General features: G+C 55.1%; 192 protein-coding genes, 2 tRNA genes and 1 pseudogene (2 of these 195 cut by a window edge). 91 read left to right on the top strand and 104 right to left on the bottom strand.

Annotated elements, in window-relative coordinates; translation table 11 throughout:
* From LAO76_01985 to LAO76_01940, 10 genes are all read left to right on the top strand, one after another.
* Positions 1-725: the 3' portion of an H-type lectin domain-containing protein gene (locus LAO76_01985; protein MBZ5489686.1), read on the top strand. It extends 19 nt beyond the left edge of the window; the window shows 725 of its 744 coding nt (coding positions 20-744); its start codon lies beyond the left edge, outside the window; it ends in the stop codon at positions 723-725.
* A gap of 227 nt (positions 726-952) precedes the next feature.
* Positions 953-1,837 carry an S-methyl-5'-thioadenosine phosphorylase gene (gene mtnP, locus LAO76_01980; GenBank protein MBZ5489685.1) on the top strand — a complete coding sequence of 295 codons (885 nt, stop codon included), beginning with the start codon at positions 953-955 and terminating at the stop codon, positions 1,835-1,837.
* Between the two features lie 11 nt (positions 1,838-1,848).
* Positions 1,849-3,411 (top strand): hypothetical protein, encoded by a 1,563-nt coding sequence (locus tag LAO76_01975; protein ID MBZ5489684.1) that lies wholly within the window; start codon positions 1,849-1,851, stop codon positions 3,409-3,411.
* A 28-nt stretch (positions 3,412-3,439) separates the two neighbouring features.
* Positions 3,440-4,147: an MgtC/SapB family protein gene (locus LAO76_01970; GenBank protein ID MBZ5489683.1), complete on the top strand. Its 708-nt coding sequence runs from the start codon at positions 3,440-3,442 to the stop codon at positions 4,145-4,147.
* 53 nt (positions 4,148-4,200) lie between these two features.
* Positions 4,201-4,932, top strand: coding sequence for a diaminopimelate epimerase (gene dapF / locus LAO76_01965; protein ID MBZ5489682.1), 732 nt, complete (start codon positions 4,201-4,203; stop codon positions 4,930-4,932).
* A complete protein-coding gene (locus LAO76_01960) occupies positions 4,925-5,887 on the top strand; it encodes an LD-carboxypeptidase (GenBank protein ID MBZ5489681.1) in 963 nt (320 codons plus the stop codon). The genes dapF and LAO76_01960 overlap by 8 nt, the downstream gene beginning before the upstream one ends.
* Before the next feature lie 43 nt (positions 5,888-5,930).
* A complete protein-coding gene (mpl, locus tag LAO76_01955; GenBank protein ID MBZ5489680.1) occupies positions 5,931-7,352 on the top strand; it encodes a UDP-N-acetylmuramate:L-alanyl-gamma-D-glutamyl-meso-diaminopimelate ligase in 1,422 nt (473 codons plus the stop codon).
* Complete coding sequence (locus LAO76_01950; GenBank protein MBZ5489679.1) at positions 7,349-8,074, top strand: 1-acyl-sn-glycerol-3-phosphate acyltransferase; 726 nt, start codon at positions 7,349-7,351, stop codon at positions 8,072-8,074. Before mpl ends, LAO76_01950 begins: the two co-directional genes overlap by 4 nt.
* A gap of 164 nt (positions 8,075-8,238) precedes the next feature.
* A complete protein-coding gene (locus LAO76_01945; protein MBZ5489678.1) occupies positions 8,239-8,862 on the top strand; it encodes a hypothetical protein in 624 nt (207 codons plus the stop codon).
* Positions 8,855-9,223 carry a transcriptional regulator gene (locus tag LAO76_01940; GenBank protein MBZ5489677.1) on the top strand — a complete coding sequence of 123 codons (369 nt, stop codon included), beginning with the start codon at positions 8,855-8,857 and terminating at the stop codon, positions 9,221-9,223. Before LAO76_01945 ends, LAO76_01940 begins: the two co-directional genes overlap by 8 nt.
* A 33-nt stretch (positions 9,224-9,256) precedes the next feature.
* Here LAO76_01940 and LAO76_01935 read toward each other — a convergent pair whose 3' ends face one another.
* The 4 genes from LAO76_01935 to LAO76_01920 all read right to left on the bottom strand — a co-directional run bounded on the left by LAO76_01935 (position 9,257) and on the right by LAO76_01920 (position 11,941).
* Positions 9,257-9,607, bottom strand: coding sequence for a hypothetical protein (locus LAO76_01935; GenBank protein MBZ5489676.1), 351 nt, complete (start codon positions 9,605-9,607; stop codon positions 9,257-9,259).
* Positions 9,604-10,368: a response regulator gene (locus LAO76_01930; protein ID MBZ5489675.1), complete on the bottom strand. Its 765-nt coding sequence runs from the start codon at positions 10,366-10,368 to the stop codon at positions 9,604-9,606. The genes LAO76_01935 and LAO76_01930 overlap by 4 nt, the downstream gene beginning before the upstream one ends.
* The gene (gene lpxD / locus LAO76_01925; GenBank protein ID MBZ5489674.1) at positions 10,368-11,372 is read right to left on the bottom strand and encodes a UDP-3-O-(3-hydroxymyristoyl)glucosamine N-acyltransferase; all 1,005 of its coding nucleotides are present in this window, start codon (positions 11,370-11,372) and stop codon (positions 10,368-10,370) included. Before lpxD ends, LAO76_01930 begins: the two co-directional genes overlap by 1 nt.
* An 89-nt stretch (positions 11,373-11,461) precedes the next feature.
* Complete coding sequence (locus LAO76_01920) at positions 11,462-11,941, bottom strand: hypothetical protein (GenBank protein MBZ5489673.1); 480 nt, start codon at positions 11,939-11,941, stop codon at positions 11,462-11,464.
* A 225-nt stretch (positions 11,942-12,166) separates the two neighbouring features.
* On the opposite strand from LAO76_01920, the gene LAO76_01915 reads away from it, so the two are divergent.
* The 6 genes from LAO76_01915 to LAO76_01890 all read left to right on the top strand — a co-directional run bounded on the left by LAO76_01915 (position 12,167) and on the right by LAO76_01890 (position 18,490).
* Positions 12,167-13,795 (top strand): CCA tRNA nucleotidyltransferase, encoded by a 1,629-nt coding sequence (locus tag LAO76_01915; GenBank protein ID MBZ5489672.1) that lies wholly within the window; start codon positions 12,167-12,169, stop codon positions 13,793-13,795.
* A gap of 221 nt (positions 13,796-14,016) precedes the next feature.
* Complete coding sequence (locus LAO76_01910) at positions 14,017-15,543, top strand: M20/M25/M40 family metallo-hydrolase (GenBank protein ID MBZ5489671.1); 1,527 nt, start codon at positions 14,017-14,019, stop codon at positions 15,541-15,543.
* A gap of 57 nt (positions 15,544-15,600) precedes the next feature.
* Entirely contained in the window at positions 15,601-15,972 is a 372-nt protein-coding gene (locus LAO76_01905; GenBank protein ID MBZ5489670.1) for a response regulator, read from the top strand.
* A gap of 104 nt (positions 15,973-16,076) precedes the next feature.
* Entirely contained in the window at positions 16,077-16,490 is a 414-nt protein-coding gene (locus tag LAO76_01900; GenBank protein MBZ5489669.1) for a hypothetical protein, read from the top strand.
* Positions 16,491-16,614: 124 nt separating this feature from the next.
* Entirely contained in the window at positions 16,615-17,592 is a 978-nt protein-coding gene (locus LAO76_01895) for a curli production assembly protein CsgG (protein ID MBZ5489668.1), read from the top strand.
* A 367-nt stretch (positions 17,593-17,959) separates the two neighbouring features.
* Positions 17,960-18,490, top strand: a complete 531-nt coding sequence (locus LAO76_01890; GenBank protein MBZ5489667.1) for an acyloxyacyl hydrolase — start codon at positions 17,960-17,962, stop codon at positions 18,488-18,490.
* A 91-nt stretch (positions 18,491-18,581) separates the two neighbouring features.
* Here the strand turns inward: LAO76_01890 and LAO76_01885 are convergent, their stop codons facing one another.
* On the bottom strand, positions 18,582-19,529 hold the full coding sequence (locus LAO76_01885) for a hypothetical protein (protein MBZ5489666.1): 948 nt from the start codon (positions 19,527-19,529) through the stop codon (positions 18,582-18,584).
* Between the two features lie 133 nt (positions 19,530-19,662).
* On the opposite strand from LAO76_01885, the gene LAO76_01880 reads away from it, so the two are divergent.
* On the top strand, positions 19,663-20,061 hold the full coding sequence (locus tag LAO76_01880) for a hypothetical protein (GenBank protein MBZ5489665.1): 399 nt from the start codon (positions 19,663-19,665) through the stop codon (positions 20,059-20,061).
* Positions 20,062-20,458: 397 nt separating this feature from the next.
* Here the strand turns inward: LAO76_01880 and LAO76_01875 are convergent, their stop codons facing one another.
* Both LAO76_01875 and aroE read right to left on the bottom strand, forming a co-directional pair.
* Positions 20,459-20,899, bottom strand: coding sequence for a DUF1801 domain-containing protein (locus LAO76_01875; protein MBZ5489664.1), 441 nt, complete (start codon positions 20,897-20,899; stop codon positions 20,459-20,461).
* 93 nt (positions 20,900-20,992) lie between these two features.
* Positions 20,993-22,576, bottom strand: coding sequence for a shikimate dehydrogenase (gene aroE, locus LAO76_01870; protein MBZ5489663.1), 1,584 nt, complete (start codon positions 22,574-22,576; stop codon positions 20,993-20,995).
* A gap of 215 nt (positions 22,577-22,791) precedes the next feature.
* Between aroE and LAO76_01865 the strand changes: the two genes are divergently transcribed.
* From LAO76_01865 to LAO76_01850, 4 genes are all read left to right on the top strand, one after another.
* Positions 22,792-24,621, top strand: coding sequence for a hypothetical protein (locus LAO76_01865; protein MBZ5489662.1), 1,830 nt, complete (start codon positions 22,792-22,794; stop codon positions 24,619-24,621).
* 257 nt (positions 24,622-24,878) lie between these two features.
* On the top strand, positions 24,879-25,112 hold the full coding sequence (locus LAO76_01860; protein MBZ5489661.1) for a hypothetical protein: 234 nt from the start codon (positions 24,879-24,881) through the stop codon (positions 25,110-25,112).
* An 8-nt stretch (positions 25,113-25,120) separates the two neighbouring features.
* Complete coding sequence (locus tag LAO76_01855; protein ID MBZ5489660.1) at positions 25,121-26,077, top strand: IS1595 family transposase; 957 nt, start codon at positions 25,121-25,123, stop codon at positions 26,075-26,077.
* A 214-nt stretch (positions 26,078-26,291) separates the two neighbouring features.
* Positions 26,292-26,501: a hypothetical protein gene (locus tag LAO76_01850; GenBank protein ID MBZ5489659.1), complete on the top strand. Its 210-nt coding sequence runs from the start codon at positions 26,292-26,294 to the stop codon at positions 26,499-26,501.
* Positions 26,502-26,696: 195 nt separating this feature from the next.
* On the opposite strand, the gene LAO76_01845 is transcribed toward LAO76_01850, so the two are convergent.
* Entirely contained in the window at positions 26,697-26,912 is a 216-nt protein-coding gene (locus LAO76_01845; GenBank protein MBZ5489658.1) for a helix-turn-helix domain-containing protein, read from the bottom strand.
* Positions 26,913-26,993: 81 nt separating this feature from the next.
* Here LAO76_01845 and LAO76_01840 point away from each other — a divergent pair, with 81 nt between their 5' ends.
* Positions 26,994-27,347: a hypothetical protein gene (locus LAO76_01840; protein MBZ5489657.1), complete on the top strand. Its 354-nt coding sequence runs from the start codon at positions 26,994-26,996 to the stop codon at positions 27,345-27,347.
* Positions 27,348-27,364: 17 nt separating this feature from the next.
* Here the strand turns inward: LAO76_01840 and LAO76_01835 are convergent, their stop codons facing one another.
* Positions 27,365-28,039 carry a hypothetical protein gene (locus tag LAO76_01835; protein MBZ5489656.1) on the bottom strand — a complete coding sequence of 225 codons (675 nt, stop codon included), beginning with the start codon at positions 28,037-28,039 and terminating at the stop codon, positions 27,365-27,367.
* A gap of 975 nt (positions 28,040-29,014) precedes the next feature.
* Positions 29,015-31,153: a hypothetical protein gene (locus LAO76_01830; GenBank protein ID MBZ5489655.1), complete on the bottom strand. Its 2,139-nt coding sequence runs from the start codon at positions 31,151-31,153 to the stop codon at positions 29,015-29,017.
* Positions 31,154-31,839: 686 nt separating this feature from the next.
* Here LAO76_01830 and LAO76_01825 point away from each other — a divergent pair.
* The 7 genes from LAO76_01825 (at position 31,840) to LAO76_01795 (ending at position 44,696) form a co-directional block, all read left to right on the top strand.
* Entirely contained in the window at positions 31,840-32,757 is a 918-nt protein-coding gene (locus LAO76_01825) for an alkaline phosphatase family protein (GenBank protein MBZ5489654.1), read from the top strand.
* A gap of 352 nt (positions 32,758-33,109) precedes the next feature.
* Positions 33,110-34,762 (top strand): D-aminoacylase, encoded by a 1,653-nt coding sequence (locus LAO76_01820; protein ID MBZ5489653.1) that lies wholly within the window; start codon positions 33,110-33,112, stop codon positions 34,760-34,762.
* 297 nt (positions 34,763-35,059) lie between these two features.
* Positions 35,060-36,277: an MdtA/MuxA family multidrug efflux RND transporter periplasmic adaptor subunit gene (locus LAO76_01815; protein MBZ5489652.1), complete on the top strand. Its 1,218-nt coding sequence runs from the start codon at positions 35,060-35,062 to the stop codon at positions 36,275-36,277.
* Between the two features lie 67 nt (positions 36,278-36,344).
* Entirely contained in the window at positions 36,345-39,497 is a 3,153-nt protein-coding gene (locus tag LAO76_01810) for a multidrug efflux RND transporter permease subunit (protein ID MBZ5489651.1), read from the top strand.
* Positions 39,498-39,673: 176 nt separating this feature from the next.
* A complete protein-coding gene (locus LAO76_01805) occupies positions 39,674-42,787 on the top strand; it encodes a multidrug efflux RND transporter permease subunit (protein ID MBZ5489650.1) in 3,114 nt (1,037 codons plus the stop codon).
* Positions 42,788-43,188: 401 nt separating this feature from the next.
* Positions 43,189-44,100 (top strand): hypothetical protein, encoded by a 912-nt coding sequence (locus LAO76_01800; protein MBZ5489649.1) that lies wholly within the window; start codon positions 43,189-43,191, stop codon positions 44,098-44,100.
* An 11-nt stretch (positions 44,101-44,111) separates the two neighbouring features.
* Positions 44,112-44,696 carry a LemA family protein gene (locus LAO76_01795; GenBank protein ID MBZ5489648.1) on the top strand — a complete coding sequence of 195 codons (585 nt, stop codon included), beginning with the start codon at positions 44,112-44,114 and terminating at the stop codon, positions 44,694-44,696.
* A gap of 171 nt (positions 44,697-44,867) precedes the next feature.
* Here the strand turns inward: LAO76_01795 and LAO76_01790 are convergent, their stop codons facing one another.
* Positions 44,868-46,022: an aminotransferase class I/II-fold pyridoxal phosphate-dependent enzyme gene (locus LAO76_01790; GenBank protein ID MBZ5489647.1), complete on the bottom strand. Its 1,155-nt coding sequence runs from the start codon at positions 46,020-46,022 to the stop codon at positions 44,868-44,870.
* A gap of 355 nt (positions 46,023-46,377) precedes the next feature.
* Here LAO76_01790 and LAO76_01785 point away from each other — a divergent pair, with 355 nt between their 5' ends.
* On the top strand, positions 46,378-47,907 hold the full coding sequence (locus LAO76_01785) for a M48 family metalloprotease (GenBank protein ID MBZ5489646.1): 1,530 nt from the start codon (positions 46,378-46,380) through the stop codon (positions 47,905-47,907).
* 171 nt (positions 47,908-48,078) lie between these two features.
* Here LAO76_01785 and LAO76_01780 read toward each other — a convergent pair whose 3' ends face one another.
* The 3 genes from LAO76_01780 to msrB form a co-directional block, all read right to left on the bottom strand.
* Positions 48,079-49,884 carry an ABC-F family ATP-binding cassette domain-containing protein gene (locus LAO76_01780; GenBank protein MBZ5489645.1) on the bottom strand — a complete coding sequence of 602 codons (1,806 nt, stop codon included), beginning with the start codon at positions 49,882-49,884 and terminating at the stop codon, positions 48,079-48,081.
* Positions 49,885-49,907: 23 nt separating this feature from the next.
* Positions 49,908-50,576, bottom strand: a complete 669-nt coding sequence (gene msrA, locus LAO76_01775; GenBank protein MBZ5489644.1) for a peptide-methionine (S)-S-oxide reductase MsrA — start codon at positions 50,574-50,576, stop codon at positions 49,908-49,910.
* Positions 50,577-50,663: 87 nt separating this feature from the next.
* A complete protein-coding gene (msrB, locus tag LAO76_01770) occupies positions 50,664-51,284 on the bottom strand; it encodes a peptide-methionine (R)-S-oxide reductase MsrB (GenBank protein ID MBZ5489643.1) in 621 nt (206 codons plus the stop codon).
* A gap of 254 nt (positions 51,285-51,538) precedes the next feature.
* Here msrB and LAO76_01765 point away from each other — a divergent pair, with 254 nt between their 5' ends.
* Together LAO76_01765 and LAO76_01760 are read left to right on the top strand one after the other, a co-directional pair.
* Positions 51,539-52,780 (top strand): Nramp family divalent metal transporter, encoded by a 1,242-nt coding sequence (locus LAO76_01765; GenBank protein ID MBZ5489642.1) that lies wholly within the window; start codon positions 51,539-51,541, stop codon positions 52,778-52,780.
* Between the two features lie 102 nt (positions 52,781-52,882).
* A complete protein-coding gene (locus LAO76_01760; protein MBZ5489641.1) occupies positions 52,883-54,142 on the top strand; it encodes an Nramp family divalent metal transporter in 1,260 nt (419 codons plus the stop codon).
* On the opposite strand, the gene LAO76_01755 is transcribed toward LAO76_01760, so the two are convergent.
* A complete protein-coding gene (locus tag LAO76_01755) occupies positions 54,139-54,531 on the bottom strand; it encodes a (deoxy)nucleoside triphosphate pyrophosphohydrolase (protein MBZ5489640.1) in 393 nt (130 codons plus the stop codon). The genes LAO76_01760 and LAO76_01755 overlap by 4 nt on opposite strands.
* Before the next feature lie 203 nt (positions 54,532-54,734).
* Between LAO76_01755 and LAO76_01750 the strand changes: the two genes are divergently transcribed.
* Positions 54,735-55,106, top strand: a complete 372-nt coding sequence (locus tag LAO76_01750) for an iron-sulfur cluster assembly scaffold protein (GenBank protein ID MBZ5489639.1) — start codon at positions 54,735-54,737, stop codon at positions 55,104-55,106.
* Positions 55,107-55,248: 142 nt separating this feature from the next.
* On the top strand, positions 55,249-56,121 hold the full coding sequence (locus LAO76_01745) for a hypothetical protein (protein ID MBZ5489638.1): 873 nt from the start codon (positions 55,249-55,251) through the stop codon (positions 56,119-56,121).
* Positions 56,122-56,199: 78 nt separating this feature from the next.
* On the opposite strand, the gene LAO76_01740 is transcribed toward LAO76_01745, so the two are convergent.
* The 9 genes from LAO76_01740 to LAO76_01700 form a co-directional block, all read right to left on the bottom strand.
* Positions 56,200-57,345: a cobalamin-independent methionine synthase II family protein gene (locus LAO76_01740; GenBank protein MBZ5489637.1), complete on the bottom strand. Its 1,146-nt coding sequence runs from the start codon at positions 57,343-57,345 to the stop codon at positions 56,200-56,202.
* Between the two features lie 269 nt (positions 57,346-57,614).
* Positions 57,615-57,689, bottom strand: a tRNA-Asn gene (locus LAO76_01735).
* 177 nt (positions 57,690-57,866) lie between these two features.
* Positions 57,867-59,009: a tRNA 2-thiouridine(34) synthase MnmA gene (gene mnmA, locus LAO76_01730; protein MBZ5489636.1), complete on the bottom strand. Its 1,143-nt coding sequence runs from the start codon at positions 59,007-59,009 to the stop codon at positions 57,867-57,869.
* Between the two features lie 48 nt (positions 59,010-59,057).
* Positions 59,058-60,818: an STAS domain-containing protein gene (locus LAO76_01725; protein ID MBZ5489635.1), complete on the bottom strand. Its 1,761-nt coding sequence runs from the start codon at positions 60,816-60,818 to the stop codon at positions 59,058-59,060.
* Between the two features lie 144 nt (positions 60,819-60,962).
* Positions 60,963-62,135: a cysteine desulfurase gene (locus LAO76_01720; protein ID MBZ5489634.1), complete on the bottom strand. Its 1,173-nt coding sequence runs from the start codon at positions 62,133-62,135 to the stop codon at positions 60,963-60,965.
* A 209-nt stretch (positions 62,136-62,344) separates the two neighbouring features.
* Complete coding sequence (locus LAO76_01715) at positions 62,345-63,475, bottom strand: citrate synthase (protein ID MBZ5489633.1); 1,131 nt, start codon at positions 63,473-63,475, stop codon at positions 62,345-62,347.
* A gap of 218 nt (positions 63,476-63,693) precedes the next feature.
* Positions 63,694-64,395 (bottom strand): DUF1287 domain-containing protein, encoded by a 702-nt coding sequence (locus tag LAO76_01710; protein ID MBZ5489632.1) that lies wholly within the window; start codon positions 64,393-64,395, stop codon positions 63,694-63,696.
* Positions 64,396-64,439: 44 nt separating this feature from the next.
* Positions 64,440-65,273 (bottom strand): ABC transporter permease, encoded by an 834-nt coding sequence (locus LAO76_01705; protein MBZ5489631.1) that lies wholly within the window; start codon positions 65,271-65,273, stop codon positions 64,440-64,442.
* A 73-nt stretch (positions 65,274-65,346) separates the two neighbouring features.
* The gene (locus LAO76_01700; GenBank protein MBZ5489630.1) at positions 65,347-66,276 is read right to left on the bottom strand and encodes an ABC transporter ATP-binding protein; all 930 of its coding nucleotides are present in this window, start codon (positions 66,274-66,276) and stop codon (positions 65,347-65,349) included.
* A gap of 280 nt (positions 66,277-66,556) precedes the next feature.
* On the opposite strand from LAO76_01700, the gene LAO76_01695 reads away from it, so the two are divergent.
* A complete protein-coding gene (locus LAO76_01695) occupies positions 66,557-67,891 on the top strand; it encodes an amidohydrolase (protein ID MBZ5489629.1) in 1,335 nt (444 codons plus the stop codon).
* A gap of 383 nt (positions 67,892-68,274) precedes the next feature.
* Positions 68,275-68,586, top strand: coding sequence for a zinc-ribbon domain containing protein (locus LAO76_01690; protein ID MBZ5489628.1), 312 nt, complete (start codon positions 68,275-68,277; stop codon positions 68,584-68,586).
* A gap of 92 nt (positions 68,587-68,678) precedes the next feature.
* Here the strand turns inward: LAO76_01690 and LAO76_01685 are convergent, their stop codons facing one another.
* Entirely contained in the window at positions 68,679-69,116 is a 438-nt protein-coding gene (locus LAO76_01685; GenBank protein MBZ5489627.1) for a response regulator, read from the bottom strand.
* Positions 69,117-69,237: 121 nt separating this feature from the next.
* On the opposite strand from LAO76_01685, the gene mtaB reads away from it, so the two are divergent.
* The 13 genes from mtaB (at position 69,238) to LAO76_01620 (ending at position 79,245) form a co-directional block, all read left to right on the top strand.
* Entirely contained in the window at positions 69,238-70,704 is a 1,467-nt protein-coding gene (gene mtaB / locus LAO76_01680; GenBank protein ID MBZ5489626.1) for a tRNA (N(6)-L-threonylcarbamoyladenosine(37)-C(2))-methylthiotransferase MtaB, read from the top strand.
* Positions 70,705-70,871: 167 nt separating this feature from the next.
* On the top strand, positions 70,872-71,039 hold the full coding sequence (locus LAO76_01675) for a hypothetical protein (GenBank protein MBZ5489625.1): 168 nt from the start codon (positions 70,872-70,874) through the stop codon (positions 71,037-71,039).
* Positions 71,040-71,084: 45 nt separating this feature from the next.
* Positions 71,085-72,233, top strand: coding sequence for a glutathionylspermidine synthase family protein (locus LAO76_01670; protein MBZ5489624.1), 1,149 nt, complete (start codon positions 71,085-71,087; stop codon positions 72,231-72,233).
* Between the two features lie 122 nt (positions 72,234-72,355).
* The gene (gene infC / locus LAO76_01665) at positions 72,356-72,919 is read left to right on the top strand and encodes a translation initiation factor IF-3 (protein MBZ5489623.1); all 564 of its coding nucleotides are present in this window, start codon (positions 72,356-72,358) and stop codon (positions 72,917-72,919) included.
* Positions 72,920-72,994: 75 nt separating this feature from the next.
* Entirely contained in the window at positions 72,995-73,189 is a 195-nt protein-coding gene (gene rpmI / locus LAO76_01660) for a 50S ribosomal protein L35 (GenBank protein ID MBZ5489622.1), read from the top strand.
* A 163-nt stretch (positions 73,190-73,352) separates the two neighbouring features.
* Positions 73,353-73,724: a 50S ribosomal protein L20 gene (rplT, locus tag LAO76_01655; GenBank protein ID MBZ5489621.1), complete on the top strand. Its 372-nt coding sequence runs from the start codon at positions 73,353-73,355 to the stop codon at positions 73,722-73,724.
* A 235-nt stretch (positions 73,725-73,959) separates the two neighbouring features.
* Positions 73,960-75,111 carry an aminotransferase class I/II-fold pyridoxal phosphate-dependent enzyme gene (locus LAO76_01650; protein MBZ5489620.1) on the top strand — a complete coding sequence of 384 codons (1,152 nt, stop codon included), beginning with the start codon at positions 73,960-73,962 and terminating at the stop codon, positions 75,109-75,111.
* Positions 75,112-75,357: 246 nt separating this feature from the next.
* Positions 75,358-75,774: an OsmC family protein gene (locus LAO76_01645; GenBank protein MBZ5489619.1), complete on the top strand. Its 417-nt coding sequence runs from the start codon at positions 75,358-75,360 to the stop codon at positions 75,772-75,774.
* Positions 75,775-75,867: 93 nt separating this feature from the next.
* On the top strand, positions 75,868-76,302 hold the full coding sequence (locus tag LAO76_01640; protein MBZ5489618.1) for a hypothetical protein: 435 nt from the start codon (positions 75,868-75,870) through the stop codon (positions 76,300-76,302).
* A 264-nt stretch (positions 76,303-76,566) separates the two neighbouring features.
* Positions 76,567-76,866: a hypothetical protein gene (locus LAO76_01635; GenBank protein ID MBZ5489617.1), complete on the top strand. Its 300-nt coding sequence runs from the start codon at positions 76,567-76,569 to the stop codon at positions 76,864-76,866.
* A 136-nt stretch (positions 76,867-77,002) separates the two neighbouring features.
* On the top strand, positions 77,003-77,326 hold the full coding sequence (locus tag LAO76_01630) for a YbjQ family protein (GenBank protein ID MBZ5489616.1): 324 nt from the start codon (positions 77,003-77,005) through the stop codon (positions 77,324-77,326).
* Between the two features lie 166 nt (positions 77,327-77,492).
* Positions 77,493-77,804: a cell division protein ZapA gene (locus LAO76_01625; GenBank protein ID MBZ5489615.1), complete on the top strand. Its 312-nt coding sequence runs from the start codon at positions 77,493-77,495 to the stop codon at positions 77,802-77,804.
* Positions 77,805-78,135: 331 nt separating this feature from the next.
* Complete coding sequence (locus LAO76_01620; protein MBZ5489614.1) at positions 78,136-79,245, top strand: VWA domain-containing protein; 1,110 nt, start codon at positions 78,136-78,138, stop codon at positions 79,243-79,245.
* 24 nt (positions 79,246-79,269) lie between these two features.
* Here LAO76_01620 and LAO76_01615 read toward each other — a convergent pair whose 3' ends face one another.
* A complete protein-coding gene (locus LAO76_01615) occupies positions 79,270-79,764 on the bottom strand; it encodes a hypothetical protein (protein ID MBZ5489613.1) in 495 nt (164 codons plus the stop codon).
* A gap of 83 nt (positions 79,765-79,847) precedes the next feature.
* Between LAO76_01615 and LAO76_01610 the strand changes: the two genes are divergently transcribed.
* The 9 genes from LAO76_01610 (at position 79,848) to LAO76_01570 (ending at position 91,738) form a co-directional block, all read left to right on the top strand.
* Entirely contained in the window at positions 79,848-81,221 is a 1,374-nt protein-coding gene (locus tag LAO76_01610; GenBank protein MBZ5489612.1) for a dipeptidase, read from the top strand.
* Positions 81,222-81,238: 17 nt separating this feature from the next.
* A complete protein-coding gene (locus LAO76_01605; GenBank protein ID MBZ5489611.1) occupies positions 81,239-81,955 on the top strand; it encodes a phytanoyl-CoA dioxygenase family protein in 717 nt (238 codons plus the stop codon).
* 494 nt (positions 81,956-82,449) lie between these two features.
* Positions 82,450-86,409, top strand: coding sequence for a chromosome segregation protein SMC (gene smc / locus LAO76_01600; protein ID MBZ5489610.1), 3,960 nt, complete (start codon positions 82,450-82,452; stop codon positions 86,407-86,409).
* Between the two features lie 128 nt (positions 86,410-86,537).
* Entirely contained in the window at positions 86,538-86,921 is a 384-nt protein-coding gene (locus LAO76_01595) for a L,D-transpeptidase family protein (protein MBZ5489609.1), read from the top strand.
* Between the two features lie 347 nt (positions 86,922-87,268).
* Entirely contained in the window at positions 87,269-88,183 is a 915-nt protein-coding gene (locus tag LAO76_01590; GenBank protein MBZ5489608.1) for a phosphoribosylaminoimidazolesuccinocarboxamide synthase, read from the top strand.
* 12 nt (positions 88,184-88,195) lie between these two features.
* On the top strand, positions 88,196-88,729 hold the full coding sequence (locus LAO76_01585; protein MBZ5489607.1) for a CvpA family protein: 534 nt from the start codon (positions 88,196-88,198) through the stop codon (positions 88,727-88,729).
* Between the two features lie 101 nt (positions 88,730-88,830).
* Complete coding sequence (locus tag LAO76_01580) at positions 88,831-89,112, top strand: histidine kinase (protein ID MBZ5489606.1); 282 nt, start codon at positions 88,831-88,833, stop codon at positions 89,110-89,112.
* Positions 89,113-89,189: 77 nt separating this feature from the next.
* Entirely contained in the window at positions 89,190-89,879 is a 690-nt protein-coding gene (locus LAO76_01575; protein ID MBZ5489605.1) for an HAD hydrolase-like protein, read from the top strand.
* 80 nt (positions 89,880-89,959) lie between these two features.
* On the top strand, positions 89,960-91,738 hold the full coding sequence (locus tag LAO76_01570) for a type II and III secretion system protein (GenBank protein MBZ5489604.1): 1,779 nt from the start codon (positions 89,960-89,962) through the stop codon (positions 91,736-91,738).
* 96 nt (positions 91,739-91,834) lie between these two features.
* Here LAO76_01570 and LAO76_01565 read toward each other — a convergent pair whose 3' ends face one another.
* The 5 genes from LAO76_01565 to LAO76_01545 all read right to left on the bottom strand — a co-directional run bounded on the left by LAO76_01565 (position 91,835) and on the right by LAO76_01545 (position 99,446).
* Entirely contained in the window at positions 91,835-92,782 is a 948-nt protein-coding gene (locus LAO76_01565; GenBank protein MBZ5489603.1) for a DsbA family protein, read from the bottom strand.
* An 18-nt stretch (positions 92,783-92,800) separates the two neighbouring features.
* Positions 92,801-94,441: an NAD+ synthase gene (locus tag LAO76_01560; protein ID MBZ5489602.1), complete on the bottom strand. Its 1,641-nt coding sequence runs from the start codon at positions 94,439-94,441 to the stop codon at positions 92,801-92,803.
* 40 nt (positions 94,442-94,481) lie between these two features.
* Positions 94,482-95,711, bottom strand: coding sequence for a hypothetical protein (locus LAO76_01555; protein ID MBZ5489601.1), 1,230 nt, complete (start codon positions 95,709-95,711; stop codon positions 94,482-94,484).
* Between the two features lie 295 nt (positions 95,712-96,006).
* The gene (locus tag LAO76_01550; protein ID MBZ5489600.1) at positions 96,007-98,256 is read right to left on the bottom strand and encodes a hypothetical protein; all 2,250 of its coding nucleotides are present in this window, start codon (positions 98,254-98,256) and stop codon (positions 96,007-96,009) included.
* Positions 98,257-98,258: 2 nt separating this feature from the next.
* Positions 98,259-99,446 (bottom strand): hypothetical protein, encoded by a 1,188-nt coding sequence (locus tag LAO76_01545; protein ID MBZ5489599.1) that lies wholly within the window; start codon positions 99,444-99,446, stop codon positions 98,259-98,261.
* A gap of 676 nt (positions 99,447-100,122) precedes the next feature.
* On the opposite strand from LAO76_01545, the gene LAO76_01540 reads away from it, so the two are divergent.
* The 3 genes from LAO76_01540 (at position 100,123) to LAO76_01530 (ending at position 101,479) form a co-directional block, all read left to right on the top strand.
* Positions 100,123-100,374: a hypothetical protein gene (locus tag LAO76_01540; GenBank protein MBZ5489598.1), complete on the top strand. Its 252-nt coding sequence runs from the start codon at positions 100,123-100,125 to the stop codon at positions 100,372-100,374.
* 99 nt (positions 100,375-100,473) lie between these two features.
* Positions 100,474-101,256 (top strand): hypothetical protein, encoded by a 783-nt coding sequence (locus LAO76_01535; GenBank protein MBZ5489597.1) that lies wholly within the window; start codon positions 100,474-100,476, stop codon positions 101,254-101,256.
* Positions 101,228-101,479, top strand: a complete 252-nt coding sequence (locus tag LAO76_01530; GenBank protein ID MBZ5489596.1) for a hypothetical protein — start codon at positions 101,228-101,230, stop codon at positions 101,477-101,479. The genes LAO76_01535 and LAO76_01530 overlap by 29 nt, the downstream gene beginning before the upstream one ends.
* A gap of 14 nt (positions 101,480-101,493) precedes the next feature.
* Here LAO76_01530 and LAO76_01525 read toward each other — a convergent pair whose 3' ends face one another.
* The 8 genes from LAO76_01525 to LAO76_01490 all read right to left on the bottom strand — a co-directional run bounded on the left by LAO76_01525 (position 101,494) and on the right by LAO76_01490 (position 115,021).
* Positions 101,494-102,486, bottom strand: a complete 993-nt coding sequence (locus LAO76_01525; protein MBZ5489595.1) for an IS1595 family transposase — start codon at positions 102,484-102,486, stop codon at positions 101,494-101,496.
* A gap of 293 nt (positions 102,487-102,779) precedes the next feature.
* On the bottom strand, positions 102,780-103,811 hold the full coding sequence (locus LAO76_01520; GenBank protein MBZ5489594.1) for a GHMP kinase: 1,032 nt from the start codon (positions 103,809-103,811) through the stop codon (positions 102,780-102,782).
* Between the two features lie 2 nt (positions 103,812-103,813).
* A complete protein-coding gene (locus tag LAO76_01515) occupies positions 103,814-104,767 on the bottom strand; it encodes an acetyl-CoA carboxylase carboxyltransferase subunit alpha (protein MBZ5489593.1) in 954 nt (317 codons plus the stop codon).
* A gap of 13 nt (positions 104,768-104,780) precedes the next feature.
* Complete coding sequence (dnaE, locus tag LAO76_01510) at positions 104,781-108,248, bottom strand: DNA polymerase III subunit alpha (protein MBZ5489592.1); 3,468 nt, start codon at positions 108,246-108,248, stop codon at positions 104,781-104,783.
* 390 nt (positions 108,249-108,638) lie between these two features.
* The gene (locus LAO76_01505; protein ID MBZ5489591.1) at positions 108,639-109,241 is read right to left on the bottom strand and encodes a hypothetical protein; all 603 of its coding nucleotides are present in this window, start codon (positions 109,239-109,241) and stop codon (positions 108,639-108,641) included.
* Between the two features lie 186 nt (positions 109,242-109,427).
* Complete coding sequence (locus LAO76_01500) at positions 109,428-110,492, bottom strand: hypothetical protein (protein ID MBZ5489590.1); 1,065 nt, start codon at positions 110,490-110,492, stop codon at positions 109,428-109,430.
* A 111-nt stretch (positions 110,493-110,603) separates the two neighbouring features.
* On the bottom strand, positions 110,604-114,122 hold the full coding sequence (locus LAO76_01495; protein MBZ5489589.1) for a CHAT domain-containing protein: 3,519 nt from the start codon (positions 114,120-114,122) through the stop codon (positions 110,604-110,606).
* Positions 114,123-114,358: 236 nt separating this feature from the next.
* The gene (locus LAO76_01490; protein ID MBZ5489588.1) at positions 114,359-115,021 is read right to left on the bottom strand and encodes a hypothetical protein; all 663 of its coding nucleotides are present in this window, start codon (positions 115,019-115,021) and stop codon (positions 114,359-114,361) included.
* 510 nt (positions 115,022-115,531) lie between these two features.
* On the opposite strand from LAO76_01490, the gene LAO76_01485 reads away from it, so the two are divergent.
* Genes LAO76_01485 through LAO76_01475 form a run of 3 tightly spaced genes read left to right on the top strand, consistent with a single transcriptional unit; the run spans position 115,532 to position 118,133 of the window.
* On the top strand, positions 115,532-117,541 hold the full coding sequence (locus tag LAO76_01485; GenBank protein ID MBZ5489587.1) for a hypothetical protein: 2,010 nt from the start codon (positions 115,532-115,534) through the stop codon (positions 117,539-117,541).
* A gap of 1 nt (position 117,542) precedes the next feature.
* A complete protein-coding gene (locus tag LAO76_01480) occupies positions 117,543-117,875 on the top strand; it encodes a hypothetical protein (GenBank protein ID MBZ5489586.1) in 333 nt (110 codons plus the stop codon).
* A 9-nt stretch (positions 117,876-117,884) separates the two neighbouring features.
* Positions 117,885-118,133 carry a hypothetical protein gene (locus LAO76_01475; protein ID MBZ5489585.1) on the top strand — a complete coding sequence of 83 codons (249 nt, stop codon included), beginning with the start codon at positions 117,885-117,887 and terminating at the stop codon, positions 118,131-118,133.
* Positions 118,134-118,529: 396 nt separating this feature from the next.
* Here LAO76_01475 and LAO76_01470 read toward each other — a convergent pair whose 3' ends face one another.
* The 22 genes from LAO76_01470 to LAO76_01365 form a co-directional block, all read right to left on the bottom strand.
* Complete coding sequence (locus tag LAO76_01470; protein MBZ5489584.1) at positions 118,530-120,467, bottom strand: RiPP maturation radical SAM C-methyltransferase; 1,938 nt, start codon at positions 120,465-120,467, stop codon at positions 118,530-118,532.
* 203 nt (positions 120,468-120,670) lie between these two features.
* Positions 120,671-123,082, bottom strand: a complete 2,412-nt coding sequence (locus tag LAO76_01465; GenBank protein ID MBZ5489583.1) for an ADOP family duplicated permease — start codon at positions 123,080-123,082, stop codon at positions 120,671-120,673.
* A gap of 112 nt (positions 123,083-123,194) precedes the next feature.
* Entirely contained in the window at positions 123,195-124,430 is a 1,236-nt protein-coding gene (locus LAO76_01460; GenBank protein ID MBZ5489582.1) for an insulinase family protein, read from the bottom strand.
* A 212-nt stretch (positions 124,431-124,642) separates the two neighbouring features.
* Positions 124,643-125,959, bottom strand: a complete 1,317-nt coding sequence (locus LAO76_01455; GenBank protein ID MBZ5489581.1) for an insulinase family protein — start codon at positions 125,957-125,959, stop codon at positions 124,643-124,645.
* The gene (locus tag LAO76_01450) at positions 125,956-126,684 is read right to left on the bottom strand and encodes an ABC transporter ATP-binding protein (protein ID MBZ5489580.1); all 729 of its coding nucleotides are present in this window, start codon (positions 126,682-126,684) and stop codon (positions 125,956-125,958) included. The genes LAO76_01455 and LAO76_01450 overlap by 4 nt, the downstream gene beginning before the upstream one ends.
* Positions 126,685-126,711: 27 nt before the next feature.
* Positions 126,712-128,190 carry an ABC transporter permease gene (locus tag LAO76_01445; protein ID MBZ5489579.1) on the bottom strand — a complete coding sequence of 493 codons (1,479 nt, stop codon included), beginning with the start codon at positions 128,188-128,190 and terminating at the stop codon, positions 126,712-126,714.
* A 13-nt stretch (positions 128,191-128,203) separates the two neighbouring features.
* Entirely contained in the window at positions 128,204-129,502 is a 1,299-nt protein-coding gene (locus LAO76_01440; GenBank protein MBZ5489578.1) for an ABC transporter permease, read from the bottom strand.
* A gap of 47 nt (positions 129,503-129,549) precedes the next feature.
* Complete coding sequence (locus LAO76_01435; protein ID MBZ5489577.1) at positions 129,550-130,515, bottom strand: thiopeptide-type bacteriocin biosynthesis protein; 966 nt, start codon at positions 130,513-130,515, stop codon at positions 129,550-129,552.
* Positions 130,516-130,525: 10 nt separating this feature from the next.
* Positions 130,526-131,815 carry a hypothetical protein gene (locus LAO76_01430; GenBank protein MBZ5489576.1) on the bottom strand — a complete coding sequence of 430 codons (1,290 nt, stop codon included), beginning with the start codon at positions 131,813-131,815 and terminating at the stop codon, positions 130,526-130,528.
* On the bottom strand, positions 131,812-132,765 hold the full coding sequence (locus LAO76_01425; GenBank protein MBZ5489575.1) for a hypothetical protein: 954 nt from the start codon (positions 132,763-132,765) through the stop codon (positions 131,812-131,814). The genes LAO76_01430 and LAO76_01425 overlap by 4 nt, the downstream gene beginning before the upstream one ends.
* A complete protein-coding gene (locus LAO76_01420) occupies positions 132,762-133,454 on the bottom strand; it encodes a hypothetical protein (GenBank protein ID MBZ5489574.1) in 693 nt (230 codons plus the stop codon). The genes LAO76_01425 and LAO76_01420 overlap by 4 nt, the downstream gene beginning before the upstream one ends.
* Positions 133,435-135,276, bottom strand: coding sequence for an ABC transporter ATP-binding protein/permease (locus LAO76_01415; GenBank protein ID MBZ5489573.1), 1,842 nt, complete (start codon positions 135,274-135,276; stop codon positions 133,435-133,437). Before LAO76_01415 ends, LAO76_01420 begins: the two co-directional genes overlap by 20 nt.
* A 117-nt stretch (positions 135,277-135,393) precedes the next feature.
* Positions 135,394-135,546, bottom strand: a complete 153-nt coding sequence (locus LAO76_01410) for a hypothetical protein (GenBank protein ID MBZ5489572.1) — start codon at positions 135,544-135,546, stop codon at positions 135,394-135,396.
* 22 nt (positions 135,547-135,568) lie between these two features.
* Positions 135,569-135,715: a hypothetical protein gene (locus tag LAO76_01405; GenBank protein MBZ5489571.1), complete on the bottom strand. Its 147-nt coding sequence runs from the start codon at positions 135,713-135,715 to the stop codon at positions 135,569-135,571.
* A gap of 35 nt (positions 135,716-135,750) precedes the next feature.
* Positions 135,751-135,900 carry a hypothetical protein gene (locus LAO76_01400; protein ID MBZ5489570.1) on the bottom strand — a complete coding sequence of 50 codons (150 nt, stop codon included), beginning with the start codon at positions 135,898-135,900 and terminating at the stop codon, positions 135,751-135,753.
* Positions 135,901-135,923: 23 nt separating this feature from the next.
* The gene (locus tag LAO76_01395) at positions 135,924-136,073 is read right to left on the bottom strand and encodes a hypothetical protein (GenBank protein MBZ5489569.1); all 150 of its coding nucleotides are present in this window, start codon (positions 136,071-136,073) and stop codon (positions 135,924-135,926) included.
* Between the two features lie 25 nt (positions 136,074-136,098).
* Positions 136,099-136,242 carry a hypothetical protein gene (locus LAO76_01390; protein MBZ5489568.1) on the bottom strand — a complete coding sequence of 48 codons (144 nt, stop codon included), beginning with the start codon at positions 136,240-136,242 and terminating at the stop codon, positions 136,099-136,101.
* A 63-nt stretch (positions 136,243-136,305) separates the two neighbouring features.
* Positions 136,306-139,020 (bottom strand): lantibiotic dehydratase family protein, encoded by a 2,715-nt coding sequence (locus LAO76_01385; GenBank protein MBZ5489567.1) that lies wholly within the window; start codon positions 139,018-139,020, stop codon positions 136,306-136,308.
* Positions 139,021-139,111: 91 nt separating this feature from the next.
* Positions 139,112-140,113: a hypothetical protein gene (locus tag LAO76_01380; GenBank protein MBZ5489566.1), complete on the bottom strand. Its 1,002-nt coding sequence runs from the start codon at positions 140,111-140,113 to the stop codon at positions 139,112-139,114.
* Positions 140,101-142,380, bottom strand: coding sequence for a hypothetical protein (locus LAO76_01375; GenBank protein ID MBZ5489565.1), 2,280 nt, complete (start codon positions 142,378-142,380; stop codon positions 140,101-140,103). Before LAO76_01375 ends, LAO76_01380 begins: the two co-directional genes overlap by 13 nt.
* Entirely contained in the window at positions 142,356-143,477 is a 1,122-nt protein-coding gene (locus LAO76_01370; GenBank protein MBZ5489564.1) for an alcohol dehydrogenase catalytic domain-containing protein, read from the bottom strand. Before LAO76_01370 ends, LAO76_01375 begins: the two co-directional genes overlap by 25 nt.
* Positions 143,478-143,698: 221 nt before the next feature.
* Entirely contained in the window at positions 143,699-144,208 is a 510-nt protein-coding gene (locus LAO76_01365) for a UpxY family transcription antiterminator (GenBank protein MBZ5489563.1), read from the bottom strand.
* A gap of 578 nt (positions 144,209-144,786) precedes the next feature.
* Between LAO76_01365 and LAO76_01360 the strand changes: the two genes are divergently transcribed.
* On the top strand, positions 144,787-145,608 hold the full coding sequence (locus tag LAO76_01360; GenBank protein ID MBZ5489562.1) for a hypothetical protein: 822 nt from the start codon (positions 144,787-144,789) through the stop codon (positions 145,606-145,608).
* Between the two features lie 159 nt (positions 145,609-145,767).
* Here LAO76_01360 and LAO76_01355 read toward each other — a convergent pair.
* Positions 145,768-145,844 (bottom strand) — tRNA-Asp (locus LAO76_01355).
* A gap of 291 nt (positions 145,845-146,135) precedes the next feature.
* Entirely contained in the window at positions 146,136-146,642 is a 507-nt protein-coding gene (locus LAO76_01350) for a hypothetical protein (protein ID MBZ5489561.1), read from the bottom strand.
* A gap of 176 nt (positions 146,643-146,818) precedes the next feature.
* Here LAO76_01350 and LAO76_01345 point away from each other — a divergent pair, with 176 nt between their 5' ends.
* On the top strand, positions 146,819-147,730 hold the full coding sequence (locus LAO76_01345) for a tetratricopeptide repeat protein (protein ID MBZ5489560.1): 912 nt from the start codon (positions 146,819-146,821) through the stop codon (positions 147,728-147,730).
* A gap of 9 nt (positions 147,731-147,739) precedes the next feature.
* Here LAO76_01345 and LAO76_01340 read toward each other — a convergent pair whose 3' ends face one another.
* The 7 genes from LAO76_01340 to bioB form a co-directional block, all read right to left on the bottom strand.
* Positions 147,740-150,085, bottom strand: a complete 2,346-nt coding sequence (locus LAO76_01340; protein ID MBZ5489559.1) for a S9 family peptidase — start codon at positions 150,083-150,085, stop codon at positions 147,740-147,742.
* Positions 150,086-150,196: 111 nt separating this feature from the next.
* On the bottom strand, positions 150,197-152,251 hold the full coding sequence (locus tag LAO76_01335) for a DUF4157 domain-containing protein (GenBank protein MBZ5489558.1): 2,055 nt from the start codon (positions 152,249-152,251) through the stop codon (positions 150,197-150,199).
* A 255-nt stretch (positions 152,252-152,506) separates the two neighbouring features.
* Positions 152,507-153,181: a hypothetical protein gene (locus tag LAO76_01330; protein MBZ5489557.1), complete on the bottom strand. Its 675-nt coding sequence runs from the start codon at positions 153,179-153,181 to the stop codon at positions 152,507-152,509.
* 45 nt (positions 153,182-153,226) lie between these two features.
* Entirely contained in the window at positions 153,227-153,721 is a 495-nt protein-coding gene (locus tag LAO76_01325; GenBank protein MBZ5489556.1) for a redoxin domain-containing protein, read from the bottom strand.
* Positions 153,722-153,763: 42 nt separating this feature from the next.
* Positions 153,764-154,105: a helix-turn-helix domain-containing protein gene (locus LAO76_01320; protein ID MBZ5489555.1), complete on the bottom strand. Its 342-nt coding sequence runs from the start codon at positions 154,103-154,105 to the stop codon at positions 153,764-153,766.
* A complete protein-coding gene (locus LAO76_01315) occupies positions 154,080-154,472 on the bottom strand; it encodes a type II toxin-antitoxin system RelE/ParE family toxin (GenBank protein MBZ5489554.1) in 393 nt (130 codons plus the stop codon). The genes LAO76_01320 and LAO76_01315 overlap by 26 nt, the downstream gene beginning before the upstream one ends.
* 98 nt (positions 154,473-154,570) lie before the next feature.
* On the bottom strand, positions 154,571-155,521 hold the full coding sequence (gene bioB, locus LAO76_01310; protein MBZ5489553.1) for a biotin synthase BioB: 951 nt from the start codon (positions 155,519-155,521) through the stop codon (positions 154,571-154,573).
* A 269-nt stretch (positions 155,522-155,790) separates the two neighbouring features.
* On the opposite strand from bioB, the gene LAO76_01305 reads away from it, so the two are divergent.
* Positions 155,791-156,600 carry a hypothetical protein gene (locus LAO76_01305; GenBank protein MBZ5489552.1) on the top strand — a complete coding sequence of 270 codons (810 nt, stop codon included), beginning with the start codon at positions 155,791-155,793 and terminating at the stop codon, positions 156,598-156,600.
* Between the two features lie 57 nt (positions 156,601-156,657).
* Here LAO76_01305 and LAO76_01300 read toward each other — a convergent pair whose 3' ends face one another.
* From LAO76_01300 to polX, 5 genes are all read right to left on the bottom strand, one after another.
* Positions 156,658-159,795 (bottom strand): TonB-dependent receptor, encoded by a 3,138-nt coding sequence (locus LAO76_01300; GenBank protein MBZ5489551.1) that lies wholly within the window; start codon positions 159,793-159,795, stop codon positions 156,658-156,660.
* A 276-nt stretch (positions 159,796-160,071) separates the two neighbouring features.
* Positions 160,072-161,931 (bottom strand): TIGR03435 family protein, encoded by a 1,860-nt coding sequence (locus LAO76_01295; protein MBZ5489550.1) that lies wholly within the window; start codon positions 161,929-161,931, stop codon positions 160,072-160,074.
* Positions 161,928-162,314, bottom strand: a complete 387-nt coding sequence (locus LAO76_01290; protein MBZ5489549.1) for a BlaI/MecI/CopY family transcriptional regulator — start codon at positions 162,312-162,314, stop codon at positions 161,928-161,930. The genes LAO76_01295 and LAO76_01290 overlap by 4 nt, the downstream gene beginning before the upstream one ends.
* 132 nt (positions 162,315-162,446) lie before the next feature.
* Complete coding sequence (locus LAO76_01285; GenBank protein ID MBZ5489548.1) at positions 162,447-163,079, bottom strand: hypothetical protein; 633 nt, start codon at positions 163,077-163,079, stop codon at positions 162,447-162,449.
* A gap of 75 nt (positions 163,080-163,154) precedes the next feature.
* Positions 163,155-164,912 (bottom strand): DNA polymerase/3'-5' exonuclease PolX, encoded by a 1,758-nt coding sequence (gene polX, locus LAO76_01280; protein MBZ5489547.1) that lies wholly within the window; start codon positions 164,910-164,912, stop codon positions 163,155-163,157.
* A 776-nt stretch (positions 164,913-165,688) separates the two neighbouring features.
* Here polX and LAO76_01275 point away from each other — a divergent pair.
* The gene (locus LAO76_01275; GenBank protein MBZ5489546.1) at positions 165,689-166,042 is read left to right on the top strand and encodes a hypothetical protein; all 354 of its coding nucleotides are present in this window, start codon (positions 165,689-165,691) and stop codon (positions 166,040-166,042) included.
* A 230-nt stretch (positions 166,043-166,272) separates the two neighbouring features.
* A complete protein-coding gene (locus LAO76_01270; GenBank protein ID MBZ5489545.1) occupies positions 166,273-168,387 on the top strand; it encodes a M13 family metallopeptidase in 2,115 nt (704 codons plus the stop codon).
* A gap of 149 nt (positions 168,388-168,536) precedes the next feature.
* Here the strand turns inward: LAO76_01270 and LAO76_01265 are convergent, their stop codons facing one another.
* The 4 genes from LAO76_01265 to LAO76_01250 form a co-directional block, all read right to left on the bottom strand.
* Positions 168,537-171,659, bottom strand: coding sequence for an efflux RND transporter permease subunit (locus tag LAO76_01265; GenBank protein MBZ5489544.1), 3,123 nt, complete (start codon positions 171,657-171,659; stop codon positions 168,537-168,539).
* A 1-nt stretch (position 171,660) separates the two neighbouring features.
* A complete protein-coding gene (locus LAO76_01260) occupies positions 171,661-172,776 on the bottom strand; it encodes an efflux RND transporter periplasmic adaptor subunit (protein MBZ5489543.1) in 1,116 nt (371 codons plus the stop codon).
* Positions 172,766-173,470 carry a TetR/AcrR family transcriptional regulator gene (locus LAO76_01255; GenBank protein MBZ5489542.1) on the bottom strand — a complete coding sequence of 235 codons (705 nt, stop codon included), beginning with the start codon at positions 173,468-173,470 and terminating at the stop codon, positions 172,766-172,768. The genes LAO76_01260 and LAO76_01255 overlap by 11 nt, the downstream gene beginning before the upstream one ends.
* Before the next feature lie 425 nt (positions 173,471-173,895).
* The gene (locus LAO76_01250; protein ID MBZ5489541.1) at positions 173,896-175,563 is read right to left on the bottom strand and encodes a molybdopterin-dependent oxidoreductase; all 1,668 of its coding nucleotides are present in this window, start codon (positions 175,561-175,563) and stop codon (positions 173,896-173,898) included.
* A 163-nt stretch (positions 175,564-175,726) separates the two neighbouring features.
* On the opposite strand from LAO76_01250, the gene LAO76_01245 reads away from it, so the two are divergent.
* The 5 genes from LAO76_01245 to LAO76_01225 all read left to right on the top strand — a co-directional run bounded on the left by LAO76_01245 (position 175,727) and on the right by LAO76_01225 (position 180,254).
* Positions 175,727-176,260: a redoxin domain-containing protein gene (locus tag LAO76_01245; GenBank protein ID MBZ5489540.1), complete on the top strand. Its 534-nt coding sequence runs from the start codon at positions 175,727-175,729 to the stop codon at positions 176,258-176,260.
* Between the two features lie 31 nt (positions 176,261-176,291).
* Complete coding sequence (locus LAO76_01240; GenBank protein ID MBZ5489539.1) at positions 176,292-176,657, top strand: DUF488 family protein; 366 nt, start codon at positions 176,292-176,294, stop codon at positions 176,655-176,657.
* Positions 176,658-176,708: 51 nt separating this feature from the next.
* Positions 176,709-177,458: a succinate dehydrogenase iron-sulfur subunit gene (gene sdhB / locus LAO76_01235; protein MBZ5489538.1), complete on the top strand. Its 750-nt coding sequence runs from the start codon at positions 176,709-176,711 to the stop codon at positions 177,456-177,458.
* A 151-nt stretch (positions 177,459-177,609) separates the two neighbouring features.
* Positions 177,610-177,912, top strand: coding sequence for a hypothetical protein (locus LAO76_01230; GenBank protein ID MBZ5489537.1), 303 nt, complete (start codon positions 177,610-177,612; stop codon positions 177,910-177,912).
* Between the two features lie 5 nt (positions 177,913-177,917).
* Positions 177,918-180,254 carry a molybdopterin-dependent oxidoreductase gene (locus tag LAO76_01225; GenBank protein MBZ5489536.1) on the top strand — a complete coding sequence of 779 codons (2,337 nt, stop codon included), beginning with the start codon at positions 177,918-177,920 and terminating at the stop codon, positions 180,252-180,254.
* A gap of 45 nt (positions 180,255-180,299) precedes the next feature.
* Here LAO76_01225 and LAO76_01220 read toward each other — a convergent pair whose 3' ends face one another.
* From LAO76_01220 to LAO76_01205, 4 genes are all read right to left on the bottom strand, one after another.
* Positions 180,300-180,812, bottom strand: a complete 513-nt coding sequence (locus tag LAO76_01220) for a hypothetical protein (protein MBZ5489535.1) — start codon at positions 180,810-180,812, stop codon at positions 180,300-180,302.
* A 47-nt stretch (positions 180,813-180,859) separates the two neighbouring features.
* The gene (locus LAO76_01215) at positions 180,860-181,153 is read right to left on the bottom strand and encodes a hypothetical protein (GenBank protein ID MBZ5489534.1); all 294 of its coding nucleotides are present in this window, start codon (positions 181,151-181,153) and stop codon (positions 180,860-180,862) included.
* 112 nt (positions 181,154-181,265) lie between these two features.
* Entirely contained in the window at positions 181,266-181,919 is a 654-nt protein-coding gene (locus tag LAO76_01210; protein MBZ5489533.1) for a LuxR C-terminal-related transcriptional regulator, read from the bottom strand.
* A 1,071-nt stretch (positions 181,920-182,990) separates the two neighbouring features.
* The gene (locus LAO76_01205) at positions 182,991-184,499 is read right to left on the bottom strand and encodes a multicopper oxidase domain-containing protein (GenBank protein ID MBZ5489532.1); all 1,509 of its coding nucleotides are present in this window, start codon (positions 184,497-184,499) and stop codon (positions 182,991-182,993) included.
* Positions 184,500-185,704: 1,205 nt separating this feature from the next.
* Between LAO76_01205 and LAO76_01200 the strand changes: the two genes are divergently transcribed.
* Positions 185,705-186,712, top strand: a complete 1,008-nt coding sequence (locus LAO76_01200) for a VWA domain-containing protein (protein MBZ5489531.1) — start codon at positions 185,705-185,707, stop codon at positions 186,710-186,712.
* Between the two features lie 60 nt (positions 186,713-186,772).
* Here LAO76_01200 and LAO76_01195 read toward each other — a convergent pair whose 3' ends face one another.
* The 6 genes from LAO76_01195 to LAO76_01170 all read right to left on the bottom strand — a co-directional run bounded on the left by LAO76_01195 (position 186,773) and on the right by LAO76_01170 (position 192,266).
* Positions 186,773-187,195 carry a hypothetical protein gene (locus LAO76_01195; GenBank protein MBZ5489530.1) on the bottom strand — a complete coding sequence of 141 codons (423 nt, stop codon included), beginning with the start codon at positions 187,193-187,195 and terminating at the stop codon, positions 186,773-186,775.
* Positions 187,196-187,310: 115 nt separating this feature from the next.
* Complete coding sequence (locus LAO76_01190) at positions 187,311-187,652, bottom strand: response regulator (GenBank protein ID MBZ5489529.1); 342 nt, start codon at positions 187,650-187,652, stop codon at positions 187,311-187,313.
* A 172-nt stretch (positions 187,653-187,824) separates the two neighbouring features.
* On the bottom strand, positions 187,825-189,303 hold the full coding sequence (locus tag LAO76_01185) for a trehalose-6-phosphate synthase (protein MBZ5489528.1): 1,479 nt from the start codon (positions 189,301-189,303) through the stop codon (positions 187,825-187,827).
* On the bottom strand, positions 189,300-190,094 hold the full coding sequence (gene otsB / locus LAO76_01180; protein ID MBZ5489527.1) for a trehalose-phosphatase: 795 nt from the start codon (positions 190,092-190,094) through the stop codon (positions 189,300-189,302). The genes LAO76_01185 and otsB overlap by 4 nt, the downstream gene beginning before the upstream one ends.
* A 169-nt stretch (positions 190,095-190,263) precedes the next feature.
* Positions 190,264-190,914, bottom strand: a complete 651-nt coding sequence (locus LAO76_01175; GenBank protein ID MBZ5489526.1) for a response regulator transcription factor — start codon at positions 190,912-190,914, stop codon at positions 190,264-190,266.
* Positions 190,911-192,266: an ATP-binding protein gene (locus LAO76_01170; protein MBZ5489525.1), complete on the bottom strand. Its 1,356-nt coding sequence runs from the start codon at positions 192,264-192,266 to the stop codon at positions 190,911-190,913. Before LAO76_01170 ends, LAO76_01175 begins: the two co-directional genes overlap by 4 nt.
* Before the next feature lie 896 nt (positions 192,267-193,162).
* On the opposite strand from LAO76_01170, the gene LAO76_01165 reads away from it, so the two are divergent.
* Together LAO76_01165 and LAO76_01160 are read left to right on the top strand one after the other, a co-directional pair.
* Positions 193,163-193,369, top strand: coding sequence for a hypothetical protein (locus tag LAO76_01165; protein ID MBZ5489524.1), 207 nt, complete (start codon positions 193,163-193,165; stop codon positions 193,367-193,369).
* Between the two features lie 149 nt (positions 193,370-193,518).
* Positions 193,519-194,043: a DUF6125 family protein gene (locus LAO76_01160; GenBank protein MBZ5489523.1), complete on the top strand. Its 525-nt coding sequence runs from the start codon at positions 193,519-193,521 to the stop codon at positions 194,041-194,043.
* Positions 194,044-194,069: 26 nt separating this feature from the next.
* Here the strand turns inward: LAO76_01160 and LAO76_01155 are convergent, their stop codons facing one another.
* Together LAO76_01155 and LAO76_01150 are read right to left on the bottom strand one after the other, a co-directional pair.
* The gene (locus LAO76_01155) at positions 194,070-196,517 is read right to left on the bottom strand and encodes a plasma-membrane proton-efflux P-type ATPase (GenBank protein MBZ5489522.1); all 2,448 of its coding nucleotides are present in this window, start codon (positions 196,515-196,517) and stop codon (positions 194,070-194,072) included.
* Positions 196,518-196,671: 154 nt separating this feature from the next.
* Positions 196,672-197,106 (bottom strand): universal stress protein, encoded by a 435-nt coding sequence (locus tag LAO76_01150; protein ID MBZ5489521.1) that lies wholly within the window; start codon positions 197,104-197,106, stop codon positions 196,672-196,674.
* A gap of 284 nt (positions 197,107-197,390) precedes the next feature.
* On the opposite strand from LAO76_01150, the gene LAO76_01145 reads away from it, so the two are divergent.
* Complete coding sequence (locus LAO76_01145; protein MBZ5489520.1) at positions 197,391-198,338, top strand: universal stress protein; 948 nt, start codon at positions 197,391-197,393, stop codon at positions 198,336-198,338.
* A 612-nt stretch (positions 198,339-198,950) separates the two neighbouring features.
* Here LAO76_01145 and LAO76_01140 read toward each other — a convergent pair.
* Complete coding sequence (locus LAO76_01140; GenBank protein ID MBZ5489519.1) at positions 198,951-200,528, bottom strand: multicopper oxidase family protein; 1,578 nt, start codon at positions 200,526-200,528, stop codon at positions 198,951-198,953.
* 508 nt (positions 200,529-201,036) lie between these two features.
* Between LAO76_01140 and LAO76_01135 the strand changes: the two genes are divergently transcribed.
* The 10 genes and pseudogenes from LAO76_01135 to dinB all read left to right on the top strand — a co-directional run bounded on the left by LAO76_01135 (position 201,037) and on the right by dinB (position 209,809).
* Positions 201,037-201,480, top strand: coding sequence for a DNA-binding protein (locus tag LAO76_01135; GenBank protein ID MBZ5489518.1), 444 nt, complete (start codon positions 201,037-201,039; stop codon positions 201,478-201,480).
* A gap of 93 nt (positions 201,481-201,573) precedes the next feature.
* The gene (locus tag LAO76_01130; protein MBZ5489517.1) at positions 201,574-201,978 is read left to right on the top strand and encodes a metalloregulator ArsR/SmtB family transcription factor; all 405 of its coding nucleotides are present in this window, start codon (positions 201,574-201,576) and stop codon (positions 201,976-201,978) included.
* A 1-nt stretch (position 201,979) separates the two neighbouring features.
* Positions 201,980-203,068 carry a permease gene (locus tag LAO76_01125; protein ID MBZ5489516.1) on the top strand — a complete coding sequence of 363 codons (1,089 nt, stop codon included), beginning with the start codon at positions 201,980-201,982 and terminating at the stop codon, positions 203,066-203,068.
* 11 nt (positions 203,069-203,079) lie between these two features.
* Positions 203,080-203,316, top strand: a complete 237-nt coding sequence (locus LAO76_01120; protein MBZ5489515.1) for a thioredoxin family protein — start codon at positions 203,080-203,082, stop codon at positions 203,314-203,316.
* A 44-nt stretch (positions 203,317-203,360) separates the two neighbouring features.
* Positions 203,361-204,686, top strand: coding sequence for an efflux RND transporter periplasmic adaptor subunit (locus LAO76_01115; protein MBZ5489514.1), 1,326 nt, complete (start codon positions 203,361-203,363; stop codon positions 204,684-204,686).
* Between the two features lie 3 nt (positions 204,687-204,689).
* On the top strand, positions 204,690-205,895 hold the full coding sequence (locus LAO76_01110; protein ID MBZ5489513.1) for an ABC transporter permease: 1,206 nt from the start codon (positions 204,690-204,692) through the stop codon (positions 205,893-205,895).
* Positions 205,896-205,900: 5 nt separating this feature from the next.
* A complete protein-coding gene (locus LAO76_01105; protein ID MBZ5489512.1) occupies positions 205,901-206,575 on the top strand; it encodes an ABC transporter ATP-binding protein in 675 nt (224 codons plus the stop codon).
* Positions 206,576-206,676: 101 nt separating this feature from the next.
* Positions 206,677-207,120 (top strand): OsmC family protein, encoded by a 444-nt coding sequence (locus LAO76_01100; protein ID MBZ5489511.1) that lies wholly within the window; start codon positions 206,677-206,679, stop codon positions 207,118-207,120.
* 99 nt (positions 207,121-207,219) lie between these two features.
* Positions 207,220-208,416 (top strand): cytochrome P450, encoded by a 1,197-nt coding sequence (locus tag LAO76_01095; GenBank protein MBZ5489510.1) that lies wholly within the window; start codon positions 207,220-207,222, stop codon positions 208,414-208,416.
* 296 nt (positions 208,417-208,712) lie between these two features.
* Positions 208,713-209,809 (top strand): annotated as a pseudogene (gene dinB / locus LAO76_01090) (DNA polymerase IV).
* A gap of 531 nt (positions 209,810-210,340) precedes the next feature.
* Here dinB and LAO76_01085 read toward each other — a convergent pair.
* Complete coding sequence (locus LAO76_01085) at positions 210,341-212,716, bottom strand: phosphatase PAP2 family protein (protein MBZ5489509.1); 2,376 nt, start codon at positions 212,714-212,716, stop codon at positions 210,341-210,343.
* A 693-nt stretch (positions 212,717-213,409) separates the two neighbouring features.
* Here LAO76_01085 and LAO76_01080 point away from each other — a divergent pair.
* Positions 213,410-214,648, top strand: a complete 1,239-nt coding sequence (locus tag LAO76_01080) for a chain length determinant family protein (GenBank protein ID MBZ5489508.1) — start codon at positions 213,410-213,412, stop codon at positions 214,646-214,648.
* 27 nt (positions 214,649-214,675) lie between these two features.
* Here LAO76_01080 and LAO76_01075 read toward each other — a convergent pair whose 3' ends face one another.
* From LAO76_01075 to LAO76_01030, 10 genes are all read right to left on the bottom strand, one after another.
* Positions 214,676-215,515, bottom strand: a complete 840-nt coding sequence (locus tag LAO76_01075; protein MBZ5489507.1) for a glycosyltransferase family 2 protein — start codon at positions 215,513-215,515, stop codon at positions 214,676-214,678.
* Positions 215,512-216,672, bottom strand: coding sequence for a glycosyltransferase (locus LAO76_01070; protein ID MBZ5489506.1), 1,161 nt, complete (start codon positions 216,670-216,672; stop codon positions 215,512-215,514). Before LAO76_01070 ends, LAO76_01075 begins: the two co-directional genes overlap by 4 nt.
* Positions 216,662-217,951: a hypothetical protein gene (locus LAO76_01065; GenBank protein ID MBZ5489505.1), complete on the bottom strand. Its 1,290-nt coding sequence runs from the start codon at positions 217,949-217,951 to the stop codon at positions 216,662-216,664. Before LAO76_01065 ends, LAO76_01070 begins: the two co-directional genes overlap by 11 nt.
* A gap of 48 nt (positions 217,952-217,999) precedes the next feature.
* Entirely contained in the window at positions 218,000-218,887 is an 888-nt protein-coding gene (locus LAO76_01060) for a glycosyltransferase family 2 protein (protein ID MBZ5489504.1), read from the bottom strand.
* Complete coding sequence (locus tag LAO76_01055) at positions 218,877-220,004, bottom strand: NAD-dependent epimerase/dehydratase family protein (GenBank protein ID MBZ5489503.1); 1,128 nt, start codon at positions 220,002-220,004, stop codon at positions 218,877-218,879. Before LAO76_01055 ends, LAO76_01060 begins: the two co-directional genes overlap by 11 nt.
* The gene (locus tag LAO76_01050) at positions 220,001-220,657 is read right to left on the bottom strand and encodes a class I SAM-dependent methyltransferase (protein MBZ5489502.1); all 657 of its coding nucleotides are present in this window, start codon (positions 220,655-220,657) and stop codon (positions 220,001-220,003) included. The genes LAO76_01055 and LAO76_01050 overlap by 4 nt, the downstream gene beginning before the upstream one ends.
* Positions 220,658-221,000: 343 nt before the next feature.
* Positions 221,001-221,528 carry an acyltransferase gene (locus tag LAO76_01045; protein ID MBZ5489501.1) on the bottom strand — a complete coding sequence of 176 codons (528 nt, stop codon included), beginning with the start codon at positions 221,526-221,528 and terminating at the stop codon, positions 221,001-221,003.
* 91 nt (positions 221,529-221,619) lie between these two features.
* Positions 221,620-223,143 carry an oligosaccharide flippase family protein gene (locus tag LAO76_01040; protein ID MBZ5489500.1) on the bottom strand — a complete coding sequence of 508 codons (1,524 nt, stop codon included), beginning with the start codon at positions 223,141-223,143 and terminating at the stop codon, positions 221,620-221,622.
* A gap of 82 nt (positions 223,144-223,225) precedes the next feature.
* Positions 223,226-223,789 carry a dTDP-4-dehydrorhamnose 3,5-epimerase gene (rfbC, locus tag LAO76_01035; GenBank protein ID MBZ5489499.1) on the bottom strand — a complete coding sequence of 188 codons (564 nt, stop codon included), beginning with the start codon at positions 223,787-223,789 and terminating at the stop codon, positions 223,226-223,228.
* A gap of 330 nt (positions 223,790-224,119) precedes the next feature.
* Positions 224,120-226,513, bottom strand: a complete 2,394-nt coding sequence (locus tag LAO76_01030; protein MBZ5489498.1) for an SLBB domain-containing protein — start codon at positions 226,511-226,513, stop codon at positions 224,120-224,122.
* Between the two features lie 745 nt (positions 226,514-227,258).
* On the opposite strand from LAO76_01030, the gene LAO76_01025 reads away from it, so the two are divergent.
* Together LAO76_01025 and LAO76_01020 are read left to right on the top strand one after the other, a co-directional pair.
* Positions 227,259-228,764: an undecaprenyl/decaprenyl-phosphate alpha-N-acetylglucosaminyl 1-phosphate transferase gene (locus LAO76_01025; GenBank protein ID MBZ5489497.1), complete on the top strand. Its 1,506-nt coding sequence runs from the start codon at positions 227,259-227,261 to the stop codon at positions 228,762-228,764.
* Positions 228,765-229,013: 249 nt separating this feature from the next.
* Complete coding sequence (locus LAO76_01020) at positions 229,014-229,271, top strand: hypothetical protein (GenBank protein MBZ5489496.1); 258 nt, start codon at positions 229,014-229,016, stop codon at positions 229,269-229,271.
* 275 nt (positions 229,272-229,546) lie between these two features.
* Here the strand turns inward: LAO76_01020 and LAO76_01015 are convergent, their stop codons facing one another.
* Positions 229,547-230,686, bottom strand: partial view of an NF038129 family PEP-CTERM protein gene (locus tag LAO76_01015; GenBank protein ID MBZ5489495.1) — the 3' portion only. It continues 327 nt past the right edge of the window; 1,140 of the gene's 1,467 nt are visible here — the last part of the coding sequence; the start codon falls outside the window, past its right edge — the gene reads right to left on this strand; it ends in the stop codon at positions 229,547-229,549.

Here is a 230,686-nt window from a genome sequence, read left to right as displayed (position 1 = left end):
AGCTTAAAAAAACCAGCAATGCGGACCCGCTGGAAGTAAAATTCACTTCGCCCACCAAATCCAATCCAGTCGTTCTTGTCACGCCGGTCTGGCTGCATCAGACGAGCCAGGTTAGATACATCGAAACGGTGGTTCAAGGAAGCATATCGAAGACGGGCTGTAAGGTTGTTTCAGACAATTTCGCACCGGAAAACTATTACGTCAACGTAGTCGCCATCGATTCCGATACCACCCAGTACGGCACGCTGGCTTTCACCGAAGGGGCCGTTGCCAAGACAAGCACTCAGGAAGACATCGATTTTTCAAACACGCTTTCCAGCCCGGATCCAGTAGCTATCCTTACTCCAACCTGGTCGGGATCGGTAGGGTACGTCGAAACGCAAATCTCGGCCGCGGCAAGCGAGATGAGCATCTCCAGCGCGAATATGGCGCCGAGCGGCTACTACGTGCAGTACGCCGCAGCGGACCGAGGGCGTGTCAGCGGAGCGAATGGCGTCCTGGAAACCGGATCGGTTAACAAGGGACAATACCAAGTGAGGATATATTTCAGTTCGCCCTTTAAAACCCCGCCTGTGGTGATCGTCTCACCATGGTGGGACAAACAACCGAATGGGGTCCGCTATATTGAAACTGTCGTGAAGGTAACGCGGAACTACTTCGAGATAGTTTCCGGCAATGCCGGCGAGAACTACTTCGTGAACTGGATGGCCCTTTCACCAGGCTAAAGTGCCGGAGTGAGCCGATAGTCCCTCAGCTGGCCGAAGGGGCACAGTTAAGGCGTGCCCTTTTAATCGCTTGCCGGCGGCAGTCTTCAATGCCCATCGCGCGGGGCTCTAGGACCCATTCTCTCCCTGAGGGGGCGTTTGCATTGGGGAAGACGCGCCTGATCTGCCGCATCCACCACACGCCTTTCGCTATAATCAACAATTACCCCAATCAAGGAGATTCTCTCTTGCAGCAAGCTGAAATCGGCATTATGGGCGGCAGCGGTTTGTATTCCATGCCAGGCCTCACAGACATCCGTGAAGTTACAGTGCAAACCCCGTTCGGCGAGCCGTCGGACGCTTACGTGCTCGGCACGCTGGAAGGGCGCAAGGTGGCATTTCTTGCGCGTCACGGCCGCGGACACCGCATCCTTCCTTCAGAAATCAACTTTCGCGCCAACATTTACGGCATGAAAGACCTGGGCGTGGAGCGCATCCTGTCGCTCTCAGCCGTTGGTTCGCTCAAGGAAGAGCACAAGCCCACCGACTTTGTGATCCCTGACCAGTTTATCGATCGCACCATCCATCGCATCTCCACGTTCTTTGGCCACGGCATTGTGGCGCACGTTGCGTTTGGCGATCCTATCTGCCCCGAGGCCGCCGAGGCATTCACCCAATCCTGCAAGGATATCGGCGTGGTCGGGAAAAAGGGCGGGACGTACATCTGCATGGAAGGCCCGCAATTTTCCACCCGCGCGGAATCGAATCTTTACCGCAGCTGGGGCGCGGACGTGATCGGGATGACCAACCTGCAGGAAGCCAAGCTGTGCCGCGAAGCGGAGATTTGTTACTCCACCTGCGCCATGGTCACCGACTACGACTGCTGGCGCGCCGGACATGAAGACGTGACCGTGGAACAGGTATTGAAAGTAGTGCATGCCAACGCGGAGAACGCGGCCAAGGTTGTGAAGCATGCGGTCGGGATCATGCCGAAGGAGCGCAAATGCGCCTGCGGCTCTGCGATGAAGTTTGCTATCCAGACTGACAAAGACAAAATTCCCGCGGCCACCCGCCAGAAGTTGGCGTTGCTGCTGGATAAATACCTGGGCAAGGGCCAGGAGGCAAAGGCGTAGTCGGCCTCCGCATGTCCGCCGCGGCGCGCCGTGACTATTTGCTGCTCACGGCAATTTCTGCCGCATTTTCTGTTGGCGCTCTGATTTTTTATTACCATCAGGGCGCCATCCTTCTTTATGGCGACGCCGTGGCGCACATCCACATTGCGCGCCGAGTCTTTGATTCGCGCACACCCGGGCTCTTTCAGCTTGGCACCGTCTGGCTGCCGCTGCCGCATCTGCTCGATATTCCTTTTATCGTGAACGACCGCATGTGGCAGACTGGTCTGGGCGCTTCGATTCCATCGATGATTGCCTACGTCGCTGGTACGCTGGGCGTGTTTCGGTTGATTCGATCATTAGCGTCGGGCGTTGCCGCATGGATTGCCGCCCTGATCTATGCGCTCAATCCCAATCTTCTATATATACAGTCCACGGCGATGGGAGAATCGCTGTATCTGGCTCTGTTCGTCTGGTCGGCGGTGTACTTTGCAGAGTTTGTGCGCCACGCATGCGACGACGCGGAGCAAGCAGGAAACTCGCTAAAGAAATGTGGCCTAATGGTTTCGGCGGCAATGCTGGTTCGTTACGATGGTTGGTTTCTTGCTGCTGTGATCGGCTCGTGCGCTGTAATTCTCCTGTGGCGAATGCGGCCGTATCTTCCGTCGGTACGGCGCGGGCTCCGCAATTTTCTTTTGTTCACCGGCTCTACCGCCGCGTTCTTTCTTCTTTACAACCAGATTGCCTTTGACAATGCGCTGGAGTTTGCCAACGGCCCATACTCTGCGCGCGCTATTCAGCAGCGCAGCAAGACCGCGACTATGCCCAGTTATCCGGGAGAAAATTCACCGCGCGACGCCACGCTGCAGTTCCTGAAAGTTTCCCGGTTCAATTTGGCGGAAGGCCGCACAGAGTTTCTGCTATTCAATAGCGCTTTCATCGCGCTGCTGGCATCGCTTTATTTTGCGCGCCGCTACCTAAGTTGGGCAGTCTTATGGACTCCACTTCCCTTTTATGTCCTCTGCATCGCCTGGGGCAGCGTGCCTGTCTATCATCCGGAATGGTGGCCATTCAGCTTTTACAACGTCCGTTATGGCCTGCAACTGCTGCCGGCCGTCGCGGTGTTCGCGGCGCTGGGATGTGAGTTTCTCACCAGGTTTTTTCGCCCCATATATGTTGTCGCCTTGGCAGCTTTGGTGGTCGCCGCAAGCTATTACTCCGTCTGGCAGACAACACCAATCTGCCTGCGGGAAGCGCAGGTAAATGGCAAGGACCGTATGGCTTTGGATCGCCAACTAGCGGAGACGCTCAAGACGTTTCCGCCTTCAGCAACTTTCATGATGAATTGCGGCGCGCATCCCGGAGCCACGCAGATGGCGGGGCTCCCGCTCCGCCGTGTGCTGTGTGAAAGCAGCAATCGTTTATGGAAGGCCGCTCTGAAGCAGCCCGCGCGCTCGGCGGACTACATCGTCGCATTCCCCGGCGACGAAGTGGCCAGCGCCGTGCATGATTTCCCCCAGGAACTTGAGACCATTGCTACAATTGGCAGTCCGTCACAGCCAAAAGCTTTGATCTATCGCTCAACGCGAAGATAATTGCCCTGGGATTGGGCACGGGTGGCAAATGAACATACTGGCTCTTGCTTTGCCGCACATAACGCTGGAAGACCTGCTGTCAAAAGCGATGGTCCGGCTCGTGCTGGCTGCTGTTCTTGGAGGAATAATCGGTCTGGAGCGTGAGTTCAAGCGCAAGCCGGCCGGGTTGCGCACCAATATGTTTATATGCTTCGGATCGGCCATGTTCACCATTCTCTCCACTGAACTGGCAAAGGAGTTCGGTATTGGCGATCACACGCGCATAGCCGCGCAAATCATTCCCGGCATCGGATTCATCGGCGCAGGTTCCATTCTGCATGATAAAGGCGGCGTAAGCGGAATCACGACGGCGGCGACGATCTTTGTGGTCGCGTCCATTGGCATGGCTGCGGGCGGGGGCCTCTACCTGGTAGCCATTTTTTCCACCATGCTCATTTATCTTGCGCTGCATCTGCTCGGGATACTGGAGCGCCAGTTGAACTTGAAGCCGCTGACAATGAATTACACGATTGTTTCCGACAAAACCGCAAACGACCTGGTTGCCGAGGTAAATTTGATTATGGAAGACCAGGGCAAGGAAATGCAGGCCATGCATCTTAGCCGTTCTGGAGAAAATGAAAAACTGGTGTTCCGCGTTGAGGGTACACGCCACGAACACAAACAACTGATGGACCGCTTGCGCCAGACATCCGACGTAAGTCATCTGGAAACTACTCCGGGGCCGGACAGAGACTAAGGATGAAGGTCCCTTTCACTAAAGCCTCCGCTTGCGGAAATGATTTTCTGATCATGGATGGCGCTGATGCTCCAGCCGATCTGCATGAATTCAGCAAACGCATTTGCGATCGCCACAACGGCGTAGGCGCTGACGGTGTGGAATGGCTCTTTCCCGCCGCAGACGCCGATATTCGCGCACGGCTGATCAATGCCGATGGCAGCGAGGCGGAAATCTCCGGCAACGGGACGCGGTGTGTCGCGGCCTACCTGGTGAGCCAGGGGCACTCCGGCAAGATCGCTATTAGCACCGGCGCCGGCGTGAAGCATTGCGATCTGGTATCGCGTGAGGAACATAGCTTTGAATTTGAAATGGAAATGGGCGAGCCTCAGGTGGGCAGCGAGTTTTCCATGACAGTAGGTTTTGCGCCGACGCATGGCACGCCGGTTTCCATGGGAAATCCGCATTACGTGGTATTTGTAAGCGAATTCTCTCCGGTATGGCAGAAAGAAGGCGCGGAGATTGGCCAGCACCCGGATTTTAAGCACGGCGTGAACGTGGAGTTTGTCCGCGTGAAAAGCGAGCATGAAATTGAAGTCCGGTTTTACGAGCGCGGCGTGGGCGAGACGCAGTCTTCGGGAACGGGGTCGTGCGCATCCGCCGTGGCCTCGATCGCCGCGGGCTATGTGAAATCGCCTGTGAAAGTGCACGCGGCGGGCGGCACGCAGGTTGTTCGTTGGACAGAGGGCAAAGTTTTTTTGCGTGGACCAGCGCAACTGATCTGCCAGGGAGAATTTCTTGGCTGACGCAAAGATCACCAGACCGGCAAAGACCATTAAGCCGGCCGCTTTGCGACGCGGCGATAAGGTCGCGCTGGTTGCGCCGGCCAGCAGCTTCAACGGTGAGGCCTTTCTGCTAGGTTGCGACCGGCTGCGCCAGATGGGATATGAGCCGGTCTACGCACAGGATATTTTTGCGCGCGATATTTATTTTGCGGGAAGCGTGGAGCGGCGCGTGCATGAGGTCCACGAGTTCTGGCGGCGTGATGACATTGCCGCGCTCATCTGCGTGCGTGGAGGCTATGGCAGCAATTATCTGCTGGAAAAACTGGATTACGGCATGATCGCCGAGCACCCGAAAATTCTGCTGGGATGCAGCGACATCACTTCTATGCTCACGGCGATCCATGACCGTACGGGATTGATAGGCTTTCATGGGCCTATGGTGGCCAAAGATATCGCCGACGGAACGTTCGATGGAGTGAGCTGGCAAAGCGCTTTTCAAGGCGCGCCTAACTGGACGGTTCCCACCAACGACGTCGAGGTCTTGCGCATTGGGAAGGCATCTGGACGTCTTTATGGCGGCTGCCTCTCTATGATGGTGGCGTCACTGGGAACACCCTATGAGATCCAGACAGAAGACTGCATCCTTTTTATAGAAGATATCGCCGAAAAGCCTTTTCGCATCGACCGCATGCTGGTGCAGTTGCGGCTGGCCGGCAAGCTGGAAAAGGCGCGCGGATTTATTTTCGGCGAGATGCTGGATTGCCTTCCCCCCAATGGCGAGACCTACATACTGCAGCAGGTAATTATGCGAGTGCTCGAGCCCTACAACGTACCGATCGTCTACGGTCTCAAGTCGGGGCATGTGACCAGCGGCAATATCACCCTGCCCATCGGCGTGCAAGCGGAACTGGAAGCGGAGGGCGCGAATGCGAGTCTTAAAATCCTTGAACCTTCCACAGTTGCTTCGCACACGTAATTTTCCCGCTCACGAAAGCGCACAAATCCGTTAATCTTGAAACGTGGAACAACAGCACGTACATATCATCGGCATATGCGGGACGGCCATGGCGTCGCTCGCGGGACTTCTTAAACAACGCGGGTTCAAGGTCACGGGATCAGACACGGCGGCGTATCCGCCCATGTCGGACTTTCTGGCATCCATCTCCATCCCTATTTTGCAGCCTTACTCTGAAGCCAACCTGAAGCCTCGGCCCGATCTGGTGATCGTCGGCAATGCCATCTCGCGCGGCAATCCCGAGCTGGAATATGTTCTGGATGAGCGGATACTTTTGCGATCCATGCCGGATATTCTCTTCGATCTTTTTCTGCGCACGCGGCAGCCAATTGTGATTGCCGGAACGCACGGTAAAACCACCACAACTTCCATGCTGGCATGGATTTTTCAGTCGGCAGGCAAAGATCCGTCATTTCTGGTCGGCGGGATCGCGGAAAACTTTGGCAGTAGCTTTGCCCTTCGCCAGGGTAAGCACTTCATTATTGAAGGCGACGAATACGACACCGCATTTTTCGATAAAGGCCCCAAGTTCCTGCACTACTTTCCGCAGTCCGTCATTCTTACGTCGGTCGAATTCGATCACGCTGATATTTATGCCGACCTGGACGCGGTTAAGCTGGCATTTAAGCGGCTGGTGAACCTCGTCCCGCGCAAAGGCAGGATCATTGCCTATGACGCGCACCAGAATGTGGATGAATGCATCGCCAAAGCGCTTTGTCCGATGGAAAGATATGGCATGAAGGAAGATTCGTTCTGGCGGATCACCAACCTTCAGTTCGAGCCGGAGCGAACCACATGGACCGTGCTGCGCGACGGGAAAGAGCCCGTAAACTTTGAATTTGCGCTGGCCGGTGAATACAACGTGCTCAATGCCACTGCGGCCGCAGCCATGGCGGCAAACCATGGAATTGACCCGCCGCAGATTGTTGAAGCGCTCAAGAGCTTCAAGAGTGTGAAGCGCCGGCTGGAGATCAAAGCTGAGATTGACGGCATCACCATCATCGACGATTTTGCCCACCATCCTACGGCCATCGCGGCCACGCTGGGCGCGTTGCGGGTACGCTATCCCGGTGCGCGGCTGTGGGCGATTTTTGAGCCGCGATCGAACACGCTGCGCCGCAAAGTCCTGCAAAAAGAACTGATCAGCAGCCTGGCTGTAGCGGATGAAATTGTGATCACGCCAATCTTCAAGCCAGAAGCCGTTCCGGAAGACGACCGCCTGACGACCGCCTCAGTGGTGAATGGCCTTAAGCGGGCAGGAAAGCCGGCGCGTGAGCTTGGCGACGCCGACGCGATCGTTGATGCCGTGGCGCCTGAACTGCGCAGCGGCGATGTGGTGGCCATCCTTTCCAACGGCGGTTTCGGCGGAATCTATGAGAAGCTGCCGCGCCGGCTGGAAGAACTGCGTGGCGTGTCTCGCGCATGATCAGCCGCGCCGTGGCATTTGCCCGAACACTGTTGGCGTTGATCTTCTGGATTATTTTTATTCCTCCTGCCGCGCTCATCGTTTTTCCCTGGACTCTGATCACCGGCAAGATAGAGCTCCTTTATTCAGTAGGTATGTGGCTGGCGTTCGCCGGTCCCAGAGTCGCCGGCGTAAAGGTGAAGCGGGTGGGCCTGGACAAGATCGATCCGGCGGGCACTTACATCTTTATGTCGAACCATGTTTCCAACCTTGATCCGCCAATCCTTGTGCCGGTAATTCCCGGGCGCACGTCTGTACTGGCAAAGAGAGAAATCTGGAAGATCCCAATCGTGAACAAGGCGCTGGACCTTGCGGAGATTGTGCCGGTGGAGCGCAGCAATCGCGACTCAGCCATCAACAGCATCCGCCGTGCGGGTGAGGTCATGAAGCACCACATCAATATGACCATCTTCCCGGAAGGCACGCGCTCACCCGACGGACGGCTGATGCCGTTCAAGAAAGGGCCGTTTCATCTGGCGGCGGAGACAGGATTTCCAATCGTGCCGATTACAATCCTTGGCACCTACGAGATGATGCCGAAAGGAACGTCACTGATAAAAGGCGGGACGGCAACGCTCGTCTTCCACCCGCCGGTTGATCCCAGGCAATTTGCTTCGCGGGAAGAATTGGTGGAAGCTGTGCGTGCGGCGATTAACAGCGCTTTGCCGCCAGAAAGACAATAACCCACTTTTCCAAGGCGAAGGGCAAAATCCTTTGCAGCACATTACGGACTTGTCCCGGCATTGTTTAGGCTGACGCCCGGATCAAAAGCCAACCTAAAGCCCTGAAAGGGGGCCGCTCAAGATTTTCCTTGACCCGCAGAGAGGTTTGCAGTACAAACTTGTCTATGGATGGAATTTCCATAAGCCGCGATCTGCGACGATTGCAATTTGCCGCCAGAAACTATACGAGGCTGCAAAAACTTCCCTGGGCCGTTGTGGGAGGAGTGATGGCGCTCGTGGGCTCCATGCAGTGGCTGAGCGGAGCTGCGGCGCGAAATCTTACCCTGCCGTGTTTTGTCTTCGCGTACTCATTGTTCTACGAAGTCGTGAGGAAGAGGACAAGCCGGTTTTATGCCGAGAGGTATGGGACTGTTTCGGCCGCGCCGGTGCAAATTTCAGAACTTGCCGGCTTGTTACGAACTATTGGCATCATAGCCATTGGAGTTCTGCAGGTTTTTATCATACCGGCCTACTTTCCTTCCCAGGTGGATACGCTTTGGCTTGTTGTGGGCGCCTGCTTGATTGGAGCTGAATTCCGCAGGGATTTCCTGGTGCACCGCATCGCCGCCGGCATGGTCCTGTTGGGATTAAGCATTGCGCCGGTGCTGCATTGGGCCAGCAGCGAGCAGCTCGCGCACGGCATGGAACTGATTGTAAGCGGTCTAGCGCTGGTGGTTATTGGATTGGGCGACCACTGGATGCTGGTGCACAGCCTGCCGCCCATTGAAGCGGGAGAGAGCCATGGCTAATCTGCCGCAGCAGATCAACGAACTGGACCGGCTGGTCCACGAGCCGGCGCGGCTGGCAATTTTGACCGTGCTTTCCTCCTGCCAGGAGGCGGACTTTGTGTTTTTGCAGCGCGCTACCGGACTTACCAATGGAAATCTGTCCGCGCACTTGAGCAAGCTGGAAGACGCAGGTTTGATCGAGATAACTAAAAGATTCCTGGACAAAAAACCGCAAACGCTCGTCTCGCTCACGGCGATTGGGCGGAGCCAGATTACGCTGCACTGGTACCGGTTGGAAGAGCTGCGCAACACAGCCGTGCAATCAAAGCCGGGGAAGAAAGCTCGCCTGAAACGTTTGGCTCTGAAAACGGCTGAACGATAGATTCTGCTTTCACCCTGCGCCTGCGCAGTTTCATCACTGACCGCCGGATTCTTTGGTAATTGCGGCGTTGTTCTGATCCAACATGATTTCGATCAATCCTTCCGCGTTCGGATGCAGGGTTAGTCCGGTATATCTGTGGATGACGCCCTTGGCATCCGTGAACTGCACCTTGAGCGGGCCACTGTCTGTGATCTTCACCGGGGAAGAAAAAGTTTCACCGGGGGCTAGCTTGTCTTTGCCAAACGTGGCACTGGGATAGTCCACAATGATAGTGGAAAGTGGAGCGGTGCTGGTGTTGACCAGCTTGATTTTCACCATATGGGCGCGGCATCCCGCGAGGAAAGCAAACAGCAACAGCGCGAAACAGACTCTCGCAGTCCTCATTTCTTTTCGATCACGCGCGCGGCCAGCACAGCGCCGTTGCGGTTGTCATGCAGTTTGAGCGGGAACACCAGGATGTTCCAGTTCCAGCGGCTTTTCTTCTTGGGCAGGTGAGGCAGACAGCGAAAGCTGCGGTCCACGTAGGTTTCACGCGTATCGGCCACGGTGCGAATAATTTCTTTCCACTCGGCGCTGAGTTCGGGAAATTCCTCAAAACGGTTCTTGCCGGAAAACCAGGTTCGCTTGCGCTCATAAAGCCGGGCGAAGAATTCATTTACATATTGCCAGACGCCGTCGCGATCAAGGATTTCCAGCACGATGTCATCGCCCATCGCCATGGCGATGCGGGAGTAGAAGAAGTCCCGCGCGTCCACCACCACCGGCTTGCCGCGGCGCTTGGCCTCAAAGGACCGCAACGCGCCCAGCAAGTCATCGACTGAGCTATAGCCTTTGAGCAGGTGCATATCTTCCACGCCGCCGAATTTTCTTTCGAGCGTGGCGGAAAGAATAATGATGGGGACTTCCGGACGCTTGTCGCGCAGAGACTGCGCTACTTCCGTGCCGAACTTGCCCGCGCCCAGGTGATAGTCGAGTACGGCGATGTCGATTTTATCCAGATGCGTCTCAGCTTCTTCAACCGAGGCCGAGCTGATGGCCTCATAGCCGTTGCTGCGCAAAATGGCGGAGCGCAGGATCAGGTTGTCATGCCTGTCATCCAGCAGGAGCACCTTGATCGGTTTTTTTTCTGGTCGGTCAGCCGTCATTATTCTTTCGTGCCTTTGCCGCGAATGGCCCGCGCCATTTCCGGCAGCTTCATAAATGCGGTTACGCTGCGCAGCCATTGCTTGTGATCAAACGCGGGCGTGCCGCTGACCATTGAGCCGGCTGGAATATCGCCGTGCGTGCCGCTCTGCGCAGTGACGATCACGCCATCGCCAATCTTACAATGCCCGGCCACACCAACCTGGCCGGCAAGGATCACGTTCTTGCCAATCTCCGTTGATCCGGCAAGCCCCACCTGAGCACACAGCATGGAATTTTCCGCAATGACGCAGTTATGCGCCACCTGAGAAAGATTATCGATCTTGGTGTTGCGGCCGATGCGCGTTTCGCCCAGGCTGGCGCGATCCACACATGAGTTCGCCTGAATCTCCACGTTGTCCTCAATTATCACGCGTCCGGTCTGGGGGATCTTGTACCAATTGCCGGAATCGTCCTTGGAGAAGCCGAATCCATCAGAGCCAATGACGACTCCATTATGCAGCAGCACATTGTCACCGATCTCACAGTTTTCGCGAATGGAGACATGCGCGTGCGCGAAAAAGTTCTTGCCAATCTTTACTCCGCGATAGACCACTACCTGCGGCAGCAGGGTGCAGTTTTCGCCGATTTCAACATCGGCCCCGATCACGACACATGCGCCGATCGAAGCGTTGGCGCCGATGCGCGCCGAAGAATCGATGACCGCCGTGGGGTGGATACCGCGTTTTTCCTGCGGCAGGACGTGAAGGAGTTCTACGGCACGAGCATAGGCAAACTGCGGATTCTTTGTCCTCAGAGTTGGCTTTTGCAGCGCGGGGAATTTTTCGTCAACGATCAGAGCGGATGCTTTGCTAGCTTTGGCCAACGGCGCGTACTTGGAACTGACGGCAAAAGTAATCTGGCCGGGAACAGCAGCCTCAATGGAACCGACACTGCTTACTTCAGCGTCGGCATCCGGCGGATCAAGCCTGGCACCCAGCTTGGCCGCGAGTTCTTTGAGCTTCATAACCAATGGGTCCTGAGAAAAACTTACCTAAAGGCGTGATTGTAATGGGAAGAGCGGCAAGGATGGAGCAAAATCGTAATGACCGACCCTTAGGATTCCATAAACAACTTTTCCTGGCGAACATCTTCCGCGCTTTTCTTGTGGGCCTCCGGACGACCAATCACAGCCAGCACATTCAACTCCTGCAGGGCGGTGCGGGGAACGAAGACCCGTTGCGTGTTGCCGCGCGTATCCGGCGGCGTAATAAAAAATCCCTCGGCGCTTACCTGGGTAAGATCGTTGGCCATCAGGCCTTCAAGAACGTCATTGTCAATGAATTTGAGCCGCACCCAAAGTCCATCGGTGCGCGGACGAGTGGTAAAAGTCTTGCGTCCCACGGCGGCGGTGTCACTGAAATCGCGGACAAAGTCCACGCTTTTAACTTCGCCCAGGTCAATCAGCACCACTTTGCCGGAGGGATTCAGCAGTTCCAGCTTGCCCTCAACCACAAAATTCGCGGGTGAAACGTATCCGCTGATGGAATCGCGTCCCATTTTGCGCACGATCACCTTTTTGTGGCTGGAGGCCATAATCCATTGATTCTCGCACTGTTTGCGGGGGCATCAAAGACGTCATCCCACGTTTCCGCGTGATGGGGTAGCCAAAAGGTAACCTTTGTGATAATGTTTCGAGTTTGTTCTAGTCCCTGCGGTAGACGTCTAACTCTTGTATAAAGTGCAACTTACGAAAAACCTGGAGAAGCGGTTAGCCTACCGGCCATAGCCCGGAAGGACAATTGTGTGTTCCTTTAACTGATGGCTGACTTTATTTACCTAATGGAAACCCGGCTTACGCCGGACCAGCAGCGAGCAGTCGCGCTGGTGACCGACGTTGCCCGTGCCCATGAAATGAACATCTACCTGACCGGGGGCGCGGTCCGCGACATTATCAGCGGGTTTATTATCCGCGATCTCGATTTCTCCGTGCAGGGCAACGCGCTCAAGCTGCAGAAAGATTTTGAAAAAGCAGGCGCCGTGCTGGAAGCCAGCGACGAAGGTACGCGCACGCTGATGCTGCTGCTGCCGGGAAATGTCCGCGCGGAGGTCACCAGTGCCCGATCAGAGCGCTATGACAAACCGGGCAAACCCGCCGAGGTCACTCCGGGAACAATCTATGACGACATGCGCCGGCGGGACTTTACCGTCAATGCGATGGCGCTCTCGCTCAACCCGGGTTCACGTGGGCTGCTTACAGACCCTTTCAACGGCGTGGCCGATATTGAAGCCAAGGTGCTGCGCGTCCTGCATAACTACGCATTTTATGAAGAGCCTTCTCGGCTGATTCGCGCCACGCGGCTGATAACCCGCTTCCACTGGACTCTGGAAGAGCGCACCCAGGCACGCTATGACGCGGCCAAAGAAAATAACTACATTGAAAATATTTCTGACCGCACTGTGGGACATGAGATTGAGCAGCTTGCGCATGAAGATAATCCGATCGAAGTTCTGAAGGCACTGGAAAAAGAAGGCTGGCTAAAAGTGCTGGTGCCGCACTTCTCCGTGGCCAAGGTGGATACCGCCGGCATAAACCAGGTTTTCAAGGTCAAGCAGCAGCTACAGGAAGTTGGCGTGAATCCGGACGCCAGTCCCATTGTGATGCACTTCCTTACGCGCAAACTGCCCGATAAAGATATTTCTGCGATGCAAAAGCAGATCGTGAACAAAGGGTTTGTGGAGCGCTGGAAGCATCTGGAAGATGACGCCAAAGATTTTGCCAAGAAGCTGATGGCCAAGGAGCTGGCGCTGCCGTCGGAAACATGGAAATTCCTCATGACGAACCGGCCGGATGCTCTGCTGTTTAATGCCATCACGCCGCGGGCTTCGGCGGTGGAGCAGAGGATCAAGAATTTCCTGACCAAGTGGCCGCTTGTCCGGCAAAAACTGCCGTTCCCTGAAATGGTGGAGATGCGCATTACACCGGAACATCCCGAGTACAAAAAAATCCTGGATGAAGCATTCCTGATGTTGCTGGACGGCAAGCTGCGCTCGCATACGGAAATTGTGAAGTTCCTGGAGCCATATTCTCCACCGGAACCGCCGCCACCGCCACCACCTCCGCGCCGCGGAAGAGCGAAGAAGGAAGCAGCACCAGGAGATCAAGCGCCCAAAAAGCGTGGACGCAAGCCCAAGAACGCATTGGCTGGCGCACCTGCGCCTGCGGCGGCAGCACCCGCGGCTGAAGCTGCAAGCGCCCCGCCTGCGGCGGCTCCTGCAAAGCATGCCGCACCGGCAGGCAAACAGAAAGCTGCTCCCGCACCGGCAGCGGCTGCAAAGAAAGCTGCGCCGACAAAAGCTGCTGCAAAGCCAGCGGCCAAGAAGCCTGCGCCAAAGAAAGCTGCGCCTAAGAAAAAGGCCGCTCCCGCGAAGAAGAAGGGCAAGAAGTAAGCGTTCTTTTTTCAGGGGCTAAAGCCCGGATCATTTGAAGCGCTTTCGGCACGAGTGAACTCGTGCCCTGACACTTGTGATCCTGCATCAGGAGTTTTCCGACCAGAAAACTTCATGCCCTGATACAAGCCAAGCTCATGAAATTCGCAGCAGCATGATGCGACAGTGCCTTAATAATTCCATTTATCATTGCAGCCATGCTGAAACAGAATCGATGGGCAATGGTTGCCGGCGTATTGTGTCTGGCCTCCGCATTCGCCACCGCGCAAGATCAGTCTCCACAGTCCGTACGCAACGCTGTCCGCGAATATCGCCAGCAGCATGAAGCGGAGATAGTACGCAGCTTTGCGCAACTGCTTGCGCTGCCGAACGTCGCCAGTGATACCGCCAACATCACGCGCAATGCCGATGCAATCAGCAAGATGCTGGAGCAGCGCGGCTTTCACACTCAGAAACTTACTGTTGCTGGCACTCCTCCGGTGGTCTATGGCGAACTCAACACTCCAGGCGCGAGACACACATTAATCTTTTACGCGCACTATGACGGCCAGCCGGTGGACAAAGCGCAGTGGGCCAGCGATCCTTGGACGCCAGTGTTACGAGACGGCCCGGTGGATGGCAAGACAATCCCGCTGGAGTCGCTAAAAGGGCCTCTGAATCCGGAGTGGCGAATCTATGCCCGCTCCGCCAGCGACGACAAAACGCCGATTCAGGCCGTGCTTACGGCGACAGATGCGCTGCGCGCCAAGAAGATTCCCATCGGCGTAAATGTAAAAGTGTTTTTTGAAGGCGAGGAAGAGGCAGGGTCGCCGCATCTTGCCGAGGTCTTTCAGCAGTACGGCAGTTTGCTGAAGGGCGACATATGGATTCTGAGCGATGGGCCGGTGAACCAGACGCGGCGCATGCAGCTTTACTTTGGCGCGCGCGGCGTGACTGATCTGGAACTCACGGTGTATGGCCCTGGCCGCGTTCTGCATGACGGCCATTACGGCAACTGGGCCCCGAATCCGGCGGCAGTGCTGGTGGACTTGCTGGCGCACATGCGCGACGCGAACTCGCACATTCTTATTCCAGGATTTTATGATGATGTGCGGGCCTTGACCGCAGCGGAGCGAGCGGCCATCGCGCAGAGCCCTGATGTTGATACGCCGCTGAAGCAGGAGCTTGGACTGGCATGGACTGAGAGCGCAGGCGCTTCCCTGCCCATGGCCATCACGCAGCCGGCGCTGAATATTCGTGGCATCGAAGCTGGGCACGTCGAGGAGAAAGCGCAGAATGCGATTTCCACCACGGCAAAGGCGTCCATCGATTTCCGGCTGGTGCCAAACCAGACCCCAGAGCGGGTGCACGAACTGGTGGAACAGTTCATCACGCAGCAAGGTTTTTATATCGTGCGGCAGACGCCGGACATCGAGACCCGACGCCAGCACGCAAAAGTAATCAAGGTGAGCTGGGGACCGGGATACAAGGCGGCGCGAGTGGCGATGGACGATCCAGCAGTGCAGCCGGTGGTAAGAGCGATGGAGCAGACGGTCGGAAATTCGGTAATCAAGATGCCGCTGCTCGGCGGCAGTATCCCCATGTATCTATTTACTGACGTGCTGAAGACGCCGGTTGTCGGTCTGCCGATTGCCAACCACGACAATAACCAGCACGGCGCGAACGAGAACCTTCGCCTGCAAAACCTGTGGGATGGGATTGAGGTATTCGCCGGAATTTTGTCTGAAGCGGAGAGGAATTGGAAGTAAGCGCCCTTCCCCGGTTCTCAGTTGACCGCAATCAGCGGAACAAGCATCTAACCCCGCATGCCTCGGAACGGACATCGGCTAGGGTTTTTGATCATTGAATCAGAGAGAACAGACGGGCTTTCCACGCGCAAACTGCTGCTGGAATCGGCCAAGCACAACGTGGTGACGGCTTACTCCGGCAAGGAAGGCGTGGAGATGTACAAGCGTTTTCCAAATGTGGACGCGGTCTGCATTGAGGCGGAGCTCCCGGACCTGAAAAGTTCGGCGGTTGCCGAGGGCATACGAAAGCTCAATCCAAAGATTCGCATCGTTGGCCTTTCGCCTCGACTGGCCGCCCGTTGCGAGTGGGCAGATAAGACCATTGACTCCCACGATCCAGGCGCGCTGTTAGAAGTTCTGGTAGAAATGGGCGGGCGCACGGATATTTGACCTGCCTGTCGCGACCACATGCTGTGATCCGCCGAAATGGGCCGCAAAGGTCCTCTTACTTTCGTTACCTTTCGCCTTGCCACGGGCGGGACCACAATATTCCGATGGCGAGCGCAACTACCTACGAATTGCAGTCCAGCACGATCCACGCTATTGCACCCGGGCGCGTGCGCTTTATTGAGCACCAAGGCAAGCGCATCCTTTTTATCAATTACTCGCACTGTGACGGCGCGATGTTGAAAGCCGTGGCGGAAGAAGGACATCGCGTGATTGCGCAGGAACCCCCCAATACCGTGCTCACGCTGAATGACGTGACCGGCACCAGCTTCGACAAGGAATCCGTGGCGGTACTGCAAGCCAAAGTGGCGGACAATGCGCCCTACGTCCGCAAGGCAGCGGTGATCGGCATCAGCGGGTTGCAACGGCTGATTTATGAAGGTGTGCAGGCTTTTACACGGCGACGCCTGCCGGTGTTTGAAAATCGCCGTGAAGCCCTAGCTTGGCTGGCTCAGGAGTAACGTTTCAATCGAAATCTTCACTATAAATACGCAAAACAGTTGTCGGCAGGTGAGTTCTCCTGCTAAAGTTTGAGCGCCAAGACCCCCTTTTAATTACAAAGCTATCTCTTCCAGGAGTAAAACCATGTCGCGAACGATCCGCTTGATGTGTACTTTAGCCCTTTTGGCTGTGACCTGCGCCGCGCAAACCTCGCATAAAAAGCGCGTGGCGGTGCTCGACTTTGATTACGGCACCGTCCAGTCTTATGTGTCCTCTATTTATGGCACCAACCAGGACGTGGGCAAGGGCATTACGGACATGCTAGTGGAAAAGCTGGTAAAGGACGGCAAGTATTCCGTGATCGAGCGCAAAGCCCTGGACAAGATCCTGGCGGAGCAGAACTTCTCCAACAGCGATCGCGCAAACCCGGCGACGGCGCAAAAGATCGGCCAGATACTGGGCGTTGACGCCATTATTATGGGCTCCATCACCAAGTTTGGCCGCGACGATAAGAGTAAAGCGATCGGCGGAGCAGGGTTGTCGTCCCACGGCTTTGGCATTGGCGGCATCAAGCGAAATGAGGCGAAGGCAGTGTGTGCGATTAGCGCGCGCCTGGTGGATACCACCACAGGAGAGATTCTGGCAGCGGTGACTGGTGAAGGCGAGAGTAAACGCTCAGGAACGTCTCTGCTTGGCGCGGGCGGCGGTGGCGGCGGAGCCGGTGGCGGCGTTTTTGATACGCATGCTTCCAACTTCGGCCAGACACTGCTGGGCGAGGCCGTAACGCAGGCCGTGACGCAGGTTGGCAGTGAGTTGGGCACGTCTGCCGCGAATGTTCCCACGCGCAAAGTTGAGGTCAGAGGCGTTGTGGCCGACGTGAGCGGCAATACCCTGATCATCAATGTGGGTAGCAAGACTGGACTGAAGGTCGGCGATGTACTGGAAATTAGCCATGCCGGCCGTCAGATCAAAGATCCCACAACAGGAAAGATCCTGAAGACCATTACCACAAAGATTGGTGAAGGCACCGTGACTGAGATTGATGCCGATTCCGCAACGCTCAACTTCAGCGGAACTGGCGCCAAGGTGGGCGATGTAGCAAAAACGCCGCAGCAGGAATAGTCATCCGCGCAACATTGGATTAGGGGCCTGTTCGTTTACCGGACAGGCCTTTTTTCTGCGCGAATTTTCCATCGCGCCAAGATACCGCACATGTCAGCACGGCTGTACCACTGTGACCGCTCTCACATACGCACAGCATCCAGCTCAGCTATCGTCTGATGGCTACCCCGTTTAGGATTGGGTGGTTGGGAGGAAATCTATGCGGTTCCATACTGGTCCCCGCATTTTTACTTATGCCATCTTTTTCTGCGTCCTTGGATTTTTTGCATTAACCGCCTGCGCCCAGCCGACGCCTGACCCTGCACCATCGCACGTCAGTCGGTCTCTTGCAGCAGAGAATGAGATAGGGTTTTTCGGGACAATTCCAATGGCCAATGCTTCCTATCGGGCAGACGCCGTTGACCGCCAGTTCTACATTTTTGGTATCTCTTACAACCGCCTGCTCGTACATGGCCATTTTTGCGACGTGCGCTGGGTCTCTGAAATCATGCCGGCGGTGGTCCTGAGGGAACCATTCCTGAAAGGCACCAGCATTCCAGTGCTCTCCGCCAACCCTCCTTCTACTTCAACAGGGGTCACCTATGGAATGGGAAGCAATCCCGTTGGCGCACAAGTGATTTTTTTGCCGCAGGGGAAGTGGCAGCCATTCATGGGCGTCCACGGTGGTGTGACGTATTTCACCCGTAACGTTCTTTCGCCTCAGGGCTCCCAATTCAATTTTCTGTTGGATGGACGCGCGGGAATGCGGTATATGCTCAGCGGCAGGCGTTCAGTCTCAATTGCCTATCGCTTCCAGCACATGTCCAATGCCTATACCGCAGTTGATAACCCGGGACTTGATTCGCAGATGATCCAACTCTCGTACAACTTCCCGTTCCACTTCTGGCGAGCGCATTAGATCGTCTTTGGATTAATCCGGTCACGGATGCGGCCCTTATGGCCGCACCCGTTCTGCCCAAGGGCTTCTTGCCCGCATATTCATTCCTCCATCACTGAACTCGCTGCGTGCGCAGCAACTTGCCTACATTGAGTCCAACGTTGAAAGAAAAACTGTTCAAAGCAAACGTCACGCTGCGCGAGTATCCAAATTCCAGGCGAAGCACGCGAGTGGGTTCGAAGCCGAGCCACGCATCTAAGCCGTGCTCGCGCGTAAGGTCGTTTCCGCTTGCGGATGGCTCTCCCGTATTGCCGGGCGGCGGCTGAGCCGGGGCTGGGCCGCCTTCATGTGCTTTCCCATCGCGCGGAACAGCGGCATCAAAGCGATTGAACACCTGCTGGTTGCCGAATGGCACAATCTGGTAGCCGGAACCTCCCAGATAAACGCGATGCACTACCTGAAATTCCGCCCCTTCTTCAAAATGAGCGACTCGGCCCAGGGAGATAAAGTTGCGCGTCACCAATTCAGAGTCGGGAACAGTATTTCCCAATCCTGCCGCTACGAATGGCGTAAAGCGGCCAAAGCGATGGCGGAAACGGTTGTTCCAGTCGATGGTAGCTTTTCCCGAGCTGAAGCCTTTGCTCACGCTGCCTGTAGGAGCGGAAACCGTAAGCGTAGTGCTGTAGTTCACAATGGGGCTGGGCGCATAAGCTTCCACGCCAAAGTACGTATCTCCGGCTCCGGCATCATGGACGCGGGTTTGTCCCGGTGTGCCGCTGGAGTCGTTGGCAAAATAAAGCGGCACGCCCGCAAATATTCCAAGATATCGGTTGAAGTCATACCCCAGTGTCGAATCCAGCTTAAGCAAACTACCGGAAGAATTGACCATGCCGCGGAAATTCTCATATTCATTGAACCCTTTGATTTGCGATGGCGATTGCCCGGCTTGACGACCAGTGTTTTCTCCCGGAGATGAATTGCCGGGATTCTGGCAGAATGCGGGCGATCCAATACCCAAGGCGGCGACAAAGACAAGTGCCCGTACGAGACCTGATTGCATATTTCCACTCCTTGCGCAAAGAGAATTGCGCAGCATCTTTCCACGTAGCGCAGAGCGTCAACTTGCGGCACGCTCAGCAAAGGGAAGAAATGCGGGAAGGGGCAGAGACGCAGATCCGCTGTGCCTCTGCCCTGTGGCTTTGTTATTGGTATTGGCCCGTTATGCGGGAATACCGGGACGCAGCCTACCTGAGCTGCTGGACAAAATCGTTATGGTGCTCGGGCTCAACTTCGTGCTCATTGTCCCGGCCACTGTTCCTATCGCGATTGCGCTCATGGTCGCGGTCTCTGTCTCTCTCGCGCTCCACTTCGCGCTCCCGCTCGCGATCTCTATTGCGAGCCCGGTCTCTATCGCGTTCGCGTTCTCGCTCGCGATCCCTGTTTCTATCTCGATCGCGGTCCCGATCTCTTTCATGATCTCTGTCGCGATGGCCTATGGAGTGTCCGCCGTCTTTGGGTTGTGCAGCGATGGTAAGACTTCCAACGGTGCTGCCGCCGATGGCGAGAATTACAATCCAGACAAATTGCCGTAGTTTCCTCTGCATTACGAACTCCTTCAGCTTTGGATTTTGGGCGATTTGGGCGATTCCTAGGAAAGATGCCCTCCTTCCAAGTGAAGTTTGCTCGCAGAGCAGAAAATAAAATGCGAGTAGGAGAAATTTAATAAAGGAAATAATTCGCCAAAGGAAATAATTCGCCATTGGTTGCGAAAAGTCACTCTGGGCATTCAAGCCAAAATAATTTGTTCCGCTGGACCGAACTGAAGGGTCATACCCTGATGAGGCGCAAGGGTTGATCGGGCGATTTTAATCCTTGCTACTCAAGGGGCCTCAGGGCCAACACCCTGTGGCCCCCAAATTAAAAATTTTCTTTTTTGAAAGCTTCGTCAGGCTGATACTGCCCGGGCGCCGCATGGTGTGTCCAAGTGGCTCACCCACCAGGGGTCCGCTTGCTGCTTGCTCGCCCGGTCTTTGGCCTGGGCGTACTTTTGTCCTTAAGATTAAGGGCCACTGCAGCGCGGATAAGATTCTTCAGCGCCGCCTCATTGATCTTGTCGCCTTCGTGAATGTCGATGGCGCGCCTGACATTCCCCTCAAGGCTGGAATTGAATAGGCGTGAAAGGTCTTGCAACGCAGCACCTTTGGCAAATGTCATCTTGACGATGTTCTTGTACGTTTCTCCGGTACAGACGATGCCGCCGTGGGAAAAGACGGGAGTTCCCATCCACTTCCACTCTTCCACCATCTCAGGATCTGCCTGGTGGATGATTTCGCGCACTTTTGCGAGCGTCTTCCCTCGCCAGTCCCCAAGTTCCCTGATCTTGTTGTCGATTAATGCAGAGGCAGATTCCGCTGGGACAGATTTTTTCATGCAGTTCCAACTCTCGCGCCTAATTTTAGTTGCGCTCACCTTAAGCCTGCATTGTCTATCCGAAAAGAGATACAGTCGCTGTGGCTTCAGATCTTACTTTCCTTTCTTCTCCGTCTTACCTTCCGCGGCCTTTGCGGCGGCCTGTTGAGCCAGTGCGTGGTCCACCACGCGCTGCATATCGAGAATGGGAGCGGGCTTGCCGGTCCAGATCTCAAACTGACGTGCGCCCTGCTGTACAAACATTTCCGCGCCGGAAATCACGTGCATGCCGCGGGCACGGGCCATCTTGATCATTTTGGTTTCCGCCGGGGTATAGACCATTTCAAAAAAATACTTGGCCTTCATCTCCGGCTCGGTAAGCGGCAGCGGATCTTTGTTACCTTCCATGCCGGCTGGAGTGGCATTGATGATCACATCAAATTCCAGCTTCTTCAGCATGGTGCGGTTGATCACTTTGGCTTTGGCTTGCTTGGCAAGCTTTTGTGCCGACGCCGCATTGCGGCTTAGGATGGAGACTTCAGCACCGCGCTCTTTCAATCCAAAAACGGCTGCGCGGGCCGCGCCTCCGGCGCCCAACACAAGGATTCTTGCTCCCTGAAGACGAATGCGCATCTCCAGCGGACGCACAACGCCATTCACGTCAGTATTAAATCCATAGAGGTTCCCATCCTGGCTGCGAACCAGCGTGTTACAGGCGCCCACTTTGGCTGTCCACGGATCGCTCTTATCCAGATGCTTCAGGATGGGCTCTTTGTACGGCATGGTGATGCTGAGGCCGGCGATGGGAATATCCTGCACGCAGGCCGTCAGGTCTTCCAGGGTCTTGGCATGCAGCGCCAGATAAACAGCGTTTACGTTTTCGCGGCGGAATGCGGTGTTCAACATCGCGGGAGAAAGAGAATGGGCCACGGGATCGCCGGCCACGCCATAAACGCGCGTCGCGGCATCAACCTGATCGATCCGATAGACATCGCGCAGCGCCCGGGCCGCTAACTGTCCCGGGCCGGTTTCTTCTCCGGGATTAGCGGCGGCAAAGGTGAACTGGCTGCCGGCACGCACACAGAGCACCCGACTGATCACGCCCTGCTCCCCCATGCAGAGCCCAATCAGCGAATGCGCATGGCTGTACTTTTCCAGGAACTTCATCATCACGACATTGTCATAGAGCGAATTTGCCGTGGTGACGAGCTTGAAGAAGTCGCAGGGATGCTGCTGCATCTTGGCAAAAGTTTCTTCCAGCTTTTTTGTGCCGCGAAAGTCATGGTACGAAAGGATCAAGTGGGCAGATCGGCGCAAGCGATTGAAATCATTAGGCTTGAGCTGCGCGGCGGTTTCGAGTTCAACATCCACCAGATGGCAACCGAGACCGGCGGCTTTTACCAGAATGTCAATCTGCGAGGCTATGGATCCTTTGAATTTGCCTCCGTTGGCCGCGCGGCGGCAGGTGGCCACAATCAGCGCTTCAGGGTGAAACTCCACAAATGTCTTGAGCTTGGGTAGGCCCAGAGACGGATTGGGAAGATAGTCTAACCTGAACTCAATAAAGGGGTTATCCCGGACCGCAAGGTCTGCTTTCTGTACCATTTCCGCCGGGTTGGAAGCGGCAATAGCCACACACACCCGGGGTAGCCGGGCGGGCAGGAACCTTGGTGCGTAACTGGATGATGTTCCATTCATTAGATTTACAAGAGGCTGGCCATCATACGTGAGCAAAAATCACAGATTCAAGCACCGAATGCAAGAAGTGAATAGAACTTCTGTAATTAAGCGTATCTGCTTAGTAAATAAGAGTTTAGTTGAAGTCGCAGGAAAGGCGGTGATATGTTCCACCCGGGACATTGCGCGTCCCGTGGGAGAGCTGTTCTCCTGCAGAGGCGTATGGGGGAGGAAGTATGAAGAATTTCAAGCTGGTGCCGCTGGCGTTGGCGGGGATGGTTTTTTCGAGCCTGGGCTTTTCACAACAGCCCCAACCTGTTCAGCCGCAACCTGCTCAAACACAGCCTGTTCAGACACAGCCTGCTCAGCCGCAACCAGTGCAACCAGCACTGAAAGCACAAGAGCATGCCGCCAATCTGGATGTTGGCAATACGCCTACGCGCAGTGACATGTATTGCTCGGGCTTTCTGTCGAACGAAAAGGTCCCTGACAAAATGTTCGTCGCTGGTGGACACAACAGTCCTGACCAGACGCGATATGCCGGCGCAATCGACACGATTTTTATTCACGGCCAGGGAATGAAAGAAGGCGATCGCTATCAGATTGTCCGGCTGGTGAAAGACAACAATGACTACGAAATATTTCCGGGACAAAAGTCCGCGTTACATAACGCGGGCTTGCCGTATCTCGAATTGGCGATCGTGAAAGTAACGGAGGTGCAGAAGAGCACTGCGGTAGCCACATTTGAGCTCAGCTGTGCCGACGTGATGCCCGGCGACGTTGCCATTCCTCTGGTGGAGCGCGAAGCGCCACCGTTCCGAAAAGTCACTCTGGACCGCTATGCGCCACCCTCTGGAAAGCCCCAGGGGCGCATTGTAATGGCCCAGGAGTTCGATACGTTTCTGGGTTCCAAATATAAGGCGTACCTGAACATCGGAGCGGACAAAGGCCTGAAACCCGGAGACTATCTGCGCGCGACGCGCACGTATTCCTATTCCTACCATGATCCGGTCGCGGGGCTGTCACTCAAGGCCACGGATTATGACGACACGCAAAAAGATCCGCACAGGCTTCCTAGTGGCGAGCTTTCCAGTCTGCCGCGCCGCACTCTGGGGGACATGATCGTTCTTAACGTGCAGCGCAAAAGCGCTACAGCCATGATCCTGACCGCGCTTGAAGACATAACCGTGGGCGACGGGGTTGAAGTGATGGACATAAGCGATGCGCCGGTTCTGGCCCCGATCCAGCCTTCATTCACCAATGCGCCGCAACCGGAAGCCGCAAACGCAACAACGACTCCGCCGAAGATTAACTGTTCAGCTTCACCCACCAGCCTTCGCGCCGGTGAGAGCGCTTCCATCAGCTGTGAGGCCGTAAGTCCCGATAACAGGCCCGTGAATATCACGTATGTCGCCAATGGCGGCAAGCTTTCTTCCAATCGCAACCAGGCCACGCTTGATACCACCGACTCCGGCCCAGGGCCTATCGCGGTCCGCGCTACGGCTTTTGACGACCGGCAGTTGAGTGCATCCACCGTGGTTACTGTGAACGTTGAATCCGCCGCACCTGCCATGCCCACAGCGCAGAAGCTGATGGAACTCGACTACAAGCCAAATAGCGGCTATGTGGACAACCGTTCCAAGGCCGTGCTGGACGATGTCGCTTTAAAGTTGCAGCAGGACCCGAACCTTAACGTAGTGCTCTCTGGCTCTGCCGATGCCGGTGAGCCACGCAGCCTGGGCTTGCAGCGCGCACAGAACGCCATGGCGTACCTGTCCAAGTTTAAGGGGATCGATCCGCAGCGCATCCAGACCAAGGCGGCAACAGAGCCAGGACGCAAAGTGGAAGTCTGGACTCTGCCGGCCGGAGCGACATTGCCGGGAGCAGCGCCTGCTCAACCGCCACAAGGAACTGTTCCTCAGGATCAGCCGGCAGCCACGCAGCCACCTGCGGCAGAGCAACCTCCGGCATCGCAACCGCCGGCAGCTACACCGCCGGCAGATCAGCCTCCGGCAGCAGAACAACCCACGGCGACGCCGCAACCAACGCCGCCGCCTGTGAACTAACTAAGGCAGCTTCAGTGAACGGGGTAGAGGTTGGGCTTTCCCGATGTCGGCGATCTTGCCCCTTCTCCTCCGTGTTCCTTCGTGACCTTGGTGGTTAAAGGTTTTGGGTTTTCTTGCGACCTACTGCCTGCGTCCCTCAGCCAGAGACCCCACCCCCATAGCGCCTTTGTTGATAACAAAAGCCAAACCCCGGCAATAATATACTTGACTAACCAACGTACTTGTAATATCATTTTTCTATGCTTACCGATTCACAGATGGCCGACCTGATTGACATGCTTGTGATTCAGCAGCAGGAAATTGTTGGCCTGAAAGCAAGCGTTTTAGCTCTGTTGAAGATTGCTCAAGAGGCTGGCCTTGAAGACGTTCATACCCGTTTTCAGGGGTATGCCGCAGACCAAGTAACGCAAGCCAATATTCCTGAGATCGTCGAGCTAAACAAAGCACTTCAGACATTGTCTCGTCAATTACGTGCGAAGTCTGTGAATTAGTGGAGTCCATAATGAAACCTAAAACCCTTCAAGAAGCGATTCAACACTTCAGCGATGAACAGGTGTGCATTGATACCGTGGCCGCTCTCCGCTGGCCTGAGGGTGTCATCTGTCCTGCTTGCGGTCACAAAGAGCACTATTACCTCAAGACTCAGAAACGCTGGAAATGCAAAGACTGCAATCGGCAATTCTCCGTCAAGCTGGGAACCATCTTTGAGGATTCTGCTATCCCTTTGAACAAGTGGCTTGTGGCTCTGTGGATGCTTACCAGTTGCCGCAATGGTGTTAGCTCTTACGAAGTTCACCGCGCCATCGGCATTACTCAGAAATCGGCATGGTTTGTTCTGCATCGGCTTCGCTTGGCTCTGCAAGGTAGCGGGATCGTCAAAATTGGTGGCCCTAACTCTGAGGTTGAAGTTGATGAGACTTTCATCGGTGGCAAAGCGCGCAACATGCACGCTGCTGCCCGTAGGCGCAAAGGCGTGAAAGATGCCGGAGCAAAAACCATTGTTATCGGTGTTCTTGAGCGTGGTGGAAAAGTTCATGCGAAAGTTGCTTCAAACCGCAAAAAGGAATCAATCGAAGCTGTAATTTTCCCCTCTGTTGAAAAGGGTGCGACTGTCTACACCGATGAATTTCCAGCCTACAAGTTTGTGACTGCTGAATACGAGCACAAGGTAATCAATCATCTGGAAAAGTATGTCGATGGAAATATTCACACTAACGGAATCGAAAATTTTTGGTCACTGTTGAAGCGCGGCCTGAGTGGAACTTATGTTGCGGTCGAACCCTTCCACCTTTTCCGCTATGTCGATGAACAGGCGTTTCGCTTCAATCACAGAATTTCCGCTGATAACAAGCCAATGAAAGACGGCGAGAGATTTGAAATTGCCCTTTCGCACGTTGCCGGGAAACGACTAACTTTTGCTCAGGTCACTGGCAAGGTGGAAGAAACGCCCTTCTAATCGGTTTCGCTTGAAGCGCGGGAAACGCCCGAAGTCTTAGGGCGTTTTTTCTTTTTGCGCTGCTCCTGGTATTCCTTTTCCCTGCGCTGTAATTCAGATCGCGGAACGGTGAGGATGGTCCTCAGACTGTTTTCAAAAACTGTGTATTCACTGGGCGTTTTTGGGTTAGACTTCATATCCCAATAATAATCCTTCCCCTCAAGCGAGAATCAAGATGAAAGAACCAGAATATTTGTGGTTGAAATGCAAAGTCTGTAAAAAATTACATCGAAGTGGGCCGGTTATTGCTGGCCCCGGCCCACTTGTAAATTTCCCGAAGCTTGGCAAGACTGAGTGTCCTGACAATCCGGGGCAATTTGCTGAATATGATTCCGAAGACTGGATACAAGCGACTGAGTCAGAGATTGATAAGCTTGGAGGCTAATGTCTTTCGTGACATGCGGTTCTTTGAATCGCCAAATCCCATCCGAACCAAGCCACATCCATGTATCTTCTTTAAGTTTGATGATTTCTTGCATTTGAGCACAACTCCATGCGATGATTCGCTTGGAGCGCAAACCGTTTTCAAAAGTCCCGACTGGCATCGGGGCTTTTCCTTTTTTGTATAGTAACAGCTCTGTCAAATATTCTTGAGCAATTCACTCATGCTCACACCAAGGCCAGTCGCCAGCATGTCGATAACCCGCAAGCAAGGTTCCTTTTTCGCGTTTTCCAAGTCAGATAGATAAGTGGTTTCAATTCCGGCTTTTTCGGCTAGCGTCACCTGAGTAATTTTCTTTGCGTTCCGAACAGCCTTTAAACGCTCTGCAAATCTTTCGACAATATCAGTTGGCATTCATACAGAATCGTCCTTATTGCTAAAAAGCGTGTAATGCTATAGCATAAGTTCCCTTAGCGGTAAACGAGAGGACAAGCCATGGCATCACCCAAACTTACCAGCCGTGAACGGGCAGAGGTTTACCGTCTGATTTTCCTGCTGAATCGCTCGTTTGATTTCATAGTCCAGCACCTTGACGCGATACAGAAAACCGGACTGTTTAAATCCAAAGTCGCAAAGCTGTATCCCCGCTTCACGCAAGAACTGCAAGCTGAATTTAACCAGCAGGTTCTTGAAGACCTGCACCAGATCGAGCTTGACGATTGGAACGAATACGGAAAATCACGGCAGAAATACGAAAAGCATCTCCGCGATCCCAATGACGTTTTCATTCAAGCGGAAGAACGTAGAAAGCAGCTTGCCAAACAGCGCAAAAAGTCCAAGCGAGAATAATTCATGTGGGCGAGTTGTTATAAATATCCAATATTCCCCATGTTCAAATCCGTTGGTTTTACTTTCACATCAAGAATAAGATGGACATCATTTACATCTCTATTCGGCTGTAGAAGTAAATCTGTTGTTACTGAAACGTGATCGATAAATTTATCGTCTTCAAGCAGACAAAAAAAAGGGTTCTCATCTTCCGTAGGCTCCCCGAAACATTCAGCATTATTTTGGGGACGGCGCAAAGCATCAAAAAGAGTCTTTAACCTGTTATCTATATCGCCAGACTGGATGAGCGTTATTCCGGGTTGGTCATACCGCAGAAACAGAATATCTATCGCGCAAGCCAACTCCTTTTCGCCAGTCACAAGGGGAGCGCAATTATAAGACCCGATGGTAAATTTATTGGCCAAGTATTCAAGATACAATCCGTCGCCAACCACATATGCACCTTGCGGATTCTGGGGAAAATGAGCAGCCACATCAACCAAGTGACGATTTACTGTCCATAGCCTTTTTAATTGTTTGTGGAACTCTCGTCTTACGTTGTGTTTATGCTGGCCGCGAGTGTCGTTCCTACTCGCACCAAGCAATAGACCGTCATATATCAACCTGAATTGCACGCAGCCCTCCCATGAGATAAAAGGATCAGATTTTATGACCCTCAGGGTCGAATGCGGCAGTATGGGCTTAATCGCCATGGTTAGTCAAGTATATTATTGCCCAAACCCCAATTCGACCGAGCGGTGACCGAACGGTCGAAAGCCCTTTTCTCCGTTTTTCAGGGCCCCAATCGCGGTCAATTTTGGCCCTGTTTTCTCGTTCCATGTGTCCGGTCGGCAGAGGGTCGCAACTAAGCACGTTCTAAGCGCCAACTGTCAAGCAGCGGATCTTTCCGGCTAATTGCTAGTTGCTAATCACTAATTGCTTATTTGTCAAAGATCTTCTTTAGAGGACCTCACACCCTGAGGCGCTGCCGGAGTATAGCTATTTTATTCGCCCGAATCAATTGCGAATCAGTTCATCGTTCTTTATATGAAATGTAAGAATTTGGCCGCAACTCATGCGCCGAGTTCCTTCTGACTTCTGCTCGAACGTCAATCTTTCAAACGCCCATTTTTCGTTAGCCAGGAATCGGTACATCGGCCAAAAAATTCGAGCTGGAGAACGGGCGGGCACACCTTCAAAAAACCCGTGACGGTAAAATATGCTTGGTAGCTGAAGATCTCTTCGAGGATTTTGCGCGTGCCTGCCGGTCAGTCCCCGAGTCTGTCACGGAGCAATCTTGGACATCACAGTGCGTTGCATTTACTGCAAAACGGCAGACTCACTGAAGTTTACGAGCGTGGAGCATGTCTTCCCGCGGAGTTTCGGAGTGTTTGGCTCTAAAACACCCACCCTGAAAGGCTGTGTTTGGCGATGAATGCAATCAATATTTTAAGACACACCTCAATCAGCTCTTCGCGCGAGAAAGTCTAGAAGGGAATCACTCGCTACAACAAGGGCATCTTCTCGCGAGAGTCGCGAGTGCAGAAGCAATTGGTGATCTCTATCCCCGAAACTCCTGAAATGGTTGAGGACTTCCTTTGCACCCCTTAGCCGTGTTATCGAAAGCAAGAAGTCCGCGCCACGATGGCAACAACAAAACACTACTTTGAGGTACTCAAGTTGTGGCGTTATTTCTTCTGCTCCGCAGGTAATTTGAGCTCTGGTAATACCCACGCACTGTTTGCCGGCTTTGGACGCACGCCCGTAGGCGGCGGCTGCAGAATCTGTTCAGCGCGCACCGGTCCCACTGCGACTCTGAGTGCCTGCGCAACCAGTTGGTGTTGTAGCAGAAGCGCTCTGTTTGCGATTCTTGCACCCGGGCTCATAATTCGTGGCTCGGTTTTGCTCAGGGCCCGGCTCCGCCTCACCCCCGGAGTTGATGTTCGCGGTACCGGAGTTGCAGTCACAGCAAGCGGCCTGCCAGCGTTGGCTAGATTGAAGCGCGCAAATTGCGTGGGCGAATTCTCAAAAGATTTGCGGCTGATATAGAAGGCATGGTTCACCACAAGTGTTGCCTCAGCTGGTGGATGCTGATACGCATCCTCAAATTTTTGCCATTCTGCCGGGGAAAGCTTGGCTTTGATGGGACCCAGGTAATCGTCGCGATCCGCGAATACAGACTGGGCTTTAGGCCGGACGAGGATGATTGCCTTCTTATTTTGCGTGGGGCTGGGAGTCGGTTTTATCGGCTCGACTCTTGTAGCGGCCAGCGAGCCAACTTGCGATTTACCGGTAAGAGTGCGATCGGCCAAGCCGGCATGATTGATGGTGAGTTCGCCCCACATCAGCGGTGAAGCCACACCGAAAGTTGTGCTCTGGGGCGAGGGTAGATGAATGGTTACCAGCAAACCGTCTGGATATGTAGTCGCACTCCACCAGCCTCCCTGGCCGCGCTCCTTGATGTTGGAATTCGCAATCGTAGGCTTTTGCGCAGCCGGGAGCGGTAGAAGGAACTGCATGGTAGTAGTGCTGGAAAACTGGTGAAGGTCCTGGCTGCAGCCACCCTCATCCCCCTCTGGACGCGCAAAGAAGACCCAGAAATCACTGGTAGAGGTGGAATGGCTGGGAATGCGCGCCATTAACCCGAGCACCGGATGCAATTCAGCATGAGCGCCATGTTTGTTATCCATTCCTATAAGGCCTGTAACAATCGCGTCGGCGCCATCAATCATCCCTTTGGCCGCAGCCCAGGAACTGTCTCCATCCACAGTCTGGTGAAATGAGCTCCACCAGGGGGTATCAAAGTAGTCGATGGTTTCGTCGCTGTCGAACTCCAGGCCCAGGCTGCGGCGGGGATCCTGACCGGAGAAAGCATCGTTGCCAACGGTCGCAGAAGCTTGATCGGCCCGCTGCAGCGTCATGTCGTAATCATCATCACCCAAACCGCTGGGAACAGGGTTGGAATGGTCCGTGAAAAAGAGCTTTCCCGTATACGTCGCCAATCCCCAGTTGATGTGCCCGTGAACCGCACCCGCGACTCCACCCGAGGCCTGGCACACGGTCCAGAAGGCCGGATCGCTCCATACACTTGGTTCGTCCACTGTAGGGCTCTGCGTTGTGCAGGATGGATTTCCGAGCTGAAGATTGTCACCTTCATCGTGAAAGTTATTGCACAGCTGCCCTGCATCTGGGACGCGGCCATTGGTTGTGCCATCGGAATTGACCTGCATGCCCCAGTCGGGATTCAGTGGGAGCACATTGTCATCCACCGCGCTCCACCACAGATCCATGGGAGCTTTCGGTAGCTGCGGCACGGGCGCGGGACCGTTGCCGGATGGATGCGTGATTGTGAGCTGTATAAAGGCATCGTCGAGGTTTTGGCATTGGTTCTCAGTTCCATCATCGTGATCGTAGTAACCATTGTCATCATAATTGTCGTCGTCGTATCCCAGCTCGAGAACGAACAGATTTGGATCGGCTCCCGGTGGGGCAGGCAGAACGACAACAGGAGAATTTGCAATCACGCCTTTAATGGGTTGCAGACCTATGGTCGCTGAAGCTATTCGAATCCGGCCATGGTACAGGCGGTCGCTGTTGTCACCGCTGGGATCCACATATCGCTTCCAGGTCTTTCCTGCTCCTCCGGTTTGCACGCAGCCTCCTGCGGCTACCTCAACTGTATCGCCGGGAATAAATGTCACCGTGGGATACAGGGTAGAGCGCTGCGTGACTACTGGGCGTTCAATCCGCACCTCCACAACATGGCCGTTATCCGAAATGACAGGATCATCGGCGCAGGCTGGCGTTACGACAAAAACGAAAGCCATCAGCGCGCTGAAAACCACAAATAGCCGAAGTGGCGTTATTCTTTTGCTTGTTGGTTGTTGCCACAGTTGTGTGCCATGCATGTGTGTTTTCTCCGAACGAGGTTTTTTGATCAAGCATTCTAACCAGGCACCTGAATTCCTTACATCCGGAACAATTTAAGAAGCTAAATCGTATCACGATCTTTTTGGGAAACTGTCGCGATTGCGAGCGCACTGCGCAGCGTTGACAACACCCCTTCTGCAGCCACTTTCTGGTTTCGTGAATGGTATTCGGTTCAGCTTTGACAGGCCGACACCAGGCGTCGCCTGTCCTTGGGGTTACCCTCGGATTTGAACTACCCTTGCCGACATAGATAATCGCGGCTCGTATTGCGAAAGCTAAGATTGCGAAGCCCACGACCTCAAGCTCCGTAGCAGACGGGGCCGGCCAACCACGGGCGTATTTAACGATGGAAAGCGCTCGAAGTGAACAAGTCTTCCAGGGTGTTCGCGTGCTGATCGGCCTAACTTGGCCGTCTTCCGGCGAAAATTCCCAAAATGGGTCGCCCCAATCACTTTTCTCCAACATTCATGGGCTTTTCAACTCACCTTCACATTTCTTCTCTAATCTCTTCTCGGCAATGCTTCGCTCCGAATCGAAAGGATGAAGAGCGGGCGTTGATACACCAAGAAAGGAAAGTGAATCCATGAAGCTGGTACGAATCCTCATGCAGTTAGGCTTGTTTTTTACGATATTCGGCGCTTGCCTTCCGTCGGCAGCACAAACCGGAAACATCAAGACGGTGTGGATCATCCTGATGGAGAACCACAACTGGTCGCAGATCAAAGGCAGCAGCAGCGCGCCTTACATCAACAACACGCTTCTGCCCATGGCGTCCCACGCAGAACAGTATTTCAATCCGCCTAACATCCATCCCAGCCTGCCTAACTATCTTTGGCTGGAAGCGGGCACGAACTTTGGCGTGCTGGACGATAACGCGCCCAGTTCACACCACTTCAGCACCACGCAGCATCTGGTGACCTTGCTGCAAAACAAGGCGGTTTCATGGAAGACCTACCAGGAAAGTATTTCCGGCACCACCTGTCCGCTCACCAGCAGCGGAGAGTATGCGGTAAAGCACAATCCTGTTGTCTATTTTGATGATGTTACCAACACGCTCGATCCCAACTCGGCCGAGTGCATCAACCACGTGCGGCCTTTTACCGAGTTTGCCTCCGACCTGGCCAACAACAACGTGGCTGCCTATAACTTCATCACTCCCAACCTGTGCGATGACATGCATGATAGCTGCAAGCCTACGCGCAACCCGGTGAAGCAGGGCGATACCTGGCTCTCCCAGAATATTCCCACGATTTTGAATTCGGCGGCATACAAGGCGGGCGGCGCCATCTTTATTACATGGGATGAAGCCGCTACCGGCGACGGACCAATCGGCATGATCGTGCTCTCGCCGTTCGCGAAGGGTGCGGGCTACTCCAATAGCATCCACTATACGCACGGCTCCACGCTGCGCACGTTTGAAGAGATCTTCGGCGTCACGCCGCTGCTGGGCGATGCCGCCAACCAGACTGACCTCAGCGATTTGTTTGCCGTCTTCCCGTAATCAGAAATCCAGCCGCAAAACGGCGTGTGCCCATCCTTTCCGCGTTCTTTGCGGAAGGGTGGGACCGCCTCGCGTGGAGATATGCTATGGATCGCAGGCGCCCTCGCCTGCGACTATTTTCGGTTCTCAACAAAACATCGGGGTCGCCATTGAGATCTATGGCACAGGCACTCCTGCCTGTGCCTGCATCCTCTTGCAAGCCTATTAAGCATAGGCAAGTGCCTGTGTCACAAAAACAGGTTTTGTTTTCGTCCACCGGTGGTTTACCCTTCCGGGCATGACATCTCGGCTCCTGTTTCGCCTGCTTGGACTTCTTCTGCTCGTCGCGCCGTTTCTTACCGCTCAACAAAACATGGAAATGGCCGGCCCTGACATTGTGATCCACGGCGGCCGCATCATCGATGGCACGGGCAATCCGTGGTATGAAAGCGATATAGCCATTACCGATGGCCGCATTGTCGCCATTGGGAAGATGCCTGGCGGAATCGCCAAGCGCGTGATCGAAGCGAACGGCATGGTGGTTGCGCCTGGATTTATTGACATGCTGGGCCAGTCGGAGACGGCGTTGCTTATCGACAATCGTTCTTTGAGCAAGCTGGCGCAGGGCATTACTTCGGAGATCACGGGCGAAGGCGGCTCCATTGCGCCGCAGAATGCAATTACGATTGCGGCGGCGCAGCCATCTCTCGATCCATATCATTTGAAGATTGACTGGACGACGCTGGACCAATACTGGCAGCGGCTGGCGAAGAAAGGCACGCCGATCAACATTGGCACGTATGTAGGCGCGGCGCAGGTTCGCGAGGCGGTGCTGGGCGACGTGAATCGCGCGCCGACTCCGGAAGAGATGGAAAAGATGAAGGCGCTGGTTGAGCAGGCCATGCAGCAGGGAGCGCTGGGTATTTCCACGGCACTGATCTATCCGCCGGGACATTACGCAAAGACAGAAGAGCTGATTGAGCTGGCCAAAGTGGCCGCGCGCTACGGCGGAATTTACGCCACGCACATGCGCAGTGAAGGACAGAATGAGGTGGCCGCCGTCCGCGAGGCGTTGCGCATTGGCGAGGAAGCTCATCTGCCAGTGGAAATATTTCATTTAAAGGTCAGCGGCAAGTCTCGCGCGGGAAAGATGATTGACATCGTGCGAATGATCCAGCAGGCGCGTGATCGCGGCCAGGACGTGACCGCCGATATGTATCCGTATCTGGCCGGCGCCACTGCGCTCGCTTCCAGCCTGCCGCCGTGGGTGGCCGATGGCGGCATGGACAAGTTGCTTGAGCGTCTGCATGATCCAGCGGTGCGCCAACGGATCAAGACGGAAATGTCCGCCACAGGCGAGCGCACATGGGAGAATCTTTATCTGGATTCCGGCGGAGCGCCGGGCGTGATGGTTGCGTCCGTGGTGAACCCCGACTTGAAGCAGTACACCGGCAAGACGGTGGCGGAGATTGCACAAGCGCAAAAGGTCGCGGGCGGCAATTCCGCGCAGCATAGTAAAGACCCGCTGGATGCGCTGATGGATTTCGTGCTGGCTGATAAAGGGCTCTCCGGCGCGCTCTATTTCATTGCCAGTGAAGAAGACCTGCAAACCGGATTGCGGCAGCCGTGGACCAGCATCGGCCTGGACGCGAATGAACTCTCGCTCGATGGGCCGCTGTTTGAGCCGCATACCCATCCCCGCTCTTTCGGCAGCATGCCGCGGTTCCTGGGACATTACGTACGCGATCTGCAATTGATGCCGCTGGAACAGGCGATCCGCAAGATCACTTCCCTGCCCGCGCAGCGCGAGCACCTGACCGGTCGCGGCCTGGTCAAGGAAGGCTTCTTTGCCGACATCACAATCTTTGATCCCGACAACATCATCGACAAAGCGACGTACACTCAGCCTGCGCAGTTGGCGGAGGGAGTGAAGTACGTAATCGTGAACGGAGAGGTAGCATTCGAAAATGGAAAGGCCACCGGAGCCATGGCGGGCAAGCCGCTGAAGGGACAAGGAGTGAGGTAACAAACCATCTCGACCGGGATATTTCGCAATCAGCGCTCACAAAAAATTAAAGCGAGATTAAAGCGCACCCTGCAAACTCCTGCAGGTTGGCCGTTATCATTCCAGGTCTTTTTAACAATTATTTACAAAATCAAGTGTTGTAACCCTCTGATTTAACGTCAAATAGAATAGCTGGAGCAGAAAGCCCAGATCGGCACATTCCTAGCGGTACCGGCCCCCGCCGGCAACCGGCAATTGCTGAAAAGTAGAAGTCTGTTAGGATTTCAGATTTCCAAGATCCTGCCCCTGAGAGGACAGATGTCAAAACCTTTACGCCATAAACTGGCCGTCCGTGCACTGATGTGCGCATGCTTCGCTATATTTCTGGGCGGCTGCGGCCATACCAGCGCCGACTCCAAACAGAAAGGCGGCGGAGGCAAAGGCGGCCGTGGTGGCGGCGCGCAAATGACAATTCCTGTCGCAGTGGCCAAAGCCGAGGTCCGCGATCTGCCCATTATGCTGAATGGGCTGGGATCGGTAGACGCCTTCAACACGGTGGCGGTCAAAAGCCGGATTGATGGCCAGTTAATAAAAGTAAACGTCAAAGAAGGCCAGGAAGTAAAACAGGGCGAACTGCTGGCGGAGATTGATCCGCGCCCTTACGAAGTGCAGCTCAGCCAGGCGCAGGCGACCCTGTTCAAAGACCAGGCGGCGCTGAAAGATGCCCGGCTGAACCTTGAGCGATTTCAGCAGCTCTATAAAGATGGCGTAATTCCCAAACAGCAGTTCGATACACAAGGTTCGCTTGACGCCCAGCTTGATGGCGCGGTTCGGGCCGACCAGGCTCAGGTGGATTCGGTAAAGCTGAATCTGGTATACACGCGCATCACCGCGCCGGTGAGCGGACGGATCGGCCTTCGCCAGATTGATGTGGGCAATATCGTCCACGCATCTGATCCCAATGGCCTGCTGGTGATCACGCAATTACAGCCGATCGCGGTGATCTTTAGCCTGCCGCAGGACAACCTGCAGGCGGTTTCACAGCACATGAACAAAGGCAGGCTCCCCGTGGATGCCTACAGCCGCGATGATCAGACCAAGATTGCCACGGGCTTCCTGACGACCATTGACAACCAGATTGATGTCACCACCGGAACGGGAAAGCTGAAAGCGGTGTTTGAAAATCGCGACCGCTCACTGTGGCCGAATCAATTCGTGAATATCCATCTGCTGCTTGAAGTGAAGAAGAACAATATCGTCGTTCCGTCGGCGGCAATTCAGCGTGGGCCGCAGGGGACTTACGTATTCGTGGTAAAGCCGGACAACACGGCGGAGATGCGTAATGTGGCAGTATCGATCAGCCAGGGAAATTCAACCGCGATCTCACAAGGTCTAAAGCCCGGAGAAGTAGTTGTGACCGACGGACAAGACAAGCTGCAGCCCGGTACAAAGGTTGCAATTCGCGGTCCCGGCGCAGGGGACCAAAACCGCGGCCAAGCAAGCGGCGGCCAGGCAAGCGAAGGCCAAACGCAATAAGTACGCACGTTGGCGCGTACGGTCGAAAAAAAGATAATCGAGAAGAAACGGCGTTTGAAAACACATCATGCCTAACGGCGGCCCATCAAAATTATTTATTCTGCGTCCGGTAGCAACGTCGCTGCTGATGATCGGATTGCTTCTGGTGGGCGTGGTTGCGTACCTGCAACTTCCAGTTTCTGCCCTTCCCCAGGTGGACTACCCCACAATTCAAGTCATCACTTTTTATCCCGGCGCCGGACCGGAGGTGATGGCTTCATCCGTAACGGCGCCGATGGAGCGGCAGTTTGGCCAGGTCCCGGGACTGAGCCAGATGACTTCAACCAGCTCTTTTGGCAGCTCAGTCATCACGCTGCAATTCAATCTGGAACAGAGCATTGACATTGCGGAGCAGGAAGTGCAGGCCGCCATCAACGCTGCCACTACGTTCCTGCCGCGCGACCTGCCCAATCCGCCGATTTACAGCAAGGTCAATCCGGCGGACGCGCCCATTCTTACTCTGGCCCTGACTTCAGACAGCTTGCCGCTTTCAAAAGTTGAAGACTTGGCGGACACCACGCTGGCGCAGAAAATTTCTCAGCTCACCGGCGTGGGCCTGGTTTCCATCAGCGGCGGGCAGAAGCCGGCCGTACGCATACAGGCCAATCCCACGGCGCTGGCGTCGTACGGCTTAAGTCTGGAGGATCTGCGCACGGTGTTGGGACAAGCCAACGTCGATCAAGCCAAGGGCATTCTGGAAAATCAGCGGCAGGCCTTCACCATCGCAACCAATGACCAGTTGCTTTCCGGCAATGAATATAAAGATGTCATCGTTGCCTATCGCAATGGCGCTCCGGTGCGCCTGCGCGACGTGGCAAACATCATTGACGGCGCGGAAAACGCAAAGCAGGCCGCGTGGATGGGAACCACCCAAAACGGTCAGTCCATGCTTTCGCCGGCGGTGATTGTCAACATACAGCGCCAGCCCGGGGCCAACATCATCAGCGTGGTGGACCGCATCAAGAAAGTGCTGCCGCAACTCCAGGCAGGGCTGCCGAGTTCAGTGAAGGTTGCGATCCTCACTGACCGGACTGAAACCATCCGCGCGTCAGTAAAAGATGTTGAGTTTGAAATGATGCTCACCATCTGCCTGGTAGTGATGGTGATCTTTCTTTTCTTGAGAAATCTTTCAGCCACCATCATTCCCGCCGTCGCGGTGCCGCTTTCGATTGTTGGCACGTTTGCCGTGATGTACCTGCTGGGCTACAGCCTGGACAATCTCTCACTCATGGCGTTGACGATCTCTACCGGCTTTGTGGTGGACGACGCCATTGTGATGATCGAAAACATCGATCGCTTCCTGGAAGAAGGCCACTCGCCGATGGAAGCCGCGCTCCAGGGCGCCGGCCAAATTGGATTTACGATTATTTCGCTGACGGTTTCACTCATTGCCGTTTTGATTCCACTGCTGTTCATGGGCGACATTGTGGGCAGGCTCTTCCGCGAATTTGCCGTAACGCTGGCTGTGACAATCGTGATCTCTGCGCTGGTTTCTCTAACGCTCACGCCGATGATGGCGGCGCGGCTGCTAAAAAATCCCAAAACCGTCAAGCATGGCCGCGTTTACCAAGCCACCGAACGCGCCTACGAGCGCGTGATTGAGTGGTACGGAACAACTTTGCGGTGGGTGCTGAAACATCAGACCATTACGCTGCTGGCGACTGTGGCGGCACTGGCCCTGACATTGTATTTATACGTGATCGTGCCCAAAGGATTTTTCCCTGTGCAGGATACGGGCGTGATTCTGGGCATTTCAGAAGGGCCGGAAAATGTATCGTTCGCTTCCATGTCTGAACGCCAGCAGAAGTTGGCCAAAGTGATCCTTGAAGATCCTGACGTAGCCAGCCTGTCATCCTTTATCGGCATTGATGGCACCAATACCACGCAGAACAGCGGACGCATACAGATCAACCTGAAGCCGCATGAAGACCGCAGCGACACCGCTTCAGATATCATCCGACGGCTGCAACCGGAACTGGCCAAGGTAGAAGGCATCACCTTATATATGCAGCCGGTGCAGGACCTGACGGTGGAAGATCGCGTCAGCCGCACGCAGTTTCAGTACTCGCTGGAAGATGCCGACGCGAATGAGCTGAACGACTGGTCAAAGCGCATATTAGATAAGTTGCGCACGCTGCCGGAACTGCGCGATGTGGCCAGCGACCAGCAAACCGGCGGACTCAAAGCTGATTTGGTTATTGATCGCGACACTGCGGCGCGGTTTGGAATCCTGCCGCAGAACATTGATGACACGCTCTATGACGCATTCGGCCAGCGGCAGGTGTCTACAATCTTCACCCAGCTCAATCAGTATCATGTGGTCCTTGAAGTCGGACAGCAATTCCAGAATGATCCCAGCGATCTAAGCAGTATTTACGTTAAGTCCTCCACCGGGCAGCAGGTACCACTTTCAACGTTCAGCCACTTCGTTACATCGCCGGCGCCACTGGCAATCAATCATCAGGGACAATTTCCGGTGGTGACGATCTCATTCAATCTTGCGCCAGGAGAATCGCTGGGCAGAGCGACCAAGGCCATCGCACAGGCTGAGCAGGAAATGGGAATGCCAGTCAGCATTCATCCCAGCTTTCAGGGAACGGCGGCGGCGTTCCAGAACTCTCTGGCTTCAGAGCCGTGGCTGATTCTGGCCGCGCTGATCACGGTCTACATTGTGCTGGGCGTCCTATACGAGAGCTACATCCATCCGGTGACAATTCTTTCCACGCTGCCCTCTGCGGGCGTCGGCGCGATTCTGGCGATGATTATCACCCGCAATGACCTGACTGTGGTGGCGCTGATAGGAATCATTTTGTTGATCGGCATTGTGAAAAAGAACGCCATCATGATGATTGACTTTGCGCTGGACGCCGAGCGCAAGGAGGGCAAACCGCCGGAAGAAGCCATCTATCAGGCCAGCTTGCTGCGCTTCCGCCCGATCATGATGACCACCATGGCCGCGCTGCTGGGCGCTGTGCCGCTGGCGTTTGGACGCGGCACGGGATCAGAGCTGCGGCATCCGCTGGGCATCACCATCATCGGCGGACTGCTGCTGAGCCAGGCCTTTACGCTCTATACCACGCCGGTGATCTATATCTGGTTTGACAAGCTGGCGAGCAGATTCTCAAAGTTCCAGTTGGGTAATGAAATCACGCCGCAGGAAGAACCGACCGGGGCGGATTGAGATTTTGTGTAATCCCGAGCGAGGCGAGGGAACGCTACTGTAAAAACAATTTGTCCTATGACGATGATCAGCAAAACAACGCGAAGGATCGATAGCTCCTGGCAGGGATCTCATATGTTTCAAGATTGGTGTGAACAGAGAGTAGGGATCCCTGGCTCCGCTCGGGATGGGGACAGATGAACATATCCGCACCATTTATCCGGCGGCCCGTAGCCACGTCATTGCTGGCGATGGGACTTTTGATGGCGGGGATCCTGGCGTATTTCCGCCTCCCAGTCGCGCCGATTCCGCAGGTTGAATATCCCGTGATCAGCGTGAATGCTGGGTTGCCGGGCGCAAGTCCGGAGACCATGGCATCGTCCGTGGCTACGCCGTTGGAGCGCCAGTTTGGGCGCATTGCCGGCGTGAACCAGATGACATCTACAAGCCAGCTCGGCTCTACGGGCATCACGATGCAGTTCGATCTCTCGCGTAACATCGACGCGGCGGCGCGGGACGTGCAGGCAGCCATCAATGCGGCTCTGGGACAACTGCCGGCCAACTTGCCCACGCGTCCGAACTGGCGCAAGGTGAACCCCGCCGACGCGCCGATCATGATTCTTTCGCTTACTTCAGAGAGCATCACCAAGCCGCGCATGTATGACGTGGCTGATTCCGTTCTGGCGCAGAAGCTTTCACAGGTGCCGGGCATCGGACAGGTATTTGTGGGCGGCGGCGCAAGGCCGGCAGTGCGGGCGGAGGTGAATCCCACGCTGTTGAACAAGCTGGGTGTGGGCGTGGAGCAGGTGCGCGCGGCGCTGGGCGCGGCGAATGCGAACCGTCCGAAAGGTGAGTTCGCCGGGGCCGTGAACGCGTGGCAGATCACGGCCAACGATCAGCTCTTTAAAGCTGAAGACTATAAAAAGATTATCGTCGCCAAAAATACTACAGGCGGCGTGGTGCGGTTGCAGGATGTTGCCGATGTGCAGGATTCGGTGGAAGACATCCGCAATACCGGAATAGCGAATGGCAAGCCGGCGGTGCTGATGATCGTGTTTCGGCAGCCGGGCGCCAACATTATTCAAGCAGTGGACCACGTGAAGGAGCTGATCCCGGAGCTGCAAGCGTCGATCCCCGCAGGCATCAAGCTGGAAGTGGCGCTGGACCGGACGACGACGATTCGCGCGTCCGTGGCCGATATCCAGATCACCCTGCTAATTTCCATTGTGCTGGTGGTGCTGGTAGTTTTTGTTTTTCTGCGCAACCTGCGCGCCACGTTTATTCCCAGCGTGGCCGTGCCGCTTTCGCTGATCGGCACTTTTGGCGTGATGTACCTCCTGGATTACAGCGTGGACAACCTCTCGCTGATGGCGCTGGCCATTTCCACCGGCTTTGTAGTGGACGATGCGATTGTGGTCCTGGAAGACATCACTCGCTACATGGAACAGGGCATGGGGCCGGTGCAGGCGGCGTTTCGCGGCGCGCGTGAGATTGGCTTTACCGTGCTTTCCATGAGTACGTCATTGGTCGCGGTGTTCATTCCCATCCTGCTGATGCAGGGTCTGGTAGGGCGGCTGTTCCGCGAGTTTGCCGTGGTGCTGAGCACGGCCATTGCCGTGTCACTGGTGATATCGCTTACGGTCACGCCAATGTTGTGCGCCAAGTTTCTGCGTCCGGAGAGCGAGAAGACGCATGGCCGCGTCTATCGCTTCAGCGAACGCGCTTTTGACGGGATGCTCAAGCTCTACCGCATGAGCCTGGGCGTGGTGCTGCGACATCAGCCGCTAACATTGCTGGTAACGATCGGCACGGCGGTATTGAGCATTTATCTCTACATCATTGCGCCCAAGGGATTTTTTCCGCAGCAGGATACGGGCCGTCTGGGCGGCGCGATCCAGGCATCGCAGGATATTTCTTTCCCCGCTTTGCGCGACAAGATGCAGCAGTATGTGCAGATTGTGCTGAAAGATCCGGCAGTGAACAATGTTGCGGGCTTCGCCGGAGGCCAGGGCAGCTCCAATACAGGACGCATGTTCGTGGTGCTGAAGCCACCGAATGAGCGCAAAGCAACGGCAGACCAGATCATCAACCGGCTGCGACCCAAGCTGGCGGTGGTACCAGGATCGACGCTATTTCTTACGGCCACGCAGGATCTGAACATTGGCGGAAGATTTTCCAACGCGCAGTTCCAATACACCATTCAATCAGAAGACTTGCAGGACCTGAATTACTGGGCTCCCAGGATTCTCGCCAAGCTGCGCTCTCTGCCGGAACTACGCGACGTGAACTCTGACCAGCAGGACAAAGGCCTGGCAGCCGAGGTGGTTGTCGATCGAGATACCGCCTCACGACTGGGCATTTCCCCAGCGCAGGTGGATGCGGCGCTTTACGCATCGTTTGGGCAGGCACAGGTTTCAACCATGTATCGGCAGTTAAACCAATATCACGTGGTAATGGAAGTCGATCCCAAGCTGTTGCCCGGCCCGGATGCGCTGAAGAATACTTACGTGAAGTCATCGACGGGAGTTGAAGTGCCGCTCTCATCATTCACGCGCTACCAACCTTCAAATACCGCCTTGCAGGTCAATCATCAGGGCTTTTATCCGGCGGTAACGCTGTCATTCAACCTGGCGCCGAACGTGCCGTTGGGCAACGCCGCTAAAGTTGTAGAAAATGCCATGCGCGACCTTGGCGTTCCGGCCAGCGTGCATGGCGGCTTCCAGGGTACAGCCGCGGCGTTTAAAGACTCCGCGCAGAGCCAGCCGCTGCTGATTTTGACTGCATTGATCACCGTCTATATTGTGCTGGGCATGCTGTATGAGAGCGTGATCCATCCAATCACGATTCTTTCCACTCTTCCTTCGGCTGGCGTGGGCGCGATCCTGGCCATCATGCTGACCGGCAATGACCTGAACGTGATCGCATTGATCGGGATCATTTTGCTGATCGGTATTGTGAAGAAAAATGCCATTTTGATGATCGATTTCGCCGTCAACGCCACACGCGTGGACAACAAGAGTCCGGAAGAGGCGATCTATCAGGCATGCATCTTGCGCTTCCGTCCTATCATGATGACGACCATGGCGGCGCTGCTGGGCGGGCTGCCGCTGGCTCTGGGCGGCGGCACAGGATCAGAACTGCGGCGTCCGCTGGGCATCGCCATTGTGGGCGGCCTGATTGTAAGCCAGGCACTGACGCTGTTTACCACTCCGGTGGTTTATCTCTACATGGATCGTATACGGCTGCGCGTGGCACGGTGGCGCGGGGCGCATCGGAAGCGGCAACCGATTCTGGGGCCGGCAGGGGATTGAACCCCAAGGCCGCACACTCTTGGCAGTACCAGGGAAATTTGAAGCCCTATGACAACCGCGACATAAATTTGGGCCATGCGATCCGCCAAGTTCCTGCTTTTTAGTTTTTGTCATTCTTTCTGCAATTGGCGTTTATTGCCAGCAGAAACTTTTGACTGGATTACGCAAACCCCTGGCAGCTTCCGGATTGGGCAGAGATACCAGAGCAGCGTTGCGGTATATAACCGCACGGATTTTCCATCTCTCTGCTCCGGTCCTCCTGGGTTAGAATGCAGGGCCATCAAGGCTGTGCAGGGGCGGGCAAGATGAGCAATAAAGTAAGGAACTTCTTTAGATCTGAAAAAACCCGGTTTCGCCTGCGATGGCTTACCATCCTAAGCATCGGAGCAGGGCTAATCGTTTTGTCAACGATCATTAAGGCAACGGCCATCGAAGGGCCAGCCAATTCCATAGCTGAAGAGTTGTGGGCCAGAGCCTGCTCAGGCATCGGCGAGGCATTAGCAATTGCGGCCGTGATCGCATATCTTGTCGATGAGGCTGCCAAGCGGAAGCTGCTGAAGGAATTTGCTGAAGACGTTTCCGAACACATCATCGGACGGCTCCTTCCCTCCGGATTGAGGGAGCGAATGTTCCAGTATTTGACTGTCGATTTTGTCCGCAGCAACTGGACAGTCATTTATGAATTGAAGGTGTTCTGGCATCAAGTGGCGGGCACAGCGGAGCGACACGTGCAACTCTCTACCACGTCCAGCTTTATTATGGAGAACCGTTCGCCTTTGACCAAAAGCTATACGGTTGGTTATGAGGTGATGAAGAAATGGTTTGAGAACCTGAGGGAACCCCATATAAGAAGCGTTAAAGTGAATGGACAATTCGTGAATGGCTGCCAACTGATAGACAGCGTCGGCGGATTCGTAAAGCTCAATCCCGACCAGGCCACTGGCCTTGTAGTTGACATACCGGGACATTCTCTCAATCATGAAGCTCACACGGCCGAAGTCGAATTGAAATTAGCGGAATATCTGGGCCACACTTTCTATACTTCCTTCGAGGCCCTTCATCCTGTTGTGGGACCAACGTACGTGGCGGCAAAATACAACGCAGACGAATTAGAGGTGGCTCTTTCTCTTTCTTTTGCCGATGATAATGACGCCGCATACGTCCGCCCCGAGCCGGGGGAAACGCTGCGGTGGATGATCGGGAAGCCGATCCTGCCCGGGCAGGGCTTTGTATTGCGATGGAGGCCAACACCAGCCGCGCAGCCCGTGCTGATAGGCGCCCAGGCAACCGCCATCGGCGGCGCGAACGATTGACAATACCATGCATGCCAGGAGCAGCCTTGGACCTTTCTCTCAGTATGATTGCCATTTCAATTTGTGCAGCCGTTTTGCTGATTCTGTTGCTTAAGACCTATAACGGTCTGATCAAGATGCGGAACGCGGTGCAGAGTGGGTGGGCGGATATCGACGTGCAATTGACGCGGCGGCATGACCTGGTGCCGAACCTGGTAGAAGCCGTAAAGGGCTACATGACCCACGAGCGCGAGACGCTGGAAGCGGTGACGCGCGCGCGGACGGAGGCCGTGTCGGCGGGCGGAGGAGCGTCTCTGGCTACGCGAGCGATGGCAGAGATGGCGCTGACCGGAGCTGTGGGCAATCTATTTGTTACGGCGGAGCGATATCCAGCGCTGAAGGCTTCACAGCAGTTTCTGCTTTTGCAGGAACAGATCACGTCCACGGAAAACCGCATTGCGTTTGCGCGGCAGCATTACAACGAGTGCGTGCGGAAGTACAACACGGCTCAGGCGGAGTTTCCGCGCAACCTGATCGCGGGATCGATGGGATTTACGCCCGCGGCCCTGTTTGCCGCGGATGCGGGGGACAGGACGAATGTAGGGGTGAAAGTCTAAAAGATCTCGCCGCAGATTTTCGCAGATGGGCGCTGATCAGGAAAGTTTCAGTCGCGAATTACACGACAAATGCGAATTTATCTATTGTTGTTTCTGTTTTATTCGCGCTTATTCGCGAGATTCGCGGCCAAATTTGTTTTTCTGATCTGCGTTTATCTGCGAAATCTGCGGCTAAAGCTTTTTCAAAGCCTGCTCCAGGTCATCAATGAGGTCATCGGGATGTTCCAGACCGATGGACAACCGCAGAAGATTCGCGGGGCTGCGAGTATTAGCGCCCTCGACTGATGCTCGATGCTCGATGAGGCTATGCGTGCTTCCGAGGCTGGTGGCGTGGCTGAAAAGTTTTAATCCGGCTACGAGCTTGAACGCTTCAGCCTGGCCGCCTTTGACTTGAATGGACATCATGCCGCCGAAGCCGGACATTTGCGCGGCGGCGATTTTGTGTCCGGGATGCGAAGGCAGACCGGGATAATGCACGGCTTCAATTTTCGGTTGAGTGCTGAGAAATTCGGCTACGCGATGTGCGTTTTCAGAATGCGCACGCACGCGGTAAGGGAATGTCTGAAGGCCGCGCAGGCTCAGCCAGCATTCAAAAGGTGACGGAATCGCTCCCCCTTCATGCTGGATGCTGGTGATTTTTTCCAGCAACGAACTTTTGTCTTTCCCGCCGTTCTCTCTCCGGTCGTTCTCTCTAAAGACCAGTGCGCCCAGAGTCACGTCACTATGCCCTGAAAGATATTTCGTGACCGAGTGCATTACCACGTCAACGCCAAGTTTAAGTGGAAGCTGGAAGAGCGGAGTGGCCCAGGTGTTGTCGCAAGCGACCATGGCGCCGCACTTTTTAGCCAGCGCGACGATGGCGCGGAGATCGGTAACGTTGAGCAGCGGGTTGGAGGGGGTTTCGGTCCAGATAAGGCGGGTGGCAGGAGTGATGGCGCGTTCGACGGCGGCAAGGTCCTGCATGTTGACCAGCGTGTGCTTGAGTCCCCAGTTGGCCATGACGGTACGCAGCAAAGTGGGCGTGCCGTAATATGCGTCTTCAGCGGCGATGACGTGGTCTCCGGGCGCGAGCGACTGAAAGAGGGCGAGCGTGGCGGCGCTACCGGAAGAGAACGCCAACGCCGCCGCGCCTTCTTCCAGCGAGGCCAACGCGTGCTCAAGCGATTCACGATTGGGATTGTTAGGGCGGCCATAGAGATATCCGCCGGGTGTGCTGCCATCTTCAGCTTTGTGAAAGGTGGTGGAAAGATGGATGGCGGGCACAACGTCGCGTGATCCGCCTTCAGGTTTGCGGCCGGCATGGACGGCGCGAGTCTCAATCTTCATGGCAGATCAGGATATATCAAACTTCAGCCGCGGATTGCGCCGATGAAGATTTAGCCGCGAATGAACAATGCGAATTGACTTTATATGGCATCGGATGCAACCACTAATCGAATTGGGATCATATTGATAAGAGTCGAGAGATGGAGGATCGGAAAACTAAAAAACTTATTGCGGAGGAGCGGGGACAGGGAACCAATGATCGTTATGCAGTTCCGCATAAAACAGGATTTTAGGCAAAGGCGGAAAAAGCACGGAAGAGCTGAAGACAATGGGATACATCTTCTATAATTTCCAGCGGCATCCAATAGTCACGGTCCCCTGTCCACTTCCGTCAGCCTTGATATTGAGGATATTTATGCAAACACGTAACTTTTCCATCCGAATGCTGGCGCTGCTTTTGGCCCTTGTGCTGACGCAGCCTTTTGCTCTTACAACGGCGCAGGCGGAAAGAACATCCGCCCCCACGCTGCCTGACCCGGGCACCACCGGGATGAACAGGCAGCAGCAGCAGCAGCTTGGCTTGCAAGCCATGGGTGAGGTCTATAAACAGATGCCGGTGCTGCCGGATTCAAGTCCGGAGACGCAATACATTCAGCATCTGGGCAAGAAACTGGCCGGGGTGATTCCGGCGGACCGGTCATGGCCCTACCAGTTCCATGTAATTCCAGCAGCGGACATCAATGCTTTTGCGCTGCCGGGCGGGCCAATCTTTGTGAACCTGGGCACGATCCAGGCGGCCGACAACGAAGCCGAACTGGCCGGCGTGCTGGCGCATGAGATGTCGCACGTGTACATGCAGCACTCCGCCAAGCAGGCGCCCAAGGCCACGGTGGCGCAGATTATTGCCGGGCTGGCCGGAGCGGTGCTGCCGCAGAGCGGGCTGGGCGCGCTGGGGCGCATGGGCATACAGATTGGCGCGGGCACCATGCTGATGAAATATTCACGCGCGGATGAAGCCCAGGCCGACGCGACCGGCGCGATCATTATGTATCGCGCGGGATATAACCCGAAGTCGATGGCCGATTTTTTCCAGAAGCTGGAACAGAAATACGGCAAAGGCGGACCGCAGCTCCTGAGCGACCACCCGAATCCCGGCAATCGGCAGCAGGCGATCCAGCAGGAAGTGCGGAATTGGCCGCCTAAAAACTACACCACCAACAGCGGCGAGTTTCCCCCGGTAAAACAGGACGCCATGAAGGCGAAAGCCTATAGCGCACAGGAGATCGCCAACGGCGCAAAGGCCGGGACGTGGGAACAGCAGAACCGGCAGAACCATGTTGTGCCGGCGAATCTGCCGTCGTCAGGAAACCAGGGCAGCGGCAGCGGAGCAGGTAGTGGCAGTGGCGCGGGCAGTGGTGAGAATACTCATGCTCCCGCAGCGGATAATGTTTCTTTCAAGGATATCAAGCCCAGCGACCACATGACACGGCATGAAGGCCAGGGATTCATCATCTATCACCCTGACAACTGGCAGGCGGCGGGCGACTCGAACATGACGATCATCGGGCCGCCTTCACAGCAGGCTCAGAGTGGTATTGCCTATGGCGTGATTATCGGCAACCAGCCGGGCGGTGATGCGTCGGCGTCAATGGACGATGCAACGCAGAAGCTGGCACAAGGTTTGGCTCAGGAAAATACCGGAATGAAAATTTCCGGCGAGATGAAGAGCATTGACGTCAGCGGCACGCAGGGGCGAACACTGGAACTTTTAGGAACATCTCCGCTGATGCTGAATGGCCAGCCGCTGCCCGAGCGCGACTGGCTGGTTACTCTCCCTCGGCCGCAAGGTGGGCTCTTTTATGTAGTCTTTGTCTCGCCTGAACGCGACTTCAACCAGCTACATCCCACCTACCAGAAAATGCTGGATAGCCTTCAACTGCAGTAAGATTTTTGTTTGGAATGCCCAGGCGCATTCACGGCCCCTGATACGACCCCGGAAGAAATTAGCGCATCATAATAAGAGTGAGGGTGATGGAGCGGGTTTTTATCGTTTCCTCGCGTGAGTTGTGCTGAAGTCCAACGATGTCAGGTGCAGCTACATCACCCAATCATTCTTTCAGCTCTGCTTTGCTTCCAGTTCCGCCCAGCGACTGTAAAGTTCATCCACCGCTTTTTGCGCTTGTTCCATCTCAGCGTGCGCGCTGAGCAATTTCTGTGCATCGCTGGCAATCGCGGGATCTTCAGCGGCGGCGCGCTTCTGTTGCAACGTTTCTTCCGCCTGCGCAATTCGCTGCTCGATGGTGGCAAACTCGCGCGCTTCAAGATAAGAGAGCTTCTTTTTCGCGGAACTTTCAGGTGCTTTGGCTGTTTTTGCCACCGCTTGCGATCCATCGTTTTCCGCCGGCTGCTTGCTATCCGCCTGCCACTCTTCCCATTGCAGATAATCGGCAAAACTCTCCGCGCCGCCGCGTCCATCCAGACCAAGTACCATCGTGGAAACGCGGTCCAGCATGTAACGATCATGCGTTACCAGCACCAGCGCGCCAGTGTATTCCAGTAGGCTTTCTTCCAGAATTTCCAGAGTTGGAATGTCGAGATCGTTCGTCGGTTCGTCCAGCAGCAGGAGGTCTGCGGGCTGAAGCATCAACTGCGCGATCAACACACGCGCGCGCTCGCCGCCGGAAAGCCTGCCCACCGGCTGGTTGAGCTGCTCACCGGTAAACAGAAATCTTGCAGCCCACGAAGCAACATGAATTACTCTGTCCTGATAAACTACAGCATCGCTGTCCGGAGCCAGCGCGCGCCGCAGAGTAATGTCAGGATCGAGAACGCGATTCTGGTCAAAGTACACCACACGCAGAAAATCCGCGCGCCGAATCTCGCCGCCGTTCGGCTGTATTTCACCGCGCAGCAGCCGCAGCAGCGTGGTCTTGCCGCTGCCATTCGGGCCAACGAGCCCAACGCGCTTGCCCGCCGTGAAAATGAAATCCAGATCGGCAAACAGCGTGCGCCCGCCAATCGCATAGCTCACATGATCAAGCTCCACCAACCGCTTGGTCCTGCGATCAGTGGCGAGAAAATCAATCTTCGCGCTGGCTGTGCGCGTCCGCGTGTTCAGATCAGCAAGTTCAGAGATCAGCCTGTTTGCATTGTCGATCCGAGCTTTGGCCTTCGTCGCTCGCGCTTTGGGCCCTCGACGCAACCACTCAATCTCCGTGCGTACGCGGTTCTCCAGAGCTTCCTGGTGTTTTTCCTGCGCCCGCAGAAATGCCTCTTTCTGGATCAGAAACGTACTGTAGTTCCCCGGCACGCGCAACAGCCCGCCCGGATATGCGCGGCTCAGCTCCACGGTCTCCGTGGCCACGTTTTCCAGAAAATATCGATCATGGCTCACCACCACGCAGGCAAACGATTCCGCGCGCAGCAACTCTTCCAGCCACTCAATGCCTTCAAGATCAAGATGGTTCGTCGGCTCGTCCAGCAACAAGACGTCGGGCTGCTGCACCAGCGCTTCTGCGATCGCCAGCCGCTTGCGCCACCCGCCGGAGAGCGCCGATGCCTGCGCATCAAAGTCTTCGAATCCGGCGCGGCCAAGCGTCTCAAACAAGCATCCGGCACGCTCTGCTTCAGCCATGGCGCTATGCTCCAGCGCCTTCATCACCACCGAGCGCACAGTTTCACCCGCGATAAACTGCGAATCCTGGATCACATAGCTCAACCGCGTGTGCCGGCGGACTGCCACCACGCCGCTATCCGGCTCAATGCCGCCGGAAAGGACCCCCAACAGCGTGGACTTGCCCGAGCCATTCGGCCCGATCAGCCCAATGCGGTCGCCTTCGGAAACAGTGAATGAAATATCTTCAAACAGAGGCGACGCGCCATAGGCCTTCGCAATCGCTTGTGCGTTGATGATGGGCGGCAAAGATTTATGCGGCTCCCTGCGGCTTATTTCCCAACATACAGCTCCGGCAGAGTTTGCTTCAGATGATCAAGCTTGGGCAAGTCGTTAATAGCGATGTACGGCTCGTTGGGATGATGCTCCGCGTAATTTTGGTGATAACCCTCTGCGGGATAGAAGGCCTGCAGTGCGACCACCTGCGTTACGATTGGCTCGGAAAAAACTTTTGCGCCGTCGAGCTGATCAATGTAAGCCCGCGCCACGTGGTGCTGATCTTCACTCGCGTAGAAAATCACTGACCGATACTGCGTGCCTTCGTCCGGGCCTTGCCGGTTCAGCTCCGTAGGATCATGAGCCACGGAGAAAAAGACTTTCAATATCTGTCCAAAGGAAACTTGCGAAGGATCGTAAACCACTTTCACCGATTCAGCGTGGCCCGTCCGTCCTGTGCTCACGGTTTCGTACTGCGCCGTGCCGGCCGATCCGCCGGAATATCCCGCGGTGGCGCTGCTCACGCCTTTCACATGCTCAAACACAGCTTGAATGCCCCAGAAACATCCACCCGCCAGCACTACGGTTTCTGAGCTTTTCGTTTTGCTCAGCGGCTCGTCGGCTGCGGGATTCGGCAGCTTCACTGCCGCGCTGGATGCGTGGCAGGCAACGGTGGTAAGAACAATCGAAATCGGCATCAGTCGGGCAAGCGAACGAATCTTCATGAAGTTGTCTTTCCGGGACTAAAGCCCATTAGTCTTGGATTGCAACGCAACCCTGAAGGGCCGACCCTTACCAGTTCAAGCACCAGCTCACGCCTTTTTCTTAAACGTCAATGACGCGCTGTTCATGCAATAGCGTTGGCCTGTTGGCCGCGGGCCGTCGTTAAACACGTGGCCCAGATGCGCATCGCAACGCTTGCATTCCACTGCAGTCCGGCGCATGCCAAAGCTGCTGTCAGTAATGGACGCAACGTTCTCCTCGGCAATCGGCTGATAAAAGCTGGGCCAGCCGGTGCCGGACTCAAACTTGGTATCAGAGCTGAAGAGCGCCGTGCCACAGCAAACGCAGCGATAGATTCCCTGTTCGTGATTGTTCCAGTACTGGCCGGTAAACGCCATTTCCGTACCGTCTTCTCGAGTCACGTTGTACGCACCCGGCGAGAGCTGCTGTTTCCATTCGCTCTCACTCTTCACCACCTTGGGGACGTGCACCTTGTCTTTGCGCTCGCCGGAATCGGTGAACTCCACAATGTCAACTTCCTGCGGAGCTGCATTCGGGTTATGTTCGACGCCGGCTTCCGCTGTCTCAGTTTTCTTTGAAAAAATGCCCATATAAGAAAAGTATAGTCCTCCGCCAAGGATCGCCGCACCAGCAAGAAAGGCTCGGCGGGAGGTCTTGCGCGATGAAGATGTGTCTATCGGTTGGAACATGCTGTCACCAGATCTACACCTATAGTACGGCCAGGATCGGAAATTGGATTTCCAAAACATTGGATTTCCAAAGAGAAATGCCTATGACGACAGGCTAATGAAAAGCTTCGTTTCACCTCATATTGACGGTCCGCCCAACAACCAAAGTTTGTTCCCAACAAAATATTTATTCAATATCGCCTTCCGGGTTGTCCTTTACTTCAACTCTCATTTATTCTGCCAAGCAGTAGTGAATTTCTGTATGTCCGTGCCCAATGAAATGGCTCAAACGCTGGAAGACCCAGACCCTGCTGCTTCTGGCAGTGATCGGGCCGGGGTTTATTACCGCAAACGTTGACAATGATGCCGGCGGCATCTACACCTACTCGTTCGCCGGCGCGCAATTTGGCTATTCCCTTCTCTGGACCATCATTCCCATGACTCTTGCGCTGATCGTGATTCAGGAGATGTCCGCCCGCATGGGTGCATGCACGGGCAAGGGCCTGAGCGACCTGATTCGTGAAGAATACGGCCTGCGCATCACCTTTGTGATGATGGTATTTCTGGTGGCGACGAACTTTACCAACGTAATGGCGGAGTTCGCGGGCGTGGCCAGCTCCATGGAACTGTTTCACGTCTCCAAGTTCATCAGCGTGCCTATTGCCGCGGCCATTGTGTGGCTGATTGTGGTCAAAGGCAACTATAAGAGCGTGGAAAAGGTCTTTCTCACCGCATCTTTTTTCTATATCGCATACATCATTGCCGGAGTGCTTTCGCGGCCCAACTGGCCCGCCGCCGCGGTAAGCACCGTTCATCTGCCCACCAAGGCCGCCCTGTTCCGCGTTCCCGGTTATGTGTACATGGTCACCGGAATCATTGGAGCCACTATCGCGCCCTGGATGCAGTTTTACCTGCAGGCATGCGTGGTGGAAAAGGGCGTTACCATGCGCGAGTACAACAAGACCAGGATCGATGTGCTGATCGGTTCGATTTTTGCTCCGGTGGTGGCAGCGTTCATTATCCTGGCCTGCGCGGCAACGCTGTATAAGTCCGGGCACCGCGTTATTAGTGACGCGGCCGACGCTGCGCTGGCGCTTGGCCCGCTGGCGGGCAGGTGGGCGCAAATCCTTTTCGGCGCAGGATTGTTCAATGCCTCGCTCTTTGCGGCATCCATTCTGCCGCTTTCCACTGCCTATACCGTGTGTGAAGGACTGGGACTTGAATCCGGGTTGGACAAAAAGTTCAGCGAGGCCTCTGTGTTTTACTGGCTATACACGGCGCTGGTGGGCGCAGGCGCTGCTGTGATCCTGCTGCCGCGATTCCCACTGCTCAAGATGCTGGTGCTCTCGCAGGTTTTGAACGGCGTGCTGCTTCCTTTTGTGTTGATTTTCATGCTGCTTCTGATTAACAAGACCAGCCTGATGGGCAAGTACATAAATTCCAGGTTCTTCAACTGGGTGGCGTGGGGCACAGCCAGCGTAATGATTGTGCTCAGCGTGCTTCTGGTATTCCAGTAACAGCCGACGCAGCGTGCATTTCGCTTCTCGCAAATTCCATTTTTAACAATCGCAAAACTTTAGTGGACCATGAAGCTGAAAATATTCAAACGAGACCTCAGTATGCCCCGACGGGTGGCCGGGTTCGGCGTATTGAAATACCGGTTGATCGCCTTTCTCGCCGTTTTTGGTCCCGGCTTTATCACTGCCAATGTCGATAACGATCCCGGCGGCATCCTTACTTATTCTCAGGCCGGAGCCAAGTATGGTTACGCGCTTCTGTGGACACTCATTCCTACTACGATCGCGCTGATCGTCGTTCAGGAAATGGCGGCGCGCATGGGCGCCGTGACGGGCAAAGGCCTGGCCGATCTCATCCGCGAAGAGTTTGGCTTGCGCGCTACTTTTTTCGTAATGGTGGTCCTGGGCGTCGCGGATTTCGGCAACATCATGGCGGAGTTTGCCGGTCTGGCTTCCGGCATGGGAATTTTCGGCGTCAGCAAGTATCTTGTGGTGCCGGTGGGTGCGGCCATCGTGTGGTTTGTGGTGGTGCGCGGATCGTATAAGCCAGTGGAACGGATCCTCATTCTGTTTTCACTGATTTATTTCACCTATCCCATATCCGCGCTGCTGGCGCATCCGGACTGGCACCAGGCGCTCAAAGACACTTTTGTTCCGGTCATCAACAATCATGCCGATTACATCCTTCTGGTAGTGGGACTGGTGGGAACAACAATTACGCCGTGGATGCAGTTTTACCTGCAAGCCTCAATCGTGGAGAAAGGCATTGGCAAGCGCCAATACGCGCTTTCCCGCTGGGACGTGGTGCTGGGCTGCATCGTGACAGACGTGATTGCTTTCTTCATTGTTGTGGCCTGCGCCGCCACACTGTACGTGCATGGCAACCACAACATTACTGACGCGTCTGAAGCCGCTCAGGCGCTTGGGCCTCTCGCCGGACATTGGGCGAAACTCTTGTTCGCCGTGGGACTGGTCAACGCCGCCATGCTTTCTGCGGCCATTCTACCGCTGGCCACGGCTTACAACATTTGTGAAGGCCTTGGTGTGGAATCCGGCGTGAACAAAAAGTTTTCTGAAGCTCCTACGTTTTACTGGATCTATACCTTCCTGATCCTCGGCGGCGCAAGCTTCGTACTAATCCCGCATCTGCCGCTGATTAAGCTCATTCTTTTCTCTCAGGTGGCCAACGGAATTCTGCTGCCCTTTGTGCTGATCTTCATGTTGAAGCTGGTGAACAAAACTGACCTGATGGGCAATTATAAAAACTCGAAGCTACAGAACGTGATTGCGTGGAGCACCAGCGCCATCATGATCGGCTTGACCATTGCGCTCATTTGGACTCAGATCACCGGCGGCAGCTAGAGCAGTTTACCCGCGCTGATGTCTTTTACTAACCGCACGTCGGCTTCAAGGAAATCATAGGTCGGGAGCTCTTTGCGATCGACCCAGCGCACTTCGCGAAAGATGCGGTTCTCAATCTCATTCTTGAACTGGTCAACGCGGTAAAAATAAAGTTCCAGCGACGCGCCGCTGGCATACGTGTGCTGGATTGCGGCGATCTTGCGTCCGATCACGGCGTCAATTCCCAGCTCTTCATCCAGTTCGCGATGCAGCGCGTCTTTCAGGTCCTCATTGCGCTCTACCTTGCCGCCAGGAAACTCCCACTTAAGCGGCAACGCCTGATCTTCTGTGCGCTGGCAGATCAGGATCTTTTCCTCACGGATTATCAATGCCGCAACAACTTGTTTCATTTTTCTGTCGCTCCGCTCCAAACCGCTTAAGTTCATGGCCCTCGATTGCTCCGTTCCGCGCCTGGTGCGGCGGGCTCCGGCGCGTGGGCGGCCGTAGCCTTTGTTGAATCATTCCGGCATGACTCGCTGCGAAACATTATTTTGAAAACCCCTGTTTTCTGGCATCATTGGATTATATAAACGGACAACCAACGACAAAAATAATGCCCTACTCTAGCACTGTCCTCGACCATTTCGAGCATCCGCGCAACATCGGCGAACTGCCTTCGCCGGATGCCGAGGTGCGGTTGGAACATCCTGTCTGTGGCGACATCATGAGCCTTGCGGTCAAGCTTGCCGATGGACGCATCGACCAGGTGCGCTATCGCACGCGTGGTTGCGTGGCTTCCATTGCCGCCGGTTCGTGCCTGACAGAGATGATCCAGGGCAAGTCGCTGGCTGAGGCGTCCGCGCTCCAGCGTGAAAACCTGCTGGAAGCTCTGGGCGGACTGCCAAATGCTTCTGTCCACGCAACCCATTTGGCTATGGACGCGCTGGCACAGGTCCTGAAAAAACTGGGCTCTCCCCAAGTTTGAGCCAAATCAACAGCTTACAAATGCCGGGCAACCGCCCTGCTGGTAACTGCGTTCACATTAAAATCTTCTTTGTATCCGCTGTTTGGCGGTACAATAAATCCCCAACGCCGCCCTTGCCCGGGGACGAGAGAAGGAAATGAATATGCCGCTAGCGATTCTGCTGCTCTACCTTACTACGCTAACGTCTCCGAACCCTTCCATCGAAGGCGTAAAGATTGTGACTCGCCAGATCACGGCCGGCTTTACTGATACCCGCACCGAATATCTTGCTCCTAACCGACTGCGTAATGAGTGGCAATCGCAAATGCGCGACGGCTCCGGCCAGCCCATGGCCACCATCATCATGCGCGGGGAACGGGACCGCGTTTTCATGCTCGATCTGGCGGCCCACGAATACATTACCTATGAGACGGACTCCCGTGGATCGAATCTGACCCAGAAGCGGCCCATGGTGGATTCCGGCGGCACATTGAAAATAACGATTGAGAACACTGATACCGGAGAGCGCAAAGAGTTCTTTGGGCACACTGCCCGGCACATCATTACCCGCGAAACACGCGTTGCCGGCCCTGGCGCATGCTCCAAGTCATCGGTGAGTGAGACTGACGGCTGGTACATTGACAGCTCCGTGATGCCGGAATGGCACCAGCAAAAAAAGAACAGCTATGGCGTCGTTGTGGCCGCAGAAGTTTCCGCCGGATCCAATGACAAATGCTTCAACAAAATGGACAAGATTGACGTCCACCGCAGCGGCGTGGAAACCGGCTTCCCCGTAAAAGTAACCACCACTTTGACCAATGAAGTAACCCATCCCGACGGAGGCAAGCATACGCTGTCTTCTACCTGGGGCTCAGAAGTAGTGGAGCTGAAGGAAGGGCCTCTGGAGTTGACGCTGTTTGACGTTCCCAGAGATTTCCGTCGCGTTGAAGCTCTGCGCAACTGGACCGCCAAGCCTCCGCGGCAGCAGACAACCTGGGAATGGGTCAAGGAAAAAGTCCAGGAGATGTTCAAATAGCAGCGGAGCGCCTGAAGGCGATCATCGCAAAAAGCGCTTGCTGACCATGTTCCCTCCTCTGCTGGATCTACAGAAGCTTTATCCCCAGACGCGATGCGCTGTCTCCACCACCAGCCGCATCTTGGCCCATTGTTGTTCTTCCGTCAGAAGATTTCCTTCCATGGTTGAAGCAAAACCGCATTGCGGGCTCAGGGCCAGCCGCTCCAGCGGGACGTAAGTTGCGGCCTGCTGGATCCTCCGCATCAGCGCATCACCGCTCTCCAGTTGCGGACGCTTGCTGCTGATCAGCCCCAGCACCACGGTCTTGCCGCTGGGAACAAAGCGCAGCGGAGCAAACGTGCCGGAGCGTTCATCGTCGTATTCCAAAAGAAAACGGTCAACGTTGATGTCGCCAAAGAGCTTATCGGCAATCGCGTCATACCCGCCTTCCGCATACCAGTGGCTCCGATTGTTGCCGCGGCAAAGATGCATGCCCAGCGTCAGCCCCGGACGGCGGGCCGCATCCAGCACCGCATTGTCCGCGCGTATGGATTCATCCAGTAGATCGCTGGGTTCCACCTTCATCTCCCTGCGGATCCACTCGCGCCATTTCGGGTCGATGTAATAGCTGTAGCGCGGCGCGTCAATCTGTATATAGTTCACGCCCTCGCGTGAAAGCTGTGCCAGCTCCGCTTTCATCACGTCCACAATCGCCCACAGCAATTCAGAGTGGTCTTTATAGACCCGGTCCGTCACGCCGCGCTTAAAAGCAATTGCGGGAAACTGCGTAACGCTGGGCAGGGTCATTTTGATCGGCCCTGGACTGTGCTGAAGCAAAAAGCTGAGCTCGTGTCCGGTAAGGCGGCGGACCTGCTGAAGCTTTGACGTAACTACGCCCGCCACGCGGCTTACATCCGCATCTTCCAGGCGTTCGTGTCTGGTGCTTCCGCCGCCGTTTGCCGGAGGAACATCCAATTCTGAGTACCAGGACCGCGGGGTGGCATCGGCCAGGTCAAACCCTGCCACGGCCTCAGTAAAGTCGCTCATGAAGTTCCGGCGGCGCGTTTCCCCGTCAGTAAATACTTGAAAACCAAGCTCTTTCTGGCGCGCAATGACCCGCTTGATGTGGGCATCTTCCAGCGCGCGCACGCGCTCCGGATCGGCATGGGGCTGGCTTCGCGCTTCCAGCAACTCCGCCGGCCTGAGAAAGCTTCCTATATGCTCTGCACGAACTGAAATCGACATGAGGAACAGCAGCAGCGCGGATTCGAGTTCACGCTGGTAATTGGAACCATCCTACAGGAACAGGCCGAAGGTACCAAATGCGCCGCACCAATACCGATTCATTCTGTTTGGCACCATGTGTATGGGCTGTGCAACGGTTCTGAGCCGACCGTCGATGCACCACGTAAAAGTCGAGGCCGCGCCGAGCCGAAAGACGCAGGAGCGTTTGGATCAATGCAAGAGGGAAAGACTTGAGCGGTTTCGGAGCGAAAGCGACAAAAAATGAAGATTGGCTCCTCAGGTAGGACTCGAACCTACAACCCTTCGGTTAACAGCCGAATGCTCTGCCATTGAGCTACTGAGGAGTGGGCAAACAGGCCGCCAGAGGGATGGCCGGCCGCTTGAGTTGTCTTCTTAAAAATAGCATGCATTTGCAGCGTTTAGCAATCATGAAATCGGCCGTCAAGGTCATTTTCGATTATTGATCCGCTGATGGCGTTGCGGCATGAATGATACTGAATTTGAGTGCTTTCAATGACGGCTTATCGCGCGGTCTCAGCAATCCATCCGCCGCCGACGACCAGATCGTCCTGGTAAAACACCACTGCCTGTCCCGGCGTGATGGCGCGCTGCGCCTCATCGAACGTTACGCGCACTTCGCCGTTGGGAGCATTCTCCAACACAGCAGGCGCGGGCTCATGGCGATGGCGAATTTTTGCTGTCACGCGCATTGGCGTCTTGGCCTCAGCGCCGGAATCGTGTAGGCCATCAACGGCGATCCAGTTTAGGTCGCGGGCAATCAGTGTGCGTGAAAGCAGATCATCGTTTCCGCCGACCGTCACCTTGCCCTCAGCGCCGTTGATGTTGATCACGTAGAGCGGCGAGCCTGTGGCAACGCCCAGCCCCTTGCGCTGGCCCACGGTGAAGTTATGGACGCCCTCATGGTGCCCCAGCACCTTGCCGTCGGTAGTGACCAGTTCGCCAGACGTGTCGGGCAGTTGCTCACCCTGCTCGTTGAGGTATGCATCAATGAAGCGCTTGTAATCGCCGCCGGGGACGAAGCATATCTCCTGTGAGTCGGGCTTTTCCGCCAGCGCCAGATGATGCTCGCGCGCCAGTTCCCGCACCTGCGGCTTGTTCATGTGGCCAAGAGGAAACAGCGTGCGGCTCAACTGCTCCTGCGTGAGTCCAAAAAGGAAATATGTCTGGTCCTTGGCGGGATCGGCGGCGCGGCGCAGCAGCCAGCGATTGCGCTCGGCGGAAAACTCACAGCGCGCATAGTGCCCCGTGGCCAGCATGTCCGCGCCAATCTGCCGCGCAGTAATCAGCAGTTGATCGAACTTCAGATGGTTGTTGCACAGGCTGCAAGGAATTGGCGTACGCCCTGATAGATACTCATCAATAAACGGACGCACCACGTCACGCTCAAAACGCTCTTCATGATTCACCACGTAATACGGAATGCCAAGGTCCTCGGCCACCCGGCGGGCATCGTACACGTCATCAATCGAGCAGCAGCGGCCCTGCACCTGCTCCGGCATGCCCTCGTGTCCGGCCAGACGGCGCTGGTTCCACAGCTGCATCGTCAGGCCTACAACGTTGTACCCCTCAGCACGCAACATGGCCGCAACGGTCGACGAATCGACACCACCGGACATGGCTACGGCAATGGTCTGAGTGCTCATAAATGGGCTTTTCTATTATAGATGCTTGCGGGAACGGCTCAGGCGCAATCAGTCTTGTGAAGATGCTGCCTTCGCCGCCGCTTCTTCCGGGGCCGGCGCGTGGTCCGTGCTGCGCCTGCCCCACTTCTGCACCGACGGCGCTTCCGCCGCGATCTGCGGAAACACAACGCCGGCGCGGGTCAGCGCTTCCGTCACGTTGGCGCAGATATTTTCTGCGCCCACGTGCTGCTCAAATTCTGACTGTCGCATCAACCGCGCGGGCTGCTCACGCGCGCCGCACAGAATCAACCGGCGACCGCTGGCTTTCACGCGGTCCGCTAATTCTTCCAGCGCGCGTATGCCAGTAGCGTCAATGGCCGTCATATTGCGCAGGCGCAGAATCACAATCGGCGGCAGGTCAGGTATCTGTTGCATCAGGTCATCAATTTTGTCCGCCGCGCCAAACAGAAATGGCCCGTGAATACGAAACACCGTCGCATACGGCGGAATTTCCTTGTCTTGTAAGACGTGCAGCTTGCTCTCTGCCAGATATTCTTTCGTCACGCGCGAAATCGTCGTCGTCGCCGTAACTTTGCGGATAAAGATGAGCGCCGCCAGGATCATCCCTGCTTCCACCGCGACCGTCAGGTCGGCAAAAACCGTCAACACGAAAGTGGCCGACCAGCAGGCCACTTCCAGCCGCGAAAGCTTGAGCAGCTCCGGAATTTCCGCCCACTCGCCCATGTTGTAAGAGACAACCAGCAGAATCGCCGCAAGCACCGCCAGCGGAATGAACTTGGCCACCGGCGTGGCAAACATCAGGATCGCCAGCAGCGTAAGCGCGTGAATCATTCCCGCAACCGGGCTTCTTGCGCCTGATCGAATGTTCGTCGCCGTGCGCGCAATCGCTCCAGTCGCTGGCAAGCCGCCCATCAGCGGAGAAATGAAATTCGCCACGCCCTGCGCAATCAATTCCACATTCGGCTTGTGCTTTTCGCCGTGACCAAACAACTTGTCGGCCACCACGGCAGACATGAGTGACTCAATCGCGCCCAGCATGGCCACCGTGATTGCCGGCGAAATCAGCGGACGCATCAGGTCCAGGTGAAAGCGCGGAATCTTCAGCGCAGGCAGGCCTGAAGGAATTCCACCAAAGCGCGTGCCGATCGTCTGCACCGGCAGGCGCAGGAAATAGACCAGCGCCGTGCCTACGAAGAGCGCAACAATATAGCCGGGAATCTTCGGGAAAAACTTTCTGCATACCACGATCAGGACCAACGCCAGCACCGCCAGTCCCGTTTCTTCATAGGAAATCGTGCGGAAGTTGTGCGCCACAGCCTCAAGGCGGCCCAGAAAATTGCCGGGCACCTGCTCAATGCGCAGTCCAAAAAAATCCTTGAGCTGCGTACTGGCGATCACCACGGCAATTCCGTTGGTGAATCCCACCACCACCGGCCGCGGAATATATTTCACCGCGCTGCCCAGCCCGGTCACGCCCAGAAAAATCAGGAACACGCCGGCGATTCCGGTGCACATGAAAAGGCCGTCGATGCCATACTTGGCCACGATGCCGGCGACAACGACTACGAACGCGCCGGTCGGCCCGCCAATCTGCACCCGTGATCCGCCCAGCGCCGAAATCAGAAATCCGGCGATCACGGCGCAATAAAGTCCTGCCTGCGGCGGCATGCCGGACGCAATCGCAAACGCCATCGCCAGCGGCAGCGCCACCAGTCCCACCGTGACGCCGGCGATCAGGTCAGCAACAAAGTCCCGTCGCGAATAATTCTTCAGGGCCAGTACGGATTTTGGGACCCACTTGGTGCTCACCGCGAGCCCTTCTGGATCACAAAATGATCAATACAGGCCGACCATATCATCATGAAAGCAGTGTAGCTGAATAGGAATTCGCCGACTATCGGCAGAAAGACTTACCTGGACACGAAAGGGAGAGAACTTGCGTTTGATGTGCGCTCATCTGCGCGAATCTGCGGCAACCTTCTGATAAACGGGAGAAATCTCGCGCAGGCGCGCCACCGTTTCCGGAATTACTTTAATTGCAAAATCGATATCTTCTTGCTTGGTCTGCTTGCCCAGGCTGATGCGAATGCTGGCTCGCGCACGCTGGTGCGGCAATCCCATAGCCAGCAGCACGTGTGAAGGCTCAATTGCCCCGGACGAACACGCTGCGCCGCTCGAAACTGCCAGCCCTTTCAGGTCAAGCGCAATCACCAACGCCTCGCCTTCAATATGATCGAACCACAGGTTCGTCGTGTTCGGCACGCGCGGCGCTCCCAAACCATTTACTCCCACATCTTCCATTGCGCATAAAATCGCATCCTGCAGCCGGTCGCGCATCGCTGACATGTCCGTCGGGCCGTCGCTCTCAAGCCAATGCTTGGCCAGTTCCGAGGCTTTTCCCAGACCAACAATCCCCGGCAGGTTTTCCGTCCCAGCTCGACGCTGTCGCTCATGGCTGCCGCCATAGATCTGCGGCTGGATCAGCGTTCCCTTCTTGATGTAAAGCGCTCCCGTCCCTTGTGGCGCATGGATCTTGTGCCCTGAAATAGAAAGCGCGTCGCAGGCAATTTTCTGCACGTCGATCGGGATCTTGCCCGCTGCCTGCACCGCGTCGGTATGAAAAAAGACGTCGGCTTCCTGCGCGATCTTGCCGATCGCTTCCACCGGCTGGATTACCCCGGTTTCATTGTTCGCCATCATCACGCTGATAAGCCGCGTGTTCGGGCGCAATGCCATTTCCACGTTACCAGCATAGATCTCTCCGCTGGCGCCGACAGGAACAAACGTGACTTCGCATCCCATCTGCTCCAGCCGCTTGCAGGAATTCATGACGGCGCTATGTTCAATCGTGGAAGTAATAACGTGATCGCCGCGCTGCACCAGGCCAAAGATGCCCAGATTGTCGGCCTCGGTTCCGCCGCTGGTAAAAACAATTTCCGCCGGACGAGCATTCACCAGCGCCGCGACTGACGCTCGCGCCTTTTCCACCGCGGCACGGGCGTGCTGCCCATAGTGGTGGATGGATGACGCGTTGCCGAACTGCTCCAGGTAGAAAGGCCGCATCGCCTCAAACACCTCCGGCAGGACGGGTGTGGTGGCATTGTTATCCAGGTAAACGCGGCGCATGAGACTATTTTACGCTTTTCTGAAATCCCGAGCGCAGCGAGGGAACCCTATAGCAACGACGTCCTTAAGAAGAGCGAGACAATTAAACGCAGACAGCGCAAAGCAAAGGCCTCAATCATTCTTGATCGAGGCCTTTAAGATTCTCTTGGCCCTATAGGGACCCTCTCTACGCTTCGGGGTTTCAGAAAAGGCCATTTGCCAATTGCCCTTTATCTCTTCTCCATCGCGACGTACTTATTCGGATACGCCGGGCCAATATAATCCGCGCGCGGACGGATGAGCCGGTTATCGTCGAGCTGCTCAATCACGTGCGCGGCCCAACCGCTGATGCGGGAAACGGCAAACACTGGCGTAAACAGGTCAACGTCCAGGCCAAGCGTGGTGTATGTGGAAGCTGAATAGAAATCCACGTTGGCGTTGAGGCGTTTATCTTCCTTGATGTATTTCTCGATCTTAGCCGACATCTCATACCACTTGGGATTCGCCGAGCGGCCCAGGTCGCGCGACATCTGCCGCAGGTGTGTGGCCCGTGGATCTTCCGTGTGGTACACGCGATGGCCAAAGCCGGAAATCTTTTTCTTGTTGGCCAGCATGTTCTTCACGTGCTCCACCGGGTCCTCGCCTTTCTTATCGATCTCAAACAGCATGCGCATCACCGCTTCATTGGCGCCGCCGTGCAATGGGCCCTTCAGCGCTCCAATGGCGCTGGTGATAGCTGAGTGCATGTCTGAAAGCGTGGCCGCGGTCACTCGGGCGGCAAAGGTTGAGGCGTTTAGTTCATGGTCGGCATGCAGGATCAGCGCAACGTCCAACGCTCTTTCGGCAGTCGGCGTGGGCTTCTCGCCGTTCAGTTGCAGCAGGAAATTGGCCGCGTGTGAGATCGTGGGGTCAGGATCGACCACGTTCTTGCCTTTGCGAATGCGGTCATAGCCGGCCACAATCATGGCAATTTGCGAAGTCAGGCGAATGGCCTTATGCACATTCGCGTCATGATCGACCGCTTCGGCTTCTGAATCATAAAAAGAAAGCGCGGAAACCGCGGTCCGCAACACTTCCATCGGCGTCGCCGTCTTGGGAACACGGCGCATCATGTCATAGATGGCGGGATCCACCTTCCGTTCGGCCCCTAGTTTCTGCTTCAAATCGGCCAGTTCGGCGGCCTTGGGCAGCCGGCCAAACCACAGCAGATAGCAGGTTTCTTCAAACGTGGATTTTTCCGCCAGTTCGTGAATATCAATTCCGCGGTAGGCGAGCACTCCGGCATCGCCATCGATGTAGCAGACGCCGGAACTGGCCGCAACTACGCCCTCTAGACCTTTTGTGATTGTGCTGGTTGACATGGTTTTCCTGTCGCTGATTTCTGGCTTCTCTAGTGTTGGAAGCGGCTCTGTGCGCAACATTTCTTTATACTCCAATTCATTTAGACTTGCCAACCGCACGGCGCGTTGCAGTCACGCTTCGGACGAGTGGTGCGCATCGGACGGGCACCTTCTACCTTGTTGCGAAAGTGTATTTCTCTGAAGTCACGCCGGTCTGTGAGCCATGTCACATCAAAGGACTACGGCCCCTGACGCAAGGGTGTTAAGAATGAATGAGAGTTTTGCTCGTTGCGCTCGGGTGGCGCGACGGCAGGGCCAAAGTACCGGTAATGGCCGGTGATCTTCCAGTCAAAAAGCACGTCTTCCATTTTGGGACCCGCGCCAATGTTGTGCACAATCATGTAACGGCGGGTGAACAGCACTTTCCTGTCCACCATCATGCCAATATGCGTCAGCCCGCCGCCCAGGTCCCACGTTACCAGGTCGCCCGGAGCGTAATCCTCGGAGCGATCTGTGATCGGCAGGCTCTCGCCCTTGCGGCTGAAAAAGACCATTAGGTTAGGCACGCGGCGATGGTCGATATTCGGGTCAGGATCGCGTCGTCCCCACTTTCTGGGATAGGCGCTGAAATTTGCTGCCATGTCTTCATGCACTTCTTTTTGCAGATCGATTCCCACGGCCCGATAGGCCCTGATTACCTCATCCGTGCAAACGCCGGTATTGGCCGGCACATCCCCACCGGGATACGGCAGGCGAACATAAGCTGGATCGTAACGAACGACATGTTGGGTCCGCTCAAGGGCCGCGGCAGCAAATCGATGGAGAAAAGCCTGCCTTGCTTGTGCAGTCCCTGGCAGTGGCTGAACCTGCGCCGCAAACACACCCGCAGCAACCAGAATGAACAGGGCGAGCACACGGCTTCTTTTCCAGCAACTCTGCATTCCCCAAGGATTGACACCGAATAGCGTTACAGAGTTCCCGGAATTTAGCTGTTATGTAGCCACTGCCACAATCCCATCACAATGAACGGCAGCAGCACCACCAGGACCCATAGCTTGGCCCGACCGCGAATCTTCTCTTCCTTCTCCCAGCGGAACAGCTTCATGGAAATCAGCGCCCCACCCAGGATCGTAAGCACCATCACGCCCGCTGCGGCCAGGTTCCCTATTTCCGTCAGCCCTTGCCCGTGCAGCATCATGTTGCTCATGCCCCTCACCAGGTATGTCGCCGGCATGAAGTTGTGCAGGATCCTGATCACGCCCTTAAAGACCTCTTCCGGGATCGTGGCGCCGCTCAAGAAAATCATGGGGAAATAACACAGCTGTACCAGGATGGTGCCTTCCTGCATGGTGTTCGCCACCGATGCAATCACCAGTCCCAGCGACCGGAAGGCGATCAGCCCGAGCGAGATAAACACCAGCAGTTGAAACATATGCGTCGGCAGCGGCATTTGATAAATGAAGTGCGCCATGAACAGCAGCAGCACAATATAGGGAATAAAGATGATCCAGCCCGTCACCATTGAACCCACCAGCAGCGGCAGCGGTGTTATGGGCGTGACCTTGTAACGCCGCAGGATTCCGAGTTCGCGCTCTTGTATGGCCCGAATACCGGCCCCAAAGAACCCGCTGCCCAGCACGCCGAAAGTAATCGACATGGTCACCACATAGACCATCCCGCCGATCCGGTCTGAGCGTCCCAGAAACGTGGCAAAACCAAAAAAGAAAAACAGCGGAAACAGGTAATTAAAAAAGATCACCGCGCGCAGCCGCAGCGCCAGCTTTATGTCCATTACGATGATGGCAAGATATTCTTTCATCCGTCTCTTTATTTCTTTCCCTTGCCTGGCCGCTTGCGTTCGAGAACAACGCTTCAGGACTGAATGCTGAGTGCTAATCTCTCAGCCTCTTCCCTGTCAATTCCACAAACACATCCTCCAGCGTCGGCCGCTTCAGGTGGACGTCTTCCAGTTGCATTCCCTGCTGATCGAGCCACTTCATGATCTCAAACAGCGTCCTTGCCGGGCGCGATGAATAGACCGTCAGCGACTTTCCGTCTTCGCTCAGCTTGCTTTCCAGTGCGTCTGGCCATTGTGGCAAAGTGGCGGCACTCATAGGCTGGCCGCAAATAATATCGATGCGCGACTGCCCTTTGCTCTGCTGCTGCAATTCCCGTGGCGTGCCCATGGCCACGATCTTGCCTTCGTCGATGATCGCCACCCGGTCGCACAGCCTCTCTGCTTCTTCTATGTAATGCGTGGTCAGCACCACCGTGCGCTTCTCTGACTTCATCTCTTCAATCAGCCCGTGGATTTCCAGCCGGATCTGCGGATCAAGACCGGTCGTCGGCTCATCCAGAAAGAGCAACTGCGGATCGTTGACCAGCGCCAGCGCCAGCGCCAGCCGCTGTTTCTGCCCGCCGGAAAGCGTTTCGTAATAAGCCGTGCGCTTCTCCCACAGTTGCAGCCGCTTCAGCAGTTGCTCTGCCCTCAAGCTGCGCGTGTAGAACGATCCAAACAGCTCCAGCGCTTCATGCACCCGCATTTTTGCCGGCAGGTTGGTGGCTTGGAGGCAGACACCGATTCGGTCTTTTAACTGTTGCTTTTGCCGGTCAGGATCAAATCCCAGCACCGTGGCCTCGCCCCCGGTGCGCGGACGCAGCCCTTCCAAAATCTCAATCGTACTCGTCTTACCCGCGCCGTTTGGGCCCAGCAGGCCAAACACTTCGCCTTCCGCAACCTGGAAGTCAATGCCCTTTACGGCCTCAACTTTGTCATAGCTCTTTTGTAATTGCTGAACGTGAATGACCGGCGGTGTACTCATGAAGGTCTGTCTAGGGTATAAACGCAGCCTTGTTCTGTCCAGTTCCCGAAAAGACTAACCACAAAGGGCGCGAAGGAACACGAAGGCCGGCGCTTCGTGTTCGAGGGCTATATCTACTTTGAACCATATTGGCTCAAGCCATGAAATGTTTTGTACGAGCAGCCTGCAATTGCTTTTCTCTTCGTGCTTCTTCGTGTCCTTGTGGTTAAAGTATCTTTGCAATCAGCGCGCTCAGGGTTTACCCTTCTGGCGCAAGCTCCAAAGGAAGGACGTTCTTCTAATGGTCAAGAGAACCGCTGTCGCGCTTGTCTGCCTTTTTCTGCTCTCCGCGCTTCGCGCCCAAACGGCCGATCCCCAGTTGCTGGCGGAGATCAACAAGATCAAAGCCATTGACAACCATTCGCATCCGCCGAAGCTGGTGGCCCCGGGCGAAAAGGATGATGACTTCGACGCTCTGCCCTGTGATCCGCTGGAGCCGAGCGATCCCACCACCGTCACACGTCCGGAAAATCCGCAGTACATTGCCGCTTGGAAAGCCTTGTACAACTACCCCTACAATGATCGCAGCCCGGAGCATGTGAAGGAACTGCTTCAGTCCAAGCAGAAGGTGATGCAGGAACAGGGCGACAATTATCCCAACTGGGTTCTTGACCAGCTCGGTATTGAAACCGAACTGGCCAACCGTATTGCTCTGGGACGCGGCCTGCAACCGCCGCGCTTCCACTGGGTTCCCTTTGACGACGCACTGATGTTCCCCTTGAAGAATTCCGCCCTGGCCAGTGAAACGCCGGACCGCAAATTTTTCTTCCAGCGCGAATCCATGCTGCTGCGCCGCTATCTTAGAGACATAGACCGTGACGGCCTGCCGGCAACGCTCCAGGATTACGTCGCCAAAGTCATTACGCCGGTGCTGGAATTGCAAAAGAAAGACGGCGCGGTGGCCATCAAGTTTGAGGCTGCTTACCTGCGCTCGCTCGACTTTGGCCCCGCCGAGCCTCTTCAGTCGGTCCAGCAGGTTTACGCCCACTTCATCAAAGGCGATGTCCCTCTCACCCACGATTACACCCGGCTCCAGAACTTCCTCTTTCGCTATATTGCCCGTGAAGCCGGACGCCTGGGACTGCCCGTACATATCCATACCGGCGGGGGCTGCGGCAGCTACTTCATGCTGATGGGATCAAACCCGGCCCTGCTTGAATCGGTCCTCAATGATCCTGCACTGCGCAAGACTAACTTCGTCCTCCTCCATGGCGGCGCTGGCCCCTACACCAAATACGTCAACTACCTCCTGATGAAACCCAATGTTTATGCCGATTTTTCCGAGCAGACCTGGCTGATCTCCACCCGAAGGCTGAGTGACAGCATTCGTGATCTGCTGGAGTGGTATCCGGAAAAAGCCATGTTCGGGACCGATCTCTATCCGAACACCCCGGAAATCAATTGGGAGGAAATTGGCTGGCAGACCACGCAATCCGCCCGCGAGGCCCTGGCCATCGCCCTGACCGGGATGATGCAGGATGGCGAAATAACCCGCGAACGGGCGCTGGAACTCGCCCACATGGCCTTGCATGACAATGCGGCCAAACTGTACGGATGGACGAAGGGCGCGAAATAATCGGGATGAAACATCGGCATGGGCATCGTTCGAGGGCCGTACCCTTAGAAAAACATTTTCACACCCTATCCGTCTCAAAATAAGACACTTTACCGGGTGCACATTTTAATGTGTTTTCCCTAACTTACCCCTTGACTTGGACTAAAGACGCTGCAAAACTCAGCTTGTTCATACGACTGTTCCCTCGATGGTCTGATGTCATACAAAGCAGTCGGCGGTCTTTTATTCGGAACTTGTCTCTTAGGTTTTTGTTGTAAACACGGCGTGAGCCGCGTGGGCCGAACCCGACGGGTAGGGATTCACTTCTGGGATTTCCATTGAGTCACGTTTGTGCTCTGGCCGGAGTCCTGGGCGTGAATGCAGGAAAAGGGGGCACTCTCAAAATGGACTTCCAGGACAAAGTTCTCAAGTGTGTGGATTGCGGCGCCGACTTCGTTTTCACCGCTGGCGAACAACTCTTCTTCCACGATAAACAATTCAAAAACGAACCTAAACGCTGCAAAAACTGCAAGGGTAAACGCGCTCAGGCACTGGGACTGCCGCAAAACGGCGGCAACTACCAAAGAGTGGAAACCAAGGCCGTCTGCTCCGGATGCCAGCGGGAAACTACTGTGCCGTTCAAGCCAACGCAGGGCCGTCCCGTTTTTTGCCGGGAATGCTTCCAGCAGCGCAAAACGAGTGTTGCTACCGCCTAACTAGATTTTCTCCGTAATCAGGCCCCGTGAACTCCAAGGGCTGTGGTGTGTTTTAGGGGACCGGGGACTTCTTTGCGTCTAATTGGGCTCTTTTAAGCAGGCTTCTTGGCCGCCTGTGAAGTTTTTCCCTTGAGGCCGGACTTTGTAACTGTTTCCTGTTTCTGGTCTTCATGCTGGATTAACAGCACTTCAATGCGGCGCAGCAGATCGTCGGTATTCATGGGCTTTACCAGCATGGAGTTTGCGCCCTGGGTTTTCCAGTCGCCGCCCAGCAGGGGATAGGCCGTCAAAATGGCCACTGCGGGGTTGTATTCCGTCTTCTTGGCCGCGCGAATCACGTCATAACCAGCCTTGTCATGCTCCATTTTCATGTCGGTAATGACCATGTGGTAAACATTGGCCTTCAGCTTGGCAATGGCTTCCTTGGCTGAGCTGGCGGTTTCCACCTCAAAATGGTGGATTTCCAGAATGGTCTTGAGCGTCAGCAGTATGGCCAGCTCGTCATCAACCAACAGAATGCGGCGTTTCATGTGAACTCCAGGGGAATCTTGAATCGCTTTAAATCGCGCTATTAAGATGCAGCCAGCATTGGTATTGGTTGTGAGCTGCTGCACGCGTGCTGCTTCGGAAAGCCCCATTATAATACCTTTCGTGCCTCGATTTTTTGTCCAAAGTTTTGGCTGCCGCGCCACTCAGGCGGATGGGGCCGCCCTGGAGCGCCAACTTGCGACACAGGGCCTGTCACAGGCCCATTCTGCCCGGGAAGCTGACGTTGTCGTACTGAATACTTGCACGGTCACCGCCGCCGCCGATCAGGACGCCCGCGCCTCGGTCCGGCGTATCCATCGCGAAAATCCAGCGGCAAAAATCATGGTCACGGGCTGCTATGCTCAGCGCACTCCGCAGGAGATTGCTTCCCTGCCCGGCGTGACCTGGGTTGTGGGAAATTCCCATAAGCATCGCGTGGCGGAGATTGCCGCCGGCGCAGGATTCCAACCGGAACTCCACGCTCAATCCCTTGAGGGCCCTTCCATGGAGCATGGGTTTGGCGATCCTGTGATTCATGAAAATGGACCGCAGAATTTTGTCTCTCTGGAAACCGTAACTCTTTCAGCGCCTGCGTTCACTTTGGTAGGCGATATCTTTGCCCATACTGAGCTGATCGCCGCTCCGGTCTTCGCCGGTGACAGCATCGCGGAAAAAACGCGTCCCAATCTCAAGGTGCAGGATGGATGCGACAACCGCTGCTCCTTCTGCATTATTCCCAGCGTCCGCGGCCAGAGCCGCTCCATGCAACTCGATCGTGTAATCGCAGAAGCCAATGCGCTGGTGGCGGCCGGATATCGTGAGATTGTGCTCAGCGGCATCAACCTTGGCCGCTGGGGCCGCGACTTCCAGCCGCAACAGAGGTTTGAGGAGCTCGTCCGCGCGCTCTTGGATCACACCCGTATTGAAAAAATTCGCATCAGCTCCGTGGAACCCATGGACTGGAGCGACGATCTGATTGCCTTGGTCTCCGGTTCGCCGCGCATCGCGAGGCACGCGCATGTTCCGCTGCAATCCGGCAGCGACCGCATCCTGCGCCGCATGCATCGCAAGTATCGTCCGTGGCATTACGCTGAGAAAATCAGAAAGATCCATGAAGCAATGCCCCAAGCCGCCATCGGCGCGGACGTCATGGTTGGCTTCCCCGGCGAAACTGACGAACTCTTTGAAGAAAGCCGCAGCTTTATCGACCACCTGCCGTTCACTTATCTGCATGTCTTCACGTACTCGTCGCGGCCGGGCACGCCTTCAGCGGCCATGCCAGATCAGGTGCCGGTGCATGTGGCGCGGGAGCGCAATCGAATTCTGCGCGAACTGGCGGCAGAAAAGAACCGCGCCTTCCGCCAGAGTTTTGTTGGACAAACTCTGGAAGTGATCACGCTGCAGGCCGGTAGCGACGGGTGGACAGAGGCGCTGAGTGACAATTTCTTGAAAGTGCGTATCGCTGGGCGACATCGAGCAAACGAAATATTGCAAATAGAAATAATCGCCGCGGGTGATGACGACCTCGAAGCGAAAAAGAGCTTTTGTAACTCTGAGGCTGCGATGCCACGCGCCGTACGATTAGCCTGATAAATGCCTTGATTCGACCGTCGAAGCAGGTTAAGTTGTTCGACGCCACTTGAAAAAATCATCTCACATTCATCTTGGCCTCCTGACCACTCTTGCGCTCTCCCTCTCTTCGTGCCGCACTCCCAGGGAAATGCAGCGGTGCGTTGACGACCACCAAGTGGTTGTGGATGACCAGTTCTGCGAAAGTAATCCCGTCAATAGCAATCGCTACCGCTGGTATTACGGAGGCGGTGGAAATTATTCGACCGGTAGTCCAGCAAGCGGAGGTAGCTTTGAGCCGCATTCAGGCTTCTCTGGCGTTCGTGGCAATGGAGCAACTCTTCCAGCGTAAGTAGAGGTGGCTTTGGGAGTTCTGCCGGTCATTCAGGTGGAAGCGGCGAATGAGACGGCTTTCACTTACGCCGCGCGACAATTGGCAGGAGAAGGTTGCACGCTCAGGTCTTCTGTACCATTCGCCCATCAACGCTGATCGTGATGAGCCCACGCCGTATTGGGACGAGTCCGCATATTACCTTTTCTCTTCCGCTGAAGTGGACAAAATAGAAAAGGCCACCAACGATCTCCAGCAGATGTGTCTTGAGGCTGGGCAACACATCATCGACAAAAAGCGCTTTGCTGACTTAGATATCCCCCCTGACGCCGTTCCAGCGATCGAGCAAGCGTGGGAAGATGAACCTCCTGCCATCTATGGGCGGTTTGATTTGGCCTATGACGGCTCAGGGCCACCGAAGCTGCTGGAATACAATGCCGACACGCCGACTTCATTAGTGGAAGCTGCCGTGATCCAGTGGCAGTGGCTGGAGGACTGCTTCCCCGGCTCAGATCAGTTCAATTCAATCCATGAGCGCCTGATCTCGAAATGGAAGGAGCTTAAAGCCTACGTTGCCTCACCCGTCTACTTTGCCACGCTGGAGGACATGGAAGACATAATCACCGTAACGTATATGCAGGATACGGCGGACCAGGCGGGGCTGCGCACCAAACGAATTCTAGTCCCGGATATCGGTTGGGACAGTAACCAGAAGTGCTTTGTCGATCTTGACATGAAGATCATCAAGACGATCTTCAAGCTTTATCCATGGGAGATGATGCTGAAAGATGAATTTGGCTCGCATGCGCTCGCAACGATTGGCCAGGTACAGTGGATGGAGCCGATCTGGAAAATGATGTTCTCCAACAAGGGCCTGCTCGCCATCTTGTGGGAACTGTATCCGGGCCACGCAAACTTGCTTGAGGCCCATTTGAATGATCCAGAAACAATGACGGAGTATGTGAAAAAGCCGCTGTTGGGGCGCGAAGGAGCCAATATTACGCTTAAGATAGCTGGTGGTGAAACATCCACTTCTGGCCCCTATGGCGAAGGACGCTACGTTTACCAGGCTGTAGCGCCCATTCCCGAAATGAAATCACATTATCCTGTGCTCGGCAGTTGGGTGATTGACGGTGAAGCCGCCGGGATGGGTATCCGCGAATCGAACAATATGATTACGGATAACCTGAGCAGGTTTGTCCCGCATCGCTTCGAGTAACAGCTTGCCATGCTATAATTTTCACTGTCTTGCCACGTATGTGGCGCCCCCCGCAATTCCACTAAAAGCGTGAGTTTGCCGGGAGGGTTCAGGAGGATCGCATAGATAAACGCTTTATTAAGATGAATGAGCGGATCCGCGCACGTGAAGTACGCGTGATTGGCGCGGACGGCGAGCAGCTTGGCATCATGACGCCGCAGGATGCGACCCGAAAGGCCCGGGAACAGAGTCTTGATCTGGTAGAGATTTCCGCCACCGCGGTGCCGCCTGTGTGCCGCATCATGGACTATGGCAAGTTCCTCTACGAGCAGGAAAAGAAGGAACGGGCGGCCAAAAAGAACCAGAAACAGATCGTCCTGAAGGAAGTAAAGTTCAGCGTGAACGTGGATGAGCATGATTACGTCACCAAAAGAAACCACGTTTTACGGTTTCTTGCCGAAGGTGACAAGGTAAAAGCCAGCCTGCGTTTCCGCGGACGAGAAATGGCCCACCAGAATCTGGGAAGAAAAGTTCTGGAGCGGCTGGTGACTGAAGTCGGCGACAAAGGAATTGTGGAATTCAGGCCGCGTATGGAAGGCAATACGGTCCACGTGATCCTGGCTCCTCCAAAACAGGTGCCCGGCGGCGCAAAAAAGCAGGATAAACCGCCGCAGCAGCCTCCAGCACAAAGCGTACCGAGACCGTAAACTGGATTTTGGTTCTGCTAATTGCCAATTGCTAAGTACTAATTGCCGAGGCCGCAAAGCGGCCGAGAGATTTTTATGCCTAAACTGAAAACGCACAAAGGCGCAGCTAAACGCTTTAAGAAGACCGCGACCGGCAAGATCAAGCGCGGTAAAGCGTTCAAGCGCCATATTCTTACCTCCAAGGACACCAAGCGCAAACGCCACCTCGATACCGACACACTGGTAAGTGCGGCCGATGCGCCAAAAGTCAAGAGGATGATCCCTTACTAGGGACAGAGCCCGGCCCGCCTGATGAAAATCAGCGCTGAGGCTGGACCTGAAAAAACGAGCGCAGTCCAAAAAGATTGCGTTCAACGCGAGTGAACAGGGACCTAAAACCTTCCCTGCAGCCGCGATAACCGCCGGAATCCGGCAACAAAAAAGGGAGCGAACCATGCCTCGCGTAAAACGTGGTACTAAACGCCGCCAGCGCCGCAAAAAAATACTTGAGCGCGCAAGTGGATATTTTCTAACAAAATCAAAACTCCATCGCGCTGCTAAACAAGCGGTGGAGCGCGGCCTCAAGTTCGCCTACTCCGGACGCAAGCAGAAGAAACGCCAGTACCGGTCCATCTGGATCGTCCGTATCGGCGCGGCGTCTCGCGCCCAGGGCATCAGCTATAACCAGTTCATCAGCGGCCTCAAGAAGGCCGGCGTGGAACTGGACCGCAAGATCCTGGCTGATATCGCTACGAACGACTCCGCTGGTTTTTTGGCATTGTGCGAAACCGCGAAGCGGGCCAACGAAAAAGCCAAAGCGGCATAAGCAAAGCTTAACCACAAAGGACACAAAGGTTCACAAGGAGTTGAGCTTCCAAGAAGCCACATCTTCGTGTTCCTACGTGTCCTTTGTAATTTGGGCTCTAAAAAACCTCGACCACAGGCCTGACGGTGGAGCTGCGGATTTCCAACAGGCCACATCTTCGTGTTCCTTCGTGTCCTTTGTGGTTAGTCGTCCTTTGTGGTTAATTTTTTCTGCAGCCCAGAGTACAATCCCTGCCATGCTATCCCGCAGATCGTTTTTCAAGACCGCTGGACTTGGCGCTGCTGTGGCCGCCTCCGCAAGCCTTCCTACCGAACTACTGAGTTGGGCCGAGCCTCAGCGCACGCCGCAGCCGGGCGGCCCTATCCTGCTCAACAGCAATGAGAACGCTTACGGGCCATTTCCCAGCGTGCTGGCCATGAAGAACCCGTTTCAGGACGCCAACCGCTATCCTGACCGCGGCTATGACAAGCTGATCGAGCGCATTGCCGCCATGCACAATGTGAAGGCCGACCAAGTAACGCTGGGCTGCGGATCGACAGAGATTCTCAAGATGGCTGCCAGCGCGTTTACCGGTCCGGGCAAAAAGCTGGTGATGGCTTCGCCGACGTTTGAAGCGATTGAATTCTATGCCAAGGCCGCGAATGCTGAAGTAGTGAAGGTCCCTCTGGCTGCCACGTATGCTCACCAGCTGGTGCAGATGGCGGACGCCGTAGGGAAAAACGGCGGATTGATCTACATCTGCAACCCCAACAATCCCACGGCCAGCGTAACGCCGCGGCGCAGCCTGGAAATTTTTATCCGCAACCTACCGCCGAACACCTACGTGCTGATGGATGAGGCTTATCACGACTTCGTCCCCGTGGCCGCCGACTATATCTCTTTTCTGGCAACGCCGGTCGACCCCGACCGCGTCATTGTGGCCCGCACGTTCTCAAAGATTTACGGCATGGCCGGCCTCAGGCTGGGATATGCCGTTACTTCGGCCAAGAACAGCAAAGCCATGGCGGCGCACAAAGTTGAGGACAGCACAAACATTTTGGCCCTGCGCGCCGGTCTTACGTCACTTGAGCATGACGATGAACATAAGACAGCCGAGCTGCGGAACAGCTTTGACCGCGATGAATTCCAGCGCCAGGCAAAGCTGCGCAAGCTCCAGGTGATCCCCTCCTGGACAAATTTTGTAATGTTTAATACGCAGCGGCCCATCCGGACGGTGATCGATTATTTCAAGAACAACAATATCCGCATCGGCCGTCCCTTCCCGCCCATGGATACATACGCCCGCGTCTCTCTGGGCCAGCCGGCGGAAATGAAAGCCTTCTGGCAGGTCTGGGACAAGATGGCGGCGGGAAATAGGCCGAACGGCTCGGGTAGATTCCTTCGATAGAAATTTTCCCGCGATAAGCCTTCCCATATCTATTTTCCTTTCTGGCCTTTGCAGGCGCTGGCTCGTTTCGGCATGACCGGGTTTGAGTGTATTTTTCCGCCTCTAAATCCAGAGCGCCGGTCGCGGCGAATATACGTGACGGCGCGCACTGCCCCCTTCCTATAGCCGACGGACAATGGTGCCGTGGGATTTTTCGAAAAACTTGTCATGCACAAGGGTTTACCGGGCTCTTAGAGGGAGGCAATTATGGAGATTTCAGTAGAACATTTAGGCGACGTTCAGTTTGAAATCAAGGCCGGCCAGCACACATTTTTTTCTGACCAACCGGTTGAGAATGGCGGTCACGACGAAGGCATGACTCCGCCGGACTTGCTGCTGGCGTCTCTGGGCTCTTGTGCGGGCTTTTACGCTGCCATGTACTTGCGCAAACATAAGCTCGCAACTGAGGGCACGCTAGTTCGCGTATACGCCGATAAGCTAAAGAACCCCGCGCGATTGGATAATTTCCGCATAGAGATAGATGCGCCGGTCGGCTTGTCGGAGCAGCACAAGGCCGGGGTGGAAGAAGCTGTGCATCATTGCCTGATTCACAATACTCTGTTGCATCCGCCCCAAATTTCCATTGCAGTCAACAGCTCGGAATTGTTGGAACGCACGGCGTAATCGGCGGCGTTTCCCGCGCATATCGCGCTGGGAGACAACTTCCGGCGCTGTGACTCCATCTCTTTTTTAGTAACTTCCCAAGGGAGAGAACCCATGCCGCTACTCGATCAAGCCGCCAAATGGACCACCAACAAAATGCCCAAGGTAATTACGCCGAAAGCCCACGCCATCATTGACTACGCAATGGCAGCGTCATTCTTCGGCATGGCCGCTTTTTTCTGGCGGCGGAACAAGCGCGCGGCCGTAAGCGCGCTGGTCTGCGGCGCGGCGGAAACCATTACCGCTCTGTGTACGGACTATCCTGGCGGCGTGGTGAAAGAAATTTCTTATGAAACACACGGCACTATCGACTTTGGCCTGAGCGGCATGGTTGCCAGCCTTCCTGACATGCTTCGCTTCGCCGACGAGCCGGAATCCCGCTTCTTCAGAATGCAGGGCCTCGGCCTGGCCACCGTAACCGGCCTTACCGATTTCACCGGCAGCGGTGAAGGCAATCAGTTGGAAGAGTTGGATAGACGGTCGGCGTGAAATAGCAGTTAGCAATCAGCATTCAGCCAAACCCTTTCTACCGCAAAGTACGCAAAGTACGCAAAGGAACTGAAGAACAATTTCGTAAGTTCGATGATCCGCGCATTGACCGCATACTGACAACTGTGTGGCTTTGTGACCTTCGCGTCCTTTGCGGTTCAATTTCTTTTGCTGAGCGCTGATGGGCTGACTACTGAAGTGCTTTCCACAACGCAGTGCGTTATACTCCGCAAAGAACATCATCCCCCGAGGTGTCGTTTACCTATGTCATTGAAACTTGCTCGCGAAATGGAAACTGAGACGGAAACAAGGACTTTCAACGACGATTTTCCCGCGCTGGAAGAAAAAATCTATAAAGCTATTGAACTGCTGAAGTCGGCGCGCGAGGGCAAAGCGGCCGCGGAGCGCGATGCCGGCCGCCTGCGCGAGCAATTGGAAACGCGCGAAGAAGAGCTCGACGTGCTGCGCGGTGAAATGATCGCCCTGCGCAAAGAGCGCGAGGAAGTCCGCGGGCGCGTGGAAAAGATGCTCAAGCAGATCGACGCGCTGGTAACGGAAGGCTGAAAGCTGTGATCGTGTAAAGTGAGCGGCGAGGCTGGCAATATGCCGAGCCGATTGCTCAGGAGCAGGAAACCTTGAAAAGGTGAAATGCTTTGAAGCGGTTTGGAGCGAAGCGACAAACATGAGCGTCCAGCACAACATGACCACCACGCAGTTTGAGCTGCATGGCTTTGAAGTGGTGCAAACACTGGGCATGGTACGCGGAATCATTGTGCGTTCCCGTTCGATCTTCGGCACCATTGGCGCCAGCTTACAGACGTTGGTCGGCGGCAACATCACGCTGCTGACCAACCTTTGTGAAAGAACACGCCAGGAAGCGCTGGATCTGATGTTGCAGCATGCCGGGCAGCTTGGCGCCAATGCCGTGGTCGGCGTTAGGTATGACGCGACGGAGATCATGCAGGGCGTCACGGAAGTTCTGGCGTATGGGACAGCCGTCGTGGTCAAGCCAAAGAACAGTTAAAGCCGTTAGCGCGGCAAGCGGCCTGCGTCAGGAGCCTAAACGAACTAGCCGGAGACATGCCGTCAAGCGGTTTGGAGCCAAGCGACAAAAATAAAGACTTGACCCGGCATTAACTCGGACGATAATCAATCCAACAGAAGTTTTTTTGCGAAGGAGAATCAGCTTGGTGACTCAACCGACAGCAGCGCCGCCCGTCCGAGTGGAAATTTACGATCAGGTTTACAACCTCCGCGGCGTGGATGCGGAATACATCCTGAAGCTGGCGGAATTCGTGGACGGCAAGATGCGCACCGTGGGAGAACAAACATCCACCATCGATTCCCTGCGTCTGGCCGTGCTGGCGGCGCTCAATATCGCCGACGAATACCACATCCTCAAAAAGAAATATGACCTGCTGGCGGGCGAGTTCAACCGCCGTGCCGGACAGTTGGCTGGCGCCTTGGATCAGGTTCTGCAGGACGAACGCCGGGCGGGCTAGAAAACATCTAATTTCCAAAGATTCCCTGCATCTCAGCGGAAGATGTTGCTGCCGTCTTCAAGAAAGCAGCATGCCTCCGTCGATCGCCCTACATCGAAACATGGTCACCGAACTCGGACTCACTTCTGAGTGGGCACGCGTCCGCCAATTGGCCGATCTCGAATAGACGTAATGATCCGAAACGCAATCGCAATCACACCTGAATAACAGCAACCGTGTAAGCTGATTCTTGATCATTATTTTGCAATTTCCTGGTCCGCAAGCGTACCTATTGATGTAAGGAAAGATCTCAGGGACGAATCGTTTGAAACTCGCTTTTATCATTGCGTTGATGCTTCCTTTTGCATTCGAGACGACCAGTGCTCAGAGCAAAGAAACGCCCCTTCCCGACTCTCAACTCCCAACCCTCACCTCGCGCTCGAATCTGGTGCTTGTGCCGGTACTGGTGAAAAGCAAGGCTGCCAGGATTGTCTTTTCGCTTACAGCGGACGATTTCATCCTCACAGATAACGGCGTTCCTCAGCCTGTGCGGATTGAAGAAGGCGCGCTCGGGCAGCCCCTTGCGCTGGCCGTCATCGTACAGACCGGAGGTCAGGGTGCAGCACACCTCCGTGATTATCGCAATCTGGGGGCGATACTGGACGCGGTCATTGGTGGCGTGCCACATCGCGCTGCTGTGATCGCTTTTGACAGCAAGCCTCGCATCGAACAGGACTTCACCCCAGACACTGACGCGGCTGCCGAGACGATTGCCGACCTTCCCGATGGTGATACGGGCGCGGCCATTCTTGACGCGCTCAACTTCGGCATTCAGCTGCTGCGCAATCAGCCGCCGGCCTACCGTCGCGCCGTCCTGCTCTTCAGCGAGACCGCGGATAGCGGCAGCCAGACAAGCCTGGAGGATGCCGTTCGCGCGGTAGAGGAGACGAACACGGCAATCTACAGCTTCGGTTTTTCCACCACAGGAGCCGCTGTGAAGCACGAAAAATCAAAGCTGCCTGCGCCGGGAGGAACCTCTTACTCCAACGAACCCTACAAGCCGGGCGGCTGTATGAGCAAAGATCCTAAGGCCGATCCGGATGCGCACGGCAATCGCGCCGCGCAAGCACTGGATTGCGCTGGCGATTTGCTTCCGCCATTGCGGCTGGCGAGGATCGCCTTCCTCGCCGCAAAAGACGGCCTCAAGCGCAATGTGCCTGAGTCTGTGGCCCAACTGACCGGCGGCGAATATTTTGCCTTCAAAGACTCGAAGAGCCTTGCCCAGCACCTGATCACCATCTCCAATGATGTGCCGAACTATTATTTCCTGAGCTTCCGTCCTCAGTCGCTGCACCCGGGTCTCCATGCGCTGGAACTGCGAGTAAAGAACAGGCCAGAGTATAAAGTAAACGCGCGCAAGGGATATTGGGTGGATGCTGGGGCGGAGCAACCGAAGAAATAGCCCGCACGCAATATACTGAAGGCTTTACGGCAACTCTCCGAGATAAGGAAAGGCATACCAGCCAAGCCAGGCAAACAGCAGCCAGTGCAGAATCAGATTATTCGTGAATGACTTTTTGTTCCCCCTCCACATAAAGATCGTCCAGAGAAGCACCAGCCATCCCGCATTCAACGCACAAATACCATAGGTAAATCGCTTCCCTTGATATTGCAAACCGTAACTCCAACTACCGGCAAAATACACAACGGCTAAAACCGTCAGCACGGAAAGCAAGATCCATGAGCGCCTCGGGATATCTGCTTTGCCATGAAAAAGGCCGGGGTTCCACAAGAAAAACAATCCGGCGGGTACCAGCACTGCGAGCCAGGTCAATCGACCTGTCGAAAGAAAGAGCGCAGGGATGACAGTAAGCGTTGGAAATGGGCAGCGGAGCGTCGGGACACCATCCAGCATCAGTCCCCAATACGCGGGGAGCGCAAGCGCAACACCCGCTACGGCCGTCGAGTAGGAGCTTTTCACGATATGGTTGTACCCGCAACAAAGCTTCACCCGCAACATCGCGATATACTGAAAGGTTCATTCATCTGTCCCGGAGGACGCATATGGCTTCATCCGCAGTCACTTACGCCAGAGAAAACCAGCAGAAATTTTTAGGTGAGTTAAAAGACCTGCTCCGCATCCCCAGCGTGAGCACCGCGCCGGAGCACAAAGAAGATGTCCGCCGCGCAGCCATGTTCGTGGCCGACGAGATGCGCCGCATCGGCCTGGAAAACGTTGAGGTCATCCCAACCAAGAACCATCCGCTCGTCTATGGCGACTGGCTGCACGCGCCGGGCAAGCCCACTGTACTCTGTTACGCACACTATGACGTCCAGCCGCCCGACCCGCTGAATGAATGGCTCTCGCCGCCGTTTGAGCCCACTGAGCGCAATCAGAACATCTACGCCCGTGGCGCCGTGGACGACAAAGGCCAGCTCTGGATGGAAATCAAGGCCGTGGAAGCGCTCATGCGTGGACACAACGGCAAACTGCCGCTCAACGTGAAATTTATTATCGAAGGTGAAGAGGAAGTTGGCGGCGAGTCGATCGCGGCTTACGTCCGCGCGCAAAAAGCCAAACTGAAAGCCGACTTCGCTCTGGTCTGCGATACCGAGCTCTTCGCGCCCAATCTTCCTACGCTCTGCGTGGGCTTGCGCGGCCTGGTTTATACCGAAATCGAAGCCGTCGGCGCCAAGACTGATCTGCATTCCGGCATGTACGGCGGCGCAGCGCCTAATCCGTTTTTTGCGCTCATCGAGATCATCAGCAAGCTAAAAGATTCCAAAGGCAAGATCCTGATTCCCGGCTTCTATAAAGGGATGAAAGCGCCGAGCAAAGACGAACTCAAGACTTGGAAGCGCCTGCCGTTCAATGAAGAGCACTACCGCAAGACTGAAGTCGGTTCAAAAGTGCTGACCGGCGAACCCGGCTATTCCGTGCTCTATCGCACATGGGCCCGCCCAACGCTTGAAGTCCACGGCATGCCCGGCGGCTTTACCGCTCCCGGAGCCAAGACCGTAATCCCCGCCCGCGCCTTTGCCAAGGTCTCCATGCGCCTGGTGCCCAACCAGGACCCTGACGACATCCTGAAGAAATACACCAAGTTCATCAAGAAGCTGACGCCCAAGGGAATTGAGACGAACGTCAAGGTCTTCAGCAAAGGCCCAGCCTGCGTGGTAGCCACCAACAATCAGTACATCAAAGCTGCCACCGAGGCGTTGCATGACGTTTTTAAGAAAGATACGGTCTTTATCCGCTCCGGCGGCTCCATTCCCATCGTGACCGATTTTCAGGACGTTTTGAAAATCCCCAGCGTAATGATGGGCTTTGGCCTGCCCGACGACAATCTCCACGCGCCCAACGAGAAGTTCCATATCCCCAACTTCTATCGGGGGATTGAATCGATCATCGGGTTCTTTGAGAAGCTGGGAGCATAAGAGGATCAGGTGATCTGGTGATCGCACGTGATCGGGAGATCGAAGAACCGAACGCTGCCTCTCTTCGCGTTGCCGACGATGGCTGCGCCATTGTTCCGCAAGTCGTAACTGCTGAAGACATCCGTTGCTTGCTCCTTGGTTTAGAAGAGTCAACATCGCAGCGCACTAGAGCGGGCGTGCGACATTTATTAAGCAATCCGGTTGTGGCCGAGCTGGCAGCGGATCTGCGCTTGCTTGGGATCGCACAGTCGGTTCTAGGCCGCGATGCTTTTCCCTTCAAAGCCACACTATTTGACAAGTCCTCGATGGCAAACTGGCTGATTACCTGGCATCAGGGCACCGCCCTGCCACTTCGCGAAAGACAGGAAACGCCGGGCTGGGGACCATGGTCGACCAAAGAAGGCATAATTTATGCGCACGCTCTAGCCAGTGCGTTGGAAAGGGTTGTGGCGCTTCGGCTACATCTAGATGACTCGAACCAGGAAAATGGTCCACTGCGGGTGATTCCAGGCAGCCATTGCCAGGGTGTTTTGAGTGATCAGCAGGTTGAAACCGTTGTCGGCCAGATAGAGCATGTAACATGCTTGGTCGAGCAGGGCGGTGTCATAGTAATGCGACCTCTCCTTATTCACGCTTCGTCGAAATCCCAATCGGACAAACCTCGCCGCGTGCTTCACATCGAATACGCAACCCGGGACACGGTCGCTGCGCCTTTGCAATTGGCGATCGCGTAGCTAAGCGCTTTGGCCTGCCCGACGACCTGCATGATCCGCTTTTTTATCCGCGCTCACCTGCGCAAATCCGCGGGTAAACCCCTCTTGCCGCATTTGAGCCTTGCGCTTCCGATCACGCGCGATCCCAGCGATCTCATCAATTCACCTTAATCCTTTAGCCCCTTGCACTCTGGTGTACCAATTCGCGCCTTAAGCCACCTTGCTTCCCTGCACCATTCGCGCTACAGTTTGTGTAGCTCTCGCGATTCTTCCGTCCTCTTAAATAAAACCTCACAGGAGTGTTTTGGTCACTGGTTGCACAAGTGGTGCGACATCCTGTGGTCAGGCGCACTTATCCACAACATATTGTGGGCTTTGCTCTTGACCCCCGGTAACTCTCTGGGTACTCTAGCTGGAACGCGGGTTAGCTACTCCAGCCGGTAGCGCCGAAAGAGAAAAACGCACCTGCCAGCCACAGTCGTGCGACCATTGGCCATTCCTGAAGGAGTAGGAAGTTGCTAAAACTTAAGAAGCTGCAAATCCTTGGATTCAAGTCCTTCTGTGACCGCACGGAGCTGAAGTTTCCGGGCGAAGGTATTGCCGCCGTGGTGGGTCCCAACGGGTGCGGAAAGTCCAATATCTCTGACTCCATTTCCTGGGTGCTGGGAGAGCAGTCCGCCAAGAGCCTGCGCGGCGTGCGCATGGAAGACGTAATCTTTGCCGGCACGCGCGACCGCAAGCCCACCGGCATGGCTGAAGTGTCGCTCACGCTGATTGATCCCCAGGTGTATGAGGGCGAGGTCAGCGCCCAGCCAGAAATCGACGTCCGGGATGACATGCCGTCAGAAGACGATTGGGATGAGGCTTCTGTCCGCGCCAATGCCGCTGAAGCCACTGAAGCCCACGTCGCGGAAGTGCAGCCCGGTCCACTCGACTGGAAAGAGGGCATGGAAGGCGAGCCGTCGGATGCTCAAGCTACTGCTGTAGCCGAAGAAAGCACCGCAGATGCGACGCAGGAAGGATCGCCACAAGCAACGGCAGGACAACCAGCTTCGACCGAGCCCGATGTAGCTGATGCCCAAGCCGCGCAGACCAACGGCGCTGTGGTCCTCAAGATCCGCCGCCGCAAGTTCAAGCCCATGGCATTCGCCAAAGGCGAAATCATGGTCACGCGGCGACTGTTCCGCACCGGCGAAAGCGAATATCTCTTAAACGGCAAGCTCTGCCGCCTGCGTGACATTCAGGACATCTTTATGGGCACCGGCCTGGGGCCGGAGTCATACGCCATCATCGAACAGGGCCGTATTGGCCAGATCCTGAGCAGCAAGCCGTATGATCGCCGCGCCATCATTGAAGAAGCCGCCGGCATTACCAAGTTCAAGACCAAAAAGCGGCTGGCGGAAGCACGGCTGGAACAGTCGCGACTCAATCTGGCCCGCATCAATGACATCTTTGACGAAGTCACAAAGCAGATGAACTCGCTCAAGCGCCAAGCCTCCAAGGCTGAGCGCTATGCCCGCCTGCGCGACGAGATGAAAGAAAAGCTGCGCGTGGTGCTGGCCAGCAAGTTCGCCCAGATGGGCCGCGATGAAGCCGGGCTGAACGATTCGCTGGAAGCCGTTGGCGAAGAGATTCGCGGACATGCCGAGGCCGTGAGCGCCAAAGAAACAGAATTCTCAGAGCGCACGCAACGCGGCTACGCCATTGAAAGCGAGATCGCGCACAACAGCCAGACAATGAATGCCCTGGCCGTTGAGACTGAGCGCGCTATTTCCCGCCGTGGATCGAACCAGGAGCGTTGCGCTGAGCTGGACGCGCGTTCTGCAGCAGCCCAAGCCGAACTCGAGCGTGCGCAAGCGCAATTGCTTTCCTTGACTGAAGAAGTGCAAACCAACCGCAGCTTTGCCGAATCCGCGGCTTCTGAAGTTGCCGCAGCACAGCATGAATGGCAAGCGGCGCAGCAGTCTTCGCAGGACGCGGCCACTGCCCTCTCCGATCTTGAACGCCAGCAAGAAGCGCGCCGCCAGAACGTAATGGAAGCCATGTCTTCGGCCTCGCAGGTGCGTAATCAGGTGATCCAGGCAGAAGAGCACATGACCGCGCTGGATCGCGAAGCCATGCGGCTTGAGCGCGAGGCTACCGCCGCGCAGATTGACATTGAAAGCTTCGGCGGCAAGCGCGGACAGATCGCTTTTGAGTTTGAAACCATCACGCAAACCGCCGCTGCTCTGGGTACTCGTATCCAGGAGATTCGCGGGCTCATTGAAAGCAAGCGCAAGGAGGAAGAAGATGGCAAGCGCAATCTTGATACTCTTCGCGCCGAGTATGCTACTGCTCTGGGCAAGAAAAGCTCGCTGGAATCGGTGATCAATGAGCACGGCTACTCCACGGAATCCGTAAAGCGCCTGTTCCAGTCGAACGCCATGGGCCATGGATTCACCCCTGCCGGCGTGCTGGCAGACTTCCTTGAAGTCGAAACCCGTTATGAAGGCGTGGTGGAAGAATTCCTGCGCGACGAACTAAATTACGTCGTGGTCAAGTCCTGGGATTCGGCCAATGAAGGCATGCGTCTGCTTCAATCAGACGTTGACGGCCGCGCGACTTTCCTTGTCCATCCTGAAGACGCGCAAGCCAAATTTTCCTTCGCCGCCAGTGACGCGCCGCCACCGACTTCGGAGCGGCGAGAAGAACTCGTCTCACTAAAGAACTGCATCCGCGTGCTGGATGGCTTTGGCCGGTCGCTTGAAGTTGTGCTGCCCAAGCTGCGCGATGGCTACATTACCGCCGACGCCAGCATTGCCCGCAACCTGGCGCTGGAAAACCCCGACGCATATTTCCTCTCCGCCACCGGCGAGTGCTTCCACAACGTAACGGTGACAGGCGGCAAGCAGCGCAAAGAAGGTCCTCTTTCGCTCAAGCGCGAACTGCGTGAGATTGGCAAGATCGCTTCTGACCTGGAAGCGGCAATCCGGAACGAGCAGGCGCGTGTGCAGACTCTTGGCCGTGAACTCACAGAACTGAGTAAGCTGCTGAGCACGCTGGAAGAAGAGCGCCGCGAGGCGGAAAAGCAGGCCCTTACCTCGGGCCATGCCCTCAAGCAAATGGAGTCTGATCTGGCGCGCACGGAACAGCGCCTGAACACCTATCGCCTGGAGATTGAGCGGACGCGGTCAGCCCGGAACGAGAAAGAACTTGTTGTCGCAAAGAAGCGCGAACAGGCGGAAGCGCTGGAACAGAAACGCCAGGCGCTGGAAGACGAGATGAAGGTCGCGCAGCAACGGTTAGTCTCCTTGAAGACGGCGCGTGACGAAGCCGCGCAGACTGCTTCACAAGCTGCGGCGCATCTCGCTGTGGTGGAAGAGCGTCGCCGCACAGCGGCATCTGCACTGGAACGGATTGAAGCACTGGCAGCCGAAGCCAAGCAGCGGGTCGAGTCATTGCAGACGCAGATCCATTCTGCGGCTGCAGAGAAAGTCCAGCGCGAAGCGGAGAACATGCAAATCGCGGACCGTCTGGAAGCGCTGAGCACTGAAAAAGCTGCGGCGGAAGCCACCGGAGTACAGCTTCAGCATGAGTCTGACCAGGTCCGCGCACGTATTGCCGAAATCGATCAAGAACTGAAAGCCGCACGTATTGAATTGGACGCCGCGCGTGAGCGCAAGAGTGAGATCGGCACGCTGCTGGCCAAGTTGCAGTCTGACTTGGCGCACATGGCTGAATCCTGCTTGAACGAGCTCGGCATCAGCGCAGACGACCTCCGCGCCAACACAGAAATTCCGTTGGTGGAAGGCGAGCAGCTTGCGCTGGATGAAAATAGCTATCGCGAGATGCGTACGAAGCTGGACAACATGGGTCCGGTGAACATGATGGCACTGGAAGAATTCAAGGAGACCGAGACGCGCCACCAGTTTCTGGAGACGCAGCGCAAGGACCTGTTGGAGTCCATTGAGAACACGCAGGCCACCATCAAGGAGATCGACGAGTTCTCACGCCAGAAATTCCAGGAAGCGTTTGACCGCATCAATGAGAATTTCCAGTTTACCTTCCGCAAGCTCTTTGGCGGCGGACAGGCCTTCATGCGCCTGACGGACGAAGTGAACACAGCCGAAAGCGGCATTGACGTGGTGGCTTCACCTCCGGGCAAGAAGCTGCAAAACGTACTGCTGCTTTCCGGCGGTGAAAAAGCGCTCACCGCTCTGTCACTGCTGGTCGGCATCTTCCAGTATCAGCCCAGCCCGTTCTGTATCTTAGACGAGGTGGACGCACCGCTGGACGAAGCTAACATCGGCCGCTTCACGGAACTGATCCGGGAAATGGCCGTGCAGACACAGTTCATCATCATCACGCACAGCAAGAAAACGATGTCGATTGCGCCAGTGATGTATGGAGTGACGATGCAGGAGCCGGGCGTATCAAAGATCGTCTCCGTGAAGTTTGGCGCGGAAAGCGGAATTCAAAGAGCAGCGTCGGCGTAAACGTCTAAGTGATTATTCTGGACCGCCGCATTCAGCTCACAGTTCTCCTCATCCTGGAACTGTGTTGTGCGGTAGCTGCTCCCTCAATTCAGGCCGATAAAATTGTCATCTTGAAATCTGCTCGCACAATGACCCTGCTCAACGGGGGCAAAGTTCTCAAGACCTATAAAGTGGCTCTTGGATCGGTCCCTATCGGCCCGAAACGGGTTGAGGGCGATCATAAAACACCCGAGGGCGATTACATGATCGATGCAAAGAACCAGCATAGCCAGTTCCATTTGTCGCTACACATCTCCTATCCCAGCGCGGCAGATCAACAAAGGGCGCGCAGCCTCGGTGCACGACCAGGCGGCGCAATCATGATTCATGGACTCGCCAGGCCATTTGCCTATCTGGGGCCATTGCACCGCCAAACCGACTGGACCGATGGCTGCATCGCCGTCACCAACGCTGAGATTGAAGAAATCTGGAAGCTGGTTCCGGTGGGAACCACTGTCGAGATCCGCCCGTAGTTTTCTTTTGAACTGGCTCAAAGATTTTTTTCCTCGTCAAGCGCATTTTCTGAATCGGCATTCAATTGCAGTCCGCAGCCAGATGCGCCGCGAAATTCTGGAGATCGATATTTTTGTATTTTGAAAAAATATTTTTTGGCGCACGTTTAATTTTTAGTAACCGGTACTACAAAGTCCCGTGAAAATCAATGCAAGAAAATCCTTGATTCATGCGGGTTTCACGGCTTGTGCAATTCCCGGCTTTTTTTTGCGCAGTGTATTCATTTGCATGTTTGAAATTTGTAATTTCCACGGTTGACAAAAATAGTTGAGAGGCTAGAATACGTCCTCGCCCACGTATTTCTGCCATGACAAGTCAAAGCGCACAAAGCCGAATTCTTCTACAGACAGATTTTCCTGAACTTACACTCCATGCTCGCGGCAAGGTACGCGATTTATACAATCTGAACGGACAACTTCTGTTCGTCGCCACCGATCGCATCTCAGCGTTCGATTATGTTCTGGCCACAGGTATCCCGGAAAAAGGGCGCGTGCTCACGCAGCTCTCGCTTTTCTGGTTTGATTTCCTGAAAGATGTGGTCAAGAACCATCTGGTCACGGCCAGCGTTGACCAGTATCCTGCTCCGCTAAAGAAATATGCCGATGACCTGCGCGGCCGCTCCATGCTGGTAACCAAAGCGCAGATGATTGACATTGAATGCGTGGCGCGCGGATATCTTTCCGGGTCGGGTTGGAAAGAGTACCAGCAGACCGGCGCGGTCTGCGGCATTAAGCTCCCGGCAGGCCTTAAAGAATCTGACAAGCTGCCTGAACCGATCTTTACGCCTGCCACCAAGGCGCTGAGCGGCCACGATGAAAATATCTCGATCGAGGAAATGGCCAAGCGCACGGGAAAAGAGATGGCAGAGAAGTTGCGCGATTTAACGTTAAAGATTTATAAGACGGCAGCCGACTATGCAGCCGGTCGCGGCATCATAATCGCGGATACCAAATTCGAGTTCGGGCAGACGTCTCAGGGCCTCATCCTGGCGGATGAAGTCCTTACACCGGACTCATCGCGTTTCTGGCCGGCCGATAAATATGCGCCAGGCAAAGCGCAGGAATCCTTTGACAAGCAGTTTGTTCGCGATTATCTGGAGGCAATCAAGTGGAACAAGCAGCCTCCTGCGCCTTCATTGCCGGAAGATGTTGCGCGGAAGACCAGCGAGAAGTACATAGAGGCATACAGGATTTTAGCGGGACGCGAGCTGCCCGCAGGTTGAGAAGCCGATGGCATGAATGCGCTTGATTGGATCATCCTCGTGATCATGCTCTTATCGGCCCTTCTGGCAGCGGCCCAGGGGTTCTTTTTTGAAGTTATCTGCCTGGCAGGTGCAGTGGTGGGGTATTTGCTGGCGGCGTGGGGGTACGGCAAGCTTTCCCCGTGGTATTTGCAGTACGTCAAGTTGCCCGCATTTGCGGACTTGGCGGGCTTTCTTACGATTTTTGTGTCGGTGGTCCTGCTGGCGGGCGCTCTTGCAAGGATAGCCCGCTGGATGGTGCACGAAGCAGGACTCCGATCCGTTGATCGCGCGCTGGGAGCGGCGTTTGGTTTTGTTCGCGGCATGGTGATCGTGACTGCCGGGTTAATGGCGATTACGGCTTTTGTACCTGAGTCGAAACAGCTGTCTGGCTCACAACTGGCAGGATACTTTCTGGTGGCGGGACGTGGCGCAAGCTGGCTGGCGCCGTCCGATGTCCGCGAGAAGTTTCGCGCTGGAATCATCAAACTCCGCGGTGGGCCCAGTCCGGGAGCGACAAAGAAGTGAATAAGTCGCGAGGCCGAACACCATGCCAAGAAAGCTGTTGGTGGTTTGAGGCGAAGCGACACAAACAAAAGATTGGCGCATCTGGAAAGTGAGGAGACTCTGTGAAGGACCAGCTCGAAGCACTCGTAGCGCAAATGTATAGCAGCGGCATTCTCTACTCTGAAGCCGTGCGGGAATTTAAGAAGCGCTTCATCATGAACGTCCTGCAGCAGAACCGGGGAAACCAGTGCAAAGCCGCCCGTGAATTGGGCATGCACCGTAACACACTCAGCCGGACGATCACTGAGTTGAAGCTGGATGTGCGCCAGCTCCGCGATGGTGGAAGGCGGCCTGTACGGAGCGAAAAGCCGGCGCTGCTGGACAAACAAAAGCTGGTTCGCTAGCACGCGGCTCTCCCTGAAATTGAATCCAATTTAACGTGTCAAACCTGGCTCCAGATACTGATGGAGGAAGAGCGTTCGTGCGTCCCGGATTCCGCTGGGACAGCTCCGATGCTTTTCTCTTCGATATTGACGGCACGCTGCTTAACAGCCGGGACGCGGTCCACTATTTTGCCTTCCGCACGGCCATACGCGAAGTCCTTGGGATTGAAGCCAGTATTGAGGGCGTGCCCGTTCACGGAAACACCGACGTAGGTATCCTGCGCGCCGTATTGCAACGTGCAGGCCTGCGCGACCGTGCCATTGATAAGCACATGCCGCAGATTGTGGCCCGGATGTCCGCCGAAGTGCAGCAAAACCACGAGCATCTGAATCCTGAGCTTTGCCCATCAGTTCTGGAACTGATCAAATATCTTCAAGACCAGGGCAAGCTGTTGGGAGCGGCTTCAGGAAATCTGGAAACGGTGGGCTGGCTCAAGCTGGAAAAAGCCAAATTGAGGCCCTCATTCGCATTTGGGTCATTTTCCTTTCCGCGAGAGATGCGTGCAGAAATCTTCCAGCACGGAATTGATCTGGCACGTCAGCGCCTGAGCGAGCAAGCATCTGTGACTGTAGTAGGGGATACGCCGTCCGATATTGAGGCGGCACGGAAAGTGGGCGTACCGGTGATTGCGATCGCGACCGGCATTTACTCTTTTGCCCAGCTTCAGGCCCATAATCCCGACGCATGCTTTGCCTGCGGCACTGATTTGCTGGCATTTACCGGTTGAATGCTTCACAAACTTCAGTAATTGGTCGCAATATTCCTGCCATGAATCGTTCTTAATGACGATACAATGATGTTTCCCGCATGAAAACCTTGTTCGCCATCTTGTCGCTGTTTATCTGCATCGCCTGCATGGCCGCGGATAAACCCAAGTCCGTCGGGACTCCCCTGGTTTCCAAAGAAGACAAAAAAAATGCGGAAAAAGAATTCAAGAATGCGCAGGACTTGCAGCGGGCAGGCAAGCCCGACGACGCTCTCATAGCAGTACTTAAAGCCCAGGAGCTCATGCCTGGCAACGTGGAATTTATGACCATGGGCGAAATGCTGCGGCAGCAGATCGTCGGCGATCACATGGAAGCGGGAAACCATCTGGCCGCGGCGGGCGACCCCGCGGGCGCTGCACAGCGCTTTCGCATGGCGCTGGCTATTGACCCGCAGAATGCTTATGCTGCCCAGCGCTTGCGTGACGTGGAGCCGCCAGATGGCGACGCCGAACACAAACACGTGCTGCAATTGCTCGCCTCGGTGGACCAGATCAACCTGCAACCTCAGCCGGGAAGAAAGAGTTTTCATCTCCAGGGCGATACCCGGCAGCTCTATACCCAGATTGGCGCCGCTTTTGGCATCTCCATGCAATTTGACCAGAACCTGGCCAGCCGGGTCATTCGCTTTGACCTGGATAACGTAGATTTCTACACAGCAACTGACATTGCGGGCAAAATGACAAAGTCTTTCTGGTCTCCCATTTCCAGCCATGACGCCATGGTGGCCAGCGACACGGTCGAGACCAGAAAGCAATATGAGCGGCTGGCGTTGCGTACTTTTTACGTCGGCAATGTATCTGCGCAGACGGACCTGAACGATCTTGTCAATGTGATGCGCACCATCCTGGACATGAAGCTGGTCAGCATTCAGCCGAGCCAAAATACCATCACTGTGCGCGCACCCCGGGAACAGGTGGAAGAAGCGGCGAGCCTGCTTGATAACTTGATGGACGCCAAGCCTGAGATGTCGCTTGAGGTGACGGAATATGAAATCGATACCGACGGTCTGCGGGACATGGGCCTGAACCTGCCGACCAGCTTTCAGGTATTCAACATCCCTTCAGAAATCCGGCGAGTGCTGGGCTCAGACGCGCAAAGCGTCATCGATCAGCTGAACCGCACCGGAACCATTGATCCCAGCACCATTTCGCCATCAGCGCTGGCAAATCTGGCAGGCTCTCCTCTGCTGGGGCCGTTTCTGGTTTTCGGCAAAGGCAAGGGATTGACGGGGGTCACCGCTCCTCCGATCACTGCGAAGCTGTCCTTTAATTCCTCCATCGCTACCAATCTGGAGGCGATGACGCTACGAGCCATTGACGGTGAGGCCGCCACATTTCGCGTCGGCACAAAATTTCCTATCGTAAACAGCACATTCAGCAATGTAGCGCTCAGCACACGCGGTCAGATACAGGTAGGAAACACGCCGCAGTTCACCTATGAAGATCTGGGAATAACCCTGAAAGTAACTCCGCACTACCACTCGAACGGCGATATAACGCTGGTGACAGACCTTAAAATTCAAGGCCTGGGAACGCTACAGATCAACAGCATTCCGGACATTACCAGCCGTTCTTATGTTGGAACCATCACTGTGCATGATGGCGAGCCATCCGTAATTATGGGATTGATGAGTGAGCAGGAGCTGCGGTCCGTTCAGGGCTTCCCCATTCTCAGCAACCTTCCCGTGTTGAAAAATGTGTTAAGTTCAACCTCAAAAGAGCGCATCCACAATGAAATACTGATTATTATTACGCCGCACGTGGTGCGTAAGCCGTTTCATGATCGCGGCAGCAGCGTCTTCTGGAACGTAGGACCGTAGAAGAACATGCTTACCACTGACTCGCACTGATGACAGTGATACGGAAAACTTTTTCCTAAGGATCTCTTGAGGTCTTTTGACCTCGACCCGCCATGCTTACTTCCCTGCGTGATCGATTTCAAACTGCACAAGCTGTTTCAGATTCTCATACGGAATGTTGGCGATGCCCGGGACCCTGCGGCCATTGATGAAAACCGTAGGCGTCTCATTAACGTCCAGGGTCGCGCCCAGCGCCTGTGATTTCTTGATGCGGGCATCCGTTTCCGGCGAAGCTGCACAGGTAGAGATTTTCTGTGCATCGTAGCCGGCCGCAATGGCAAGTTCCTTCAATTTGTCATCGGCCGTGGCCAGCGCAATCCCGCCCTGGTTTTCGAAGATGGAATCCACGTATTTCCAGAATGCATCCTTGTCCATTTGTCCCGCGCAGTCGGCGTACTGCGCGGCTTTCAACGCCCACGGATGCAAGCTGGCGGGCAAAGGAAACTGCTGGAAGATGAACCGCACCTGGGGGAAATCCGCAAAAAGTTTTGCCAGAACGGGCTGCGCCACTTTGCAATGCGGGCACTCCAGGTCACTGAACTCAATGATCTCAATCGGCGGATTCTGGCCGCCGCGGCTGGGGCCAAACGCGCCTTTAAGATTGGCGCGCGCCGCGGCAAACGGGTCGGGGCCAAAAGGAATCATCTGTCCGGCAATCGCGGTCTGGGATCCCGGAGCCAGATAGAGATGCACCGGCGGTTGCTTGTTCATGGACACCAGAATTTCCGCAAGCCCTGGAATGCTTGATTCGCGGATATCAAATATTTGCCAGCTAACGCCCGGATCATAGCCGAAGCTCCGTTTCATGGAGGCTTCTACCTCCTCCATGGTGGGCAGGGCTGCTTTCTTTTGCGTGCTTTGTGGCGACGCAGCGGCGCTAGCGGTCTGGGTTGCCGATTTTTTGGGCGAAGCGGTTTGCTTTTTCGCGGGAGCGGTTTGAGCGTTCGCCCCGCCGAAAGCGAGAAGAATGAAGGTTAAGAGAGCTGTGGTCATTAATTTGGTCATGGATTTCATCGTGATTTTTTACACTTCCGATTTTTGTGCGATTGGAAAACGGCGGCCAAGGCCAAAGGCCTTCGGCGTAATTTTTAGTCCCGGCGCCGCCTGCTGGCGCTTGTATTCACTGCGCTCGATCATGCGGATCACGTCACGAACCAGCCGAACATCGTAGCCGCGGTCCGCAGCGATCTGTTCCGCAGTGCGGTAATCCTCAACGTAATCCTCAAGAATATTGTCCAGAACTTCGTACGGCGGCAGTGTATCAGAGTCCTTCTGCCCGGGGCGTAGTTCGGCGGACGGAGGTTTATCAATCGTCGATTGCGGAATGACCGGCCTAAGCGAGTTCACGTAGCGGCTCAGTTCGTAAACCATGGTCTTGGGAACATCCGAAATCACACCGAGTCCACCCACCATATCTCCATACAACGTGCAATAGCCTACTCCAACTTCTGATTTGTTTCCGGTCGTGAGCACCAGTGCGCCGAACTTGTTGGAAAACGCCATGAGGATGTTGCCGCGGATGCGCGATTGGAGGTTCTCTTCCGCAACATCTTCCCGCATGCCGGCAAATAACGGCGTCAGGGCCTTGCGGTAGCCATCAAAAATGTCACCAATGGCAATTACCTCAAAACGGATTCCCAGCTTGCACGCCAGCTCACGCGCATCCTTGATGCTGTGCTCGGAAGAGTACTGGCTGGGCATCGCAATGCCAGTCACATTCTCTTTGCCCAGAGCATCCACCGCAATCGCCGCCGTAAGAGCTGAATCAATGCCTCCGCTCAAGCCAATCACAACTTTGCTGAAGCCGCACTTGCGGACGTAATCTCGTGTCCCAAGGGCAAGAGCAGCGTAGGCGCTCGGAATGCCCACGGTGGTCTGCTCATGCATGTCGCCCTGCATGGTTTCAGAATCGAAGATAACCAGATCTTCCTCAAAGGATTTTGCCTGAGCCACAATTTCGCCATTCGGCGCGATGGCCATGCTGGATCCATCAAAGATCAGGCTGTCATTCCCTCCAATCTGATTCACGAACAGGACCGGCACTTTGTTGTCGCGCGCGATGGTGGCCAGCATCTGGCGGCGCAGCTCTCGTTTTCCCAGATGGAAAGGCGACGCGGAAATGTTCAGCACCATGTTGCCTCCGGCGTGGAGAAGTTCGTCCACCGGATCTACACGGTACAGGCGGCGAGGCCAGAAGTGCTTGTCATTCCACGCATCTTCACAGATGGTGAGCGCGAATTCCTTGCCCGCCAGTGGAAGCAGTTTTTGCGATTCAGCGGGATCAAAGTAACGCATCTCGTCGAAAACATCGTAGGTGGGCAGCAGCATTTTCGACTGGACAAATTGCACCGCGCCCTGCCGCAGCACCGCTGCGGAATTCATCACAGACTTGCCGGTTTCCACCTTTGCGGGCGACACAAAACCACAGACGATGGTGATTTGCGGAACGGCTTGCGCAATCTCATTGATCACCTTCTGGTTGCGCTCGACAAACGCGGGTTTTTCCAGGAGGTCGCGCGGGGGATAGCCACAGACAGCCAGTTCAGGAAAGAGGACCATCTCCGCGCCCAGCGCAAGGGCCTGGCGCGAAGACTCTATGATCTTTTTGGAATTACCGGTGAAATCACCTATCGTTGGGTTGATCTGCCCGAGAGCAATCTTCACCCTTCTAGTTTAACCGCTGCTTTGGTTTGCGTCAGCCCTCTCACAGCGGAGGCGTCTTCACTGGATCTTGCGGGGTCTTCTCCTGGCTTTCCGCCGGCTGCTGATCAGTGCTGCCGGAGCCTGTTTGCTTGCCGTTGGTGCCCCACTGCGGCTCGTCCTGGGGCGTCGGCGGCGGTAACGGCTTGGCTGGTGAAGCGCCTCCAGCCTGCTGCGTCATAGGATCTGGCTGCTCGTCCGGCCTCTTCAAGGTCGGCTTATGAGTAGGTTGATCCTGCTGGGGCACACCGCTCACGTCTTGCGGGTTGTTGCTTGACTTCAGCGCGGCCAGCGTGGGGACACCATCTTTTACGTCAACTTCTTTCTCGGTCTTTACAGTGATCTGTCCCCCAACTTTCGCGGTCTTCACCTGGACTACTTCATCGCCAACAAAGCGCACAAAAACCACGTCCTGCGGAGGCGCGCCGTAAATCCATTCTTCGTACTCTTTACCCTTATCGTCTTTTTCGCGGACTTTTTGCGGCGGGCGATCTTTGGCCATTACGACCATGTCATGATTCATCCCGACAAGAACTTCATGCCGCTTCACGGCTTCGCGAATCTTGGGCGGCAGCGTATCGACAAAAACTTCTGCGGCGGTCTTGACGGAAAAGTCCAGCACGGGAGTAAGCATCTGCTTCAATTCCGCGCCTGTCATTTCCGGAACATGCTTCTTGAATTCCAGCGTTACGGCTGCGCCGGTCGGCTGGGCCTGGTTGGGATCGACGCCTCCGGTGCTGCCGCCCATCCCGGAAATCTCAATATGCTGGTACCACTTGGTTTTCTTTTTTGGGCCGCCATTAATCTCCAGGTAAATCGACTTCTCCTTGAAAACGATGTTGGTAATCTGAACACGATCACCGACCTTGGCTGCGGCGCCATAAGTCTGCGCCATCCTGTAGAGTTGCGCATCCCCCGGTTTCACCATGCCATCCGGCGCGATGACAAGGTCCTTTTCGCCGACCGGTAAATTCTTGCGTACGTGAACAAACTCAGCGTCAATGACCCGAATGAGCTGCATTTTGGTGCCGTCATTCAGATTTTGCCTGCCGTCCAGATCCATTGGCTTTAAGTGAGGCGTGGTATCCGGCGCCGATGGCGGCTGAGCGTCAGGCTTAGGAATGTGTGAATCCAATGAGTTGCCGGGGGTAACGGTAATCGGGGACGACTGGCACACCGCGAGGCTGCAGGCAGTTGCAATCAGGGAAAAAGAGAGTATGGTACCGCGTAGCATGGGAGCACCTGGGGGCTGCTGTCTCCTTTAACTATTCTCCAAACCGGGGGAATTTTCAACACAATTAGCAGCTCTCCAAATTAGATGCCAAAGTGGGGAAAAGCGTGCAACTTGCCGTGCATTTCGTCCCAGAGTGGCAGCGAAGCCGGAATCTTCACCACGGAGGCGGAGGCACGGAGAACAGCAACATTTTTGAAACCCAGAAGAACGAAAGAAGCGATGAGGCTCTTCCCACCCTTCGCAAAAGCGGCGAAAGGATGGGGCACCCGCCGGATCACAAGGTCCCGTTCGGGCACTATGCCACGCGGTTCTCAATCATAGCGGCAAACAGTTTTAGCGTCTTGGGGTCTGCAGCTCTCAGTTGGCTTACAAAGCCCCGCTCATCTTCTTTCGTTAGTCTCAATTTCCCGCTCGCCAAGGCTAGCAAGAACTCCAGAAGCGCTTCGCCTCTCTGATTGTTGCGATTGTGCAAAATAGATTCAAGGATCCTTTTCATGTCACCGCTCGATTCTTTCTCAATGCTGTAATCCAGTTCCCAAGGAATGGCGGCTCGCAGCAAGGATGCTTGTATGACCCCATCATTAAATCTGTCAAAATTACGAGGCGACAAGATGACGCGGTGATAATCGACCTGCGTTCCTTGAGATGCCTTGCCATGAGCTGATCTGAATTGATGTAGAACTGCAGAAATCGTTAGATACACCTCTGCCTGTGTAAAAGGAAGATCGTCATAGTCAAATTCCCAAAAGGCGAAATTCGGACTCAATTTAAGTGAATCGCCGGCAACCGTCCGCCAAAACAACCCGTTTTGGAGACCGTCAGTTCCTCCGGAATCGAGTTCCTCAATCCGCTCGTCAATGACTCGAAGCGAATTTGGCTCATTCCCAAATGCGTCGCGTAATCGAAGAAGAAATGCCCTTTCCTCAGCCCAAGGGGAAGGTCTTTCATCTGGCAGATAGATAACAGACACTATGTCGAACCGATGATCTCGCGCTCCGTACTGTCCATATTGCACATTTCGACGAATCTCGTCCATGCGCCGGTTACTGTTCGTACGTGCAACTCCTACCAAGTATTGAATCGAATTGTTCGTCTGAATCTGGCGAAGTGCTTGGCTAATAGCGAGTAGACTTCGACCTGATACTATGCAGGAGCCCACAACAACCGTAGTTCCATCGGACAAAATATGTCCTGGAAGGTTGGAATTTACATCGGTTGCACTGACTACTTTCGGTTCCTCCATCTTCCCGCATTGTCGATAAAAATCCGTCAGTTTTCCCGCTAGCATTTTCGAAGCCGGATCATCTAAATAAATGACTCTCTGAAGCGATGCTGGGGTAGCTTGTCTCAGTAAATAGCTCATTTTGTTGTGAAAGTCAGTTTCCGGAACTTTTGCGTCCAGGATGCTTTTCAAATCAAGATAAAGCTCATGCTCTCGGCCAGGAGTACTTGTACGCCCTGGCCGGTGACACGAGATTACCCCTTTGCCCACAAATGTCTCCATGAACTCACTAAGCCATTCAGGCGCATCGGTTCTTTGTAATGTCTGCGAGATAACCTTGGGATTCTCCGGGAGAAACTGGTCGCCCGCGATCCGAATTGCAAGCAGCCCCTGCTTACATAGGCCGCAATCATCGTGAGGAAAACTAATGATCGGATCAAAACCCTCTGGATTGGTCGCAGGGCTCTTGGTCAGATCGCATACCACTTGGCTAGTCGGTTGTCGCCTGCCCAGATAATATATCGTGACGATCTGTTCTTGAGGAATCTGATGCAATTTCATCAGTTCAAGTTCCAACTCGTGAGACGTTGAAGCAGAAATCAGCACCAGCGATTCTTCTGTTCCCTCAAAGCGAAACGATTTAAGCTTACTGTAAGAGCTAAAGCTATCGATCATGGGCATTTCAAAAGTGGTATCAAAACTCTGCCGCAGCGCAACCAGAGCATACGCAACGGCGTTGATTGCCGCAGTATCGGTATATATGTGTGTAATGTTTCTGTGGAGCATGTAAGGTAGCAGGCTAAAGGCTATGAAGCTTACTTCTGCTCCGCGCATTAGCACATTGGCAGTTCTGATGAATTTGTCAGAATGCTTACCAGAGGGCTTCACGTAGTGATATTGCCCCAGGCTATCCAACATACCCTCCCGATCTTTGAATATGCGCATGAGGCCCTCTTGGAACAAACGGGCTAAAAAGTGAGCGGACGTGTATTCATTGATGTTGTCTCCTATTCCAGTAAATTTTCCCTCCTTGGTAATCCAGAGAGCATTGAGAGCGGGTGGACCGACATATCTCGTCATTGCTGGGAGTGCCAATATGACTCTTGGCGATTTCGCCAGTTGAGAGATAGCAGTAGCATTGCCGGCAGTGCCAATGAGCAGAATTGCATCAGGGGGAATCGCCGTGGAGAAATGAGCTTTCAGCCTTGCTTCAAGAGCATCGTCCGTCAGCTGGGCAGAAGCACAAAAAACGGCGCAAATACGTTGCGGCTTTCCCCGCGTCTTGTCCTGGTGGGCGTAATCGTACACAAAGAATTCGTACATATTCAGTCGCAGCGGAGACTAATCGGAACAAATATCGTAAATAGAGTCCCGTCCATCCTCGAAAGCTCGGAAGTTTCCATCGTTCCAGTTTGCCAGTCCAGTAGAAACGGCTCAGAGTCAGCCTGAGATGACTCATATGGGTTTTCAACAAAATCCCTAAACAGGTTGAGCCGACCTGTTCTAACCCGTAAGAATCCTCTCAATTCAGTAAGCAGTTGCATCACAGTATGTAAACCCACTCCTCGATTAGTCTGAAGGCTACTGCTCGAATGTAAGCGAAGACACTTCATGACAGCCTGGTACTCCAAGCTGAGAGGATCGGAAGGTGCAAGGCAACGCTGCAGAATACGCTGCGCTAATCCAGGGCCACTATCAAAAATAGATATTTCGACGAGGCGTTGACGGTCGCGCGCAAATTCAGGCCCTGAATGGGAAAAATAATTACTGAGGGGCGGCGAATTCCCCAAGCTTTTGTTGAGACCATGTCTGGGGATGTTATGAAATGCGAATCTAAGGCCACGCAATGAACGCTTAATGCGTTTTCCAGAACAATCTGTCCGCGCCCATAAATGAGTGTTTTCGAAGATTTCGTGCAGGATAATTCCCATTTGCATTACGTTACGGAACGGAATGCGTTCCGAAGTGGTGTTGATCTCAGCCGTTCGATTTAGCAGTTGTTTAGATAAGTTGCGGAAATCTTCGATCCCCTTGACGTCTTTGTCAGGAGTATCAGTCTGGAAGTAAAAGCATGGCAAAAATGCTTTGCTGGTGTGATCCGCACAAAGCAGGAACACCTTTGGTCCGTGACTGGCCTTCTCAAGACCAGATTCCATAGACTCAATTCTGCTCTTAGCGATAGTGAGAGCCAAACTGCGCAAAGAGGATTTTTTATCTCTGGCTAAAACATCGGCTGAACCGAGCACTGCAACGAGACCGTGATCGTGGGCTATTAGATTCGTTAGCTGCGTATTGGCTTCATCTTGATTCGTTATGTAAGTGATGAGCCGGCCCTCTGGATTCCGAGCTGACCACGTTGCGAGCACTTGTATTAAAGCGACTGTGCCGCCTAGCAGATCGCCTTCCACATTTGTCGGAAGCAAAAGGTCAACAGGTTCTGCAGCGGTCTGGATTTCATGCAGCAGCTTCTCTGTATTTGCAATGTTGGCCCGGCTGTTTACCCGAATGATCATCTCTCGTCGCCCAAGCTGCTAATGATAGCAAAGTGGATGTCGCTCTCCTTATTTAAGGGCCCAGCGAACTCCATGTTGGTTGACGCTGATGCTCGGCGTTCGTGAAAGCACAACCGCAGGCACTTCTTCTCCTGCGCTCATTACGCGGCAGTAATTTTGCGTTCGCGAGAAAATTTTGGCGGGGATAGCGCGTCATTGCCGACATCGTCGTGAGAACCACAACTTTGCTAGCAGGAAAAGGTGATGGAAACGCGTTTTTTGCTTGACATTAAGGCGAACAAATGGTAAATTTAGAAATTCGCTCCAGAGCGGAGAAGTTGTGCCGTGGACGATCTTTGAAAACAGAAGCTTCTAGCTACTAGCCGCTAGCTCCTAGCCAGAAAAAAACAACCCCAAAGTCCCCAACATCCGTGGGCCTCTGTGCCACACTAAGGCCAACCCTACGCCAATCTGTGGGTACATCGCTCAAGTCCACGCCAATCTGGGATGACTTGGGTGACAATATACTTGACTCATGTCGAGTATACCCGCATACTATATGGGCCGTGATGGGGTTTTTCGCTGTTTTTTTGTTGCTATCAGCCTGTGCTTTCGCTAAAAGGATAAAGACGGACGCGCTCGTGTTCTCGCACGAACGCGCCCTGACCACAAATCACCTTTTCTCGAAAGGCGAATCATGGCTGCAAAAAGTATACGTCCCCGCAAGAGACGCAAACCAGACCCCTTTGCCGTTGTCCGTGGCAAGGTCGTTGAACGAATCGAAGTTTCAACAATGGACGACGATTGCTCAATCGGGATTATGTTCAAAGACAGAACCTATCTCAGTTTCGATATTGAGCCGTTCCTTCGCATCACTCCCGATTTTTCCGATTGGAAAACTCACAACTACAAACGCATCAAACGCTGGCCACCTCTCCGCACCGAATAACAATTTCTCCAACCTCAAACCGGAACCCGCAGAGATGCGGGTTTTGTCTTGTAGTGCCGGGACGGCAATAGGACAATGGAGGACGAGAGGTGGTGAACGATGCTGCGTGACTTGCTGCGTTTCCTGTGGACTGCGTTTATTGACCATTGGGCTACGTGGGTCACTGGAACAGGAGTTGTGGGCCTTTTCCTGTGGGCCGCTAATTATTACGAACGTATCAAGGGTACGCCTATGAAGCTGCGTACCAACATTCTGATACTTTTTTGTACGTTCTGGTTCTTTGCCACATTTGCCGCATGGCATGATGCCGACCATAACCTCGATGTCGCCAAAACAAAAGATGCGCAGGATACCAGAGAGTGGGACGTGTGTAAGGGAGACTTGAAAGCCGAGATCGGGCGAGCAGAGTTGCTAGATGGGCAACTCCATTCAGCGCAGAATAATTTCAGCAGCCAATTACGTACATTGTCGGGGCAGCAACAGACGATGGACTCACAGCAAGTAGCAATGAATAGCTGTGTAGTTGCACTTGGAAAGGCAAATACGCCCGAGCCTGCAAAAACAACATTCCTAATGTTCAGAGCAGATCGCAATCTGCCTCAGCAACCAGGGAAGCACATCAATACCGTAGTACTCATGAGTAATCGTACGATCAGTCCCGTCCGTGGGATATTCGCGTGCGAAGGGGAAATAAAAGAAATTGACCCCGTTATATCAGCAGGGCCAAGCGGAATACAGATGGGAACCGGGGGGCCTATCCAGCAAGGACACATGTCCGAAGTGTCTATTTCTTCCCCCGCATGGACACCTATGAATCCTCTCGTCATAACTGTTTTTTATGATGAAGATGATCTTGGGCGCTGTGCTTATCGTCCACTATAGAAGAGAGTGGTCAGAAAGGAATATCATGGAAGGTATAACAGCAATGAAAATTCCTGAAAAATACGAGCCGAAAAACACTGATGAATTCGGCACGTTTGACCGTGCAATGACAAAGCTGCTGGCGGTCCCCGCCGATGAATTGCAGCGCAAAATCAAGAGACACAAAAAGCGCAAGAAGAAATCTAAAGCCAGCGAATCCGGCCCTTCCCGCGATTCTGCATAGGCTTGTTAAATCTCTTAGAACGGTATGTCTTGGTAGGGCCGCTCCATACCCTTACCAGTGAGTTCCTGATAAGTGATTCGCTTGCCTAACAGTTGCGAGATGGCTAACCGGAAACGGTCGCCATCGCCAACAAAATGTTTTTTGGTCGCACGATTGTTGTAACGAAATACTTGCTCATCGAGGTAACGGAAAAGATGGAACGGTTCAACGGAAATATAGGTGCCTTTCAATCCGCGCTTTACGAGACTCCAGAAGTTTTCCAGTCCGTTCGTATGCACTTGCCCGTTCACGTACTCTTTGGCATGGTCAACGATTCCATGAGCGTATTCCTTGTCCAGTCCCCAATAAGAGTGGCAATCATCCGTAGAGAGCTGAGAGCCGGATTCGACGTTATCCCTAACAAGTGCGTGCAAAGTTTGACGCTCTCTATTCTCAAGAATCTGAGTTCTCACTTTGCCGCCACGCTCCAAGATTCCGCCGACTATAACTTTATTAGCACCGCCTTTTGGCATTCCCGGCTGAGTCATTTTGGCGCGTTGCTTTTTGTGCATGAAACGGGCCTTACCGCCTATGTAGGTTTCATCTACTTCGACGTGCCCTTGAAATTTTGCCAAAGAGCCATTCTGGAGAGCCAAGCGGATACGATGTCCAAGAAACCATGCGGATTTTTGCGTGACTCCAATAGCGCGATGAATCTCGTAGCTGCTGATTCCGTTCTTGTCGTTACAGATCATCCAAATAGCGCAGAGCCATTTGTCCAGCCCGATTGCGCTCTCTTCCATGATGGTTCCAACCTTGATACTGAATTGCCGCCGTACGTGTTCATTGACACACTGCCAAAGACGGCGCGTTTTGAGGAAATGAACTTCTTTGCCGCCACAAGTCGGACAGATCACAACACCATCAGGCCAGCGTTTCTTAGCCAGATACGCAAGGCAGTTGTCGATGTTGCTGAAATATGTGATTGCCTCTTGGAGCGTTTTAGGTTCTTTGATCTCGCTTGTCATGAAAAAAGAATAGCAGGTTTGTTCGCATGAGTCAAGTATGTTATTGCCGATGACTTGGGATGACCCCTTTCAAACCTACGCCAATCTGGGATGACCCGGGGAGGGGGAGAGGTAAGGCAAGATCGCCGACAACGCCGACATCGCGCGACATCGGAAAAGCAAACCCGTGGAACTCCACGCCAATTGAGGCAGAATCTCTGAAGTCCACGCCAATCTGGGATGATCTGGGATACACCCCTCGCAAGTCTACGCCAATCTGGGATGACCGGGGAGGGGGGAGGGGCCGTGCGGAGTTACTCTGCCCCGAGCGACCGGCCGCTCACGGTCAATCCGTCCCTGGCCACCATGGCGGGCAGCACATGGCCTCCATAACTCCGGATGGCCGCCGAGATATGCTCGCGGTTCTCCGGTTCCGTGAGAAAGACCACACACCCGCCGCCGCCCGCGCCGCATACCTTGGCCGCCAGCGCCCCCTGCCGAAGGGCCACGGCAATAAGTTTTTCAATCATGGGAGTGGTGATCTTTGGAGCGTTCGTCTTGCGCAGCTTCCACTCTTCGCGGATCAGCTTGGCCACCTGTTTCCAGTCGGCCATGGAAAGCGCGTGATGCATGGCGCGCGCGATTTCGCCGATCCGCTCAAAGTTGTGGAAGATTTTCTTGTCGCCATTGATGTGCGCTTTGAATACTTCCCAATTGTTGATCCCCGATTTGCGCGGCGCTCCCGTATAGACCAGCACAAAGCGGCGGTCCAGCTCTTCCGGGGCAACGCGCACCGCGGTGTGATGAATGCCATCGGGATCAAGATGAATTGCGCTCACCCCACCATACAAAGCGGGATAGTAATCCTGGCATCCGGTGGGGACTTTGATGAGCTGCGCTTCAACGTTTTGTGCGATGACTCGCATCTGTTCGCGGTCGAGCTTTTTGCCGGTGTACTTGGCCAGCGCCGCCGTGGTGGCGATCATCAACGCGGAAGAGCCGGAAATGCCTGCTCCCGCCGGAGATTCCGAGTGCGTCTCGATTTCAAACCCGCCATCGGGGGCAAAAAAACGCGCCAAGTATCCGGCGAGAGGATGTTTGAACCTATGTGCGGCGCACAGCTCGCCAAAGTTGCGGAATTCCTCTTCTACTTTCGTGTCCAGCGATTTCAAGCGGATTTTGTCGTCAGTGAGGCGGGTCACTTTGCAGCGCGTGAGGATGTTTACGGCAAAATTTACCGTGACCGCGCCGGGATGAAAAAGGTAGAGCGGCCAAAGGTCAAGCGTGCCGCCTGCCAGGTCAACCCGGCAGGGCGCATGCGCGACGATCGTACCGGGAGGAGGCAAATTTATTCCGTATAAAACTGGGCCATCTGGCGGAACTTTTTGTAACGGCCGTCAAGGAGCTGCTGCACCGGCTGGTGTTTCAGCTCGTTAAAATGCTTGAAAAGGACTTCATCCACCAGGGCGGCTGCGGCGTCATGGTCCAGGTGCGCGCCGCCGTCGGGCTCGGGAATGATCTCGTCGATGATTGCCATTTCCTTCAGATCAGGGGCCGTAATACGCAACGCCTGCGCCGCGATCTCCTTCTTGGACGCATCGCGCCACATGATGGAAGCGCAACCTTCAGGCGAAATAACGGAATAAACCGAGTTCTCCATCATGAAGACGCGGTCCGCCACGGCAATGGCCAGCGCGCCGCCGCTGCCTCCTTCGCCTGTGATGGTGGTGATGATTGGCACTTCAATTCGCGCCATCTCCCGCAGGTTGCGCGCAATAGCTTCCGCCTGGCCGCGCTCTTCTGCTCCCAGACCGGGATATGCGCCAGGAGTATCGACAAACGTAAAGATAGGACGGCCAAATTTTTCGGCCATCTTCATGCAGCGCAGCGCCTTGCGATAACCTTCCGGATTGGCCTGTCCGAAATTGCGGTAAACGCGCTGCTTGGTATCACGGCCTTTCTGATGGCCAATGACCATTACGTTTTCGCCGCGATAACGTGCCATGCCGCACATGATTGCCACGTCGTCGCCAAAACCGCGATCACCGTGGATCTCACTCCAGTCGGTGAAAAGGCGGTCCACGTAGTCCATGGTGAAGGGACGCTGAGAGTGCCGGGCCAGCTCTGTCTTTTGCCAGGCATTTACGTGAAGGCGTATCTGTTCGCGCAGAAAATTGATCTGGTGTTGCAGGTGCTTCAATTGCAGGCGGGCTTCATGGTCAGCGCCGGCGCGCGTTTCTAACTGGGCAACCTGCCCTTCAATGACCTCTAACTGGCGCTGCGCTTTCACTGCTGGATCCAACGAAGACTCCTGGCTAATCAATGACCCTGACCGCGCCGCGACCTATCAATTCTTCCACGCGCGCAATAAAACTGCGGTCTGGACAAATATTATATCTTTCCGCTTCCATCACTACCATGAAGTCGCCGGTACGTTCCACGTCAAACAACACCTTGGCCTCGCCTTTGCGCTCATCACAAATGGCATGCAGGGCGTCCACGGTGGCTTCCGTAGCGGTATCCAGCGGCACGCGGATGCGTATAGAGCGCGGCAGCTTGGGCTTGGCTTCTTCCAGCGGGGTAAGCCCGGTGATGATGACCTTGGGATTTGAGCCTTCTTCCACGCGCACGCTTGCGCGCACCAGCATGGGAATTTCCTGCTTCAGGATGGTTGCCAGCCGTTTATAGGCGTCGGGGAAGACCACGGCTTCAATGGTCCCGGTCATGTCTTCCAGAACGGCTTGCGCGTAAAGATCGCCCTTGCGCGATTTCAGCACGCGCACGTTGGAAACCATACCGGCGGTGTTGATCTCGTCGCGGTCCGTTCCCTTGGTCATGGCGCTGATGGTTTCGACCGATAGGGCACGAAAATCTTCCAGTTTGTCTTTATACTTCTCCAGAGGGTGACCGGTGATGAAGAAGCCGAGCACTTCTTTTTCATTGGCAAGGCGCTGATGCTCATCCCATTCAGGAACGTTGGGCAGCTTCTCGCCTGTGCCGTTCGACTCTTCTTCCTGAAACACGCCAAACAAACCATGCTGGCCCATTTCCGCGTCGCGTTGCGTCTTCTGCGCCCGCTCCATGGCTTTGTCCAATACGGCCATGATTTGTGCGCGATAGCCAAAGTCATCCAGTGCGCCAGCCTTGTTCAGAGATTCCAATACGCGCTTGTTCAGCAGGCGGAGATCGACTTTCTCGCAAAATTCAAAGATCGAGCTGAACCGTCCAAGCTCTTTGCGTGCCGAGGTGATCGATTCAATCGCGTTACGTCCAACGTTCTTGACTGCCGCAAGTCCAAAACGGATGGCGTTATCGTGCGGCGTGAAATAAGCGTCGCTCACGTTGATGTTGGGCGGCTCAACGGGAATTTCCATCTCGCGGCATTCATTGATGTACTTAACCACGTTGTCCGTGTTGCCCATCTGCGATGTCAGCAGCGCCGCCATGAACTCCACTGGATAATGCGTCTTGAGATATGCCGTCTGATAAGCCAGCAGAGCGTAAGCCGCGGAATGCGACTTGTTGAATCCGTACCCGGCGAACTGCTCCATCAGGTCAAAGATTTTGACAATCTTCTTTTCCGGGAAGCCCCGCTCCACCGCGCCTTTTACAAAACGCTGGCGTTGCGCTGTCATTTCGTCGATATTCTTCTTGCCCATCGCTCGACGCAGCAGATCGGCCTCACCCAGTGAATATCCGGCCAGTACGTTGGCAATCTGCATGACCTGTTCCTGATAGACGATAACGCCGAGCGTCTCTCTCAGCAGTTGTTCCAGCTGCGGCAGCTCGTACTCGACCTTCTTGCGTCCCCACTTGCGGTCAATAAAATCATCAATCATGCCGCCCTGGATCGGGCCGGGACGATAGAGCGCGTTGAGCGCGGTGAGGTCGTCAATCGAGTTGGGCTTGTAACGCCGCAGCACGTCCGTCATGCCGCCGGATTCAAACTGGAAGATGCCGGAGGTCAGTCCGGTGTGAAAAACGCTTTCGTAAGTCTTGGGATCGTCGAGCGGAATCTTTTCCAGATCAATGGCCGCGCCGCGCTGCGCAATCAGTTTGAGAGCATCATCGAGGATCGTGAGCGTGGTGAGCCCCAGGAAGTCCATCTTGAGCAGGCCCATCTTCTCGATCGCCTTCATGTCATAGGCGGTCACGATTTCGTCGTTCTTCGTTTTGTGCAGCGGAACCAGTTCCGTGAGCGGCTTGGGAGAGATCACCACGCCCGCGGCGTGCACGCCGGAGTTTCGTACCAGCCCTTCCAACTTGAGAGCGGTATCAATCAGCTCACGTACCTGAATTTCTTTCTCGTAGGCTTCTTGAAGCGGGCCGGGGTCATCGAGCACCTGCGGCAGCGTAATCCCGATGGTGTTGGGCACCATTTTGGCAATGCGATCCACGTCCGCATAAGGAATATCCATGGCGCGGCCCACGTCTTTAATGGCCGCTTTGGCCGCCATGGTGCCAAAGGTGATGATCTGGGCCACGTTTTCACGCCCGTATTTCTGCGTGACGTAGTTGATGACCTCTCCGCGGCGATTCATGCAGAAGTCGATATCGATATCAGGCAGCGACACTCGCTCGGGATTCAGGAATCGCTCAAACAGCAGCTCATGCTGGAGCGGATCAATATCCGTGATGCCCATGGCGTAAGCGACGAGCGCTCCTGCAGCCGATCCGCGGCCTGGGCCGACAGGAATGGAATGCTCACGCGCGTAGCGGATGAAGTCCCAGACGATCAGAAAGTATCCTGAGAACTTCATCTGCTGGATGATCGCGATTTCGCGCGCCAGGCGCTGGTCATAGTCAGTGCGCGACTTCTTCAAACGGCCCGCGGCTTCAATCACGCCCAGGCTTTCCCATCGCCGGGCAAAACCTTCGCGCGCAACGTGCTCAAAGTAGCTGTCCAACGTGTAACTATCAGGAACCGTAAATTCGGGGAAAGGATTCTTGACCTTGTTCAGCTTGAAGTTGCAGCGCTCGGCAATGGCCAGCGATTGCTTCAGCACGTCTTCCCGGCCGTTGAAGAGCTGCTTCATCTCATCGGCGGTCTTCACAAAGAATTGGTTGCCGTGGAACTTCAGCCGGTTCGTATCATTGACCGACTTGCCGGTCTGGACGCAGACCAGCACGTCCTGCGCGTGGGCATCGTCTTCACAGAGATAATGGCTGTCATTGGTGGCCACCATGGGAATGCCGAGCTCTTTTTCTATGCGCATCAGGTCGGCATGGATGCGGTGCTCTTCGGGCAGGCCCTGGTCCTGAATTTCCATGAAGAAATTGTCTTTGCCGAAGATCTCACGATAGAAGCTGGCAGCGCCGCGAGCGGCGTCGTACTTCCCTTCCAGCAGGTTTTCACAGACCTCGCCGGCCAGGCAGCCGCTCAAACCAATGAGGCCTTTGGAGTGTTCCGCCAGAAACTTTTTGCTGATGCGCGGCTTGTAATAGAAGCCGTGCATGCTGGCTTCCGACGTGATCTTGATCAGGTTGCGATAGCCCTCTTCGTTTTCCGCCAGCACCAGCAGATGGTTATAGGTATCGCCTTCAGGCGGCGCCCGATGGTCGTCTTTCTTGCAGACATAGAGCTCGCACCCGACGATCGGCTTGATGCCGGCTTTGGTCGCCTCGTCTACAAACTCCACCGTGCCATAAATATTTCCGTGGTCGGTCATGGCCACAGCGGTCTGCCCGACATCCTTCACACGCTTAATCAGGCCTGGGACGCCGCAGGCCCCATCCAGCAGGGAGTAATCAGTATGAAGGTGAAGATGGACGAATTCAGACATGGACTCTGCCATCAATTATAGCGAGCTATGCGGCTGTGTGCTTCTGCGTAAGTGTGTGGAAAACAAGGAAATTGCCATCGATGCCAGGAGTACCAAAGAATCCAAATCGAGAAACCCATCCCAAAGGTTGGATTGCTGAATACATTCCTTATGACCCTTGTTCCAGCAGGTGATTAAAAAGCTGGCGGGGACGCCTGAACCGCTGCCAAAGGCGATGTTCCGCAGGATCCGGACTTCGCCGGGGTCCAACCCAAGGGATCATGGAACCCAATCTGAATCGCGCTCAAATGCTTAATCGCAGAGCCATAATGAGTACTCAAGAAAAAGCACGCTGCGAGATGGCTGAAGGCAAACCGGAAACATTAGTCGCGGCGAGGGCAATCGAACCTCTTAGGGTTTCTTTTTAGCCATAGCAACCTCCGCGGGGGGCTTCGACGTATTTTCATCCCTGGCCCGGCGGGGCTTGGCCGGATCAGAGTCCTGGCACGTCACGGTGAAAGATGCCTTCTCCGATTCGCTGTTGCCGGGAGCAAGGATCCGCAGCTTGGCCCATGCGTCTGTGTGTGACTGCTGGATCCGCCACACTGCCTTGATCTCCTGGGTTTCGGGGCCGGCGAATTCAAGCGGCACAGCATTCGTCTTGGATCCGTTGCTGAATTCAACTTCATAGAAGACCGTGCCAGGCCCACTGGCCTCGATATGCCCGGGAAATTCAAATTTGAAGGGACAAGGCCCGTCATACACGGTGCTGGCCGCGTGAAAATCCACTCGCATTACCTTCATTTGCGCGATGTGCTGGTGCGTATGCATCCACAGCCCGGAAAACAGCAGAACCGGGCCGAGCACCGCCGCGCCGATTCTTCCCGCCTTTCCGGGCCGGATCAACCATATGTCCCCGACCACTGCCAGCGCCATGAAAGCGAGCCCGGTGAGCACAAATAAGTTGTCTGAACTGCATTCCGTAAGAACTTTCAGTATGTCGCCCGCAGACATAAAATTGACCCCTGGGAGCTGGCGGAGGCTCCATTCCTCCGGCGCTCAACCCACTCCCGCGTGTGAATGGGGTAAAGACCTGTTATGAAAAACGGCAGTGGCCCGTTATTCCCCAATCCTCGAAAAATTGTTTTCCCACCTGCCCCGTGTAGTGGAGATACGGCAGGACCGCATCTCCTCCACGCGTCATTGGTTGATCGCATTGATCGCGCCTGCCCTGCAATCCGTCAATGAAGTGACGGGAACAAGGCGAGGTTGGGGCATCGAGTAGCGCTGCACGGCAGAGATAAACATCGAATTTCCGCCTGCTCCCGTTCCGCAAGCCTTCACATCTACCTGCAACAGCCGGTGCTTTTCTAAATCGCGAGCGTTACCAGAAAACGCCCCAAGCAATTTGTTGTTGAAAAAGTCCAAGCCGTGCGCGGGCACATGAGGGTCACCGTCGCGTTGCGGGTACGGAAGGCCAACGCCAAAGAACAACTCGCTGATGGGATCATTGGAACACTGGAACTCTGCCTTTATGTGCTCCATAATGCGCTCTTTCTGTTCGCGATCAGCCGGCTTGCCATCAGCCTCTCTGGAAACGGATCCTTGCCCCTGGTCGGAACCTTTTATTTGCTCCTGAGTCCAGGTAAACATGTCGGCGCAGGAGAACGGATGCCTCTCGCCCAACTGGGATGAGTGCACCTTGACCTTCTTCAGGTCATCGAAGTCACGGACCCGGTATTGCAGAACGTGGCTGGTCGGCATCAGAGTCAACGTGTCTCCGGCCAGCAATGCCGGCTCTGCCGGAATGCGAAAGCTGATCAAGTCCGGCGCCGGAAGGTCCAGAGAGACGAAATAATCGTTCGGTCTGGGCTGCCACCCGCTGACTTGCAGCGTGAAGTCCGCGAAGCCCGCGTCGATATGCGGCATCCGTTCGCTTACCTCCAGGTTGTTCTCGTCCAGGGTGAACTGGTACTGGTTGCGCGTACCATTCACGCTCTCGGGGAAGATGTTCTTGTTGCCATGGTCGGAGCGGTTCGGATAACGAAATTCGTGTTCGTTGCTGTCGCTATAGGGCACGAATGCTTTGATCCTGTAGTGGTTTTTTGTGTCGATCACCACGGCAAAGGGGCCCTGCAGGATCACTTTTAGGGTTCCGCCTCGCGAAGAAGGGAAAAAAGGATGGTTCGAATGCTCATGGCGGCAGCCAAGCGCGCCGGCTACCGGCACGCTGAGCATGGCTTTTATCAAGCGGCGTCTGTTCATAACCTCTCCTGTACCATGAAAACTCATGCGCGATGAAAAGCTATGCAGAGTAGAACGGCAAGAAAGTGGTTTTCCCTAAACGCAAACGGCACGGCGGCGGAAAGATTTTTCTTAATTGGCTTTGCCGGTCAGGTAGAAGCCGGCCCAGTAATAAGGATGGGTACGTTCAGGGTGGGCCTTGCGAAACGCGCGGCGAGCGTGCTGAAGCGCCCGGGCCGGTGTTTCTCCCTGGGCCAGGAAGGTGTAAAAGCTCTCAAAAAGCTCGCCCGTGCTTTGGGAATCGACGTCCCAGCGGCTGGCGATTACATTGGGAACGCCGCCAGCCAGCAATGAGCGCACCAGGCTGTCCGGCCCTCCAAGACCGTTTTCGGAAAAGCCGCTGGAACAGGCCGCCAATACCACCAGACTCATCTTGTGCAGGCGCTGCGGAGTGAAATCTTTTGCCTGCAATGACCAATCCTCTGACATTTTCAGTCCTATTCCTTCGTCGCCCAGCATGCCATGGCTCACGACCAGCAGGGCAGCGCTAGTTTGCATCTTTTGGTCCAGCTTCTGCGGAGTCAGATCGGTGCCCATAAGAACTTCGTTGGAATAGGTCTGGCTGATTGCTCCCGCTGGCAGCGCGTGTCCGCGTAAGGCCTCATCTCCGGTCGGTGAGGCGTCCGCCACCAGAAATTTTTCCTTCGGCTTCAACGGCCCGGATTCGCGCAGGAATATCTCGGCCAGAATTCCGGGCGAGTGTAATACGACGCGGCCGTCTCCAAAGTCACTGCCGGCGGGGGTTTTCAGCGCGTCAATGGCAAAGGAAGGGAATGCATCGTCGAATTCTATCGCTACTGTACCGGAAGCAGGCAGGTCTGCGATCACGGGCCGCAAAAACAGCTTATAGAGCTCTGCTCCCTGTCTTTCCACTTCGCTTTCCAGCGAGTTCCTATTGCGGCAATTCATATTGAAGTCGCGGATGCTACCCAGCAGTTCGACCTGCTTCAGGTGAACGGATTCTCCCACCGTGCGTCCGTTCTTAACCAGCCAGATTTGCATCTGGTCTTCAAAGCTTGCATAGACGATATGCGGGTAAGCGGTCGGGGGGAGTGAGAGCGACCCCGCTTCCTCAATGCCCAGCAGGTGGCGGTTCTCCCGATCCAGAAGCCGGCTCTTTGACCATTCCCACACGGCCAGGGCCTTCTCGCTTTGACCTTTCTTCAGCAGAATCTGGACAATGCCGGCATAGATTTTGTTGGTTGCGAGCACCCACCTTAAGCGCGTGTCTTCGTCCGTGGAGTGTTTGAAAAATTCCTGAGCCACGTCAAGTCCGTGCTGGTAATCCTCGGTGGCTTCGTTAAACCCGCCTGACTGTAGCTTGGCATCGCCCCGGACACGGTAGAAATCCAGCTGGACGAAACTGTCCTGGGTTTGTGGCTTGTTGCCAAGCTGCTGCAGCGTAGAGAGCGCCTGCGACCACTGGTGGCGGCGCAACTCAAAGTCCGCCAGTTCGATGGCCGGCACCTCGAGAAAAACAGGGATCGCGGCTTTCCCGTCCTTAGCTCTTTCGATCAGTTCCCGCGCGTGCCGGCTCGTGGCTTCCGCAGCAGCGTCCTCGCCCAGCTCCCACTGCAGGTTCGCCAGCGCCGTATAAAGGAGCGCCTGGAACCTGAAATCATCTGGCCCAACCGAGGTCTCGAAGATCTCGATGGATTTGCGCAGATACGCCTCAGACGCGTGCAGATAACCGGAATCTGCGGCGATTAACCGCATCACGGCGTAAAACTGGTAGTAGCGTTCGGGAGAACACGAGTCCTTCCAGCATTGGGCCAGCCCCTCGCTCGCCGTTCTCCAGGCCTGCAGATAATAATGGTTCAGCCGGTCTAATCCCGCTTCCGCTCCTATGATTCGAAGGCTGAGTTCGGGAAATTTCTCGGCCTGGATGCTGCTGGCGTCAAGGCCATCTTGGGCGGACTTACTCTTGAACTCGCGGGTAGCGCATATGGCTTTCTCCAGCGCGAGCTGCCCGCGCAGCCAATGGTAGGGCGTGGCGTCGACTCTGGGCAAGACCTTTTCTACTTGCTCCAGACATTTGGCGCTATTCAGCTCCCTCTGCAATGCGTAAATTTCCTGATACTGCGCCAGCAACTCACCGGCAGGATTTCCACTCCTGCGGAAGAGTTCGGCAGCTTTCCGTGAGCAGCCGATGGCCTCTGTTTGCTTATCGTTTTTATTGTCCGCAAAAGCGGCGCTTAACGCCCGAATGGCTGCCAGCCGCTCATCTTCCCCATTTTTGCCAGGGCAATCGAAGGCCTCTGTCTGCTTGCTGTTTGAGGCAAAAGCGGCGTTCAACGCCCGCACTTTGGGAAGCCGGCCCTGTCCCACGGAACTCAATAAATCCGCCAGCATGGGATCGGAATGCTGCTGCCTGAGATTCTCCGCGATGTTGCGCGCGGCCTTTCCCGCTTCGCTCGCGGGGCCCTCGAATGCCTGCCGCAGCCAACCCCGCTCGAACCCGATCGGCAAATACTGCTCCACATCGCGGCTTACTGCCGGCTCGCGGACATGCTGGTTATAGTCGAAGAGATTCAGGTAGACCGCATGCGGGGGAGCTTTCTTCTTGTTGTCGTCTTCCAGATGGCGCCGGACATCGTCCGCCCAGGCCCCCGCGGGATCAGCTTTCAGATACTCTTCCCATTTGGGGATCGCCAAATCCAACTTGTTCTCTGTTTGGTAAGTCAGCGCAAGGTTATACAACGCTGTCTTTCTTTCTTCTGGCGTCGGCGCTGGATTGGTGCTCGCAAGAACTTTCTCCAGTTCGTCGGTGGTCTTCCTGAAGTCCGGCTTGTGCTTTTTGGGGTCCTGCTCCGCACGCAGTTTTTCTTCTTCGAAGTGAGTGACAGCCAGGTCGATGTCCAGGCTGAAATCCTTCATCCCCATGGACTGCGCCCGCAGGAAGGACTGCTCCGCCTTTTCCGGATTATGGGGATACTTCAGCAGGAGAATGCGTCCTTCGATCTGTAACCATCGCGGGTCTACTTTGTCACCGGAAGCCAAACTGGAGGGAAGCATGGCTACGGCTTTGTTCAGCTTCCAGCCCAGGTCCTCCACTTCTCCGGAACCCATCGTTTGGACGCCTTGATCGAGTGGACCAGCCTTCACTCCGGTCAATCGCCCCGGGATCGTCCGCTTTTGCGCGTAAGCAGCGGAGATCGTCCCCTTGGCCTGCCAGAGTTGCCACCAATTCATAATCGCCGGCCCGCGCGTGATCCCGATCCCCACAAGCAAGGTGGCCAAGGCTCCCGCGGTGGCGCGTATGGGAAAGAAAGAAGGCTTGCCGTCTTCTCTGGGAGGAAACACCCGTACAAGTATCTTTCTCCAGAGGGGGCGGACGCTGGCGGCGAGATCCGTCGCTTTTTTCTGCTGCCATTGCGGCTGCGCCGAAGGCATCTGAGCGATGATCATCTCAATCTCGGGTGAAAGTTCCTCGGAAAAATCTTCCAGGTACTGTTTCAGGAGGGAGCCACAGTAATCGCACTGCGATGCATGTTGCAGAACGCGGGTGGAAGTTTCAGGAGAGGCCATCTGTGCGGCCACTTCCTGCAAATCCCTTTCTTTCTCGCAGTCGGCGTTTGGCTTTGGCCTCATGGCGTCTGCCTCCCCAATTCTGAACTGGGTCCGTTGCCATTCCAGCAACCGCTCCAGACAGGATTCACACTGGGAAAGATGTGCCTCAACGTCCTCGGGGCCGCTGCCAGGGGCGGTGCCCGCGCATTCTCGTATCTGCTGCTCGCTTAGATGTCCCGACTGCTGATTCACTCTTGCCTCACATCCGATAAACGTAACCAAACCATTTCGCCCTACAAATATCGTATCTTATTGTTTTAAAGGCATTTCTCCCGTACCAGGCGGGACAGCTTAGCCAGAGTGTTCTCCACCTTTCTGACGTTCATCTGATACACGCGGGCCAGGTCCGCAGCCGTGACTTTGAAACTGAAGAAGAGCAGGAACATGGCGATGTTACGAGTAGAGTCCGACTCGTCACGGGTGAGTTTTGCCAGGCATCGGGTTACCTGCTCGCGAAAAACATTGTGCAGTATCTTTTTCTCGGTATGATCCAGATTGGGAAGGGGTGGGCCCGGCTTGTCCAGCGGAACTTCCTGGCCGGCGTTCCATTTTTCTGACAGGTGCTTGCGAACAATATCTTGGGCCGCAGTCAAGGCTGTGACCTGCAATAGTCCGCGCAATGCTCCATCGTGCCGCCATTCCAACTCGCGCAACGCTCTGTAATTGTTCGTACAAATTCGCGTCAGTGCGTCCTGCTCCCCATCCTCAATCAGGTTCGGGAGCGAAATTGTCGCATGCGTTGTCAAAGGAGAACGGCGGATAGTCTTGGCCACAACCCCGGCAAGAAGACGATGGAAGCGCCGCAGAAATTCTTTCCACGCATCCTCGTTTCCCTGAAGACACAATTCAACCAACTCGCGGTCTGGGAGCTCTTGCCAGTTCATCTCGGGCGAATATTGTTCGGCGAGATTGTATCTCACGAAACGATCAGCCGCTTATATTTCCTTATACAGGCGGGTTTACAGCTTTGGTGAACCAGGCAAGCGTGGCTGGATTATTAAAATATCTTTAATTGGAGAATAGGCTGTCAGATAGCAAGCAGTAGGTAGTCAAGCTTTAGTCATGGCTGACGAGCAGTCCGAAGGTGCGATCTTTCTCATACCTTCAAACTTGATGAATGCGATGTTCCCAATTCTCTACGTCGATGACAAATGGCTCAACTACTTCGAGGGGGGAACAGCTTTGCGGAGCTTCTGCGTTCTTTGCGTAATCGATTAGGCACTTACCAAGTCCACAATGTTGCTCACCTGCAACTATCCATCTGATTCGGCGGCTTGCACCGCTGGTGCGGGCCCTAAAAATTGCTCACTTCCAGTTTAGGGAAAATTGCTTCTGCTGCGTTTCTCTTTCACAAGTACACACAGTTCTTAGCCCAGGAACAGAAAAGGAACATGAGTGTATGGACTATGTGACCGGAGGAAACAGAAAAGATGAGTAACGTGAGTTCAACAGAAAGCATCATCAGCCGATTGGCCGCACAGGCCGATGCAATGGGACGACTGGCCCAGGATAGCGGCGCGTTTGCCGCGACCGTGGCAGCCTTCGAGTCCAAAGATGCCAACGCTTTTCGCTGGGTATTGGAGCGGCAGGAGATGCTGCCTTACTGCGAGCTGATTTGCGAATGGGTGCGAATCAAGCTGTGCGCGCTGCGTTGCGCCGAAATATGCCGCCCGCTGCCGGAGAAGACAACCAAGCTGCCCAGCCTGCAGCATTTTGCCCGCGCAGTTGCGGACCTGTCTGCAAAAGAAGAATCATTGCGCCGCCTGGTGGACGCAGTCGCCTGCGGCGATGGAAGCGCCTACCATGCGATTCTGGCGGAACTCAAGCTGGGGGAATTCTGCCAGCTTCTATGCCACTGGATTTGCGCCATCGGCTACCGCCGCATCTGCGAGGTCGTATGCAGGGTGCAGCCGCCGATCTTTGTCGATCCTGTCCACGAGATTCGCGCAGCGGGAAGGGCCCTGGGCGAGCTGGTTGCCAATGAAAAAGCATTCAGCGCGATTGAAAAAGCCGCACTCGCCGGCAACTGCGAAGTGCTGCGCTCCGCGATCACCCGGGCCGGCTTCATCCGCGGCTGCGAGGTCATCTGCCGCCTGATTTGCACGCATCGCTGTGTGCGCGTCTGCCGCGAATTTTGCGAGGTCTTTCCGATCGCGGTCCTTCGGGGCGCTCTGGCTATCGAAGAGGCGCAGAACTTCGCCCTGGCGGCCCGGCAACTGGCAGGCCATCCGCGCGAGTTGTATGACTTGGTGAACGCCGTACAGACCGGCAACGTGGAGGCGTACCGCGAAATCGTCGCCCGCTTCGGCTTTGGTCCATACTGCTGGCAGGTCTGCTCCTGGATCTGCACGGTTTCGTGCCACGAATTCTGCTTCTGCGTCTGCCCGCCGCCAGGAACACACCCCTGGTTCACATCGGTGGGTTATTTCGATATTTCCGGGGACATCAATCCTGGAACCGGCAAGACGAACAAGAGTCTGCCTTTCCCCTCTTTGGGGACCGGAGGCGGGCCCAACTATGCTTTCTATGGAGCGCTGCAATTGGGCGGCTTCTGCCCCATCGACTCTCCGACCACGCCCGGAGAGAAGATGAAGTATCGCTTTCTTTATAACGACGGCTCCGGCGACAAGCCCATCACCGGAAACTTGGTCAGCCCGGTCAAGGCGGGTGAGCGGCAAATCTTGTGGCCGACGATAGATGGCGCAGGCAATGCCACTGGAACTTTTGTGACGATTTTCCAGGATATCATTATCCAATCGAGCCCGCTGCCGCCTGACCCGACTCCGCCAGCGGTTGGCCATACCTGGGTAGCGCCGAAGCATTACATCGCGCCGGATCCCACAACCGGATGGATCGAGGTAGATCCGAGCGTTATAGGCGGTGGGTTCAAGACCCTGCTTGGCTTTGACACTGCGCAAGTGGTTCCCGGAGGGCCGCCGCTTCCTGGCGTGCCGGCCGGAACTGCCGTGCCTGCGGCCGCGCAGAGGGCGGGCCAGGATCTCTCTATCACCTTTGAAGCCGCGCGGCTGGGCGCTTCGACCGCAGACTTCTCCAACTCGCTCGACAAGATCCACATCAACAACTGGTTGGAGGTCATTGAATTGAATTTCGCTGAGTTCGTCACCGGGTGCTGCACGCCCATCGACAAGAAACTCTCCGTGCAGTTCACCGTTGATCATGAAGAGATGGATTCCGGTTCCTGGGGACTCTCCATCACCAGTTGCAGTCCGTCTGCTCCGGGCAACATCACTCCTACTACGTCAGGTCCGGGAGTTACGGTGAGTGCTCGCGGCGGCTCAGGCACAATTGTGGAAGACACTACCAGCTGGTCAAACTGTTCCTACACTGTTGACCTTGGCGTCCGCGCTGGCCTCACTACCGGCCTGCGTGATAATGAAGGTCAGAGCATCCCACTGACCTTCGCGATCTGCGGACACTGAGATGTTTCACTTTGTCCTGGCCGTCTTCGCAACCTGGCGGGTCACGCACCTGCTGGCGCGCGAAGACGGTCCAGCCGGACTGATTTACCGACTTCGCGCCCTCTTGGGCCGCGGCCTTGCCGGTGAGCTGATGGATTGCTTCAAGTGCCTCAGCCTCTGGATTGCGGCCCCGGCAGCGCTCTACATTTCACGCCACCTAGTGGAGTGGTTATTCGTCTGGCTGGCTCTTTCTGGTTGTGCCTGCATGTTGGAGCGCATCGGGACGGAGCCGGTGATCATTGAACCAATTTCTCAATCCACGGAAGGAGCTACCCACGATGTGTTGCGGTCATAGACGATCAGAATGGCAAAGCAGCCAGGCGCCAACGCGCAGCATCCAGAGACCTACACTGACGGAGCGCGGGAAAAGCAGCGTCCGCCCAGTTGCGGCGGCAGCAACGCCGAACTCTCCTGGCAATTCGCAAACAACAACCGGCTCTTCTGTAAAGATCCGCTCTGTGGAGGCATCGCCTATTCGGGTTCGTGGTCTCTTTACAGGACGCAGCTACGAATTTACCTCGTCGCAACCTGTTCAAACCGTCGATGCCCGTGACGCTGCTTCCCTTCTGAATACGCGGTATTTCAGGCTCGCAGAAAGCGAAACGGGACCATCGTAAGATCACATTTTGCCTGTGTAAGTCTTACGCGGGGACTACCAAAGTACGCGTAAGTCGCGCAAGACATCGTAGTCTGTGGGTTGAATTGTAGGTTGGGATTTTTCGGGTTTGCCGGGCAAGTCAGGACCGGGTGCGGAGCGCTGCGACTCACCCACTGAGATTCTTAATGACTGTTGTCGGATTTCTGACCAAGCTTCGCCTGTAATGTTCACCAGCGATTGTCGTCGATGATGCCAATCGATTCCCAGATGAACATCACATAACAAAACTCCGTAGGCATAATTTGGCACTACCGTTGAATACTTGAAAGCGGGCTGACGCATCGCGACGCATCAACCGGTAAGCCTGAATGCTTTCAAGCGGGGCTTGCGAACAGCCAGCGCCAAGTAGTGGTCATTCTCTTCAAACATGAGCTTGTTGGCACTCAAAGTCTGTAGCAAGCTGCGCAGGCGAGACTCATCCATGGATTTTCCATTCTTGTTGCACCATTCAAGGATGCTTTTGAAAGAGCGATGCTTGTCACAGAAGTCATAAATATCGGCTTGGACGTCTCGCAGCACGATTCGCCGCGTGGCTACGGGCGTGCCGGGGATCAGCGGCCGGTTGTCGTAGAGCACGCTGAACCCTTCTCCTTTTTCATAGACGAAGGTTGCCGGAGCCGCCTTCCACTCGTTGCAGGCAGCGATCATGGGTGAAATGTAGTCACCGCTGGAACCTGCTGCTTCATCGGAGATGGTATCGAAATAATAAGCAAAGCTCTCCAGGTCCATTTTTTCAGATGGATAAAGAAGGGAATAAACTTCCGCGGCCTTGAGTTTCAGCTTATATTTTTCGCGTTGCGAATGGTAAGGGCTGAACCGCTCCACGATCACAGGCGAAACCGAAAGCGGCGGCTGCAGGTGCGCAATGGAGCGCAGCAGCTCCGGCATTCCGGCATAATGCCTGGCTTGTTCGCCGGGAAAGCTATAAAGAATGTTCCAAACCACGTCAATCCCCTCTTCGCGGCACCATTTCAATAACTGAATATTCTGGATCGCCGTCACGCCCTTATTCATCTCGCGCAGCAGCTCGGAGTTGAAACTTTCGATTCCCGGCTGGATTGCCCTGATTCCTGAAGCAGCTAGCATGCGCACCTGCTCGCGCGAGAGGTTCGCCTTGATTTCATAGAAAATGGAGAGGTCCAGGTTGCGCTCCGCCAGGCGGGGCAGTAATTCCGTGAAGTAAAGCATGTCCAGGATATTGTCTACGGCGTAGAAATTGTTGCACTCGTACTCGCGCGAAAGGTGCAGGAGTTCATCATAAACGCGCGCCGGCGATTTCTTGCGGAACGCCATGGAATCGCGGTTCAGGCCGCAGAATGCGCAATGATGCTTCGCTCCCCACCAGCATCCACGCGAGGATTCAAACGGGAGTTTGACTTGGAACTTTGCCGGAATGCCTGCTTTTTTCACTGCAGTTATATAGTCGCTGTAATCGGGAACGGGCGAGTCATCCATCCGTGAGAGCGGTTGAGCGTTATGGTCTCCGGCGACAATCTGGCCGCCCTCGCGGAAGGAGACGCCATTTACAGGCACGAACCGCTTGCCCGCAAGCAGGTTCCTCAGGAGCTCCGGAAACGATTCTTCCGCCTCTCCGTGCACCACATAATCGATCCAGGGAAAGGCGCGAAGCAGTTGCAATCCCATACCAGCATCCACGTTGGCCCCGCCGAACACGATTGTTTTTTCTGGATACTTCTGTTTAAGACGCTGTGCCAGAAGCAATGATGCCTGCGTCTGGGCAAATGTGACGGAGAACCCGATCACATCGTATTTTTCCCACGGAACGCCTACCAGCGATTCCTCAAGGAATTCAGGGACGGTCTGTTCGGCCAGCCGGATGCATAGCTCTTCCGAGCCGCCCATCAGGTTTGTCAATTCATCGGCCAGCCGGCGGCCTTCCGGCGTGGACTTCAATGCGTGCCAGTCATTCTTGAATTCTTGTCCTACCGAAGCCGACAGCGCTCTGGAGAAGAACCATTCCGCGCTCAGCACGGAATTTCGCGCGATATGGTCATACCGCTTCAGACCGATCTTCTGCGCAAAATCGATGTTCAGGTAATGCACATCTGCGCTGCATCCGGTGCTGCGGACGCATTCTTTCAAAATGCCAAGAGCAATCGACCCACGAGTGAAAGATCCCCAGGGGGTATAGACCAGAGCAACTGCTCCGGAAGCTGGTATAGTACCGGACGGGACGGAGAAATTCGTAATATTTGCAAGGTTGTGCATGAATAGAAACTCCAAGAGAGATCGGGCAAACTAAGCGGAGCAACGCCGCCGCGCCCTCAAAAGCCGTTTTAGGTTTGCTATAGACCGTGTGGCACGGCCCACCAGAGCTCCCGGATTGAGCCGTTTTGCACAATCTGGGATGGAGCAGAGGCTAACCTGAATTTTCAAGGAGGAATGCCTCACCGCGGGGCGAGGCATCAGGGTTATTGTTCCTTAAGCATTTGCTGGGTATTGATTTTGACGGAAAAAAACGCGGGGACGACATTGGCCAGCAGCCCGGCGCCTATCAGTAACGCCGGAACCGCGATAAAGGTGGCCGGGTCCCAGACGGAAACGCCAAACAGGAATTTCCTCCACAGAAAAGCCACGCTGTAGGAAAGGGCCAAGCCGGCGGCGGCCCCGTACAGCACCGGCAGCAATCCTTTAAAGAGGACGAACCTGACAATCTGCTTCAAGTCCGCGCCTACAGCAATGCGTATGGCGATTTCCTTTCGTCTCTCGCGGACCATCGTGCTGGCCAGCGCATAGATGCCGATCATTGATAGCGCCAGCGCGATCAGAGACAGCGCCAGCACCAGCGACGCGCGGAGGCGAAAATTCTTCAGGGAATTTGCCAAGAGGTCGGAAGTCGTAGTGAACTCCACTACCCCGCCGGGCTGCAAGCCCGCAACCAGATTGCGGACCGGACCAATGAGGCTGGTGGGAGTAGCTTCGGTGCGCAGGATGATGCCCGCGTCCATCACCGCGCCCGGATGCTGGCTCAACGGAACATAAATGTGGGGCGAAGTCGCGGCGTTCAGTTGCATATCACGAACAGTGCCGCAAACGCCTACTACGGTGGCCCAATCCGCCTTGGGGTCGAGGCCGGTCAGCTTGATGCGCCTGCCGATGGGATCATGGTCGCGGAAATACTGTTTTCTCGTCTCGGCGTCTATCACGGCAACGGCCGTTGCGCCGGAGTTGTCGGAGTCGCTGAGGCCGCGCCCTTCCAGCACAGGAATCCCCATGGTATTGAAATACTCAGAGCTCACCACGCGGAAGTTAGCTCCGTTCTCCTGTCCTCCTCCGCTTTCTCCCGAGCCTTCGATGATGAAATTTCCGTTATGATCGTTGCCGGAAAAAGGCACATCATTCACCACGGCCGCCGAACGCACTCCGGCAATGCCGGAAACCTGTTGCAGCAGGGATTGATAAAACGTGACAGTATGTTGGGCCGCAGCTTCTTCAGAGCCCGGGACGGCCGGCAATGACAAGTTTGCCACCAGCATGTTGGCGTCACGCAGGCCGGAAGGCTGCGAAGCGACCTTGTCCCAGCTGTGAAGCAGCAAGCCGGCGCTCAGGCAAACTGCAAATGCGATTCCCACTTCAGCGGAAACCAGGGTGGTGCGCAGCCAGGATTGCTGCCGGTTTGTGGTAGAAGTCATAGGCGCACCCCTGACCACCGCGGCAGGGTTACTGCGACGGTGGTTGAACGCGGCCGCGATCACAGCGAGGCACGCTGCCAGCACGGCGATGACGAACGCGTACGCGCTGACTGCGCCGTCAATGCCCAGCGCTCCCACAGACGACCACGAGAGCGACCATTGCCGCAGAATCCGGATGGACACATAGGTTCCCAACAGTCCCACGCTTCCGCCAGCCACGGCAAGCAATACAGCTTCTCGTAAAAGATCTTTAACGATCATGTTGCGAGTGGCGCCAAAAGCTTCGCGGATCAGCAGTTCGTTCTGCCGCGTGAGCACCCGACTCAGGAAAAGATTGGCTAGGTTCGCCCCGGCAATGATCAGGACGCACAGCCCCACTCCGAAGGCCAGCAACAAAGCGGTCTTTTGTTCACCCAACAAGTGTTCCTGGAGCGTCTCCACTCGTACTCCAACTCCATGATTGGTAGTGGGGTATTTGGCCTGCAATTCGCGGGCGATTCCTTGCAGCTCCGACCCGGCTTCAGTGACGGAAGCGCCCGGCTTGAGCCGTCCGATCACGAAATCGTTATGGGCGCTGCGATCTGTTGAGCTGGGAAATATCTCGCGCGAGATCCAGATCTGTGTCTTGCCTGGAAATTCGAATGCAGGAGGCATTACGCCGATGACGGTGAAGTCCATGTCGAGGATGCGCAGGCTCTTGCCGATGGCCTCGGGTCGTCCCCCGAGTTGGTCTTTCCAGAAGCGATCGCTGACCAGCACGACCGGGGAACCATGCAACTGCTGCTCTTCCGCAGAGTATGTACGTCCCATGGCAGGCTGCACCTGCAGTACGTGGAAGAAGTCCCGGGAAACGCCGGTGCCTTCTACTCGCACCGGATAGCTGCCTCCCAAAACGGTGATGGGCTGGCCGCCGTAGCTTGCCAGGGATTCCAAGCCGTGGCTCATGGCTTGCCAGTCGGCCACGTCCGGTGAAGCGGCTGGTATGGAAGCCCCGCCGGAATTGGTTTCTGAAATATAAACCAGCTGTTCGGAGTGAGAATACGGCAGCGGGCGTATCACCATTCGGTATAAAAGCGCGAACAGAAGTGTACTTGCCGCCACGCCTATACCCAGCGTCAGCGCTATCATCAGGCTTTCTTTCCATGTGCGCCTGATCCTTCGAAAATCCTGTCTAATCACTTTCCAACTCATTGTTTACCTTATAGTTATCTTTAATGGGATGCTGATAGAATGATGGCTTGTTGTTTTATGATTGGATTATTAACTATTGTATAAACTTTTAATTCGTTCGTATATATAAAATTTACTTAATTTCATTCGCCCTTTTTGTGAAAAGAGCATTCACAGGAAGCGAGCTGCCCCTACCCAGCAGCGGTCCCAGGACTTTCTTATTGCCAATCACGATGATCTGCATCTGATTGGTATCCAGGTACTTCTGTGCCGCCTGCTGCACCCTTCGGGGGTTAATCGCCAATAATTCAAGCACATATTGCTGCTCGTGACCGGCTGCCCAGCCGTAAAGATACTGATTCATGACCGTTCCCAGGATCACATCCCGGTTTTCCAGGTCGAGAGCAAGGCCGCCAACGATGGCTTCTTTGGCTGCCTCCACTTCTTCTCTCGTGGGCCCACTGGTGCGAAGCGCTTCTACTTCGGCCGTAATCAATCCAAGCACATCGTGGACGCGCTCCGGAGCCAGGGCCGCCGTAATTGAAATGTGGTGCAGGTATTTCAGAGCGGTCAATGAGCTGTGTATATCGTAGGTATATCCTTTGGTCTGGCGGATCGGCCACAACCGTGAGCCGGGCCCTTCTCCCAGAATCCGGTTCAGAACAAGGCATGCGGCGTAGTCAAGGCTCAGACGCGAGACAGCAGGCTTGCCCAACACGAGGTAAGCCTGTTTCATTTGGGGATCGTCCACCAAGTGGACCGACTTTCCCGCCAGCGGGCGGTCGACCGTCTTCACCGCGTCCGCGGCAGCACAACCTTTCCAGGAAGAGAACAACTTCTGCAGCCTGGACTCCACGCCGGAGGCAGGCACTGGACTGATCACTCCTGCTGATGTCCGGCAGGGGCTGTAGTAAGTCTGATAAAACTTCTGGAGGTCGGCCACGGTCATCCGCTGCAGGCTCTCATCGTCAGGCCCGGTATTTTCGCGTGCATCTTCATAGAGGAGGTGCGCCAGCACGGAATCAGCCAGGTAATTCGGCGAGCTCTTCTGGTCTTGCAGCTTGGCCGTGCGGCGGAGCTTCCACTCCGCCAGGTTCTTCGCGGTGAATGCAGGCCGGGTCAGCGCATGGAACAGCTTGCCGGCCGCATAATCAAACGCTTCCACCGGGCCGCTGACACTGAATTCCGTAGTATAAGAACCGTAAGAAACGGAAGTTTCGAGCGTGGCCCCGTAGTCTTCCAAGTCTTGTTTTAGGGCATCATTGTCCCCGACAAGTAGTTTCGCTGTCGCCTCGGCAACGCCGGGAAGCCCGGGAGAATCGTTTACGCTGCTGGCAAGCACACGCACATGCAGAATGAAATGGGACATACCCGCGCTTTGCATCGTAACGAGGGAAATTCCATTCCTCAGCTTGCGCAAGCGGCTGGGCGGAAAGTGAAACCGGGGCATTCCCCCTAAATTTTCTGAAGGCCCGGTTCTTTCGATCCTGGACGGCACCTGCCCCGCAAAGAGCGGCAACGAGAAGGCGCAGAGAAATATGCCTAAGATTTTTCGCAACATAAATTAAGTTCTTGGATAGCTCATTTATTGGGTTTAACGAGAAGACTTACGTGCTCTTTGCCGAGCAGGTAATGGCCGGCCACGCCGGCAATCTGGCTGCCGGTTGCATGGCGGAGTTGATCGTTGGTGCTTTCAAGAATATCGGGAGCGTTGAAAAGCGCAGCGCCTGTGGCAATCTGCGTAGCGCGATAGCGAGAGCTCTCGTCTTTTTCCGCCTGCTCGCCTTCCAGGATCAGTTGTGCCCGGCGCAATTCCGCGGCAGTAATTCCGGTTTCGCGGATGCTCCGCAGAGCGGCGTCTATGGCGGCGCTGGCCTTTTCCGCGGCGTCGGGCCGCGCCAGCGTGACGATCAGGTAGTAAAGGCCGCCATCTTTACGGAATTCCATGTCACTTTTCACGGAGCTGGCGATTCTGGAATCGACCAGGGCCTGCTTCAGGCGGGCATGCTGGCTCTTCGTCAGAATGACATCCAGCAGCAGCAAGTCTGAAGCGGCCTTATCTCCCAGGCTCGGTGCCGGATAGGCAAAGTAAAGGCGGGCGGCGCGAGCCTGCTTGTCCGTGGTTTCAAACTGTCCATCGTGCGAGTGCGGCTCCACTTGACGCGGCACGGCGGCAAGATCGCTCGGCTGGCTGCCGCCGCCGAAGATGGCGTGAACGCTCTTCAGAAGTTGCGGGGCGGAGAAGTCTCCCACAATGGTTAACACCGCATTTTGCGGCCAATAATGCGTAGCAATGAATTCCCTGGCTTCCTGTAAGGTAATCTGCCGCAGGTCGGGCACGTAACCTATCACGGGATGCTGGTACGCCGTGGTGGAGGCGGCCAACTCATCCAGGTAATCTTCGGCCGCTCCATAAGGTTGGTCTTCGTGGTGTTGGACGCGCTCATTTTCCACAACCCCGGATTCCAGTTTGAATCCTTCCGGGGTGAACTCGCGGCCCTTCATCCGCTGGGCCTCATAGGCAAGCGCGGGCAGCAAAGCGGTGGAAGGCACCGTGGCGTAGAACCGGGTACTATCGCGCCCGGTGGTGGCGTTGAAAGTCCCTCCGCGGGACTGGATTAGCGCCGCGTAGCGGACAGACGCCTCTCCTGATCGGGTGAGCACCAGGTGTTCGCAAAAATGCGCCAGGCCGGTGCGATGAGGCGGATCATCCGCCGATCCAAATTTATAGAGCAGCACGTAAGACGCAACCGGCGCATGATGGTCTTCCACCAGGATCACTCGCATGCCATTTTCCAGGCGCTGGTCAAGACGCGCATTGTTTTGCACAAAAGCGTTTTGCGCAAGAGCTGGGAGAGCAAGGACAAGGATAAGGCTGAACAGGGATTTCGACATCATGCGGCCACCGTGGAGTGCTGCAAAGATTTATACAGCTGATTAAGATCGCGCCCCTCGAGTTCCTGCCGCGAAAATTCCGCTGCGAGTTTCCCCTCGCGCATGAACCCCGCGATATCGGCGATCTGCTCCACCGAGTTCAGGTCGTGGGTCACCATCAGGATCGCCCTGCCGTGATTGCGCTCACGCTGAATCACCTGGACAATTTCTTCCGCCGTCGCCGGATCGAGGCCGGACATGGGCTCATCCAGAATCAGGATTTTGCTCTTGCGGCTGACCGCAATGGCGAGAGCCAGTTTCTGCCGCATGCCTTTGCTGAAGCTGCTGACCCGAAGCTCTTCCGAACCGCCGGGCAGGCCTGCCTGGTTCAAAATGGCGTAATAATCGCTTCTTTCTAGGTGGTTCTGGCCGCCAAGACGGCTGAAGAATTCCAGGTTCTCGCGGGCAGAAAGATCACCATACAGTGAGACGCTTTCCGGCAAATACGCAATCGCCTGGCGCGCCAGCGCCGGTGCGCTCGAGACTTCGTGCGTCCCCACCCAGGCTTTGCCGGAGGTAGGAAGCAGCAGGCCGAGCAGGACCTTGAGCGTGGTGCTTTTACCTGCGCCATTGTGGCCGAGCAGGCAATAAACCTGCCCGGGACGGACGTCCAGCGACAAGTTGCTGACCGCCGCTTTTCCGTTGCTGTAAGACTTGCTGAGGTTTTGAATAACGATTCCGTGATGCACAGAAAAACCTTTCTTGGGAATAATCAGTTACCGAGATGTGGCCTTCACCGCGAAGAGCAGCAGGCCGGCGGTCCATGCCAGCAGGACCAGGAGAAATGGCGAAGCATCCAGCAAGCGCCTTGCCGCACCGCGCTGCTGGAACAGGAAACGCGGCCTGTCGTCTAGGCTTACGTGCGCGTTGAAGGGATCGCGGCCGCCGATCATGCGCGCTTTAGTAAAAATGTAGTCGACTGTCCGTATCTTGTAGTCCTTTTGCGACCGCTCAGCATGCGCCAAGTCCAGGTAGGACATACCCAGCAGGCGTGAAACCGTTTCTTTATAAGCCACGGCCGGCAAGAATGCCGTCGCGGCCAGCACAAAGCGGGTCTGCCGGGCGGTCTGGGCGCGAAGCTGTTCTTCCATTGAGTCGGCGCGGCCCTGGTAATCCGTCCACACGGACTGGATCACGTCCAGCACCCTGCTTTGCTCCTGATCCCACAAAGATCGAAATCCGGCGTCCTCGGCGCTCAAATGGCCTGCCACCTGGTCAATCTGTTGATCGGGCAAGGCGCGGAACTTGGCCGCGTTGTAGCCCGCGGGTTTGAGATAGCGTTCCAGTTGCGCATTGTCATCGTGGTAAACGGTGGCAATCTGCCCGTTCAGGTGCTGCTCTCTCTCATTTGTCAGAATGTGTTCAATCTGCTGGCGCTTCTGGGCAAAACCGGGAATCCTGGTGGCTTCTCCCAGGAGATGGGCCACCGCTGAAGGGAGAATGGTGCTGATCAGCATCCATAACCCAGCACAGCTCATCATGACTCGTGCGCGGGAGCAAGCCTTGGACGAAAGGGCCACGCCCAGTCCGGCGAGAGATCCCAGGTACAGGAGCGAAGCGAACGAGGAAAGCAGGAACTCGGAGATCCGGGCGTGATCAAAGGACAGCCCGGACAAGACCGCTGCCAGCCATGCCGTTGTCATACAGCAGGCCAGGATCGCTCCGGAGCAAACGGTGATGGCCAGCCATTTAGCAAGGACCAAGTGGCACGATGATGCTCCAGCGGTCACAAGCAACTCAAAGGTTCCGCTTTCTCGTTCACCGGAGAGAGCCACGGCGGCCATCAGCAAGGTGACAAGGCCGATTACCCAGATCACAACCGTCGTCAGGTCAAGTGACGGAAACATCTGCGACAGCGGGTTTGCGTTGAAAGCGGCTTCATGCACGGAGGCTTCCGTGGTTCCCACGTTGCGGGCCACTAGCGGAATGCCTTCATGAAAGACGGCCATGGGTTCCGGCGGGACCTGCGGCGGCGTCATGTCATAAAGACGGTTCAGCTCTCCTGTGTGCAGGATCTCCGCCTCATTCTTGCTCATCTCGGCCCGGTATTCATGGGACAGGGTGCTGTAGTCGGCAGCGCGCAGCCATGTTCCCGTTGCGGCAAGCGCCGCAACAGCCACCGTAGCCAGCAGGAGCCGGGGATCGCGGAACAGCCGCCGCAGTTCATGGGTAAAGAGAATGATAAAAGTATTCATTTTTTCTAGATGCTCAATCCACCGTGAGGCGGCGGACATACCGTTGGGCCAGACCTACGCTCAGCAGGCCATAGGCCAGCAATACAAAGAGTTCAGGCAGCAGCGTTCTGTGCACGATGGTCGCCAAGATAAAAACCGGCGCGCCGGGAGCAAGGCTCTGCGAAGCCGCCCGCCGGTGCAGAACGTGCCCGTCAATGCTTCGCTTGAAGCGGAGAATGTCTTGCCGCGCGGCGAGCAGGTCGGCAAAACCGGTATGACTGATCTGCATGGCCGCCAGCCGGAAGCAGGAAGATGGGGAAAGGCGCTCCACCATCGTTGCTACCCGCAGTTCGCGCCCAGACTCTTCCTGATAGCGCGTTTCGCGGTCATAAATATAGCTGTTGGTCAGCCCTTCGTAGTATTCATAGAGACGCGCGAAAGCGCGTTCATCTTGAGGCGGCAGCTTGGCTGCGGCAAAGCTCGCAAGGTTTTGGTTCTGGGTGCGCTCGCGCGCCAGGTCGGCCTCCACTTGCTGCGGTGAAGACGCGGAATAAATCTGTTGCGTGACCCCCGACCCAAGCAGCGGAAGCAGCACCACCAGGATGATCCACAAGGCCAGGCACAGGCCGGCACAGTCGAGCATGCCGTTGCTGCGCGCCGAAATGCAGGTTCCCGCAGCTACGAAAATTGCCATGTAAATAGCCGACAAAATAAAAAACTCGGTCAAGGGAAGCAGCACGTGCGCGTGGGGAATCGTCCATGCGAAGACCGCCACGGAAATCAGCCCGCACACCGCCAATGCAATGGCCACCACGATCCAGGCTCCAAACATCTTGCCCCAGAGCAGGCCTTGACGATGCCCGCAATAGGAGAGCAGCAAAGAGAGCCGGCGGGTCTCTCTTTCCACGGCAAACGAATCACAGGCCACGAACAGGGCAAAAATGCTGCCCAGGACGGCGATTGTAAAGGACGGATCAGGCCGCTGGTATGCGCCCACCAGGAGATTGCTGGAGCCGTCATTGCCGAGCGTGCGTATGGAATAAACAGGAAAACCCACGTCGTAGGGAACGTACAGCACGTCGGTCAGATTCGAACTCAGGATGGAAACGGGCTCAGGTTGCACCGCAGCCACTGTCAACCGCGAACCATGGTGAGCTTCCGCTGTTGCAGCCGTCTGCTGCCGGTAATGCGCCACCGAGATCCAGAGAGAGACCGCATACGCACAGCAAAATACAAGAAGGGCCAGGAGCACGCCGCGGTCACGAAGCTTCCTCCGCAATTCATGCCGTGCCGTGACCCGGGCAGTTTCGATCTTCGAATTCACTAGGTTCATCTTTGTGCTGCTTCCGTCGAGAGGGCTTCAATAACCCGGGTTTTGGTTTAGCGAAGTAGAACGGCCGGAGCGAGAGGGTTTAGCCAAAGCGTCCGGCGGCGCGATTCAGCCAGCCAGTCAGCCAGGCCCGCGGTCGGTTGGGGGATGGTCCAGATGGAAGCGGGCTCGTCGAAAATCCCGCTCAGCAGGGCGCCCAGGCCGTTTTCCACCGCATTGCTGATGTCCAGCCGGTTGGCGAACATGTGAAGATGGCTGCGAATGATCCCACGTCCGGCCACCTTGTCCATGGCTGAAAGCTTTTGCCGCAGGCTGGTTCCCGCCGCCGACCAAAGTTTCCATTCTTCATCCTCGGGCGTCTTTGTGGACTCTTCCCGCAGAAGCTGGATCAGGCGGAACCGCGCCTGCAATTCCGGCTGGGAAACAGGAGAAGCCGGGCTTGCTGTCCACCAGAAATCCTGTAGCGCAGCGCGATCTTCCGCCAACGAAAGAAAAAGACGAAGTAGTACTCGCACGCTTCTCGAAAACATCTTGCTCCTGCTTTGACTGGAACGCTCGTGGATAAGCGTTAGGGCTTCCACGGAAGTAAAGCAGAACAGGTCCAGGGAGCAGGACAACAGCTCCGCGCCGCCATAACGATTGACCTCCGGCGCGAAAGGAAATTGCAGGATGCTGTTATCGGGATAGATATTTGCATCGTGCTCGTTCGGGTCGGTGGCGATCAACATGCGCGTTGTCCTGGCGATCTCCTCCCGATTCAGCGGTTGCAGCGACGGAGCGGCATGCAGGTAATGCTGCAAGTATGCCTCCACGGTATTGCACACCAGCGAAGCCGTGTGACGTTCGGTCTCCAGCCGCAGGCGGACATGGGGGCCTCCCAGGGAATAACGGACAAAGTAGAACCGTTCCAGCAGTCCTTCTTTGTAGAGCTCCGCCAGCAGAGGCGAGATGGCCTCTCGCAACAGGCGATCCCGATCCGCATGGTAGTAAATATGAAAATTCAACCAGTGATGCATATTCGTGTAATTAGTTCTTTGCGGGTGTGGGATGGTGCGCCTTTGCGGCCAGCCGCATGCACTCCAGATGCTCATAACAGTGGCGGATAATGCGCCAGGAGCTATAGGCCGGAGTGGCGCCGCTCCACCACTCCGTAAGCTTGATCTGCATTGAGGCTGCCAGCAGTAAATGTGCCGCAGAAAAAGGGTGGGGAGCGCAGACCCAATAGAAGCTGAAAAGAACCACGCCCACAAAAGGTACGGTGTGGTTCCGAACCAATTCGCTGGTTCCGCTTGGCCGCAGAGCCGGCAGATCCCTTGCATCGCCGCTCGAGAGTTGTTTCAGCGCCGCCTCAATGAATCGCCGCTCCGAACTTTCCGCTTTCGAAAGCTCCAGCCCGCCGAAGCCGGCCAGAGCCGCAATCAAGGCCGCCACTCCGATGATTGTTGTGAAAAGGCCGAGAAGTGTATCCCCGGTCATCCATCCGTAGAGAGCCGTAGCTGCCGCGCCACAAAAGAATGCCGCCATGTTGAACAAAGGCGCTCTCGATTGATAAAGCTGCTCACCCATCCAGCGGACCCGCTCCCGCAACTGGTATCCGCCGGGAATTTCCTGCAGCCATACCCGCGGCGAGCACAACTCCACAATCTGCCGGATATTGACGGCATAGGCCCGCAGGGCCAAAGGCTGGGTGGCGCGGCCGAGAAAGAGCGCCTCCGCGCCGAAGAGCGGGACAAGCAGTCCCCAGGCTGCGAGTGCGGTGCGCGGAAGGAAGGCCGCACCCACAGCAAAACCAATGACCAACAGACCCACATGCAAAGCGCCCAGGGCGAGCAGGACCATTGCCCAGCGCAGGAAAACTTTACGGATCTCATGCACCCAGGCATCCGCGCGGCGATATTCAACTCGGGACCCGGCCCATAGCGGACCGACCGGAGAAAAACACAGGCATAGTTCCGAGTACATGCCGGCGAATTCCTCCGTGCTCAACCGGCCGCGGCCATAGCGAGGATCGACAATCATCCAGCCGCCAGAGACAACTTTTTCCACCAGCAAATAGTGGTTGTCTGTGGTATGAACGATCACCGGAAGCGGCAACGTTTTCACCTGCTTCGCCGGACAGCGCACCGCCTCCACAGCCATGCCCATCTGCTCCCCCAAATCGCGCAGCACGCGCATGGAAAGCCCCCGGCTCCATACATCCGCAGGCGCGAGCTCTACCAGAGCTTCGTAGTCGAATGGAAGAGAATGATGGGCCGCAATCATAGCCAGGCAGGCAAGGCCGCAGTCGTTCAGAGATTTTTGCAGGATCGGTTTCAAGAGACGCCCGCTTGTATTTTCGATTGCGGCCAGCTCAAGGCCGCCACGGTGAAGATCATTGGAATCTGCCGCACCACATGAATTCCGAGCTGTTTTAGGCTCACGTGGATCAATTCGCGTAGCAGCGCCTGGTCGCGTCCCAGCGGCTGTGCTATTTGCGATTGCAACTGGCTTATGATCGCGAGCAGCTCTTCTGCCTGCGGAGGACGGTCTGCGGAAGAGATCTGCTCGCGCCATGCGGCGATGCGCTCCATGCTTTGCGGTGAAACCAGGCGGCAGGCCATGGCTTGCACATGTTCACCGGACAAGCGGTGGCGGTCGAGATTGGGAATGAGGGTGCCGATATGGCGTCCCCAATATTCTTTTCTTGCGTCCGCGGTTTTGAAAAATAGATGGTCGCAGGCCAGCAGAAACCAGACTGCCGATGCTTCCAGCGATTCCGCCGATTCTATCTGCCGCAAGATCCAGAATGCCGCTTTTTTCCACGCCCGCCAAACTGCTTCGGCGCGCGAGTCACTGCAGAGCCGGAAGGGGTAATGTTGCTCCGCATTTTCCTGGAAGAAAACCAGCAACTCATTATTGCCGGCCATTCCTTCAGCGAGGTCAGCCATGCAAAACGCCTTTCCGCTTGCGTCCCGGTGCAGGGCGGCGAGTTGGTCCGCGGTCAGCGGACAGTTGGAAGGATGCCGCTGGATGAAAACTGCTATCTTCGCCCGCAGGAATTCCATGGCCGCGGCGGCCTGATCAGAGCGGGACGTTAGCAGGCAGAAAATGTGGGGACCGCGCATGGTGCCGCGGTCATACCAGATCCTGGCCAGATCCCATCGCAGGTCGGCTTCCCGCAGGATGGGTCCGAGGCCTTCCGCCAGCAGAAAATCCTGCTCCGGGTCTCCCCAGTAGTAGGCGTTCAGGCCGAACGTGACGATTTCATGCACCGCGCCATTCTTCATGCTTGCACCGGACCGAGCCCATAAGGAATCACAAAGCCCGGCACCAGATAGACTGAAGCCAGAGTTGCGCTGATCTTTTTGCGGCGATAGTCACCGTCAAGCACCATGCGCAGGGTGGAGGAAGCGAACTCCATGTCGTTCAAGCTTGGTAAGTTGAGGAAGTATGCATGAATGTCGTCTTGCATGACCGGACGCTGGTTCAGATAACAGAGCGGCGCTTGGCCGATGTCCATGAGCTCAGCCGCCCCCAAATGCCGCTTCATGGCCATCCAGTGGTTTTGCTTGCGCTCGATCCGCGCCTTCTGAATGAGACATTCTTCGCAAATCGTCAGCATGGGCAGAAGAAAAGGGCAAAGTTCTACGGCCCGCCGGACGGTCTGTTCCGCAAGGTCCATCTCTTCTGAAGCGCGCAGATACCGCGCGGTGCAATAAAAGTAATACGCCAACACGCTGTGATACCACCTGAGCCCCGCTAGCTTCACGCTGCCAATGGCATTGCTGGAACTGATGGATTTTCGGTAGGACCGTAGTTCGCGCAGCCCCGGCGCGAACTGCGCGCTCTGTAAGAGGCGCAGGGCCCGTGTGGAACGCTCTTGCGGGACAGCGCGGCGGAATTCCTCGACCCATGCGTTGGCTTCCGGCGAATATTTACGGATGAAATGGAATTCATCAAATTCTGGCGTGGACATTCACCGCCTCCTCTCTCCATAAATTCCCGCTTTTTCCTGGACTGCCATTCGTTCTGTCGGAAGGCGCGTCCTGAAGCGAAAACAGGGCTGCATACAGTTCGCTTTGTTCCAGCAGTTCGGTATGCGATCCAGTGGCGACCACCCTGCCCTCGTCCATGACAACGATCAAGTCAAAGTCGCGTACCGAGGCCAGCCGGTGCGACACGACGATGCAGGTAGTGTCATGGAAGACGTTCAGGAGCGTATCGATGATCTGGCGCTCCGTAGGCAGATCCAGTTGTGAGGTGGCTTCATCCATAATCAGGATTCTCGGCCGGCGCAACAGTTCCCGGGCCAGCGCAATTCTTTGCGCCTGGCCTCCGGAGAAAGCTCCCTGGTCGGCGCCGACGACCGAGTCATATCCACGCGGCAGTCCGGCAATGAACCCATCCGCCTGCGCTGCAACCGCGGACTGGTGGACTGCCTCTAGGCTTGGATTGGGCGAGCCCAGCGCAATATTTTCTGTGACAGCGCGGCGGAGAACGCATGCGCTCCCCTGCGGGACGTACCCGACATGGTTGCGCACGAATTTCAAATCCAGATCGCGCAGGTGATAACCGCCCAGTAATACCTCGCCCTCGCCGGGGTGGGCGAAGCCCAACATTAGTTTCATTAAAGTGGTCTTGCCTGCACCACTGGGGCCGACAATAGCAACCTTCGCGCCTTCGGGAACTTCCAAATCCACGCCTTTCAACACTGGTTTGCCGCCATCGTAAGCAAAGCTGAGGTTACGCAACTGCAGGCTGCCTTCCGCTGCCGCGGGCCGTAGCGCGCCGAAGTGGCTGGCTTCAGCGGTACTCTGCATCATCTCTGCAATGCGCACGGCAGCCTCAAGTCCGGTGGCCAGCCGTGGCGTAAAGTTGATCAGCGACCGGCTGGAATAAAGCAGAACGTTGATATACACAATGCTCGACATGAAAAGAGGCGCGGTCAGGGCCCCAGAATGGATGCGCCACGCACCCACGATAGCAATGGCCAGAAATCCCAGCCTTCCCAGGCCGGAGTTAGCTTCGCCCAGCAGGCGGGAGACCACCTGTAACCTGCATCTTTCCCGGTTTACGGCGCGATCAGCGTCTGCAAACCGGATTTGCTCGCCGGCCTCCGCATTGCAAGCCTTGATGGTGCTGATGTGTGCCAGTACTTCCGCCAGGTAGCTGCTCAATAGTGCAACTTCTTCCTGGGAGTGGCGTGCGATCCTGCGCAGATGCGGGGTAAATGCTGAATTAGCTCCAGCGATGACCATCGCAACCAGAATGCTGGTGAGCGCCAGTGTCCAGTCAATGGAGAACAGCAGCGCGATGACCGCCGCCAGTTGCAATCCAATAATCAGGTAAGGCGCTGCGTCGCCGATCAGGAAAGGCGAGAGCTGGGGAATGTCGTCGCGAAGGCGGGAATACAGTTTGCCGACCCCCAGATGCTCGCATTCTGAAACAGGTAGCGAAAGAATCTTTTCGAACAGCCGGAGCTCAAGCTGCTGCAGATCACGATAGAGGGCACGGGCGGCGCTGGTCTCCAGCATGGCCGAGGAAGCTGACACCACGGCAGCGGCCAGCACAAGCTGGATGCCGCTCCAGGCAAGTTCGCCTAGCAGGCGGGACTGCGTGGCCTGTTCAAACAGGCTTTGTACGACTCTGGGTATCCACAGGAGAGATACAATATGAATGAGGCCGAGCGTGGCGAGCCACGCAGCCGTCCAGCCGTTTGCCGCAAACAGGGGCCAGACCACGGCTTTGACTGCTTGCCAGCAGCCGGGACGCGGAGCGATTTTTGATTTCAGAAGCATAAGAGAAGAATTCAGAGCGCGCGCTCACGGGCGACTGCGTTGAAAAGCTGCCCGTGAGATAACGCGCCCTGATGAAAGGGTGGGGACGGGAGCCGGAAACGGCTTCCCGCGCCCCTCCTAGTTGGTCGGCTGGGTGGAATTCGAGCAGCCGCTGCTGGAGCAACTATTGCTGATTCCGTCTTCGTCGCCGATTCCGCCAAGGATGTTTTCCAGGATTTCGTCGCTTACCGGCGAAATCTGGAGATCAAGTTGGAAGTCCTTCTTGTTCATTTGATTTCTCCTATTGGGATCGTTAGGTGGTCTTGGTTGAATTGGAGCAGGTGTTGGTGGAGCAGCTGTTGCTGATTCCATCTTCATCGCCAATGCCGCCGAGGACTGCTTCCAGGATCTCGTCGGTAACTGGCTCAAGCTGCAGATCAAGGGCAAAGTTCTTTTTCATTTTGTTGCTCCTCTTATCCAGCAGGGCTGGATGGGTTAGGTTGTCTTGGTTGAGTTCGAGCAGTTAGTGCTGGAGCAGCTGTTGCTGATTCCGTCTTCATCACCGATGCCGCCGAGAACGGATTGCAGGATCTCGTCAGTGACTGGTTCCATCTGAAGGTCGAGAGAGAAGTTCTTTTTTTCCATTTTTCTTTTCCTTTGCAATTTGATTAGGTAGTTTTGGTGCTGTTGGAACAGCCGCTGGTGGAGCAGCTGTTGCTGATGCCGTCTTCATCGCCGATGCCGCCAAGAACCGCTTCCAGGATTTCGTCGGTAACCGGTTCAATGTGCAGGTCGAGTGCGAAATTCTTCTTTTCCATTTTGTTTTCTCCTTTTAGATTTGGATTAGGCAGTTTGGGTGCTGTTGGAGCAGTCTTTGGTCGAACAGCTGTTGCTGATGCCGTCTTCGTCGCCAATGCCGCCGAGAACCGATTCCAGAATTTCGTCTGTGATCGGTTCGATCTGCAGATCAAGATTGAGCTTGTTCATGCGGGGTTCCTCCTTTCTTCGGGATCAGGCCCTGATCTGGTTTTCTCAGGGCCAAACTTGGCGCTACACGCACGCAGTTTGCAGGGGGCTGCGCGAAACTTCTTCGGGCTCCTCCGGCGCGGGAAAATCATGGCGCAGAAGCAGCGGGTCAGCGAGCAATTCATAAATGTGCCCGCCTTCACGACAGGATTCGGGTGAAGGCAGCGCCTCCTCAAAGCTGATTTGCCCCTGGAAGTTCTGCAACATCGATGCCAGCAGGCGCAGGAACAGCGGAGAGCTGAAATCGATGAACTGAGGCTTATGGCGGCTGAAGCTGGGATCAAACTGCACCTGGAGCCGCGCATAACAGCGGACGGGAATCCCGGCCGCGAGCCGCCACCGGTTCATCTGTGCATAGAAGGTGGGGTCTTCGCCGGTGGAAACGGAGCGCGGCAAATCTGCCGCTGCCACGGTCCAGCTCATCCTTCGTAAAATCAGATTGCCCATCACCAGCCGTGGCGCGAAGAACAGTTTGCCGTGCTGCTGTTTTTGGACCTCAGGAATGAACGGCAAACGCTGCGCCGGCCCAAAGACGCAAAGCTGGCGGACCGTGGCTGAAGAAATAAAATCATGCCCCACGCCTCCGAGTTGGACCGGCAGGATCCATTCCCCGCGGGGACCGATCAGCCGGGGTAAGCCTGATTCGGAATCGAGCACGACTTTGAGGTCTTCCAACTGAAGTTGGGCTTCGGCAGGCGCGTCAAAGTGATCGCCAGGGAACCGGAGCACGTAGCGGCACTGGAGCGGATGGACGTTCAGCATCTCGCCATTGATAGTGCTGACATCGAGAAATTCAATCTGCCGGCTCCCCTGCCTGCGCCGGCTGCAGACCCGCACGTGCTCCACGTACCTGCTCCGGAGCTCTTCCGGCATCAGCCAGGCAAAACGGCTGGTCATGCGTCCTGAGCCGTCCGCGCATTGATTGAAGACCCAGCGTTCCATGCTGGGGCCGGCTGGCTGGACAAAAAAGCACGGGGGAAAATGGCTGCGGTAGTATTCCGGAATCAGCTCCGCGGCGACCCGTTCCAGTTTTGCAACGTTGATTTCATATTCGCCCGCGGCATTGAGTTCCTGGCACTCCGTGATTGCTTGCCAGAGCCAGCCGCGGATCTCATGCAGCCGCTCGATGGACTCAAGGCCTTCCGGGTTGAAAGGCGCCCTGTAGAACGGCTCATGGCGGCCCTTGAGGACGTATCCAGTAAACTCCTTCCACACCGGCCGCGCTCGGTTCAGCACTTCGACCAGCGGCACAGGGTTGCTTTCGGCGCATTGTGACACGAAGTCAACGCGCAGAAGCGCCGCAAGCGTATGCAGAAAATCATAGCCTGACCAAAAAACGCTGGAGATCTCCGAGAGCGGGGCCGTCTTGCGGTAAAGCTCCTCCACGCTTTCCCGCGGACAGGAAATGATTTCTCCGAAGGACGTCTTTTCTGAGGTGACGAACAGGTCATGCTTGGCTGGATTGTACGTGATCGTGAATCTGGCCTTTTTGTCTTCCGGCAGCAATGCCTGGATGGAAGCCCATACGTCGTCGATTTTCTGGTGGATTTTTTTCACCAGGCTAGGTGCATGCTGCGGCTCGGCTGCGCAACTCTGCTCAAGCGCGCAGAGATCCAGGAACTGGGCGATAACGGGAAGCAGACGCTCATCGTGCAGCGATTGCAAATGCGTGGCCAATTCGGCTTCTAATCGGGCTGCATTAGTAAACCACTCCGTATTAGGAAGCAGAAGACCGGAGTCGATCAGTTGTCCCAGCAGACATACGGCATCGTCGCGGCTTTCCATTTGCAGATCGCGCCAAAGGGCCGTTGCCGTGGGCCGGTAGCCGCGCGGGCCACGGGCAAACCATGCCTGAAGAAATTCCGCCAGCTGCTCTGGCAGCCTGATATTTGCGAGAGACTCCAGCTTGAATTCGTATTGAGCGGAGCTGTTGGGTCGCCATTTTCCAGGCGCGAGGAAGCTATATCCGCCGTCAACTGCGCGGGCCAGCGTGTAATTCAGCTCGATTTCCAGCTCTTCAAGGAATGGCTGGTAGGCGAGCAGTTGCTGAAAGCATTGGTCGACAATGTATCTCTTGATGCGCACCATGGAGTGCCGCTTCAGACTGTCAAATGAAAAGCCGGGATGGGAAGAATCATCGAGGAGGCCAATGCCGACCCACGTCAAGGTGGAAAAGGGCGAGGGCTTGAGGGCCGTGCGGGTGAGGTAGGAGAGCCATGCCAGTTCCATGCGGCGTCGTTTTCGCGGCTCAGAGCTTCCATCCGCTCTGAACCGGCGTACCTGATCGACAATGCTTGCGCTGGAAAAGGAAACACCACACAGAAGCTCGGGGATGTTGAAGGAACCGTGGAGGGCCGAGCACTCCGCCGCATGATGGCTCTCATACAAAGTGGAAAACTCGCGGCCTAGTTTTTCGAGCTGCAGTTCAGCATTCCGCACGTTTGCCATTTTGCCGGCCAGGGCCTCGCCGGCCGCCAGAGGAAGTTCCAGGTCGCTATGGGAAAGCTGCTTTCCCGCTGAACACACACGCTTGAGGTTGAGCAGCGCCTGCTTTTCCGTGGGACCATGTGTCGCCGCGATCTGTTTATAAAGAGCGGCGACAAGGTCCTGCCGAGATTGTTGCAGAAGCACCTCCACTTCAGCGCTCCGGCTTACGATCTCCGGCAGCGCGGAATTTCTAAATGGCTCCAGGTGCGATACAGGCAGAGCAGCGACTCGAAAAATCGCGGGTAAGGCCATGAGTCAGAAAATCCTTTTTATTACGAGATGGTTGGCTTGGTTTATGACGAGATGGTTTGTCTGGTTACGCGCCGATCGCGATTGCGCCGGTTTATCCCACGAGCGCCGGCACTTGAGGGCGCAGCGCGTGGTAGACAAGGGCTTCGTCCAGAAGTGCGAACCCCGCCTGGTTGGATACTCCATGGAGCGCTTTGAACAATGCCGAGTGGCTGGAATGCAGCGCGAATGGATCGATCTGGACCTGCTCACGCCGGCAGAGTTCGTTTACGTATTCCATAAGATTGAGGATTGCAGATTGCCATTCGCGAAGCGTAATCGCGGGTTGCGCAATCGCACCGGTGATCTGTTCACGCGCCTGTTCCCAGAAGCTCGCGGAATGTAAGAGCCGCTTATCGAAAACGGCAAGCACGCCTTGATGTTCTTGTGGCGTATGCGCCGTCTTCAAAAGGACGAACCGCACCAGCCAATCACGGTGATAACTCAAATACTCGCAGGAGTCCTCGAGCTCAAGAATGCGCAGAGCCGCCTCAACGAGTTCGGCCACAACCACTATGCGGACCGCGTGCAGCACGGCACCGTCGATCATCGCGGCGTTCGAGAGGAAATGCCTCAACCCGGCGCTCAAGCATGCCGCAAACAGAGCCACGTATTCGTCGTTCCCAAGGTAAGGCTCGCCCCCAAAGGTTACATGGCTGCGCTTATAGCTGGTCCAAATGAGAGTGCCGGGCGAATAGTCGGCTATGGTGGAATCTTCCATATCAATCGTGGGATCATGGGCGCCGGTCAATTTTGCCGGGCCTCCAGCCTCCTGCCACAGGATTTGCGAAAGCGTTTCATCCAGATATGTTTCCAGCTCCCGCTTCATCGCTGCGGCATCTGAGGAATCGCCATGAAGTCGGATTTTGATGTGCTCGCCGCCGCGGCGGTAGCGCATGATCCACAGCCGCCAATCCCGTTTTGATGCCTCGATCACCTCCTGGAGAAATGGCTTGATCGCGCCCAGCAGTACAGCATCGAGATGGCCATGGCAATACACGTTCGCCGTAACCACCGGATCAGGAAAACTTTTAGAAAATGGTTCTACTTTGGCCATGATTCAATTTTCCTTGGTAAAAATCCCTTTTCCGATTCGGAAAGATATGGGAGCTTGCAATCCGCCAACCGCAGGGCGTTTTCGGCTTTCAGTCGGCCCAGAAGGCGCCGAACCGCGTGCAGGCTCGCCTTAAGCAGGGACCTGGATGCAGTCATCTCTTGATTCAGGAGCAACTGAGGATCCTCAAAGGCATTCTGCAAAAACTCTTTTTCGCTCTCAAGAAATATCCGGGCGGAATCAGCTGCCACAATTTCATTTCCAGAGCGCGGCGCGGCGGGATTTCCGAAAAGAAGGGCCGGCAGATCGTAATTATCAAGACACCAGTGAAAATTATCCGAGGCGATGAACGCTTTCCATAAGAATTGCGTGATGCCTTCTCCCTGGATGCGCAGCGGCTCTCGCGCCGCCAAAAGCGCGGCGCAAGTGGAGGGCGCGAGGTCCCAACTGTTTTGTAGCTCACGGAGAAACGCCCCATAGAACCGCTGTGAAAACTCCGTATAGGGAACCGAAAAATATTCGTGGAAAACCTGGGCCGTTCTGGCTACATAAAAGAAAACCTGGTTCAGGATGTCCATGGTGAGCTTCTTCCGGGAGAAATACTCCGGCTTCTTCTGGTGCGCTCGCGAGATATAAAGAGGAACGATATCGGCAAAATCCTGCCAAAAAAAACCGAATTCGCCTGCCACTATATTTTCCAGGTGCGCGGAAAGATGAGCGAGCATGTGTCCTCTTTGGAACAGACGACCCAGGGCCGCGCCATATACGGTGATACGCTGCGGAACAGACATGCCGCCCGGCTTCTGCACGGGACCCGCAGGCTTTTCAAAAAATGATAGCCGTTCCACAGACGGCGTGAGCCGGACCACCAGGCCGAGGCCATTCTTCATGCGCGCCTGAATTTCGTGGCGGATCTCTTCCGGCAACAAATGGAATGCCTGCTCCGGACTGCCCGCGCCGATCACGAATGGTCGAGGCAGCACCTCATCGGCGGAAAACGTGAGCAACGCCGCCGGTTTCGGGCCGATTTCTGCGCCGCTGTGTTCCTGTAACGCGGCATGTTCGTCCACAGCATAGGATTGCAGCAATCCGCCGGTTGGGCTCCATGTGCCGTCAGAGCGTTTCATGACGCTGGTGATCCCGCCCGTAACGCAGCCCATGCCTTTCAACTCCACCAGATGCTCAATTCCGCCAAGCTCCTCAATGACAGGCGCGGCCTCACGGAATAAAATTCCCGTGCGTCCAGTGAACCCGGCCTGGACCCCGTTCTCATAAATTTCAGAACCATACATGAGCACTGACCATCGGGCTCCTTCTATGTGACCCATTGTGACCGGAATCGTTCCCGCTGCCAGCAGCTCCGAAACACTCTGACCAGGAGCTTGTGCAAAAGCGTGTTGCACCGAAGCCAAAGAGAGCGATTGCAAGGGCACATGAAATGGTCTTCTCGACTCGGCCATAGAGAGCGGCAAAGAAAAATCTTCCAGCGGCAAAATCACATTTGAAGCATGGATCCGCCATTGGCGCTGCCGGATAGACTCTCGCGGCGGATTGTATGGACTGATATAGGTTGTGTTGCGGCTGCCGAAAAGCGGCAACACGATTCCATCTTTTGTGTGCCGGAAGCTTACAACCTGCAGTCGGTGATGTTTAAATCGCTGCTGCTCGAACTCCTTGGAGTCATCCTTGTCTAGCCATAGAGAGTTGCGGAAGTAGTTGAGGGCCTGGTGGTAATTTTCCTGCCGGCAGCTTTGCTGGAAGACTTTTTCGAGATTCGGCGAAATTTCCATCCAGTCACAGGGCAGGCAGCCATTTTTCCAATAAAAATGCAGTATGGGCCGCAGAGCAAAAGCCGTTGTCCATGAAGCTGTGTTTGGGCCGGGCTGAACCCGGCATGATGCGATGCGTGCAATCGCCCAGCGGGCGATACATTCAAGCAGCGCCCAGCAGGGTTCCGGTGCGAGCCCGAGAATCATCCCAGCGAGCTGTCGTTCCAGAAACAACTTGCCAGACGCCACCTCCGCGCGCGCGACGCTGCCGGGAGCGGACAATTCAAGGCGAACGCCTTGACTCTGCAGCGATTGCAGAGAAGGCCATGGATATGCCTTGCGCAGCACGCCGAGTGTTGTGCGCTGCCGCGGAGAAGCCAGATGGAATCGGCAGAGATCAAAAAGGCTGGCTTCTGGCTCCGGGGAGTATGCCCGGGCCACCGCAGATTGCTCGAATGCTGTGAAGACGTTCATCATCAACCCTGTAAAGCTGTCTGGCATGTCTGAAGGTCCATGAACGCGATCACTACCTTGCCTGACTTTCCCTGCGACCACCATGCGCGCTCACATGCCTGCCGCACCTTGCTATAGGGATAGACCGAATCAATGGGAGGAATTACCGAGCGATTATCCAGCAGCGTCTGGGGATCATAGGAACCATCGTGAAACAAATAGGGAGAGCCCTGAAATTCTCCACTGGCGATTGGACGCACCGCGGCAGGATGAACTTGCCTTGCTCCCGACTGCCCAACAGGCAAATACGTGCCCGCGGATTTCAGGAGTGCAAGGCAAGTGGGCCCGTAAAAATCGGCGGCAAAATCGACTACGGCATCCACACTTTCAGTAGAGGCCGCATCTCGCATACGCTCCCGCAATTCCACCAACTCGGCGGAAGAGGAAACCACAAAGACTGCCTCCGCACCATTGCGTAAACAACGCGATGCGGCCTCCTGTGAGCGGAGAATGTTTAGCACGCGCATCCCGTTGCGAGAGGCCATCTGGGTGAGGCAGCTTCCAATAGCGCTGTTGGCCCCAGCAATCAGCAAAGTCTCACCTGGCCGCAAACAAAGACATCGTTTCAATAAATCCATGGCAATCGATGCCGAAAACTCCAGGGCCACTGCATGCAACGGCGAAATTCCCGGACGTACCTTGCGTATAGCGATCTCAGGAACCCAAACCCGTTCCTGAAAGGCCGCTCTTGGCTGACTGGCCAGCACGGTACAACGGCCCCTGCCTTCTTTACATAAATTACAAGCTCCGCATACGCTCAACAGCCGCGTAACCACGAGGTCGCCTTCTTTAAATTGGCTCTGTTTATCCGATTCCATGACCCAGCCGGCAATCTCGGTGCCGAATACAGCATGTCTGCCATGCCAGCCTGATGCGCCGGCATGGACGGTGTTTAAGTCGCTATAGTTCAGGCTGCCGCACACAGTTTGAATTTGAACGGCATTTTTCTTCTGCAGCCGTGCCGGAGAGACAGGGCGAACGTCAATGGCCTCAATCCGGCAGAGTTCACGGATGCACTCTTTCCATGCGGAAGGCAGAGAAACTTTGGGGTAACGGGGATTATATTGAGAGACTAGGGCGTACAAGCGATTTCCAAAGACGCAGGAGATTTGCTTTCAGCGATTGCAGAAGGCGCAGCGGTAAAGGCAGGCTCGCGCCATTCTCAGTCCCATGAAGAGTTACATCAGAAGAGGACCAAGTTGCTGTAGTTAGAGATGATGAGTTTCCAGTTTTGAGCATTCTCCGGTATAGAGAGAAGCTTCAGGTTGATCGATCTCAGGAAGCCGACGATGGCTCTGGCTATTTATTAGTTAACAGATGTAATCGCATAACCTTTAATCTGAAGAGAAATAGAACGCTGAAGCAGGTCAATGGAGATGATCATCTCCGATCCCTTCTTCTCTCCCATAAAAATACCTTCAACGCCCGCCATAGGGCCTTCTTCAATCCTGATTCTTGAACCTACGGCTATATATGGGTGAGGCCGGATTTGTTCTCCAGATTCGACTATTTTCCGGATAGCGTTAATTTCCTGGTCGGCAATTGCGGCAGGACCTTGATGAGTGCCCACGACCCGAATCACGCCTGCCGTATTGATGATTGGAAGCTTTTTTACCGGATGGAACTTGCAGAACACATAACCGGCAAACAGAGGGACTTCAATTTGCTTTTGACGGTCCGACCACTGACGTTTCGCGCTATAGGCGGGGACAAATTCCTCGAAGCCCTTGTTTCGCAGGATCCTGGCTGACGCAAATTCATGTCGCGGCCTTACCTGGATAGCAAACCAGGACTGCTCTTGCTGGCATATTTCCATTACTTTCGATGCCTCCATAGAGCTGATACAAAAATACTGGTCTTGGATTTTTGAGCAGCGAGTCGGTTTCAACTTGTCGATTATGTCCGCTCGGGATTGGCTTGTACAGTTACTGGGGGTGAAGAGCCGATAACAGGAAAGTTAAAAGATGGTTAACAGTTTGTTAAATCATATGCAGCCTACTTCGCCGGGAAAATAGGCGCTTTGTCACTTAAAATCTGCGAAAAGACATTTTTATTCATTAGATTAAGAGCAGAGCTGATCATGGAAAAAAGTGCAATGGCAGGCTTCATGTTTAACATTTCTCTCATCTAATTCTTTTGTCATGCTACTCAGGTTAGAGAGCTGAACCTGAGACGGAACGAAGGGAAACGTTTTGCCGGCCTAGACTGGTTCGTCCAGCAAAGGTGACACCGCCTCCAGCCGTTCAGTTTCATCGGAAACTCACAAAACCTTTCGTTAACGTCAGTTGCCAATCGATCAAGAGGAATGTGCTTGTGCAAAGAAAGTTTCGGCATGCCCATGAACCTGCGCCGATCAATCAACCTCATGGAGTAGGTCCTAGCAGGCCCTTTAAAGTGCTAGCTGGGCGACGGCGCACTCCGGTTTTGGAATATCTGGACAAAATCACGCAGAGCAAGTGTTTTCGCCAGTCTGAATTCCTTAAACGGCTGCTCAGGTTCCTAGTGGTCAAAGTAGTCCGCTCGCAAGAGCATCAAATCAAAGAATATTCGCTTGGAACCGAGGTGTTCCAGCGCAAGGAGAGCTTCGATCCGCGCAGCGATACTATAGTGCGCGTGCAAGTTCATCGCCTGCGCGTCAAACTGGAGAAATACTATAAAACGGAAGGAGCCCACGACCCGATCCGTTTTGAAATTCCTAAAGGGTCATATGTTCCGGTGATTGTTCACCGTGAGCCGATCGATCTGCCCTGCAAAGCGGCGAGTTCGAGATCATCAGGCGCCAGGTGCCGCATCGCTGTGCTGCCATTTTCCGATTTGAGCGAGGATGGTTCAATCGGAAAACTGGCTGACGCGATTACTGAAATCCTGATTGACGATCTAACGATGGTGGGAGGTCTGGATGTGATTTCCCGGACCTCGGCTAATACATTCAAGCAACAATATAAGGATGCACGTGCCATCGGGAAGCACCTGCGCGTGGACGCGATCCTGGAGGGAAGCGTGCTGTACTCGGTTGAGGTAGTGCGGATCCGAGCGCGGCTCGTGAATGCCCGCACAGGCTTCACCCTCTGGACAGCTGCTTTCGACAGCAAAGACAAGAACCTGCTGATGATCCAAAAACAAATTTCTGAAGGCATTGTGCCGAATATCCAGTCCCTGCTTCTCCCGCCCCGTCCCGCAAAACAAAAATTGCGCGCAGTGCAGCAATCGAAATAATTGCTGCATAGTACCCAACATCGAAGCCATGAATTAGAAAGATACGATCTCCGGATAGGCACAGGCGTGAGCGCCAGGCGGAGGCCCGCTGCCGAAATTCTGAGCGTAGCCGAAGGCCCCCGGCCAAACATCTTGAGAAGAAATATTGACAAGTAAAGCTGGCGGGGACGACGAGACTCGAACTCGCGACCTCTGCCGTGACAGGGCAGCGTTCTAACCAACTGAACTACGTCCCCAGCTTTGTTGGGAAATTACAGACTCAGGCTTCGACGATTGGGCAGACGACTCGCCTGACAACTTGAGTATTCTAACAGATGATCGGCTGGCCGTCATCTGTCGGCAGCGCTCACCTTCTATCCGGCATAAAATAGCTGACAGCACTTTCAATAAATCTCCTTCCACGGCTAACAGCACTTTCCCATAAATATTTCCTGCACGCCAGACCATGCCGTGATTGCCAAAGTCGCCGATACGCAGCAGTGGGAAAACGTCCAGCGCAATATTCCAGACCTAGTAGTCATTCAGCATCACTTGTTCTGATCGCTTTCTTTCGATCCTGCTTCAATCAGTTTCTTCGTCAGCAGCACCAAGCCAAGAATCTGTGTCCATTCAGAAACTATGTTGCCCACAACCTGTCCCCACTTCGATTCCGAATCAGAATGCGCGTACAGCAGAACCCATCCAATTCCGGTCACTAGAAGAAACACCGTTAATGAATGTTCCCGCAGAGTTTCCAAAAAGCGGTCGGCCAGTTTATTCTTCGGCTCTTTGCTCTCACTTGATCCGCGTTCATACAAGTGCTTGGTGGCAAGGATCATCACCACAACGCCGCTCCAATCAGCGATGGCGTTGCCAAAGAAAGAGCCGATGTGCCTTTTCTCGTCGCTCACGCTATAAAGCACGATCCAGGCCAGGAGGATGCAACTGGTCACAATCGTGAGTCCGTGACGCTCAAAAAACGTTTGGTTCGGTTTCTTTTGCAGAGCAAACTTCAAATTGTTCACCTCATCCCAGCACTGCTGGTTAGACGGCATTGCCGGATCATAAGTGGTCTAAGCGCTCCATCCCATAATTTATGGTTTCAATTTGTGCTCTCCTGCTCACCAAAACCTGTCCCTCGTGTCCAATCCAGCGTGATGGCTGATTCATGACGGCATATGGTGTCTATCCATGGCGCCCGGCGATCGCATCAGGTTAGCGGAGAGAACTAATGAGTGCATTTCTTTCTCGATTCATGTTTGTGATCGCGTTAGCTGCCGTTGTTCACGGGCAAGGCGCAAATACCAATGTGGTTGCAATGGACCAGGCCAATCAACTGTATTCGGCCAAAAACTGGAGCGCCGCCGCCCCAGCTTTTGAAACCATTACGCACGCGGAGCCTGGCAATGCGCTGGCTTGGTTGCGGCTGGGCGTTTCCCGCCACAAACTGGGCCAGTATGCGTCGGCGGTTGAGGCTTACAAGCACATAGAATCTGATCCGCAGGTCGGGTCTTCAGCGCTGTATCGCGAGGCTGCTTCACTGGCCAAACTGAACCGGAACCAGGAGGCGATTGCATCTTTGGATAAAGCCATAGATGCCGGTTTGGCCCAGCCAAGCATGTTTCAGCAAGATGCTGATCTGGCATCGTTGCGCGATGAACCTGGTTTTAGAGCGGTCATTGAGAAGGCTGATGCCATCGCACACCCGTGTGTTCATCATCCTGAATACCGCGAATTTGATTTCTGGATTGGCGAATGGGACGTTGTTACCACGCAAGGCCACAATCCGGCCGGAACCAGCAGCATTCAACCCATCATTGATCAATGTGTGTTGCTGGAAAACTGGACGGGCGGCGGAGGAGGCACGGGCAAAAGCTTCAACCATTACGATACCTCCAGAAAAATATGGATGCAGGATTGGGTCGACAGCCGATCCAACAGCATTCACTTTGAAGGCAAGCTGGAAGATGGCGTGATGAGCTACTACGCGGAGAGCCGCAAGCCGGATGGCACGCCCATCCGCCGCCATCTTCAGTTCTTTAAACTCGACTCCGACCACGTACGCCAATTCAGCCAGCAATCCAGCGATGGCGGCAAATCATGGACGACCGAATACGACTTCACTTACAACCGCAAGAAGTGAAGCCGTGATTTATTTCTTATGCTTCGGCGGCGTTGGCTCCGGTGGCTTGCTCGCATCGTGCTTGCCCGGCAAATCGCTGGGCTTCACGCTCACCTCGCTTTTCGCCACGCCGTCATATTCCGGCTTCGGTAGTCCCTGAAGATATTTATCAAACCAGCCGACAATGTGCTCAAGCCGCTCCACGCGGTGCCACGGCTGCCCTGAGCGTGAAAGCTCGTGCGACTCGCCCGGAAACCGCACCATGACCACCGGGCGCTTCAGGAATTTAAGCGCGCGGAACATTTCTTCTCCGCCGGCCGCGGGCGGCGTGCGAAAGTCGGCTTCACCCAGCACCAGCATCAGCGGCGTGTGGACGTTCTGGATGTAAGTAATGGGCGAGCGGTTCACGTAATCCTGCGGGTCCTGGAACGGCGGTGCTTTGAACCATGACGGCTGGAACAATGTGAAGTCCGCGGCGTACCACCACGCCGCCCAGCTTGCGATGTCGCGCTGCGCCACCGCAGCGGCAAAGCGATCTGTATGGCCCACGATCCAGTCTGTCAGCAGTCCACCGCCACTGCCGCCGGTCACGCCAAGTTTTTTCGGGTCGATGTATCCGCGCTTTATCACTTCGTCCACGCCAATCATCAGGTCTTTGAAGTCGTCGCCCGGATAGTGATACTGAATGATGTTGCCGAACTGTTGCCCGTAGCTCGTGCTGCCGCGTGGGTTCGGGTAAAGAACCACGTAGCCTTTGGCGGCCATCCATTGAAATTCATGGTCGAAGATGAAACCATAGGCGGTATGCGGGCCGCCATGAATGTTCAGGATCAGCGGATATTTTTTCGCCGGGTCGAAGTCGGGCGGCTTCTGGATCCACGCGTGGATTTTTTTGCCGTCAAAGCTGGTGTACCAGATCTCTTCCGGCTCGGTGAGGGTGAGCTGGGAGAAAAGCTTTTGATTGATGTGGGTGATCTGGTGGGGCGCGGCGGTCGACCCATGATTCAGCACAAATAGATCGCCTATGTTCGTCGGTGTTGAGATCAGCACGACCAAGGTCCGGGCATCGCTCGTCGCCCGGAAGCGCTCCACCGCCTGCTTCCCATTTGTGAGTTCGGTGATTTTTCCAGAGGCCGCATCGACCGCAATCAGATTGGCCATGCCTTCGCGCGCAGTGGTCAAAATCAAGTTGTTGCCATCGCCGGTCCATACGATGTGGTCCTGCCCTCCAGCGCGCGGTGGGCCCTGGTCGCCACCAACGCCGCTGCAAACGTCAAAGTCGTAATTCGCGGTCAGGTTGCGCGGCTTGGCCGTGGCGTCAAGGTCCATTACCCATAGATCGGGCTCGGTGTAAGACTGTACCGGCTCGTTCACTGAAGCGCAGAAGGCCAGGCGCTTGCCGTCTGGGCTGAGTGACATTTCGCGCGGCGCCATATTAATGGTGAGCAGCTTTGCCGGCGCGCCGCCCGCTGCCGCCACTGAGTAGACATCGGCATGCGGATGCTCGTAAGAAGGATCGTCCACCTGCGTGGTGGTGAAATAGATCCTGCTTGAATCCGGCGACCACATGATGCCGTCTTCCTGATATTTGCCAGTGGTGAGCTGTTTCGGTTTGGCGTCGTCCTCAGAGCTTTGCGGCGTGGCGATCACCCAAACATGCTGCGGGTGTTTGTAATCCAGATAGCCGCCGCCGTTGATGCGATAGACCGAACGCGTGATCACGCGTACATCGCTCTCATGGTCGGCATCTGCTTCCGGCGATTTCGCCGCAGTCGGCCCCGCTTCCGGTTTATCGGCTGAGAATTTTTCTTCTGACTTGCCTTTGGACGCCGCTTCTTTCTTGTGCTGCTTGGCCAGGTCTTCCGCAGACGTGTCACTGGTAAAAGCGATCATCTTGCTGTCTGGCGACCACGCAGGCCCGCCCGCGCCGCGTGGCAGATCGGTAATCTTCCATGACTCGCCGCCTCCGCTCACCGGCAGCAAATAGAGCTGCGGTAACGGTCCACGTCCCATTCCGCCGGGGCCGCCAGGACCCGCGCCGGCAGCAGGCTCAGGCGCGCGCACAAACACCAGCCACTTGCCGTCCGGCGACCAGCGCGGAGAAGAATCATGCTTGCCATCGGTCATGCGGCGCGGTTGCTCGTCGCCGCGCGTGCTGACGCTCCAGATGGCGGTGTCATATCCGGTCTTCTTTTCGTCGACTGTGACCTTTACAAAGGCCACGTGAGAGCCGTCAGGCGAAATCTGCGGGTCGCCAATCCAGTTGAATTGGAAGATGTCTTTCTCTGTGATCGAACGCTTTTGCGCCTGGGCAAAGCCGGCAATCGCCGCGGATAGACAGAGCACAACAAAAAGAAAGCGGACAGAACGGGACATGAAAACTCCTTGGGGAAACGGACTTTTATAGCGATTTGGGACAGGAATGTCCAGTGAGGCGCGGATCCGATGATCCGCTTAGAAATTGCGGATAATGCCACCAGATGGCCTTTACTTAATTTTCTTCAAGGCGCTTTCCAGGGCTTTCACCGCCGCATCCCTTGGACTCTTCTTATCGACCACCGCTGCCATCATATCCACGATGGGTGCGGGCGCAGCGCTGCGAAGCAGGTCCCAGAGTGGATCGGAAAGGTGGAGCCCTTTTGCGGACTTCGTCTGCCTCTCCTTCAAAAATGCCCAGTCAATGTCATCGAGAGCGCTGATTGCTGCCTCGAATTTAGTTTGTTTGAGTTCGGCCAGGCTCATTGTCGGCGCCAGCTTTTGCAACTCAAGGCGTAGGTCCATCAGGCGCACAGAGTTTGCGACATTCTCACCGGCGGGAAGCGTGAAGGCATCTACTGCATCAGAAAAACTCTTGTTACATACATAAAAGCAGTCGAACTGCTGGTAGGAATAATTACTCATCAGGGTCCGAAAGATGGCATCCTGCCTGGAATTCTTCATTTGGGGGACTCTGCTTCTGGCAGGCGGCGTGCTCCCTTGAGCAGGCGTAGGACATGGCTTACAGTTTTGATCCTTTCCCAAAGTTATGGGGGGCTGCTTGTCGGCGGGATCGATAGGAATGGGATCAGGAAAATTCCCTCCGGCTCCGACACAAACGCCGGGGATGGGGCATGAACCTTGGTTTTTTGGCTGTAGCCAGAAAGCCCTGAACTCGCTGGCGTATCGCGCAAACACCGTATGCCAATCGGAAAAATCCAATGTCTGAAGATAGTCCAAGTCCGCAACATGTTGCCCTTCGTGCACAAATGTATTTCTAAAATCTGATTCTGAAATGGGAGTAGAGCTGGTGAATAATTGGACTTCGGCAGCGGTCCACGTCAATGCCGGAAGGACCGGTGGTGTGGCCTGTGGTGCCTTTCGCTGGGGTTCTACTTCGGGTGATTGCTCTGGCTGCGGTGTCAAGGTTACGCGTGGCTGAACCTTTTCATCTCCTTTTTGCACCGTCGAGATTGAAGTGCTTTGCGTCTTCAGCACGTCTGTTAGACCTGCCGTGCCGGGAGTGGGAGGAGAAACTGTTCCAACGCCTTTGGCTCTCGGATCCGCCAAGTAATCCCCGCCGGTATCCGGGTAGTGGACTTTGGGATCAAAATAAGTCGGGTTGTTCGGATCTGAATAATGTGTAGGAGTGAGAATAGTCAAAACCATTCTCCTCTTGTCCAGCAGATCTATTGTATTCACATAAAGATTGTCCGGATCCAGGGGGCCTTTCGAAGGATCGCGCTTGATCTTACGTCCCCGCTCCAGTATCTGAGCAACATTCAGTTGCTGCTCCTTGTGCTGCTGGACCGCTTGGTTATGTGCTCTTTCATCGTCGGTTGAGGGTTTGCGCTGCACCTGCGGCGCTGTTGATAGGCCGTCCTGCTGGACCACATGCGTCAGCTCATGCCCCAGCAATCGCTGGCCTTCATGCGTTCCTGGCGTAAATTCTCCCGCGCCGAATACCACGTTATTCCCCGCCGTATACGCTCTTGCATTCACCGCCTTCGCCGACTCCATCGCCTTCGTACCCGTATGCACCCGCACACCGCTGAAGTCGTGCCCGAACCGAGGCTCCATAAAGTCGCGTGTCGCCCTGTCCAGCGGTTTACCGGGCGAGCGCAGAGCTTCATGGACAATCGGCGGCGCTTCCATCCCGCCGCTGCTGCGCGGCCCGGCGGCTTTCATCTGCACGCGGGCATGTTCGTCTTCTGAATGCTTCTTGCAGTCGTCGCATGTTCCACCGCAGGCGCAGGCGCGCTGGACTCTTGGGGCCGCGCTTGATGCCGCGGCCGCAGCCGTGCGGGTCTCGGGCATGCGCATCACCTGCTCGGACACGCGGTCGGCTTCTTGCTCGTATGCATCGCCGGGCTCGTTAATGGCGAGTTTCCGCTGGATGCTCCGCACCGGCGCCTGCATGAGCCGCAGCGCCGCCTGATTGCCAATTGTGCGCTGCAAATTCAGAATTGGATGCTGCTGATGGTTGATCGAACGGGTCGGCGCGATAAGGCTGGGAGTGCTCGAGGGTGTCCGTTGCCGGCTCTCTTTGGGCGAAAAGGTGCTCATATAGATTCTCCTTCCACCACACACCCAAGCTTGCAGAAAATGAATCTCGGCCAAATTATATATAGTGCTTGCGCTGGCGAACCATCAGGACACAAAGGAACACGAAGTCAATCCAGAGAGTACGCAACAACACGCTAATCATTCAGTAAATCGATCATTCTGGGCCTGTGTCGCCGCTCCAATTTTCCTCTAATCCATTTCTTGCTCGATCAATTCCTTTGCGTTTGTTCGCGTTCTTTGCGGTTGATCTAGTGGTTAATTCGGCTTCTTCTCTCCCGGCAACTCCGGTGGCGGATAGTAAACCTTGCTCCCGCCAATCTTCTGCACCTCATCGCGGAACGTGGTTCCATAATCCTTTTCGCTTGAGAGAGCATAGGCCTGGCGCTTGTAATTCCAGCTCTTCGGATTCAAACGCTGCGCCTCCTTGAAGTGCGCGACGGCTTCCGGTTGGTGGCCGGACTTGTAGAGTTGCTCGCCCAGGCCAAACTCAGCCGCGGCTTGCGCGATGTTCGGATCTTGAACCGTTAGTTTTTCACGTAGATGATCTTCACTCATCACGTAGGCGCTCTTGTCGCCTTTTTCCACCCAGTCCTTCAGTGCATTGAGATACGGTTCAGAGTCCATGCCGGTGAAGTTCTTGAAGCGGTCGTCCACGAATGCAACTTCATTCGGACGCACAATGCGGCCTTGCTCGTTGATCCAGACGCCGGTGGGCACGTTGACCATGTTGTACAACTTGGAGACGAGGTGCTTCTCGTCTATCAGCACGGTATAGCTCAGCGGGCCGATTTTCTTCGCCGTCTCAATCGTCGCTGGCGGCAGATCAGGCTTGGCCGAAACATATTTCAATGGATCGATCCAAGGCCCGGCATCTTTTGCGCCGCCAGTATCCTGCGCTACGGAGATGATTTCAAAATTCCTATCTTTCAATTGCTGGTAGATTGCCTGCCAGCCTGGCAGGTCAAAGCGGCACCCTCACCAGCTTGCCCATGTAACCAGCAAAATTTTCTTTCCGCGGAAATCCGAGAGCCGGTGCGGCTTGCCATTCAGATCAGGCAGCGTAAAGTCCGGCGCTTGCAGTGAACTGAGCTGCTGGCGCTGGTCAGAGCGCAGCCCAAAATACCAAGTGGACATTGCGGCATCATGCGCCACCGGCTGGTGGACCAGAGCAGCAAACGCCGTCATGTTAAACCACGTCACTGGTGGAGTCTTGCGAATAAATTCCTGCTGCCGCGCCTTGGGCAGCGGAAAGCAGAGCTCATCGCGACAGACTCCTTGCGGCTTTACTTCAAAACGCGTTGCGCGCTTCAGGTCGGCAGTGGTGATCCAGAGCTGGCCGCCGTCTTCACGTACCGCGGCCAGATCGGTTGGCGCATCGTCATAAACAATGGTGGTGCGAAGCTCGTTGGCCGCGGAAGGAATAACGGCGAGTAGAAGAAACAACAGACCGGAGCAAACATTGGCTTTCATGCAGTCTCCATGTACGGATGGCAATTATATAGAGAACACCTATCAAGCCACCACAACAGACATTTGACCGTGCGGTTTACGTGCCGGAGTAACGGTTATCTTAACGTCCTGACCAAGTGCGGTTAGAAACTCAATCAGGCGACCGATGGAGAAATTGCCGGAGCGATTGCGCGCCAACGCTGAAACTTGAGGTTGCGGGATTCCGAGAATTCTTCCGGCCTCCGTCTGGGTAAGACCGCGTTCCTGGATGATACGGTGGATTTGCAGAGTCAGGCGCGCTTTCATGAGCTCCTGGTCCGCGTTGGGAAGGCCAAGATCGGCAAAAACATTGCCGCTACTCTCCGCAACAATAGTTTTTTTAGCGGTTTTTCTTTTGGTCTGCATAAAATTTCTGCCTCGTTTCGTAGTCTCGCTGAGCAGCCGCCAGCCGCTGATAAATCAGGTCTATCTCTTTCTTTGGAGTAGAAATCCCTGATTTGGATTTCTTCTGGAAAGCGTGGAGGACATAAACAACTTCTTGAAAGCGGATGGTATAGACGGCACGCCACGTGTTTCCAGCAAAGGGAGCAATAATTTCCATGACACTTGCGCCGCCAAAGCCTTTCATGGGTTTTGCTGCCGGGTCAACATGGCCGTTTTGCGCAGCATAGAGCGCATAGCCTACTGCGGAACGGACCTCAGATGGAAAGGACCTTAAATCGCTTAGAGACGACCCGACCCAACGGAGAGGTTTTGGCAGCTCACGATTCACTATATGATTATATGTATATTTATATGCTCGTCAACCCGAAAACCTGCGCAGTTAAGAATCAGTTTCCCTAAGGCATGATGACCAATTGATCATTCATGTTATCGCGCAAGTTCCATTGGCCTCATTCCCAGCTCTTGCAACAGCGCGGCGTCCTCATCTGGCGCGGGGTTTGGCGTCGTCAAAAGCCGTTCACCGGTAAAGATGGAATTCGCTCCGGCGAGGAAGCACAGCAGGATCGCTTCACGCGACATCTGCTTACGTCCTGCGGCCAGGCGGACCATCGAACGCGGCATCAGGATGCGGGCGCAGGCAATTGTACGCACCATGATGAATGGATCGAGATCTGGTTCCGACGCCAGCGGCGTGCCTTCTGCGCGGACCAGCATATTGATCGGGACACTTTCAGGATGCGGGCGCAGCGTGGCGAGTTGATGCAAAAGCCCGATGCGGTCATCTTCGGATTCGCCCATTCCGAGAATTCCGCCGCAGCAAACCGTGATGCCGGCCCTGCGCACGGCAGCAATCGTATCCAAACGTTCCTGGTAAGCCCGGGTGCTGATGATGTTCGCGTAAAACTCGGGAGAAGAATCCAGGTTATGGTTGTAAGCGGTAAGGCCGGCTTCCTTAAGCTGAGCGGCTTGCGAATGCGTCAGCATGCCCAGCGTGCAGCAGACTTCCATGCCCAGCGCGGCCACCGCGCGCACGGATTCCAGTACGGAATCGAACTCGCGGCCTTCCGGCGCCTGCCGCCATGCAGCGCCCATGCAGAAGCGGGTTGCGCCATCGGCTTTTGCGCGGCGGGCGGCGGGCAGAATTTCATCGCAATTCATCAGCGGCTCGCGCTCCACCCCGGTTGGGTAGCGCGCGCTTTGCGGACAGTAAGCGCAGTCCTCCGGACATCCACCGGTCTTGATGGAAAGCAGCCGGCACATCTGCACTTCATTGGCCGGGTGAAATTTTCGATGTACTTCTTGCGCTTGCACAAGAAGATCGAGCAGCGGCTGATGATAGAGGGCAGCGATTTCCTGCCGGGTCCAATCCGTTCGCATGGCGGGGGCAATTATAAATGGCGTTCCGCCGGAGCGCGCTGCGTGTCTTAAGTTACAGGAAGTGGCGTTCAAGGCCCTGAAGGCGGAAAAGGCCGTCCAGTGGCTGCCCGTTTGAAAGGGCCTTGATTTGTTGAACTTGCGCAGACGGCTATTAACTGCAAAGTTAACCGGTGCAAGGCCGAACGTAACAATTCTTAAAATTTTAGAAAGCGCAACTATTGATAAAGTTTAAGACGCGTCTGACGGGGCCGCTTGCTGGATTGCTGACAATGAAGAGCATGCACAGACAATTCGCGCTGTTGGGACTGCTGCTGGCTGGCACTCTGGCCCTGGCCCAGCCTGTACCGCGGCTGAATAATTTGACGCCCGCTCTCTCGCTGGTTCCGCCTTCGATGATCACACCTGCAAAGCAGCCGTGCGTTCATCCTATTGAGCCGTTTGATATCGATGATTACAATGGCCCACTCAGCCAGGTGGTCGGGCGATTCTCGCAGCGGCTGGAAAGCACCACGGTCCACATTCCGCGCCACAGGAGCGATCTGCGGCCTTGCGCGCTTTCAGCCTCAGACAAGTTCCATATGTTCGTGGAAAGCACTTCTGATCCGCTGAACTACGTCGGCGCAGCATGGGACGCTGCAACCGCACAGTTGGACAAAGACGATCCCACCTACCAGATGGGCGCCGCAGGGTATGGAAAACGCTTCGGCGCTGCGGTCACTGACAACGCGACCGGCGATTTCTTCGGCATCTTTCTTTATCCCGCGCTCTTCCGGCAAGACCCGCGCTATTACCGGCTTGGACAGGGGTCCACGCCGTCGCGGCTCGGCCACGCGCTGGCACACAGGTTTGTGACCCAGAGCGATTCCGGCAAGTTCATGCCTAACTACTCTGAATGGTTTGGCACCGTAAGTTCCAAAGCGCTGAGCAATCTCTATCATCCCGGAAACCCGCGCGGCTTTGGCCCCACGGCAAGCCGCGTCGGCTACAGCGTGGCCAATGACATGGCGTGGGACGTGCTTCGCGAGTACTGGCCGGAAATCGCGCGCAAATTCAAGCTGCCCTTCCGCACCCGAAATTAACGTCGCAAGAAAAAAGACGGCGCCGAAACGCCGTCTCTAGAAGCATTCATCAACAATCTAGAAAGTAAACTTCGCTCCCAGTTGGAACTGCCGTGTATTGAAGGCCGTTCTGGGTGCGCCAACCTGGCCGCTGGGGCTGAAACCACCATCGCCAAAGTGCTGCGGCTGGATCTGTCCCGCAACAAAGTCCGGCGCGCCGTAAACCGAAAATACTTCGTCGATGTTGGTGTGATTAAGAATGTTGAACGCATCCACGGAAAGATTCAGCACTTTCTGTTCGCCGATGTGGACAGCGCGGGCCAGCCGCATGTCAACCGTTTCCAGGTTATCGCCGCGATAGCTGTTGCGCGGAGAATTGCCCACGCGGTCCGTGACCGGGTTGCCATCGTTGTTTGCATCAAAGCCCACAAACAATGTAAAGGGCCGCGCCGATTGCAACGTGACAATGCTGCTCAACTGGAAGTTGCGCAGGAACGTGCTCTGCGGCGCATCGGCGGTGAAGTTTGCCACAAAACGGTGCCGCGCGTCCTGGTTGGAATTGGCCCGTTCCAGGTTGCGTTGCGCGTTGGATTGTGGCGTGCTCACGAACGTGACAAACGTGCCGTCATCCAGCGTGTGTGACAGCGTGTAATTTGCGTTCATGGAGAAATACTTGCCCGCCTTTTCGATCACCTGTAACGTCAGCCCGTGATAGATCGAGTTGCCGGTGGAATCGGTAAAGTAAAAAATGCCGTTCGTTCCCGGAGATCCCGCCGGCGGCGCGGGAATGTTGGGATCGAGAATGGCAAAGGCGTAAATGTCTTTGCCTGTGCTGGGCTGCACGCCAACTGGCGGTCCCACGTTTAGATTAATAGGACGCACCAGCTTGTGTCCGGCAACAAACAGATAGCCGACGCTTACCGTCAACCCGCCGCCAAGAGAGCGGTCAATTTCCAGGTTCCCCTGCTCCGTATAGGGCGAACGCAGATTGCGATCTACCGCCGTTCCGCCCTGGGCGAAGAGCGAGTTATTGGGGAAAGACCCGCTGTTGATCAGGTTCTCAAATGCTGAAGTCAACAGTGGCGGCGGCACCGTTCCCGGCGGCAAAGGCAGCGGAGGCACAGTCGGACATCCAGCCAGCACGCAGGGCGTAGGCAGGAAAATACTGTTCAGCAGGTACGTTCCGGTCGTCTGGTTATTTACCAGCGGCAATCCAGCGATTACGGGTGGCCGCTGTGGGGCCGGCACAAAGAAAAACGTCAGGCTGTATTTGTCATTAAAGATGCCAAACCCGCTGCGGATCACCGTCTTTGAATCCGGCGCATAGGCAAAACCCACTCTGGGCTGGAAATTGTTATGGTCGCCATTCACAAAGAATCCCAGTCCGGCCTCCACGTCATATCTGAGGCCGTAATTCACCGTGAGCTTGGGCGTAACTTTGTACTGGTCCTGGGCAAAGAAACCAAAATAACTATGGTTCACGTGAACAAAGAAATTTGACGCTTCAGAAGGCAAAAACGCCTGGTCCCATGTTGTAGGTACTGAAGGGGATGCCGCATTCGGATTAAATGGGCCCGGACCAATCGGCGCGCCCCAGAAGAAAGCTGCCAGGCATGGCGCTACCAGCCCAACAAGCGGCGCAGGACACGGCGTTGATCCCCAGTCAGACTTGCCTGACGCCAGCAGGTCATCCAGACTGGGGAAGATCACGCGGGCCGGAGTGAAACCCGGCCAGATCACAAAATTGCGCACGTAATTGGTATCGACTCCAAATTTGGCGTAGTGCTTTCCGTGGACCCAGGAGAAAGTGTCTGAAGCTTGAATACGCGTTTCGTTGTAACGGTCAAAGGCTCCAAAGTTGTGGCCAAAAAGCAGTAGGTTGGGAACATCGAGGTTCGGCTGGCCGGTTACTCCAAGAAAACCGTAGTTACGCCGCGCCCATTGGAACAGCAATGAGTTCACCTTATTTTCAGTAAGCGTGGTCGTGAGCGTTCCTACCAGGTCCTGGTCGCGCAAAGATCCGTTGCGTCCGCTGCTGGGCGCGCCCACACCGCCGCCATCCAGCGTCTCACCCACCAGCATGTTGAGGTTGTTGGAGTCCTGGATTGAATAGCGCGCGGACAGCCGGTTGTTGTCGGTCAATTGATGATCGAGTTTCACGAAACCGTTGTCCACATCGGCCGTCTTTAGTACGTTCAGATTCTCCGGCGCAATTCCAAGGCTGGCTTTCAGCGCATTGATTGCCGCCAGGTTGTTTACCAGAAGAGAGGGATACTGCGGTGATTGCCCTTTCCGCTGGCCTTCATAATTGACGAAATAAAAAGTCTTGTCTTTTTTGATGGGGCCGCCCAGCGTAGCTCCAAACTGGTTCTGCCGGAACGCGTCAAAGCCCGGCGGCGCCAGCAGCGGTTCGGCGTTGAGCTTATTGTTCATAAAGTACTCATACACCGAGCCATGAGTGTCGTTGGTCCCGGACTTGGTCACGATGCTAACGATCCCGCCCAGCGCGCGTCCGTATTCGGCGGCAAAGCTGTTGTTCACGACGCGGAACTCGCTCACGGCTTCCTGTGATGGCGTGGCGCGTTGCGAACCGGTTGCCGTATTGATGTTGTCCGCGCCATCCACCGTCACGGCGTTGTTCAGGTCGCGCTGGCCGCCAAATGAAATGCGCGTGACCGAGGGATCTGTAAAAGTCGATTGCAGGCTGATTCTTCCGGTGGTCACTCCCGGGCTCAGCAAGGCAAAGTCCGTAAAGAGCCGGCCGGAGATAGGCAGTGACTGGATTTGTTGCGTGTCAATTACCTGGCTCACTTCCGTGCGCGTCGGCTCGATGGTCGGCGCTTCAGTATTGACCGTGACTTCCTGCGTGGTGCCGGCCACTTTCAGGCTCATGTCAATCGTCGCCACCTGGGCAACGCGCAACACGATTCCGGTCTGGGAATACTTGGCAAATCCCTGTGACTCCGCCGTCAGTTCATAATTTCCCGGTGGCACATTGGGCAGGATGTAGAAGCCTACGCTGCTGGAGGTGGTCTTATAAATCTGGTTTGTATCCACATTGCGCAGCGCGACTGTGGCCTTTGCAATCATGCTTCCGGTCTGGTCGCGGACTGATCCGTTGAGTTGGGCGTCTGTGGCGCTGCTCTGCGCATACGCTGAGTTACAGGAGATAAAAAGAACAAGTGCGAACATGACAAACGCGAAACCACGTTTCATATTTCCTCCAGCCGGGGAAGCGGGAGCTTACGAACGTTCGTTCTAACCCGCCGCCTGGATAGAGCAGGCGGCACGATTCGGGCACCCATCCCTGAGCGGGCCATTGTCTAACAAGCAAAACAAATGTCAAGGATTTAATTTTTATGTCAAAGTAGTTTGTCTCGGAAGGCGAGACAGTTTCAAGAAGAGATGAACGTCAGCGGAAGCCGGAAGCAGTCCCAAAAAGGGAAAACGGGGACTCGCCGGACGCTGGCGGCACGTCCCCGCTTTGTTTGGTTAGTTGGCCGCGGGCTTTTCGGCCCGGTCAATCACAAGCACCGGCAACGGGATTGTTTGTTGATCCAGTTTCAACCCCAGTTGCTCCTCGACAGCGGCGATAAGAGCGGCATTATGCTCACTCATTGAGTTTACGGGCATTGTGGTTGTCTTCGTCCCGGTTTGCTCATTACTCCTGGCCGCAGTTCCGCCTCCCGGAGAAAACTTCATTGTGAAGTCATAATCGCCTGTGAGCCCTGTTCGATCGACCACGGGCTGGCCCAGATGGGTGGCGAGGTTATTCGATACGAATGACATCGGCAGTGCCTGCACGATCACTCCTTCAGGTCCAAAAGTAAACTTATGCGGCCCCGCCGGGAGTCCATCCGGGCCCTTGATGCCGTTAGGATAGGTATCTCCCGGCTTCGCCTGCTGAACTTTGGGGCCGTTCTTCGCGATCACCAGCGCATAACCAGGCAGGAGCTTGCTTTCACGATGGAGCGCCACCTTGAACTGATCCGCCAGCAGATTTTGGAACATCAGGTCCCGTTCCATCTTCTGTTGCTCGGGGCCGAGTTTTTTCAACTCGGCAACAGTTGACTCGTCCAGTTTTGCCTCGACGTTAAATCTGGCAGTAGCAAGCCAATCTGGTCCGCCTGAAATCTGGCTAGCCTGGACTCCATACGCCAGCTTAAGAAGTTCCTGCAAGGTCTGGTTCTTGGCTGTGAGGCTGTCCGGCCTAAACACGATTCTGGTTTGGATAATTTCGTTTCCGGTTTCTCCAGGCGTGACGGAAACATGCTGGTACCCGGCGGTAAGCACTGCTGGATTGGCAGGCGCATTCTGCGCGGATGATTGCTGCGGCCTTGCCAATCCAAACACGATTGGCAGGGCGATGGCCGCCACGCCCAGCGTACTGAGCAGCAATTTCTTTCCAAAGTTCAGTTTGCGGACAATATTCTTGTTCATGATATTCGCTATCCTTCTCTTAAGATCAGATCCTGTTACTCCCGCGACGCACGCCAGGGGTGATCCCACACAGAACTCGCAAATTTTCAAAATGCTTTCGGCATAGACCTGCGGCTGGCTGCCCAGTTGCAGCACTTCTTCGTCGCAGGCCCGCTCGCGCTCATCCACCATCCGCGCGCCCAGCCACCACACCAGCGGATGAAACCAAAAAAGAGCTTCCACTACCATGTGGACCGCTGCCGCCAGATTGTCATTGCGGCGCACATGCCACACTTCATGCGCCAGAATTGCTTCAAGATGCGCATCTCCCAGCCGGTCTGAAATCCCATGAGGCCACAGCAGAACTGGTTTCACAATGCCGAGAATTCCCGGCTCCAGTGAAGCACGCGACAAAAAGATTTCAATCGTTCTTCGGATGCCTCCTGCTTGCTCCAGCCGACGCAAGGCTTCCACTTCGCGACCTTCGCGTAGCGGCGCAGTGTTTCTAATCCCCAAGGAAACCCGTCGCCAGCGCGCGAACCATACCACCAACACTGCGACGAATCCGCAGGACCATGCGGCCATAAGAATCGCTGGAAGGCCCACCAACAACGTCTGGGAAGTAGCCTGCGAATTTGCTTGCTGCGCGAAGGGTTGGCTTACCTGCTCGATCACAAAAGAGAGAGATCCCTGGGTCGCCGCGGACCCGCGTGACCACGCCATGCGGCTGCCAAGGCTGGTGAGAAGAGAGAACGGCACCAGGAATTTCAACGACGCCGCCAGCCACAGCCAGTATCGTGCGCGAGCATGGTTCTTACGCAGCGCGAGGGTCAGCAATCCGGCGACGGCGGCAAACAGTGTTGATTGCCACAAATGATTGCCAATACCAGGGGACAAGGCCGTCCACAGCGAGGACAAAGTTTGGAAGATCATTTTGATTTGTCCTTTCTTTCCAGTTGCCGCAAAAGGGTCTCCGCTTCCTTCACGTCGTCCAGCGTCAGCTTGCCGGATTCAATCAGGTGCGCCATCACCGGCTGCGTGCGCCCGCCAAAGAGCGCCAGCAAATCATCAATGAGCCGCCGCTGCGCCGCATTGCGGGAAACCGCGGCTTCAAAGATGTGGAAGTTGCCTACCTTCTTTACCCGCCGAACAGCTTTCTTCGCTTCCAGCCGGTATACCGTGGTCTGGATCGTCGTATAAGCAGGTCTTTTCTTTTCCGGAAAGCTTTCCTGTATCTCGCGGATGGAAGCCTCGCCGCGCGTCCACAACGCTTCCATGATCTGCAATTCGAGCTTTGTTAGTTTTGGCAAAGTCATATATTGATGGTTACTACTATGCTCGTCTGTTAATCTACTACATATGTTTGTTTTGTCAATGAAAAAATGCCCTTAGGCAAAAAAAGATATTTTTGCGAATGGGCCCTCAGGTCCGACGGGCTTTGTGGAACGTCAGGGAGCCGGCGTGGGCGTGTTGACCGCTACCAGGGTTGGCCGGTCATAAAGCTGGATTCGCACCGTTACCTGTTTGCGCTTGTCGAATGCCGCCTTGTCCACGGGAAAAGAAAAAATACCCACGCCGTTGAAGCTTGTTTTGGTGGGAATCTTCAGGTCTTCTTTCAGCCAATCGGCCTTCGCCTCAGCGAGCGGCGGGAATGCCTCAACGTAACGCGGCGCATCCACAGCCGGAGCCGCGTTGTCGCTATATTTTTTGCCGTCCGGCGTCTCCACCTCAGCCTGGATTTGCTTGATCCACAGCGGGCCTTCCACCTGATTGTCCAGCTTGATCTGGATCGCCACCATGGTATTGCTTTCCTGCGCCGCAGAAACCACTTTGGTAATGGCCAAAGCGGCGCTCGGCTTCGTCCGGTTTGAGAGTGCGACCACGGCCACCAGCACTCCCACAACGACCGCAGCTATGAGCAGCGGCACAATGGGAGGCAGGGTCCACTTGGCACTGTCTAATTCTTCAGTGATGGGGATGTGTCCGAGGTTCGACGCTTCGGCGGCCTTCGCTTTCACTGGTGCTTTCGCGTTTGGCGGATTGCTGGGTGGGGGCGGTGTGGGATTGACGTTGTCAGGCATAGAGTTGCTCCGGGAACAGCATACTCTTGTGAGATGCTGAAATCACGGCTGGCGCAAGATAGAGAAGCCGTCGAGTTAAGCAATCTCCGCCAGCACCGGCCTGCCGCGCCGCACGATCTTTGCGAACTCGGCCGTCGGCAGCGTGTTCAACACGTCCTGTTTCGTCAGCCATGCGCGGCGAAGCTGCAAGATGCCATAGCGAATCTTCTCCATGTGCGACGTGTGATGCGCGTCAGTATTAATGATAAATTTCACGCCCTTTGCCTTGGCCATCCGCAGATGCTGGTCCCGCAAATCAAGCCGGTCAGGATATGCGTTCTGCTCCATCGCCACGCCCGCCTTGGCGGCGGCGGTAAACACTTTGTCATAGTCAAAGCTGAAGCCTTCACGCCGAAGCAACATTCGACCGGTGGGATGTCCCATCAATGACGTGTTGGGGTTATCAATCACGCGCAGCAGGCGGTCGGTCATCTGTGCCGGCTCCTGGTTGAAGTGGGAATGCACGCTGGCGATCACAATATCCATCTGCTCGAGCACGGAGTCGGAAAGATCAAGTTCGCCATCGGCCAGTATGTCCACTTCAATGCCGGCAAAGATCGTGATTCCGTCAATCGCTTTTGATGCCGCGCGTATCTTCTTGATGTGCGCTTCGGCGCGTTTGTCATCTAAGCCGTTGGCGAATGCCAGGTTCTTGGAGTGGTCAGTGATGGCCATGTATTTATAGCCGCGCTCCCGCGCCGCCAGCGCCATCTCCTCAATCGTGCATTTGCCATCTGTCTCGACGGTATGCATGTGCACGTCGCCCTGGATATCAGCCTGCGTGATCAACTCGGGCAGCGTGTCCTCCGCCGCGGCCTGTATTTCGCCGCAATCCTCGCGCAGCTCCGGCGGAATAAACTTCAGGCCAAGCTTTTTGTAAATTTCTTCTTCAGTCTTGCCCGCGACGCGCTTGTTGTCTTCCACGCGCACAAGCCCGTATTCATTGAGCGTGTAGCCTTGCTTGATTGCGCGCTGGCGCAGTTGAACGTTATGGTTCTTGGAGCCGGTAAAGTATTGCATTGCGGCGCCAAAAGAGTCCGGCGGAAGCAGGCGCACATCCACCTGCATGCCGCTGCGCAGCTTAAAGCTCACTTTGTTATCGCCCTTGGCCAGCACATCAAGAATCCCCGGGAAGCTCACGATCCGATCAATGACCGCGTTGCGCTGTGAATCCGTATCGCAGCACTTCCCTGTTACCAGCAGATCAAGATCGCCTACAGTTTCACGACCGCGACGCAGCGATCCCGCCGGTGTAACTTTCTCCACGCCCGGCAGCCCAGCAAGAAATTCCGTCATCTTGGTAGCGACTTCGTCGGCCGTATTCAGCAGAAAGCGTCCTGTGAGTTGCCGGTAATTCTCAATCGACTTCAATATTTTCTGTTCGGATTTTTCGCTCAGGCGCGGCAGCGTGCGCAGCTTGCCTTCGCTGGCGAGCTTGGCCACGCCTTCAACGTCGCAAATCTGGAAGGCGTCCCAGATCAGCGCGATGGTCTTCGGACCCAGCCCGGAAATCTTGAGCAGCTCCAGCATCGACGGGCGGAACTTCTGCAACATCTCTTCATGCATGCTCAGCTTGCCGGTCGTGTTCAGCTGGCGGATGTTCGCCGCCATGCTTTTTCCGATTCCAGGAATCTCCAGCAGTTCTTTATCCGCCATCGTCGAAACCTGTTGCGGCCAGCCTTCCAGCGCCTCTGCCGCGCGTTCATACGAGCGAATGCGAAAGCCGTCTTCATTGGCGACCTTCATCAGATCGGCGGTTTCATAAAAAATGTTCGCGATGGCTTTGTTGTCCATTTTTCTGAATCTCGAGCGGAGCGAGAGAACCTATTGTAACGATTATATTGAGGGTCCAGTCAGAATGAGGCTAGTGTGGTGTCTCACAAATACTTTACAAAGAGTTGGCCCGATACTTGCTTGCCCAAAAGATTATTCCGCGCAGCTGAGGGGGGCTGCGGTCCACAATGATTTGTTTATTGCATGCATTGTCGAGTTATTTCAGAGATGCCACACTAGCGCTGTTGTGGTGAGAACTTCCTGTAGATCTGACATATGCGTTAACTCGACATTTTGCCTGAAGAACACGATTGCTGCTGCTGAAAAGGCTGCTTCTACATCGGGATCGTCTGGCCAGCTGGGCATCAGCGCGCGCAAGGCCGTCCCTGCATTCAGATTGTCCTTAATCTTAAAGAGCAAGATCGTGCTATGACGCTGTTCTTGTGAGCCGCTCCACTTCGGCTCTGGGGCAGTATCAGCGGGGCTCCGCTGATAAATTGTTACGCACAAATAATTTAACGGTTGACAGCAAACAAAAAGTGAAGTATCATCGCCTGATCTCTAGCCGATGCCGGACTCATCTATGGCGTGGCCGATGGGATGACAGTGGGATGTAGGGCGCTAACTCTTTTGGAATCCTAATTGAGGGGTACCGGGGTGGGGCAGGGGAATAGGCTCTGGGATGGCCCATATAAGTCCTTTGGAAGCCTAGTTGGCGGATACGGGCCGGGCCATGCGGAATTGGGGGGTCGCCGTGATCCCCGTGATCGGAAAGCTATCAGTGGAAGGCATAGACGATGGAAGACACGAGTGCTGGCGGTCAAGGTCAAGGCGAAGCTCTGCAGGGCCAGGTTGTTGAAGCCCGGTACGGCTACTATCGGCGTTGCCAGCGGTTCCGCAAGAATGGGCAGCAGTGCAAAGCCCCGGCGATGAAAGACGCCGACGTCTGCTACAAGCACCAGGAACGGGCGGACATGGAGCGGCGGTGGCGGGCGCAATATACGCTGCCTCCGCTGGTGGACCTGGCGACGGTACGGCGAGCCATTAGCGATGTGACGCAGGCTCTGGTGCAAGACCGGATCGACGAGGATTATGCAGGTGGGTTGTTGCAGAAGCTGGAGAAAGCTTCAATGGTGTTGAGGGGGAGATAGGATTAGCGCGTGCTACCCTCTTTTGGATCGCCGACATCGCGCGTAATCGCCGAGATCGGAAAAGCAAACCTACCACAGGAGGCACAGAGACATGGAGAACAGCTCAGGATCGGAAGAGCAAAACACCATGGATCAAACAGAGATGAAGCAGACCATAGGGATCGCCGTGCTACCTTCTCTTTTTGCCATACGTCTTACATTAAGAGATACTTCGGAGCCTTATTTATCTTATGAAATCGAGAACTAAAATCCTCTCCGCTGCGCGCGCTGCGGTGTGCATCCTCGTCGTTCTCTCGCTCGGCTTTGTTTTTGCGTGGGCGTATGCTCCCGCAAGCGCCGATGTTCCCGCAAAACCAGTCCACGGCATTGCGGTAGCGAACATCGACCGCTCAGTGCAGCCGGGCGATGATTTTTACCATTACGCCAACGGTGAGTGGATCAAGAGAACGGTAATCCCGCCGGACCGCCCCGGCGTGGGCGTGTTTACAGCGCTGGCGGACCTGACGAACAAGCGCACGGCCGCGATTATTGAAGAGGCCGCAAAGCAGAAAGCCGCGGCGGGCTCGGATAGTCGCAAGATCGCTGGTCGCCAGATTGCGGATCTCTACAACGCGTACATGGATGAAGCGGGCATTGAAGCCAAGGGGCTGACGCCGCTGAAGCCGCATCTGGAGGCGATTGCGGCCATTAAAGACAAGCACGAGCTGGCGCATGCGCTGGGAGAGACGCTACGCGCTGACGTGGACGCGCTGAACAACACCAACTTTCATACGTCGAACCTGTTTGGGCTTTGGGTGGCTCCCGGATTCAATGACTCAGAGCACTATGCCGCTTATCTGCTTCAGGGCGGACTCGTGCTGCCGGACCGCGAGTATTACCTTTCTGACGCGGCAAGCATGCGCGATGCCCGCACAAAATATCTGGCCCACATGGCGGCCATGCTGAAGCTTACCGGCTTTGACGACACGGACGCGCGCGCCAAGCGGATCTTTGACCTGGAACATGCCATTGCGGAAAAACACCTCAGCCTGGCGGAGAATGACGACATCCACAAAGCAAACAACACGTGGAAGCAAGCGGACTTTGCAGCGAAGGCACCAGGACTAGAGTGGGAAGAGTATTTCCGCGGAGCAGGGCTGAGCAAGCAGGCGGAGTTTACCGTGTGGCAGCCTACGGCGTTTACGGGAGAATCGGCGCTGGTGGCTTCCGTTCCGCTGGAAACGTGGAAGGACTGGCTGGCGTATCACCTGATAGAAGATTATGCCGCCGTATTGCCCAAGGCCCTGGCCGATGAGAGCTTCGCATTCTTTGGCAAGACGCTGTTCGGCACGCCGCAACAGAGGCCGCGCTGGCAACGCGGCGTGGCCGTGGTGGACCGCTGGCTGGGTGATGCGGTGGGAAAAATTTATGCAGAACGTTTTTTCCCGCCGGAAGCCAAGGCAAAAGCGCAAGAGATGGTCGCAAATATTACTGCGGCTTTCCGCAAGCGGGTTGAAGCGCTGCCCTGGATGGCCCCGGCCACCAAAGCTGAAGCACTGGAGAAGCTCAAAAGTCTTTATGTGGGCATTGGATATCCGGAGCACTGGCATGACTACTCCGGTTTTGAAGTAAAGGCCGATGACATGTTTGGCAATCTCTGGCGCGGCGGCTTGTTTGAATATCACCGTGAAGTTGGGCGGCTGGGCGCGCAGGTGGACCGCAAAGAGTGGTCCATGTCACCACAGACGGTGAATGCCGTGAATCTGCCGTTGCAGAATGGGCTCAACTTTCCGGCGGCGATTCTGCAACCGCCGTTTTTTGATCCCAAGGCCCCGGACGCGGTGAACTATGGCGCAATTGGCACGGTGATTGGCCACGAGATCAGCCATACGTTTGATAGTGAAGGCTCCGCGTTTGACTCAAAGGGCCGCGTGCGCAACTGGTGGACGGAATCTGATCTTGAACACTTCAACGCTGCGACGGCGAAGCTGGCCGCGCAGTATGACACGTACAAGCCGTTCCCAGACCTTTCAATCAACGGCAAGCAGACGCTGGCGGAAAATATTGCCGACGTTGCGGGCATCGCGGCTTCTTATGACGGCTATCGCGCAGCGCATGGCGGCAAGCCAGGACCAGAGCAACAGGGCTTCACGGGCGACCAGCAATTCTTTATCGCATTTGCGCAGGATTACGGATCGAAAGTGCGTGATGCCGCGTTGCGCGCGCAAGTGATGGGCGACTCGCATTCTCCGGGTCAATACCGCGCTGCCACCGTGCGCAACATTGACGCCTGGTATGACGCATTCAAGGTAAAGCCCGGACAGAAACTTTATCTTGCGCCGCACGATAGGGTGAGGATCTGGTGATTGGCCGTGGCCGGGAAATGGGAAACGCAGCGGAGGGCGGCGTTGCTACATAAACGTCGCAAGTCGGACCGATAGTTGGGAAGAGCGGAGAGGTTTCTTGCTATAGGGATCTCTCCCCTCCGGCAAGTTCAGGGTCGAGACTTGGGAAATTATCCGCCCACCGCTTCCAGTTCGCGTTCTTGCACGCGCTTGGTTGTCTTCTTGCCGCCGAAAAGTTTTTTCAGGCCCGGGCCAAGCTTGTCGAGATAGACGTAGTAGATCGGCGTGATGTAGAGCGTGAGCGTTTGCGAGAAGATCAATCCGCCGACCACGGCCAGGCCCAGCGGACGGCGTGATTCGGCGCCGGCGCCAAAGCCCATTGCGATTGGCAAGGTGCCCATCAGCGCGGCCATGGTGGTCATCATGATCGGACGGAAGCGGACGAGCGCGCCCTGGTAGATGGCTTCCATGGCGCTCTTGCCTTCTTCACGCTGCGCGTCGAGCGCGAAGTCGATCATCATGATGGCGTTTTTCTTTACCAGGCCAACGAGCATGATCACGCCGACGAACGCGTAAATGCTTAGCTCGGTGTGAAAAAGTTTGAGCGTGAGCAGAGCGCCCACGCCTGCGGAAGGCAAGCCGGAAAGAATGGTGATGGGATGGATGAAGCTTTCGTACAGAATTCCCAGCACGATGTAGATGACCAGGATGGCCATCATGAGCAGCACGCCCAAACCGGCGAACGACGATTGAAATGCCTGCGCTGTGCCCTGCAGGCTGGTGGTGATGGTGGACGGGAGAATCTGCGCGGCCGCGCTGTTCACGGCGGTAATGGCGTCACCCAGCGCAACGCCCGGCTTCAGGTTAAAGCTTACGGTGACGGCAGGAAGCTGTCCCAGGTGATTCACCGTGAGCGGCCCCACTTCTTTTTTGAAGCTGGCCAGCGCGCTCATGGGCACAAGCTGTCCGGTCTTGGAATGGACATAAAGCATGCCGAGCGCGGATGGATCGAGCGCGTATTGCGGCTCCAGTTCCATGATGACTTTGTACTGGTTGTTGGGCGCGTAGATTGTTGAAATCTGGCGCGCGCCGTAAGCGCTGTAAAGAGCGTCTTCCAGCGTGCGTGGATCAACGTTGAGCGCCGCGGCTTTGTCGCGATTGATGCTTACCGTAACTTGCGGGTTCTTGATCTGCAGGTCGCTGGTCACGTCCTGCAATTGTGCAATGCCGCGCAGCTTTTGCTCCAGCAGCGGCGCATATTGATAAAGCTCGTTGGTGTCCGGGCTTTGCAGCGTGAACTGGTACTGGCTTTTGGTAAGCGCGCCGCCAATTCGGATGGGAGGGAGATTTTGCAGATAGACATTAATGCCCGGTATCTGCGCCAGCTTGGGCCGCAGCTCTTCAATGATCTTATCGACATGAGGCCGCGTCTTGCGATCGGTGAGCCGGGCAAAGATGCGTCCGGAGTTAAGCGCGGCATTTACGCCGCCTCCGCCCACGGTGGACATGTAATTCGCAACGTAAGGACTCTGGCCGACGATCTTTGCCGCCTCCTGCTGGTGGCGCATCATGTCTTCAAACGAGATGCCCTGAATGCCTTCAGTAAAAGCAAAGAGCTGGCCCTGATCTTCACTGGGCAGAAAGCCCTTGGGGATATCCATGTACAGAAACGCCGTGGCCACAAGAATCACCAGCGACAGGGCCATGGTAATGCGCGGATGCGCCATGACTTTTTTCAGGCTCCATTCATAGCCGTGGAGCATGGCGTCAAAAACAGCTTCGCTCTTCTGGTAGAGGTAGCCGTGCCGATCGTTATGAGTGTTGCGCAGAAAACGGCTGCACAACATGGGAGTGAGAGTCAAAGAAACGAAACCGGAAACAAGAATCGCCACGCCGATGGTGACGGCAAATTCATGCAGCAGCCGTCCGATGATTCCGCCCATGAACAGCACAGGAATAAAGACGGCGGCGAGCGAGATGGTCATGGAAATAATGGTGAAGCCAATCTCGCGCGCACCTTCCACGGCTGCCTGGTACGGAGGCTTGCCCATCTCCATGTGGCGAACAATGTTTTCCAGCATCACAATCGCGTCATCCACCACAAAGCCGACGGTGAGCGTGAGCGCCATCAGTGAAAGATTGTCCAGGCTGTAGCCCAGCAGGTACATCGCGGAGAACGTGCCCACAATCGACATGGGCAGCGCCAGGCTGGGAATGATCGTCGCGGAAATGTTGCGCAGGAAAAGAAAGATCACCATCACTACCAGGGCGATGGTCAGCAGCAGCGTGAACTTTACGTCGTTAACGGAATTGCGGATGGAAACCGAGCGGTCATACAAAATGTTCAGCTTGATTCCAGCAGGCATCTGCTGTTGCATCTGCGGCAGCAACCGCTTGATGCTGTCAACAACTTCAACTGTGTTGGTTCCGGGTTGCCGCTGGATTGCCAGCACAATGGCACGGTCGCCGCTGAACCAGCTTGCTGTCTTGTCGTTTTCCACGCTGTCAAACACATGCCCGACTTCGTCAAGACGCACGGGCGAACCGTTGCGATATGCCACAATTAGCGGCTTATATGACTTGGCCTCAAGCAGCTGTCCGGTGGCCTGCACCGTGTATGAAGTGGAATGGCCAAACAAAGTTCCCGTGGGCAGGTTGACGTTGGCGTTGGTGATGGCGCTGGCAACTTCATCAATGCCGATCTGCCGCGCCGCCAATGCGCGCGGATCAAGCTGCGCCCGCACCGCATATTTCTGCGTGCCAAACACCTGTACTTGCGCTACGCCGCTTACCATGGAAAGGCGCTGCGCTACGGTTGTTTCCGCAGACTCGTCCACGTCAGAAAGGCGCATGTTGGGCGAGGCCAGCGCAAGATAGAGCACCGGCTGGTCGGCAGGATTTACTTTTTGGTATGACGGAGGCGAGGGCAGTTCCGGCGGAAGCTGTGAGGCCGTTTTGGCGATCATGGCCTGCACGTCCTGCGCGGCAGCATCAATGTTGCGGTCAAGCGTAAACTGCAGCGTGATGCTGGTGCCTCCCAGCGCGCTTGATGACGTCATCGAATCAAGGCCGGCGATGGTGGAAAATTGTTTTTCCAGCGGCAGCGCCACGGCAGCAGCCATCGTTTCAGGGCTGGCTCCGGGTAGCGTGGCACTTACCTGGATGGTGGGGAAGTCAACATTGGGCAGATCGCTGACCGGCAACAGCCGATAAGCGAACACGCCAAAGATCAGGATCGCCGCCATGATCAGCGTGGTAGTAATGGGCCGCCGGATAAATAACTGTGTATTCATATTACGATCCGCTCTTAATGTCGACTTTGGCGCCGGGCGTCAGGCGCAATTGGCCATCGGTCACAACGCGCTGCCCCGGCTGCAAGCCGGAAGCAATTACGGTGTCCTCGCCAACATTCCAGCCCACTTTTACCGCTTGTTGCTTCGCCGTCAGGTCTTGATCCACCACATATACGTATGTGCCGTTCTGGCTGGTTTGCAGCGCTGCAGTCGGGACCACAATAGCGTTCGGCTGTGATTTCAGTGTCAGCGTTACGTCGGCAAATTGTCCCGGCCAGAGCACGTGCGCTACGTTATCAAACGTAGCTTTTAGCTTGATCGTGCCGGTCGTCAGGTCCACTGAGCTATCGATAAACGTAAGCCTGCCTTGGAAGTGCTGCGAGCTGCCTTGCGGCGCTGCGTCAACTTTCAGGCTTTTAGCATTGGAATATTGCTTCAACTCCGCCAGTTGCTGTTCCGGAATGGAGAAGCTCACATAGATCGGTTCAATCTGGTTGATGGTCACCAGTATCGGCACGTCATTGGCTTTGACCAGATTGCCTTCCTTCACGCCCACGCTTCCCGTGCGTCCGTTGATGGGTGAATAGATCGACGTATATTCCAAATTGATTTTTGCTGTCTCAACAGCCGCTTTGTCGGCGGCGACCGTGGCAGCCATGGCGTTCGCGGCAGCTCCTGCGGCGTCCACTTGCTGCTTCGAAACGATGCCCTGCTTGCCCAGACCCTGGTAGCGCTCCGCGTCAAGCTTGGAATTAAGCGCCTGCGCTTCATCCTTGGCCAGAGTGCCTTCAGCCTGGCGCAGTGCAGCTTCAAACGGCTGGCGATCAATGGTGAAAAGCAGCTGGCCTTTCTTGACGAAGTCGCCTTCCTTGAAATGCACGCGCATCAGCTGCCCGGAAATCTGGGCCTTAATGGTCACGGCGGAGATGGCCTCAACGTTGCCGATGGCCTGCAACTCAACCGGCATGGTGCGCGATGCGACCATGGCCACGCGCACCGGAGCGCCTGCCGCCTGTTGCGGCTTGGCTGCCTGCACCGCATCTTTGTTGGAGCAGCCAGCGGCCAGCAGCAGAAGCGCCGCCAGTAATGTTTGAAGAATGTAGTCTCTAGTTTTCATTGTTGGATCTTTTTCCTGCGCGAGCCTGATTTCCGTTATGGCCGTTTGAACGTGCATGAGCTACGCCATTTGAATTCACGTGCGCAGCGCCACTCTGCATTCCGTTCAGCCAGATTCCCGCCAGCGTGGCCGCCACCGTTTCAGGATCAAACTTCTGGAACTTTCTGGCCCCAAAAAGCTCCTGCACCAGAAAGTGATAGACCACCATGCCAAGGAACCCGCGGGCTGATAGCAGGGGATCGACATTGCGAAACGCGCCTTCACGCACACGCCGCCGGATATAAGCCGCCAGCTCTTCGTAATAGACGGCGATAAAGGTGCGGAAGAACCTTTGCGATAGCGTGTGGCTTTCCAGCGCGGTAAACCAGAGCAGGCGGGTTAGCTCCGTGTCGCGTGCGTTGCGCACCAGCATTTCGCGCGCAATGGCGGTAAAAATCTCCAGGTCGGTGCCGCCGGCCTCAAGAATGTTGCTGACGTTGCGGCGGCGTCCGCGGGCGCTGCACAGCTCCTCAATCAGCGTCCAGTAAAGTTTTTCCTTGCTGGGAAAATGGCGAAACAGCAGCGCTTCATTAATACCGGCGCGCTCGGCGATCTCCCGCGTTGTGGTGCCGCGATAACCCCTGCGCGCAAAAATGCCGGAGGCAGTGCGCAATATCTGGCGTCGGCGGTCGAGAGATGAAAGGCGTACAGGCATGAAAGAGATTTATGAAGTAAGTGAATACTTACTTTATCAGTTAGACGGGCAGCTCTCAAGATGGGTATGGCGCAAGGTGGTAAAGAAATGTTAAGCGTCCGATTCTTGCCTGGTGACTATCTAAGGACTACGCTTCTGGCGCGTTGCTCGCACTGTGCGGCGTTCTGCGCTCATCCCAAGCGCAGTAGATATTCAACTTGGCAAATTTTATGGTGGCCAGGGACGGAATCGGTCAGCATTACACACGCCTTCGGATTCCACCAGGGGCATTCTGCTGAATCCAAAAACCAACTCAAATACTTCTGACGAAAGCTGTTACGGAACGTAATGTTCAACGTTGACCAGGGCAGATCCTCCCACGGCCAGGCCCGCAATAACATCCGTATCGCCCGTCATCCAGGAATGCTCCGTCACAGAATGCTCTGTCAGATGTTAGGCAGAAGATCAAAATATTCGTCATCCTCATTTTTCCCGCCTTCTCCCTGGCCGAGATGCTTCTCCGACTGGATGAACTCAATACGCTCGATCCATTTAACCATCTTGTAGCCCAGTTGATTCTCAACCCGTAGTCTCAGCGGAGCGCCGTACACCGCTGGAAGCTGTTGCCCGTTCATGCGAGAGGCAAGCAGGCATTCGGCTTTCAGCAAATTCTCCATGCTCTGCGTATCGTAATAGGCACCGCCATAGAGGGCTTCGCCAAAGGAGAAGAAGGCCACAACCTTGGCTTCGGCTTTGGGGCGCACAAGCGCAATGAGTGCCTTCATCGGAATACCGCCCCATTTCGCAATGCCGCTCCAGCCCTGAATACAATGGTGCATCGTAATGTGCTCGAGTTGTCCAAGCTTTTCGATGTCGGCGAGCGACAGCTCTACCGGATTTTCGACCAGGCCTCCCACTCTTAATCTGAAATCCTGGAAGCCGCCCTCCACCAGGCGCTTCCAGTCCTCTCGCACCGGGATTTTGCCGTTGGGCCAGAAATATGGCGAGATATCCCGTTCGGAATAGTTCTGGCGGGGGACCAACCGATTCAGGGTGAGGAGTTGCATGGGATACGTCACTGACTTGAGGGCGTGCTGCAGCTTCCGCGGTTGGTTCCAGGAAATGTAGTGGGCAACGATCCAGGAAAGCACGACGACGCTGATACCCACGAATCCCAGCACAACACCTGAGTTGCCCTGATCATCTGTTCCCCTCACGATGTGGTTCATATTCCGCACAAACCCGGTCATTACCACCAAGGTCACGTGCACCACAATGAAAGCAACAAAGCCAACCATGTTGAGGAAGTGGATGGATCTGGCTGATTGGCGGCCACCAAAGATCCGAGCGTACCAGGGGAAACGGTTCACCACGGCCGGCGACATCGCTACACCAGTGAGGAGGGCCAGAGGACCGGAGATAAAGACGAACGTGAAATAAGCAATCTGCTGCAGTGCGTTGTATCCATAAAAGCCGTTTGGCTCAGGAGGCAGATGCAAGGTTGCGTAATGCACGAAGGTATTCCACGCCTGCGCAACGACCAGCGGTGAGGTGGGAACAATGCGCCGCCACTGCTCAGTGACAAAGAGCATGAACACGAACACGATACCGGTAATCAGAAATCCGTGAACGTTGATGAAGTGCCAGACCCGAGCGATGCCGATCGTATGACGGTACCCCGGTGTGCCGGCGAGTGGTGAAATATAACGGGCATCGTCCTTTGCCGTCCAAATGCGGTCACGAGGGACACTAAGGGGCGTAAACCGGATCCATTCGCTGCCTGGCGTGCAGTGATCATTGAAGTATAAGCGCGGGTGATCCATCAGAATGGAAAGACCGCTACGGATCAGGAGCATAACGAAGAGGAAATTGAAAAAATGGCAATAACGGACCCAGAGTGGAAAGCCGTGCGGTCCTGCGAAGTTGCTGGGATATACCTGAGGCACAGGTGGAATATGAGGCAGGCCCGCCAGAGCAACCTCAATCCAGGCTGCGAGAACCGCAGAAACAGCGGCTACGGCGATTCCGATCAGGATGGAAGGACGAATCCAGACGCGAAAACGGCGGTCGTTAGGGTAGTGCACTGCCCGATGTGCGGGATCGAAGGAAATCATCGTCTTAATCCCGGATCTTCATGGATTTTCAGAGCTTCTTGCCGGTTTTCAGGTATCTGTGTCAATGCCATCAGTCACCCACCATATGCGATTCAAAAAAGGTGTAACATATATCGTAAGACGATATTAGCATCGTAAACGATAAGTAATGTGAAGAGAGCACATGTTGCAAGCGGAAATCGCCGGAAGACTGATTCCTCCTTCCGAGGGGCATCCTGAAATAGGCAATGTCCTTCCGGACTTCGAGCTGCCTTCATCTCGAGGTGAGCCGGTGCTTGCGTCTGCATATCGTGGGCGCTCCAATCTGGTGCTGATCCTTGCCGCCGACTCTAATCTCCTGAATGATTTATTTTCGCAGCTTGACAGCAAGCAACAAGAACTGGCGGAAAACAACGCGCGCGTTCTGGTGATGGCAGCGGGAAGCATGCAGCACGCCTGCGAAATGAAACAAGAGCTGCGCTTGAATCATGACCTCCTAGTGGACTTGAACGGCCGTGTCCACCGTACTTTGGGCGCCATCGATACCGCCGGCCAACCTGTGCCGATGGTTTTTGTCACAGATCGTTTTGGCGAGATATTTGCGATCCTCAAAATCGATGCACACAAGAGCATTCCGTCAGCTGAGGAAGTGCTCGGCTGGCTCGAGTTCATTAACTACCAATGTCCTGAATGTGGCGCTCGAGAATGGCCCGACTGATTTCTTTGTCTGGAACGGGGAAAAGAGAACAATGATCCAGCTGAAACGCGCATACGATCGATCCGCGGCAAAGGATGGCAAACGGTTTCTGGTAGAGCGTTTATGGCCACGCGGAGTCAGGAAAAGTGAGCTGCCGCTAAGCGGTTGGCTGAAAGACGTTGCACCAAGCACAGAATTGAGAAAGTGGTTTGGCCACGACCCTGCCAAATGGAGCGAATTCCGGCGTCGCTATCGCGCCGAGTTAGCGGCCAAGCCTAAGGTTTGGAAACCTCTAGTGGAAGAGGCCCGCAACAACAAAATAACACTTGTCTACAGCTCGCACGACCCAGAACACAACAATGCGGTTGCATTGAAAGAATTTCTGGAGTCGCGAGCAAGTAAAGAGAAAGCCGCATAGTTTGGCCGGAGGCATGGTTCTCCGGTAAAACGCTACGACTCGAGAGTTTTCATGTCTCGTTCAACAGTACGATTCATCATCAAGCGCCAGGCAAGTCCGCACTCGACCCCTTATCTCGAAGAGTTTGATCTCCCGTTGCGGAAAGGAATGAATGTGATCATCGGCCTGATGGACATCGCGGCCAACCCAGTGGACCGATTCGGAAAGCCGACGACACCTGTCACCTATGAGTCCAACTGCCTGGAGGAAGTCTGCGGATCCTGCGCCATGCTGATCAATGGTAAAGCTGCAATGGCCTGCTCATCATTAGTTAGCAAGCTGGAACAGCCCGTCCGTCTGGAGCCCTTGTCCCGCTTTCCTGTGGTTCGTGACCTTGCAGTCGACCGAAGCGTGTTGTTTGAGAATCTGAAAAAGGTGAAGGCATGGGTGCCGATCGATGGTACATACAATCTTGGCTCCGGTCCGCGGATTTCACCCAGCAAGCAGGAGGAGATGTATCCGCTTTCGCGGTGTATTTCCTGCTGCCTGTGCCTGGAAGTCTGCCCCCAGGTGACTCCGGCAACCGGTTTCGCAGGAGCAGCGGTGATCAACCAGGTTCGGCTCTTCAACGATCATCCTACGGGCAAGGCAATTAAAAGCGAACGGCTTCACGCCATGATGGGTGATGGCGGCATTCACGAATGCAGTTTCGCCCAGAACTGCGTGAAGATCTGCCCCAAGGGCATTCCGCTGACCACTTCGATCTCCAAGGTCTATGGACAGGTAATCAAGCAAGCGCTGACCGATTTCTTCCGTAAGTAACGGGTAGCGCGTCAACAAGAATTAAGGAGGAGAAAAAATGGCTGAAAGCTTGAAAACTGAAACCGTCTCAGGCGGTGCAAGTGAATTAACACGGCTGCCTCAACTCGCGGCATCTATTCTGGAATTTGATTTTGCGGCGGAAATTGCTCAGTTGCGGCAGGAGGACTCGTGGAAGCGCGGCACGGGCCGGAGTTCGAAAACGCTGGCGAAATATCCGGACCTCCGCATCGTTTTGACTTTGCTGCAAGCCGGTGCGCACGTGAAGGAACATAAGACCGGAGGACGCATCTCCATCCAAGGCGTGATGGGAAGGATGCGGCTGCACGTGCCGGAACACACGGTTGAACTGACCCCGGGGAAGCTCCTGGTGCTTGATACCGAAGTGCCACATGACGTGGAAGCCGTTGAGGAAAGCGCTTTTCTGCTGACTGTCTGCGCAGCTGCGCACAAGTAAATGACATGGCTGATGTAACCCTCACCGTCGATGGCAGGCAAGTCAGAGCCCCGGCGGGGACACTGCTGATCGAAGCGTGCAAGAGCGCAGGCATCGAGGTCCCATCCTTCTGCTATTACCCCGGACTTTCCCTCCAGGGCGCCTGCCGGATGTGCCTGGTCGAGGTCGCCAAGATGGCCAAGCTGCAAACAGCCTGTACCACCCCAGTGGCCGAAGGCATGGTTGTCACCACGCAGAGCGACACGGTGAAACAGGCCAGAAAGGCAATGCTGGAGTTTGTATTGCAAAACCACCCACTGGATTGCCCGGTCTGCGATGCCGGAGGACAGTGCGAACTGCAGGATGCAACACTGACTTATGGGGCGTCGGAATCCAAACTCATTGATTTCAAGAACCATCGCGATGAACAGGAGTGGTCGCCGGTGGTGTATTTTGACCGGCCACGCTGCATCATGTGTTATCGCTGCGTGCGCGTCTGCGGCGAGGGCATGGACGTGTGGGCGTTGGGCATTGCCAATCGCAATTCTGCGCAACTCATCATGCCCAATAAACAGGAGCATCTCGAGTGCGAAGAATGCGGCATGTGCATTGATGTCTGTCCTGTAGGAGCGCTGACCTCAGGTGCATATCGTTATAAGACTCGTCCCTGGGAGATGAAGCATGTGGGTACGATCTGCACCCATTGTGCTGACGGCTGTACCACCACTCTGGGCGTGCGGCCAACCCCAACCGGGGCCAGAATCATTCGCGGAAGCAACCGGGACAAGACCGGGATCAACGGTGATTTTCTTTGTATTAAAGGACGGTATGCCTTCGACTTCATCGATCATCCCGATCGGCTGAAGCAGCCGCTGATACGCCGCGAAGGAAAGCTGCAGCCCGCTTCATGGAACGAGACGCTCTCGCTGGTTGCGGATCGTTTTAGAGACGTTCGCGACAAACACGGCGGCGAAGCGATTGGTGTGATCGGCTCCACCCGCACGACCAACGAAGAAGACTACTTCCTTCAGAAGATTGCCCGCGTGGTCTTCCGGACGAACAATATTGACCATCACCGGACGGCCGATTTCCCTTCATTCCTGCGCGCGCTGGGGCAGAGCGCGCCGGATGCAACTGCGAGCATGGCGGAGGTCTTCGATGCCCCCGCGATCCTTCTCATCGGCAACGACCCCACATATCAGCACCCCCTTCTGGCCTGGCAAATTCGAAACAACGTGCGCCTGCATGGAGCACGGCTCTATCTCATAAACTCGCGGGAGATCAAGCTGGTCAGGCAGGCGAGTCAATTCGTCCAGATCGCCCCCGGCACAGAGGGCAGGGCGACAGCATTTCTTGCCGGCGACAGTTCCACGGAACTGGGTGGCAATCAAGTGAATGAACAGTTGGCGGCCTTAGGCCGGAGACTGCGCGAAGAAAAGGATCTCATCATCGTTTTTGGTTCTGAACTGCGCGGCCATGACATTGAAATCCTAGCGAAGTTCGGGTCTGCGATCTCGGGCTGCAAGTTCGTGTGTCTGGCTGACTATGCCAATTCCCACGGCGCAGCCGATATGGGCCTCTATCCCGATCTTCTGCCTGGCTATAAACCTCTTGGCGACAGCTCGCAGTTTGAACGGATCTGGGGCGCGCCGGTTCCCAAAGATCAGGGACTCAATCTTCTGCAGATGATGGAAAATGTCAGTCAGGGAAAGCTGCGAGCGCTCTATGTCGTTGGCTCAAATCCTGTGCGCCGATACATACCGGAGTTCCATCCCTCGCCGCACACTTTTCTGGTTGTTCAAGACCTGTTTCTAAGCGAGACCGCGGCCCTGGCCGATGTGGTGCTTCCGGCAGCCTGTGCGTACGAAAAATCGGGCACGTTCACTAACACCTGTGGCGACGTCCAGTTCATAAAGAAGGCAGGCGACGTTGCCGGACCCAAGGGTGACCTGGAGATCATGGCGCATCTGGCACATAAACTCGGATACGACGTCAGAAAGCTTTCCACCCGAGGAGAGTGGCTGCGCGCTGACTTGGGACAATCGCGAGGCGTTCAATCGGGAGAAGCCGATCGCCACGCCGTTTGGTTGCGCGATCAGGGCCTGGAACCTCAGCTTGGCGGCTTTAACCCGCGGGCCGTACTTGATGAGATCCAGGAATTGTTTCCCAACTACCGCCTGGGCCATGCCAGCCTGGCCTCGGCCGAAACAAAATCCGGCGAGGACTTTCGAGCCTATGCGGCGGACGATGTGATTCTTCCATCGAACGATGACTTGTTTTCTTCCGGCACGCTCGGGCGCTATTCGCGAGTGCTCGGTGAAGTGTTGGAACACGACCTGCAACTTCCCTACGAGCAGGACTAGATATGGCGCCACACGCGTTGGGTTCTACGCCACTCGCTGCAGACCTTACGCTGTCCCGGTCATGAGAAAGCGATCATCCTCGATCGCAGCAACTTCGGCGCTGTGGCGATGGATGGGGGCTCGCGACAAGATCTCTCCTGTGAGCAGCGGATCCAGGGATGGCCAGGCGATCGTAAGTAGAAACGCGCTATCTGCCAGCGCCTCGACGTCATGGGCCACCTCGCGATCCAGCATGAGGAGGTCACCGGCGGTCATGCCCACTGTTTCACTTTCGAAGGCGCCGCTGAAGAGCACCCGGATGCTGCCGCGACAGGCCTGAATCGAAATGCGGCCCGCAGTGCGGTGACGCACGAGTTGCGCTCCCGCCTTCATGACAACCAGCACAACGCGAAAGTCCAGGTATTTTGCAATCGTCTTTGCAGTATGGCCGGCCTGCCAGCGGGGCTCTGCCTGAAGCTGGCGGATCTCCTCATCCAGATTGAACTTCAACGACGTTGCGGCAAGTACTCCGGGCTCACGCACACGGCCGTTATGAACTGTAATTTGTGGAATTGTCATCGCTTCCTCCTGTGAAAAGCATTTTGTTTACATGACCATCTTGTTTCTTACGCAGCGTCTCCGGCGTTCACCACTGGGCGGTTGAGAGGCCTGCGGCTCAGTGCACTCTGGGGCACAAGTTTCACGCCCAGGCGCAGGTCAAATTTGAGAGTGAAGCGGGAACAGCATTCCTGGCAAAGCCAGAAGAAGATGGCTGCCCGCGCCGGCTTGCTCGTACAGATCGCATTCGGAACATCAAGGTAGGGCTCCCCGGGCGATTTCACGTCGAACCGGTACAGCCGCCCCCCACGAAGGTAATGCAGTGGCGCTCGACATGCTGGATTAGCGCAGTGAGAAATCATTGGAGACCCTCCTTCACACCATTCTTCCTGCACATTAGCGCCGGGGGAGGGAACTGCACAATCCACCATCTGTACTGTTACATGAGAGGAATGTCACAGGCATGCGGGAAGTTCAGATCAGTTTGCGTTGTATGGCATTCATCACGGCTTCCAGCCGGTTGTGGGTACGCAGTTTCTGGTTGATGTGATGGAGGTGGTTCCTGAGAGTACTGGAGCTGATATGCAGGGCCCGGGAGATGTGGGTTGAACTCTTGCCTTCGGCAAAGAGCCGCAAAACCTGTTTTTCCTGTTCTGAAAGTGCGACTGCGGGAGCGGCCCGGCCCGGCGGAGGCTGCGTCGAACCGAGCTGCCGGGCAAGATCGAGCATCTTCTGCGTCAGTTCTTCACTGGATTTCTGAGCAGTGATGTCATGTGCCAGATGAATCAGCATGCGGCGTCCGGTGCGTGAGTTTTCGAAAATGACAGTGGACATATTGATCCAAAGCCGCTCACCGGAGTTTGTTTTCACGCTCATATCGAAATTGGGAATCTCCGCATCCCTGCCTGCACACTCGGCAACGCTGCAATGCTGATGGCATACGCGTGTGCCCAAAGGGCCAAAGCCTTCCAGGAGTTGGTAACACGTCTTATGCAGGGCTTGTGATCGCGAATAACCGAAGAGTTTTTCCGCTGACTTGTTCCATGATTGTATTTCGCCCTCTGCGCTGACGCAAAAGGCCGCGTCCGAGGTGCCTTCAAGGAGCGCGAAGAGTTCAGTTTCCAGCATTGGTCAGCGTGAGCCTGTGGTTCGTATGAAACCAGTATAGTGCAGTGAAACAGGCGATCTGTTTGTTTTCCAGGCGATCAGAACAAAGCGTGTTGATGCTATCGCCGTTCCGCAGCACGCCGAAGTTCAATGTGGGAGGACGGGTCGGCATCTGGAAGTGATAAAAACACGGCTTATAAAGACTGCAGTCTGTGGCTGCTTTTTTCTTTAAACCGCCAAATTCTGATGGCCAGGGACGGAATCGAACGGCCAAGGGGCGCTGAAAACAGGTAAGTTATTGATTTTCCAAAGACCTAAAAATCCCAAAAACCTACAAAAGCCGGTTTGGCGGTACATAGGAGGTACACGAAAAATCGCTGCCGCTCCACGTCCGCGCTTGAACGAAGGATAACAAAGAAAAAAATCAAATCAAGAACTATTTCTTGGTTCAAATTTCACTCGAGTGCTGCCCTGAAAACAAGCGTCATCATCCAAATCAGCCAAGCAGTTCAGAGCATCCTTATTTGCCTTGGACACTCAGGGGAAATGTCTCGGAACGAATGAATTCCATCTCTCTAAATAATCTGTCCCTGTCTGCCTGTGATGACGCAGCGTCTGCTTGCCCAATCATTTTCGCAACCCGAACAACCGCGTCATGCAGAGCTGGGTCAATTTCTTTCGTCAATAACCAATATTGCTCATCCAGCAAGGCTGACGGGGATTTATCATTTTTGCAGCATTCTGCGCAGGCAACGTGGGAAATAAACGGAAACTTTTTATTAGATAACGGCACAAGCGATAAGTGCTCCCCCGATACTGTCACACGTTCACGATTCAGTATGCCCGCTTGACTGACTCATTAATCATCGCCAACTTTTTGGATAATCGCATCCAAAGATAGCAATTCTGTAGTGGGCTTCACTCTCCACTCGCTCTGAAATGCAACACAACGGATCCGCAAACAGACTAGTGAACGCCAGAAGAAAGGTGTTCCTTGAAACTCCAGCAAAGTAGCGCGTTCGCATTACCGATTCATTCATCATTAATAATCGCCGCAGCCGTACGGGCCAGCGGACATTCCGCCGATGATCCTTAGATATAGCTGAAAAGGGTCATGAAACCGAAATCCATGTGCAATTGCTGGTGGCAGTGAAATAGGGTCAGCCCCGGATTATCAGCTACGAAATCCATGGTGGCCTCCTGGTATCCGCCAAGCATGACCACGTCTTTCAGAATTCCGGCCGTCGGAATTCCCGCCAAGCTGGTCAGTTCGAAACTGTGCCGGTGGAGATGAAGGGGATGAATGTCATCACTGGCATTACGCATGTGGATTCGATATCGCTTGCCCTGCTTCAAGTGGAATGCGGCCGGAGCCATTTTGTTGGCCATAGGATATGCGGCTCCATTGATGGTCCATCGATTGAACCCGTCTGCGGCAGCGTTGTCCTTGGCGAAGATCATCTCGAAGGTGTCATCCGGCGCAGCCGCGGTGGCGCCCGGCTTGGCGAAGCGGGCATAGTTCCAGTGAAACCGCGGCGGCGCAATCCATTGCGCTTTGCCTGCATGTCCCGCATATTCCACGACGATGCCCATGCCATGGCGCCGGTCGTCATCGGCAGTATCTCCCATGATCCAAACGCCTGGGTGGTTCATTTGCACAATGGCAGAAACTCGCTCCGCCGTCCCCAGCCAGAGCACCGGAACCGTGGCGGGATTCGGTACCGGGTTCCCATCTAATGCAACCACGTGAAAGGCATGGCCGGGCAGAGCAAGGCTGCGGATCTCTGTGGCGCTTCCATTCAAGACGTGGAAGAGAACCCGTTCGCCCTGCTTCACGCGAATCGGCTCCCCGTGGTGCAGCATCCGGCCATTGATCGTAAAGGAACCGTAGCCCACTTCGAATCCATGCGGCATGCCCTTGGCGAGAGAAGCCTTCATGGCTGATTCAGCCTGCCCTTCGAGCGCCTTCACGCGAGTTGCCGGCGAGAGGAAATCCATTGGCATGTCTCCGCCGCGACTGAAGGTTGGCTCGAACTCCTTGAGTGTAAGAAAGACCTCGCGATCATAGTTCCCAGGCTCATGCTTTGGCTCGATGTACACCGGGCCAACCTGGCCGCTGTACTGACCGGCATAAAGATCCGCTCCGGCCCGAATATGTGTGTGATAAAAACGAAGCCCGGCTGGCTTGGGAGTGAACGCGATCCGGCGATTGCCATGTGCGGGGATGAAAGGTGTTCCCTCCTCGGCTGCTCCGTCCACCTCAACAGGTATCATCTGCCCATGCCAATGCAGTTGCTCTGCGACGTCCGTTTCGTTATAGACATCCACCGTCACCTCTTGTCCTTCTTTCAGGCGAAGCAGCGGCCCGGGAAACTGCCCGTTGTACGTGGTCAACGAAACGATCCTGTTTTTTGCAATCTCCACAGGCGACGTCGTGATTCGCAGCGTGTAATCTGCCGCTTCGGACTCGGCGGAAGTTCCTGAGGGTTCCATCATCGTTCTGATCTGACCGGAACTGTCTCGTCCGGATAGGAGCATCGCTCCAGCGGTCATACCTGCTGTTTTCAGAAATTGTCGTCTCGACTCCAAAACCTTTTTCATGGGTTCCCCTAAACTTCACCGAATCTCGGGTTCGTCCTGATGGACTACCCAAGTCCCCTTCTAGCGAATGCCCGCCCTTTACTCGCGACCCTGCTTTGAGTGTAACCCCTGTTTTCGACAGCTATGTCGGGCAGCCCAGAACAGCCAAGACAAACGCGGCAGAACGGCAGCAGGTAAGCCCGATGGCCGCAGACGGCGTCTGTCAGCAGCAGCGCGTAGGAAAATCGGCCTGGCCACGAAGAAACGTTGGTCTGAACGGAAGAAGAAAGCGGCGGCAAGATCCAGAAGCAGGACCCGCCAAGCCCTCGTCATGAGCGCTTTTTATCTGCGAAGATTACCATCACGAACACTGGTGACCGTCAATATCGACGGCGAGGGCGCTGGCTATGAACGGGGATCATCGCTAAGGGTGCGCATCAGATCGATAAGCGTCTCCGGGAACGGAGTGAAAAAGATCGAGCGCTTTCCTCCGCTATGAGCGATAAGAACATTGAATCTAGCGCTTTCAAGAACCGACTTGCGAACGGACACGGCTTGAAGCGCCTCCGATTCGGCAACGAGACCGTAAGCCTTGCCACCATATTTACGATGCAGGAGGATGGCGTCCCCCAAACCTTTTAGAGGATATGAGGCGTAGAGGAATCGAGACGGTGCAAAGGAGCCGTTGAAGCATGCTGCAGAGATTTTTTGTCACTTGTACTGTCAACGCTGTATTTTCCGATGCGGTCCAATCGTATGACAATATCTCCGATCGTCGAGTGATCTCCTTTCCAACGGGGGCAGGGTCTTGCTTCGTCCGGCGAGACCCGCTACCCATGGTGCCGCGTAGGAAAGGCTCCAAATGTAGAGGTCTGAGTGACACGCGCCGTTCTCATCCGAGTGCGCCGATTTCCAGTGCTAAGAGTCAAATCAGGACAAGAGCAAAGCAGGGCGTCAAAGAAGATGAGAATCTACTCCGAGGAGTAGGTAAACCGCGGCAACCGGCAAATGAACCTGTTTCTTACTATGCTGTGTGCGGTCGCGATTCGTTCCGGTAACCCAAATGTCGACCCAGCGTTTACCGTTGTTACTGCAGCAAATGCACTGCTCAAGCAAACGAGAGAATGAGAAATAACAAAGAGCAACCCGCTGAGTAAAACCGTACATCCTTGGTAATAGGTAAAGAAGCGCTTGTTTGGGGGTTGATTGCCGGGAGGCGCCACGATATGCGATTGTCGATCAGGGCTGCTCGTCGTCCTATTTCTTTGATCATAATCGCCCTCGGTGCGATGCTGACCTCAACGGGTCGAGCTGTTTGCCAAGATGTTAACGTACATATCTCTCCGCGCGACACGCAAGCGAATAGGAATCCCTCAGCCCAAGAGTCAGGCAATCACTTCAAGCCTTTTCGCGAGGACGTCGATCTAATCTTGGTGCCTGCAACGGTGACCGATTCAATGGATCGTCTGGTTACCGGCCTGGATAAAGATAACTTTGCGATCTATCAGGACAAGGCGAAGGAGAGCGTCCAGGCTCTCTGGAGTGAAGATAGCCCGGTGTCAGTCGGAATCATTTTTGACATCAGCGGGAGCATGAATGACAAGGTCCTTCAAGCCAGCCAAGCAGTCACTGAATTCCTGAAGATCGCCAATCCGGAAGATGAGTTCTTTTTGATCACCTTCTCTGACCGTCCGCAACTCGTATCCAGATTCAGCCGCAAAATTGAGAGGATCGAAGACAAGCTCATTTTGACCCAGCCGAAGGGGCGTACAGCGCTACTCGATGCGATCTATCTCGCATTATCGGCTATGAGCGAGGCGCGCAATAAACGCAAGGCGTTGCTAATCATCTCTGATGGAGGTGACAATCACAGCCGCTACACGGAAAGGGAGATCAAATCGCGCGTGGAAGAAGCTGACGTCCAGATTTTTGCCGTAGGTTTGTTCGATGCGGTTACAACTACTCCGGAGGAACAATTTGGGCCCGAACTGCTTTCTGACATCACTGAAGCCACCGGTGGCGAGAGCTTCACTGTATCAAACTTGAACGATCTTCCTGATGTCGCAGCGAAGATAGCGATCGCCCTTCGGGACGAATACGTTCTCGCTTACAAACCCTCGATAAAGCCCCATGATGGCAAGTGGCACAAGATCCGAGTTAAATTACTGCCGCCAAAAGGTCTTCCGCCGTTGCATGTCTCCGCGAAAAAGGGATTCTACGCGCCTCCAGAGTGATATTTATCGATTCGGCAGTTAAGTTCTTCTTGCAGCCATGCACGTCGCGATTCCAATCTGTCAGGCAGATTTTCGGGAGGCCTTCATTGGATCTTTCTGAGGAAGATCCAGAGAGATGACGCCGGCCTCTGAAAGTACATCACGCAAGACCTTGTCAATGGCGTTGACCTCTTGTCTGACGACCGCGGTTGCTTCCGGCTGAGCGACATATGTCACACACTCAATCGCCTGAAGTGCATTGCGAATCCGATCATTCATGTGTGAGATGAGTTCGAAGCGACGAATCATGTTGCGTTGTTGTTCGCGAATGGAATATTGCCAACGAAGCATGAAGGCCAAAGTGATCATGGCAGCAATAGCCGTTCCGACTATTCGTAGCGGCCCCGTGTGACGTAGCCAGTCATCGTATACAAGCCACTGAATGACAAGAGATACCACCAACACTAAAAATGAGGCAAACAGCGAAATCAAAAAGATTCGCATGCGGGACGGAATTGGATGCTCGGGTCGCATATTAACAATGGAATAACACAAAACGTTTGGCACCAGTGCGATGCCGGCTTGCTCAACACTTCCTGTTCAGCTCAAGAACACATTTTCAGCCAGTTAGAATAGCCCGCAAGCTTGTCACGAGTTCCTTTAGCTGGAACGGTTTGGAAAGGTAGTCGTCCGCGCCGAGTTCAAGAGCCGCAATGCGGCTTTTGTCGCTGCCGCAGGCACTTAAAACCAGCACCGGTATGGCGCTCTCTTTCCTGAGATGCTTGAGGACCTCCAGCCCGCTCATGCATGGCAACATGAGATCAAGGATAACTGCGGCGTATGAGTGGCTCAATGCCTCTTGTAACCCGCTAACCCCGTCGAATGCCGGATGCAACTCGAACTCTTCTTGCAAGCACTCCTGCAACAGGATGCCTAGCTCGCGATCGTCATCGATGAGCAAAATAGATATCATCAACTGCTAACATTAGTTCTGTTCTGTGCCTTTTCGTGGTTAAGAAGTGTGAAGGCTCATTCCCGAATCGGCCTTCGAGAAACTGGAGTTCCCGGAAAAAACAGAACCAAGCCAGTGCCTCTCTTCTAGGGCCCGTATACATGCCTCTCATTCTTCCCGGTCAGACTGCTTCAGCAGCTGCTAGATATCGTGAGGGAGGCCACTCAGCAAAGGCGAGTTCTGCTCTGACCAGAGTCGCCTCGCTAAAGAATGTCTTGCACCATTTAAAAACATCATTCGCTTGGATCACCCCGCGCATAGCACGCATTCGGACCCGCTGTTCGGAGTCGGGCATGCACAGGGCCTGGCGAAGAGTTGACGCCATGCCTTCAACATCGCAGGGATTAACGAGGAGTGCCCCTGCCCCGAGTTCCGCAGCAGAGCCGGCAAATTCACTCAGCACCAAAGCACCTTGCTCATCGCAGCGCGCCGCACAGAACTCCTTTGCGACCAGGTTCATCCCGTCTCGTAAGGGCGTAACCAGCGCGACATCTGCGGCACAGTAGAGTGCGAGGAGTTCAGTCCCTTCAAGAGATCGGTGCAAATATGTGATGGGCGACCAATCAGGCCGGCTGTATTCTCCATTGATCTCGCTTACAAGGCGTTCGACATCCGCCTTGTATTCGTGGTATTCAGCAATCTGCTCCCGGCTGGGCACAATGACCTGAATGAGCGAAACGCAGCCTCGAAGTGCAGGCTCACGCGCAAGAAGAGTTCGGAATGCCAGCAGCCGTTCGCGAATTCCTTTTGTGTAATCCAGACGATCGATGCCTATAAGAAGTTGCTTTTCTCGAAGACTGTGGCGGATGGCATCACGCCTGGCAATTGTCTCCGGGCTGAGTGATGCGTTGGCATAGGCGGTGAAGTCGATGCTAATCGGGAATGCACCCACTTCTGCATATTTGCCTCCGGCGCCGACCAACAATTTTTTGCCGATGCGTTTGACCCGTGAACCCTGGAGGCAGCGGCGGACACACGCCACAAAGTTTCTTTGGTCACGCTTTGTTTGAAATCCCAGCAACTGGAACTGAAGTAATGCCCGAAGGATTTCTTTGCTCCATGGGAGTTTCTCAAAGATATCCGGGGACGGGAAAGGGATGTGATGGAAGTAAGCCAAGGACGAGCCGATGCCGCGTGCGCGCAGGCGATCGGCGAGCATCATCAGATGATAATCGTGCACCCAGATACAGTCGGTACGATGCGCAACAGCTTCGACAGAGTCAGCAAATTTCTCATTAACTTGCGTGTAAGAAATCCAGTACAGCGGATCGAAGTTGCATCTGGATGGGAGGTCATGGAACAAAGGCCAAAGTATCTCGTTGCAGCAGCCGTCATAAAAAAAAGTTTTTTCGGCATCTGTCAGGAACACAGGCTCAAGGCAATAATCCGGCGCGCATTCCGTTCGCAAGATTGAATCGACTCCTGGTTCATGGTCAATGCCCGGCCATCCCACCCAAACTCCGCCGTTGCGTTTGAAAATCGGCAGTAGCGCCGAGACAAGCCCTCCAGAACTCGGCTGGACGTTTAGCCCCTCGCTTGTACGCTCAATGTTCACCGGGAGGCGATTGGCGACGATGATTAGCCGGCCTTTGGAATTCATACGTCACCACCGCAGGCCCGAATCCAGTCATTTAGAAACTGCAGCAGTTCTTCCGGAGGTTGAATCCACATCTTCGCCCGGGTCGACCGCCATTTTCGATTTACCAATACCGGCAGGCCACGGTCCTCCATCGCCTGGAACGCATCCTCGTCCGTGGCATCATCGCCGAGGTATGCCACTGGGACGGAGTCATCTGTCTCAGACAACAATGTCTTGACGGCATACCCCTTGTTGGCCCCTCGCGCTTTTAATTCTGCGCCACCATCAAACTCTGTCAGTAGAAGATTACCTCGGCATGCAAGCGGGCCCAGCAAACTGTAAATCTGTGCTCGAATTTCTTCGACATGCCGCTGGCTGAGTCCGCGCCAATGGACCGCCACTGCTCCTGCTTTGAATTCGCACAGCTCAGTCAAACCTGCCCGGTCGAGGATTCCACGGGCCTCCGCCAGCGCTTGCAAGGTATTCTCGCTAAGATAGACGACTTGATGCCGATCGTCGGGAAATAGACGTTCCAACCCGTGCACTCCCCAAATTTCGGGATGGCAGGCAAGTCCCAGGAGAGATGGGATCTCGTCCGCGGAGCGGCCGCTGATCAAGACGACTCTGGTCCTGCACGTGCAGCGAATGCTCTCCAGGAGTTCCGCCACGGATGGGTAAGGAAGCGCCCGTTTGCGGTCTGTTGAAAAGGGAGCGATTGTGCCGTCATAGTCGAGCAACAGGAGCCGCTCGGTAGCTGTGCGCAATTGGTCAAAGAAAGGGCTCACGTCACATTTGAGGGCGGCTGTACTCATTGGGCGCTCCTAACGTGATTCGCGATGCCCGGGCTGGCGCATGGGAACAGAAGGATGTTCCAGCCCGGGCAAGAAGCTACTCACATCTTCCATCCAATATGACGCGGATTTGTCCTGCAGAGAAATACTGTAGGGCCAGTACAAAGACACGAAAATCAGGGTAGGCGACTTATGAAATGATCTTTTTTCTGACCGCGTATAGAACGATTTCTGCCGAGCTGTGCAAATCGAGCTTCTGCATCAGCCGCGTGCGATGGGTTTCAACGGTACTGGTTGAAAGGTTCAGCGTGGTGGCGACTTCTTTGTTTGACTTGCCTTCCGCCAATAGCTGAAAGATCTCTTTCTCACGATCCGTGAGTAAGTCATACGAATCCTGGAGGCCGCGCTGCTGAAGCTGGCGCATGTAGTCTTCCAGCAGGGTGTTCGCGATGGCCGGGCTGAAAAATGATTTACCCTGTGCAACGACCTGAACTGCACGGTAGAGATCAACTTCAGCTGTATCTTTCAACAGATATCCTTTGGCGCCGGCCGCCAGCGTTCGTATCAAGTAACTCTCGTCAGAGTGCATGCTTAGTATGATGACCCCCGTACGTGGGCTTCGCTTGACGATTTGGGCTGTAGCCTGAATGCCGTTGAGATTCGGCATCGCAATATCCATCAACACCACATCCGGCTTCAGCTCTTCGGTCATCCGCACTGCTTCGCGGCCATCTGCGGCCTCTCCGACAACCTGAAAATCCGGGCTTTGCTCCAACTGGAGCCGCAGGCCTTTTCGCACAATGCCGTGATCATCAGCGATTAGGATCTGAACTTTGTTCATGCCGGAACCCCGATCGGAATCTCGGCCCTTAAGGTCGTACCTCTGCCACGCCCGGAAATAATCTTCAGCGAACCTTCCAGTTCCTGGATCCTCTCCTGCATGCCGAGCAATCCAAGCCCGCTACGCAAGCGGGCAGAAGGGTCAAAACCGACCCCATCATCCTGCACCACCACAACTACCTGATCGTCCTCAGCCCGTACCGAGACCAGGACGTTCTTGGCTTTTGCATGTCTAGCGCAATTGGTGAGCGCTTCCTGGACGACTCGATAGATCGAGGTACGCTGAGCTTCCGACAAATCGTCGAGGATCCCACCCACCTGCACGCTTGCGGATACTCCCGTGTGGCGAGAGAATTCCCTGCCCTGCCATTGCAGCGCCGGCTCTAATCCAAGATCATCAAGCATGGACGGACGAAGGCCCATGGCAAGGTCACGTATCGCACGCATCGCTTTCATATTTAACTGCTTTGCATCTTCGATGTGGTCATGAAAGGCCTGCGGGTCCGCCGCACGGAGCTTTTCCAAATGGCCAATTTCTATGCCCAGCGCGGTCATCGTCTGGCCCACTTCATCGTGCAACTCTCGAGAAAGGGCCTTTCTCTCGCCCTCTTGTGCCTGCACCAGTCTGCGCGACAATTTTCTTAGGTTAGCTTGCGTTTGTTCAATCTCCCTTCGTTGTTCCTCGTGTCTTCTTTCCAGCGTGGCGACCCGGTAGGTAGTCAGAAAGGCCACGAGAGTGCCAAACGCGAGAGCGAATGTCAGCATTCGTGAGAGAAATGCTTGCAACACTTGCTGGCTGTCTCTTGTTCTCTCCCGCTCCCGTTCCAGATTGTCCCGGTTCAGCTTTGCGATTTCGCGGGCAAGGTCGACAACCGCCTGCCGTCTGGGCAATACATTGTGGCGCAAGAACGACCAACTCCGCTCGGCCTTTTCTTGAGGAGTCCATGCAAAGATAGGATCAAGTGAATCCCAGTAGCCCTGGACCTCACTTTGCAGGCGCTCGAGTCGCGGGCTGTCGCTCTCTGCCATGCGCGTTGCCAGCACGTCTAGCCGTTTCTGTAGCGAGGAACGGATTTCCAAAAGCTGTTGGCGGTGAAGCGGCGCGTTCTGAGGCGAAGGATCCAGTAGGTAGTCGCGAACAAGAATGTCCGCTAGGTACATATCCGTCGCAATATCCCGCCGGAACGTCTCCGTCTGCAGGTACGCACTTTGAACGCTTTCCATTTCGTTGTAGATAGCCCTGGCGCGGCGGATCGCACCAATTCCAAGAATGGCGATGAGGGCAATCAGGGTTCCAAAACCAAGTGCCAATACAAAAGAAGAGCGAGATTTAATCGCTTGTCGGCTCCACATATTCGAATTCTCTTAGAGGCAACAGCCAGTTTCAAAGCGATGCCATTCTCAGCTTACTCCATTGAAACGGGCTCATCGATGCCGTTCGTAAGCTTGGGCTTCCAAAAACTGACTGTTGGGAGGATCTGAATCCGCTTTTTACAGTGCAATCATGGCGATCGCATCTTTAGAAACAGCTAAGCCGCACGGCCCTACGGATATTAACAAGGAGCCTCTCGATGCGCAAAAATGCTGCCTGGTGCTCCACCGGTCAACTTCTGGTTGCCGTAGAAACCACCAGGCAGGAGATGAGTTTCGGAGATCCTCTTGTGAGAGCGTTTAGCATCCTCTTGTTGCAAGACTATCGTCATTAAAGACGCCCGCAAATAGAATACAGTCTTGACAGTACGTGAAAGAAAAAATCACTGTATCTTCAATCTCGGTGATTTGAGTTCTCGATAGCTCAAATCGTGTGCCGTCGAAGCGCAACTGGCCTAGACATGCGCTCTATCTCAAGCGCTATAAGGTGCCCGGTGCTGCGGAACGCCAGGAGAGAGACATACCACTTACGGCACCGGGCAGGAGACCTTCACAGCATTTTATTTATGATCGTAAAAAACTGCATCATACGAAAATACAGTCAATACAGTACAAAAAGATAAAAAAACAGGTACGGGCCTCCTCGAATTCTCGTGCTGTTATCAAGTGCCAACTTTATGGACTAGTCGAATGGAGGGGTTTGCTGGCGCGTCCGCTAAATCAACAGCATGGCCAACCAACTCCGGAGATCAGCAAAGATATTCCCTTCACACATCGGTGCGTGACAGCCGTCACGGTAAAATCATCGGCCTTCGTCTTGTAATGAAGGTAGCTATATAGCTATATGAGCAGATGATTACAAATGTGTTGCCTGCTTCTTGAGCGACCAAAAGCTGGACCTCAAGAAAGGCGATCAGGTAGAGGTGCTCGGAGCGAAGGCTAACACCCGTCGAGGCGAGATATTTATGGCCGGCCAGATCACCAGTGGCGGCAAAACGATCACCTTGCGAGATGAGATGGGAATGCCGAACTGGCCGCGCGGCATGTCCGGTAAGAACCGAAAGCAAAAGGGGTATGGCCCTTGAGGCATTCCCCTTCTACGAACTGACAGGTGCAATTTTAAATGCTATCGTCCGATCCAGTTTTTGCGCTTCTCAGAAGCAAGAGACTTTCCAGCATCATTAAGCGACTAAAATTAGTCCCGGGGTAGCCTTAAAACATGTGAAGCAAATACATGCCTTCTAAATCACCAAACGTGTTCGCCGAAATGGGCCGTGACGACCTGCTCCGGGCATTGGAAATGTTCGCGAAGAACTGGCTCGCGCACGATGGTTGCTGGTTTCTTGCGGCGGAAGAACGCTTAGGACAGGACGTTGCCATCGAGTTGGATGCCCTCTCGTGGAAACAGTTCGCTGCAGCAGAAGCGCGACGCATCATGGCCACCTTCAACATCAAGCCAGATGGTGGTCTTGCGGCTTTGGAGAAAGCCTTGGGCTTGCGTCTCTACAGCGTCATCAATGCACAACGAACCGAATGGTCAGATGATCGCCGGCGCCTGCGCTTCTTCATGGATGTGTGTCGAGTCCAGGAGACCCGGCGACGCAAGGGCCTACCCGACTTCCCATGCAAGAGTGTAGGCATCGTAGAGTTCGAAACCTTTGCTAGAACCATCGATTCCCGTATTCGTACGGCATGCCTGCACTGTCCTCCCGATGCGGCTCAGGACCAGTATTGTGGCTGGGAATTCACGCTGGAATGAATCCAGCTTTCTGGAATTGAGACAGATCACACCTTAATGGGAGCCCTCAAGATCAGTCTCTTGAGGCCCTCGTTTAGTACCAGACAAGCAAACATCGAAGAACAAAGAACAAGCAGAATCACCGTCCACGAAATGCGCGGCATATCGAGCCAGCCAGCGAGGCCGATAGTGATGCCAAGGAAAGCGTCAGCACAAAGAGCAGCCGTAAGAGTCGCGCTGGGCCGGGAACGCAATAAGGAGCCGCGCTCACGGATCGAGATCAGCGAAAAAATCGCCAGAAACAGAAGAATCTGAAAACTTAAAGCATTTACGAGCGGCGATCCTGCAGGGATGGCGAAGGTTCTCATGGTGACTTTCAAGACGACAAGCGCTTCGATTAGCATGGCGAATCCAACCGCGATGCCCAGCGCGATGTGCCGACCAATCCGCCAACTGTCGGGCTTGGCCGAAGGGACCACCCGATCTGTGGCCAACGCGATCTTTACAAAATCAGTCATGAACACCAGAACCAGCATGGCAAGAGCTGAAATGACAAACTTCCCTGTCAACAAAAAAGCTACAACCACGAAGCCGCTCTTAAGAACGGTCCGGCTGATCTTATTAATGACCCAGGTCAGAATCCGTTGATACACTGCCCGGCCGTTCTCAACCAGATCAACAATCCCACCCAGGCCCTCGGCTGTGAGTACAACGCTGGCAGCTGATTTTGCGGCGTCGGTGGCTGTGCTGACGGCAATTCCAACCTCGGCGGCCTGGAGTGCAGGAGCATCGTTGACTCCGTCACCGGTCATGCCAACAACATGCCCACGGGTCTGAAGGGCTCCGATCACGGCGAATTTGTCTTCCGGAAATACTTCGGCGATGCCGCTCGCGTGCAGCACAGCCTCAGAGACAGACGCCTTATTCGCGCTCGATGGTGTTCTAAAATCAGCCATGCTGATCACTTCACCGAGGCCGACTTCCTTTGCGATCTCACGGGCAACTGGCCTTGCGTCGCCGGTGAGCATCTTCACTTCCACGCCTAAACTGCCAAGATGCTGAATCAGAGACTTCGAGTCTTCCCGAGGCGCGTCGTAGAGAGACAAAAGTCCCGCGAAGGCAAGATGCGAGTCTTTGGAAACTGCCCGCGCAATGCCAAGCGTCCGGTACCCTTTGGCTGCTGCCTCGCTCAGGGCGTGATTAATTGCCTCTTCTCGTTCCGGTGGGACTGGCGCCAGTTGCAGCAGAGTGCGAACTGCTCCCTTCATCACCTGAAACTGTCCTCGCGGCCCGCTCACCAGGGCTTCCGTTCGGCGCGACTCCGGCGAGAATGGCGTAAACCGGAGCTGCTGATAACTCTTCAAGTCAATCTTTCTCTCTGCTGCCTCCTGGAGCAGGGCAAGATCAATGGTGTCCTGGTTCGACTCATTTGAAGCAAGGCATGCGAACAAGAGAAGGTCTTCGTTGCTGAAGCCCGGTTCGGGCTCGATCAACGTGACCTTCAACAGGTTCTGCGTTATGGTGCCCGTTTTGTCAACACACAGCACATCCATGGTCGCTGCATCTTCCGCCGCGCTGAGACGGGTAACCAGCACTCCTTTCTTGCTTAGCTTTTGCGCGGCAAGTGCCGTGCTCACGGTAAACATAACCGGCAGCGCAACCGGAATCGCACTCATCAGGAGCACGAGGCTGAGCGGAAGAATCTTCAGAAGAGAGTATCCATGATAGGGAGCCATCGCGGTAACCAGCAGAACAAGGCTGCCGATGATCACGAAAAGCCAGCGAACCAGCTTGCCAACTACTTCCTCCATGTGCAGCTTGGGGCGGGCGAGTTGCACCAGCTCAATCGTCTTGCCAAAATAGGTTCTTCCGCCCGTCAGGACAACGATTCCGGTGCTTTCCCCCCGTTTTACAAGGGAACCGGCAAAGGCAAGGTCACCCCGGGATTTGGATACAACATTGCTCTCGCCGGTGAGGGCGGCCTGGTCTACTGACAGCTCCCCGACGAGCACCTTGACATCTGCCGGCACCAAATCTCCCATACGCAGCCTGACGATGTCGCCGGGGACGAGGAGGTCCGCCGCCAGCGGCCCCCACTGCCCGTTTCGCAAAGTACGTGTGGTGATCTGGAGGCGCTGCTTCAGGGTTTCGACGGTAGATTGGGCGCGCTTTTCCTGGGTAACACTGATAGTCGCGTTGAGAATAAGCAGACCTCCGACCACCCAGGCGTCCACCCGTTTGCCCAGGACCACGGAGAGAACCAGAATCGTCTCAAGCATCCAGGCGGAAGGGCCCCAGAATTTCTTGAGAACAAGAAGAACCAGGCTTGTTCGCTTCTCTTCAACCGCGTTCGCGCCGTAAACTGTATGACGTTTGGCGACCTCAGCCTCGGTGAGACCTCTTTCGATGGTGGAGTCGAGCCTCGCGAGCACGATCTCGGGAGCAAGTTTCTCCCAGGACTCAGTGCTATCGACAACATCTTGGGGAATGGGCAAGCTCCTATTCCATAAAGTGATTCAGAAACTGAGATCAAGCATAGCAGCCAAGCCGCCATGCCCGTCCCAGGGATTGATTGAGGTTAGGGAAATGCTCGACGTACATCAATTTCCGTTTCCGAAGCGGCGGAGTTCGGTAGTCGATCCCTCAGTCTCACTCCTTTGCCTTCACTACCAGCACCGGACAGGGCGCATGACGCATAACAGCATCGGCCACGCTGCCAAGCACGGCGCGCGGTAGCCCACCACGGCCATGGCTGCCGATCACGATGACATCAGCCGGCCAACGCTTCGCAGCATCCACAATCGCACTGGCGGGCTTGGCAACTTCCAGAAATTCGAAGCATTGCAATTGCGCTTTGATTCGTTCGCGAAAGCCGGCGAGCAGCCTTTTACCATCCTCCGCCGCGCGAGCGATCAACTCGTTGGCGGGAATCCCGGATTCCGGCGCAAAATTGAGCTGCGGATCAACAACATGAATGAACGCTACTTGGGCCCCAAGCAGGCCCGCTAGTTCAAGACCGAGATCAGCCGCATGGACTGCAATTGGCTCGCTGTCCACCGCGATTAGGATTCTCTGGAAGCTCATCTAAGTTCCTCTCGTGTACCCGATTCTGGTTGCCTTCCGCTCCCAAGGGAATAAACGTATGCAAGACTTCGGTCATTAAAGGCCAAGAGTTGCTGGAAGAAACAGGGCCTGCGCATCCGGCGCCTTCGCCCTTCACTCAGCCTCGTTTGCAAGGATAACCAAGCGGCTCGGGAGGCGGGCGTGATAGCCATCACAGTAACCCTCCCCTACTTGGAATTTAATTGAGATGGCTGGTTCCAGCGTGTATGGTTCGCCTTGGCGCACAGCCGTGGAGGGAGTACTTTATGTCTACTGCGAACGCCATCGTCGAGCAAGCCCAACCGGATTTCCGGTCTATCCTTTTTGCTACAGATTATTCGACTGCCGCCGGGGGAGCTTCAGAGTGGCTGAAGGTGGTCGCCAAGCAACTTGGATCGGCAATCGTTCTCACCCACTTTAAACAGATCGAGGGCACACGGCATGCGGGGGAGCAGCCGGTACAGCTTGAGGATACTGACGGGAGGCTGCAGGCAGTTCGGAATGAGCTGTGCCGAACCGGAGACCCAAGTGTTTCTATCGCCCCATTTCAGCTCAAGCATGAAATGCCATTTGCGGCGGCCGCTTTTGAGGCTCAGTTGCGGGAGATCATCGATGCCAACAGCATCGACCTGATCGTGCTTGGTACTCATGCGCGCCAAGGACTCAAGAAGTTGGCATTGGGTTCCTTTGCTGAGGGCGTTTTCAGGCACGCGGACGTTCCTGTTCTGGTGATAGGCCCCAAAGCCGCCGCAACCGCTCCACCGCAAGCACCCCACAAAGTCCTGTTTGCAACAGATTTCGAACGTGAATCAATCGAAGCGCTGCCTCTGGCCGCCGCCTTCGCAAAACAGCTCAGGGCATCCCTGGTGTTGCTGAATGTGAACCAGGCCCCAAGGTTGGTAAAAGAACGAGAAGATGCTGTCAACGAATCGGTTGACCGCCTTCGCCGCCTGGCTGAACGTTTTGCGATTTCGGGCGCCACACTCGTGGGCTTGCAAGGCAATCCCACAAAACAGATCGCCCGTTACATAAAGCAAGAATCAATCAGCACAGTTGTTCTAGGAATTCGGAGTGCCGAATATGAAGACGCAGTGGCGATGCATATTCCCACACTGGTTGGCAATCTTATCTCAAGCGTTACATGCTCGGTACTGACGTTCCGAGGTAAATATCAAAGTCACGGCTACCAGGCCCGTCCGACCTCTGGGTTTTGACCATCAGACGGAGTTGACCTCACGAGCATGGGTGTAAGCTTTGTTTCGGAGAGAGATGAAGGAACCTCGACCTAGTGCAATCATAAACGCGTCTGCTGATCGCCGGCCTCCTGGCCTGCAGCGATCACCTCGCGAAAATAAGTGCCAACTCCCTTTATCTCGCCTTGTCGATGATTGTCGAGATCCTTTTTGTCAAGCACGAGCAGGAAAGCGCATCGAACATACAGGACAGATCACATTCTCATCGGCTTGGACGTGGCCGTAGTCAATCAGTGTAAAAGCCTTGAATGTTGCGCTTTCCTTGACCGCGATCGGCTTTAATCTTGCTTCGCTCTCCATGTCGTTCTGTTTTTACCGTACACATTCTTCGTATTCGCCTGCGCGACTATGTGCGAGGCCATAGCAGAGTTGGATTAGGCACGGTAAAATATCTGCTGAGCTTACCTTTTCTTTCTACCCTCTGGAGCGTCGTGTATGGGCGCTCCTATTTTTGCGCAGTGCCCTGGACCTGCTCTCCGCTCCCTCTGGAAATTGACTCTTTCAGCGAGCAATGTTCCTTGCGCGTCCAGGCTATCGCTTGATGAGGCTTAAGCCGATAGTAGTATTACAAGATCAGGTCAAGCGATAGTTCCGCATCATTCCCATGTCTTCATGTTCCAGAATGTGGCAGTGATAGAGAAACAGCCCTTTGAATTGTGGGAATCGCATGAGCAACTGCACCTGTTCTCCGGGCAGGACCAGGACTGTGTCTTTCCAACCCTCGTCGGTGAAACCCTCGTGCAGCGCCGCCGTCAAACCATCCGTGCCCCCAGCAGGCGTGCGTTTCAATACCTGAAACTGCCCACCGTGAAGATGTATGGGATGCGCCATCTGCATCATTCCCATGCTCATGTTTCTGAACTCCACGGCTTGGATGCTGCCGGCCTTGAACGTTTCGTTCTCTTTGACCGCGTCCATCTCAAATGTACTGCCATTCAGAAACCATTGCATCCGCATGAACGACAGTGGAAACACGCGCGGATGATTTGCGTTCTCAGCTTCTTGCGGGCGGCGGAAACCGGGTTGCGAAAGGCGCGCCGGCACGCGGAAGCCGGATTTCTCTTTCTTCTCGATCCGTACACGTAGGACCCTGAACTCAGAGCCCTGTTCGAGTCCAACGCCACCCCTCATGCCTCTTCCCATCCCCCGACCCATTCCTCCTCCCGTCATCATTTGAGGAGCGAGAAACGGCCTGCTCAGCAACTCCAGGGATGAGCCCACGGTTTGGTTGCTTAAGTCGACGATCACGTCGACACGTTCCGCCGGGGCTAGTACCAGGTAAGGCTTCCGCAACGGCCGCTCCAAAAGCCCGCCGTCCGTGCCGATGAGAGTGAACGGCATGCCATTGTCCCAAGCGAGTTTATAGATTCGCGAGTTTGACCCGTTGAGGATTCGCAGCCGGTACACGGACGTAGACAGCTTTAGTTGTTTATCCAGAGTTCCGTTCACCAGGATCCGCTCGCCCAGAAATCCGGTCATCGCATCCATGCGGCCGGATATATAGGTGAGGTCGTGATCGCCGTCAAAAGTGCGATCTTGAATGACGAGCGGGATCTCATGCTCGCCTGAAGGCAACCGCAATGAAGATTCCTCGTCGTCGCTGACGAAAAGATTTCCCGCCAAGCCGCGATAAACCTGCGGCCCCGTTCGGTCGTCCGGGTGAGGATGGTACCAGTAGTGGCCGGCGCGGTCCCGCACTTCGAACTCGTAGAGGTACTGCGCATCTGTTGGAATCACCAAGCGCGGATGGCCGTCCATTGGCGCCGGTACCGCTAGCCCATGCCAATGCACGATGGTGGTCTCGGGCAGTTCGTTGCGGAAGTGCACACGGACTTTATCGCCCTTGCGCAGGCGGATCGCAGGTCCAAGATATGAGCCGGAGTCTTCCAGCACCCCAGCGCGGCCTTTCAGCAGTTTGCCCCTGTACGACCACGTGCCAGTCGGCGCTCCGGGAAAAATCTCATGGTGCGCGGGCTGTGCAGTTAGTTCCAGTTCCACGTCGGGCACGAGTGCGGGGTTGGACTGCAACGCGGGTTCAGCGCGGACCAGCGCTTGCAGCGGCGCCATTAGGCGTCGCCCAGTGATGGCCGCCGCGGAAAGAGCGATCGATTCCAGAAACTCTCGCCGGTCCATCTGCTTCGTTCCCTTCATTGGATGTTGTAATCGGCGTGTACCTTTGAGTACAGGGCTAGCTAAATCGGAACGCATTACACAACAGAATACTCCCCCTTCAACCCAGGATGCGATGCGCGTTGGTTCTTGGGGGCCTTTTCTTCTCGTGATCCGTTGTCGACTCGCCGCGACTCACGAGCTGTGTTGGAATCTTGATAATCCAGCGACAATTCTTTCACACAGCCCTGTTTCACTCAGGGCAGACGGGAAAGACTTGCGCAGCCAAAAAGCCAGCGTCGGGTGGCGCGCATTTGAACTCCGCTCCAGCGTCGCGCCTTTAACATTTGACTTGATTTTGACGCATATCCTGCAGGTGCAATCTTGCGAACTCTACGCGTTCATCTCCGGAGAATAGTGCAAACAAGCGCAGTTGTTGGAACAAAACTAAATGGCACATCCGTATGTGACACAGGTCACAGCCGATTATCCTCGCATAAGGATATGCTTCTATCCGTATAGATGAAGAAGTCCCTGTAAGGAGGAAGCTATGAAAAAAGCACTAATCGCGATTGTGATGGTGGTTTCTGTCGCTGCCGGCTTATACGCGCAGCGAGGCCCCATGGGGAAAGGCGGAGGTTGGGGACCAGGAAGCTCTTACACAAGAATGTATAACGCTCAAACAGTCGAAACCATAAGCGGACAGGTAATATCCGTTGATCGCATTACACCAATGAAGGGGATGTCGTACGGTGTTCACCTCACGCTGAAGGCCGACAAAGAAACAATCTCCGTCCATCTTGGTCCAAGCTGGTATATCGACAATCAGGATGTAAAGCTTGCTCCCAACGACAAGATTGAAGTCAAGGGCTCGAGAATCACCTTTGAGGGCCATCCCGCCATTGTTGCGGCTGAAGTAAAGAAAGGCGATGAAGTCCTGATGCTACGCGACTCGAGCGGATTTCCGGCCTGGAGCGGCTGGAGACGCAAGTAGCTTGGGAAACTGCATCGGGAATTCAGAACCCAGAAATGCGCGAGGCCCAGAACGACAGACGCGGTGCGAAGGGAACAAACGTAGGTGACGGTTATGAGAGAACTTGAAAAACTCTTTAAAGGGCTGGCGGATATAACCCGGTTGAGGATCCTCAACTTGTTGTTGCATGGGGAACTTTGTGTGTGCGATGTGCAGCAGATTGTAGGCGCATTGCAACCGAACATCTCCCGCCATCTCACGTATTTGAAGAATTCAGGCCTTGTGCTCGATCGCCGCGATGGGCCTCGCATGTACTATCGCTTGGCTGAGCCCATGGATGATGCGCGCAAACAGCTATTTTTCTTTCTGCGCACCGCGTTCTCTCAGAATGCTGCTTTCGAAGAGGATTCTCACAAGCTGCAGAAGGCCATCGAGGACGGAGCATGCAATGCCACTCAATGGCACCCATATTCGGGACTCCCCAGGGATCCGTGCAACACCGAGCGCCTAGGACAATGAGATGCTCAAGGCCGAACAATACTCTGAGGCCCGCGAACGCATAACAACAACGAAGAGGCCGCGCCCGGAGGCTCACAAGGGACTCCTATTTCTTGCAGGTATTGGTTCTGTTGCGGCCTGGTACCTTGTTTACCGTCAACTACCGGCACTGGCGGACTGGCTCACTTTCTCGGTCCTTGGACTGAACAAAGCAACTCACCTCGGATCGGCAGTTCAGTTCCTTATCTTTGAGATCCCGAAGGTTCTGATGTTGCTGGTGCTGGTCGTCTTTGGCGTCGGCATCGTCCGGTCATTCTTCACACCGCAGCACACTCGGGCCGTTTTAGCAGGTAAGAGTGAATCTGCTGGAAATCTCCTTGCCGCGCTGCTGGGAGTCGTCACACCGTTCTGCTCCTGCTCGGCAGTCCCGCTCTTCATAGGCTTTGTCACGACTGGCGTACCGCTTGGAGTCACGTTTTCGTTCCTTATATCTGCACCCATGGTGAATGAGGTTGCGCTGGTCCTGCTCTTCGGGCTCTTCGGCTGGCGTGTTGCCGCGATCTACGCTGGCACAGGCTTGCTGATCGCTGTTATCGCCGGGTGGGTGATCGGCCGGCTCAAGATGGAGCGGTTCGTGGAGCCGTGGGTTTACGCCACACAGCTCGGCGACAGTGAGGCTGCCGACCAGAAGCTCTCCTGGCCTGAACGTGTCCGGCTGGGAAAGGAAGCCGTGCGAGATATTGTCGGCAAAGTGTGGCCTTACGTGATTGCCGGCATCGCCGTGGGAGCAGGAATCCATGGTTATGTTCCCGAGAACTTTATGGCATCCATCATGGGCAAGGGAGCGTGGTGGTCGGTTCCCTTGGCCGTTCTGATCGGCGTGCCCATGTATTCCAATGCCGCGGGCATCATCCCGATAGTGCAGGCTCTTCTTGGCAAGGGCGCCGCGCTCGGCACCGTGCTGGCATTCATGATGTCGGTGATCGGCTTGTCACTGCCGGAAACCATTATTCTTCGCAAGGTCCTTCGGCTGCCACTCATTGCTGTGTTTGTCGGGGTTGTTGCGACGGGGATCCTGATTGTCGGTTACGTTTTCAATCTCATCATGTAGTGAGGGTCATGCTGAATATTACTGTGTACGGTCCTGGTTGTGCTAAGTGCAAAGAAACTGAACGGCGTGTACGCCACGTTCTCGAGGCATCCGGGGTGGACGCCAATGTAACCAAGGCAGTGGACTTTGTTGAGATGGCCAAAGCTGGTGTGCTCGCGACACCAGCTATCGCTATCGACGGCATCGTCAAGCTTTCCGGTCGCGTTCCTAATGAGGACGAAATCAAGGCCTGGCTTACGGAAATTTAATGTTAGCCCCTGCCGAGAGGCAAAGCGTGAAAGGGAGTAGTCCAATGGCAACCGTCGAAGCACCAATAAGACCACATGTCGTTCCAGTCCGGCCTCTGCCGCCGGCAAAATCAAAGTGGCGGCGCCACTTGTGGATACTCGGCGCTGGCTGCCTCGCTTTGATTCTCATCATCCTGGTGCTTCTTCCACCCAAAATCCCAGTTACCCGTCTGTCCGCAATGACGCTGCGCGATGAAGCCGCCGGTACCGGGTTCGTTCACGCCAAAGTCTCAATCGGGGTTGGGGCCAAGATTAACGGCGTCGTGTTAAAAATCTACGTTGATCAGGGCGACGTCGTGAGGAAAGGTCAGCTTCTGGCTGAGCTGCACAACCTGGACTTCCAAAGTCAGTTTGGTCAGGCTACGAGTCTGGCCCAGGCGCAAAAGGCGACGGTTGATTCTGCGCAGGCGAACCGTTCCGCCAGTGAGGCGCGCCTTCAGGCGAGCATCAGCGCGGTGGCCCGAGTTCAGGCAGGTCTACGACTTGCTGAAATCAACTATCAACGCACTAAATCACTCCACGAAGGCGGGGTAGTTTCAAAAGAGTCTCTCGATGCTGCCGAAACGGCCTATGCTCAGGCGCAAGAGGACCTGCGGAACACGCAGGCGCTACAGAACTCGGCCCAGCAGGAAGTGAAAGCAGCTGAGGCCCAGGTTGCGACCTCTCAAAAGACGATGGCTGGTTCCGAAGCAGACGTCCAGCTACAAAAAGCCAATCTGCAATACACGATCATCACCAGCCCGGCTGATGGGTACGTTGTTTCCCGCGATCTGGAGGAAGGAGCGACCGTGGTCCCAGGGCTCCCTATTTTCACCATCGCCCACTCCAGCGTGATCTGGGTGTCGGCCAACATTGATGAACGTGAGATAGACGGGCTCAAAGTCGGCCAACCGGCAACCATCACCCTGCGGTCTGCGCCAAACCGCAAGATCCCTGGGAGGGTTGCGCGAATCGCGAAAGAAGCCGACCCGGTCACTGAGGAAGTGGTTGTGGATGTGGCTTTTGCCCAGCAGCCATCTGATATCAAGCTCAATGAAACCGCAGAGGTCTACATCCTGAAATCGGAGAAAGCCGGTGCGAGTACACTCCCGAGAACCGCGATCGTGCCGGCACGCGATGGTGCTTCGGTTTGGACTGTGACGCACGGCAAACTTCAGTTACTTCCAATTTCTCTCGGAATGACGGACAAGCGCGGGTTCGTGGAGATCCTGAGCGGTCTCTCCGGTTCTGAACCGATTGTTGTTCAACCGAATGCAGCAGGCACTCAGCTCGTGCCTGGCAAACGCGTACGGACCACTCAGGTGGAAACGCGCACTCTGGCGTCGAGGTAAGCTATGAATCTTGCTATTCGCGACATTCGCCGTCACAAGACGCGCTTTCTGCTTACCTGCGTCGGGTTGGGACTGCTCCTGACAGTCGTGATGGCGATGAGCGGTATCTACCGCGGCTTGATTGGCGATGCTACCAAGGTGGTGGAGGCGACACCGGCCCAGATCTGGGTGGTCCAAAAGGACACGCGCGGCCCATTCGCGGAAAGCTCGCGGCTACCGGAAGACCTCGAACACTCCATTGCGGCTGTCGAAGGTGTTCGGCGGGCTTCGCCACTGTCGTTTCAATACGTGCAGATTCCGCACGGAGACAAACCCATCCGGTTGTTTCTGATCGGGTACAAGCTCGGTGGGATTGGTGGTCCGCCTGTGATTATGGCAGGCCGCACCATTACCAAGAAACATTACGAAATTGTGGCAGATCGCAAATCCGGTTACGCCGTGGGAGATACGATCCATTTGGGACTGGAAGATTACACTGTGGTGGGTCTTACGCAAGGGATGCCGTCGCCCTCGGGAGATCCCGCCGCGTTCGTTTCGTTGGCCGACGCGCAGGTCATCCAGTTCCAGCTGGACAACGACGCGATACGGAACAATCGCGAGCGCGTGGTTGCGACCTACGCACAATTGGCCAGCATGAATCCATTGATGCGCGACAAGGCAACCGCGAAGGCCTTGGCTGCCGCCGAGAACCCACATTTCGCCAATGCCATCGTTGCCGAACTGGACGATCCATTTGCGGCCGCCGAGGTTGCGAATTACGTCCGCCGCTGGAACCACTATCAAGTGTTTTCGGCCGACCAAGAACGGGACCTCCTTCTCAAAGGCTTTATTGAGAAATCCCAAAAGCAGCTCTGGCTGTTCCGGACGATCCTTGTGATCGTCTCCGGCGTGATCATTGCGCTCATCATCTACACGCTCACCATGGATAAGCTGCGCGAGATTGCCACCCTGAAGATTATCGGGGCGTCAGATCGGACCATCGTCAGCATGATCCTGCAGCAGTCACTCTTGCTGGGAGTGATCGGGTTCGCCGTGGGCTACGCGCTCATCAGCAGGACATACATGCTCTATCCGCGAACCGTGCTCGTGCAGCCGCTCGACATGCTGGCGCTGTTCGCGATTGTGGTCCTGATCTGCATATTGGCGAGCATTCTGGGAATATGGCGCGCGCTGAAGGTCGATCCCGGAACAGCGCTGAGTGGGGGATAAGCAGTATGGAAGTTGTACGTGTGGAGCACTTGACGAAGATTTACGGCCACGGTGATGCCCAGACCGTGGCTCTCATCGACGCCAGCCTCAACGTGAACAGCGGCGAACTTGTGGCCCTGCTGGGTCCGAGCGGCTCCGGCAAGACAACCCTGCTGACAGCGATTTGCTGTATCAATGAGCCTACGCACGGCCGCATTGAATTGGACGGCATCCCGGTTTTCGATGAGGGTTGGATGGGCGTTGATGTACGCGCCCTGCGACGCCAGAAAATGGGAGTAATTTTCCAGTCTTACAACCTGATTCCGTTCTTGACCGTTCTGGAAAATGTGGAACTGATTCTGTCTCTCAACCATATACCGCAGGCAAAAGCGCAGGACCGGGCCATGGAACTGCTTGAGTACCTGGAAATCGCCCACCGTTGGCATCACTATCCCGGCGAGATTTCGGGTGGTGAACAGCAGCGCGTCGCTATTGCCCGCGCGCTCGCCAACCATCCTAAAGTATTGCTCGCCGACGAACCCACAGCCGCATTGGATACTGAACGAGGCAAGATCGTGATGGGGCTTCTCCGGAAACTCAGCCGCGAGACGGGAGCCGCTGTGATCGTGGTAACGCATGACGAACGTATGCTCGAGGGCTTCGACAGGGTGTATCGAATAGCTGACGGGAGAATTCAGTGATCATAAGGGGTGGCAAAGTGGCCAGCGTCGGCGGTAGATTTCATCGTTCGGCACGTTGCGGTCTGTAACATTGCGACCCTAAACAATGAAAGGTCAAAGGCATGGAACCATTTCCTCATCACTATACTGCTTCCGCGTCCGCTAATTTGGAGGGCAATGTTGCAGTTGACGCACCACGATTGCCCAGGCTCGTCTCTGCTCCACCCGCTGAGTTTGGCGGACCGGGCGACCGCTGGTCCCCCGAAACTTTGCTCGTCGCTGCGGTGGCAGACTGCTTTGTACTGACTTTCCGAGCGATTGCCGCGGTGTCGAATCTGTCCTGGATTTCTCTGAATTGTGAGGTTGTTGGCACCCTGAATAAGGTAGACCGCGTGACGCAGTTCACCGGATTTGCCGTTCGTGTGCGCCTTCTAGTGGCTCCTGAAATCAACAAAGAACAGGCACTCCGGCTCTTAACGCGAGCCGAACAGACCTGTTTGGTCACTAATTCGCTTAAGGCTAAGTGCCAGCTTGAGCCTTTAGTTGATGTCGCGACATCTCAATGACCTTGAGCCGTCAGCCCGATCGCCACCTGCCGCTGCGGCAACCCAATGCCGGGAAAGGCACCGTCAAGTAAGATCCACCAGAGGAGAACGTAGCTTTACATGCACTCAGCTGCGATTGACATTTCAAGCTCACTATTCAAGGCGGATCCTTATCCCTTTTATGCGCAGCTGAGGGCCGAGCACCCAGTGTTTCCGGTGAGACTTCCTGATGGTCAAACGGCTTGGCTCATCACGCGCTACGACGATGCCCTCTCCGCCCTTAAAGACAGGCGATTTTCCAAGGATAAGCTGAACGCCGGTCAAAAACAGCCGTGGATACCGGCGTATTTCAAGCCACTTGCTCGCAACATGCTCGATCTGGACGATCCCGACCACGCACGTCTCCGCGGCCTTGTACACAAGGCCTTTACGCCCAAGATAGTAGAGAGCATGCGCCAGGGCATAGAGTCCCTGACAGAGAAATTGCTCGACGCCGCCCAGCCTTGTGGGCGCATGGATCTGGTACAAGACTATGCTTTACCCCTGCCCACCGCGATCATTGCGCAAATGCTGGGAGTGCCTGCGGGCGAGCAGCACAAGTTTCACCGCTGGTCGAGTGCAATTGTTTCTTCGCAATCTTCCAAGTGGGGTACAGTTTGGGCCATTCCCCACGCGATTGCCTTCTTGCGATTTATCCGCAAACTCATCCGTCTGCGACGAAACCATCCCCAGAGTGACCTAACCAGCGCCCTGGCGCAAGCAGAAGAGGCTGGAGATAAATTGAACGAGGACGAGCTGTTTTCGATGATTTTTCTGTTGCTCATCGCCGGCCATGAGACCACAGTCAATCTTATCGCCAACAGCGCTCTGGCTCTCCTGTGCCATCCCGACCAAATGGAGAGGCTGCGTTGCGACCCTTCTTTGATTGAGCCGGCAGTAGAGGAATTACTGCGCTTTGAAGGCCCCGTGGAGACATCTACCGAGCGGTATGCGTTGGAGGATGTGTTGATTTCTGGCAGCACGATACCGCGAGGCGCGCTGGTATACGTGGTGCTGGCTTCCGCTAACCGTGATGAACGGCAGTTCGAAAATCCCGACAGGCTGGACATCACTCGCCAGAATAACCGCCATCTGGCCTTCGGCCAGGGAATTCACTATTGCCTGGGTGCTCCGCTCGCGCGACTTGAAACTCAGATTGCAATCAATGCCTTGCTAAGACGCTCTCCTCATCTGCAGCTGGCGGTGCCGGTGAAAGAAGTCCGCTGGAAGAAGGGATTGGTTCTGCGGGGACTCGAATCGCTGCCAGTAAGGTTCTAGCCACCAATCAGTTCGCTAGGGTCAGGGAGCACAGGCTGCGCTACTCGAAAACAACCAGGAAACTCGTGAACCCGACGCCAAATCAGCGGAGGGCCTTAGATGCCTCTTGACCAAGCGACGGCCACGCTGAGCTATAAAGGTCAAAGACGAATGGCGCAGAGGGCGCTTCAGTATCTGCGGTCAAAACCTGTGAACTAATGAGGTCCACCTTTTGATCAGACTTGAAGTTCCCAAGGTAAGAGCGAGCGTATTCAGTCCTCGGTAACTCCCCAGGAGAAGAATAAAATCATTGCTAGATGCCGGTCCGCAAAATCGTCCATATCGACATGGGTGCCTTTTATGCCTCCGTCGAACAGCGGGACAATCCCGAACTGCGTGGGAGGCCTGTGATTGTGGCTTGGAAGGCCAATCGTTCTGTCGTCTGCGCAGCCTCATATGAGGCCAGACGTTTCGGAGTACGCTCAGCGATGCCAGCGGTTCGTGCTGAACGATTGTGCCCGGAGGCAATATTATTTCTCCTGACTTCACAAGATATCGAGCTGTGTCGCGGCTCACGCGCGAGATTTTCCAGCGGCACACGGATCTGGGAACCACTCTCTCTTGATGAGGCCTACCTGGATGTCACAGAGAATAAGACCGCGTTGCGAACAGCTACGCGCGTCGCGAGCAAGATTCGTGAGCAAATTCGTCATGAACTGAACTTAAAAGCCTCAGCCGGTGTGGCGCCGAACAAGTTTTTAGCAAAACTTGCATCGGACTGGCATAAGCCGGACGGACTATTCGTGATTCAGCCTGAAGAGGTGGACACCTTTCTTCTGCCGCTACCGGTCGGCCGCCTGCCAGGAGTAGGCAAAGTGACCGGGGAGAGGCTTGAGAAGCTCGGTGTAAACACGGTCCGGGAACTGCGGGACCTCGATCTTGTAGCGCTCGAAAACAACTTTGGTCGCTATGGCCGGCGTCTGTACGAGCTCTCCCGCGGCATCGACAATAGCCATGTCATCCCGAACAGGCCTACAAAGTCGATCTCTGCTGAGGATACCTTTGAGCACAATGTGCTGCTATCTGAAACAGAGCCGATGATTCGCCGTCTCGCAGAAAAGGTGGTCACCTTCGCGTAAGGAATCACGTATACCGCATACAGTCGTTCTCAAGTTGAAGACCGGCGACTTCAATATTCTGACTCGCAGTCATAGCCGGGTCACCTCCCTCTTCTTGCGAGGAATTGACGACCATCGCATTGGGGCTGCGGGAGCGAGTGAATCTGGGACCGCAGCAACGCTTTCGCCTCGTAGGAGTTGGTGTAGGCAATTTTCGCGAACCCGACGATGGGCTTTCGCAACAATCCCTTTTTGGGGAGTGCGATGTTCAGGATTGCCCAAAATCGTGCCAGTGAACGTATTCTCGCCCTCTCACGCAGTCCTGCGTGGACCTCGAAATTACCGATTTAGCGATCCGCGCAATAGAGGCAGCCGCCTTGGCAGAAATACTGGTCGTCTGTGCCAGAATAGGTTCGTGGGCATGGTTCCTTACTTGATCTCAGGCTGTCGAAGCGCCCGGGCTTGTTTTATCGATTTTTGAAGTGTGTCATAAGTCTTCCGGCAAAAATGGCCCGCCCATCCCTTTTGTTACAAACCAGCTCGCTGTCGGAAGCGGTTCTCTGTGACTCATAAGATCCTCATGATGCAGGTTTTCGGAGCGTCGACTGAAAAGTCGAGATCCTTGCCGCAGATCAAAACCCTTTAAGATTCATGACGCCAAATCATTGAAAATGAAATACTAAAACGAGCGATCTTGGGTGCGTGAAAACCTGTGGGTTTTCAAACACAGAAGTTAGCGGAAATTCGATTGCCTTGAGCGACCGTCCCTTTGTTATCAGCATCAAACTGCCTTCACAGATTGCAGCTCAGCGCAAAGTCGCCATACTTCAGTTGCTCTTAGAGAGCTTGAATCCGTGCAGCGGGCGAAAACTGACCTGCAGCGAGACACCGATATCGGTTTTTGGGGTTGCCGATAAGAGTGGAAAATTCCAATGCTCATACTTGGCCGAAGCGGTAAGAATCAGGCTTCCCATTTTGACGATCGTTCCGCTCACATCAAAGTCCCGCAAGTAACCTCCCTCCAGGAATGCCGGGTTCACATTTTGATTGCGGTAATGAAACTGCAAATTGTCGCTGGCGTTGAATCGGTATGTCGTCCAGAGGTTCAGCCCGCGCCCTTCCCGACCAATCGCGTTCCCGATGATTTGTCCATAGTTCGTATAGCCGCTTAGAAAATGGTCATTGAAATAAGCCACTCCGACGCCGCCCAGGTTGGGTATGTCCGTGTAGATGCCTTCGGCGCGCAGATCGAGTTTCGGAAGCTTGGGAAGCCGAGGCATGTAGAGGCCAGTGCGGAATGCCGATTTTCGAGGAAAAGCAATAGGAGAGTATTCGTCTTCGGTGAAAGAATCGCCATAAAACGTGAGCCAGTCGCGCAGGCCGGGAATGCGGTAAGAAAAATCAAAAGCTGACCGGCGATCACCAGGGTCATTGGGCTGACCGGGAATGGTATTCCCCGTTGGCGAGTAACTGCGCAGCAGGCTGTGCAGTGTTAGAGGAAAACCTGGGCCGCTCAGGACCGCAGTTACGCCAAACCCGAACTCCAGATTGCGCGTTGGTTTGAACGACAGCTTCTCGCCCTGGATAAAGGGGTGAGGATGGAGCGGTGCAGCGATCACGTGGCGATTCCCTGCGGCATCCTCAAAGCCAACAAATTGCTGCCCTTCTAACTGGCCCCAGAACGCCTCCACGCGAATCGCACCGATCAGGCGGAATATCCATGGCAGCACAAATGGCTTGGCTCGCGAGATGCGAAGCATTGGGAGAGGCTCAGCATTGTTGCTGGCGAGGAAGGGGCCATCCGTTCCCGGGCCCCACCAAAGAGTCTGATTACCAAACGAGATTACATTGTCGCGAAAAGTAAAAGAAGCATAAGCATCGAGCAAGCGGAAACGGTCTAGCGTGTCAGTACGCTGCGGCGGGGCGAATGGCAAGCCCTCAAGATTGGCAATTGCCTGTTGCGCGGTCGCGCTTAGAGGTGAAAGCATCCCCGCATGCTGATATTCCCCGCGAACGTAAAAAGCGAGCCGCCCCACAATGGTCCGTGCCGAGGCGCCGGTGACATCGTTCACGCCTTTCCCAAACGGCCGGCCGAAATCCTCGGTAAAAGTCTTAGCGAAGTGATAATCATCCGACAAAGGAGAGCCCGAGACGAAGCCAACACGGGTGTAAGCTTCTTCCAGAAATGCGTTCGGCTGGGTTTGCTTTCCTTGCAATTCGGGGGACAACTCGGCCGCAAGTCGCTTATAAATATCCCCCCATTTGCTGGAATCATGAAGATCAATTGCCTGTCCTGCTTCATCCACCAGCCTCGCACACTCAGAGCGAGTCCAAGGGCGCATCCCTGATTCTGCAGTGTTGATATAGCCGAGAGCTGCCAACCGATCAATTTCTGGATATACCCAGCTGTCCATCGGCACATAGGTTGTTCCGGTCTGGGGTCCTTCGAAGTGGAGGCCTTCGGGAATGAAGTTCCCATAGTCAGCCTCATCAAGATCGGAATTGTGGTGCCTGTTGTAAACTTGCCGGCCGATCAGCCATCCCAACCCGCCACCAATGACGACATCAGAGGGGAAATGCTTGCGGCCGGTGACTCGCGCCACGCTCACCGCAGACGCGGTGCCATACGCCAGGGTTTGGGACAGCCATCCAGGATATTCATGTGCGATCACTGACGCCGCCGTCCAGCTCAGCATCGAATGAAGGGAAGGAAACGAAGGGTCGCCGAAATCCTGGAAGAACCTTCCCCGTCCATCAGGTAGTGTGGGGCGCTCCCTCCCGAAAACGCCTTTCAGCGCTTCGACGACAACGAAGCTGTTGATCAGGGCTTCCCCTGTCAGGAGACCCGTCTCTTTCGAACGTCCAGATCCGTTGAGGCTTCCCCACACATACATCATGGCTGGGACGCCAGCGAGGGCGATCGTGCCACCGTTGGAAATGTTGTCGCTCCGATCAATGGCCGTAAGGTTGGAGTGTTCGCGGGACATGATGCTGCGATCGCGCGCGAAAAAGAGGCCGGTCGCGCCGGCAAGAGGGACCACCCATGGAGCGTCTTCGAAGCGCAGATGAAATGGCGATGTCCAGATGGCCTTCTGATCTCCGGGAAGGTTGAGGAATACCCTTTTCACTGACATCTTGGCCGAAGGCTGCTTCTGCTGACCCGTGGCATCCGGCGTGGAACTCTGTGATTCCGGAACGGACACCTTGGAACAGGAAACCTCCTTCCCGCATTGATTGAACCCATTGCCACAGAGTCCAGCGCATCCCCCAGCCATTCGGGGCATATCTGAAGGCGGTTGAATGGAGACTAACGTTTTCGGCGTCGACTTATCAACCCGGAAGTCACCTTCCTGGGCAAAACAACCTCCCAGCAGGAAAGTCCCGACGAATGCTACCCGCGAAACAAGATTGATTTTCATACTTTTGACGGAAAAGGTCTGCCGTGCATCGAGGGGCCAACTTGTTACCCTATAGCCTCAGCGCAGGATTGTGGAAGCTGCGAGTTGCCTCGAATTACACGCATACCAAGTCTGCTTCCACCAAGTCATACGATTCTCAGCATGTTGTGTTGAGACGCAACCATTCATGATAATTCAGGGCTGCAATTGCGTCTTGCGGGATTTGCCTTAGATTTCGCTATACCAGGCTAGGCGCCACACACAGCCCCGGACGGCCAGACGTGTACATGTTCATTGCCGCTCGTCTAGGTGTATCTGTTTGGCGTTCTCAGCTGATCGGTTGTGCTCTTGTTTTTCATTCCAAGGTACAATATCAAAAAGCCAGCAGAGTGGGATTATTTCTGTAATAGAAAGCGTTTGATTTAGCCATCGGTGGGGACAGGCATGCGGCAAGTTATGCGAGACGCTCGGGAAGAAAAAAGCCAAGAAACGATAGAGATGACCGGTTTTGGCGGTCCCGAAGTGGACACATCTGAAACGGCCGAATCGTCCAACGACGTCTCATTGCTTGACCTGCTGATCGTCATCGGCAGGCGGAAAAAGTTCCTGGCGGCCAGTACTTTGGCCGTGTTTGCGCTGGCCCTGATCGTCACCCTCTTGATCCCTAAGAGATATACGGCCACCACCACGGTTCTTCCGCCGCAGCAGGGATCGTCTCTGAGCGCCGCGCTCCTGTCCCAGATGGGCAACCTGGGCGCCTTAGGATCGCTGGCCGGAGGCAGTATCGGCTTGAAGAATCCAGCAGACATGACAATTGCCTTGTTGAAGAGCCGCAGCGTTGAAGACGCCATGATCCAGCGCTTCGATCTGATGAAGCTTTACAAGGACAAGAGGCTCTCCGACGCTCGCAAGTCGCTGGAGAATCACACTTCCATAGATAGCAACCTAAAGGACGGGCTGATTCGCATTGAGATTGAAGACCGCGATCCCCAGCGCGCTGCGGAGATGGCCAACGCCTATGTGGACGAGTACCAGAGGTTCTCGCAGCATCTGGCGATCGGGGAGGCGGGCCAGCGGCGGCTGTTTTTCGAGCGCCAACTGGTTGAGGCCAAAAACAACCTGGCCGGCGCGGAAGAGGCGTTAAAGGCGTCGCAGCAAAAAAGCGGCATGATTCAGCTGGATAGCCAGGCCAAGGCTCTGATCGAGTCGGTGGCCGCGCTGCGAGCGCAGATCGCCGCTAAAGAGGTGCAGATCAGGTCATTGAGCCTGTCTGAAACGCCCAGCAACCCTGACTTCCTGATGGCCCGGGAACAGCTGGCGGCATTGCAGTCACAGCTGCGGCAGATCGGCGGGACTCAGTCCGGCGAAGATTCTGACCTGATCGTTCCCCGGGGCAAGATTCCCCAGGCGGGGATGGACTACATCCGCAAGCTGCGTGACGTGAAATACAACGAGATGATCTTTGAGCTTCTCGCCAAACAGTTTGAGCTGGCCAAGCTCGATGAAGCTCGCGAAGGGGCGATTATCCAGGTAGTGGACGCTGCGGTCGTCCCGGACAAGAAATCCTTTCCGAAAATCAGCCTAATTGTTCCCGCTGTGACGTTCATCTGGATTCTTCTGGCGATCTTTGGAATTTTATTCTTGGAAGGCATCCGACGGGCTGGCCAGCGTCCGGAAGACTACCGCAGGCTGCAAGCCTTGAGAATGATGTGGCAAAGAGATTCCCACAAGTCGTAGATGGACGCTAGTCGCTATGTGAACCTATCAGACGGGTTCACAGCCATTTTGATTCAATTGGTCGCGCGTTTTATCGACAAACCAACCCCATTTGCTGAAGTATTTCCAGGCCGAACTGATGTGATGCTTCGTCAGCAACCAGTTATGGTAAGACCCCTTCTGGTATTCATGAAAAACAGCCACGTCAGGGAAATACATTGTCTTTGATACTTCCCCGATGCGGCGACACAGATCAACGTCCTCCATGTAGAGAAAGTATCTTTCGTCAAAGAGACCAACTTTCTCGAACAAACTCGTCCTTACAAGCATGCAACAACCAGAAAGCGACGGCACTACCCGAGGTGATGTCAGGTCCACTCCCCGGAGAAGATAGCGATCCATCTTCGCGCGAAAAATCGACCTCCTCAATGGCCCGCCAAATCTTCGTATCAGCAAGTCTGAAGGGGTTGGCAAAAGCTTGCATAAACCTTGCTCTTCCCCGCCCGGATAAAGGACGCGAGGCATGACAAGCCCAACATCCGGATTGCGTTGCATGAATTGATAGAGAGCGTTGAGAACTTCAGATCCGAAGCGGACGTCTGGATTGACGATCAAATGATAATCCGACCCACTTAACAATTTTCGAATGGCAATATTATGGCCTGCTCCGAAACCCAAGTTATGACCTGAAAAGTAATAATCCGCCCCGGCCGCTGTCTCACGAAGTTTGTCCAGCGGGGAGTTGTCAATCACAACCAGACGAACCTTGAGATCGCTGGATAGCACGCTTTTAATACATAAGCGCACCTGCTCTGGCTGATTCTGGTACAGCACCAGTGAACATGTTACCCTAACGGCTTTTTTGCCGTGCACCACCGGGCTTGTCATTGGTGATCGCCGGGACGAATAGACAATACAGCCGAAAGCGACTGTTCAATATTCCGTTCCTGGTTATACTCTTCAGCAAAAAAAGATTGAGCGGAACAAACTAATTTAGCCGCAAGTGACCTGTCCGTGAGAAGTCTTTCCACGCTGCCCGCAAATTCGCCAACCGAATCCGCCACGAGCAAATGTGTACCATTAACAAGACCAGTGCCTTCCATCCCAATCGAGGTAGTCACAACTGCAACTCCAGCCTGCAACGCGTTAATCGTCTTGACTTTGAGCCCGGCACCACGAAGAACGGGATTCACAAATACTGCGGCTCTGCTGTAGAGATCGCTCAAATCTTGCGGATCCGGACAAAAGGAGATATTTGTGTATCTCTCAACCATTTTAATCAAAGCGGGAATGGGAACCCCACCAGTACGTCCAGCAATGGTCAGTGAATAGCCTTCGAGTTTAGATAAGCGTGGATGAATGTGATCCACGTACCATTGTAAGGCATTCACATTGAGCGATACAGCGAGTGTACCGACAAACAATACCTCTTTGCCGAAAGCAGCGTATGAACCTATCTTACTGCCCGGATCGGGAGGCAAGAAGACGGCTTTTGAAACATCGGTCGGGCTCTTCCGAAGATGAAGAGTTCTCTCCCAATCAGATATGAACCATAACAAATCGCACTTTGCTCTGAGAGCGGGTGAGTACTTATCGAAACGAACAGCTTCAAGTTTATAGAACAGTCTTTCTTTCCAATTGCGGCTGCTTTTGCTCAGCTCCCTGAAATATCTGGCTTCGTCATTCTGGGACCGCAGGATGCGCGCCTTAGCCTGCAGTCGGACATTCTCCAAAATTGGGCCGACATGTTCGGATTCCAAGAGGACGGCATCATACTTCTCGGCTAACGTGACCTGTTTTAGCGCACGCCTGCTGCGCACTTGAAAGGGATCCAGAGATAAGGACGCTGACAATCTCACGTCGCGCTCGAGAATCCACAAATGCGAAACCACAGCTTGGACAGCGTCAATATCCGCCTGGGTGGGACCACTTTTAACAGTTGCAATAAGGTCCAGAGTAAATCCAAGCCGCTTAAGATTCAGAATGCGTCCCCAAATGTCAACTGCGGCGCCATGATGCGGAGGATACGGAAAATCATTTGCCACGACTAATATTCGTCGCATTTCTCACCTCGCTAAGCCCTACCCCAAACACAATTGCGACCGTGTAAACGCCCGCAGTAGGAATATAAGTCGTCACAGCAATCGCAGAGGCCATAAGGGCGATGGCAATAATCCATTGCCGTTGGGCCACCAAGCGATTTAGCAGTCTCACGATGAATATCAAAAACCAAAATGCGAAAGGAATTCCAAATCGTATCAACTGGTCGAAAAAAAAGGTCTTGGTACTTACCATGTCCGCAGATGTCTGATATTGAGAGACCTCTTCGAAATATAAGGGTATCGCAAAAAATGATTGCACCGTTGACATTGCGCTCGGTAAATAAGCGCCAACCGCGGGAAGGAATCCAGACAAGCCAACGCCAAGAGGGTGCCGAGTAACAGTAATCAAAGCACAAAGAATCATCGAGAAGCGGGTGGGTATCGTTCCCGACGTCGCAATCACTTCTTCAGGAAACAAATTGGGAACAACCATTAGAATGAACAATGCCCCAAATGGCAGTAAAATTAATAGGATCCCGACAATATGGTACCAGCGTGAATGCCACTTTATTAAGCAAAGAACGACGGCACAGAAGAAGAGGGTCAACATGCCGCCTTTTGATCCGGACGCAACTAGGAGACCAGCGGTCACTGCGAACAAGATGATCCGAGCAATCGTCGAACGTGTTAGATGGACGCCCAGAAGTCCCATCGTGATCGCACTAATTGAGAACTCGCTCGGTTCGCTTGAAAGTCCGCGCGGCCTAAAGTCGGCAACCGGCGTAAAGTGCAGGATTCGTGTTTCTAACAAGCCTGGCAGCCCAAATGGATTTGCGTTGCTAAAACAAAAACCTAAAATCACGAGGCCAAAAGCAGTGTAGATTCCGGCACGAACGACCGAGTTGATTCGGTATTCTATATTGCTGACTGCGAACACAAGAAGGGCAAGCGAAATAAAACTTGTCGTGCTTTTCCAAATCATGTTTTGATCGTGGCTTGTCAGTCCGAAGTATAGGAAACCGTAAGCAGTTGTTAGGAAGACATACACCAAACAAACAAGAAGGGCGCGATCTACGTTCAGATTCCCGTAAATTAGCCACTGGGTGAAACTCACAACCGCAATCGCCAGAAGTGGGAACAAAGAGGGACTTGCGCCAAGGCTGCGCAAAGGAGTTCCTTGCAGGAAGAAATCCTGAATAGGAGATAAGGCAATAAAAAGGAAGATGCAAATCTGAACAAAGCCTGACATCTCCTTTTCAGGTTTCAATTTCGTTCCATTCATACCGTGAACTGATATGCCCTCCGCAAATGTTTGCCCAATGGGCAGCTTTCAATGCCCCATCGACAATCCGTTAAAAAACGCTTGCTGCTTGAATTTAAACATCCCGATGTTGTCGCGGAGAACCACCAGCCGCGCACACAAGTATGCCTCATAGAGAAGCAGCCAGGGGAGCGCTTTCAGAAAACCGAAGCTCTTGATCAAGAAATAGACCCGATTCCTGGTACAGTAACGGATTTCGACGGTTGAATGCTTACCGCCGGCGAGTGAACTCACTTTGTGCAGCAGCTTGCACTCCGGCAGATACATCAGCTTTGCTCCGACGCGGTGCGCACGGAACATGAAATCAACATCATCCATATAGACGAAGTACTTTGCATCCATCAGTCCGGTTCTGCCGAAAAGGGCTGCCTGAATCAGCACACAGCAGGTGGGTACATAAGATACCTGCTCAACCTGGTCGTACTGGCCGCAGTCCAGGACCTCTCCCCTCTGGAAAATTCGATAGCCGAACCAGGGCTGAAAGCTCCCTCCAGCTGCCCAGAAGCGCCTTGGTTCGTCGAAGTACATCATTTTCGGGCAGGTCATATCTGCCGCGTGTCGGGATAAGCCGGCCGACAGCTTCTCGACCAGGTCATTGTCGAAAACAGTATCGTTATTTATGAGGAGAACAGAATCGCAACGCGCCTCCAACGCGGCACGTATTCCCTGGTTGTTCCCTTCCGCGACCCCGCGATTGTCGGGATTTGCAATAATCACCAGACGGGGATCCACGCAATCACGAAGAAGTTGCAGTGTTGAATCCGCTGATGCATTGTCAATCACAAACAAGACCAGGTTGCTGTGATTCTGGGCAAAAACGCAGTGCAGAAAATCCTGCAATACCTTGCCGCTGTTGTACGTCACCGTGACTATGCCGATCTTGTTGCTACTTGCCATGCATCAAACCTTTCTCCCGCATTTCCGCTAGAGAATGCTCATAAAGCGCGGTGCCCGCGTCCTGGCGCTCTGACCACATCAGGAATTCTTGAAGGCCGTCAGCAAACTTCCATGCCGGCGAAAAACCGAGAACATTTTTAGCCCGAGAGAGATCAGCCGTGTTGTGGCGGATATCACCTTCCCGGAACGCGCCGTTCACGATTACTTCAGATTTGCTGTTAAAGTGCCGCACGATCGCTTCCGCAACCTGCTGGACGCTGACAGAGCGGCCCGAACCGATATTTAACGCCGCAGGCGGTTGTGGCTTGGCCTCTACGCAGCGAACAGTTGCTTCCACCACATCATCGATATAGACAAAATCCCGGCTCTCTTTTCCATCTTCAAAAATGTAAATTGGCTCATTTGCGCGAGCCTGATTCGAAAAAATAGCCAGTATACCGGTATAGGGATTCTTGAGGGATTGTCCAGGGCCAAACACATTTTGACACCGCAGAGCGAAGCCGTTGATTCCGAGCGTATGAGCGTACAGCAGAGCCATCTGCTCTTGTACCTGCTTGGTCAGTCCGTACAGAGACGAAGGACGGAAAGGAGCTTCCTCGGTAGTGGGGATAGTCAAACAGGCGAGGCTACAGACTGGGCACTTCGGTTCGTATTCCCCTTTTTTCATGTCGGCAACGACCCTGCCAGCGGGATAGACAGTACCGTGTTCCCCGCATTTGTAAGCTCCTTCTCCATAGACGGCTCGCGACGAAGCTACAATGAGGCTTTGGACCTGTGTATTTCCAGCGAGGAGCAGTTCCACGAGGGTCGAGGTTCCGGCAATATTCACGTCGGTGTAATGCCGAACCCGGTACATTGACTGGCCGGTACCTGTCTCGGCTGCAAGGTGGAGAACTACTTCCTGACCTAGAAGTGCTTTCCGCCATGCATCTTCATCGCGGACATCGCCCACCACCAAACGGACTTCTCCGCGCAAATCAGGGGCCAATTCCCGGTCTTTGCCATGGATCTGCTCACTGAAATTGTCCAACACGGTTACTTCGTACCCATTGTCGAGCAAACGTCGCGCAACGTGAGTACCAATAAATCCCGCCCCTCCACTAATCAGGATTTTCATCTCTTCCTCATTGCGGTGTCACTGCCATTCACAAGCGCCCAGGGAGGAGTATCCAGGCCGAAGATCAAGGGGCGGTAAGGTGCTCTTTCCGCAACATATGGAATCCATCGGATGCCGTATTCCTGTATCGCTTCCTCGTGAATCCGGATGGGATTGAACCCAGCATTTATGCACTCCCTCAATAGATCGTCCTTTCCGAAAAGCCGGAATTCCACGGTTGTACCTGGGCCTCCGTGGAAAGTAATATCCGTAAACTCTCGCGTTCGACCATCAGCGGTTTCACTTAACAACACCCACTTGTCAGCTTTCTTTTGAACGCTGAACCGAGAGGTTTCCGGGAAGTGCTCACGCGTTTCCCCTTCGACATACGGTACGGTGAAAATCATCACGCCGCCTGGTTTCAGCAGGCGACGTGCATTCTCAAACGCTTTTGAAATAGGAGGGCAAATATGCTCGAAAACATCCGTTGAAATAATGAAATCATAAAGACCGGCTTGAGAATGATCAACTGACGTGATATCAAGAAATGGATGTTGGTGGTAAAAAGTGTTTGTGTAGCCGAGTTTCTTTTCCAGACGACTGGCATAGCCTTCCCAGTCGCTCAAGCCGACACCGGAGAGGTCTGGACGACTCGGGAAGTCGGGTATCGCCATACTCGTTCCAAACAATTCCGTCGATAAGGCATGGATTACACTACGCCAACGAACGTTTGATCCGCAACGAACGCAGCTCCAATTCTCTCGTGAAAGTTCCTCGCCGGGGAAGGACGTTTTCATGCCGCACACGTTACACCGGAAGGACACCAACATAGCCGTGGGTGTCTTCAGGCATTTCACTAGCCATATAACACGCCTCTTGCAGTACCCAAGTCGGCGCCGAAGGGACCGCCAGTGCCGGTTTGACGCAATAGCCGATTTCACAGTAAGTGACATTCTCCTTGATCTTACGGGTGATAATCCCCTCTTCAACAATAACCGTAGACGAACCTCGATCTCTCTACCGCCTGGAAGCCTTGACCCACTTCTGAGCCTGTTGGTCAAATACCTCCAGCAAGACGGCGGGGTTCCCGGCAGCTACACCAAAATCCGGCACATCTCGACTAACTACCGAATTGGCTCCGATCACGGCTCGGTGACCAATTCGGACATTGGGTAGAATTACTGCTCCATAGCCAAGGAAAGCTCCGTCTCCAATCTCAACGAACGAGTCCTCGTCTGCTATTCGCTCAGCTACTTTCAAGGTTGACGTTACATCGCGAAATGGGTGCGAAACATCCACGATCGCGCAGTTGGCAGCAATAGCCACCGCAATCCCAATCTTTATAGTGCTATGGCAAACGATATGCACATTCTGCTCAATTCCAGTGTCCGACCCAATGGACAGATGTGGCTTTCGGCCATATGGGTCACGTACCACCTCCAATCGCACGCCGTCCCGTATTAGAACCCGTTCGCCGACTTCGATGCATTCCGGATTCCTGATCATTAGCGGAGCGTAAATGGCGCTCCCGCGGCCCAGACCCATGAACTGAGGACGGTAATAAAACCGCGATTTCACCGCCCAGTACCGATGACGCAGCGACGCGATTTTCTCGACAGGCGACCGTCGCAGCCATTCACGGATGCTCGTTGTTCGCATGCAAACGCTCCAATCGCTCCAATCGCCTACTGTCAGCTTCCAGGAGCGTGTTCCGGCGAACGACTCGGCTCCTGTAAAGAATTACTCCGATGAGCGCTACAAAAACAATGATGAACAATAGTGGGGTTTCTAGAGGATGCATCAAATTCGGCAAGTGTATTAAAACGAGGAACGGAACAGCAGCGAGTGCGGGAAAAACAATCCCACTGAAAAGGTATTGCAGAACCCGCAGTCGAATTGCTTTGTTGGTACGCGGAATATTATAAACGAGATTGCCTAACACTCCGACACCTGCTCCAATCAAAGTTCCCCATGCCACACCCATAGCGCCGAATTTCAGTCCAAGGAGGACGCTTGCAACCAAATTCGTCAGTCCCTCCACAAGGGGACTCAACGTGATGAGTTTCTGCTGCCCTGCTCCTATGAGAACAACTGAGTATGGGACCCCCGTCAGACGAATCATGTTGGCGCTGACTAAAACCAGCAGCACTGCATGTGCCTGAATTGCATACTGTCGTCCAACCCAGGCAACCATGATCGGATCAGCAAATAGTAAGAGCGGCATTCCCGTAAAAACTAACAGTAAGACGCCTACCCGCGTAGACGTTAAGACCATTCTCCCTAAAGCCGCGGGATCCTGCTGAGCATGCGCTACCGCCGCACGAGGAATCATGGCGCTGAAGATAGCGGATTGGGCGCCGGCAACAAATGTCACCAGACTCGCGGCCACAGCGTATGGACCAAGAGCGCTGACCTGGAAACGGCCAACCAATAGCAGGTCGAGCCCCGTCACGAGCATCATGGCGAACGACCAGATGGTTAAGCTGTAACAATAGTTGCTCAGTTCTTTTGCACTCGACCAGCGTACCAGCGAATTCTGGAACTTAACTTCTGGAGCAACTCTCTTAGCCAGCCCAAAAAGTGTCAGATACGAAAACAGATTGAGCACTGCCAGCACGGCAGCCATCACAATAATTGAGTGTCCCTGCAATACGACTGCCACCACCGCAACCGCAGAGACAATCTTGGCACCGCCGGTTACGATGGCAGGAATTTCATTCCTCTGCAGTCCTACAAAAACTCCGCTCCACGCAGAAGCAGGCAGGCCGATCGCGACGGAGGATCCAACTATCAGCAGGGCCCAACGCATCGTAGGAACAACCTGGGCTGAAATCTGTGGAAACAGCCAAGACGCACCTGCGCCAGCGGCGAATAGCAGGACAATGAAGATAACGCAAGCCAATGATAGTCCAAAAAAGGCCGTGCTGAAAATGCCATTCCTCAGTTCAGCATCCTGTTTTTCATTTGCAAACGCAACGTAGCGACCGATTGCCGTCTGGAGTCCAAAATCAAGATAACCGCTGTAGGCTGCGATTTGTAGGACAAGTACCCAGACCGTGTAATCGAGTTGCGTCATATGGCGCACCAAGACCGCCGGCAGGAACAGCGCAGCAATTCCTGAAGCGCCTCCACGGGCCAAGTTTGCTACGGCGTTCTTCACCACAACCCACTTTGTGCTCATTAGCCGTTAACTTCCTGCTGGCCATCGCGCCCCACAATGACGATTTTTGAATCAGCTCGTTTCATCGCATAGATGAGCAGCCTTCGGCAGACACCTCGGCATCCCGCAACCATTCTCCTTGCTTATCTTTAGCCGACAACTGCGGCTCTCCGTCCAAGGGCCAGTCGATACCAATATCCGGGTCGTCCCAGCGGATTGTGCGCTCAAACTGTGGGGCGTAATAATCCGTCGTCTTATAGAGCACTTCCGCCCACTCGGAAAGGACCATGAAACCATGCGCAAATCCCGGCGGCACCCAAAGCATGTCTTTGTTTTCTGCTGACAGAACCTCACCAACCCATTCCCCGAATGTCGCCGACTCTCGTCGCAGATCAACTGCTACATCGAAGATTTCTCCGACCACGGCGCGCACCAGCTTCCCTTGTGGCTGGCGAATCTGGTAGTGCAGGCCGCGCAGGACGTTCCTGCTCGACCGCGAGTGATTGTCCTGGACAAAATGGTAATGTATCTCGGCGCTAGCCAGCGCCTTCTCGTTGTAGCTTTCCAAGAAAAAGCCGCGATCATCGCTGAACACTCTTGGCCTCACCAGCAACACGCCTTCAAGTTTTGTCTTCACTGCTTGCACGTTATGTCCTCAAAAGCCGGCCGTTCGAGCAGGCCAAGGAGATACTGGCCATACCCGCTCTTACCCACGGCCCCGCTAATGTTTCGAGCTCAGATGCGCTGGTGAATCCCAATGCTGCTGATGCTTTCTCTTAAAGAACGGTGACCTCTATGCCCCCGAACAATACACGCGGATCAGTCAAACCCCTCATATCATTGGAGAAGATGCGATTACGTAAGACTAAACGTAAGTAGGCACCCGGATCATTGCAAGCAAGCCATATTAAAGCGCTTTTAATATAAATCTAGCTCTCGCACCATCAACGGCGGACTTAGGTGGCAAGCTGGTATCTTACGGAAACAATACCTTCGCGGCCGCAGCACCAATCACGAACGTGCCAATGATTTGTGTCCAGTCCTTGAACCCTCGCAGTACCACACCCTTGTCCAGCTTCTCCGGCACCACAATGGTGTCGCCCGGCGACAACCTTGCCTCGGTAAAGCTTTTAAAGAACACCCCGTTGTGTCCATGGCCACTGACCGTAGTCCCGTCGGCCCGGATGACGAACAAATGCCCCTTGTCCCCGTTCTTCGTAGGTCCCCCCGATATCTTTAAATAGTCGCCTACCGTCTTATCTTGCTTAAAAATGAAAGAATTGCTGTTGTAGACTGAGCCGATTACGTTGACCGTCGCTGGCCGGAAGGGCACGAGCAGCCTGTCGCCATCTTCCAGGGGCAGGTCCGGGACAGCATCTATGTCGCTGGTATTGGGCTTCAACTCAAGCACGATACGGCCGGTTGCCTTTAGCTGGCGAAGCTTGTCGAGCAGCTGGCGCTGGCCCTCCAGGGACTGACGTTCGGTCAGCGCCTCTTCTCCGCTGAGGTTCCTCTGCGCACCGGCGTTGCGGTCGATCGACTTTTCCAGTTCGTTGATGTACTCATCGAGCCGCTTCTGCTGGTCTTCCTTGGTCGACTCACGGGTAAACTCTGACCCATAAAGGTAGGCCTGCGGCGTAAGGCCGCCTACTCGAACAATCAAATGACGCAATGTCTCCGCTGGCTCAACCTGGTAGACCCCGGCGGTGCGGAATTCCCCTTCCAGGCGCACGAATTTCGTCTGCTGTGCGGCTGGCACCTGCATGTCATTTTGGGAGAAAATCGTGACCACGTCGCCGGGCTGCAGCACGACGTTTTCAGTCTCTTCTCCACTAATCGCCTTTCCTAGGTTAAAGGGTACCAACCGGGTGGTGAGATCCTCGGGGTTGATTCGCTGGATTACTGCATATTCCCAATTAATCTCGGCGGCTGACCGCTTCACTTCGTTCTTCAATTCTTCCTGCTTGATGCGCTGCGCCTCGGTTCGACCTACCCGGCTCGATAGGTCTTCGTTCCGCCGGGTGCCACGCTGGTCGGATGGAAGCTCGTTCGAACTCGAAGACGGAGGCACAGGAACTGGCGCCTGGTTCTGACCGCTGCTTTGCGTCGAGGGCTCGTTACGATCACGTTGCCATTCTCGCAGTCTCTGCTGCTGCCGCTCCTGGTCGGCCTCATCATGGGACTGGAACGTCAGGCTGTCCGGGTCCACAGCCAGCTTGTTCTGCCGTTTCCAGAACTCTTCGGTGACGAGGAATTCACGATTGGGTATAAGGTCCTTTACACGCATGCCCTGGCGCCAGGGATATCGGCCCGGAACTGCGACGTTCCCCCGCAGCGTTATAGCGTTATCGAACTTGGGTGAGATGTGCAAAAACCTGACGATGTCGCCATCGTTGAGTTCGGTCTTGAGTCCCGCTGCCGTAAGTTCGAACTCCGCAGTACGGCGTGTCAGGCGGTCATCGATACGGTCGACGAAAGCCTTCTGCCCGCCCGCGGTGGTGGTCAGGCCGCCGGCGTAAACAAGCACTTGGCTTAAATCCTCGCGCTCTCTTAACTCATAAATTGCTGGCACATTAACGCTTCCGGCCAACGCAACCAGCTTGCCCACGGGTGGAACATAGATCACGTCGCCGGGGAGCAATTGCGCGTCCTTACTTTTGTCCCCCGAGACAATCAGATCGTACAGATCAAAACGTGTGATCTCCTTACCCTGGCGTTTCAGGACAATTTGCCGCATGGAACCGCGGTTTGATGGCCCGCCGGAGGCGAATAAAGCATTGACCAGCGTGCTGAGGGAGCTGACGGTATAGGAGCCTGGCCGTTTCACCTGTCCTACGACAAAGATCTGGATGGAACGCAACTGGCCCAGAGTAACGTTCAACTCAAAATTCTTAAACACGCGGCCGATGTTTCGGGTAAGCGCACTGTTCAGCTCGTCATAGCGCAGACCGGCAACGCTCATGGCCCCTATCTTCGGTATGTAGATTGCTCCGGTACGATCCACCACCGCACGGTAATTGATGTCGATCTGCCCCCATGCCCGAATCAACAGCTCGTCGCCGGGCCCGATCAGATAGTCCGGGGTAACTGGAACCCGATCCAGAGGCGCAAACGTAGAGGGGACGTTGCGAAACAGATTTTCCCCAAAGATTTCCAAACGATAACCCAACGACGCAGCAACAAAACGCTGGAATTCCATGTCAGGTTCTTTGGGATTATTAAAATTTTCTAATGCTGTCCGCCTGTCATCTCTGGATTGCTCACTCTGTCCTTCGTTTTCCTGGCTCTGCCGGTCTATTCGGCCTAGTTGCTGCTGCTCAGCCGGTGTATTGGTAATCTGGATACCTTGTGTTGGGCGATCCGCAGGCATAGTCGTGCGGTCGCTTTGAGCAGCGGCGGTCGCAAGCGCAAACATGCAAAAAGAAAGGTAAGGAGATACGGCTCGTAACACAGTTTTCTCTAATCGCTCAAACCGTTATTTGGCACAATAATATGCCCAACGTACGATTGCCAACATAAATCAAGGCTGCGCTTTAGCGGCTAGGCACAAGCACTTAAGGCATGTCTTATCTTTTACTGAGCTGTGAAACTATACCTCACCAGAACGCAATTTGGCTAGCGGTCGCCCCTCGGGCGTTTTCCCGGTTTGCAGGCCACGTCTATAGACTATTCACTCCTGAGATGGCCCGACAGTAAGACCCTAGGATTGCCTGTTTTTTCTATAATTCTCTTCGCAAATTCGAGCGCTGTAGCATTACCGCGAACCGCAGCCATCGTCCACCTTACTTGTCACAGGTCATCCAGAAAGCCTTGAGCATCGAATCGACTGATGAAGCATTTCTCAGACCGTTACGGCCGATTCCGCTCGGCTCATGTCGCATGGCCAAGACAAATGGCATAACCCGGATGAATCAGGCGCAATCAATGAATCCCCAAACAAGCTAGCTCTCTCAGCACAACATTAACTTCCTCTAAACTTCCTCTAAATATGAAGTTGTTCAAAACTACACAAAAAACTTATTCCCAAGTTGCTGCTCATTGTGTAGTATTAGTTCGCTCAATCCCGAAATGAAACAATTTTAACTGTTCGAGGCAATAGCTCGGCTAGACGTTCTATGTTGATTTATTTGGCATTGCTCATCATTTCAGCAGCCATGGCGGCAGGTCTGACGAAAGTGGTCAGGGATCGCGCTAACCACATGGGGCTGGCTTTTGGGCCGAGTTCAGCGCGTCACATTCACGCAGCTCCGATTCCTCGGCTGGGTGGTGTAGCAATCTTCTTTACCTTTCTAATCATTTCTTTTCTTTACTGGCTTACTACCAAGCTCGGCTTCGTCCATGCCCCTAAGGGCTATTCTCTCCTCTATATTCTGATCCCAGCGAGCGGACTCTTTCTGGTTGGATTGCTTGATGATCTGCTCGGTATGAGCGCGAAGTTGAAGCTGGCGGCTCAGGTGGTCGGAGGGGCTGTTCTCTACTTCAGCGGATTTCGTCTGGCCTGCCTGCACAGCCTGGGAAGCAATCACTATGTGGGCGCGGCAGTCTGCTTTGCCTTGACCGTAGGCTTTGTTGTACTGGTCTGCAATGCCATTAACTTGATTGACGGGCTGGATGGGTTGGCCGCTGGAGCGGCCTTGTTTTCCATGGTCACGATCTTTACCTTTGCCTTGGTAAACGGGCGCCATGGGTCTGCACTGGCGGTAACCATCCTGGCGGGCGCGAACCTGGGCTTTCTGCTCTTTAACTTTAATCCCGCATCTATCTTTCTCGGCGACTCTGGAAGCCTGTTCATAGGGTTCATGCTGAGTGGGCTGGTGATGTCGGAATCTGGGCAGCAATCCAATCCATGGCATTCCATCCTCGTACCGATAATTTCGCTCGCTTTGCCGCTCACTGACCTGGCCCTTACGATAGTGCGGCGCTATCTTTCTGGGCATTCTCTCTTTGGCGCTGACCGTGGGCATATCCATCACAAACTTCTGGAACTGGGGCTAAGCCAACGTCAGGTTATTGCGATTCTGTATGGCGTTTCTGCTCTATTCGCGGTGATGAGCCTGACCTTTATTTATCCGTCCCGGCTGGTCGCAGTACCGGTGGTGGCGATCATGGTTTTGTTTCTCTTTTTCGGAATTCGCCGTCTGAATTATCAGGAATTCGGCGAACTGCAGAGGTTTGCACTCCGGCTGCGGCAGCAAAAGCAGGTCGCGGCATCCAACATTGCATTGCACAAAGCGGCAGACCGGCTGGAAGCCGCCAATGGCACTCCGGCGATTGTCGCGGTGCTCGAAAATTGTCTGCTCTCAGAATTCGACAGCTTCAAAATCATCCTCGATCCGGGATACTGGCTGACTCTTGATGATCAGCCGACCAGAGCGCTTGAGAGATCCTGGTCGTTGCATGGCCAGCAAGACAAACTGGTGCTCATGATGGACCTGGTAACGTCGGAATATGGGAAGATCGGACGTCTTTTCCTGGTACACAACTCGGGCAAGCGGCTGCTGGTCGACTCAAGTCTGTTGCAGGACGAGTTTCGGCGCGCCTTGGGATATGCACTGGAACATTGCATTATCCATACGTCCGCAGATGAGGCGCATAGCAAAAGCATGGCCTACCACGCCTGAGTTTCAAGTTAAGCTGCGGAGGGACAGTAATTCTGATGGTGTTTGGCCAGCGAAAATTCTTCTTGAGGTAAGCCGTTCAGTCATGGCCAGGATCCTAATTAAACCACGCTCGGTCGCCGAGTTGAATCTTGAAAGATGAATTTAAATGCTTGTTCGCATAAGGATCAGGCAAGAGAGACAAGGCATCCTCTGTGCCAAACGTAATTTCGCAGTCGGGCCAGTTTTACAAATACGGAAAAAAAGGACAGTATGAAGAGCGAAGCAGAGATCTCGCACCTTTGGCAACTCGCGCACTTGAAATTTTATTTTGGCGAAAAACTGGCTGAATACTCGATGCAAAGCGTGGACAATTCTGCGATCGAATTTGCCCTCGACCCGGAAGCAGAAAGTGCAGTGTTCGGAGAGAAATCGGCGGAAGATGATGCTGAAACTGAAAGCTTTCCGGAACAATCGAGGAAGGAACCAGTTGCTCCGCAGGGGCTCAATCCTTCAACCCGAATTGCGTGATACTCCAGGCGTCCATCTTTTGGGCGTTTCGGTTTAATTCCTTGTCATGGGAAGACCAGCTTCTGGCAATTTGCCCGGAGGGATCTTGCCGACAACTTAAGGTGGGAATTGGACAGTCTTGCCCGGCGAAACAGGTGGATTACGCACATAGCCTGCGACTTCGCACATAGGGCCCAGCAAAAGATAAGGCCAGTAATGACAGAACGAAGGACGACTACGTCCTCCCCTCACTTCGCTACATCATGTATCAGCGTTGCCCATTTTGGGGTACAAAGCTAAGGTGCCTGATCGTGGGGCACGGCGCAGGTGCTGTCAACGTTTACCACGTTCCCCGCAGCGTCGGTGGCCGTGCTCGTAATGGTGTAAATCCGCCCGTTTGCGGTGCCCAGACGATCAGCCCTCAACTGAACGGTCCGCGGCCCCAGACCGCTTCCGGTAATAATGATGTCAGGATTGTTCGGATCCATTGGCTCGCTACTGGTACCTGTCACGCTAAATGAACTCATCCCTGAGAGCAGATCGGCGGCCGAGATGGTTGTTACCGTGACGAAATTATGGTTCGGTGGCCAGAGTATACAATTCGCGGCCGGCAACCCGGAAAGCGCCGGCGGTGTCTTGTCTATATTGATACCGCCAGCCGTCGCCGAAGCCACATTGCCCGCCAAGTCCTGGCATGTGCCCGTAACCTGCTGGTTCGCGCCCTCGGAAGTCAGTACCGTCGACGCAGGAGGACTGTCCGAAGCCAGGCCGGAAAGGGCGTCAGAACAGGCAAAGCTTACTGCGACGTTGGTGTTGTTCCAGCCGTTCAGATTTGCGACGGGAATACGTGCGCCTGTTATTGAAGGTGGAGTCTTGTCGAGTTTGACTGTAAGTGTATGCGCGGGCTCAACATTGCTCGCGAGATCAGTGGCAAAGAAGCTGAAGTTCGTAATACCTTCAGTGAAGACAGTTGCAAAGGCGGAGCTTGCGGCAATGATGGTGCTTGCGATCGGCTGCGCGCCTGTAGCGCTGATGTTAAGTTGCCGTACGCCCGAGCCGCCTGAGTTATCTATGGCGCTGAAATTTACCGTTACATCACTGTTGTTCCACCCGTTGGTGTTGGGTAGCGGAGAAAGACCTACAGTGCTTGTCGGAGGAATTCCATCGATGGCAACGACTTGAGGCTGCCCAGTTGCCACCGCGGTCCCGCCGGCCACTGGCAGACGCTGGGGATCGCTGGCGAACGTCTGTAGAGTCGGATTCGGTGAGTCCAGGTCGATTGCCAGGAAGACGTCAAAGAACAAGCCGCCTTTCGTAGGCATCGCCTTAAAAGCCTGGTCCAGGATGGAGAACGCGAAATGGTCCGGTGTACTTCCCGCTTCGACGCTTCCGGTGAGGGACAGGGTGAATGTTAGCGTGCTTCCCGGAGTGAATTG

It is taken from the genome of Terriglobia bacterium, assembly GCA_020072645.1.
GTDB lineage: Bacteria > Acidobacteriota > Terriglobia > Terriglobales > Acidobacteriaceae > Angelobacter.
Note: the sequence above shows the minus strand (reverse complement) of the source record. Positions and strands in the feature narration are given on the sequence as shown.

What these genes read in the sequence shown, in the direction of transcription:
- rpmI (MBZ5489622.1), top strand. Translation starts at nt 72,995, where the DNA reads ATGCCTAAACTGAAAACGCACAAAGGCGCAGCTAAACGCTTTAAGAAG.
- LAO76_01050 (MBZ5489502.1), bottom strand. Translation starts at nt 220,657, where the DNA reads ATGGCGATACCCGACTTCCCGAGTCGTCCAGACCTCTCCGGTGTCGGC.
- LAO76_01460 (MBZ5489582.1), bottom strand. Translation starts at nt 124,430, where the DNA reads ATGTCCCATTTCATTCTGCATGTGCGTGTGCTTGCCAGCAGCGTAAAC.
- LAO76_01445 (MBZ5489579.1), bottom strand. Translation starts at nt 128,190, where the DNA reads ATGAATACTTTTATCATTCTCTTTACCCATGAACTGCGGCGGCTGTTC.
- LAO76_01200 (MBZ5489531.1), top strand. Translation starts at nt 185,705, where the DNA reads ATGCGATTGTCGATCAGGGCTGCTCGTCGTCCTATTTCTTTGATCATA.
- LAO76_01145 (MBZ5489520.1), top strand. Translation starts at nt 197,391, where the DNA reads ATGTCTACTGCGAACGCCATCGTCGAGCAAGCCCAACCGGATTTCCGG.
- LAO76_01890 (MBZ5489667.1), top strand. Translation starts at nt 17,960, where the DNA reads ATGGCCAATGCTTCCTATCGGGCAGACGCCGTTGACCGCCAGTTCTAC.
- otsB (MBZ5489527.1), bottom strand. Translation starts at nt 190,094, where the DNA reads ATGAGTACAGCCGCCCTCAAATGTGACGTGAGCCCTTTCTTTGACCAA.
- LAO76_01245 (MBZ5489540.1), top strand. Translation starts at nt 175,727, where the DNA reads ATGTTGCAAGCGGAAATCGCCGGAAGACTGATTCCTCCTTCCGAGGGG.
- LAO76_01740 (MBZ5489637.1), bottom strand. Translation starts at nt 57,345, where the DNA reads ATGTCGATTTCAGTTCGTGCAGAGCATATAGGAAGCTTTCTCAGGCCG.
- LAO76_01945 (MBZ5489678.1), top strand. Translation starts at nt 8,239, where the DNA reads ATGGATGGAATTTCCATAAGCCGCGATCTGCGACGATTGCAATTTGCC.
- LAO76_01720 (MBZ5489634.1), bottom strand. Translation starts at nt 62,135, where the DNA reads ATGCGCCGCGTTTACCTGGATAACAATGCCACCACACCCGTCCTGCCG.
- LAO76_01645 (MBZ5489619.1), top strand. Translation starts at nt 75,358, where the DNA reads ATGGAGATTTCAGTAGAACATTTAGGCGACGTTCAGTTTGAAATCAAG.
- rplT (MBZ5489621.1), top strand. Translation starts at nt 73,353, where the DNA reads ATGCCTCGCGTAAAACGTGGTACTAAACGCCGCCAGCGCCGCAAAAAA.
- LAO76_01755 (MBZ5489640.1), bottom strand. Translation starts at nt 54,531, where the DNA reads ATGAAACAAGTTGTTGCGGCATTGATAATCCGTGAGGAAAAGATCCTG.
- LAO76_01935 (MBZ5489676.1), bottom strand. Translation starts at nt 9,607, where the DNA reads ATGAGGACTGCGAGAGTCTGTTTCGCGCTGTTGCTGTTTGCTTTCCTC.
- LAO76_01920 (MBZ5489673.1), bottom strand. Translation starts at nt 11,941, where the DNA reads ATGGCCTCCAGCCACAAAAAGGTGATCGTGCGCAAAATGGGACGCGAT.
- msrA (MBZ5489644.1), bottom strand. Translation starts at nt 50,576, where the DNA reads ATGAAGATTCGTTCGCTTGCCCGACTGATGCCGATTTCGATTGTTCTT.
- LAO76_01505 (MBZ5489591.1), bottom strand. Translation starts at nt 109,241, where the DNA reads ATGTCTGCGGGCGACATACTGAAAGTTCTTACGGAATGCAGTTCAGAC.
- LAO76_01210 (MBZ5489533.1), bottom strand. Translation starts at nt 181,919, where the DNA reads ATGCTGGAAACTGAACTCTTCGCGCTCCTTGAAGGCACCTCGGACGCG.
- LAO76_01065 (MBZ5489505.1), bottom strand. Translation starts at nt 217,951, where the DNA reads ATGAATGGAACGAAATTGAAACCTGAAAAGGAGATGTCAGGCTTTGTT.
- LAO76_01940 (MBZ5489677.1), top strand. Translation starts at nt 8,855, where the DNA reads ATGGCTAATCTGCCGCAGCAGATCAACGAACTGGACCGGCTGGTCCAC.
- LAO76_01375 (MBZ5489565.1), bottom strand. Translation starts at nt 142,380, where the DNA reads ATGCCAGACAGCTTTACAGGGTTGATGATGAACGTCTTCACAGCATTC.
- LAO76_01285 (MBZ5489548.1), bottom strand. Translation starts at nt 163,079, where the DNA reads ATGCCTGACAACGTCAATCCCACACCGCCCCCACCCAGCAATCCGCCA.
- LAO76_01825 (MBZ5489654.1), top strand. Translation starts at nt 31,840, where the DNA reads ATGAAGCTGGTACGAATCCTCATGCAGTTAGGCTTGTTTTTTACGATA.
- LAO76_01135 (MBZ5489518.1), top strand. Translation starts at nt 201,037, where the DNA reads ATGAAAAAAGCACTAATCGCGATTGTGATGGTGGTTTCTGTCGCTGCC.
- LAO76_01415 (MBZ5489573.1), bottom strand. Translation starts at nt 135,276, where the DNA reads ATGCTTCTGAAATCAAAAATCGCTCCGCGTCCCGGCTGCTGGCAAGCA.
- LAO76_01885 (MBZ5489666.1), bottom strand. Translation starts at nt 19,529, where the DNA reads ATGCAATCAGGTCTCGTACGGGCACTTGTCTTTGTCGCCGCCTTGGGT.
- LAO76_01305 (MBZ5489552.1), top strand. Translation starts at nt 155,791, where the DNA reads ATGAAGAGCATGCACAGACAATTCGCGCTGTTGGGACTGCTGCTGGCT.
- LAO76_01805 (MBZ5489650.1), top strand. Translation starts at nt 39,674, where the DNA reads ATGAACATATCCGCACCATTTATCCGGCGGCCCGTAGCCACGTCATTG.
- LAO76_01160 (MBZ5489523.1), top strand. Translation starts at nt 193,519, where the DNA reads ATGCCTTCTAAATCACCAAACGTGTTCGCCGAAATGGGCCGTGACGAC.
- LAO76_01810 (MBZ5489651.1), top strand. Translation starts at nt 36,345, where the DNA reads ATGCCTAACGGCGGCCCATCAAAATTATTTATTCTGCGTCCGGTAGCA.
- LAO76_01080 (MBZ5489508.1), top strand. Translation starts at nt 213,410, where the DNA reads ATGACCGGTTTTGGCGGTCCCGAAGTGGACACATCTGAAACGGCCGAA.
- LAO76_01875 (MBZ5489664.1), bottom strand. Translation starts at nt 20,899, where the DNA reads ATGAAAAAATCTGTCCCAGCGGAATCTGCCTCTGCATTAATCGACAAC.
- LAO76_01115 (MBZ5489514.1), top strand. Translation starts at nt 203,361, where the DNA reads ATGGCAACCGTCGAAGCACCAATAAGACCACATGTCGTTCCAGTCCGG.
- LAO76_01475 (MBZ5489585.1), top strand. Translation starts at nt 117,885, where the DNA reads ATGGCAAAGCAGCCAGGCGCCAACGCGCAGCATCCAGAGACCTACACT.
- LAO76_01030 (MBZ5489498.1), bottom strand. Translation starts at nt 226,513, where the DNA reads ATGCCTGCGGATCGCCCAACACAAGGTATCCAGATTACCAATACACCG.
- aroE (MBZ5489663.1), bottom strand. Translation starts at nt 22,576, where the DNA reads ATGAATGGAACATCATCCAGTTACGCACCAAGGTTCCTGCCCGCCCGG.
- LAO76_01850 (MBZ5489659.1), top strand. Translation starts at nt 26,292, where the DNA reads ATGAAAGAACCAGAATATTTGTGGTTGAAATGCAAAGTCTGTAAAAAA.
- mnmA (MBZ5489636.1), bottom strand. Translation starts at nt 59,009, where the DNA reads ATGAGCACTCAGACCATTGCCGTAGCCATGTCCGGTGGTGTCGATTCG.
- LAO76_01175 (MBZ5489526.1), bottom strand. Translation starts at nt 190,914, where the DNA reads ATGAACAAAGTTCAGATCCTAATCGCTGATGATCACGGCATTGTGCGA.
- LAO76_01950 (MBZ5489679.1), top strand. Translation starts at nt 7,349, where the DNA reads ATGATCAGCCGCGCCGTGGCATTTGCCCGAACACTGTTGGCGTTGATC.
- LAO76_01170 (MBZ5489525.1), bottom strand. Translation starts at nt 192,266, where the DNA reads ATGTGGAGCCGACAAGCGATTAAATCTCGCTCTTCTTTTGTATTGGCA.
- LAO76_01075 (MBZ5489507.1), bottom strand. Translation starts at nt 215,515, where the DNA reads ATGACAAGCCCGGTGGTGCACGGCAAAAAAGCCGTTAGGGTAACATGT.
- LAO76_01590 (MBZ5489608.1), top strand. Translation starts at nt 87,269, where the DNA reads ATGACAAGTCAAAGCGCACAAAGCCGAATTCTTCTACAGACAGATTTT.
- LAO76_01765 (MBZ5489642.1), top strand. Translation starts at nt 51,539, where the DNA reads ATGAAATGGCTCAAACGCTGGAAGACCCAGACCCTGCTGCTTCTGGCA.
- sdhB (MBZ5489538.1), top strand. Translation starts at nt 176,709, where the DNA reads ATGTCTCGTTCAACAGTACGATTCATCATCAAGCGCCAGGCAAGTCCG.
- LAO76_01455 (MBZ5489581.1), bottom strand. Translation starts at nt 125,959, where the DNA reads ATGATGTCGAAATCCCTGTTCAGCCTTATCCTTGTCCTTGCTCTCCCA.
- LAO76_01240 (MBZ5489539.1), top strand. Translation starts at nt 176,292, where the DNA reads ATGATCCAGCTGAAACGCGCATACGATCGATCCGCGGCAAAGGATGGC.
- LAO76_01525 (MBZ5489595.1), bottom strand. Translation starts at nt 102,486, where the DNA reads ATGACAAGCGAGATCAAAGAACCTAAAACGCTCCAAGAGGCAATCACA.
- LAO76_01125 (MBZ5489516.1), top strand. Translation starts at nt 201,980, where the DNA reads ATGCTCAAGGCCGAACAATACTCTGAGGCCCGCGAACGCATAACAACA.
- LAO76_01195 (MBZ5489530.1), bottom strand. Translation starts at nt 187,195, where the DNA reads ATGCGAATCTTTTTGATTTCGCTGTTTGCCTCATTTTTAGTGTTGGTG.
- LAO76_01670 (MBZ5489624.1), top strand. Translation starts at nt 71,085, where the DNA reads ATGAGACGGCTTTCACTTACGCCGCGCGACAATTGGCAGGAGAAGGTT.
- LAO76_01795 (MBZ5489648.1), top strand. Translation starts at nt 44,112, where the DNA reads ATGCCAGGAGCAGCCTTGGACCTTTCTCTCAGTATGATTGCCATTTCA.
- LAO76_01915 (MBZ5489672.1), top strand. Translation starts at nt 12,167, where the DNA reads ATGGCTGACTTTATTTACCTAATGGAAACCCGGCTTACGCCGGACCAG.
- LAO76_01540 (MBZ5489598.1), top strand. Translation starts at nt 100,123, where the DNA reads ATGGCTGCAAAAAGTATACGTCCCCGCAAGAGACGCAAACCAGACCCC.
- LAO76_01495 (MBZ5489589.1), bottom strand. Translation starts at nt 114,122, where the DNA reads ATGAGGCCAAAGCCAAACGCCGACTGCGAGAAAGAAAGGGATTTGCAG.
- LAO76_01440 (MBZ5489578.1), bottom strand. Translation starts at nt 129,502, where the DNA reads ATGAACCTAGTGAATTCGAAGATCGAAACTGCCCGGGTCACGGCACGG.
- LAO76_01635 (MBZ5489617.1), top strand. Translation starts at nt 76,567, where the DNA reads ATGTCATTGAAACTTGCTCGCGAAATGGAAACTGAGACGGAAACAAGG.
- LAO76_01225 (MBZ5489536.1), top strand. Translation starts at nt 177,918, where the DNA reads ATGGCTGATGTAACCCTCACCGTCGATGGCAGGCAAGTCAGAGCCCCG.
- LAO76_01295 (MBZ5489550.1), bottom strand. Translation starts at nt 161,931, where the DNA reads ATGATCTTCCAAACTTTGTCCTCGCTGTGGACGGCCTTGTCCCCTGGT.
- LAO76_01910 (MBZ5489671.1), top strand. Translation starts at nt 14,017, where the DNA reads ATGGTTGCCGGCGTATTGTGTCTGGCCTCCGCATTCGCCACCGCGCAA.
- LAO76_01930 (MBZ5489675.1), bottom strand. Translation starts at nt 10,368, where the DNA reads ATGACGGCTGACCGACCAGAAAAAAAACCGATCAAGGTGCTCCTGCTG.
- lpxD (MBZ5489674.1), bottom strand. Translation starts at nt 11,372, where the DNA reads ATGAAGCTCAAAGAACTCGCGGCCAAGCTGGGTGCCAGGCTTGATCCG.
- LAO76_01750 (MBZ5489639.1), top strand. Translation starts at nt 54,735, where the DNA reads ATGCCCTACTCTAGCACTGTCCTCGACCATTTCGAGCATCCGCGCAAC.
- dapF (MBZ5489682.1), top strand. Translation starts at nt 4,201, where the DNA reads ATGGATGGCGCTGATGCTCCAGCCGATCTGCATGAATTCAGCAAACGC.
- LAO76_01835 (MBZ5489656.1), bottom strand. Translation starts at nt 28,039, where the DNA reads ATGGCGATTAAGCCCATACTGCCGCATTCGACCCTGAGGGTCATAAAA.
- LAO76_01215 (MBZ5489534.1), bottom strand. Translation starts at nt 181,153, where the DNA reads ATGATTTCTCACTGCGCTAATCCAGCATGTCGAGCGCCACTGCATTAC.
- LAO76_01410 (MBZ5489572.1), bottom strand. Translation starts at nt 135,546, where the DNA reads ATGAACAAGAAGGACTTCCAACTTGATCTCCAGATTTCGCCGGTAAGC.
- LAO76_01585 (MBZ5489607.1), top strand. Translation starts at nt 88,196, where the DNA reads ATGAATGCGCTTGATTGGATCATCCTCGTGATCATGCTCTTATCGGCC.
- LAO76_01275 (MBZ5489546.1), top strand. Translation starts at nt 165,689, where the DNA reads ATGGAAGACACGAGTGCTGGCGGTCAAGGTCAAGGCGAAGCTCTGCAG.
- LAO76_01790 (MBZ5489647.1), bottom strand. Translation starts at nt 46,022, where the DNA reads ATGAAGATTGAGACTCGCGCCGTCCATGCCGGCCGCAAACCTGAAGGC.
- LAO76_01365 (MBZ5489563.1), bottom strand. Translation starts at nt 144,208, where the DNA reads ATGGAAATATGCCAGCAAGAGCAGTCCTGGTTTGCTATCCAGGTAAGG.
- LAO76_01255 (MBZ5489542.1), bottom strand. Translation starts at nt 173,470, where the DNA reads ATGCCTGTACGCCTTTCATCTCTCGACCGCCGACGCCAGATATTGCGC.
- LAO76_01100 (MBZ5489511.1), top strand. Translation starts at nt 206,677, where the DNA reads ATGGAACCATTTCCTCATCACTATACTGCTTCCGCGTCCGCTAATTTG.
- LAO76_01705 (MBZ5489631.1), bottom strand. Translation starts at nt 65,273, where the DNA reads ATGAAAGAATATCTTGCCATCATCGTAATGGACATAAAGCTGGCGCTG.
- LAO76_01345 (MBZ5489560.1), top strand. Translation starts at nt 146,819, where the DNA reads ATGAGTGCATTTCTTTCTCGATTCATGTTTGTGATCGCGTTAGCTGCC.
- LAO76_01465 (MBZ5489583.1), bottom strand. Translation starts at nt 123,082, where the DNA reads ATGAGTTGGAAAGTGATTAGACAGGATTTTCGAAGGATCAGGCGCACA.
- LAO76_01675 (MBZ5489625.1), top strand. Translation starts at nt 70,872, where the DNA reads ATGACCAGTTCTGCGAAAGTAATCCCGTCAATAGCAATCGCTACCGCT.
- LAO76_01110 (MBZ5489513.1), top strand. Translation starts at nt 204,690, where the DNA reads ATGAATCTTGCTATTCGCGACATTCGCCGTCACAAGACGCGCTTTCTG.
- LAO76_01815 (MBZ5489652.1), top strand. Translation starts at nt 35,060, where the DNA reads ATGTCAAAACCTTTACGCCATAAACTGGCCGTCCGTGCACTGATGTGC.
- LAO76_01185 (MBZ5489528.1), bottom strand. Translation starts at nt 189,303, where the DNA reads ATGAATTCCAAAGGCCGGCTAATCATCGTCGCCAATCGCCTCCCGGTG.
- LAO76_01220 (MBZ5489535.1), bottom strand. Translation starts at nt 180,812, where the DNA reads ATGACAATTCCACAAATTACAGTTCATAACGGCCGTGTGCGTGAGCCC.
- LAO76_01545 (MBZ5489599.1), bottom strand. Translation starts at nt 99,446, where the DNA reads ATGATCATTCGGGTAAACAGCCGGGCCAACATTGCAAATACAGAGAAG.
- polX (MBZ5489547.1), bottom strand. Translation starts at nt 164,912, where the DNA reads ATGGACAACAAAGCCATCGCGAACATTTTTTATGAAACCGCCGATCTG.
- LAO76_01400 (MBZ5489570.1), bottom strand. Translation starts at nt 135,900, where the DNA reads ATGGAAAAAAAGAACTTCTCTCTCGACCTTCAGATGGAACCAGTCACT.
- LAO76_01500 (MBZ5489590.1), bottom strand. Translation starts at nt 110,492, where the DNA reads ATGAACAGACGCCGCTTGATAAAAGCCATGCTCAGCGTGCCGGTAGCC.
- LAO76_01405 (MBZ5489571.1), bottom strand. Translation starts at nt 135,715, where the DNA reads ATGAAAAAGAACTTTGCCCTTGATCTGCAGCTTGAGCCAGTTACCGAC.
- LAO76_01610 (MBZ5489612.1), top strand. Translation starts at nt 79,848, where the DNA reads ATGGCTTCATCCGCAGTCACTTACGCCAGAGAAAACCAGCAGAAATTT.
- LAO76_01300 (MBZ5489551.1), bottom strand. Translation starts at nt 159,795, where the DNA reads ATGAAACGTGGTTTCGCGTTTGTCATGTTCGCACTTGTTCTTTTTATC.
- LAO76_01270 (MBZ5489545.1), top strand. Translation starts at nt 166,273, where the DNA reads ATGAAATCGAGAACTAAAATCCTCTCCGCTGCGCGCGCTGCGGTGTGC.
- LAO76_01150 (MBZ5489521.1), bottom strand. Translation starts at nt 197,106, where the DNA reads ATGAGCTTCCAGAGAATCCTAATCGCGGTGGACAGCGAGCCAATTGCA.
- LAO76_01710 (MBZ5489632.1), bottom strand. Translation starts at nt 64,395, where the DNA reads ATGCAGAGTTGCTGGAAAAGAAGCCGTGTGCTCGCCCTGTTCATTCTG.
- LAO76_01785 (MBZ5489646.1), top strand. Translation starts at nt 46,378, where the DNA reads ATGCAAACACGTAACTTTTCCATCCGAATGCTGGCGCTGCTTTTGGCC.
- LAO76_01840 (MBZ5489657.1), top strand. Translation starts at nt 26,994, where the DNA reads ATGGCATCACCCAAACTTACCAGCCGTGAACGGGCAGAGGTTTACCGT.
- LAO76_01900 (MBZ5489669.1), top strand. Translation starts at nt 16,077, where the DNA reads ATGGCGAGCGCAACTACCTACGAATTGCAGTCCAGCACGATCCACGCT.
- msrB (MBZ5489643.1), bottom strand. Translation starts at nt 51,284, where the DNA reads ATGTTCCAACCGATAGACACATCTTCATCGCGCAAGACCTCCCGCCGA.
- LAO76_01555 (MBZ5489601.1), bottom strand. Translation starts at nt 95,711, where the DNA reads ATGCTACGCGGTACCATACTCTCTTTTTCCCTGATTGCAACTGCCTGC.
- bioB (MBZ5489553.1), bottom strand. Translation starts at nt 155,521, where the DNA reads ATGCGAACGGATTGGACCCGGCAGGAAATCGCTGCCCTCTATCATCAG.
- LAO76_01020 (MBZ5489496.1), top strand. Translation starts at nt 229,014, where the DNA reads ATGAAGAGCGAAGCAGAGATCTCGCACCTTTGGCAACTCGCGCACTTG.
- LAO76_01340 (MBZ5489559.1), bottom strand. Translation starts at nt 150,085, where the DNA reads ATGTCCCGTTCTGTCCGCTTTCTTTTTGTTGTGCTCTGTCTATCCGCG.
- LAO76_01385 (MBZ5489567.1), bottom strand. Translation starts at nt 139,020, where the DNA reads ATGGCCTTACCCGCGATTTTTCGAGTCGCTGCTCTGCCTGTATCGCAC.
- LAO76_01830 (MBZ5489655.1), bottom strand. Translation starts at nt 31,153, where the DNA reads ATGGCTTTCGTTTTTGTCGTAACGCCAGCCTGCGCCGATGATCCTGTC.
- LAO76_01685 (MBZ5489627.1), bottom strand. Translation starts at nt 69,116, where the DNA reads ATGAAACGCCGCATTCTGTTGGTTGATGACGAGCTGGCCATACTGCTG.
- LAO76_01470 (MBZ5489584.1), bottom strand. Translation starts at nt 120,467, where the DNA reads ATGCACAACCTTGCAAATATTACGAATTTCTCCGTCCCGTCCGGTACT.
- LAO76_01250 (MBZ5489541.1), bottom strand. Translation starts at nt 175,563, where the DNA reads ATGATTTCCTTCGATCCCGCACATCGGGCAGTGCACTACCCTAACGAC.
- LAO76_01205 (MBZ5489532.1), bottom strand. Translation starts at nt 184,499, where the DNA reads ATGAAAAAGGTTTTGGAGTCGAGACGACAATTTCTGAAAACAGCAGGT.
- LAO76_01290 (MBZ5489549.1), bottom strand. Translation starts at nt 162,314, where the DNA reads ATGACTTTGCCAAAACTAACAAAGCTCGAATTGCAGATCATGGAAGCG.
- LAO76_01025 (MBZ5489497.1), top strand. Translation starts at nt 227,259, where the DNA reads ATGTTGATTTATTTGGCATTGCTCATCATTTCAGCAGCCATGGCGGCA.
- LAO76_01535 (MBZ5489597.1), top strand. Translation starts at nt 100,474, where the DNA reads ATGCTGCGTGACTTGCTGCGTTTCCTGTGGACTGCGTTTATTGACCAT.
- LAO76_01895 (MBZ5489668.1), top strand. Translation starts at nt 16,615, where the DNA reads ATGTCGCGAACGATCCGCTTGATGTGTACTTTAGCCCTTTTGGCTGTG.
- LAO76_01700 (MBZ5489630.1), bottom strand. Translation starts at nt 66,276, where the DNA reads ATGAGTACACCGCCGGTCATTCACGTTCAGCAATTACAAAAGAGCTAT.
- LAO76_01335 (MBZ5489558.1), bottom strand. Translation starts at nt 152,251, where the DNA reads ATGAGCACCTTTTCGCCCAAAGAGAGCCGGCAACGGACACCCTCGAGC.
- LAO76_01565 (MBZ5489603.1), bottom strand. Translation starts at nt 92,782, where the DNA reads ATGACCAAATTAATGACCACAGCTCTCTTAACCTTCATTCTTCTCGCT.
- LAO76_01860 (MBZ5489661.1), top strand. Translation starts at nt 24,879, where the DNA reads ATGGCCGACCTGATTGACATGCTTGTGATTCAGCAGCAGGAAATTGTT.
- LAO76_01420 (MBZ5489574.1), bottom strand. Translation starts at nt 133,454, where the DNA reads ATGTCCACGCCAGAATTTGATGAATTCCATTTCATCCGTAAATATTCG.
- LAO76_01845 (MBZ5489658.1), bottom strand. Translation starts at nt 26,912, where the DNA reads ATGCCAACTGATATTGTCGAAAGATTTGCAGAGCGTTTAAAGGCTGTT.
- LAO76_01715 (MBZ5489633.1), bottom strand. Translation starts at nt 63,475, where the DNA reads ATGTCAACCAGCACAATCACAAAAGGTCTAGAGGGCGTAGTTGCGGCC.
- LAO76_01045 (MBZ5489501.1), bottom strand. Translation starts at nt 221,528, where the DNA reads ATGGGTCTGGGCCGCGGGAGCGCCATTTACGCTCCGCTAATGATCAGG.
- LAO76_01820 (MBZ5489653.1), top strand. Translation starts at nt 33,110, where the DNA reads ATGGAAATGGCCGGCCCTGACATTGTGATCCACGGCGGCCGCATCATC.
- LAO76_01140 (MBZ5489519.1), bottom strand. Translation starts at nt 200,528, where the DNA reads ATGAAGGGAACGAAGCAGATGGACCGGCGAGAGTTTCTGGAATCGATC.
- LAO76_01690 (MBZ5489628.1), top strand. Translation starts at nt 68,275, where the DNA reads ATGGACTTCCAGGACAAAGTTCTCAAGTGTGTGGATTGCGGCGCCGAC.
- LAO76_01630 (MBZ5489616.1), top strand. Translation starts at nt 77,003, where the DNA reads ATGACCACCACGCAGTTTGAGCTGCATGGCTTTGAAGTGGTGCAAACA.
- LAO76_01865 (MBZ5489662.1), top strand. Translation starts at nt 22,792, where the DNA reads ATGAAGAATTTCAAGCTGGTGCCGCTGGCGTTGGCGGGGATGGTTTTT.
- LAO76_01745 (MBZ5489638.1), top strand. Translation starts at nt 55,249, where the DNA reads ATGCCGCTAGCGATTCTGCTGCTCTACCTTACTACGCTAACGTCTCCG.
- LAO76_01620 (MBZ5489614.1), top strand. Translation starts at nt 78,136, where the DNA reads ATGCTTCCTTTTGCATTCGAGACGACCAGTGCTCAGAGCAAAGAAACG.
- LAO76_01350 (MBZ5489561.1), bottom strand. Translation starts at nt 146,642, where the DNA reads ATGCCGTCTAACCAGCAGTGCTGGGATGAGGTGAACAATTTGAAGTTT.
- LAO76_01055 (MBZ5489503.1), bottom strand. Translation starts at nt 220,004, where the DNA reads ATGAAAATCCTGATTAGTGGAGGGGCGGGATTTATTGGTACTCACGTT.
- LAO76_01485 (MBZ5489587.1), top strand. Translation starts at nt 115,532, where the DNA reads ATGAGTAACGTGAGTTCAACAGAAAGCATCATCAGCCGATTGGCCGCA.
- LAO76_01435 (MBZ5489577.1), bottom strand. Translation starts at nt 130,515, where the DNA reads ATGCATCACTGGTTGAATTTTCATATTTACTACCATGCGGATCGGGAT.
- LAO76_01640 (MBZ5489618.1), top strand. Translation starts at nt 75,868, where the DNA reads ATGCCGCTACTCGATCAAGCCGCCAAATGGACCACCAACAAAATGCCC.
- LAO76_01395 (MBZ5489569.1), bottom strand. Translation starts at nt 136,073, where the DNA reads ATGGAAAAGAAGAATTTCGCACTCGACCTGCACATTGAACCGGTTACC.
- LAO76_01550 (MBZ5489600.1), bottom strand. Translation starts at nt 98,256, where the DNA reads ATGTACGAATTCTTTGTGTACGATTACGCCCACCAGGACAAGACGCGG.
- LAO76_01325 (MBZ5489556.1), bottom strand. Translation starts at nt 153,721, where the DNA reads ATGAAAGCCAATGTTTGCTCCGGTCTGTTGTTTCTTCTACTCGCCGTT.
- LAO76_01595 (MBZ5489609.1), top strand. Translation starts at nt 86,538, where the DNA reads ATGACCCTGCTCAACGGGGGCAAAGTTCTCAAGACCTATAAAGTGGCT.
- LAO76_01060 (MBZ5489504.1), bottom strand. Translation starts at nt 218,887, where the DNA reads ATGGCAAGTAGCAACAAGATCGGCATAGTCACGGTGACGTACAACAGC.
- LAO76_01970 (MBZ5489683.1), top strand. Translation starts at nt 3,440, where the DNA reads ATGAACATACTGGCTCTTGCTTTGCCGCACATAACGCTGGAAGACCTG.
- LAO76_01760 (MBZ5489641.1), top strand. Translation starts at nt 52,883, where the DNA reads ATGCCCCGACGGGTGGCCGGGTTCGGCGTATTGAAATACCGGTTGATC.
- LAO76_01320 (MBZ5489555.1), bottom strand. Translation starts at nt 154,105, where the DNA reads ATGCAGACCAAAAGAAAAACCGCTAAAAAAACTATTGTTGCGGAGAGT.
- LAO76_01695 (MBZ5489629.1), top strand. Translation starts at nt 66,557, where the DNA reads ATGGTCAAGAGAACCGCTGTCGCGCTTGTCTGCCTTTTTCTGCTCTCC.
- LAO76_01650 (MBZ5489620.1), top strand. Translation starts at nt 73,960, where the DNA reads ATGCTATCCCGCAGATCGTTTTTCAAGACCGCTGGACTTGGCGCTGCT.
- LAO76_01390 (MBZ5489568.1), bottom strand. Translation starts at nt 136,242, where the DNA reads ATGAACAAGCTCAATCTTGATCTGCAGATCGAACCGATCACAGACGAA.
- LAO76_01130 (MBZ5489517.1), top strand. Translation starts at nt 201,574, where the DNA reads ATGAGAGAACTTGAAAAACTCTTTAAAGGGCTGGCGGATATAACCCGG.
- LAO76_01425 (MBZ5489575.1), bottom strand. Translation starts at nt 132,765, where the DNA reads ATGAAGAATGGCGCGGTGCATGAAATCGTCACGTTCGGCCTGAACGCC.
- LAO76_01975 (MBZ5489684.1), top strand. Translation starts at nt 1,849, where the DNA reads ATGTCCGCCGCGGCGCGCCGTGACTATTTGCTGCTCACGGCAATTTCT.
- LAO76_01905 (MBZ5489670.1), top strand. Translation starts at nt 15,601, where the DNA reads ATGCCTCGGAACGGACATCGGCTAGGGTTTTTGATCATTGAATCAGAG.
- LAO76_01480 (MBZ5489586.1), top strand. Translation starts at nt 117,543, where the DNA reads ATGTTTCACTTTGTCCTGGCCGTCTTCGCAACCTGGCGGGTCACGCAC.
- LAO76_01095 (MBZ5489510.1), top strand. Translation starts at nt 207,220, where the DNA reads ATGCACTCAGCTGCGATTGACATTTCAAGCTCACTATTCAAGGCGGAT.
- LAO76_01380 (MBZ5489566.1), bottom strand. Translation starts at nt 140,113, where the DNA reads ATGGCCAAAGTAGAACCATTTTCTAAAAGTTTTCCTGATCCGGTGGTT.
- LAO76_01105 (MBZ5489512.1), top strand. Translation starts at nt 205,901, where the DNA reads ATGGAAGTTGTACGTGTGGAGCACTTGACGAAGATTTACGGCCACGGT.
- LAO76_01260 (MBZ5489543.1), bottom strand. Translation starts at nt 172,776, where the DNA reads ATGAAAACTAGAGACTACATTCTTCAAACATTACTGGCGGCGCTTCTG.
- LAO76_01265 (MBZ5489544.1), bottom strand. Translation starts at nt 171,659, where the DNA reads ATGAATACACAGTTATTTATCCGGCGGCCCATTACTACCACGCTGATC.
- infC (MBZ5489623.1), top strand. Translation starts at nt 72,356, where the DNA reads ATGAATGAGCGGATCCGCGCACGTGAAGTACGCGTGATTGGCGCGGAC.
- LAO76_01570 (MBZ5489604.1), top strand. Translation starts at nt 89,960, where the DNA reads ATGAAAACCTTGTTCGCCATCTTGTCGCTGTTTATCTGCATCGCCTGC.
- dnaE (MBZ5489592.1), bottom strand. Translation starts at nt 108,248, where the DNA reads ATGTCTGAATTCGTCCATCTTCACCTTCATACTGATTACTCCCTGCTG.